Origin of the sequence: Streptomyces sp. NPDC007875 (genome assembly GCF_042868035.1) — a bacterium.
GTDB lineage: Bacteria > Actinomycetota > Actinomycetes > Streptomycetales > Streptomycetaceae > Streptomyces > Streptomyces antimycoticus.
On sequence record NZ_JBIADZ010000009.1, the window covers coordinates 57,311 to 282,091 of the forward strand.

At 70.7% G+C, this 224,781-nt stretch carries 205 protein-coding genes, 8 pseudogenes and 2 riboswitches (2 of these 215 only partly in view); of the genes and pseudogenes, 108 read left to right on the plus strand and 105 right to left on the minus strand.

The genetic code is table 11. The annotated features are described in order from the left end of the window. Positions 1-38, plus strand: the 3' end of a protein-coding gene (locus ACFYOY_RS20020; RefSeq protein ID WP_388588442.1) for a TetR/AcrR family transcriptional regulator. It extends 586 nt beyond the left edge of the window; the window shows 38 of its 624 coding nt (coding positions 587-624); its start codon lies beyond the left edge, outside the window; it ends in the stop codon at positions 36-38. A 213-nt stretch (positions 39-251) separates the two neighbouring features. Next, positions 252-896, plus strand: a complete 645-nt coding sequence (locus tag ACFYOY_RS20025) for a TetR family transcriptional regulator (protein ID WP_351887606.1) — start codon at positions 252-254, stop codon at positions 894-896. Positions 897-946: 50 nt separating this feature from the next. Here the strand turns inward: ACFYOY_RS20025 and ACFYOY_RS20030 are convergent, their stop codons facing one another. Together ACFYOY_RS20030 and ACFYOY_RS20035 are read right to left on the minus strand one after the other, a co-directional pair. Next, a complete protein-coding gene (locus ACFYOY_RS20030; protein ID WP_351887609.1) occupies positions 947-1,588 on the minus strand; it encodes a CE1759 family FMN reductase in 642 nt (213 codons plus the stop codon). Beyond that, positions 1,585-2,706 carry an LLM class flavin-dependent oxidoreductase gene (locus tag ACFYOY_RS20035; RefSeq protein ID WP_388588879.1) on the minus strand — a complete coding sequence of 374 codons (1,122 nt, stop codon included), beginning with the start codon at positions 2,704-2,706 and terminating at the stop codon, positions 1,585-1,587. The genes ACFYOY_RS20030 and ACFYOY_RS20035 overlap by 4 nt, the downstream gene beginning before the upstream one ends. A 244-nt stretch (positions 2,707-2,950) precedes the next feature. On the opposite strand from ACFYOY_RS20035, the gene ACFYOY_RS20040 reads away from it, so the two are divergent. After that, positions 2,951-3,577, plus strand: coding sequence for an RraA family protein (locus ACFYOY_RS20040; protein WP_351887612.1), 627 nt, complete (start codon positions 2,951-2,953; stop codon positions 3,575-3,577). Positions 3,578-3,641: 64 nt separating this feature from the next. On the opposite strand, the gene ACFYOY_RS20045 is transcribed toward ACFYOY_RS20040, so the two are convergent. Beyond that, entirely contained in the window at positions 3,642-4,385 is a 744-nt protein-coding gene (locus tag ACFYOY_RS20045) for a flavodoxin family protein (protein WP_351887615.1), read from the minus strand. Positions 4,386-4,697: 312 nt separating this feature from the next. Between ACFYOY_RS20045 and ACFYOY_RS20050 the strand changes: the two genes are divergently transcribed. Continuing rightward, complete coding sequence (locus tag ACFYOY_RS20050) at positions 4,698-5,348, plus strand: disulfide bond formation protein DsbA (protein ID WP_388588447.1); 651 nt, start codon at positions 4,698-4,700, stop codon at positions 5,346-5,348. A 158-nt stretch (positions 5,349-5,506) separates the two neighbouring features. Beyond that, positions 5,507-6,055, plus strand: a complete 549-nt coding sequence (locus ACFYOY_RS20055; RefSeq protein WP_351887620.1) for a dihydrofolate reductase family protein — start codon at positions 5,507-5,509, stop codon at positions 6,053-6,055. Here ACFYOY_RS20055 and ACFYOY_RS20060 read toward each other — a convergent pair. The 4 genes from ACFYOY_RS20060 to ACFYOY_RS20075 all read right to left on the minus strand — a co-directional run bounded on the left by ACFYOY_RS20060 (position 6,030) and on the right by ACFYOY_RS20075 (position 11,266). Continuing rightward, positions 6,030-7,445, minus strand: coding sequence for a serine/threonine-protein kinase (locus ACFYOY_RS20060; RefSeq protein WP_388588449.1), 1,416 nt, complete (start codon positions 7,443-7,445; stop codon positions 6,030-6,032). The genes ACFYOY_RS20055 and ACFYOY_RS20060 overlap by 26 nt on opposite strands. Before the next feature lie 588 nt (positions 7,446-8,033). Beyond that, a complete protein-coding gene (locus tag ACFYOY_RS20065; protein WP_388588452.1) occupies positions 8,034-8,774 on the minus strand; it encodes an alpha/beta hydrolase in 741 nt (246 codons plus the stop codon). A 312-nt stretch (positions 8,775-9,086) separates the two neighbouring features. Continuing rightward, entirely contained in the window at positions 9,087-10,370 is a 1,284-nt protein-coding gene (locus ACFYOY_RS20070; RefSeq protein ID WP_388588455.1) for an MFS transporter, read from the minus strand. 107 nt (positions 10,371-10,477) lie between these two features. Next, positions 10,478-11,266 (minus strand): DeoR/GlpR family DNA-binding transcription regulator, encoded by a 789-nt coding sequence (locus ACFYOY_RS20075; RefSeq protein WP_351887635.1) that lies wholly within the window; start codon positions 11,264-11,266, stop codon positions 10,478-10,480. Positions 11,267-11,421: 155 nt separating this feature from the next. Here ACFYOY_RS20075 and ACFYOY_RS20080 point away from each other — a divergent pair, with 155 nt between their 5' ends. Genes ACFYOY_RS20080 through ACFYOY_RS20100 form a run of 5 tightly spaced genes read left to right on the plus strand, consistent with a single transcriptional unit; the run spans position 11,422 to position 16,827 of the window. Continuing rightward, positions 11,422-12,090 carry an HAD family hydrolase gene (locus ACFYOY_RS20080; RefSeq protein ID WP_388588458.1) on the plus strand — a complete coding sequence of 223 codons (669 nt, stop codon included), beginning with the start codon at positions 11,422-11,424 and terminating at the stop codon, positions 12,088-12,090. 6 nt (positions 12,091-12,096) lie between these two features. Further along, positions 12,097-13,167, plus strand: coding sequence for a 2-hydroxyacid dehydrogenase (locus tag ACFYOY_RS20085; protein WP_388588461.1), 1,071 nt, complete (start codon positions 12,097-12,099; stop codon positions 13,165-13,167). Next, a complete protein-coding gene (locus tag ACFYOY_RS20090) occupies positions 13,164-14,624 on the plus strand; it encodes an FGGY-family carbohydrate kinase (RefSeq protein ID WP_351887644.1) in 1,461 nt (486 codons plus the stop codon). The genes ACFYOY_RS20085 and ACFYOY_RS20090 overlap by 4 nt, the downstream gene beginning before the upstream one ends. Further along, positions 14,621-16,366, plus strand: coding sequence for a dihydroxyacetone kinase family protein (locus ACFYOY_RS20095; protein ID WP_351887647.1), 1,746 nt, complete (start codon positions 14,621-14,623; stop codon positions 16,364-16,366). Before ACFYOY_RS20090 ends, ACFYOY_RS20095 begins: the two co-directional genes overlap by 4 nt. Further along, a complete protein-coding gene (locus tag ACFYOY_RS20100) occupies positions 16,363-16,827 on the plus strand; it encodes a ribose-5-phosphate isomerase (protein WP_014059101.1) in 465 nt (154 codons plus the stop codon). Before ACFYOY_RS20095 ends, ACFYOY_RS20100 begins: the two co-directional genes overlap by 4 nt. Before the next feature lie 116 nt (positions 16,828-16,943). Here ACFYOY_RS20100 and ACFYOY_RS20105 read toward each other — a convergent pair whose 3' ends face one another. The 3 genes from ACFYOY_RS20105 to ACFYOY_RS20115 all read right to left on the minus strand — a co-directional run bounded on the left by ACFYOY_RS20105 (position 16,944) and on the right by ACFYOY_RS20115 (position 19,563). Further along, the gene (locus ACFYOY_RS20105) at positions 16,944-17,915 is read right to left on the minus strand and encodes a glycoside hydrolase family 16 protein (RefSeq protein WP_388588465.1); all 972 of its coding nucleotides are present in this window, start codon (positions 17,913-17,915) and stop codon (positions 16,944-16,946) included. A gap of 373 nt (positions 17,916-18,288) precedes the next feature. Next, positions 18,289-18,807 (minus strand): cupin domain-containing protein, encoded by a 519-nt coding sequence (locus ACFYOY_RS20110; RefSeq protein WP_388588467.1) that lies wholly within the window; start codon positions 18,805-18,807, stop codon positions 18,289-18,291. A 216-nt stretch (positions 18,808-19,023) separates the two neighbouring features. Beyond that, the gene (locus tag ACFYOY_RS20115) at positions 19,024-19,563 is read right to left on the minus strand and encodes a nitronate monooxygenase (protein WP_388588470.1); all 540 of its coding nucleotides are present in this window, start codon (positions 19,561-19,563) and stop codon (positions 19,024-19,026) included. 239 nt (positions 19,564-19,802) lie between these two features. On the opposite strand from ACFYOY_RS20115, the gene ACFYOY_RS20120 reads away from it, so the two are divergent. Together ACFYOY_RS20120 and ACFYOY_RS20125 are read left to right on the plus strand one after the other, a co-directional pair. Next, the gene (locus tag ACFYOY_RS20120) at positions 19,803-20,429 is read left to right on the plus strand and encodes an NAD(P)-binding domain-containing protein (RefSeq protein WP_351887660.1); all 627 of its coding nucleotides are present in this window, start codon (positions 19,803-19,805) and stop codon (positions 20,427-20,429) included. A 430-nt stretch (positions 20,430-20,859) separates the two neighbouring features. Then, entirely contained in the window at positions 20,860-20,994 is a 135-nt protein-coding gene (locus tag ACFYOY_RS20125) for a hypothetical protein (protein WP_388588474.1), read from the plus strand. Positions 20,995-21,018: 24 nt separating this feature from the next. Here the strand turns inward: ACFYOY_RS20125 and ACFYOY_RS20130 are convergent, their stop codons facing one another. The 4 genes from ACFYOY_RS20130 to ACFYOY_RS20145 form a co-directional block, all read right to left on the minus strand. Further along, a complete protein-coding gene (locus tag ACFYOY_RS20130) occupies positions 21,019-21,672 on the minus strand; it encodes a class I SAM-dependent methyltransferase (protein WP_351887666.1) in 654 nt (217 codons plus the stop codon). A 113-nt stretch (positions 21,673-21,785) separates the two neighbouring features. Then, positions 21,786-22,955: an aminotransferase gene (locus ACFYOY_RS20135; RefSeq protein WP_351887669.1), complete on the minus strand. Its 1,170-nt coding sequence runs from the start codon at positions 22,953-22,955 to the stop codon at positions 21,786-21,788. A gap of 155 nt (positions 22,956-23,110) precedes the next feature. Then, positions 23,111-23,455: a peptidase inhibitor family I36 protein gene (locus tag ACFYOY_RS20140; RefSeq protein ID WP_351887672.1), complete on the minus strand. Its 345-nt coding sequence runs from the start codon at positions 23,453-23,455 to the stop codon at positions 23,111-23,113. A 111-nt stretch (positions 23,456-23,566) separates the two neighbouring features. Further along, a complete protein-coding gene (locus ACFYOY_RS20145; RefSeq protein ID WP_351887675.1) occupies positions 23,567-24,106 on the minus strand; it encodes a YbhB/YbcL family Raf kinase inhibitor-like protein in 540 nt (179 codons plus the stop codon). Between the two features lie 163 nt (positions 24,107-24,269). On the opposite strand from ACFYOY_RS20145, the gene ACFYOY_RS20150 reads away from it, so the two are divergent. Then, complete coding sequence (locus ACFYOY_RS20150; protein ID WP_351887678.1) at positions 24,270-24,974, plus strand: GntR family transcriptional regulator; 705 nt, start codon at positions 24,270-24,272, stop codon at positions 24,972-24,974. Continuing rightward, positions 24,974-25,852: a hypothetical protein gene (locus ACFYOY_RS20155; RefSeq protein ID WP_351887681.1), complete on the plus strand. Its 879-nt coding sequence runs from the start codon at positions 24,974-24,976 to the stop codon at positions 25,850-25,852. Before ACFYOY_RS20150 ends, ACFYOY_RS20155 begins: the two co-directional genes overlap by 1 nt. An 18-nt stretch (positions 25,853-25,870) precedes the next feature. On the opposite strand, the gene ACFYOY_RS20160 is transcribed toward ACFYOY_RS20155, so the two are convergent. Continuing rightward, complete coding sequence (locus ACFYOY_RS20160; RefSeq protein ID WP_351887684.1) at positions 25,871-28,600, minus strand: FHA domain-containing protein; 2,730 nt, start codon at positions 28,598-28,600, stop codon at positions 25,871-25,873. Between the two features lie 294 nt (positions 28,601-28,894). Further along, entirely contained in the window at positions 28,895-30,103 is a 1,209-nt protein-coding gene (locus tag ACFYOY_RS20165) for a serine hydrolase domain-containing protein (protein ID WP_351887687.1), read from the minus strand. Between the two features lie 313 nt (positions 30,104-30,416). Here ACFYOY_RS20165 and ACFYOY_RS20170 point away from each other — a divergent pair, with 313 nt between their 5' ends. From ACFYOY_RS20170 to ACFYOY_RS20200, 7 genes are all read left to right on the plus strand, one after another. Then, positions 30,417-31,694, plus strand: coding sequence for a ricin-type beta-trefoil lectin domain protein (locus ACFYOY_RS20170; RefSeq protein ID WP_351887690.1), 1,278 nt, complete (start codon positions 30,417-30,419; stop codon positions 31,692-31,694). Continuing rightward, positions 31,691-33,079 carry a ricin-type beta-trefoil lectin domain protein gene (locus ACFYOY_RS20175; protein ID WP_351887693.1) on the plus strand — a complete coding sequence of 463 codons (1,389 nt, stop codon included), beginning with the start codon at positions 31,691-31,693 and terminating at the stop codon, positions 33,077-33,079. The genes ACFYOY_RS20170 and ACFYOY_RS20175 overlap by 4 nt, the downstream gene beginning before the upstream one ends. 165 nt (positions 33,080-33,244) lie before the next feature. Next, positions 33,245-34,336, plus strand: a complete 1,092-nt coding sequence (locus ACFYOY_RS20180; RefSeq protein ID WP_351887696.1) for a substrate-binding domain-containing protein — start codon at positions 33,245-33,247, stop codon at positions 34,334-34,336. Positions 34,337-34,415: 79 nt separating this feature from the next. Beyond that, complete coding sequence (locus ACFYOY_RS20185) at positions 34,416-35,504, plus strand: mandelate racemase/muconate lactonizing enzyme family protein (RefSeq protein WP_388588483.1); 1,089 nt, start codon at positions 34,416-34,418, stop codon at positions 35,502-35,504. Next, the gene (locus ACFYOY_RS20190) at positions 35,501-36,580 is read left to right on the plus strand and encodes an ABC transporter permease (RefSeq protein WP_388588486.1); all 1,080 of its coding nucleotides are present in this window, start codon (positions 35,501-35,503) and stop codon (positions 36,578-36,580) included. Before ACFYOY_RS20185 ends, ACFYOY_RS20190 begins: the two co-directional genes overlap by 4 nt. Then, positions 36,577-37,653 carry an ABC transporter permease gene (locus tag ACFYOY_RS20195; RefSeq protein WP_388588489.1) on the plus strand — a complete coding sequence of 359 codons (1,077 nt, stop codon included), beginning with the start codon at positions 36,577-36,579 and terminating at the stop codon, positions 37,651-37,653. The genes ACFYOY_RS20190 and ACFYOY_RS20195 overlap by 4 nt, the downstream gene beginning before the upstream one ends. Further along, on the plus strand, positions 37,650-39,194 hold the full coding sequence (locus tag ACFYOY_RS20200) for a sugar ABC transporter ATP-binding protein (RefSeq protein ID WP_351887708.1): 1,545 nt from the start codon (positions 37,650-37,652) through the stop codon (positions 39,192-39,194). Before ACFYOY_RS20195 ends, ACFYOY_RS20200 begins: the two co-directional genes overlap by 4 nt. Before the next feature lie 51 nt (positions 39,195-39,245). Here ACFYOY_RS20200 and ACFYOY_RS20205 read toward each other — a convergent pair whose 3' ends face one another. After that, positions 39,246-39,962 (minus strand): GntR family transcriptional regulator, encoded by a 717-nt coding sequence (locus ACFYOY_RS20205; protein ID WP_351887711.1) that lies wholly within the window; start codon positions 39,960-39,962, stop codon positions 39,246-39,248. Positions 39,963-40,162: 200 nt separating this feature from the next. On the opposite strand from ACFYOY_RS20205, the gene ACFYOY_RS20210 reads away from it, so the two are divergent. The 4 genes from ACFYOY_RS20210 (at position 40,163) to ACFYOY_RS20225 (ending at position 44,368) form a co-directional block, all read left to right on the plus strand. Continuing rightward, complete coding sequence (locus ACFYOY_RS20210; protein WP_351887714.1) at positions 40,163-40,822, plus strand: TMEM175 family protein; 660 nt, start codon at positions 40,163-40,165, stop codon at positions 40,820-40,822. A gap of 174 nt (positions 40,823-40,996) precedes the next feature. Further along, positions 40,997-42,397, plus strand: a complete 1,401-nt coding sequence (locus tag ACFYOY_RS20215) for a WD40 repeat domain-containing protein (RefSeq protein WP_351887717.1) — start codon at positions 40,997-40,999, stop codon at positions 42,395-42,397. Positions 42,398-42,526: 129 nt separating this feature from the next. Next, entirely contained in the window at positions 42,527-43,429 is a 903-nt protein-coding gene (locus tag ACFYOY_RS20220; RefSeq protein WP_351887719.1) for an AraC family transcriptional regulator, read from the plus strand. A gap of 180 nt (positions 43,430-43,609) precedes the next feature. Continuing rightward, entirely contained in the window at positions 43,610-44,368 is a 759-nt protein-coding gene (locus ACFYOY_RS20225; RefSeq protein WP_388588495.1) for an SDR family NAD(P)-dependent oxidoreductase, read from the plus strand. A 211-nt stretch (positions 44,369-44,579) separates the two neighbouring features. Here ACFYOY_RS20225 and ACFYOY_RS20230 read toward each other — a convergent pair whose 3' ends face one another. After that, a complete protein-coding gene (locus ACFYOY_RS20230; RefSeq protein ID WP_351887725.1) occupies positions 44,580-46,457 on the minus strand; it encodes a propionyl-CoA synthetase in 1,878 nt (625 codons plus the stop codon). Between the two features lie 172 nt (positions 46,458-46,629). Further along, positions 46,630-47,565 carry an SDR family oxidoreductase gene (locus ACFYOY_RS20235; protein ID WP_388588498.1) on the minus strand — a complete coding sequence of 312 codons (936 nt, stop codon included), beginning with the start codon at positions 47,563-47,565 and terminating at the stop codon, positions 46,630-46,632. Positions 47,566-47,650: 85 nt separating this feature from the next. Here ACFYOY_RS20235 and ACFYOY_RS20240 point away from each other — a divergent pair, with 85 nt between their 5' ends. Further along, positions 47,651-48,217, plus strand: coding sequence for a helix-turn-helix domain-containing protein (locus ACFYOY_RS20240; protein WP_351887731.1), 567 nt, complete (start codon positions 47,651-47,653; stop codon positions 48,215-48,217). A 66-nt stretch (positions 48,218-48,283) separates the two neighbouring features. On the opposite strand, the gene ACFYOY_RS20245 is transcribed toward ACFYOY_RS20240, so the two are convergent. From ACFYOY_RS20245 to ACFYOY_RS20265, 5 genes and pseudogenes are all read right to left on the minus strand, one after another. After that, positions 48,284-49,507: a glycoside hydrolase family 88 protein gene (locus tag ACFYOY_RS20245; RefSeq protein ID WP_388588502.1), complete on the minus strand. Its 1,224-nt coding sequence runs from the start codon at positions 49,505-49,507 to the stop codon at positions 48,284-48,286. A gap of 161 nt (positions 49,508-49,668) precedes the next feature. Next, positions 49,669-51,435: a coagulation factor 5/8 type domain-containing protein gene (locus tag ACFYOY_RS20250; RefSeq protein ID WP_351887737.1), complete on the minus strand. Its 1,767-nt coding sequence runs from the start codon at positions 51,433-51,435 to the stop codon at positions 49,669-49,671. A gap of 15 nt (positions 51,436-51,450) precedes the next feature. Further along, positions 51,451-52,326, minus strand: a pseudogene (locus ACFYOY_RS20255) (chitinase); the annotation flags it as partial. A gap of 381 nt (positions 52,327-52,707) precedes the next feature. After that, entirely contained in the window at positions 52,708-52,872 is a 165-nt protein-coding gene (locus ACFYOY_RS20260) for a hypothetical protein (protein ID WP_388588505.1), read from the minus strand. A 106-nt stretch (positions 52,873-52,978) separates the two neighbouring features. Next, complete coding sequence (locus tag ACFYOY_RS20265; RefSeq protein ID WP_351887739.1) at positions 52,979-53,647, minus strand: GntR family transcriptional regulator; 669 nt, start codon at positions 53,645-53,647, stop codon at positions 52,979-52,981. A gap of 106 nt (positions 53,648-53,753) precedes the next feature. Here ACFYOY_RS20265 and glyA point away from each other — a divergent pair, with 106 nt between their 5' ends. Genes glyA through ACFYOY_RS20290 form a run of 5 tightly spaced genes read left to right on the plus strand, consistent with a single transcriptional unit; the run spans position 53,754 to position 60,209 of the window. Beyond that, on the plus strand, positions 53,754-55,085 hold the full coding sequence (gene glyA / locus ACFYOY_RS20270) for a serine hydroxymethyltransferase (RefSeq protein ID WP_351887742.1): 1,332 nt from the start codon (positions 53,754-53,756) through the stop codon (positions 55,083-55,085). Continuing rightward, on the plus strand, positions 55,082-56,302 hold the full coding sequence (locus ACFYOY_RS20275; protein WP_351887745.1) for a sarcosine oxidase subunit beta family protein: 1,221 nt from the start codon (positions 55,082-55,084) through the stop codon (positions 56,300-56,302). Before glyA ends, ACFYOY_RS20275 begins: the two co-directional genes overlap by 4 nt. Positions 56,303-56,312: 10 nt before the next feature. After that, positions 56,313-56,639 (plus strand): sarcosine oxidase subunit delta, encoded by a 327-nt coding sequence (locus ACFYOY_RS20280; RefSeq protein WP_388588510.1) that lies wholly within the window; start codon positions 56,313-56,315, stop codon positions 56,637-56,639. After that, complete coding sequence (locus tag ACFYOY_RS20285) at positions 56,636-59,554, plus strand: sarcosine oxidase subunit alpha family protein (RefSeq protein ID WP_351887749.1); 2,919 nt, start codon at positions 56,636-56,638, stop codon at positions 59,552-59,554. Before ACFYOY_RS20280 ends, ACFYOY_RS20285 begins: the two co-directional genes overlap by 4 nt. After that, positions 59,547-60,209 (plus strand): sarcosine oxidase subunit gamma, encoded by a 663-nt coding sequence (locus tag ACFYOY_RS20290; RefSeq protein ID WP_388588513.1) that lies wholly within the window; start codon positions 59,547-59,549, stop codon positions 60,207-60,209. Before ACFYOY_RS20285 ends, ACFYOY_RS20290 begins: the two co-directional genes overlap by 8 nt. 46 nt (positions 60,210-60,255) lie before the next feature. Here ACFYOY_RS20290 and ACFYOY_RS20295 read toward each other — a convergent pair whose 3' ends face one another. Next, entirely contained in the window at positions 60,256-61,161 is a 906-nt protein-coding gene (locus ACFYOY_RS20295; RefSeq protein ID WP_351887752.1) for an MBL fold metallo-hydrolase, read from the minus strand. Positions 61,162-61,182: 21 nt separating this feature from the next. After that, complete coding sequence (locus ACFYOY_RS20300; protein WP_388588516.1) at positions 61,183-62,454, minus strand: MFS transporter; 1,272 nt, start codon at positions 62,452-62,454, stop codon at positions 61,183-61,185. 162 nt (positions 62,455-62,616) lie between these two features. On the opposite strand from ACFYOY_RS20300, the gene ACFYOY_RS20305 reads away from it, so the two are divergent. The 3 genes from ACFYOY_RS20305 (at position 62,617) to ACFYOY_RS20315 (ending at position 64,847) form a co-directional block, all read left to right on the plus strand. Next, a complete protein-coding gene (locus tag ACFYOY_RS20305) occupies positions 62,617-62,826 on the plus strand; it encodes a hypothetical protein (RefSeq protein ID WP_351887758.1) in 210 nt (69 codons plus the stop codon). After that, complete coding sequence (locus ACFYOY_RS20310) at positions 62,813-64,204, plus strand: amidase (protein ID WP_388588519.1); 1,392 nt, start codon at positions 62,813-62,815, stop codon at positions 64,202-64,204. The genes ACFYOY_RS20305 and ACFYOY_RS20310 overlap by 14 nt, the downstream gene beginning before the upstream one ends. 70 nt (positions 64,205-64,274) lie before the next feature. Continuing rightward, positions 64,275-64,847, plus strand: a complete 573-nt coding sequence (locus tag ACFYOY_RS20315; RefSeq protein WP_351887763.1) for a TetR/AcrR family transcriptional regulator — start codon at positions 64,275-64,277, stop codon at positions 64,845-64,847. Positions 64,848-64,929: 82 nt separating this feature from the next. On the opposite strand, the gene ACFYOY_RS20320 is transcribed toward ACFYOY_RS20315, so the two are convergent. Further along, complete coding sequence (locus ACFYOY_RS20320) at positions 64,930-65,805, minus strand: SDR family NAD(P)-dependent oxidoreductase (protein ID WP_351887766.1); 876 nt, start codon at positions 65,803-65,805, stop codon at positions 64,930-64,932. A gap of 69 nt (positions 65,806-65,874) precedes the next feature. On the opposite strand from ACFYOY_RS20320, the gene ACFYOY_RS20325 reads away from it, so the two are divergent. Continuing rightward, positions 65,875-66,558, plus strand: a complete 684-nt coding sequence (locus ACFYOY_RS20325) for a TetR/AcrR family transcriptional regulator (protein WP_388588524.1) — start codon at positions 65,875-65,877, stop codon at positions 66,556-66,558. A gap of 110 nt (positions 66,559-66,668) precedes the next feature. On the opposite strand, the gene ACFYOY_RS20330 is transcribed toward ACFYOY_RS20325, so the two are convergent. From ACFYOY_RS20330 to ACFYOY_RS20340, 3 genes are all read right to left on the minus strand, one after another. Continuing rightward, the gene (locus ACFYOY_RS20330) at positions 66,669-66,899 is read right to left on the minus strand and encodes a DUF5133 domain-containing protein (RefSeq protein ID WP_351887772.1); all 231 of its coding nucleotides are present in this window, start codon (positions 66,897-66,899) and stop codon (positions 66,669-66,671) included. Between the two features lie 94 nt (positions 66,900-66,993). Next, positions 66,994-67,815 carry a SigB/SigF/SigG family RNA polymerase sigma factor gene (locus ACFYOY_RS20335; protein ID WP_388588527.1) on the minus strand — a complete coding sequence of 274 codons (822 nt, stop codon included), beginning with the start codon at positions 67,813-67,815 and terminating at the stop codon, positions 66,994-66,996. 215 nt (positions 67,816-68,030) lie between these two features. After that, positions 68,031-68,714 (minus strand): hypothetical protein, encoded by a 684-nt coding sequence (locus tag ACFYOY_RS20340; protein WP_351887778.1) that lies wholly within the window; start codon positions 68,712-68,714, stop codon positions 68,031-68,033. A gap of 141 nt (positions 68,715-68,855) precedes the next feature. On the opposite strand from ACFYOY_RS20340, the gene ACFYOY_RS20345 reads away from it, so the two are divergent. Beyond that, a complete protein-coding gene (locus tag ACFYOY_RS20345; protein ID WP_388588530.1) occupies positions 68,856-69,806 on the plus strand; it encodes a phosphotransferase family protein in 951 nt (316 codons plus the stop codon). Between the two features lie 66 nt (positions 69,807-69,872). On the opposite strand, the pseudogene ACFYOY_RS20350 reads toward ACFYOY_RS20345, so the two are convergent. The 4 genes and pseudogenes from ACFYOY_RS20350 to ACFYOY_RS20365 form a co-directional block, all read right to left on the minus strand. Further along, a pseudogene (locus ACFYOY_RS20350) lies at positions 69,873-70,949 on the minus strand (chitinase); the annotation flags it as partial. A 340-nt stretch (positions 70,950-71,289) separates the two neighbouring features. Continuing rightward, entirely contained in the window at positions 71,290-72,681 is a 1,392-nt protein-coding gene (locus tag ACFYOY_RS20355) for a WD40 repeat domain-containing protein (protein ID WP_388588533.1), read from the minus strand. Between the two features lie 68 nt (positions 72,682-72,749). Beyond that, positions 72,750-74,240 carry a hypothetical protein gene (locus tag ACFYOY_RS20360; protein WP_388588536.1) on the minus strand — a complete coding sequence of 497 codons (1,491 nt, stop codon included), beginning with the start codon at positions 74,238-74,240 and terminating at the stop codon, positions 72,750-72,752. A gap of 81 nt (positions 74,241-74,321) precedes the next feature. Next, complete coding sequence (locus ACFYOY_RS20365) at positions 74,322-74,978, minus strand: hypothetical protein (RefSeq protein WP_388588539.1); 657 nt, start codon at positions 74,976-74,978, stop codon at positions 74,322-74,324. Positions 74,979-75,131: 153 nt separating this feature from the next. Between ACFYOY_RS20365 and ACFYOY_RS20370 the strand changes: the two genes are divergently transcribed. Next, positions 75,132-76,055, plus strand: a complete 924-nt coding sequence (locus ACFYOY_RS20370) for an alpha/beta hydrolase (RefSeq protein ID WP_388588542.1) — start codon at positions 75,132-75,134, stop codon at positions 76,053-76,055. Between the two features lie 114 nt (positions 76,056-76,169). Beyond that, entirely contained in the window at positions 76,170-76,568 is a 399-nt protein-coding gene (locus tag ACFYOY_RS20375) for a RidA family protein (protein WP_388588545.1), read from the plus strand. Positions 76,569-76,587: 19 nt separating this feature from the next. Here the strand turns inward: ACFYOY_RS20375 and ACFYOY_RS20380 are convergent, their stop codons facing one another. Then, on the minus strand, positions 76,588-77,469 hold the full coding sequence (locus ACFYOY_RS20380) for an NAD(P)H-binding protein (RefSeq protein ID WP_351887796.1): 882 nt from the start codon (positions 77,467-77,469) through the stop codon (positions 76,588-76,590). Between the two features lie 275 nt (positions 77,470-77,744). Here ACFYOY_RS20380 and ACFYOY_RS20385 point away from each other — a divergent pair, with 275 nt between their 5' ends. Beyond that, positions 77,745-78,278 (plus strand): hypothetical protein, encoded by a 534-nt coding sequence (locus tag ACFYOY_RS20385; protein WP_388588549.1) that lies wholly within the window; start codon positions 77,745-77,747, stop codon positions 78,276-78,278. 61 nt (positions 78,279-78,339) lie between these two features. Here ACFYOY_RS20385 and ACFYOY_RS20390 read toward each other — a convergent pair whose 3' ends face one another. Beyond that, a complete protein-coding gene (locus ACFYOY_RS20390; protein ID WP_388588552.1) occupies positions 78,340-78,984 on the minus strand; it encodes a TMEM175 family protein in 645 nt (214 codons plus the stop codon). Between the two features lie 309 nt (positions 78,985-79,293). Here ACFYOY_RS20390 and ACFYOY_RS20395 point away from each other — a divergent pair, with 309 nt between their 5' ends. Beyond that, positions 79,294-79,935, plus strand: a complete 642-nt coding sequence (locus tag ACFYOY_RS20395; protein ID WP_351887805.1) for a hypothetical protein — start codon at positions 79,294-79,296, stop codon at positions 79,933-79,935. A 199-nt stretch (positions 79,936-80,134) separates the two neighbouring features. On the opposite strand, the gene ACFYOY_RS20400 is transcribed toward ACFYOY_RS20395, so the two are convergent. The 9 genes and pseudogenes from ACFYOY_RS20400 to ACFYOY_RS20440 all read right to left on the minus strand — a co-directional run bounded on the left by ACFYOY_RS20400 (position 80,135) and on the right by ACFYOY_RS20440 (position 86,758). Further along, positions 80,135-80,677 (minus strand): PadR family transcriptional regulator, encoded by a 543-nt coding sequence (locus ACFYOY_RS20400; RefSeq protein WP_351887808.1) that lies wholly within the window; start codon positions 80,675-80,677, stop codon positions 80,135-80,137. Between the two features lie 119 nt (positions 80,678-80,796). Further along, positions 80,797-81,048 (minus strand): hypothetical protein, encoded by a 252-nt coding sequence (locus tag ACFYOY_RS20405; protein WP_388588892.1) that lies wholly within the window; start codon positions 81,046-81,048, stop codon positions 80,797-80,799. A 31-nt stretch (positions 81,049-81,079) separates the two neighbouring features. Next, positions 81,080-81,373: pseudogene (locus ACFYOY_RS20410) on the minus strand (SDR family NAD(P)-dependent oxidoreductase); the annotation flags it as partial. Between the two features lie 105 nt (positions 81,374-81,478). Next, on the minus strand, positions 81,479-81,739 hold the full coding sequence (locus tag ACFYOY_RS20415) for a MerR family transcriptional regulator (protein ID WP_351887811.1): 261 nt from the start codon (positions 81,737-81,739) through the stop codon (positions 81,479-81,481). An 88-nt stretch (positions 81,740-81,827) separates the two neighbouring features. Next, positions 81,828-82,316, minus strand: a complete 489-nt coding sequence (locus ACFYOY_RS20420) for a zinc ribbon domain-containing protein (RefSeq protein WP_351887814.1) — start codon at positions 82,314-82,316, stop codon at positions 81,828-81,830. An 11-nt stretch (positions 82,317-82,327) separates the two neighbouring features. Next, complete coding sequence (locus ACFYOY_RS20425; protein ID WP_351887817.1) at positions 82,328-83,617, minus strand: hydroxyacid-oxoacid transhydrogenase; 1,290 nt, start codon at positions 83,615-83,617, stop codon at positions 82,328-82,330. A 78-nt stretch (positions 83,618-83,695) separates the two neighbouring features. After that, positions 83,696-84,505 (minus strand): N-acyl homoserine lactonase family protein, encoded by an 810-nt coding sequence (locus tag ACFYOY_RS20430; protein WP_351887820.1) that lies wholly within the window; start codon positions 84,503-84,505, stop codon positions 83,696-83,698. 82 nt (positions 84,506-84,587) lie between these two features. Further along, positions 84,588-85,934, minus strand: a complete 1,347-nt coding sequence (locus tag ACFYOY_RS20435) for an MFS transporter (protein ID WP_351887823.1) — start codon at positions 85,932-85,934, stop codon at positions 84,588-84,590. 50 nt (positions 85,935-85,984) lie between these two features. Next, positions 85,985-86,758 carry an SDR family oxidoreductase gene (locus ACFYOY_RS20440; RefSeq protein WP_351887826.1) on the minus strand — a complete coding sequence of 258 codons (774 nt, stop codon included), beginning with the start codon at positions 86,756-86,758 and terminating at the stop codon, positions 85,985-85,987. Between the two features lie 184 nt (positions 86,759-86,942). On the opposite strand from ACFYOY_RS20440, the gene ACFYOY_RS20445 reads away from it, so the two are divergent. Beyond that, complete coding sequence (locus tag ACFYOY_RS20445) at positions 86,943-88,235, plus strand: alpha-hydroxy acid oxidase (protein ID WP_388588560.1); 1,293 nt, start codon at positions 86,943-86,945, stop codon at positions 88,233-88,235. A gap of 133 nt (positions 88,236-88,368) precedes the next feature. Here ACFYOY_RS20445 and ACFYOY_RS20450 read toward each other — a convergent pair whose 3' ends face one another. Continuing rightward, complete coding sequence (locus ACFYOY_RS20450; protein ID WP_351887831.1) at positions 88,369-89,805, minus strand: aldehyde dehydrogenase (NADP(+)); 1,437 nt, start codon at positions 89,803-89,805, stop codon at positions 88,369-88,371. A 195-nt stretch (positions 89,806-90,000) separates the two neighbouring features. Here ACFYOY_RS20450 and ACFYOY_RS20455 point away from each other — a divergent pair, with 195 nt between their 5' ends. Together ACFYOY_RS20455 and ACFYOY_RS20460 are read left to right on the plus strand one after the other, a co-directional pair. After that, the gene (locus ACFYOY_RS20455; RefSeq protein WP_351887834.1) at positions 90,001-91,110 is read left to right on the plus strand and encodes an alcohol dehydrogenase catalytic domain-containing protein; all 1,110 of its coding nucleotides are present in this window, start codon (positions 90,001-90,003) and stop codon (positions 91,108-91,110) included. Between the two features lie 46 nt (positions 91,111-91,156). After that, the gene (locus ACFYOY_RS20460; RefSeq protein WP_388588564.1) at positions 91,157-91,948 is read left to right on the plus strand and encodes a 2-keto-4-pentenoate hydratase; all 792 of its coding nucleotides are present in this window, start codon (positions 91,157-91,159) and stop codon (positions 91,946-91,948) included. Between the two features lie 503 nt (positions 91,949-92,451). Here the strand turns inward: ACFYOY_RS20460 and ACFYOY_RS20465 are convergent. Next, positions 92,452-93,222, minus strand: a complete 771-nt coding sequence (locus tag ACFYOY_RS20465; RefSeq protein WP_388588567.1) for an NADPH-dependent F420 reductase — start codon at positions 93,220-93,222, stop codon at positions 92,452-92,454. Between the two features lie 187 nt (positions 93,223-93,409). Here ACFYOY_RS20465 and ACFYOY_RS20470 point away from each other — a divergent pair, with 187 nt between their 5' ends. Both ACFYOY_RS20470 and ACFYOY_RS20475 read left to right on the plus strand, forming a co-directional pair. After that, positions 93,410-94,063 (plus strand): TetR/AcrR family transcriptional regulator, encoded by a 654-nt coding sequence (locus ACFYOY_RS20470; protein ID WP_351887843.1) that lies wholly within the window; start codon positions 93,410-93,412, stop codon positions 94,061-94,063. A gap of 76 nt (positions 94,064-94,139) precedes the next feature. Next, positions 94,140-94,913: an IclR family transcriptional regulator gene (locus ACFYOY_RS20475; protein WP_351887846.1), complete on the plus strand. Its 774-nt coding sequence runs from the start codon at positions 94,140-94,142 to the stop codon at positions 94,911-94,913. 59 nt (positions 94,914-94,972) lie between these two features. On the opposite strand, the pseudogene ACFYOY_RS20480 reads toward ACFYOY_RS20475, so the two are convergent. After that, positions 94,973-95,949: pseudogene (locus ACFYOY_RS20480) on the minus strand (aldo/keto reductase). A gap of 118 nt (positions 95,950-96,067) precedes the next feature. After that, positions 96,068-97,012, minus strand: a complete 945-nt coding sequence (locus ACFYOY_RS20485) for a zinc-binding dehydrogenase (protein WP_388588571.1) — start codon at positions 97,010-97,012, stop codon at positions 96,068-96,070. Between ACFYOY_RS20485 and ACFYOY_RS20490 the strand changes: the two are divergent. The 4 genes and pseudogenes from ACFYOY_RS20490 to ACFYOY_RS20505 form a co-directional block, all read left to right on the plus strand. After that, positions 96,968-97,636 (plus strand): annotated as a pseudogene (locus ACFYOY_RS20490) (transcriptional regulator); the annotation flags it as partial. The gene ACFYOY_RS20485 and the pseudogene ACFYOY_RS20490 sit on opposite strands and share 45 nt — an antisense overlap. 388 nt (positions 97,637-98,024) lie before the next feature. After that, complete coding sequence (locus ACFYOY_RS20495) at positions 98,025-98,819, plus strand: FHA domain-containing protein (RefSeq protein WP_388588574.1); 795 nt, start codon at positions 98,025-98,027, stop codon at positions 98,817-98,819. Positions 98,820-99,007: 188 nt separating this feature from the next. Continuing rightward, complete coding sequence (locus ACFYOY_RS20500; RefSeq protein ID WP_388588577.1) at positions 99,008-99,781, plus strand: polysaccharide lyase family 7 protein; 774 nt, start codon at positions 99,008-99,010, stop codon at positions 99,779-99,781. Positions 99,782-100,120: 339 nt separating this feature from the next. Further along, positions 100,121-102,004: a serine/threonine-protein kinase gene (locus ACFYOY_RS20505; RefSeq protein WP_388588580.1), complete on the plus strand. Its 1,884-nt coding sequence runs from the start codon at positions 100,121-100,123 to the stop codon at positions 102,002-102,004. A 155-nt stretch (positions 102,005-102,159) separates the two neighbouring features. Here the strand turns inward: ACFYOY_RS20505 and ACFYOY_RS20510 are convergent, their stop codons facing one another. The 3 genes from ACFYOY_RS20510 to ACFYOY_RS20520 form a co-directional block, all read right to left on the minus strand. Next, the gene (locus tag ACFYOY_RS20510) at positions 102,160-102,771 is read right to left on the minus strand and encodes a DUF305 domain-containing protein (RefSeq protein ID WP_351887864.1); all 612 of its coding nucleotides are present in this window, start codon (positions 102,769-102,771) and stop codon (positions 102,160-102,162) included. A gap of 107 nt (positions 102,772-102,878) precedes the next feature. Beyond that, positions 102,879-103,829 carry a DUF1996 domain-containing protein gene (locus ACFYOY_RS20515; RefSeq protein ID WP_351887867.1) on the minus strand — a complete coding sequence of 317 codons (951 nt, stop codon included), beginning with the start codon at positions 103,827-103,829 and terminating at the stop codon, positions 102,879-102,881. 308 nt (positions 103,830-104,137) lie between these two features. Then, positions 104,138-104,635, minus strand: coding sequence for a DUF2165 domain-containing protein (locus ACFYOY_RS20520; RefSeq protein ID WP_351888039.1), 498 nt, complete (start codon positions 104,633-104,635; stop codon positions 104,138-104,140). A 257-nt stretch (positions 104,636-104,892) separates the two neighbouring features. Between ACFYOY_RS20520 and ACFYOY_RS20525 the strand changes: the two genes are divergently transcribed. The 7 genes and pseudogenes from ACFYOY_RS20525 (at position 104,893) to ACFYOY_RS20555 (ending at position 111,475) form a co-directional block, all read left to right on the plus strand. Further along, complete coding sequence (locus ACFYOY_RS20525; RefSeq protein ID WP_351887870.1) at positions 104,893-105,369, plus strand: carboxymuconolactone decarboxylase family protein; 477 nt, start codon at positions 104,893-104,895, stop codon at positions 105,367-105,369. A gap of 100 nt (positions 105,370-105,469) precedes the next feature. Next, complete coding sequence (locus ACFYOY_RS20530; RefSeq protein ID WP_351887872.1) at positions 105,470-106,393, plus strand: RNA polymerase sigma-70 factor; 924 nt, start codon at positions 105,470-105,472, stop codon at positions 106,391-106,393. A gap of 59 nt (positions 106,394-106,452) precedes the next feature. Next, positions 106,453-106,667, plus strand: a riboswitch (cobalamin riboswitch). Positions 106,668-106,721: 54 nt separating this feature from the next. Then, the gene (locus tag ACFYOY_RS20535; protein WP_351887875.1) at positions 106,722-107,768 is read left to right on the plus strand and encodes an ABC transporter substrate-binding protein; all 1,047 of its coding nucleotides are present in this window, start codon (positions 106,722-106,724) and stop codon (positions 107,766-107,768) included. Next, complete coding sequence (locus ACFYOY_RS20540; RefSeq protein ID WP_351887878.1) at positions 107,765-108,778, plus strand: iron chelate uptake ABC transporter family permease subunit; 1,014 nt, start codon at positions 107,765-107,767, stop codon at positions 108,776-108,778. The genes ACFYOY_RS20535 and ACFYOY_RS20540 overlap by 4 nt, the downstream gene beginning before the upstream one ends. After that, positions 108,775-109,584: an ABC transporter ATP-binding protein gene (locus ACFYOY_RS20545; RefSeq protein WP_388588587.1), complete on the plus strand. Its 810-nt coding sequence runs from the start codon at positions 108,775-108,777 to the stop codon at positions 109,582-109,584. Before ACFYOY_RS20540 ends, ACFYOY_RS20545 begins: the two co-directional genes overlap by 4 nt. A gap of 148 nt (positions 109,585-109,732) precedes the next feature. Continuing rightward, complete coding sequence (locus ACFYOY_RS20550) at positions 109,733-110,203, plus strand: LysR family transcriptional regulator (protein WP_351887884.1); 471 nt, start codon at positions 109,733-109,735, stop codon at positions 110,201-110,203. 131 nt (positions 110,204-110,334) lie between these two features. Then, positions 110,335-111,475: pseudogene (locus ACFYOY_RS20555) on the plus strand (CaiB/BaiF CoA transferase family protein). A gap of 181 nt (positions 111,476-111,656) precedes the next feature. Here the strand turns inward: ACFYOY_RS20555 and ACFYOY_RS20560 are convergent. From ACFYOY_RS20560 to ACFYOY_RS20570, 3 genes and pseudogenes are all read right to left on the minus strand, one after another. Then, the gene (locus ACFYOY_RS20560) at positions 111,657-112,691 is read right to left on the minus strand and encodes an IS630 family transposase (protein ID WP_388588591.1); all 1,035 of its coding nucleotides are present in this window, start codon (positions 112,689-112,691) and stop codon (positions 111,657-111,659) included. Next, positions 112,678-112,758 (minus strand): annotated as a pseudogene (locus tag ACFYOY_RS20565) (hypothetical protein); the annotation flags it as partial. The pseudogene ACFYOY_RS20565 and the gene ACFYOY_RS20560, both read right to left, overlap by 14 nt. Before the next feature lie 311 nt (positions 112,759-113,069). Continuing rightward, the gene (locus ACFYOY_RS20570) at positions 113,070-114,062 is read right to left on the minus strand and encodes an aldo/keto reductase (protein WP_351887890.1); all 993 of its coding nucleotides are present in this window, start codon (positions 114,060-114,062) and stop codon (positions 113,070-113,072) included. A 122-nt stretch (positions 114,063-114,184) separates the two neighbouring features. Here ACFYOY_RS20570 and ACFYOY_RS20575 point away from each other — a divergent pair, with 122 nt between their 5' ends. Beyond that, complete coding sequence (locus ACFYOY_RS20575; protein ID WP_208523177.1) at positions 114,185-114,814, plus strand: TetR family transcriptional regulator; 630 nt, start codon at positions 114,185-114,187, stop codon at positions 114,812-114,814. Between the two features lie 314 nt (positions 114,815-115,128). Further along, positions 115,129-116,304, plus strand: a complete 1,176-nt coding sequence (locus ACFYOY_RS20580; RefSeq protein ID WP_388588596.1) for an epoxide hydrolase family protein — start codon at positions 115,129-115,131, stop codon at positions 116,302-116,304. A 37-nt stretch (positions 116,305-116,341) separates the two neighbouring features. Here the strand turns inward: ACFYOY_RS20580 and ACFYOY_RS20585 are convergent, their stop codons facing one another. Genes ACFYOY_RS20585 through ACFYOY_RS20600 form a run of 4 tightly spaced genes read right to left on the minus strand, consistent with a single transcriptional unit; the run spans position 116,342 to position 121,842 of the window. Then, positions 116,342-118,723, minus strand: coding sequence for a bifunctional salicylyl-CoA 5-hydroxylase/oxidoreductase (locus ACFYOY_RS20585; RefSeq protein ID WP_388588599.1), 2,382 nt, complete (start codon positions 118,721-118,723; stop codon positions 116,342-116,344). 11 nt (positions 118,724-118,734) lie between these two features. Next, positions 118,735-120,417: an AMP-binding protein gene (locus ACFYOY_RS20590; protein ID WP_388588602.1), complete on the minus strand. Its 1,683-nt coding sequence runs from the start codon at positions 120,415-120,417 to the stop codon at positions 118,735-118,737. Between the two features lie 40 nt (positions 120,418-120,457). Continuing rightward, positions 120,458-121,360: an acyl-CoA thioesterase domain-containing protein gene (locus ACFYOY_RS20595; protein WP_351887903.1), complete on the minus strand. Its 903-nt coding sequence runs from the start codon at positions 121,358-121,360 to the stop codon at positions 120,458-120,460. Continuing rightward, positions 121,360-121,842, minus strand: a complete 483-nt coding sequence (locus ACFYOY_RS20600) for a cupin domain-containing protein (RefSeq protein ID WP_059149298.1) — start codon at positions 121,840-121,842, stop codon at positions 121,360-121,362. The genes ACFYOY_RS20595 and ACFYOY_RS20600 overlap by 1 nt, the downstream gene beginning before the upstream one ends. Positions 121,843-121,976: 134 nt before the next feature. On the opposite strand from ACFYOY_RS20600, the gene ACFYOY_RS20605 reads away from it, so the two are divergent. Together ACFYOY_RS20605 and ACFYOY_RS20610 are read left to right on the plus strand one after the other, a co-directional pair. Next, positions 121,977-122,402: a RidA family protein gene (locus ACFYOY_RS20605; RefSeq protein WP_351887907.1), complete on the plus strand. Its 426-nt coding sequence runs from the start codon at positions 121,977-121,979 to the stop codon at positions 122,400-122,402. A gap of 138 nt (positions 122,403-122,540) precedes the next feature. Further along, positions 122,541-123,395 carry a PaaX family transcriptional regulator C-terminal domain-containing protein gene (locus tag ACFYOY_RS20610; RefSeq protein ID WP_351887910.1) on the plus strand — a complete coding sequence of 285 codons (855 nt, stop codon included), beginning with the start codon at positions 122,541-122,543 and terminating at the stop codon, positions 123,393-123,395. 45 nt (positions 123,396-123,440) lie between these two features. Here ACFYOY_RS20610 and ACFYOY_RS20615 read toward each other — a convergent pair whose 3' ends face one another. The 5 genes from ACFYOY_RS20615 to hisD all read right to left on the minus strand — a co-directional run bounded on the left by ACFYOY_RS20615 (position 123,441) and on the right by hisD (position 131,024). Then, positions 123,441-123,947: an inclusion body family protein gene (locus tag ACFYOY_RS20615; RefSeq protein ID WP_351887913.1), complete on the minus strand. Its 507-nt coding sequence runs from the start codon at positions 123,945-123,947 to the stop codon at positions 123,441-123,443. Positions 123,948-123,951: 4 nt separating this feature from the next. Beyond that, positions 123,952-125,796 carry a thiamine pyrophosphate-binding protein gene (locus tag ACFYOY_RS20620; protein WP_388588608.1) on the minus strand — a complete coding sequence of 615 codons (1,845 nt, stop codon included), beginning with the start codon at positions 125,794-125,796 and terminating at the stop codon, positions 123,952-123,954. Next, positions 125,793-127,826, minus strand: coding sequence for an FAD-dependent oxidoreductase (locus tag ACFYOY_RS20625; RefSeq protein ID WP_351887919.1), 2,034 nt, complete (start codon positions 127,824-127,826; stop codon positions 125,793-125,795). Before ACFYOY_RS20625 ends, ACFYOY_RS20620 begins: the two co-directional genes overlap by 4 nt. A gap of 475 nt (positions 127,827-128,301) precedes the next feature. Then, the gene (locus tag ACFYOY_RS20630) at positions 128,302-129,660 is read right to left on the minus strand and encodes an MFS transporter (RefSeq protein WP_351887922.1); all 1,359 of its coding nucleotides are present in this window, start codon (positions 129,658-129,660) and stop codon (positions 128,302-128,304) included. A 44-nt stretch (positions 129,661-129,704) separates the two neighbouring features. Continuing rightward, a complete protein-coding gene (hisD, locus tag ACFYOY_RS20635; RefSeq protein WP_388588612.1) occupies positions 129,705-131,024 on the minus strand; it encodes a histidinol dehydrogenase in 1,320 nt (439 codons plus the stop codon). A 215-nt stretch (positions 131,025-131,239) separates the two neighbouring features. Here hisD and ACFYOY_RS20640 point away from each other — a divergent pair, with 215 nt between their 5' ends. Further along, positions 131,240-132,241: a LacI family DNA-binding transcriptional regulator gene (locus ACFYOY_RS20640; RefSeq protein ID WP_351887927.1), complete on the plus strand. Its 1,002-nt coding sequence runs from the start codon at positions 131,240-131,242 to the stop codon at positions 132,239-132,241. A gap of 169 nt (positions 132,242-132,410) precedes the next feature. Here the strand turns inward: ACFYOY_RS20640 and ACFYOY_RS20645 are convergent, their stop codons facing one another. Then, complete coding sequence (locus ACFYOY_RS20645; RefSeq protein ID WP_351887930.1) at positions 132,411-132,830, minus strand: SRPBCC family protein; 420 nt, start codon at positions 132,828-132,830, stop codon at positions 132,411-132,413. 38 nt (positions 132,831-132,868) lie between these two features. Next, entirely contained in the window at positions 132,869-133,879 is a 1,011-nt protein-coding gene (locus ACFYOY_RS20650) for an aldo/keto reductase (protein ID WP_388588616.1), read from the minus strand. Between the two features lie 140 nt (positions 133,880-134,019). Here ACFYOY_RS20650 and ACFYOY_RS20655 point away from each other — a divergent pair, with 140 nt between their 5' ends. Next, positions 134,020-134,958: a LysR substrate-binding domain-containing protein gene (locus ACFYOY_RS20655; RefSeq protein ID WP_351887936.1), complete on the plus strand. Its 939-nt coding sequence runs from the start codon at positions 134,020-134,022 to the stop codon at positions 134,956-134,958. Between the two features lie 2 nt (positions 134,959-134,960). Here ACFYOY_RS20655 and ACFYOY_RS20660 read toward each other — a convergent pair whose 3' ends face one another. Continuing rightward, a complete protein-coding gene (locus tag ACFYOY_RS20660; protein WP_351887939.1) occupies positions 134,961-135,464 on the minus strand; it encodes a MarR family transcriptional regulator in 504 nt (167 codons plus the stop codon). A gap of 163 nt (positions 135,465-135,627) precedes the next feature. Here ACFYOY_RS20660 and ACFYOY_RS20665 point away from each other — a divergent pair, with 163 nt between their 5' ends. The 7 genes from ACFYOY_RS20665 to ACFYOY_RS20695 all read left to right on the plus strand — a co-directional run bounded on the left by ACFYOY_RS20665 (position 135,628) and on the right by ACFYOY_RS20695 (position 143,124). Next, complete coding sequence (locus ACFYOY_RS20665) at positions 135,628-136,833, plus strand: MFS transporter (protein WP_351887942.1); 1,206 nt, start codon at positions 135,628-135,630, stop codon at positions 136,831-136,833. A 49-nt stretch (positions 136,834-136,882) separates the two neighbouring features. Then, the gene (locus tag ACFYOY_RS20670; protein ID WP_351887945.1) at positions 136,883-137,308 is read left to right on the plus strand and encodes a heme-binding protein; all 426 of its coding nucleotides are present in this window, start codon (positions 136,883-136,885) and stop codon (positions 137,306-137,308) included. A 53-nt stretch (positions 137,309-137,361) separates the two neighbouring features. After that, entirely contained in the window at positions 137,362-138,186 is an 825-nt protein-coding gene (locus tag ACFYOY_RS20675) for an aldo/keto reductase (protein WP_351887948.1), read from the plus strand. A 134-nt stretch (positions 138,187-138,320) separates the two neighbouring features. Next, positions 138,321-139,337 (plus strand): LLM class oxidoreductase, encoded by a 1,017-nt coding sequence (locus tag ACFYOY_RS20680; RefSeq protein WP_351887951.1) that lies wholly within the window; start codon positions 138,321-138,323, stop codon positions 139,335-139,337. Positions 139,338-139,495: 158 nt separating this feature from the next. Further along, positions 139,496-141,046 (plus strand): sugar ABC transporter ATP-binding protein, encoded by a 1,551-nt coding sequence (locus ACFYOY_RS20685; protein ID WP_388588882.1) that lies wholly within the window; start codon positions 139,496-139,498, stop codon positions 141,044-141,046. Continuing rightward, a complete protein-coding gene (locus ACFYOY_RS20690; protein ID WP_388588623.1) occupies positions 141,043-142,077 on the plus strand; it encodes an ABC transporter permease in 1,035 nt (344 codons plus the stop codon). Before ACFYOY_RS20685 ends, ACFYOY_RS20690 begins: the two co-directional genes overlap by 4 nt. Before the next feature lie 36 nt (positions 142,078-142,113). Then, positions 142,114-143,124 carry a sugar ABC transporter substrate-binding protein gene (locus ACFYOY_RS20695; RefSeq protein ID WP_388588626.1) on the plus strand — a complete coding sequence of 337 codons (1,011 nt, stop codon included), beginning with the start codon at positions 142,114-142,116 and terminating at the stop codon, positions 143,122-143,124. 88 nt (positions 143,125-143,212) lie between these two features. On the opposite strand, the gene ACFYOY_RS20700 is transcribed toward ACFYOY_RS20695, so the two are convergent. The 6 genes from ACFYOY_RS20700 to ACFYOY_RS20725 all read right to left on the minus strand — a co-directional run bounded on the left by ACFYOY_RS20700 (position 143,213) and on the right by ACFYOY_RS20725 (position 149,895). Next, positions 143,213-143,998, minus strand: coding sequence for an SDR family NAD(P)-dependent oxidoreductase (locus ACFYOY_RS20700; RefSeq protein WP_351887960.1), 786 nt, complete (start codon positions 143,996-143,998; stop codon positions 143,213-143,215). Continuing rightward, positions 143,995-145,056, minus strand: a complete 1,062-nt coding sequence (locus ACFYOY_RS20705) for a hypothetical protein (protein ID WP_351887963.1) — start codon at positions 145,054-145,056, stop codon at positions 143,995-143,997. Before ACFYOY_RS20705 ends, ACFYOY_RS20700 begins: the two co-directional genes overlap by 4 nt. Before the next feature lie 2 nt (positions 145,057-145,058). Beyond that, positions 145,059-146,114, minus strand: coding sequence for an alcohol dehydrogenase catalytic domain-containing protein (locus ACFYOY_RS20710; protein ID WP_351887966.1), 1,056 nt, complete (start codon positions 146,112-146,114; stop codon positions 145,059-145,061). Then, positions 146,111-147,082: an SMP-30/gluconolactonase/LRE family protein gene (locus ACFYOY_RS20715; RefSeq protein WP_388588630.1), complete on the minus strand. Its 972-nt coding sequence runs from the start codon at positions 147,080-147,082 to the stop codon at positions 146,111-146,113. Before ACFYOY_RS20715 ends, ACFYOY_RS20710 begins: the two co-directional genes overlap by 4 nt. Positions 147,083-147,210: 128 nt before the next feature. Beyond that, entirely contained in the window at positions 147,211-148,701 is a 1,491-nt protein-coding gene (gene xylB, locus ACFYOY_RS20720; protein WP_388588632.1) for a xylulokinase, read from the minus strand. Positions 148,702-149,106: 405 nt separating this feature from the next. Further along, the gene (locus ACFYOY_RS20725) at positions 149,107-149,895 is read right to left on the minus strand and encodes a GntR family transcriptional regulator (protein ID WP_351887975.1); all 789 of its coding nucleotides are present in this window, start codon (positions 149,893-149,895) and stop codon (positions 149,107-149,109) included. A gap of 102 nt (positions 149,896-149,997) precedes the next feature. Between ACFYOY_RS20725 and ACFYOY_RS20730 the strand changes: the two genes are divergently transcribed. The 3 genes from ACFYOY_RS20730 to ACFYOY_RS20740 all read left to right on the plus strand — a co-directional run bounded on the left by ACFYOY_RS20730 (position 149,998) and on the right by ACFYOY_RS20740 (position 152,859). Continuing rightward, entirely contained in the window at positions 149,998-150,714 is a 717-nt protein-coding gene (locus ACFYOY_RS20730) for an SDR family NAD(P)-dependent oxidoreductase (RefSeq protein ID WP_388588635.1), read from the plus strand. A gap of 53 nt (positions 150,715-150,767) precedes the next feature. Continuing rightward, on the plus strand, positions 150,768-151,772 hold the full coding sequence (locus tag ACFYOY_RS20735) for a zinc-binding dehydrogenase (RefSeq protein WP_388588638.1): 1,005 nt from the start codon (positions 150,768-150,770) through the stop codon (positions 151,770-151,772). 67 nt (positions 151,773-151,839) lie between these two features. Next, a complete protein-coding gene (locus ACFYOY_RS20740) occupies positions 151,840-152,859 on the plus strand; it encodes a zinc-dependent alcohol dehydrogenase family protein (protein ID WP_351887984.1) in 1,020 nt (339 codons plus the stop codon). Positions 152,860-152,957: 98 nt separating this feature from the next. Here the strand turns inward: ACFYOY_RS20740 and ACFYOY_RS20745 are convergent, their stop codons facing one another. The 4 genes from ACFYOY_RS20745 to ACFYOY_RS20760 form a co-directional block, all read right to left on the minus strand. Next, positions 152,958-153,797 carry an SDR family oxidoreductase gene (locus ACFYOY_RS20745; protein ID WP_388588641.1) on the minus strand — a complete coding sequence of 280 codons (840 nt, stop codon included), beginning with the start codon at positions 153,795-153,797 and terminating at the stop codon, positions 152,958-152,960. A gap of 23 nt (positions 153,798-153,820) precedes the next feature. Then, positions 153,821-154,585, minus strand: a complete 765-nt coding sequence (locus ACFYOY_RS20750; RefSeq protein ID WP_351887990.1) for an SDR family oxidoreductase — start codon at positions 154,583-154,585, stop codon at positions 153,821-153,823. Beyond that, positions 154,578-155,897 (minus strand): MFS transporter, encoded by a 1,320-nt coding sequence (locus ACFYOY_RS20755; RefSeq protein WP_388588644.1) that lies wholly within the window; start codon positions 155,895-155,897, stop codon positions 154,578-154,580. The genes ACFYOY_RS20750 and ACFYOY_RS20755 overlap by 8 nt, the downstream gene beginning before the upstream one ends. 128 nt (positions 155,898-156,025) lie before the next feature. Continuing rightward, positions 156,026-157,129 (minus strand): alcohol dehydrogenase catalytic domain-containing protein, encoded by a 1,104-nt coding sequence (locus ACFYOY_RS20760; RefSeq protein WP_351887996.1) that lies wholly within the window; start codon positions 157,127-157,129, stop codon positions 156,026-156,028. Positions 157,130-157,318: 189 nt separating this feature from the next. Between ACFYOY_RS20760 and ACFYOY_RS20765 the strand changes: the two genes are divergently transcribed. Continuing rightward, complete coding sequence (locus ACFYOY_RS20765) at positions 157,319-158,179, plus strand: transketolase (RefSeq protein WP_388588647.1); 861 nt, start codon at positions 157,319-157,321, stop codon at positions 158,177-158,179. Then, positions 158,176-159,171, plus strand: coding sequence for a transketolase C-terminal domain-containing protein (locus ACFYOY_RS20770; protein ID WP_351893524.1), 996 nt, complete (start codon positions 158,176-158,178; stop codon positions 159,169-159,171). Before ACFYOY_RS20765 ends, ACFYOY_RS20770 begins: the two co-directional genes overlap by 4 nt. 75 nt (positions 159,172-159,246) lie before the next feature. Here ACFYOY_RS20770 and ACFYOY_RS20775 read toward each other — a convergent pair whose 3' ends face one another. Then, a complete protein-coding gene (locus tag ACFYOY_RS20775; protein ID WP_351893528.1) occupies positions 159,247-160,041 on the minus strand; it encodes an IclR family transcriptional regulator in 795 nt (264 codons plus the stop codon). 40 nt (positions 160,042-160,081) lie between these two features. After that, positions 160,082-160,606, minus strand: coding sequence for an ATP-binding protein (locus ACFYOY_RS20780; RefSeq protein WP_351893531.1), 525 nt, complete (start codon positions 160,604-160,606; stop codon positions 160,082-160,084). Positions 160,607-161,026: 420 nt separating this feature from the next. Here ACFYOY_RS20780 and ACFYOY_RS20785 point away from each other — a divergent pair, with 420 nt between their 5' ends. The 13 genes from ACFYOY_RS20785 (at position 161,027) to ACFYOY_RS20845 (ending at position 173,627) form a co-directional block, all read left to right on the plus strand. Then, positions 161,027-162,082, plus strand: a complete 1,056-nt coding sequence (locus ACFYOY_RS20785; protein WP_351893534.1) for a substrate-binding domain-containing protein — start codon at positions 161,027-161,029, stop codon at positions 162,080-162,082. Positions 162,083-162,136: 54 nt separating this feature from the next. Continuing rightward, positions 162,137-163,174: an ABC transporter permease gene (locus tag ACFYOY_RS20790; protein ID WP_351893537.1), complete on the plus strand. Its 1,038-nt coding sequence runs from the start codon at positions 162,137-162,139 to the stop codon at positions 163,172-163,174. Next, complete coding sequence (locus ACFYOY_RS20795; protein WP_351893541.1) at positions 163,171-163,986, plus strand: ATP-binding cassette domain-containing protein; 816 nt, start codon at positions 163,171-163,173, stop codon at positions 163,984-163,986. The genes ACFYOY_RS20790 and ACFYOY_RS20795 overlap by 4 nt, the downstream gene beginning before the upstream one ends. A gap of 40 nt (positions 163,987-164,026) precedes the next feature. Further along, positions 164,027-164,926, plus strand: a complete 900-nt coding sequence (locus ACFYOY_RS20800) for an MBL fold metallo-hydrolase (protein WP_388588654.1) — start codon at positions 164,027-164,029, stop codon at positions 164,924-164,926. Then, a complete protein-coding gene (gene eda, locus ACFYOY_RS20805; RefSeq protein ID WP_351893548.1) occupies positions 164,923-165,567 on the plus strand; it encodes a bifunctional 4-hydroxy-2-oxoglutarate aldolase/2-dehydro-3-deoxy-phosphogluconate aldolase in 645 nt (214 codons plus the stop codon). Before ACFYOY_RS20800 ends, eda begins: the two co-directional genes overlap by 4 nt. Positions 165,568-165,637: 70 nt before the next feature. Next, positions 165,638-166,474, plus strand: a complete 837-nt coding sequence (locus ACFYOY_RS20810; protein WP_351893551.1) for an SDR family oxidoreductase — start codon at positions 165,638-165,640, stop codon at positions 166,472-166,474. A 12-nt stretch (positions 166,475-166,486) separates the two neighbouring features. Next, on the plus strand, positions 166,487-167,575 hold the full coding sequence (locus ACFYOY_RS20815; protein ID WP_351893554.1) for a galactitol-1-phosphate 5-dehydrogenase: 1,089 nt from the start codon (positions 166,487-166,489) through the stop codon (positions 167,573-167,575). Then, positions 167,572-168,666, plus strand: a complete 1,095-nt coding sequence (locus ACFYOY_RS20820; protein WP_388588659.1) for a zinc-dependent dehydrogenase — start codon at positions 167,572-167,574, stop codon at positions 168,664-168,666. Before ACFYOY_RS20815 ends, ACFYOY_RS20820 begins: the two co-directional genes overlap by 4 nt. Before the next feature lie 4 nt (positions 168,667-168,670). Continuing rightward, positions 168,671-170,170 (plus strand): glycerol kinase GlpK, encoded by a 1,500-nt coding sequence (glpK, locus tag ACFYOY_RS20825; protein ID WP_351893562.1) that lies wholly within the window; start codon positions 168,671-168,673, stop codon positions 170,168-170,170. A gap of 56 nt (positions 170,171-170,226) precedes the next feature. Continuing rightward, positions 170,227-171,189, plus strand: a complete 963-nt coding sequence (locus ACFYOY_RS20830; RefSeq protein ID WP_351893565.1) for a shikimate dehydrogenase — start codon at positions 170,227-170,229, stop codon at positions 171,187-171,189. Beyond that, a complete protein-coding gene (locus tag ACFYOY_RS20835) occupies positions 171,186-171,767 on the plus strand; it encodes a glucose-6-phosphate isomerase (RefSeq protein ID WP_388588663.1) in 582 nt (193 codons plus the stop codon). Before ACFYOY_RS20830 ends, ACFYOY_RS20835 begins: the two co-directional genes overlap by 4 nt. Further along, a complete protein-coding gene (locus tag ACFYOY_RS20840; RefSeq protein WP_351893572.1) occupies positions 171,755-172,693 on the plus strand; it encodes a phosphoglycerate dehydrogenase in 939 nt (312 codons plus the stop codon). The genes ACFYOY_RS20835 and ACFYOY_RS20840 overlap by 13 nt, the downstream gene beginning before the upstream one ends. A 16-nt stretch (positions 172,694-172,709) precedes the next feature. Next, the gene (locus tag ACFYOY_RS20845; RefSeq protein ID WP_161562219.1) at positions 172,710-173,627 is read left to right on the plus strand and encodes a MurR/RpiR family transcriptional regulator; all 918 of its coding nucleotides are present in this window, start codon (positions 172,710-172,712) and stop codon (positions 173,625-173,627) included. Between the two features lie 13 nt (positions 173,628-173,640). On the opposite strand, the gene ACFYOY_RS20850 is transcribed toward ACFYOY_RS20845, so the two are convergent. Next, on the minus strand, positions 173,641-173,994 hold the full coding sequence (locus ACFYOY_RS20850; RefSeq protein ID WP_388588667.1) for a hypothetical protein: 354 nt from the start codon (positions 173,992-173,994) through the stop codon (positions 173,641-173,643). Between the two features lie 609 nt (positions 173,995-174,603). Here ACFYOY_RS20850 and ACFYOY_RS20855 point away from each other — a divergent pair. Next, positions 174,604-175,390, plus strand: a pseudogene (locus ACFYOY_RS20855) (IS5 family transposase). 15 nt (positions 175,391-175,405) lie between these two features. On the opposite strand, the gene ACFYOY_RS20860 reads toward ACFYOY_RS20855, so the two are convergent. After that, positions 175,406-176,038: a hypothetical protein gene (locus ACFYOY_RS20860; RefSeq protein WP_351893582.1), complete on the minus strand. Its 633-nt coding sequence runs from the start codon at positions 176,036-176,038 to the stop codon at positions 175,406-175,408. A 318-nt stretch (positions 176,039-176,356) separates the two neighbouring features. Next, positions 176,357-177,166: a LysR family transcriptional regulator gene (locus tag ACFYOY_RS20865; protein WP_351893585.1), complete on the minus strand. Its 810-nt coding sequence runs from the start codon at positions 177,164-177,166 to the stop codon at positions 176,357-176,359. A gap of 68 nt (positions 177,167-177,234) precedes the next feature. Between ACFYOY_RS20865 and ACFYOY_RS20870 the strand changes: the two genes are divergently transcribed. Both ACFYOY_RS20870 and ACFYOY_RS20875 read left to right on the plus strand, forming a co-directional pair. Further along, entirely contained in the window at positions 177,235-178,131 is an 897-nt protein-coding gene (locus ACFYOY_RS20870) for an NAD(P)H-binding protein (RefSeq protein ID WP_388588670.1), read from the plus strand. Then, a complete protein-coding gene (locus ACFYOY_RS20875) occupies positions 178,128-178,817 on the plus strand; it encodes an SDR family NAD(P)-dependent oxidoreductase (RefSeq protein ID WP_351893592.1) in 690 nt (229 codons plus the stop codon). The genes ACFYOY_RS20870 and ACFYOY_RS20875 overlap by 4 nt, the downstream gene beginning before the upstream one ends. A gap of 16 nt (positions 178,818-178,833) precedes the next feature. Here ACFYOY_RS20875 and ACFYOY_RS20880 read toward each other — a convergent pair whose 3' ends face one another. Further along, positions 178,834-179,973 carry an acyl-CoA dehydrogenase family protein gene (locus ACFYOY_RS20880; RefSeq protein ID WP_388588675.1) on the minus strand — a complete coding sequence of 380 codons (1,140 nt, stop codon included), beginning with the start codon at positions 179,971-179,973 and terminating at the stop codon, positions 178,834-178,836. A gap of 202 nt (positions 179,974-180,175) precedes the next feature. On the opposite strand from ACFYOY_RS20880, the gene ACFYOY_RS20885 reads away from it, so the two are divergent. Beyond that, positions 180,176-180,616 carry an Lrp/AsnC family transcriptional regulator gene (locus tag ACFYOY_RS20885; RefSeq protein ID WP_059149317.1) on the plus strand — a complete coding sequence of 147 codons (441 nt, stop codon included), beginning with the start codon at positions 180,176-180,178 and terminating at the stop codon, positions 180,614-180,616. A gap of 12 nt (positions 180,617-180,628) precedes the next feature. Here the strand turns inward: ACFYOY_RS20885 and ACFYOY_RS20890 are convergent, their stop codons facing one another. Beyond that, a complete protein-coding gene (locus ACFYOY_RS20890) occupies positions 180,629-181,111 on the minus strand; it encodes a MarR family transcriptional regulator (protein WP_351893597.1) in 483 nt (160 codons plus the stop codon). A gap of 133 nt (positions 181,112-181,244) precedes the next feature. Here ACFYOY_RS20890 and ACFYOY_RS20895 point away from each other — a divergent pair, with 133 nt between their 5' ends. The 4 genes from ACFYOY_RS20895 to ACFYOY_RS20910 are packed head-to-tail and all read left to right on the plus strand — an operon-like array spanning position 181,245 to position 183,906. Continuing rightward, on the plus strand, positions 181,245-182,309 hold the full coding sequence (locus tag ACFYOY_RS20895; RefSeq protein ID WP_388588680.1) for an alkene reductase: 1,065 nt from the start codon (positions 181,245-181,247) through the stop codon (positions 182,307-182,309). 53 nt (positions 182,310-182,362) lie between these two features. Continuing rightward, the gene (locus ACFYOY_RS20900; protein WP_388588682.1) at positions 182,363-182,833 is read left to right on the plus strand and encodes a hypothetical protein; all 471 of its coding nucleotides are present in this window, start codon (positions 182,363-182,365) and stop codon (positions 182,831-182,833) included. Continuing rightward, complete coding sequence (locus ACFYOY_RS20905; RefSeq protein WP_351893606.1) at positions 182,830-183,018, plus strand: hypothetical protein; 189 nt, start codon at positions 182,830-182,832, stop codon at positions 183,016-183,018. Before ACFYOY_RS20900 ends, ACFYOY_RS20905 begins: the two co-directional genes overlap by 4 nt. A gap of 39 nt (positions 183,019-183,057) precedes the next feature. Continuing rightward, complete coding sequence (locus ACFYOY_RS20910; RefSeq protein ID WP_388588685.1) at positions 183,058-183,906, plus strand: alpha/beta fold hydrolase; 849 nt, start codon at positions 183,058-183,060, stop codon at positions 183,904-183,906. Positions 183,907-183,951: 45 nt separating this feature from the next. Here the strand turns inward: ACFYOY_RS20910 and ACFYOY_RS20915 are convergent, their stop codons facing one another. Then, positions 183,952-184,875, minus strand: a complete 924-nt coding sequence (locus tag ACFYOY_RS20915; RefSeq protein ID WP_388588688.1) for an SDR family NAD(P)-dependent oxidoreductase — start codon at positions 184,873-184,875, stop codon at positions 183,952-183,954. 151 nt (positions 184,876-185,026) lie between these two features. Here ACFYOY_RS20915 and ACFYOY_RS20920 point away from each other — a divergent pair, with 151 nt between their 5' ends. Continuing rightward, positions 185,027-185,893, plus strand: coding sequence for a helix-turn-helix transcriptional regulator (locus ACFYOY_RS20920; RefSeq protein WP_351893615.1), 867 nt, complete (start codon positions 185,027-185,029; stop codon positions 185,891-185,893). A gap of 42 nt (positions 185,894-185,935) precedes the next feature. Here the strand turns inward: ACFYOY_RS20920 and ACFYOY_RS20925 are convergent, their stop codons facing one another. Further along, positions 185,936-186,919: an NAD(P)-dependent alcohol dehydrogenase gene (locus ACFYOY_RS20925; protein ID WP_388588692.1), complete on the minus strand. Its 984-nt coding sequence runs from the start codon at positions 186,917-186,919 to the stop codon at positions 185,936-185,938. Positions 186,920-187,023: 104 nt separating this feature from the next. Here ACFYOY_RS20925 and ACFYOY_RS20930 point away from each other — a divergent pair, with 104 nt between their 5' ends. Further along, complete coding sequence (locus tag ACFYOY_RS20930; RefSeq protein WP_351893624.1) at positions 187,024-187,977, plus strand: AraC family transcriptional regulator; 954 nt, start codon at positions 187,024-187,026, stop codon at positions 187,975-187,977. 71 nt (positions 187,978-188,048) lie between these two features. On the opposite strand, the gene metE is transcribed toward ACFYOY_RS20930, so the two are convergent. The 5 genes from metE to ACFYOY_RS20955 all read right to left on the minus strand — a co-directional run bounded on the left by metE (position 188,049) and on the right by ACFYOY_RS20955 (position 195,992). Continuing rightward, positions 188,049-190,367, minus strand: a complete 2,319-nt coding sequence (metE, locus tag ACFYOY_RS20935; RefSeq protein WP_388588695.1) for a 5-methyltetrahydropteroyltriglutamate--homocysteine S-methyltransferase — start codon at positions 190,365-190,367, stop codon at positions 188,049-188,051. A 163-nt stretch (positions 190,368-190,530) separates the two neighbouring features. Continuing rightward, a riboswitch (cobalamin riboswitch) is annotated at positions 190,531-190,752 on the minus strand. 138 nt (positions 190,753-190,890) lie between these two features. Next, positions 190,891-191,100 carry a hypothetical protein gene (locus ACFYOY_RS20940; RefSeq protein ID WP_351893632.1) on the minus strand — a complete coding sequence of 70 codons (210 nt, stop codon included), beginning with the start codon at positions 191,098-191,100 and terminating at the stop codon, positions 190,891-190,893. Between the two features lie 147 nt (positions 191,101-191,247). After that, positions 191,248-192,162, minus strand: coding sequence for an AraC family transcriptional regulator (locus ACFYOY_RS20945; protein WP_351893636.1), 915 nt, complete (start codon positions 192,160-192,162; stop codon positions 191,248-191,250). Positions 192,163-192,339: 177 nt separating this feature from the next. Continuing rightward, positions 192,340-195,606: an endo-alpha-N-acetylgalactosaminidase family protein gene (locus ACFYOY_RS20950; RefSeq protein WP_388588699.1), complete on the minus strand. Its 3,267-nt coding sequence runs from the start codon at positions 195,604-195,606 to the stop codon at positions 192,340-192,342. Positions 195,607-195,659: 53 nt separating this feature from the next. Then, complete coding sequence (locus tag ACFYOY_RS20955; protein ID WP_351893643.1) at positions 195,660-195,992, minus strand: hypothetical protein; 333 nt, start codon at positions 195,990-195,992, stop codon at positions 195,660-195,662. On the opposite strand from ACFYOY_RS20955, the gene ACFYOY_RS20960 reads away from it, so the two are divergent. The 4 genes from ACFYOY_RS20960 to ACFYOY_RS20975 all read left to right on the plus strand — a co-directional run bounded on the left by ACFYOY_RS20960 (position 195,891) and on the right by ACFYOY_RS20975 (position 203,755). Then, on the plus strand, positions 195,891-197,873 hold the full coding sequence (locus ACFYOY_RS20960; protein ID WP_388588702.1) for a glycoside hydrolase: 1,983 nt from the start codon (positions 195,891-195,893) through the stop codon (positions 197,871-197,873). The genes ACFYOY_RS20955 and ACFYOY_RS20960 overlap by 102 nt on opposite strands. Before the next feature lie 118 nt (positions 197,874-197,991). Next, positions 197,992-201,102, plus strand: a complete 3,111-nt coding sequence (gene ileS, locus ACFYOY_RS20965) for an isoleucine--tRNA ligase (RefSeq protein ID WP_388588705.1) — start codon at positions 197,992-197,994, stop codon at positions 201,100-201,102. 17 nt (positions 201,103-201,119) lie between these two features. Then, the gene (locus ACFYOY_RS20970; protein WP_388588708.1) at positions 201,120-202,718 is read left to right on the plus strand and encodes an amino acid adenylation domain-containing protein; all 1,599 of its coding nucleotides are present in this window, start codon (positions 201,120-201,122) and stop codon (positions 202,716-202,718) included. Then, the gene (locus ACFYOY_RS20975) at positions 202,715-203,755 is read left to right on the plus strand and encodes a GNAT family N-acetyltransferase (protein ID WP_388588710.1); all 1,041 of its coding nucleotides are present in this window, start codon (positions 202,715-202,717) and stop codon (positions 203,753-203,755) included. Before ACFYOY_RS20970 ends, ACFYOY_RS20975 begins: the two co-directional genes overlap by 4 nt. Before the next feature lie 108 nt (positions 203,756-203,863). On the opposite strand, the gene ACFYOY_RS20980 is transcribed toward ACFYOY_RS20975, so the two are convergent. From ACFYOY_RS20980 to ACFYOY_RS21045, 14 genes are read right to left on the minus strand one after another with little or no spacing between them, the layout of a single operon-like run. Next, positions 203,864-204,880 (minus strand): class I SAM-dependent methyltransferase, encoded by a 1,017-nt coding sequence (locus ACFYOY_RS20980; RefSeq protein WP_351893661.1) that lies wholly within the window; start codon positions 204,878-204,880, stop codon positions 203,864-203,866. A gap of 40 nt (positions 204,881-204,920) precedes the next feature. Beyond that, positions 204,921-205,703: a class I SAM-dependent DNA methyltransferase gene (locus ACFYOY_RS20985; protein WP_388588713.1), complete on the minus strand. Its 783-nt coding sequence runs from the start codon at positions 205,701-205,703 to the stop codon at positions 204,921-204,923. Between the two features lie 55 nt (positions 205,704-205,758). Continuing rightward, positions 205,759-206,745 (minus strand): LLM class flavin-dependent oxidoreductase, encoded by a 987-nt coding sequence (locus ACFYOY_RS20990; RefSeq protein ID WP_351893668.1) that lies wholly within the window; start codon positions 206,743-206,745, stop codon positions 205,759-205,761. After that, the gene (locus ACFYOY_RS20995; RefSeq protein ID WP_351893671.1) at positions 206,724-206,981 is read right to left on the minus strand and encodes a phosphopantetheine-binding protein; all 258 of its coding nucleotides are present in this window, start codon (positions 206,979-206,981) and stop codon (positions 206,724-206,726) included. Before ACFYOY_RS20995 ends, ACFYOY_RS20990 begins: the two co-directional genes overlap by 22 nt. A gap of 46 nt (positions 206,982-207,027) precedes the next feature. Continuing rightward, complete coding sequence (locus tag ACFYOY_RS21000; protein WP_351893674.1) at positions 207,028-208,032, minus strand: aldose epimerase family protein; 1,005 nt, start codon at positions 208,030-208,032, stop codon at positions 207,028-207,030. Further along, the gene (locus ACFYOY_RS21005) at positions 208,032-208,598 is read right to left on the minus strand and encodes a hypothetical protein (protein WP_388588718.1); all 567 of its coding nucleotides are present in this window, start codon (positions 208,596-208,598) and stop codon (positions 208,032-208,034) included. The genes ACFYOY_RS21000 and ACFYOY_RS21005 overlap by 1 nt, the downstream gene beginning before the upstream one ends. 3 nt (positions 208,599-208,601) lie before the next feature. Beyond that, positions 208,602-210,203: an aldehyde dehydrogenase family protein gene (locus ACFYOY_RS21010; protein ID WP_388588721.1), complete on the minus strand. Its 1,602-nt coding sequence runs from the start codon at positions 210,201-210,203 to the stop codon at positions 208,602-208,604. Next, positions 210,200-211,909 carry a class I adenylate-forming enzyme family protein gene (locus ACFYOY_RS21015; RefSeq protein ID WP_351893685.1) on the minus strand — a complete coding sequence of 570 codons (1,710 nt, stop codon included), beginning with the start codon at positions 211,907-211,909 and terminating at the stop codon, positions 210,200-210,202. Before ACFYOY_RS21015 ends, ACFYOY_RS21010 begins: the two co-directional genes overlap by 4 nt. Before the next feature lie 3 nt (positions 211,910-211,912). Further along, the gene (locus ACFYOY_RS21020) at positions 211,913-212,620 is read right to left on the minus strand and encodes a cupin domain-containing protein (protein ID WP_351893688.1); all 708 of its coding nucleotides are present in this window, start codon (positions 212,618-212,620) and stop codon (positions 211,913-211,915) included. Beyond that, positions 212,617-213,789 carry an SIS domain-containing protein gene (locus tag ACFYOY_RS21025; protein WP_388588725.1) on the minus strand — a complete coding sequence of 391 codons (1,173 nt, stop codon included), beginning with the start codon at positions 213,787-213,789 and terminating at the stop codon, positions 212,617-212,619. The genes ACFYOY_RS21020 and ACFYOY_RS21025 overlap by 4 nt, the downstream gene beginning before the upstream one ends. Continuing rightward, entirely contained in the window at positions 213,786-214,592 is an 807-nt protein-coding gene (locus tag ACFYOY_RS21030; protein ID WP_351893695.1) for a BtpA/SgcQ family protein, read from the minus strand. The genes ACFYOY_RS21025 and ACFYOY_RS21030 overlap by 4 nt, the downstream gene beginning before the upstream one ends. 3 nt (positions 214,593-214,595) lie before the next feature. Beyond that, positions 214,596-216,167, minus strand: a complete 1,572-nt coding sequence (locus ACFYOY_RS21035) for an aminotransferase class I/II-fold pyridoxal phosphate-dependent enzyme (protein WP_351893699.1) — start codon at positions 216,165-216,167, stop codon at positions 214,596-214,598. Between the two features lie 53 nt (positions 216,168-216,220). Continuing rightward, a complete protein-coding gene (locus tag ACFYOY_RS21040) occupies positions 216,221-217,138 on the minus strand; it encodes a TauD/TfdA family dioxygenase (RefSeq protein ID WP_388588729.1) in 918 nt (305 codons plus the stop codon). 19 nt (positions 217,139-217,157) lie between these two features. Then, complete coding sequence (locus ACFYOY_RS21045) at positions 217,158-218,387, minus strand: MFS transporter (protein WP_388588732.1); 1,230 nt, start codon at positions 218,385-218,387, stop codon at positions 217,158-217,160. A gap of 374 nt (positions 218,388-218,761) precedes the next feature. Between ACFYOY_RS21045 and ACFYOY_RS21050 the strand changes: the two genes are divergently transcribed. From ACFYOY_RS21050 to ACFYOY_RS21080, 7 genes are all read left to right on the plus strand, one after another. Further along, positions 218,762-219,151, plus strand: a complete 390-nt coding sequence (locus ACFYOY_RS21050; protein ID WP_388588734.1) for an NUDIX domain-containing protein — start codon at positions 218,762-218,764, stop codon at positions 219,149-219,151. Between the two features lie 256 nt (positions 219,152-219,407). After that, complete coding sequence (locus ACFYOY_RS21055) at positions 219,408-220,382, plus strand: LuxR C-terminal-related transcriptional regulator (protein WP_388588737.1); 975 nt, start codon at positions 219,408-219,410, stop codon at positions 220,380-220,382. A 411-nt stretch (positions 220,383-220,793) separates the two neighbouring features. Next, entirely contained in the window at positions 220,794-221,285 is a 492-nt protein-coding gene (locus ACFYOY_RS21060) for a hypothetical protein (protein WP_351893714.1), read from the plus strand. A gap of 221 nt (positions 221,286-221,506) precedes the next feature. Further along, positions 221,507-221,740, plus strand: a complete 234-nt coding sequence (locus ACFYOY_RS21065) for a hypothetical protein (RefSeq protein WP_351893717.1) — start codon at positions 221,507-221,509, stop codon at positions 221,738-221,740. Between the two features lie 43 nt (positions 221,741-221,783). Further along, the gene (locus tag ACFYOY_RS21070; protein WP_351893719.1) at positions 221,784-222,125 is read left to right on the plus strand and encodes a helix-turn-helix transcriptional regulator; all 342 of its coding nucleotides are present in this window, start codon (positions 221,784-221,786) and stop codon (positions 222,123-222,125) included. 6 nt (positions 222,126-222,131) lie between these two features. Beyond that, on the plus strand, positions 222,132-223,709 hold the full coding sequence (locus ACFYOY_RS21075; RefSeq protein ID WP_388588742.1) for a BTAD domain-containing putative transcriptional regulator: 1,578 nt from the start codon (positions 222,132-222,134) through the stop codon (positions 223,707-223,709). Between the two features lie 201 nt (positions 223,710-223,910). Further along, positions 223,911-224,781 carry the 5' portion of an aldehyde dehydrogenase family protein gene (locus ACFYOY_RS21080; RefSeq protein WP_388588745.1) on the plus strand. The gene runs 467 nt beyond the window's last position, so only the first 871 of its 1,338 coding nucleotides appear in the window; its start codon is at positions 223,911-223,913; the stop codon falls past the right edge of the window.

Genomic DNA, 224,781 nt, shown 5'->3' on the forward strand with positions numbered 1-224,781 from the left:
CCGCCACCCATGTCCGACGGCTACGCCACCCCGCGTGAAGCGCATGCTGCCGGGCGCGTACTCGGCCACCGGAAGCTGCGACCTGGCGGGACACCGGAAACGCCACACGACCGGCACCGTCGAAGCAGGCCCGGTGCGGTGGCGGCGGTCCGTGTGCCGGAAGCGATCCCGGATCGCGCGGAATGCCGCGTGTCAGAATGGACGTGCCGCTCCTGTCCGCCGTATCCGCCGTACCGCCCCCGAGGTTGTCCGTGACCAAGCCCGCTGCCCGCGTCCCGCAGCGACGCAACGCGCGCTCCAACCGGGCGCGCATCCTGGCCACGGCCCGCAAGGAACTCGGCCGGAACCCGGACATCACACTGGAGGAACTGGCGCGCGCCTCCGGTGTCGTACGGCGCACCCTCTTCGGTCACTTCCCCGGGCGGGTCGCGCTGCTCGAGGCGCTGGCCGAGGAAGCCTCCGAGGCTCTCCGGGACGCGGCGGTGGCCGGAGTGAAGTCCAAGGGGCCCGCCGAGCGGGCGCTCGCGCACTTCGCGTTGTCGATGTGGCCCGTAGGCGACCGCTACCGGATGCTCCTGGCGCTGGCCCGGCACGACCTGGGCGCGGAACGCGTCGCCGAGATCATCAAGCCCGCGCGCGACGAGGTCACGTCCATCCTGGAGCGCGGACAGCGGGACGGCGTCTTCCACACCCATCTGCCCCCCGCGGTGCTCAGCGCGGGCCTGGAAGCGCTGACGGTCGCTCTGCTGGAGCAGGTCAACACGGGGGCACTGGAGGACGACGGCACCCGAAGCGCCATTGCCATGCTCATCGCGGCCGGTGTGCCCGAGAAGCAGGCATGTGCCGTGGTCGGGGACGTCGCCGCCACGGTCACCGTGGAGTCCACCGCCGACTGAGCCGTCGCACGGCGACGTGGACGACGGGCCCGGTGCTGGGGGCAGCGAGGTTATGCCGGATCCGCCGGCCGGCCGGGGCCCACACCGGTGGTGTCGCCGAGCAGCCGCTGCATGGAGGCGAGATCTTCGTCCGCCGGTTCGCGACGTACCCGTGGACCGCAGGCGCGCAGCAGACGGGAGAAGTCGGCCGCGGCGTCGGTGATGCGTTCCGCCAGGGCGGCCCCGGACTGGGAGCCGAAATCGCTGGTGGCGGCGTAGACGGCACGGGGGGAGACGATCGCGTGCAGATAGGTGAGCATCGGGCGCAGCGCGTGTTCGAGAACGAGCGAATGCCGCTCGGTTCCGCCGGTCGCGCCGATGAGGACGGGCAGGTCCGAGAGCGTCTGTTCCGGCAGTACGTCGAAGAAGGACTTGAACAGCCCGCTGAAAGAGGCGTTGAAGGCGGGTGTCACGGCGATGATGCCATCGGCGTCGGCGACCGTTCGGAAGGCGGATTCCAGTTCGTCCTTGGTGAATCCCGTCAGCATCGCGTCCATGATGAGGTGGCCCAGGGGGCGGAGTTCCACGAAGGACGCCTCGACGTGTTCGCCGTGTTGTTCGAGTTCCTTGGTCACAGCCGTCACCAGCCGGTCCGCGAGGAGTCGCGTCGAGGACGGCTCGCGCAGACCGCCGGTGATGATCGCCAATTTCATCGCGCTTCCGGACCCTCTTCATCGTCGGGCTGCGGCTTTTCCTTGCCCCTGCGGGCAAGGAGCAGGGACTCATGCGTCGGGGCCGGCGGGACGTCGGCCGGCCTGCCGACGGCGAATTCCTTGCGGAGCACCGGCACCACTTCCTCACCGAGCAGATCGAGCTGTTCGAGCACCGTTTTGAGGGGGAGACCGGCGTGGTCGATGAGGAAGAGCTGGCGCTGGTAGTCGCCGGTGTAGTCGCGGAAACCCAGCGTTCGCTCGATGACCTGGGCCGGCGAGCCGACGGTCAACGGCGTGAGCGTCGTGAAGTCCTCCAGCGAGGGGCCGTGTCCGTAGACCGGGGCGTTGTCGAAGTACGGCCGGAACTCGTCGACCGCCTCCTGGCTGTTGCGACGCAGGAAAACCTGCCCGCCCAGGCCGACGATGGCCTGTTCCGGGGTGCCGTGACCGTAGTGCGCGAAGCGCCGGCGGTACATCTGAACCATCGACTGCGTATGGGAGGTGGGCCAGAAGATGTGGTTGGCGAAGAATCCGTCGCCGAAATAGGCCGCCAGCTCCGCCACTTCGGGGGTGCGGATGGAGCCGTGCCAGACGAAGGGCGGGACGTTGTCCAGTGGCCGCGGCACCAGAGTGAAGCCCTGCAGGGAGGAACGCAGCTTGCCCTCCCAGTCCACCACCTCCTCGCGCCAGAGACGGCGCAGCAGGCCGTAGTGTTCGACGGTCAGGGGGACGGCCTGGCGGATGTCCTGCCCGAACCACGGGTAGACGGGCCCGGTGTTTCCTCGTCCCAGCATGACGTCCGTACGGCCGCCGGACAGGTGCTGGAGCACGCTGAAGTCCTCGGCAATCTTGACCGGGTCATTGGTCGTGATCAGCGTGGTCGAGGTCGACAGGATGATGCGCTCGGTCTGCCCGGCGATATAGCCGAGCAGCGTCGTCGGCGAGGAGGGTACGAAGGGCGGGTTGTGGTGCTCGCCGGTGGCGAAGACGTCGAGTCCGACCTCCTCGGCCTTGCGCGCGATGGCGACGGTGGCCCGGATACGCTCCGCCTCGGTGGGGGTTGTCCCTGTCGTGGGATCGGCCGTGACGTCACCGACCGTGAAGATGCCGAATTGCATCCCCAGCGCTTCGGACGAGTCCATACGGAACTCCCTCCGGATCTGCTGTCCGGGTTGTTCATAATTCTCCCAGTGTTGCGGCCGCCATGCAAAAAACACGTGCCTGCTGAGGAGGGGCTGACCTCGGCGCTCCGCGCCTCGTCATCAAGCTGCCGTGGTACGGCCGCGTGGCTAGCATTGGCCACATGGTGTGTCCGGTATAGGGGCGATCGTCCGGTGCTGCGATGAGAGGGAGGAAGTGACGATGGCCAGCGATCTGAAACCCGTGCCCGACCGCGTGTCCTGCGCATCGCTGGTCGACGCCATGGGTCGGGTCCACGATCACCGGTCGCATATCGTCGGCCTCGTCAGCCCCGCGCCACGCAAGCTGTTCGGCCCGGCGGCCACGATTGCCTATCTGCCCTACCGCGACGACGTCCCGCACGCCGAATTCGGCGATCTCTTCGGCCAGGCGGTGGGCGACCGTCCGGCGGGCACCGTGCTGGTGCTGTCCAGCGGAGGCTATCCCGACGTATCCCACGGCGGTGGAACGAAGCTCTCCAGGCTCGAACACACTCATGCCGCTGGAGTCCTGGCGGACGGGCGGCTGCGCGACTTCGACCAACTGGGCGCCTACGGCTTCGCGACCTGGTGCCGGGGAGAGGCGAATCGCTGGGGCGGCGACATCGCCATGCCCTATGCCGTCAACGTCGCCGTGGAAGTGGGCGGCGTATGCGTGGTCCCCGGGGACTACGTTTACGCCGACGCCAGCGGTGCGGTCGTGGTCCCGGGCGGAAGCCTGCGGCGGGTGATCGACGAAGCGCTGAAGGTCGAGGCCGAGGATGCCCGCATCGCGGAGGGGATCCTCGGCGAGTACCGGGCGCCCTCGTGAGGCACCGATTCTCGTCGAGCGGCCGGGCCGGCCTGCGGCCCTCTCGGAGAGATCCTCGGCAACCTCAGCGGTAGTCGGGGTTGGGGTAGTCGAAGCGGCAGCCCGCTTCCCACTCGGACCGCTGGTTGCCGTGGGCGGGGATGCCGTCGGCACGCTTGAGCATGGCCCCCAGATGCATCAGGTTCCAGGTCATGAAGGCGGTGTTGCGGTTGGTGAAGTCGTTCTCCGGGCCGCCCGAGTTCGGGTCCAGGTACGACGGCCCCGGTCCCGCCGCGCCGATCCAGCCCGCGTCGGCCTGGGGCGGGATGGTGTAGCCGAGGTGCTGGAGGCTGTAGAGGACGTTCATCGCGCAGTGCTTCACACCGTCCTCGTTGCCGGTGATCAGGCAGCCGCCGATGCGTCCGTAATAGGCGTACTGACCCTTGTCGTTGAGCAGACTCGAGCAGGCGTAGAGACGTTCGATCACCCGCTTGGTCACCGAGCTGTTGTCGCCGAGCCAGATCGGCCCCGCCAGCACCAGGATGTCCGCCGCCATCACCCGCTCGTACAGCCTCGGCCAGGCGTCGGTGGCGAAGCCGTGCTCGGTCATGTCCGGGTAGATGCCCGTCGCGATGTCGTGGTCGACGGCCCGGAACTCGTCTGTGGCGACGCCGTGCGCATCCATGATCGCGCGACTTCTGTCGACCAGCCCCTGGGTGTTGCTCTGCTGCGGAGAGGGTTTGAGCGTGCAGTTGATGTACAGGGCGGTCAGGTCGTCGAAGCGGTACGCGTCATCGGTCGGGGTGGCGGTGGATGGCGACGCTGCCATGGGGGCTCCTCATGCGGGACTGCTGGTCCGGCGGGCCGGGCCACGCTCAGCAGCATCTCGCGAAGATCGCCGTTTGTCTCCTTACGACTCATTTAATGCGTGTTTATGCACTTCGGCAGATCAAGCGGCGGATCGACGCGAAGGAATCGCCAGGGCGCTGTCCGTCACCTTTCTCGCGGGCAACTCCCGTACCGTCCTTGCAGGTTGACAGGCATGGGCAGGGCGACCGCACCGGCCGGTGCGGTCGACGCGCCGGAGGTACCCCGCACTCCGGAACGGCTCCGTGCTCACGCGAGCGGTGAGGAGCACGCCATGACGACGACAGCGACCGTGGATTTCTGGTTCGACCCCGCCTGCCCCTACACCTGGCTGACGTCGCGGTGGGTGGTGGAGGCGGCCACGGTCCGGCCCCTGGACGTGCGCTGGCGCGTCATGAGCTTGGCCGTGCTCAACGAGGGCCGTGACGACGATCCCGAAGGGGACCCCGAGGGCTACCTGTGGGTGCCCGTACGCATCTGCGCCGCCGTCCTGCGGCAGTACGGTCAGGAAGGGCTGGGTGCGTTCTACGCCGCCCTCTGGGCCGATCGCGGTGACGGCGGCGCCAAGCGGTGGATGAACGATCCCGGGGTGGCGCTGGCCGACGCCGGACTGCCTCCGGAGCTTGCCGAGGCCGGGTCCTGCGGCGACTACGACGGCGCGGTGCGCGCTTCCCACGCCGAGGCCATCGCTCTCCTCGGCCCTCATGTCGGCACTCCGGTCGTCGCCGCCCCGGACCCGGGCGGTGACCCCGACGCGCGGATCGCCTTCTTCGGGCCGGTGCTGTCCCAGGTCCCCCGGGGTGAGGAGGCCGGCCTGCTCTGGGACGCCACCTTGCTGGTCGCGGGTGCCCCCGGCTTCCATGAACTCAAGGGCGCACCGGCCGATCCGTCCCCCGACGTGAGCGGCTGGGCCGGTCGGCCGTGAGCCGGCGGGGCGTACTCCTCAGCCCTTCCTCATCGCACGCAAGGCCGCCGGCACCACGGTGCGAACGGCGTCGCCGAACCGATGAGTTCTCTCACTCCGGCCGGTCTGCACTCTCGACACGTTGACCACGCGCCATGGACCGGCAAGGAGCAGTGACCGTGCGGAAGATCATCGAGCAGGCGGTAATCACCCTGGACGGCCAGATCAGCACGCCCCAGAACTGGCTCCCCACGCGGTGGGCCGGCGAGTTCGAGCAGCTCTCCAGGGACCTGCTCTTCTCCGTCGACGCGCTCCTCTACGGGCGGGTCAGTTACGAGAACCACGCCGAGGTGTGGCCGACCATGGCGGAGGCGTTCGGCGACTACGCGGTCCGGATGAACACCATCCCCAAACACGTGGCCTCGCGCACCCTCACCGAGGTGAAGTGGAACGCCACGCTGCTCGGGGACGACGTCGTCGACGCCGTACGCAAGCTGAAGGAACAGCCGGGCGGCGACATCCTCAAGGTCGGCACCGGCGGCTCGTTCAGCCGGACACTGCTCGGGCACGGGCTGGTCGACGAGTATCTGTTCTGGCTGTTCCCGGTGATCGCCGGCAGCGGCGAACGGCTCTACGACGGGATCGACACCACGGACTTCGACCTGATCGACGTCAAGCGGCTCACCAACGGCGTCCTCGGCCTCACCTACGTTCCGACCGCCCGCTGACACCACCGTGCCCTGCCGCGCGACGGCACCAGTGTCCTGTGGACGGAAGCGAGGCCATGACCACGGCGGCGATCGCCAAAGCGGCCGTCAGCGGGCCGACGACGTAGGCGATCAGTTCGACGTCCGGTGGCCCACCCACCACCTCGTATTGCACGCTGGCGCTCAGATTGTGCAGAGCCGCCACGCCACCGGTTGTCGCGATCATCCGGCGACCGGCCATCTTGTGCTGGAACAGCAGCAGCGCGCCCGTGGCGAGCATAACCAGCTCGACGATGCCTATCGCCATATTCACCACGATCAACCCGGTTGGCGCAGAGTGATCTTGGACGTAGTCGATGGTCTTGGAGACCATGAACATGAGCCCTGGAAGGCACAGCATCGCCAGCGTAATCGCGGCAGTCGCGGTCTTGCGCGCCGTGGATGTGGGATCTCCCGGCGGGATCGACGTCGTGCCTGACGTCGTGCCGGACGTGGTCCCGGACATCGTGCCGGGCAGCGTCGGAGGCAGGGTGGTCCCGCCTCCTGGTGGCGTGCGCCCTGGTGCGTGGTCGAGTTGCCGCAGGGCCTGGGCGAGGTCGCCCGCGTTCCCGTACCGCTGGTCGGGATCCTTGTGCAGCAGGGTCAGCACCAGGTCGTCCCAGGCGGGTGGGATGTCCGGGGACACCGAGCTGGGCGTGGGCGGTTCCTGGGTGAGGTGGGCCGAGAGGTAGCCCACGGTGTCGGGAGCCGGAAACGGCAGCCGGCCCGTGATCAGCTCGAAGAGCAGGCATCCGAGCGCGTACAGGTCGCTGCGCGGCTCAGGGAAACCGCGGGCCTGCTCAGGGGCCATGTACGGGGGCGTGCCCACGATGAAGCCGGTCCGGGTGAGACGGTCCGCGGTCGCGTACGGGTCGGCACCGCGCGCGACACCGAAATCGAGGACCTTCACGATGCCGGAAGGCGTGATGAGGATGTTGGACGGCTTGATGTCCCGGTGCAGGACTCCGGCGTCGTGGGCCTCTGCCAGCGCGTCACATATCTGCGCGCCCCACCGAGCCGCGTCCCGCGGGCTGATGACACCTCGGCGCAGCATCGCGTCCAGACCCTCGCCCCGGACCAGCTCCATCACCAGGAACGGGGCCTTGTCACCCTCGGCGCCGGTCTCGCCCAGGTCGTGGATGGTCACGATGTTGGGGTGCTGGAGCCGGGCGGTGATCCGGGCCTCACGCAGGAACCTGGCGCGGGCCTCGTCGCCGTGGCTACCGCCACCGGCCAGCAGCGAGATCACCTTGACGGCGACGCGTCGCCCGAGCGACTCGTCCTGCGCCTCCCACACCTGCCCCATACCGCCCTCGCCGAGCTGCCGCACCAACCGGTAACGGCCCCCCAGTAGCTCATCCCGCACAGCCACGCCTCCCCGTTTCGACCACTTCAGCCCTCCCACCGGCGAACCGGCGCATCGGGATCATCGCGCAACCACGCGGATGCCGCCTAGTGGGTCCGCGAGAGTCTGGGCGATCATCGCGCGGGCCCCGTACGCGAACGACCCGCCGTAGCCGCCGCAGCCCTCGCCCTCGGCCGGGTTTCGCGGCGCTGGGCAAAGCACTTCAGCTCGCCGGACAAGGCGCCGACGCTTCAGCGACGCCGTCGCCGACAGCACACCGACACGGATGCGCATGTCGGAGCGGTGTACTGACGCGCTCACCCGCGAGCACCTGATCGAGAGCTGCCGGCGAGCTGCTCGACGCGGGCGGCGGGTGCGGTGGGTGCGGGTCCCGACGCGGATGTCGGCGGTCGGGGTGTCCGGCGCGAGGGCGAGCGGGAACGGGGTGCCGCGCCGCCCCGACCGGCCGGTACCGACGATGGCCGGTACCGCCACGATCGGGGCGGTGGTGCGTCTGCCGGCCACCGCCCATTGAAGAGGGCCGGGGTCGGTCCTCGATGAGCGGCATGCCGGCCGACATCAGCTACCGTCTGCTGCCGGTCTGACGGCCCGGCCTCACTTCAGATGTCGGGTGAAGAACTGGGCCGCGGCGTCTCCCGCGAACTGCGGGACGCCGGTGTGCCCGCCCATGTTGGCGTGCAGGGACTTCTCCTTGGAGCCGAAGGCGTCGAACAGGTCCAGGGCCGCCTGCCGGTCGTTCCTTTCGTCGTCCCACTGCAGCAGGACGTGCAGTGGAATAGTGACCTGCCGGGCCTCCTCGAACATGGCGCGAGGCACGAAACTCCCGGCAAAGAAACCGGCGGCCACGATGCGCGGCTCGACTACCGCCAGTCGGATGCCGATGGAGATCACTCCCCCCGAGTACCCGACCGGGCCGCCGATCTCGGGCAGCGAAAGGAGGGCGTCCAGGGCGGCCTGCCATTCCGGGACCGCCTTTTCGACCAGCGGGAGGATGAGGGCGTCGACGATCTCGTCGCTGACCGTCTCGCCGGCGTCCAGCACCCGGCGCAGGTCGGCGCGGGCCTGCTCGGCGGCGGGCCAACGGGGCCGGTCGCCGCTTCCGGGGAGCTCGATGGTGGCCGTGGCGAAGCCCTCCGCCGCGGAGTGCCGGGCCCGGGCCACCAGTCGGGGGTACATCGTGCGCAGCCCGAGGGGAGGGTGGCCGAGCAGGATCAGCGGCACCGGTGTGGATGCGGACGCGGATGCGGGTGTCCACAGGGTGCCGGGGATCTCGCCGAGGGTGAATTCGCGCTCGAAGACGCCGTCGTCGAGGCGCTGTTCGGAAGTGAATTGCATGGTCGTGCCTTTCGGGAGTGCGCTTGAACGGCGCTCCCGGACGACCTATCGCCCGACCGTGACCCCGGAGGGGAGCACCCATGTCGATACTGTGTTCACGGGTACCACCTCCTCGTTCTCTCGCACGGCCTCCGGAAAAGTAGCAGTGCCCGCTGTGGTCCGCCAACGGGTTTTTGCCGAACCCGCCCGGCCCCGGGCGGTGCCACTGGGCGATGCCGCTGGACGGTGCCCCGTCGCCGGGGGCATCCGCGGTCGGTCCGGCTACCCTCGTGGTGCGGTGGGCCGGCGCGGGTGCACCCGGCGTAGCAGAGCTCAGGCGGATGTGGTGGTCGAGGCCGCGTCGGTACGGGACGGCCGGCCGGTCGCCGTGTCCAGGACGGGCGGCTCGCCGTCGCGTTCCTCGGGGAGCTTCAGCAGGAGCGTCAGCACGAAGGCGACCAGGTAGAGGGCGAGGAAGATCAGGGTGACTCCGCCGGTGCCGACGAGGGGGAAGAAGAGGCTGGCGAGTGCCGGGCCGACGAAGGCCGCGCCGCCCGCGCCCAGGTTGAGCAGGGCCATCGAACCGCCCTTGTTCTCCGGTGCCATCGACGGGATGAGCGCCGAGATGGGGACGAATCCGGCGAGGGTCGCGCCGTAGAACATGCCCGCGAGCACCGCGACCCAGTAGTAGTCCGGGCCGAGCCAGGTCGGTACGAAGTACAGCGTCGTGACGCTGATCGCGCAGCCCAGCGCGCCGAAGCCCGCGATGGTCGTGCGCCAGCCGATGCGGTCGGAGAGGACGCCGAAGATGAGGTTGAAGAAGATATTGGTGCCGTAGATGATCGCCAGCAGTTGGAGCCACTTGTCCTCGCCGAAGCCGATGTCGTCGGAGAAGATCCGCGGCAGGTACACCAGCATGCCGAACTCCGGGGCCGTGTTGATGACCCGGACCAGGCAGCCCACCAGCACGCGCGGATGGGTCCAGATGATGGAGACGGAGTTGAGCAGGCTCTGGCCGGTGGTGACCTCCGGCGGTGCCATCCGGTCACCGCCGGGCCTCCTGCGGGCGCCGACGAGGGCGATGGCGCCGCCGAGGAGGATGAGGGCGAGTGCGGACCAGAGCGTGCCCAGGCGGCCGAACGAGGGGATCGTCAGGCTCGACCACAGCGAGCCGAGGGTGGGCAGGCCGCCGGTGAAGGCGAAGTAGAACCATCCCACCGCGGTGCCCAGCCGGGCCTTCGGTGCCGTGTTGGTGATCCACACGAGGAAGCCGAACGCGAAGAGCGGGTAGCCGAAGCCCCGGATGCCGTAGAAGAGCAACATCAGCGGGTAGTTCTCGGTGCCCAGCGCGAAGAGCAGGTACGCGGCGTCGAAGACGGCCCAGATCACCAGGCCCGTCCACATCACCCGGCGTGGCCCCCACACCTGGCAGAGCGCACCGGAGAACCACGACGCCAGCATGACGGCGATGCCGTACACCGTGATGACGTACCCGGCCCGTACGTCCGTCGCCGCGCCGTGGTCGGCCATGTACGGGGCGATGAACCCGGCTTCGACACCATCGCCGATCATGAACAGGAGTACGCCCAGATAGCCCAGGATCAAGGGTTTCGGCATCGCTCGACCTCCACTCTGCGGTGATGTAAGGAGTACGACCGCAGATACTCAAGCGCGCCGAGAGAAATATCAAGAGTCTTGGTAAAGATAACGGGACCGAGTGGTAACTACTCCGGTTCGATGACGCGCACATCCGTCAGCTCCCGCATCTCCCGCACCAGCTCCTCGTCCACCGGACCGGTCAGCAGAACATGGTCGAAGGAGTCCACGCCCTCCAGCTGGTGCAGTGCGCGACGGCCCACCTTGCTGTGGTCCATGAGCAGCACGCTCGTCGCGCCCGCCTGCCGGGTCGCCCGCTTGATGCTGACGATCTCCTGCTCCTGGTGGAACGTCATGCCGGCGGTCATCGCGGAGGTGGAGAGCACGCTCAGATCGACGGAGATGCCACCGATCATGTCCATCGCCGGCAGGCCGATCCACGAGTCATGGGTGCGCGAGTACTCGCCGCCCACGCAGATCAGCCGGATGCCCTCGGCACCCCTCAGCTCCTCGGTGATCAGGCGGTAGTTGGTCACCACGGTCAGCGGCCCCACCTCGGGCAACAGCCGCGCCAGGGCCAGCGCCGAGGTCGAGTCGTCCAGCATCACCGACATCCCCGGGGCCACGAACGGCAGGGCGGCGCGGGCCAGGGCCCGCTTCTCGTCGGTGTGCGCGTGCAGCCGGAAGTCCGAACTGGACTCGAAGACCATCGAGGGCTGCGCGGAGACGCCGCCGTGATACTTGCGCAGGATGCCGCGGTCCGCCAGCTCGGCGATGTCCCGGTGGACCGTCATCAGGCTGACGCCGGTCAGCTCGACCAGTTCGGCGACGGTGGCGTCCCCCCGGGCCAGAACGTGGTCGACGATCAGTTGGTGCCGCTGCTGCCGCGCACCGCGCGACGACGGGGGAGTAGTCATGCCCCCATCCTGCCGTGTTCGTTTCTCACATAGAACCAGTGACAACTCACGCAGCCAATGTTAATTTCGCTGTGCCGGACACCGCCGGGTGCAACGGACACCGCCGGGCGCTCCGGCACAGCCAGAGATCATCAGCCAGGAGATCAGGGGTACGCATGGCCGACGCAGTGGTCTTCGACATGGACGGCGTACTGGTGGAGAGCGAGCACCTGTGGGAAGAGCTGTGGGCCGCGTACGCCGCCGCACGCGGCCGTCAGTGGGGCCCGGAACAAACGCGCGACGTCCAGGGGATGAGCGCCCCCGAGTGGGCCGCCTACCTCACCCGGTTCTGCGGGGCGGGTGACTCCGCGGCCTGCACCGAGGAGGTCGTGGTCGACGGCATGGTCCAGGCACTGGCAGACGGCCGCATCGGCCTGCTGCCCGGGGCGCGAGAGATGATCACCGCCACCGCCGAGCTCGCACCCGTCGCGCTCGCCTCCTCCGCGCCGCGCCGTGTGATCGACGCCGTCCTCGCCCACCATGGTGTCGACCACCACTTCAAGGCGACCGTCTCCAGCGCCGAGGTGGAGCGCGGAAAGCCGAGCCCGGACGTCTATGTGGCCGCCGCCCGCGCTCTTGGCGTGGCCCCGGAGCGCTGTCTGGCGGTGGAGGACTCCAGCAACGGACTGCGCGCCGCCGCGGCCGCCGGGATGACCGTCGTGGCCATCCCCAATCCGCAGTACCCACCCGCCGAGGACGCCCTCGCGGCCGCCGCCTACCGTTCTGCGGACCACCATGACGTACGTGACTTCCTGCTCAGCAGGCTCGACACCCGAGGGGAGTGACCCGACATGACCGCGGTCCTGGTATCGGGCGACGACTTCATCGCCCCCGAGCTCTTCTCCGCCGCTCTGAGCGAGACCCTGCCCTCCGCCGGGCTGAGCTTCCGCACGCTGCGCACCCGCTGGCCGAACGAACCCTTCGGGCCGGTGGGCGCCGACGGGCAGGGGAACGGCGGTGTAAAGGAGGCCAGCGGCACCGAGGAGCAGGTGCTGGAGGCGCTCGGTGACGCGAGTGTCGCCCTGACCCAGATGGCTCCCTTCACCTCCCGTGTCATCCGCGAGTCACCCCATCTGAAGTTCATCGGCGTGGCCCGTGGCGGCCCGGTCAACGTGGACCTGGCCGCCGCCACCGCCGCCGGGATACCCGTCACCTTCACGCCGGGCCGCAACGCCGCCGCTGCCGCCGAATTCACCATCGGCCTGATCCTCGCCGCCATGCGCCACCTCACCTTCGCCGACGCGGCCCTCAAGGAGGGCACGTGGCGCGGTGACTACTACGCGTACGAGAACGCGGGCCTGGAACTCGACGGCGCCACCGTCGGTCTCGTCGGGTACGGAGCCATCGGCTCGATCGTGGCCCGTGTGCTGCGCGCCTTCGGCGCACACGTCCTCGTCTCCGATCCGTACACGGACCCGGCCCGGGCACAGGCCGAGGGTGTCGAGCTCACCGCCCTGGACGACCTGCTCCGGCGCAGCTCCGTCGTGAGCCTGCACGCCCGTGTCACCCCCGAGACCCGGCATCTGCTGAACGCCGGCAACCTCGCGCTCCTGCCCGAGGGCGCCGTCCTCGTCAACTCGGCCCGCGGCGAGCTGCTCGACTACGCCCCGCTGCCCGGCCTGCTGGAGTCCGGCCGGCTCGGCGCACTCGCCCTGGACGTCTACGACATCGAGCCGCCCCCGGCCGACTGGCCGCTGCACAAGGCCCCCCATGTCATCACCACGCCACATCTGGCGGGATCCACCCGGCAGACCGCCGACCGGGCCGCCCTGATCACCGCCGCCGAGGCCGCCCGCTTCCTCCGCGGTGAACCGCTGCGGCACGTGGCCAATCCGGAGGTGCTGACCGGGAGCCGGCCATGATCGTCGGAGTCGACATCGGCACCTCGGTCACCAAGGCCCAGCTGATCTCCCGCGATGGCCGGACCACCCCCGCCCATGAGGCCCGCAGCACCGTCTACACCCTGCCCGGACACCGCGTCGAGCAGGACCTGGACGATGTCGTGGGCACCGTGGAGACCGTCGTACGGGCGGCCCTCGCCGACGCCGCGCAGCTGGGCGACGAACCGGCCGAGGCCCTGGCCCTCACCGGGCAGGGCGACGGCCTGTGGCTGCGCGACGCCACGGGCGCCCCCGTCGGCCGCGCGCTGTCCTGGATGGACGGCCGGGCCGCGGACCGGCTCGACCGGTGGACCGCCGACGGCACCCTGCACGCCCTGCACCGGCGCACCGGCGTCGGTCTCTTCCCCGGCTCCGCGGCACCCCTGCTGGCGCATCTGGCCGAGCACGAGCCGGAGCGGCTGGCGGCGGCCCACGTCGCCGGATACTGCGTGGACGCCGTCGTGCAACGGCTGACCGGTGCCGTGACCGTCGATGTCTCCGACGCCTCGCAGCCGTTCCTCGACGTCGCCGCTCGCACCTACGACGAGACCGCGCTCGAGCTGTGCGGACTGTCCGCACACCGCCGGCTGCTGCCGGACCCGGCGCCGCCCGGCACCCTGCACCGGCTGCTGCCCGACGCCGCACGGCGGCTGGGCCTGCCCGCCGGGCTGCCGGTCTCCGCCGGCCCGTTCGACATCCCGGCCTGCGCCTTCGGCTCGGGAGTGGCCGAACCGGGCGAGGGCAACCTCATCATCGGCACCACCCTTGCCGCCCAGGTCCTCGACACCGAGCCGCGCCCGGCCATCGCCGAGGACCCGGCCGGGATGCTGCTGGCGACCCCGTACGAGGACCGGTATCTGCGGGTCATGCCCGCCATGATCGGCACCGCGGGGCTGGACTGGCTGCTGAAGCTGCTCGACGTCAAGATCGAGGCGTTGGACGCCCTGCTCGTCCAGTCCCCACCCGGCGCCTCGGGCGTCACCGCGCTGCCGTTCCTGTCCGCCAGCGGCGAGCGCGCACCCTTCGTCGACCCGCGGGCCCGTGGCCGCTTCGACGGCCTGTCCCCGCTGGCCGGCCGCGCCGACCTGGTACGGGCACTGTGCGAGGCCGTCGCCTACTCGGCCCGGCACTGCATGGAAACCCTCGGCGTCACCCGCACCGTCACCGCCTGCGGCGGTGGCGCGCGCTCCGGGGAGTGGGCGCGCATCTTCGCCGGTGTCCTCGGGGGCGACCTGGAGGTCTGCGACGACGCCGTGGGCATCCGCGGTGCGGCCCACGTCGCCTGGCGCTCCCTGGGCACGCCGGTCGACCCCGGCGCCTGGCGCGCCCGCCTCCGTACCGTGACCGCCGAGCGCGGGCTGATCGACCACTACGCCGAGGGCTACGCCGCCTACCGTCACGCCCTCGACCTCGCACGCGAAGGCTGGAGCACCCGATGACCAGGCTCTTCAACGACCCCGCCCGGTTCACCGACGACATGATCACCGGGTTTGCCGCCGCCCATCCGGAACACGTACGGGCCGTGCCCGGCGGTGTGGTGCGCGCCCGCCCCACCCGTACGGGGAAGGTGGCCGTCCTCACCGGTGGCGGCTCCGGCCACTATCCCGCCTTCTGCGGGGTCGTCGGCCCCGGATTCGCCGACGGTTCGGTCATCGGCGATGTGTTCACCTCGCCATCGGCCGCCCGCGCCCGCTCGGTCGCCGAGGCGGCGGAGGCGGGCGGCGGTGTCCTCTTCCTCTTCGGCAACTACGCCGGGGACGTGATGAACTTCGGCCTCGCGGCACGGCAGTTGGCGGACGACGGCATTCCCGCCCGCTGCTTCGCCGTCACCGATGACATCGCCTCCGCCCCCGCCGACCAGACGGCGCGGCGGCGGGGCATCGCGGGCGGCTTCGTCGTCTTCAAGACCGCGTCGGCGGCCGCCGAGGAAGGTGCCCCGCTGGACGAGGTCGTCCGCGTGGCCGAGTACACCAACGCCCGTACCCGCACGCTCGGAGTGGCCTTCGACGGCTGCACCCTGCCGGGCTCCGACGCGCCCCTGTTCACCGTTCCGGAGGGCCGCTTGGGCCTCGGTCTCGGCATCCACGGCGAACCGGGGGTCAGCGAGGACACCCTGGGCACCGCCGAGGATTTGGCCCGCGCCCTGGTGGCGGGGCTGCTGGCGGACCGGCCCGCGGACACGGGCGGCGAGGGGCGGGTCGCGGTCGTCCTCAACGGCCTCGGCGCCACGAAGTACGAGGAGCTGTACGTGCTGTGGGGCGCCGTGGCCCGGCTGCTGGACGAGGCGGGGCTCACGCCCGTACGGCCCGAGGTCGGCGAACTCGTCACCAGTCTCGACATGGCCGGTTGTTCCCTGACCCTGAGCTGGCTGGACGACGAGCTGGAACGCCTGTGGCTCGCACCGGCCGACACCCCGGCCTTCTGCCGGACGACACCGCTGGAACCCCCGGTGGACGGCGCCGCCGTACGGACCGCCGCCGCCCCGCGCCGAACGGAGCGGTCCGCCGCCACGGCCTCCGGCGCGGCCATCGAGGTCGCGGAGCTGGCCGTCCACGCACTGCGCGCCGCCCGCGATGTGCTGCACCGGGACGCGGAGGTCCTGGGCAGGCTGGACGCGGTGGCGGGCGACGGCGATCACGGCCGTGGCATGTGCAAGGGCGTCGACGCGGCACTGGCGGCCGCCGAAAAGGCACACGCCGACCGGCTCGCCCCGGCGGCGGTGCTGGCCGCCGCCGGTGATGCCTGGGCGGCGGAGGCCGGAGGCACCTCGGGTGCGCTGTGGGGCGTGGCGCTGCGCGCCATCGGCACCGCACTGCCGGCCGACCGGGCGCCGGGGCGCGAGGAGCTGGCGTCCGCCGCCGCTGACGCGCTCACCGCCGTGACCTCGCTCGGCGGGGCCGAGGTGGGCGACAAGACTCTGGTCGACGCTCTCGCGCCGTTCGCCACCGCCTTCGCGACGCGGCTGCGGACCGGAGACCCGGTGGCCGCGGCCTACGCGGCCGCCGTGGCCGAAGCCCGTACGGCCGCCGAGGACACCGCAGGGCTGCGCCCCCGCCTGGGCCGAGCCCGCCCCCTCGCCGACCGCAGCGTGGGCACCCCTGATCCCGGAGCCACCTCACTCGCCACGGTACTGACCGCGGTGGCCACCCTCTCCACGACGACAGGAAGCGATCCCGTATGACCACCGCGAACGCGTTCCGGATCGTCGTCGGCTGTGACGACGCCGGATACGACTACAAGGAAGTCCTCAAGCGGGATCTGCTGGCCGACCCCCGGGTCGCCGAGGTCATCGACGTCGGCGTGGGCAGCGACGAGCACACCGCCTACCCGCATGTCGCGGTGGAAGCGGCCCGCCGCGTCGCCGAGGGCACCGCCGACCGCGCCCTCCTGGTGTGCGGCACCGGCCTCGGCGTGGCCATCAGCGCCAACAAGGTCCCCGGCATCCGCGCGGTCACCGCCCACGACAGCTATTCCGTGCGCCGCTCGGTCCTCAGCAACAACGCCCAGGTGCTCTGCTTCGGCCAGCGCGTCATCGGCCTGGAACTCGCCCGTTCGCTCACCGACGACTGGCTGGCGCAGAGCTTCGACGAGACCTCCCCGTCGGCGGAGAAGGTCGCCGCGATCCGGAGCTACGAGGGCTGATCGAGGAGGCAGGGCAGAGTGACGACGTCGGTCTCCACGCTCACCACCGGATCGTGGAGACCGACGTACGGGATGCGAAGCCGTGTCGTCGCTACCGGCTCACATCGACGGAGAAGCTACTGGCTCACCTTGACGGAGAACCAGTCCACGCTCATCCCCACACCCGAGGTGGTGTCCGCCGCCGGCGAGGTGCAGCCGCAGACCTTGTTGGGGTAGGAGCCGCCGACCGCGACATTGAAGATGGCGAAGAACCCGTGGTCGACCGCCTTCTTCCAGGTCTCGGCGGACACCTGGTTCTGCTTCACCGTGAAGGTTTCCTTGCCGTCGCGGTAGAAGCGCAGTTGCTCGGCGGAGGTGTCGGTGCGATCCACGATCACGGAGTACGTGTGGTACTCCGTCTGGCAGCCGTCGCACGGCAGCAGGTCGCTGGTGATCCCGTCCGGGTCGTGGCACTCACCGGCCCACTCCCCGCAGTGGAAGGTGTTCGAGTGCTTGCTCAGCCCGTTGACGTCTTCCATGATGTCCAGCTCGCCGATGCTCGGCCAGTTGGTGGCTCCGGTCGGACGGGCGTCGGCGCCCATGGCCCAGAAGGCGGGCCAAATTCCGAGCGCCTTCTCGGGGTTGGGCTGCTTGAGCGAGGCACTGATCTCCAACTGTCCACCGGCCGGGGCCTCGAAGTCGGTGCGCTGGGTCTCCACACGGCCGGACGTCCACTTCCCGGAACCGTCACGGATCGGCTTGATCACCATGTGACCCTCGCCGTCGTGGTAGACGTTCTCGGTCGAGTCCGTGACCGACTCGACCTCACCGGTGCCCCAGTTCGGGGCGCCGCCCGGGTAGCCGGTGCCGATGTCGTACAGCCAGTCGTCTCTGTTCAGGCCGGTGCCCGCCGCGCCGTCGAAGTCGTCCTGGAAGACGGTGGTCCACTCGGCCGCGGTGGCGGGTTCGCCCGCGGCGGCGGTGTGGGACGACACGGTGAGAGTCAGCAGTCCGGTCAGCGGAAGCGACAGGGCGGCCACGAAGGCCAGTGCGCGTCGTCGGCGGCGGGGCTTGGCCTCCGCCGCCGTACGTGAGGTGATCCTGAACATGTGGGGGGCTGCTTTCGTCCGAAGGAACGTCGGTGACGGGGTGTGCGAGCCCCCATAGCCAGCTCCTGGCGTGGGGTGTGGTGGAGGCTGGGCTACGGGGACTCGGGCACGGGGACAGCGTGAGCGCCATCGGGTCGAGAGAGCGCTCACACAGAACGACTGTCTTGGACTCAGCCCTTGTCGGTCAAGAGCCGCGCCGAGTTCACCAGTTGAACGTAAGCCTGTCGCATGGCCACGACCGCACGGAAGTAGCGCTCGCTCCACTTCAGAGTTGGAGGCAGAGGCGGGGTGCCGGCACTCGCGCGTGCCAACTCTTGACGGCACCCCAGGGTGGGCCGAAGCAAGATGAGGAGGCCCGCGACGGTGTCCCGGACTACTCCGTCCCGGGGGCGAAGTCCTCCACGAAGTAGCTGTCGTGCCGGATGCGGAACCGCTTGAGTTCCTCGCCGCCGCGCTGTGTCATCTCCGCGACCCGCTCGAAGTACTCCTCGCGCGGGGCGCCCGGGGCGAAGAGCAGGAGCATGGACATGGGCTCGTCCGCCACGTTCTTGAACGCGTGCAGGCCACCGACCGGTACGTACAGGAAGTCGCCCTCGCGGCCCGTGATCCACTTCTCGCCGTTGTAGAGCTCCAGCTTGCCCGAGAGGATGTAGAACGACTCCGACATGGCCTTGTGGAAATGGGTCCTGGGCCCGCCGGACCGTGGACCCATCTCCACCTTGTACAGGCCGAATTCGCCGCCGGTCGACTCGCTGGTGGCGAGGTAGTGGGTCGAGCCGCCGGGCGAGGAGAGGTCCGGCGGGGTGCCGGCCGGGCGGAAGGTCGCGTTCACTTCGCCCGTGTCGCCGTGGTAGCGAGGTTGCGGGTATTCGAGGTCTTCCGGGTAGGACATGAGGTGCTCCTTTCGGCAGGTCTCCACTGGCATGATGGCTCCGCCCCGAGAAGGCGGCATCGGGCTTCCGAATGACCTTGGTGGTCGTTGCAACGGGGCCGGAGACCTAAGCCCGTCCCGTCAGTCGGAATCCTGGCCGGAGAGCGGCCCCGCGCAGGCGTGCCACCGCGGTGGTGGCGAGTTCGCGGATCACGTCCGCGGCGGGCTCGATCCTGATCACGGCGCCGACCGACTCGCCCGCGAAGAGCGGCATCGCCTCCACCTGCCCGGTCGTGGCCCGGGCCGGGCGAACGGACTGGATGCCGGGACGGGCACGGTGGCACCGGCCAGCACGATCTCGCCCGCCATGCCGCACCCCGCCTCGGCCGTCTCCTGTGCCTCCGCCACCGAGCCGACCTGCCACGCGGCGAGCGCCCCGCCCGCCTTGCCCCGAGCGACCAGCCGAGGGGAGGGGGCCGCCCAGAAGAACTCGACGGCGGACATCCGCTCCGCGGCGATGTCGACGCACGCCTGGTCCTGGAGGACGGGCAGGATGAAATCGACCCCCACCGGACGGGTGGTCCGCCGCCGCACCAGCCCGGTGAGGGCCTCCGGTGTCGCCATCGGGAAGGCGACCATGCCGAGGCCACCGGCCTCCGAGACCGCGGCCGCGAGGTCCACGCCACTCACCCAGCCCATACCGGCCTGCTGGACGGGCACCGTGCAGCCGACGAGTTCCGTGAAGCGGGTGCGCGGGGCCGGTGATGTGGATGCCATGGTGCGATGGAACAGGCCCGCCGCCGGACGAGGCGGCTCCGACGCGGCCGCTGCGGTGTGCGTCACGCGCAAGGCGTAGCACGGGCTCGCGGCCCGCCCTCCCAGCGGGACTCGGCGCGTGCTGGGCCCGCCGGGTCCCGCACCCGTCCGCGGTATACACCGGGAGTGGCTGCATGACCCGCGCGGCGGGGGTTACCCGGTTGGTGGCCCACCCGTGGACGAGGAAGGGGAAGCACGCCGTGCGCATCGGAATCATCGGAGCGGGCCGCATCGGCTCGACACTGGCCCGCCACTTCGCCTCAATCGGCTACGACGTGGCGCTCGCCAACTCCCGCGGCCCGGACACCCTGGCCGACCTGGTGGCCGACATCGGCGGCCCGATCCGCGCGGTGACCGCCGAGGAGGCGGCGCGGTTCGGCGAGGCGGTGGTCGTGTCCATCCCCTACGGCCGCTACCAGGAGCTGCCGACCGAGCCGCTGCGCGGCAAGGTCGTGATCGACACCTGCAACTACTACCCCGAGCGGGACGGACACGATCCGGAGCTCGACGGCGATGCCACCACCTCCAGCGAGAAGATCCAGGCCCACACCGGCGCCAACCTGGTCAAGGCGTTCAACGCGATCTACTGGGAGAACCTGCGCGACCACGCCCGCCCCCAGGGCGCCACCGACCGGGTGGCCATCCCGCTGTCCGGCAACGACGAGGAGGCCAAGGCCGCGGTGGCCGGGCTGATCCGCGACATCGGCTTCGACGCCGTGGACGCCGGGCACCTGGGCGAGGGCGGCCGCAAGCACCAGCCGGGCAGTCGCGTCTACGCCACCGAGATGTCGTCCGCCGAGACCAGCGCCCTGCTGCACGTGGCCTGAGACCGGGGGTCACTTGACGGCCACGCACGCCGACTGGTGTTGGCCGCGGCCGCCGCACTCGCTCTGGTGGCGGTGTCGACCGCGCCGGCCGCGGCCTACGCCCCGGCCGGCGTCGTCCATACCGAGCGGGTGCAGGCCGGGCCCTATACGATCACCGTCGGGTTCTCCAAGTGGCCACTGCGGGCCATGCAGTCACTCGACTTCACCTTCGCACCCGCCGACGGCGTCGCGGGAAAGTCGGGCACGCTCACTCTCGACGGGCCCGGCCTCGACGCCGACGATCGGGAGACCCCGCTGGGCAGGCAACCCCCGCAAACGGGATGTCTGGGGCCTGGATGTCCAGGCCCTGCCGGAACCCGGCACCTTCAGCTTCACCTTCGCCATCGACGGGCCCGCCGGCCACGGCCGCGGCACCCTGCGGAACGTCGGCGTGCTCGGCCAGCCGGGCCCGCCCCTGGCCATCAGCTGGACCGTCCGTGCCATCCCGCCCGTCGGAATGCTCGCCTACCTCGCCGTCGGCTGGCGACGCAACAAGCCCTCCGAGAAGGCGGCCACACTCATCTGATCCTCGCCGGACCCGGGCCGGTTCTCAGGCAGAGGCGGCCGGCGGTTCCGCGACACCGATGAACTTCCCGGCCACCACCCGGATATGGGCCGACCAGCCCAGCGCTGTGAGGTCGGCGGTGAGTGACGGGGGATCGTGGAACACCTTCACGACGCGGTACCGACTGCCGTCATCGAGTCGGCGCACGGCCACCGGAGTCGGCCGGCCGGAGAGGACTTCCTCCTCGGCGGCCGCGGCGGGACCGTCATCGATGAAGACCGCTCTGCCGCCCGGTGCGAGCGCGGAGGCGACGGTGTTCCAGAAACCGGGCAACCGCGCCGGTGGGACATGGGAGAGCCAGAAGGCGAAGAACACCGTGTCGTAGCACCGCGACGGCTGCCACGCGAACAGGTCGGCCTGGGCGAACCGGACGGTGGCGGACGCGGTACGCGCACGGGCCAAGGCCAGCACCTCGGCCGCCGCGTCCACGGCCGTCACCGAACGCGCCCGCGCGGCGAGCAACGAGGTCCACTGCCCCGTCCCACACGCCAACTCCAGCACATCCCCGGCAATCGGGAGGTCATCGACGACAGCCAACAACTCCCGCAGGTCCTCGCGCTCCGCATAGGGCCGGTCGTATTCCGCTGCGCCCGCCCTGTAGTAGGCCATCTGCTCGGTCAGAAGAGCGTCGTCATCCACTGCGGGTTCCTCCTGGTTCGGCCGGAGCCGAGCACCCTGCTCGGTCGCCACCGGCACCTTCGACCTTGACCTTCGGGCAAGGTCAAGCGTCGGGTCGGCCGCGGCCCGCAGGGTCAGCCCAGGAGATCCTTGGCCATCAGCTCGAGCCGCCCGGCGAACTCGGTGAGCCCGGCCCGGTCCACGTTGCCGAAGCTGACCCGGAAGACCTGGCGGTCGTCGGGCAGGAAGGCGGTGCCCGGAATGACGAGCGTGTCGTAGCGGGTGATGAGCTCGCGCACGACGTCGTCGGTGCCGCGGTCGGCGAAGGGGTGGCGGACCCAGCCGAAAAACCCCCCGCAGCTCAGCAGCTCGAAACCGCCCGGCCGCTCGGCCAGCACGGTCTCCAGCCAGCGCCGCTTCTCCGTGGCCTCGTTCGCACGCGCACGCCGCCACTCCTGGGCCGAGGTCAGCCCGGCCCAGGCGGCCTCCTGCCCGACGCGCGGAGGGCAGATCGCCACGCAGTCGAGCAGCTTCATCACCTCGCGGTTCAGCTCGGGCGAGGCGACGACCGCGCCCACCCGGTAGCCGGGAATCGCGAGGTCCTTGGAGAAACTGTGCAGGCTCACCAGGGTCCGCGCCCAGTCCGGGTCGGCGAACAAGTCGTGTGCCGGTCGCACGGTGTCGCGGAACGAGCGGTAGGTCTCGTCCACGATCAGCGCGATATCGTGCCGCTTCGCCAGTGCGTAGAAGTCCGCGAGCACATCCGGCGGAATGGTGACGCCGCTCGGGTTGCCCGGGGTGACCAGCACGATCGCCCTGGTGCGCGGCGTGATGAGCGCTTCGGCCGCCTCCGGGTCGGGCACGAGATCGGGCCCGGGCTCCAGGTAGCGCGGCACCACGCCGTTCATGCGCAGCCACATGTCGTAGTTGAAGTAGTACGGCAGGACTTCGATGACCTCGTCGCCCGGCTCGGTGAGCGCCTGCGCCACCAGGCAGAACGCCTGGTTGCATCCTGCGGTGACGACCATCTGGTCGGCCCCCACCGGGCTCTGGTAGCCGCGGCTGAGGTCGGCGGCGAAGGCGTCCCGCAGCCGGGGCAGTCCGGGGCTCGGCACGTAGGCGGCGCCGTTAGGCTCGTGCGCGACCTTGGTGACGTGTTCGATCATCTCGGGCGCGGGCGGGTAGCTCGGCGCGGCCTGGGCCAGATCGAGCAGCGCCCGCTCGCCGCTGCGGCCCGCCAGCAGGGCATACGTCGCGCCCATCGGCGAATCGATCTCCTGCACGGTGCGCGGGCTGAGTCGCACGTCGGCGCTCCTTCACGGGTGGCTGGCCGCTGTCGGTTCACCGCGATGCTACCGACCTCCCCCGCGCGCCGGCCGAGCCACGGCAGCGGGGACGCGCGCGAGGGAGTCGGAGGAAAGCACTCACCACCTGCAGAAACAGGCTTCCGGGGGCGGGGTCAGCAGTTGTCGCCCACCGCGTCGATCTTCGAGCCGAACCGGCCACTGTAGTTGCTGGCGTAGTCGCCTTTGCGGACCGAGTGGCACTCCTTGCCCGAGGCCCAGTCGATGAAGGCACCGGTCCTGTTGGCCCGGAAGGAACCCACGTGGTCCGTGAACCGGCTGGGCAGGTCCACGTAGCCGCCCCGCCAGGTGTAGAGCTCGCCCGTCCCGTCCTGGAACCGCCACAGGCAGATCGCGTTGCTCGCGCAGGCGGGCAGCGCCTGGGCCTGTACGGAGGGGCCCAGCGTGGTCACCACAACGGTCCCGGCAACGAGCGCGAAGCGTGTGAAACGTGCCTTCATCCCGTCCTCCTTGACGCGGAAGCCAACGGCACGATTGTTCAACTCGGGACGGATGGCGAATAGATGGCTCCTGTGTTCGACGGTGGCCTGCCGGGCGGGCCCCGCTGTGCGTCAGGCGGGGGTTTCGGCGGTGGCGGTCAGGACCGCGCGGCCGAGGATGTGTCCGGCCATGGTGAAGCCGAGGACGGCCGGGGTGGCGTCGGCCGGGACGCCGATGGACTCGACGTCGAGGGCGTGCACCACGACGAAGTAGCGGTGCGGGCCGTGTCCGGCCGGCGGGGCGGCGCCGATGAAGCGCGCGGCACGGGCGTCGCCCGGCAGTTGGAAGGCGCCCTCGGGCAGCCCTGAGCCGGTGTCGTCGCCGGCGTCCTCGGGCAGCTCGGTGACGGTGGCGGGGATGTCGGCGACCGCCCAGTGCCAGAACCCGGACCCGGTGGGGGCGTCGGGGTCGTAGACGGTGACGGCGTAGCTCTTGGTGCCTTCCGGGGCGCCGCTCCAGGACAGCTGCGGGGAGACGTCCTTCCCGCCGGGGACGCCGGAGATGCCGGAGAACTGCTCGATCGACCAGGCGCCGCCGTCGGTGACGGTGGTGCTGGCGACGGTGAAGGAGGCCGCCTCGGGGAGGCGGGCGAAGGGGTCGTTGGCGCTCATCGCGTCGTTCCTTTCAGGCCGTGCTGTGGGGTGGCGGTGATGTGCGGCCGATGGAGGGCCGCGGCGCCGCGTAGGGCACCGCTGTCGCCTCCCACCGTTGGGGTCGCTTGATCGATCATAACAGCAATAATCGATTATCTTTTGGATCATCTATGATGGCGACATGACCCAGACGACCCACACGTCGACCTCCTCGGGGAAGCAGATGCTCTCCGAGCAGGTCTACGCACACCTTCGGGACGCGATCATGCGCGGGGACTACGCCCCCGGTGACGCCCTCAAACCGCAGGACCTCGCCAAGGAACAGGGCGTGAGCCTGGCCGTTGTCCGCGAGGCGCTCGTACGGCTGGTCGGCGAGGGCCTCGCGGACCGGCTGCACAACCGCGGCTTCGCCGTCCCGGCCTACTCCGACCGCCGCTGGCAGGAGACCGCGGAGGCCCGTCGGACCATCGAACCGGTCGTGCTGCGCATGTCCATCGAGCGGGGCGACGTCGACTGGGAGTCCCGCGTACGCGCCGCGCACCACCGGCTGACCCGGACCCAGGCGTACGTACCGGGGGAGGGCGCGCACTACAGCGCCGCATGGGCCGAGGCCCACCGGGTCTTCCACCGCGCCCTGCTGGAGGGCTGCGGCAACCCCGTCCTGCTGGAGACCTTCGACCGGATGTGGACCGCGAGCGAGCTGGCCCGCCGCTGGTCGGCGCACCGCAACCCGGACCGGGACGGCGCCCGCGAGCACCGCCGGCTGGAGGAGACGGCGCTGGCCCGCGACGCCGACACCGCGGCCGAGGTCCTGGTCCAGCACCTCACCCTGACCGCGGCCGTACTGACCGGCCGCACCCACGACGACCCCGCGAAGGAAGCCTGATGCGCCTCGCCGACCTGACGACATGCGAGCCGAGTGCGGGCCGCCGCTGCCACAGCGTCGTCAATCCCCTGCACTCATGCGTGTACTTCGCGCCCGAGCGACAGGACGAACTCGCGGCGCTCGGGCTGGAGCGCGGGGCCATGGCCTACTTCGCGGACCGCGCGGCCCCGCTCGGGGCGGTCGGCGCGGGCACCGTCTCGGCGACGTTCTACAACTTCAACCCCGCGCATGTGGAGCGGTTCATCCCCGCCGCGTGGGCCATCGCCACGCCGGAGGCGGTGCTCGCGGCACGGCTGCGCGGCGCGGACAAGGTGCTGCGGCGGCTGCTCGGGGAGGCGGCCCTGACATCGGAGGAGATGGCCGAGGCGGCCGAGCTGGCGCTGCGCGCCACCGAGGCGTGCCACCGGGAGGCGCGGCCGCTGTACGCCGCGAACGCGGGTCTCCCGGTGCCCGCGGAACCGCATCTGGCCCTGTGGCACGCCGCCACGCTGCTGCGCGAGCACCGGGGTGACGGACACCTCTTCGCCCTGGCGGTCGCCGGCCTGTCCGGGATCGAGGCGCTGGTCCTGCACAACGCCACCGGCACCGCGGCGACGTCGGCGACGTTCATGCGGACCCGCGGGTGGTCCGCCGAGCAGTGGGCCGCCGCGCGGGACCGGTTGCGCGAGCGCGGACTGCTGGACGAGGCGGGGGATCTCACGGAGTCGGGCACGGCCCTGCGCTGTGAGGCCGAGGCGCTCACCGACCGCCTCGACGCCGCCCCGTACGACCACCTCGGCCCGGCCGCCACCGCGCGCCTCACCGAGCTGGCCGGTGGCTTCACCGCAACCCTCAGGGCGGCGGGCGCCTTCCCCGCGGTCCACTTCGGCAAGGGCTAGTCGCCACCTAGCCGGCACCTAGTCGCGCATGACGTCGGGTTCGTGCCGGCGCAGCAGGCGGGTCACGACGAAGCCGCAGACCAGCCCGATCGCCACGAGCACCCCGAGGTCGATGCCCCACTGGGTGACGGTGTGCGCCCACAGCGGGTCGACTTCGTCCGGCTTGTCGAGATTCCAGGGCGGCATGGTGTGCGCTAGGTCGAGTGTGGTCCCGGCGCCGGCGACCGCCCAGCGGGCGGGCATCAGCCAGCCGACCTGTTCGATGCCCGGAGAGCTGAACAGCTTGAAGAGGACGCCGGTGAAGACCACCTGGACGATGGCGAACATCACCAGCAGCGGCATGGTCTTCTCGGCCGTCCTCACCAGCGCGGAGATGACCAGGCCGAACATCATGGAGGTGAAGCCCAGCGCACTGATCACCACGCAGACTTCGACGGCCGTGGGCATGAGCAGCCCCTGGGCGGGCAGTTGGCGGACCGAGAAGCCGATCGCGCAGAGGACGGCACCCTGCATCGCGGTGATCAGACCGAGGACGATCACCTTCGACATCAGATACGCGGACCGGGACAGACCCGTGGCTCTCTCCCGTTCGTAGATCACCCGTTCCTTGATCAATTCGCGTACGGAGTTGGCCGCGCCGGAGAAACTCATGCCGATGACGAGCACCAGCAGAATGGTTCCGGACTCCTGGTTGTATCGGAAACCACTGTCGGGCGGTGGCGGGACGAGTCCGTACTTCGCCGGAACCAGACAGCTCACCCCGCCCAGTACGGCCGGGAGGAGCAGCATCAGCGCCATGAAGCCCTTGTCGGAGGCGATGACCGACAGATAGCGGCGGATCAGGGTCCACAACTGGGCGAACCAGTGCCGCCGTCTGGGCTGCAGGGCTCGTGCGGGCGGCTGTGCCGGAAGGGTGCCGGGCTGCTGCGGCGGTACGGCCGAGCCGACCTCCGCGACACGCCGGGCGTACTGCGGGGAAGCCCGCCAGCGCCCGCCCCAGTCGTCGTCGCGATGGTTCTCGAAGGCGGAGAAGACATCGGCCCAGCTCTCGTGGCCGAAAAACTCCAGGGCCTCGCCCGGGACGCCGAAGTAGGCCACGGAGCCGCCGGGTGCCATGACCAACACCCGGTCGCACAGGGCCAGTTCGGCGACCGAGTGGGTGACCACCAGTACGGTGCGGCCGTCGTCGGCGAGCCCCCGCAGCAGCTTCATGACATCGCGGTCCAGGCCCGGATCCAGACCGGACGTGGGCTCGTCGAGGAAGAGCAGGGAGGGCTTGGTCAGCAGCTCCAGGGCGACGGACACCCGCTTGCGCTGACCGCCGGAGAGCGAGGCCACCTTCTTGTCCCGGTGGACGTCGAGCTTCAGCTCCTGGAGCACCTCGTCGATACGGGCCTTGCGCTCGGCGGCCTTGGTGTCACCGGGGAAGCGCAGCCTGGCGGCGTACTTCAGCGCGGTGTCGACGGTCAGCTCCTTGTGCAGGATGTCGTCCTGCGGAACGAGGCCGATGCGGTGGCGCAACTCGGCGAACTGGGTATAGAGATCGCGGTGGTCGTAGAGGACATGGCCGTGGTCGGCGGGCCGGTAGCCGGTGAGCGCGCGCAGGAGGGTGGACTTCCCGGAGCCCGACGGCCCGACCACCGCCACCAGCGACTTCTCCGGGACGCCGAAGGAGACATCGTCCAGGATCGTCTTGCCGCGCCCGACGGTCACCGTCAGGTTCCGGGCGGCGAAGAAGACTTCACCGGTGTCGGCGAACTCCTCCAGCCGGTCCCCGGCGAGGCGGAAGGTGGAGTGGCCGACACCGACGATGTCGTGCGGGCCGATGAGCCGGCGGGCCACGGACTGCCCGTTGACATAGGTGCCGTTGTGGCTGCCGAGGTCGACGATCTCGAAGCGGCCACCGGGCAGGGGCCGGAACTCCGCGTGGTGGCGGGAGACGTGCGGGCCCTCCACCACGAGTTCGTTGTCCTGCGCCCGGCCGATGCGCATCGGCTGCCCCTGGACGAGCCGGTGGACTCCCGACGGGCTCCGGTCGATGAAGTGGGTCGCGGCGGCTCCATGGGGCCCGTCCGGCTCTCCGGCGGCGGGCCGGTGCGGGTCCCGGGCGACGCTCGGGCCTGCCGTACGGGTCGGGGCCGCCGCTTGCCCCGCCGAGGCTGCCGCGCCCGCAGGGGTTCCCGGAACCTCCGCCGCCCGGGGAGGGGGCGCCACCGGGGGTGAGTCGGCGGCTGCCCCCGTGCCCCAACCGGTATCACCTCGCGCCCCGCGAGGGGCCTGGGGACCGGGCTGGGGATGGGCATGAGGACGGGGCTGGGGATGGGCCTCAGGACGGGGCTCGGGATGAGCCTGGGGACGGGCCTCGGGAGGGGCCTCGCCCTGGTGTGCCGCCGCGCGGCCCTGCGCGGCGGCGGGCGCCTGGTCGCCACTCACCGCCGCCGTCGGCGGCGCCGGGGCGGCCTCGGTGAAGTCCAGCCGCATGCCGCTGGAGAAGTTCCCCAGCCGGACGATCGAACCGTGGCCGATCTCGATCCGCTGGACGCGGTGTCCGTCCGCGAACGTGCCATTCGCGCTGCCGAGGTCCTCGATGACCCACGTCCCGCCGACGCAGCGGATCGTGATGTGCCGCCGGGAGACTCGGCGGTCGATGGTCGGGATGTCGGCCTGCTGATCGCGCCCCACGGTGTAGCTCCGGGACGCGTCCAGGGTCCAGGTGCGTCCATTGGCATGCAGTACAAGTTCCGGCACGTCTGCCCCAAGTCGGTCGTGTGCACCGAGGCCGTCTGCGTGAGGATAGACGACGGCTCGGACGGGTCCTGCGGTTCCGCCGTGTGCCCGGACGGCCCGGGAACCGGCGGGCGTCATACGGTCTGCGGCGCGAGGCGGCCGAAGTGTTCGTCGGGTGTCACGGCGGTGTGTCCTCATGGGGTCGGTCAGTCGGCGTGCGGCCCGGACCGGGCACGCCGACGCGTACGGCCGTAGCCGACTTGGAAGAGGGCGCGGGGCGTGCGGAGGTTGCGTGTCATGGCACGGGCTCCAAACTTACCTTCCCGGCAGCGGTGGTTCGCCTGTGTCCCCGCGATGGCCCCCGGCGCACAGTGCGTGGTCGATGAGGGCGCTGGCCGCGTTCTCCTGGTCCAGGATGTGCTCCGGGGTGTCGCCGCGTGCCTCGGACATGGAGACCGCGGCGCTGCGCCTGCCGTCGTCGGTGACGCCGTTGAGGGTGATGTAGCCGCCGTCCCCGCCCTCGTGGCTCCAGTACGTTCCTCCGCAGCTCAGGGGGCGTTCGACCAGGCCGAGCCCGTATCGGCCGCCGGGCCACAGCTGTTGGACCTCCGCGCTCACGGGGACGGTCCGCTTCATCTCGGCCAGCTGCCGCGTCGGTAGCAGGCGGCCCGCGAGCAGCGCGCGGAGGAAGTCGTTCTCGTCCCGTGTGGTCGTGACCCATGAAAGGTTCTCGTGGTCCACCGGGATCTGGTCGGTGACGTCCACCCGGGAACCGGGGCCGAAGAGCTGGTAGGCCGTGGCGTGCGGTCGGGGGAGGGTGGGCGAGGTGCCCAGCCACCGGGTCCGGTCGAGGCCGAGCGGGCGCAGGACGCGCTCTTCGATCTCCTGGTGGGCGGGGTGGCCGGTGGCCTTCTTGATGACCATGTCGAGCAGGACGTAGCCGGTGTTGGAGTACGCCCAGCCCTCGCCGGGCGGGAAGTCGGGCGCATGGGCCATGGCGCGGGCCACCAGCCGCTCGGGGCCGTAGACGTCGTGGCGCTGCTGGTAGTACTCCTCCGGCGTGGTGTATCCGGGCAGGTCGTCGTGGATGCCGCTGGTGTGCTGGAGCAGTTGGCGGACGGTGATCCGGCTGCCGTCGTTGCCGTTGCCCCGCACCACTCCCGGCAGCCAGTGGTCGACCGTGTCGTCCAGGGAGAGTTTGCCCTCGGCCTCCAGTTGGAGGGCCACGGTGGCGACCAGTGTCTTGGATGTGCTGGCCATGCGGAAGTAGCCGTCGGAAGAGACCGGGCGGCCGGTGTTGAGGTCGGCGGTGCCGCTGGTGGCGACCGACTGCCGACCGTCCGGTGCGACCAGGCGGGCCTGCACACCGCTGACACCGAGGGCGTGGATCGCCTCGGTGTCCTGGCGCAATCGCTCCACAGGGGAGGGACCGGCGGGCCGGGCGACAGCGGTGGCCACCTCGGTGGCGAGCAGCGTAGCGACACCGAGTGCCAGGGCGAGGTGCTTTCGCAGAGTGGGAGGCATGGCTGAACGCTAGATTCGCCCCCTACGGGGCGCGATCCGGCGCACCCCAGGATCGGCATGGGGGATATCCCCCGTGGGCCGTCACCAGTTGTGCGGCCGTCCTCCACGGCGGTTTCTGTCCATAAATATGGTCCATACCAAGCCCTTGACAGGATTTTCCTTCACTTCTTAAATCACGTAGTGAACTAAGTACCTCCCGGATCGCTCATCGCACCCCGGTCGGCGCCGTAACCACTTGGTTCCACACGTTGGTTTCACATGCGCCCCATGTCTCTCTGTACCTGTCATGCACATGTTTCTGGAAGGGAGAGTCATGGACTCCCCGCGCTTACCCCGGCGACTGCTGCTGTCCGTCGTCTCGTTCCTCGCCCTCGCCTCCCTGTCCACTGGACTGGCGCAGGGCGCGCCCGCCTCCGCGGCGCATTCCGCCGCGCCACCGGCCGTGGCCGCCGGGGCCGCCGCCGTCACGTTCTCCGACGAGTTCGACGGGCCCGCGGGCTCCGCCGTCGACGGTGGCAAGTGGCAGATCGAGACGGGCGACAACGTCAACAACCATGAGCGGCAGTACTACACAGCGGGCAACCGCAACGCCGCCCTCGACGGACAGGGCCATCTGGCCATCACCGCCCGCCGCGAGAACCCGAGCAACTACCAGTGCTGGTACGGAAGGTGTGAGTACACCTCCGCCCGGCTGAACACGGCCGGCAAGTTCACCACCACCTACGGCCGGGTGGAAGCCCGGATGAAGATTCCGCGCGGGCAGGGCATGTGGCCGGCGTTCTGGATGCTGGGGAACGACATCGGACAGGTCGGCTGGCCCAACTCGGGTGAGATCGACATCATGGAGAACGTGGGCTTCGAGCCGTCTACGGTCCACGGCACCCTCCACGGCCCCGGATACTCGGGGTCCGGCGGCATCGGCGCCGGGTACTCCCTGCCCGGTGGCCAGGCGTTTGCCGACGCCTTCCACACCTTCGCCGTCGACTGGAGCCCCAACGCGATCACCTGGTCCGTCGACGGCACCGTGTATCAGCGGCGCACCCCCGCCGACCTCGGTGGCCGGCAGTGGGCGTTCAACAAGCCCTTCTTCCTGATCCTCAACCTCGCGGTCGGCGGCTACTGGCCCGGAGACCCCAACGGCAGCACGGCCTTCCCCCAGCAGCTCCTCGTCGACTACGTCCGGGTCAGCACCGACAGCGGACAGCCGGGCGGCGGTGCCATCACCGGTGTCGGCGGCAAGTGTGTGGACGTGGCGGGCGCCAACAGCGCGAACGGCACGCCCATCCAGCTCTACGACTGCAACGGGTCCGCCGCGCAGCAGTGGACCGTTGGTGGCGATGGCACGATCCGTGCGCTGGGGAAGTGCCTGGACGTGGCGTCGGGTGGCACGGCCGACGGCAGCCTGGTCCAGCTCTATGACTGCAATGGCAGCGCGGCTCAGCAATGGGCCGTTCCCGCGGCCCGCGACATCGTCAACCCACAGGCCAACAAGTGCCTGGATGCCACCGGTGGCAGTTCGGCCAACGGCACCCGGCTGCAGATATGGACCTGCACCGGCGCCGCCAACCAGAAGTGGACGGTGACCAGATGAACATGAGACTCCTGCGCAGACCCGCGGTGCGCGGCATCCTGGGCGCGGCTGCCGCCGCCGCCCTCCTCACCGGCCTGACCAGCATTCCCGCGAGTGGTGCCGCGGCGGCCACCGGACAGATCACCGGTGTCGGCGGCAAGTGTGTGGACGTGGCGGGCGCCAACAGCGCGAACGGCACGCCCATCCAGCTCTACGACTGCAATGGATCCGCCGCGCAGCAGTGGACCGTTGGTGGCGATGGCACGATCCGTGCGCTGGGGAAGTGCCTGGACGTGGCGTCGGGTGGCACGGCCGACGGCAGCCTGGTCCAGCTCTATGACTGCAATGGCAGCGCGGCTCAGCAATGGGCCGTTCCCGCGGCCCGCGACATCGTCAACCCACAGGCCAACAAGTGCCTGGATGCCACCGGTGGCAGTTCGGCCAACGGCACCCGGCTGCAGATATGGACCTGCACCGGCGCCGCCAACCAGAAGTGGACGGCGCCGGACGGTGGCAGCACTCCGCCGACCGGGCCGGGAGCCATGGCCGTGGCCCCGTACCTCTACAACGGCTGGGGCAGCCCGCCGAGCCCCACCACCGTGATGAACGCGACCGGCGTCAAGTGGTTCACGCTCGCCTTCGTCCTCAGCAACGGCTACTGCAACCCGCAGTGGGACGGTGGCCGTCCGCTCACCGGAGGCGTCGACCAGCAGACCATCAACACCGTGCGGTCCGCAGGCGGCGATGTCATCCCGTCCTTCGGCGGCTGGAGCGGCAACAAGCTGGAGAGCTCCTGCGGCAGCTCGGGCGAGCTGGCCGCCGCGTATCAGAAGGTCATCAACGCCTACGGTCTCAAGGCGATCGACATCGACATCGAGGCCGCCGCCTACGACAGCCCGACCGTCCAGCAGCGCACGGTCGACGCGCTGAAGACGGTCAAGGCCAACAACCCCGGTATCAAGGTGTACGTCACCTTCGGCACCGGCCAGAACGGCCCCGACAACAGCCTGATCAGCAAGGCCGCCGCCTCCGGTCTGACCGTGGACAGCTGGACCATCATGCCGTTCAACTTCGGGGGAGCCGGCCAGAACATGGGCCAGCTCACCCTCCGGGCCGCCGAGGGGCTCAAGAACACGGTCAAGAGCGCCTACGGGTACACGGACGACCAGGCGTACCGGCACACCGGCATCTCCTCGATGAACGGCATCACCGACAACGGCGAGACCGTGACCGTGGGCGACTTCCGCACCATCTTGGGCTACGCCCAGCAGAGGCACCTGGCGCGGCTGACCTTCTGGTCGGTCAACCGTGACCGGCCCTGCACCGGTGGCGGAGCGGACACCTGCTCGGGCGTCTCCCAGCAGCCGTGGGACTTCACCCGCGTCTTCGCCCAGTACGCCGGCTGATCTGGTTCAGGACACACATTTCCTATAGGAACCCGTTGGAACGAGCATCCGGCACCTGATCCACAGGGGTGCCGGATCTCGTGTTTGTCAGGGGTCTTGACGGGGCGGCCCGACTGACACACCATCGCGGCATCAATTTCCTATTTGATTCGTGGAGGTGCGGAGGTGCGTCTCCGGACTGGATCTGTACTGCCGGGAGTGGTCGCCGTCGCGGTGCTGGCCGCGGCTTCGGCAGCCTGCACGCTCAAGAACTCGGGTGAGCCGACGGGCGGGCAGGGCCCCGCCTCCACGCGGGCGGGTGGTGGCTCGGCCGTGCTCGCGGACGGGTCGGCCACCAAAGTCGCGCTCGTGCCCGGCGGGGCCCACCCCTACTTCCAGCCCTGGAAGTCCGCCGGCGCCGACGCGAAGAAGACGTACCGGCTCGGGGGCGTGACGTTCGACGAGACGGCGGAGTGGGACCAGCAGAAGCAGAACAATCTGCTGTCCACGCTCGCCGCGCGCGGCTACAACGCGTTCGGCGTCTTCGGGGTCTCGCCCACCGACATCAACACCACGTTCGCCGACCTGAAGTCGCAGGGCCTCGCCGTGGCCTCGCTCGGCTCCTGCCCGGCGGGCAGGAACGAGGCCGACTTCTGCCTCTCCACGGATGTCGAACTCGCCGCGTACAAGGCGGCCAAGGCCGCCATCGACGCGATGGGCGGCAAGGGCACGATCGTCCATCTGACGGGCAACAACGTGGACGCCAACACCCAGCTGCGGATCAAGGGCGTCGCCAGGGCCGTCAAGGAGTCGGGCGGCAAGGCGAAACTGCTGCAGACCGTCACCGACATCGACAAGGACCTGCAGACCGCGCAGAAGGCGGTGTCCGACCTGCTGACGGCCAAGGGCAAGCAGATCCAGGGCATCGTCTCCACCGCCTACAACCCGGCAGTCGCCGCCGCCGACGCGGTCAGGAGCTCCGGTTCACGGGCGAAGGTCGTCGCCATCGACGACGACGCCAAGATCCTCAGCTCGATCAAGCAGGGCACGGTCACCGCCACCGTCGTGCAGAACCCGGTGGGACAGGCGAAGGTCGGGGCGTGGGCGCTCGCGCTGCTGCAGACGAAGCAGTGCACCATGCGTACGCCCGGCCAGTCCGTCGACTCCGGCTCGTTCGTCGTCACCAAGAAGAACGTCACGACCTACGACCACGCCCGGAAGGCGAAGACCGATCAGCTGAAGAAGCAGTTCGCCGACGACGTCCTTGCGTGCGGCTGATCCCCGCCGTCCCCGCACCACATAAGCCGTCCCCGCACTACAGAAGCCATCCCGCTCTACAGAAAACGGGCATCACGAGATGAGCATCATCACGACCGCCACGGCCAAGCTGGCCGACATCGCCGTGGAGACGGACCGCACCGACGCGGTGCAGTCCTTCGTCAAGCAGGAGACGGTCCTGGTCGACATCACCACGGTGGACGGCAGCACGGGGACCGGCTACGCCTACACCATCGGCACCGGCGGAACCTCCGTACTGGCCCTGCTGCGGGACCATCTGCTGCCCGCCCTCATCGGGCAGGACGCGCGCAACGTCGAGGCGCTGTGGCAGCGGCTGTTCGCCCTGACCCGCGCCACCACCACCGGAGCCATCACCTCGCTCGCGCTCGCCGCCGTCGACACCGCGCTGTGGGACGTGCGCTGCAAGCGCGCGGGCGAGCCGCTGTGGCGACTGGCCGGCGGCCACCGCCAGGACGTTCCGGTCTACGACACCGAGGGCGGCTGGCTCCATCTGACCGCCGACGACCTGGTGAAGGGCGCGCTCCAGGCCCAGAAGGCCGGGTGGGACGGTGTCAAGATCAAGGTGGGCAAGCCGCATGCCGCCGAGGACGCGGAGCGCCTGCGCGCCGTACGAGAGGCCGTCGGCCCCTCGCTGCACATCATGACCGACGCCAACCAGTCGCAGACGATGTCCTCGGCCCTCCAACTGGCGGCCGCGCTGGAGCCCTACGAACCGTACTGGATCGAGGAGCCCCTGCCGGCGGACGACATCAGCGGCCATGCCCGGCTGGCGCGTGCGACACGGATTCCCGTCGCCGTCGGCGAGTCCCTGTACTCGCCCGCGCAGTTCCGCACCTACCTCGAGACGGGCGCCGCTTCCATCGTGCAGGTCGACGCCGCCCGCATCGGCGGGATCACCCCCTGGCTCAAGGTCGCCCACACGGCGGAGAGCCACAACGTCATGGTGTGCCCGCACTTCCTGATGGAGCTGCATGTCAGCCTCGTGGCCGCGGTGCCCAACGGCAGGTTTGTCGAGTACATCCCGCAGCTGCGGGCCGTCACCCGCAGCGAGCTGACGATCCGCGACGGGCGGGCCGTGGCGCCCGACGTTCCGGGGATCGGCATCGACTGGGACATGGACGCCATCGACGACCGGAGGGTGGCATGACAACGCCCGTCCTCCCGCCGGGCACCGACACCGGCTCCACCGGGGCCACGCCGCCACGTCCGGTGCACCGGCTGCCGTTCTGGGTCAACCAGCGGCTCGGCCTGCTGGCGCTCGTCGTCGGCCTCAGTGCCCTGTTCGGCGTGTTGCAGCCGGCGTTCCTCGATGAACGGCTCGTGCTGTTCCCACTGGTGCGGGACGTCTCGGCGCTGACGGTGGTGGCGCTCGCCCAGATGGTCGTCCTCTCGGTGGGGCATATGAACCTGGCCGTCGGGCGGATGGCCGCCTTCGGAGCCCTGTTCGCGGGATTCGGATACGACCGGCTGGACCTGCCACTGCCACTGGGCCTGGTGCTGTGCCTGCTGGCCGGGGCCGCCATCGGCGCGCTGACCGGCTGGATCATCACCCGTACCGGGGTGAGTTCGTTCGTGGTGACCCTGGCGATGGACTTCGCGCTGCTGGGGCTCGTCTCCCTGCTCTACTCGGCCCTGACCGAGAACGCCGCCTTCACCAGCAAGCCGTCCGGGCTCGCGGAACTGCGCTCGTACTCGCTGGCCGACATCTGTGTCGGGCCCGTGTGCGGATCCCCGGTCATCCCGCAGCTGGCGCAGTTCACCGTCCTGGCGCTGGTCGGCCTCGGCTTCCTGTACGCCCGCACCCGCATCGGCCGGGAGCTGCTGCTCACCGGGGCGAACCCCGCGGCGGCTGAGCTGTCCGGCATCCCCACCGGCCGCCGCCTCATCCTGGCGCACACGCTCTCGGGGCTGCTCGCCGCGCTCGCCGGATTCATGGCCGCCGTCGGCACCGGAACGTTCCGCGCCTCCATCGGGGACGACTTCATGCTGCCGTCCTTCCTCGGCTCGGTGCTCGGCGGCACCCTGCTCACCGGCGGCGTCGTCTCCGTACTGGGCGCTCTGCTGGGCACGTCCCTGGTCGGCGTCATCCGCAAGGGGCTCGATCTGCTCGGTGTCGGCCTCGAAAGCCTGAACATCTACCTCGGCTGCGTACTCCTGCTGGCCCTCTCGGCCGACCGTGTGCGCACCGTGGTGGCCCATCGCAAGGTGGTGCGCTCCACATGAACACGATCCGCGACCGGGGAGAGCGGGGCGCCGCGGTCCTGCGCCGCTTCTCCCGCTCCACGACGATGACCCTGCTGTGCGTGGTGCTCGCCGGCTACCTCGCCCTGGGTGTGGCCTCCTCCGGCTCGTTCCTCGAGGGCCCTTCGGTGCGGACCTTCCTGCGGTACCTGGCCACCCCTGTCCTCATCGGACTGGCCCAGATGGTCGCGCTGTGCGTCGGACAGCTCAACCTCGCGGTCGGCGCGCTCGGCGGCTTCACCGCCTGCCTGATGGGCGTCCTCATGGCGGACCAGGGCGTGCCCACCGGGGTCGCGGTGGCGGCCGGTGTGCTGGCGGCGACAGCCATCGGCCTGGTGACCGGCCTGTGCATCGTGGTGACGAAGATCAACGGTTTCATCGTCACCCTTGGGACGATGACCATCCTCCAGGGGGCGCAGTACTGGCTGGTGGGCACGCGCACCGTCGACGGATACTCCGCGGGCCTGAAGGACCTCGGCAGGGCGGCCCCGCTGAACGTCCCGCTGGTGTTCGTCACCGCTCTGGCCGCCGCGGCGCTGCTCGCCGCCTTCCTGTACCGCAGCACCGCCGGCCGGCGGCTCCTGGCGGCTGGCGGCAACCCGCTGGCGGCCAGGCTCTCGGGCATCTCCACCGACCGGCAGATCGTGCTCGCCCACACCCTGTCCGGACTCTTGATCGGCGTGGCCGCCCTGACCGCGACGGCGTCGCTGCCCGGAGTCAACCGCAGTGTCGGCGGCGACTGGCTGCTGCCCAGCTTCGCGGCTCCCATCATCGGCGGTGTGGCGCTCACCGGAGGGTCGGTCGCCGTGCTCGGCACGGTGCTGGCGGCCTTCGTGATGCGGCTCATCGACGCCGCACGCGCGCAGTTCTCGCTCGACCCGAGCTGGGTGAACTTCCTCATCGGCGTGGTCGTGCTCGGCACGGTGGTCGGTGGCCGTATCCACCAGACCCACCTGGAAAAGCGGGGCGGTTCGCGCGGCCGCGTACCGCCCGCACCACCGCCGAGTGATGCGCGACCGCCTGCCGTCCTGCCGCACACGGGAGGTTCCGGATGAGCAACGTCCTTCTCGAATGCCACGCCATCGTCAAGGTCTTTCCCGGCGTACGGGCCCTGGACGGCGTCGGACTGCGCCTGACCGAGGGGTCCATCCACGCTCTGCTCGGCGAGAACGGCGCCGGCAAGTCCACCCTCATCAAGGTCCTCACCGGGGTGCACACGCCCAACGGCGGCCGCCTGACCTGGTGCGGCGGCGAGGTCCACCTGCGCTCACCGCAGGAGGCCACCCGCACCGGCATCGGCGTGGTGCACCAGGAGCGCAATCTGATTCCCGGCTTCTCGGTGGCCGAGAACATCACCTTGCAGAGCCCTCCCTCGCACCGCGGTCTGATCGACCGCGCGGCCATGACCGTCCCCGCGCTGAGGTGTCTCGGTGAGCTGGGTCTTGACCTCGACCCGGACCAGCCGGTCCGTGAACTGTCCGTGGCACAGCAGCAGTTGGTGGAGATCGCGAAGGCCCTGTACACCGAGAGCCGGGTGCTGCTCCTGGACGAGCCGACCGCTTCCCTCTCCCCGCAGGAGGCGGAGCGCCTGTTCGAGGTCGTCCGGCGGCTGAAGGCCCGGGGCACGTGTGTCGTCTTCGTCAGTCACAAACTGGAGGAGGTGTTCGCCATCTGCGACACCGTCACCGTTCTGCGCGACGGCAGGTCCGTGCTCGAGTCCTCGCCGCTCGCCGACCACACCCACGACGACGTGGTCGGTCTCATGGTGGGCCGCGCCCACTCGGCCACCGAGATGCGCCCGCGGGCGGTGGACACGTCCGCGGCGCCGGTGCTCTCGTTCGACGACGTCTCCACCGCCGCCGGGCACCGGGACATCAGCCTGGACGTCCGGCCCGGCGAGATCGTCGGTCTGTACGGACTGGTCGGCGCGGGGCGCAGCGAACTGGTCAAGGCCATGCTCGGCCTCGACCGCGTCACCGGCGGCGAGATCCGGGTGCACGGCAAGCCGGTGCGCATCGCCTCTCCCCGGCAGGCCCTGCACCGCTTCGGCATCGGTTATCTGACCGAGAACCGTAAGGAGGAAGGGGTCTTCCTGGAGCAGCCCATCGCCCGGAACATCACGGTGACGGTGTGGAAGAGACTGGCGAAGGCGCTCGGCTTCGTCTCCGCGCGCGAGGAGCAGGCGGTGGCGCACGACCTCGTCGAACGTCTCGGCATCCGCATCTCCGGGCTGGGGCAGAACGCCGGTGAGCTGTCCGGTGGCAATCAGCAGAAGGTGAGCCTGGCGAAGTGGCTGGCGGCGGACACACGGCTGCTCATCGTCGACGAGCCGACCGTCGGTGTCGATGTGCGCACCAAGCACGCCTTCCACGAACTCATCTGGGAGCTGGCCCGCGATGGCCTGCCCATCCTGCTGATCAGCAGCGACCTCGCGGAGATGATCACGCTCGCGGACCGGGTGGCAGTGATGGCCGACCACCGGATCCGCGGTGAGGTGGACAACGACCGCGACTACGAGCGGATGAGCGGCCGGATCATCCGCATCATCCACGACCGCGCGACCTCGGCCGTGCGCCCGCGTGCGGTGGAGCTATGACCGGGCCGGGGCGCCCCCGCCCCGGCCGGGCTGATGCCGGACGCCGCGCGGTCAGGACTCCTCGTCCTGGCTGAGCTGGCGCCGGAGGCTGCGGGCGAGGTGCTCCGCCATCGCCTCGGCCGCGCGGTCGGGGTTGCGGCGCAATATCGCGTGCAGCACCCGCTGGTGCTCGGCGAGGGTGGGGTCCTCGGCGTCGAGGACGCTGCTGAGCCTGAAGATGTGCAGATGGGAATGGAGCCGCTCCACCGCGTCCGCGAGCAGCGGCCGCCCGGACGCCTGCGCGATCGCGTCATGGAAGCGCTGGTCGAGGGCGGCGAAATCGCGGTAGGCCGCATAGCGCCCGGCAGTCCCCGAATGGGACTGCATCTCCTCCGCGATCCGCTCGATGCCGTCGAGCTGAGCCTCACTGGCGTTGTCCGCGGCGAGCGCGGCCGCCCTCGGCTCCAGCAACTGCCGCATCTCGAAGAGCTCCTCGAGCCCCTGGCGGGTCAGCAGCTCGGTGGTGCGGTACCCCGAGAGCGGCCTCTTCACCACCAGGCCGTCGGACTCCAGCCTGGCCAGCGCCTCCCGGATGGGGGTAGGTGAGACGCTCAGGGCGCGGGCCAGGGCCTCGATGCTGACGCGCGCGCCGGGGGTGATCTCATGGTCCATGACCATGGCCTTGATGTTCTCGTAGACGCTGTCCGACAGGGCCTGACGGGCGGGGGACAGGTCGCGGCCGTGCCCTTCGCGCGGTGCCCCGAGCGCGGAGGTGTCGTGCGGCGGCATCCGGCCTCCTGGTGCTCTTCGGGGCTTGTCGGGACGGCAACAGTTTACCCAGGTGAGGGCCGCGGTTCAGGGGTGAGCCGAGTCCGCCCCACCGCGGGATGAGCTGCGGCGAAGTGGAACCCGATATAGTCGTTATGCGCTATATGCGCCTGTCTGGGGGAAGTCGGGAAAAGGAGCCTCGCACGCAGCCCCGTTTCCGCGTGCCCGCCCAGCGGTTCGCTCTGTCGTACACGGCTCGCGCCGAAGCGTTCAGCGACGCCGTCTTCGCGATCGCACTGACCCTCCTGGTGCTCGGCCTGATCACCCCCGCACATCCGCCCGGCGGACTGGGACACGCACTTGCCCGCCAGTGGCCCGCCTACCTGGGATACGCCGCGTCCTTCAGCTACATCGCGGTGATCTGGCTCAACCATCACCGGGCATTCCTGCGGATCCGCAGCATGGACCGGGGCCTGCACGCGGCGAACCTCTTGTTGCTCTTCACCACGGCGGCGCTGGCCTTTCCCACCGACGTGGTCGCCACCGAACTGCAGGCCGACGCCTGGGGCACGGACGCGAAGGTGGCCGTGGCGCTCTACGCGGCCCTCGCCGCCGCGATGTGTCTGAGCTGGGCGGCCCTCTACCACCACCTGCGCCGGCGCCCCGAGCTCCTGGAAAGCACCATCGAGCCCACCTACGTACGCCACGGCTCCCTTCGCTCGTGGATCGGAGCGCTGGCCTACGCCCTCGCCGGAGTCCTGGGAGTCCTCGTCACGCCGCTGGCCGCCCTGGCCGCGTTCATCCTGCTCCCCGTCTTCTACTTCACCACCAGCGAAGGGCTGCCGGGGAGCCAGGACACGTCCGGTGAGGCCGCCGCTTGACCTCGGCATGGCAGCGGGGTGGCTGCCGCCGTACATGAGCGTCGCCGCCGCCGCAGGTGAGCGTCGTTGTCAGGCCCCTCTGCAAGGATCTGACGCGTTCCGCACACCACGCGATGGGGCCGGGAGGCCGCGCGTCCGGTGGCGTCCGTATCACCAGTTCCAGAGGAGACGACGATGTCGACCGACATGTACGGCGTACGGGTTCTTGCCGTGGATCCCGATGAACTCCGCGTCAGGTTCCTGGTGTTCGTCGTCTACTACGACGTCGCGTCGCGCACGCACATCCCGCTGCCGAACGAGGAGCCCAACACCTTCCTGCACTTCCTCTGGGAGGCCGCTTCCGGCTATCTGGGCGACGGTGACGAGCGCACGGGCCCGCTCGGGCGCGTCGTGAGCACCGACCAGCTCCTCGACTACGAATGGGCCGACACCAACGCCCGCCGGTTCATCTCCCGAGTCGAGCGTGTGGAGCTCCGCAACTACCCGCTCACCTACCCCCAGTGGGATGAGCTGCACGACTTCTACTACGAGCGCGATGGCTCCTGGAAGGACGAGGACCTGCTGGTCCAGGCCGAGTACGAGATCCGGGTCACCGACCGCAAGTGGCTGGAGCCGCTGAGCGTGGGCGATGGCTGGGGCTCGGCCGCCTTTCCGCTCAACGGCGACAGCTGGACGGCCGAGGACTCCCCGAACATACCCGACCTGGCCCGACCGGCCGTCACCCTGCGGCCGTATCAGACCACGACCGGCAGCGTCACCTACGACCACATCACCGGGATGGACTTCTCCGACGACGGCACGTACCTGGCCCTGTGCAGCGATCAGGGCCGGGTGTGGGTCTACGACACCGCCGACTGGAGCGAGGTGGTGCACACCCGCGCCGGTGACTGGATCGTGCCGCTGATGATGTGGGTGCCGGGCGGGCACATTCTCGTGGTCAAGGGCTACAGCAGCGGCGGCGAGCCCGAGGAGGAGAAGCAGTGGGCCTATGACGTCGACCGGCGGGCGGAGGCCGAGGCACCGTTCCAGCGCGGGCATCTGCGCTCCCGCGACGGCGCGTACCGCATCAGCCCGAACGGTGCGGGCGAGGGCGGCTTCGATGTGCACGGCGACGAGCCTGAGCCCGCCCGCCGGATCTCCCACGCCGGCGAATGGGACCCGATCCAGTGCACGGCCTTCTCCGGCGACGCCTCGCGCCTCTTCCTCGGCGCGCAGCAGAACCTCTACGTCGTCGACCCGGCCACGGGCGAGGTGATCGACAAGGTCGACGATGCCTCGGAGCGGCTGTTCACCCTCGCCTCGAACGGGGACGGCAGCTATCTGGCGGTCGGCAGCTTCAGCCGCAAGCTGGGCTATCTGGACTTCCGCGAGGAGCGCCCGCACGAACTGTGCGTATGGCGGATGGCCGACAAGAAGATCATCCTCGGCCGCCAACTGCGCACCTACGTCGACGCCCTCAGCTGGTCCCCGGACAGCCGCTGGCTCGCCGTCGCCCTGGAACCCCTCTCCGAGAAGGGCTTCCACGAGGGCAAGACCGAGCTGGCCATCTTCCCGATGGGCCCGGTCGACGACTGAGGCCGGTGTGCCCGGGGCGAGGCACGGCGCCTCGGCCCCGGGCGGCTGTCGCGCGGCCACCTCGACGCCTCGCCCCGGGCGGGTCTCTCGTCGCCACGGACGCCGGAGGTGCTGTGCTGCAATCGTCGTATGCACCTTGACGAACTCCGCGACCTGCTGGTCCGGCATGCGCGGCCGGACTGGAGCACCGATATCGAGGGCGTCCGCGTATCGAAGTTCGAGAGCCCCTACCCGCCCACCCCGACGACGTCCGGCACGGTGCTGGCCGTGATCGCCCAGGGGACCAAGCGGCTGGCGCTGGGCGAGCGGGTGTACGAGTACCGGGCCGGCCAGTACCTCGTCGCGTCGGTGGACCTGCCGATCACCGGAAACTTCACCGAGGCCAGCCCGGAGGAGCCCGCCCTCGGCTTCGGGCTGACCCTGGAGCCCTCCGCCGTCGCCGATCTGCTGCTGGCCGGGCCCGATGACGCCCGGCGCATCCCGGGTGGACCGCGCTCGGCCATCGCCGTCAGCGACGCCCCGGCGGAGCTGCTCGACGCGGTGATCCGGCTGCTGCGCCTGCTGGACCGGCCCAGCGACCAGGCGGTGCTCGCCCCGCTGATCAAGCGCGAGATCCTGTGGCGGCTGATCACCGGTGACCAGGGGGAGATCGTGCGCCAGCTCGGACTCGCCGACAGCAGTCTCAGCCACGTAGCGCGAGCCGTGCGCTGGATCCGGGAGCACTACGCCGAGCCGTTCCGGGTCGAGGATCTGGCCCGGCTCGCCGGGATGAGCGTCTCCGCCTTCCACCGCAACTTCCGTACGGTGACGGCGATGAGCCCCATCCAGTTCCAGAAGCGCATCCGCCTGCAGGAAGCGCGGCTGATGCTGACGACACGATCCGCCGACGTCACCGGTGTCGGCCTCCTCGTCGGCTATGAGAGCCCGTCGCAGTTCAGCCGCGAGTACCGTCGGCAGTTCGGCACACCGCCCAGCCAGGACGCCGGCCACCTGAGCCTTTCCGGAGGCGCCCAAGCGGCCGCTCTGCCGTAGGGCGCAGGGCCCGCCCCCGCGCCCGGGGAGTGGCGGCCGAGGCCCCCGCACCAGCGCGGCAGGATTGGGCAAGGACGCGGGAGGATCTTTCTTTCGCCGGTGTGACGCCGACCGATTACCTGGGAGTGTCACATTCCGGGTGGAGGTCGCATGCTCCACCGCGTGCGCAGGAGGCACATCATGAAGGTAGCCGTGGTCACGGGCGCCAGCTCCGGTATCGGCCGCAGCGCGGCGATCCAGATCGCCGAACGGGGCGCCGGGATCATCCTCACCTACAGCTCCAACCAGCAGGGCGCCCAGGACGCCGTCACCGAGATCGAGAAGCGGGGCGGCACCGCCGTGGCTCTGCCTCTGGACATCGGCGACACGACCGGCTTTCCCGCCTTCCGCGACGCCGTGGCCGACGCGCTGCGCACCACCTGGCAGCGCGACACCTTCGACCACCTCGTCAACAACGCGGGTTTCGCGGGGCATTCGATGATCGAGGACACCACCGAGGAGTCCTTCGACACGCTCACCCGTGGCCTGCTCAAGGGGCCGTTCTTCCTCACCCAGGCGCTGCTGCCGCTGATGGCCGACGGCGGAGCGATCGTCAACACCACCAGCAACTCCACACGGCCGGCCGTGACGGCGCCCGGGTACTCCGTCTACGCGTCCTTGAAGGGCGCCCTGACCGTACTGACGCGCTACATGGCCAAGGAGTTCAGCACCCGGGGCATCCGCGTCAACTCCGTCGCTCCCGGCGCCACCCGCACCCGCTTCGCCGACGATGCCTTCGAGCGGCACCCGGAGATCATCCCGGACCTGGCGCGCACCTTCGCGCTCGGGCGGATCGGTGAGCCCGACGACATCGGCATGGTGATCGCCACCCTGGTCGCCGAGGAAGGCCGCTGGATCACCGCCCAGGACATCGAAGTCTCCGGCGGACAGAACCTCTGAGGCCGTCCGGTCGCCCCTGCGCGATGCCGGTACTGCTGAGCCGCGGCAGCACCCCACCTGGTTCTCGATGGTCCTGGAACGGTGTCACAGGCACAGCGCAAGATCTTCGCTCGGTCAGTGATCGACCGCGCGCCGCGGCAGGTCTCGCCGGAACGAGTGCGCGCCCCGGCGGCGGTCCACCACCGGCCCAGGTGCTGCCGACGGGGAACGCTCACTCAGGGCGCAGCACGGGCCGCAGCGCGTCCAGCACCGACGGGTCCTCGATCGTCGACGGCACCGGTTCATCGCGCCCGTCGGCGATTCCGCGCATCGTCTTGCGCAGGATCTTTCCCGACCGGGTCTTGGGCAGCGCCTCCACGACCGAGACGGCCCGGAACGCGGCGACCGGGCCGATCTCCCGGCGTACCGCCGCGACCAGCTCCTCGCGCAGGTCTTCGTCGCGGATGTCGGCGCCCGCCTTGAGCACCACGAAGCCCCGGGGCAGCTGGCCCTTGAGCTCGTCGTGCACCCCGATCACCGCACACTCGGCGACGGCCGGATGCGCCGCGAGCACCGCTTCCATCGCGCCGGTGGACAATCGGTGCCCCGCGACGTTGATCACGTCGTCGGTACGCCCCATGACGAACAGGTAGCCGTCCGCGTCGCGGTACCCGGAGTCACCGGTCAGGTAGTAGCCGTCGTACCGGGACAGATACGCCTCGATGAACCGCTGGTCGTCACCCCACAGCGTGGGAAGCGCGCCGGGCGGCAGCGGAAGCCGGATCGCGATCACGCCCTCCTGGCCCGCGGGCAGTTCGGCACCGCCCTGGTCCAGGACGCGCACATCCCAGCCGGGAACCGGCACCGTGGCCGACCCGGGCTTGACCGGCATCGGCTCCAGCCCGTGGAGGTTGGCCGCGATCGGCCAGCCGGTCTCGGTCTGCCACCAATGGTCGATGACCGGTGTGCCGAGGTGCCGGTGCGCCCAGTGGTAGGTCTCGGGGTCGAGCCGCTCCCCGGCCATGAAGAGGGTGCGGAACGACGACAGGTCGTACTTCTTCGGCTCGGCGGCCTCCGAGTCGAGCCTTTTGATCGCCCGCAATGCCGTGGGAGCGGTGAACAGCGCCTTCACACCGTGGTCGCTGATCACCCGCCAGAACGCCCCGGCATCCGGGGTGCCCACCGGCTTGCCCTCGTACAGCACGGTGGTCGCACCGATCAGCAGCGGCGCGTAGACGATATAGGAGTGACCGACCACCCAGCCGACGTCGGACGCGGTCCACCACACGTCGCCCGGCCCGATGTCGTAGATCGCACCCATCGACCACGCCAGCGCGACCGCATGGCCGCCGTTGTCGCGGACGACGCCCTTCGGCCTGCCGGTGGTACCGGAGGTGTACAGCACATACAGCGGGTCGGCCGCCGCCACCGGGACCGGACCGACCGGCTCGGCGCGGGCGACGAGATCCGCCCAGTCCACGTAACGCTCGCCGAGCCGCGCTCGCGCCCGGTCGCGCTGCAGGATGACGACCTTGTCCGGCTGATGGGTGGTCAGGCCGAGCGCCGCCTCGATGATGGGCTGGTACTCCACGTCCCGTGTGGGCTCGATCCCGCAGGACGCCGCGACGATCACGGCCGGTTCGGCGTCCTCGATACGGGCGGCCAGCTCCTTGGGAGCGAAGCCGCCGAAGACCACCGAGTGCACCGCGCCGATCCTGGCGCAGGCCAGCATGGCGATGACCGCCTCGGGCACCATCGGCATGTAGACGATGACCCGGTCGCCCTTGGCGACACCCAGCGAGCGCAGCGCCCCGGCGAAGAGCGCGACCTCATCACGCAGCTCGGCGTAGCTGAAGCGCCGGACCGCACCGGTCACCGGGGAGTCGTAGATCAGCGCGGTCCGGTCGCCGTGGCCGTTCTCGACATGCCGGTCCAACGCGTTGTACGAGGTGTTGAGTTCACCGTCGGGGAACCACCGCAGCAGCGGCGCACGGGAGTCGTCCAGGGCCTGGGTCGGTGGCCGGGTCCAGTCGATCGCCGCCGCCGCGTCCAGCCAGAACCCTTCGACATCCTCGAGGCTGCGGTGGTAAGTCTCGTCGTACGCGCCCATCAGCGCCCCTTGCGTCACTCGGCCTTGGAAAACTGTGAGCAGTGTGGCCCATCGACCGGACGGCGGCCAGTCCCGTCGGTGTGGTGTGCCCTTCACGCGGCACCATCCGATGTCACGGCACCATCCGATGCCGGGCTCCGGAACTCCTCGCAGGGGGCGTCCGAGCCGTTCGTCAGGCGGTGGCGGTGGCGGTGGCGGCGGGGGCGGGGAAGTAGTGGCCCTGGTCGAGGTCTTCGAGGAGGCCGGGGCGGGTCGGCTGCCAGTCCAGCAGTTCGCGGGTCAGGGTGTTCGTCGCCGGGGAGTCCAAGCCCAGGAAGCCGCCCAGCCAGGTGAAGTGCTCGGCCGCGGCCTCGGGGGCCACGGAGGTGACCGGGATGTCGAGGTGGCGGCCGATCACCTCGGCGATGTCGCGGATGGTGACGCTTTCCTCCGCGGTGCCGTGCAGGACCGATCCCGCCGGGGCCTTCTCGACCGCCAGGCGGAACAGCCGTGCGGCGTCGAGCCGGTGGACGGCCGGCCAGCGGTTGGCGCCGTCGCCGAGGTAGCCGGAGACGCCCTTGGCCCGGGCAGTGGCGACCAGAACCGCCATGAAGCCCTGGTCTCCTTCACCGTGGCAGGTCGGGGCGAGCCGCACCACGGAGGAGCGCACGCCGCGTGCGGCGAGGGCGAGCACCGCCTGTGCGGTGGCCGATCGGATCGAGGTCGGCGAACCGTCGATCGTGGGGGTGGTCCGCTCGGTCGCCACCCGTCCGGGCGCGAGGCCGACCAGGCCGCCGGCGAGGACGAAGGGGCGGCCGGTGCCGGCCAGCGCGTCGCCGAAGGTGTCGACGGCGCGGCGATCGGCCTCGGCGGCGCCCTGGAAGTCGCCGGTGAAGGCGATGTCGTGCTTGAAGGCGAGGTGGATCACCCCGTCCGAGGCGATGGCCGCGTCCCGCAGGACGTCGAGGTCGTCGACGGTGCCGCGGACGACCTCCGCCCCGGCCGCGGTGAGCGCGGCGGCGGAGGCGTCGGAGCGGGCGAGCCCGAGGACCTGGTGTCCCGCGTCGAGAAGGTCGGGAACGAGGGCGGAGCCGAGCCAGCCGGACGCGCCGGTCACAAAAATGCGCATGGGAAGAACCCCAGACCGTTGATGTCAGTTGCTGTCATCGACACTACACCTGATGTCATTGACTGTCATCGCGTAAGATCCGGGTATGAGTAGGTGGCAGCCGGACGCCCGGGGACGCATGGCGAAAGCGGCGCTCGAGCTGTACAGCGAGCGCGGGTACGAGCAGACCACCGTGGCGGAGATCGCCAAACGGGCGGGGCTCACGGAGCGGACCTTCTTCCGGCACTACGCGGACAAGCGCGAGGTGTTGTTCGCCGGCTCCGGCGAGCTGGAGGAACGCTTCGTGCGGGCGGTCGCCGAAGCCCCGGAGTCCGCGGCGCCGATCGACGCGCTGGGGGTGGGCCTGGACGCGGTCTCCGAGCTGTTCGAAGACCGCCGCGAGTTCGCGCGCAGGCGCCAGGCCGTGATCACGGCGAACGCGGAACTCCTGGAGCGCGAGCTGATCAAACTCGCCTCGCTGTCGGCCGCGCTCGCCGAGATCCTGCGCCGACGCGGCGTCGCGGAGCCGGCCGCGAGCCTGGCCGCGGAGGCGGGCCTCGCCGTTTTCAAGGTCGGCTTCGAGCGCTGGGTCCTGGTGTCCGAGGAACGCGGGATGGCACAGGTGATGCGCGAATCCCTGGACGAGCTCAGGGCCGTGACCGCGGGCGCCTGAGCGGCGCACCGGCGGCCCCGGCGGCTGGGAGAGCGAACGATGAGGTGGTCGGCGACCGGGGCCGGGTCAGACCGTGGACAGGTCGATGGCCCGGTCGATGTCGTCGGGCCGCAGCACCCGCAGGATGCCTTCGAGCAGGTAGTAGTCGGCGTACGGAAGCGAGATCTCGATGCCGTCCTCGCTCGGCCGATTGCGGGTGCAGCGCGCCACGACCGCATCGGCGCGGGTCGATTTCCTGGTCAGACAGGTCTCCGACAGCGCGGTGAGCAGCTTCAGCGCCTCCTCGCGGTAGCGCGGTTCGCCGGTCGCCCGGGACAGGTCGAGCAGGCCGCAGGCCATGACCGCCCCCGCGGAGGCGTCCTTGATGTCGTGGGGCGCTTGCGGCGCGAGATAGTCCCACACCGGCACGTGGTCCGGGCTCAGCGCGCCCAGGGCGAAGTCGGCGAGTTTCCGTGCGGTGGCGAGGAATTCCCGCTCGCCGGTCCGGCGGTAGATCGTGGTGAATCCGTAGATCCCCCACGCCTGCCCGCGTGACCAGCAGGAGGCCGGGCTGTAGCCCTGTACGGTGCCCGGGCCGAGGGGTGCTCCGGAGGCCGGGTCGAAGTCGTAGACATGCGGGGTCGACCCGTTGCGGCGGAGGAAGTTCCGCTGGGTGGTTCTCGCGTGCTCCACGGCGATGTCGAGGTACTTGCCGTCCCCGGTCTGGCTGCTCGCGAACGCCAGCAGATCGAGGTTCATCATCGTGTCCATGATGACCCGGCCCGCGTTCGCCGGATCGTTCAGCGCTCCCCAGGCCCGGATGAAACGGCCCTGCGGGTTGTACCGCCGGATCAGCGAGGAGGCCGCCCGTATCGCGCCCGTCCGCCACGTGTCGTCGCCGGTGAGCCGCCACGCGGTGACCCACGAGGGGTAGAAGAGGAATCCGAGGTCGTGGGTGCCGGTGTCGTTCTGGCGCGGGGCCAGCTTTTCCGCGGAGGCGAGCGCCAGGGTGCGGAACCGCTCCTCGCCGCTGTGGAGCCAGGCCATCCACAGGGTGCCGGGCCAGAACCCGCCGACCCAGTCGCCGTTTTGGGAGTACGTCCACTTCTCGAACTTCGTACCGACCGGAAAGCCACTCACCCCCGGTGCCACCGCGCGCAGCTTCGCCACCGCGTAGTCCGCCGTCGCATCGAGCGTGGCGGCGGCATGGCCGGGAACCTTCTGCGCGGCCTGCGCCGGGGGAGCGATCGAGGTGGCCGCCACCGCCGTACCGGCCGCGGTGGTCAGCAGGGCTCGCCGGGAAACGCTCATCAGTGCCCGTCCTTCACGAAGGGGAATCCGACAACGACATGCGGTCCGTACGTGTGCTCAGCCGACTGTGGGGCGCGGGCGAGGTACCCGCGCCCCACAGGCGAACTGGTGGAACTGGTGGAACTGGTGGAACTGGTGAGTGCGTCAGGGAAGCCGGGGGATCAGGGGTACTCGGTCACGTTCGCGACGTTGCTGCCCGCGTCCGAGGGGCCTCCCGTGCCATTGATGACGTGGTTGATCGTGCCGGTGCCGCCGAGCGAGACGGTGACCATGTCATGGAACTTCACATCCGGGGTCTGGGGAACCTCGAAGGCGTGCTCGGCGGTGACGGACTTGTTGGTGTTGAAGAAGCAGTAGCTGCCCAGGCCCCATGCCTCATGGCGCTTGACCGAGTCGGCCACCTTGTAGGCGGCGTATCCCTTGGTGGAGCCGTTCATCCAGGCGTCCTGGTTCGGCGGGTCGTAGGGCATCTCGTTCTGGTAGAAGTACGTGCGGCCGCCCTCGCCGTTCCAGGTGGTCTGGTGCTTCTGGTAGTGCTCCACGAACAGGCCGTACATGGTCACGTCGTCGCCGTTGACGACGAGCCCCTGGTCGGCCGTGTTGGAGTCCCAGCCGACGCCGTCACCGTGGTCGGCGCGCCAGATCCATGTGTGGTCGCCGATCACGTTCGAGCTGTTGACCACCAGGCTGGTGGACGCCTTGCCCACGCCCGCGCCGCCGACCCGGAAGAACACATCGTGCAGCGAGGTGGGGTTGTCGGCGTGGCTCGCGGAGGAGCCCTTGGGGCCGACCTCCATCAGCGTCTCGGAGTTCTCGGTGCCCGCGTCGATGAGCAGGCCCGCGAGCTTGACGCCGTCGACATCGGCCACCGTCATCGCCGAGACCCCGTTGTCGGGAATCAGCGTGGCCAGCCCCAGGCCCAGCACGACGGTGTCGGGACGGGTCACCTTCAGCGGCGCGTCCAGGTGGTAGACCCCCGGGGTGACGAGCAGGTGCTTGCCCGCGTCGAGCGCCGCGTTCATCTCCTCTGCCGTATCCCCCGGCTTGACGATGAAGAAGTCGTCCAGCGGGATCGATGTGCCCTTCGGCGCACCGGAGGACCAGGACGTGCCCGTCGAGTCCGTGCGCACGTCCGGCGCGAACACCTTGTAGGCGCCGTCGTCGTCGACGTACAGGAACGGCTTCTCACGGGACACGGGTGTCTTGTCGACCCGGGTGTAGGGCGGGTTGGGGAAGTTCCCGGCCGGGGCGTTCTGCGCGCCGACGAACACCATGTTCCAGTTGGAGCCGGTCCAGCTGCCCCATTCGGTGTTGCGGGAGAGCCACTGCTGCTGCGATCCGGACTTCACCTGCCCGTCGACCTTGGTGTCGGCCAGCAGACCGCCGCTGGACCAGCCGCCGTCGTCCAGCTGCAGATCGCCCTTCAGATGCATGCGGCGGTACGGGGCGGCCTGCGATACGGCCCAACGGTCCGCGCCGCCGTCCGGGTTGACGGCGAGGTTCTCGGCGTCGCGCCAGAAGTTCTGCGTGGCGTTGCCATCGAACCAGTCGGCCTCGGCGTGCACCTGGCCGTTGATGGTGGTGTCGTCGGGCGACAGGCCCAGGCCCGCCACCTGGGTGTAGAAGCCGACGTTGGCCTTGACGTCGTAGGAGCCGGGCTTGAACAGCAGGGCGTGCCGGGCCTGGCCGAACTGGTTTTTCTCCTGCTCGCCGAAGACCGAGTCGAGCTTGCCCTGGATGTCCTGGGCGGACATGGACGGGTCGAAGATCTGCACATTGGGACCCAGGTCCGGTTCGGCGTCCGCGCCGTGCGCCGCCGGTACGGTCAGCGCCGCCGCGGCGGCGCCGGCCAGCGCGGCGAACGCGGCGGTCCAGCCGGCGATGCGGCGGCGTCCGCGACGCCCGCGCTTGGTGGTGTCGTTCGTCATGGTGGTGTGTCTCCCTCAGCCCTGGTACCGGGCGAATATTCCGGTGAACTGCCAGGGCTCTTGGGCGACTCCGGAGCAGGTGTCGTCGTTCGGGTAGGCGCCGGGGCAGGGGCGGTCCCGGTTGACGGACCAGAAGGAGAGCCGCGACAGGTGGTGCTGGGAGGCGTAGTCCAGGATCGTCTCGAAGTCGTCGGTGGAGACGGTCTCGTTGACGTCGGTGATGCCGTTCATCGAGGACAGGCCGCTGTGCCGGTAGGCGTCGTCGTCGCTGTAGCCGTAGGCGCCCTTGACGGCGTTCTTCAGACCGTCGGTGGCCTGCTTGGTCAGCTCGCCCATGTTCTGGCCCTCGCCGCCGAAGTCGAACGGCATGATGGTCCAGCTGTCGGCCTCGAAATCGGAATCGGCGGCCCGGCGGATCATGCTGTCGTCGGGGCCGTTCTGATCGCTGGGGAAGGTGACGTAGGTGAGCAGCCCCGGGTTGTCGGCCTTGACCTGCTTCAGGGCGTCGATCGTCTTCTGCTGGACGGCCGGGTCGTTGTAGGCATCGCCTTCGATGTCGATGTCGATGGCCTTGAGACCGTAGGCGTCGATGACCTTCTGGTAGGCCCCGGCGAGGGCCTTCGCGTCGCCACAGGACTGCTCCAGCTTCGCGCCGCTCGCGCCGCCGAAGGACGGCACGACATCGCCGCCCTTGGCCCGTATGGCCTTCACGGTCTGCTCGTCGGCCCCGCCGGTCAGCGGGCGGCTGCCGTCCCACTGGGGGGAGCAGTTGCCCGCGTCGAGCACGAAGGCGAGGGTGAACCAGCTGACGCCGGTGGCGTCCATCACCTCGCCCGGGTCCGGCGGGTTGCCCCATCCGTTGTACAGGTAGGGGGCCACGGCGGCGGGTGCGGCGGATGCCCCGGTGGGGGCTTGACCGGGGCTTGCGGCCCAGGCGGCCGCGGTCGTGCTCGCGGCGGTGGCCACGGCGGCCACGGCCAGGGCGATCCGCCGCCGGCGGCGGCGGTGCGCGCGGTCCTGGGCGGTGAATTCTTCGCGGTGGTTCATGTGGGGGGATGCCTTCCTCAGACGCGGACGGGCCCCGGCAGTGGCATGTCCGTCGGACAGGCGCCGCCGCAGCCCGCGACATGCGGTTTTCGGCCGGAAGGTCACGGCCGGACTCTCGGCCCATATATTTCGGGAGTTGAACGCGTCCCGTCAATAGGTCCGCACCAATGAAGTGACGTGCCTTCAAGGAGCGAACTCGCGCGACGGGTTGCGTCGGCGAACACCTCAGCTGTCGGCCGAACGCGGCGTGTCCAGGATCCGGCTGTGGGTGTCCTCGAGCGGCTTCAGCATGGCCATGCGGAAGATCTCGGCCTGGTGCTCTCCGATGAAGGAGGTGTCCCCGAACACCTCCAGCACGACGAGGCCGTGGATATGTCCCCACGCACTCAACAGGAGAGCGGCCGCGGGTGGCGGCGGGGCATCCGGGCCCCGCCGCGCACTGACCGGGGAGAACCGACCGGGGAGAACTCCCGCCCCCGGTCGGGAAGAGGGCGTCTCAGATGGCCGCGCGGATGGCCCGTTCGAAGCCCTCGACGTGGTTGCCGGCGAGCTGTGCCGCCTTGTCGGGGTCACCGGCGACGATCGCGTCGATCAGCGGTCCGTGCTCTTCGACGTGGCCGGCCACGTCGGACAGACGGTCGATGAACAGGCACCAGATGCGCGTGGCCAGATTGTCGTGGCGGACGAGGGTGTCCTCCAAGTACGGGTTGTGCGTGGCGGCGTAGATGGCGCGGTGGACCTGAAGGTCCAGGTGCATGAGGTCGGCGGCGGCGTGCCGGTGCGGATCCACGCTCTCCAGATCCCGCCGTAGGGCCGTCAGCGTCGCACGGTCGGTGGCGGTGGCGCGCCGCGCGGCGCGGGCGGCGGCCAGAGGCTCCAGCTCCTGGCGCACCTCCGAGATGTAGGCCAGGTCGGTGATGTTGACCTCGGTGGCGAAGGTGCCGCGCCGGGGGTAGGTGGTGATGAGGCGCTCGTACTGGAGCCGCTTGAGCGCCTCGCGCACCGGCGTCCGCCCGACGCCGAGGGACTGTGCCAACTGGTCCTCGTTGATCGGCGCGCCCGGGCGGATCTCGAGCATCACCAGACGGTCCCGGATGGCGCGGTAGGCGCGCTCGGCGAGGGACAGCTCCTCGCCGTCCCCGGGCTCGGTCGCCACGTTCCGCATGAGGCCCCCTTGACCTGTCCGGCAAGCTCCCATACCTTACCGCAGAGGCTGATATATCAGTTGCCGATCAGTGGTCCAGCAGTTCGCCTCCCAGGATGGTGCGCACATGGCAGCGAACCCGCCCACCCAGGTCACCTCCCCTCACTCCCTTCCGCTCAGCGAGCTCGATCCGGAGATCGCCGCCGCGGTCGACGCCGAGCTGCACCGTCAGCGGTCGACCCTCGAAATGATCGCCTCGGAGAATTTCGCCCCGGCCGCCGTCATGGAGGCCCAGGGCTCGGTCCTGACCAACAAGTACGCCGAGGGCTACCCCGGCCGCCGCTACTACGGCGGCTGTGAACACGTCGACGTCATCGAGCGGTTGGCCATCGCCCGGGTGAAGGAGCTGTTCGGCGCCGAGGCGGCGAACGTGCAGCCGCATTCGGGCGCCCAGGCCAACGCGGCCGCGATGTTCGCGCTGCTGCAGCCCGGCGACACGATCCTCGGCCTCGACCTCGCGCACGGCGGGCATCTGACCCACGGCATGCGCATCAACTACTCCGGCAAGCTGTACAAGGTCGTGCCGTACCACGTGCGCGAGTCCGATCTGCGCATCGACATGGACGAGGTCGAGCGGCTCGCGCTCGCCCACCGGCCCAAGATGATCGTCGCCGGCTGGTCGGCCTACCCCCGTCGGCTGGACTTCGCCGCGTTCCGGCGGATCGCCGACGAGGTGGGCGCGTATCTGATGGTGGACATGGCGCACTTCGCCGGGCTGGTGGCCGCGGGCCTCCACCCGAGCCCGGTGCCGTACGCCGATGTCGTGACGACCACCACGCACAAGACGCTCGGCGGCCCGCGCGGCGGCGTGATCCTCAGCCGTGCCGATCTGGCCAAGAAGATCAACTCCGCGGTCTTCCCCGGGCAGCAGGGCGGCCCGCTGGAGCATGTCATCGCGGCCAAGGCGGTGGCCTTCAAGGTGGCGGCGGGCGAGGAGTTCGCGGAGCGCCAGCGGCGCACCCTGGACGGCGCCCGCGTCCTCGCCGGACGGCTGCTGGCCGACGATGTGGCCGAGGCCGGGATCACGGTGCTGACCGGCGGCACCGAGGTCCATCTGGTCCTGGTCGATCTGCGCGCCTCCGCGCTCGACGGGCAGCAGGCCGAGGACCGGCTGCACCGCGTCGGCATCACCGTCAACCGCAACGCGGTGCCGTTCGACCCCCGCCCGCCGATGGTCTCCTCCGGACTGCGGATCGGCACCCCCGCCCTGGCCACCCGGGGCTTCGGCACGGCGGAGTTCAGGGAGGTCGCCGACATCGTCGCGCAGACCCTGATGGACGAGCGGCTCGGCGACGAGCGCACCGGCCTGCTGCGTGACCGGGTGGAGAAGCTCGCCACCGCGTTTCCCCTCTATCCCCGGCTGCCCCACCCGCCCCGCCCGAACGGAGACGCGGCATGACCGCCACGCCGCTGCCGGAACACCCGGACTTCCTCTGGCGCACCCCCGAGCCGCGCTCCTCGTACGACGTCGTCATCGTCGGCGCGGGAGGCCACGGCCTGGCCACCGCCTACTACCTCGCCCAGAACCACGGCATCACCAATGTCGCCGTCCTGGAGAAGGGCTGGCTGGCCGGTGGCAACATGGCGCGCAACACCACGATCATCCGCTCGAACTACCTGTGGGACGAGAGCGCGGCGATCTACGAGCACGCGCTGGGACTGTGGGAGCGGCTCCCGGAGGAGCTGGACTACGACTTCCTGTTCAGCCAGCGCGGCGTCCTCAACCTCGCGCACACCCTCCAGGACGTCCGAGAGGGCGTGCGCCGGGTCAACGCCAACCGCCTCAACGGGGTCGACGCCCAGTGGCTGGAGCCGGACGAGGTCGCCAAGGTCTGCCCCATCCTCAACGTCTCGCCCCGCACTCGGTATCCGGTTCTCGGCGCCACCTTCCAGCCGCGGGCCGGTATCGCCAAGCACGACCACGTCGCCTGGGCGCTGGCCCGCCGGGCCGATGAGATGGGCGTGGATCTGATCCAGGGGTGCGAGGTCACCGGCTTCCTCAAGGACGGCGACCGGGTCGTGGGCGTCGAGACCAGCCGCGGCCGTATCCTCGCCGGCCGGGTCGGCCTCGCGGCCGCCGGGCACAGCAGCGTGCTGGCCGAGCGGGCCGGCGTCCGGCTGCCGGTGCAGTCCCATCCGCTCCAGGCGCTCGTCTCCGAACTGCACGAACCGGTGCACCCCACCGTGGTGATGTCCAACCACGTGCACGTCTACGTCTCCCAGGCACACAAGGGCGAGCTGGTGATGGGCGCGGGCGTCGACGCCTACAACGGCTACGGGCAGCGCGGCTCCTTCCATGTGATCGAGCGGCAGATGGCCGCCGCCGTCGAGCTGTTCCCCGTCTTCGCCCGCGCGCATGTGCTGCGGACCTGGGGCGGCATCGTCGATGTCACACCGGACGCCTCCCCGATCATCGGCACCACCCCCGTCGAGAACCTCTACGTCAACTGCGGCTGGGGCACCGGCGGATTCAAGGCCACCCCGGCCGCCGGCTGGACCTTCGCCCACACCATCGCCACCGGCGAGCCGCATCCGCTGAACGCCCCCTTCGCCCTCGAACGCTTCACGACGGGCGCGTTGATCGACGAACACGGCGCCGCTGCCGTGGCTCACTGAGGAGGACATCGTGCTGCTGATCAGTTGCCCATGGTGCGGTCCTCGCGACGAGACCGAGTACCACTACGGGGGACAGGCCCACGTCCCCTACCCCGGAAACCCCGCGGAACTCACCGACGAGGAGTGGGCCGCGTACGTCTTCTACCGCGACAACCCCAAGGGGCCGTTCGCCGAGCGGTGGATGCACGGCGTCGGCTGCCGCCGCTGGTTCAACGTCCTGCGCGACACGGTGAGTTACGACGTGCTGGCCGCCTACCGGCTCGACGAGCCCCGCCCCGAGCTACCCGGCCGGGCGGATGTCCACCAGCCCGCCGAACCGGCCGGAGGCAACCGATGACCGACCAGCGATTCCGGCTCCCGCAGGGGGGCCGCGTCGACCGCGGCACCGTGCTGCGCTTCACCGTCGACGGCCGGGAGATGACCGGGCACCCCGGGGACACCGTCGCTTCGGCGATGCTGGCGAACGGGCGCGTCGAGGCCGCCCCGTCGATCTACCGCGGTCGTCCCCGCGGCATCGTCGCCGCGGGTCCTGAGGAGCCCAATGCCCTGTTGCAGATCGACGGCCCGTGCTCCGAGGGCATGCTTCCCGCCACGACGGCAGAGCTGTACGAGGGCCTGTCCGCCACGACGCTGTCCGGGATGGGGCGGCTCGACCCGAGCCCCGACCCCGCCGGCTACGACAAGAAGTACGTCCACACCGATGTCCTGGTCGTCGGCGCCGGGCCGGCCGGGCTCGCGGCCGCCGCCGCTGCGGCAGGCTCCGGCGCCCGGGTGATCCTCCTCGACGAGCGGCCCGAGCCCGGTGGTTCGCTGCTCTCGGGGCGCACCGAGCGGGTCGGCGGACAGACCGCCCTCGAGTGGGTCGCCGGAGTACGCGCGGCCCTCGACGCCGCCCCCGAGGCCGTCGTCCTGCGGCGCACCACGGTGTTCGGCAGTTACGACGACAACTACGTACTGGCCCTGGAGCGGCGCACCGACCACCTCGGCGCCGACGCTCCCGAGCCGTCCGCAGGCGTCTCGCGGCAGCGGCTGTGGCACATCCGGGCCCGCCAGGTGGTCCTGGCGACCGGCGCTCACGAGCGTCCGCTGGTCTTCGCGGGCAATGACCGGCCCGGGGTGATGCTCGCCGGGGCGGTGCGCTCGTACCTCAACCGGTATGCGGTGGCGCCGGGTTCGCGGGCCGTGGTGGGCACAACGAATGACAGCGCCTATGACACGGTGGCCGATCTCCATGCCGCCGGGATCGACATCGCCGCCGTCGTGGACGCGCGGCCCGAGCTGTCCCGCCGGGCCGCCGAGGTCGCCGTGGCGAGCGGGGTGCGGGTGCTGACGGGCAGTGCGGTGGTCGACACCGCGGGCGGGAACCGGCTCACCGGTGTCACCGTCCGGGCTCTCGACGCCGAGGGTCAACTCATCGGTGAGGGCGAGTCGTTCGACTGCGACCTGTTGGCCGTCTCGGGCGGCTGGAGCCCGGTGGTGCACCTGCACAGCCAGCGCCAGGGCACGCTGCGCTGGGACGAGGACCTGGTCGCCTTCGTCCCCGACGGCACCGTACGGGACCAGCACATCGTCGGCGCGGCCCGGGGGACGTACGACCTCGACGGCTGTCTCGCCGAAGGGGCGCGGGCCGGTGCGCGGGCCGCGACGCACAGCGGGTTCCCGGTGGCCTCGCCCGAACCGCCGTCCCGCGACGCGCGGCCCCGGGCCGCGGCGGGCCCGGTGCGCGCACTGTGGCTGGTGCCCGCACCCGGCACCGGTCCCGACAGCGAACCCGCCACCTGGGACACCCACTTCGTCGACCTGCAGCGCGATGTCACCGTCGCCGACGTCTGGCGCTCCACCGGCGCCGGTATGCGCAGCGTCGAGCACATCAAGCGCTACACCTCGCTCGGTACGGCGAACGACCAGGGCAAGACCTCCAACGTCAACGCGATCGGCGTGATCGCCGAGGCCCTCGGCGCGGGCGCGTCACCCGGGCAGATCGGCACCACGGGCTACCGGGCGCCCTACACGCCGGTGGCCTTCGCCGCCCTGGCCGGGCGTGAGCGCGGCGAGCTGTTCGATCCGGAGCGCACGACCTCCATCCACCCATGGCACCTCGCCCACGGGGCGGTGTTCGAGGACGTCGGGCAGTGGAAGCGCCCCCGGTACTACCCCCGGCCCGGTGAGGACATGGACACGGCCGTGGCCCGCGAGTGCCGCGCGGCCCGTGAGGGAGTGGCGTTCATGGACGCCTCCACCCTCGGCAAGATCGAGATCTGGGGCGCGGACGCGGGTGAGTTCCTCAACCGCATCTACACCAACGCCTTCAAGAAGCTGAAGCCCGGAATGGCCCGCTACGGCGTGATGTGCAAGCCCGACGGGATGATCTTCGACGACGGTGTGACGCTGCGCCTCGGCGAGAACCGCTACTTCACGACCACCACGACCGGTGGCGCCGCCGCCGTCCTGGACTGGCTGGAGGAGTGGCTGCAGACCGAATGGCCCGAGCTCGACGTCCACTGCACCTCGGTGACCGAGCAGTGGGCGACGATCGCGGTCGTCGGCCCCCAGTCGCGCGAGGTCGTGGCCCATCTCGCCCCCGAGATCGACCTGTCGAACGAGACCTTCCCGTTCATGGCCTTCCGCGAGACCACCCTGGCCTCCGGCATCCCCGCCCGCATCTGCCGCATCTCCTTCTCCGGCGAACTCGCCTACGAGATCAACGTATCCGCGTGGTACGGCCCGGCGGTCTGGGAGGAGGTGTACGCGATCGGCCGGCCGTACGACATCACCCCGTACGGCACCGAGACCATGCACGTCCTACGGGCCGAGAAGGGCTACATCATCGTCGGCCAGGACACCGACGGCACGGTCACCCCACAGGACGCGGGCATGTCCTGGGTGGTCTCCAAGCGCAAGGACTTCATCGGCAACCGCTCGTACTCCCGCGCCGACACCTCCCGCACCGACCGCAAGCAGCTGGTCGGCCTGCTGCCGAGCGATCGGCGGACCCGGCTGCCCGAGGGCACCCAGCTCATCGCGCCGGACGTGCCCCGCACCGCCGGGACCGGGCCGGTGCCGATGCTCGGCCACGTCACCTCCAGCTACCACAGCCCGGCCCTCGGCCGCCCCTTCGCCCTCGCCCTCGTCGCCGACGGGCGGGCACGGATCGGCGAGACCCTCCTCGCCCCGGTGGGCGAGGACCTGGTGCCCGTCCTGGTGGCCGACACCGTCCTCTACGACCCCGAAGGGACCAGGCGAGATGGCTGAGCCGACGAACGCCGCAGGCGCAGGGGCAGTTGCAGGGGCAGGCGCGGGCCCGGTGGCGCTGCGTACCAGCCCCCTGGCACATCTGGCGGAGCGGATGCACACCGCCACCGTCACCGGCCCGCGCGGGGTCACGCTGACCGAGTGGCCGTTCAGCACCATGGTGAACCTGCGCGTCGCCCCCGCCTCCGGAGCGGCCGTCCGCATCGAGAAGTCCCTGGGTGCGCCACTTCCGCGGCAGTGCGGCCACACCACCGCATCGGGTTCCCACACGGTTCTCTGGCTCGGACCCGATGAGTGGCTCGTGCTGTCCCGGGCCGACGGGACCGACGGGACCGCCGTGGCCGCCGAGTTGCGGGCGGCACTCGGAGCGGATCCGGGCTCGGTCGTGGACGTTTCGGCGAACCGCACCACGCTGGAGCTGAGCGGCCCGGCCGCTCGGCAGGTGCTGGAGAAGGGCTGCCCGCTGGACCTCCACCCCCGGGCCTTCGGCCCCGGCCACGCGGTGTCGACCACGGTGGGGCCCGTCGCGGTGCTGCTCTGGCAGGTCGACGGCGCCCCGACCTACCGGCTCTTCCCTCGGTCCTCGTTCGCCGACTATCTGGCGCGCTGGCTCATCGACGCGATGAGCGAGTACCGCGGCCCGGAGCTGCCCTGACGGGGTGCCCTGATGGGGTGGGCCGCGCTCGGTGTACGTCCCGTCGTCACCGCGCGTTCGGGTGTACGGGAGAGAGCCGGTAGGTGTTCTCGTGGGTGATCACACGGCCGGCGGTGGGCGGCGGGAAGTGGGTGCCGAGCAGGAGCGTGTCCGTACCGGCGAGGGAGCCGAGGAGTCCGCGGCGGGTGGCCTCGGACTGCTCGGGGGCGATGTCGACGCATGAGCCGATGGTGGGGTGGGCGAGCTGGACGGGGTGGTGGATGCAGTCGCCGGTGATCAGCGCCGTCTGGTCGCGGCTGGTGAGCTGGAGGGCGATATGGCCGGGAGTGTGGCCGGGCGTGGGGATCAGCCGCAGCCCGGGGGCGACCTCGGTGCCCTCGGCCAGTACGTCGACCAGGTCGAGCAGCCCCGCATCCTCGATCGGGGTCACGGAGTCACGGAACATCTGCGCGCGCGGTTCGTCCATGTCGTAGCCCGCCCAGAACTCCCGTTCGGTGCGGGAGGTGAGGTAGCGCGCATGGGGGAAGGTGGGCACCCATGAGCCGTCCACCTCGTGGGTGTTCCAGCCGACGTGGTCGGTGTGCAGATGGGTGAGGATCACCAAGTCGATGGATTCCGGGGGGAATCCGGCGGCGGCCAGACGCTCCAGGTAGTCGGTGTGCAGGTCGTGCCAGGCGGGATTGGCCCGCGTCTTGCCGTTGCCGATGCCGGTGTCGACCAGCACCTTCAGGCCGCTCACCTCGAAGGCGAAGCTGTGGCTGTCGATGCGCAGAATGCCCTCCTGGTCGGCGAAGTCCGGGCGCAGCCAGTCCTGTCGCGTGACCACGTCCGTGGTGGCGTCCGGCAGCAGCCACGGCCCGGTCTGCGGCGGCAGGAGCACCTCGTCGATGCGGTGGACGGTGATGTCGCCCACGGTCCAGAAGGGGATGTCGGTGCTGTGTGCTGTGTGCATGGTCCGTCGTTTCCTTGCTCTTCAGCGGGGGAGGGCGTTGGTGGTCCGGGGCGCGGCGCGCCGCCGTGACGTGGTCAGTGCCACCACCGCCGCGGTGGCGAGGACAGCGGCGCCGATGGCGTAGGCGTAGGAGGCGGTGCGGAGCCCGTAGTGCTGGGCGGCGGCGCCCGCGGCGATGGCGGGCAGGCTCATCGCCAGATAGCTCAGGACGTAGTAGGCGGCCACTGTGGTGGCCCGGTCCCGCTCGTCGAGCGAACCGAGCATCATCCGCAGCGCCCCCTGGGAGACGGCGCCGAAGGCGATGCCGGCCAGGGCCGCGCCGCCGAACAGCGCGAGCGGTCCGGCGCCGTGCAGAGCGCCCAGGCTCAGGGCGGCGGAGGGGATGACGGCCAGGCAGCCGCCGGTGGCGGCGGTGGTCGGCGCCGTGCGCCGCAGTGTCCATACGGTGAGCGCGGCGGCGGCGCTGACGGTGAAGAACACCATTCCGCCCGCCGTGCGGGGAGTGCCGGGGGCCACGAGGCGTACGAGCGCGGGCCCCAGCGAGGAGTAGAGACCGCCGAGCGCCCAGACGGCGACGACGCCCGTGCCCACGGTCAGCAGCGCGCGGCGGGCCGAGGGCGGGACGCCGAGCCGCGGGAGCAGTGACCGCAGCGCGCCGGGGCGTCGGCGCCCGGTCTCCGCGGTGAAGGTGACCGCGGCCGCCTGCGCCACGAACAGCGCGGCCAGCAGCAGGTAGACGGTGGCGGTGGGCGCGGGGGAGAGGGGGATGAGGAGGGTCGAGACGAGCACGCCGCCGGCCATGCCGGCCACCGGGGTGATGCTGTTGGTAAGGGCCGATCGGCCGGGGCGCAGCGGGTCATCGAGGTCGAGGAGCGCCGCGCCCGAGGCACTGGTGGCCGCGCCGGTGGCCGCTCCTTGCAGGACCCGGGCGGCGATCAGCGGTCCGGCGCCGTCCGCCGCGGCCAGCAGCATCATGGACACGGCCTCCAGGACCAGCGCGCCCATCAGGACGGGGCGCCGCCCCAGGTGATCGGAAAGGGCTCCGACGGTGAGCAGGGCCAGCAGCAGGGTCAGGGAGTAGGCGCTGAAGATCACCGTGATGGTGAGCGCGGACAGGCCCCACTGGTCCTGGTAGAGCGGGTACAGCGGGGTGGGGGCGCTGGACGCGGCCAGGAGGGTCGTGAGGACCGACGCGTAGAGGACGAGGGACGCGGTGCGGCCGGCCGTGGCCTCGCGGAGGGGGACGGCTGCGTAGGGGCACTGCGCGGGGGCGCCGGAGGTGGCGCTGGACATGGGACTCCTTCCCGCTAAAAGCGATGCATTTGCTTTAAGGGACTGTAGGTCCTACAGTCGACTAACGCAAACCGTTAGCTTTTGTTTCGGGGTCGCCGGGGATCGCCGGAGGGTCACTCCTCCCGGGGCCGCTCCGCCTCTCCGGCCCATGAAGGAGACGTCATGTCCGCTGCTGAACTCACCCCTCCGGAAGCGGCCCGCTGGGCCGACCGGGCCGGGCTCCCACTGCCGCCCGAGCGCCACGCCGCGGCGGCGGCCACCGCCAATCACATCCACTCGGTCGTCGCCGTCCTGCGCGAACTCGACTTCGGCGACACCCCGCCCGCCCCCGCCTACCGTGCGCGAGAGGAGCAGCACGATGCGGCCGTATGAACTGTCCCTCACCGCGGCCGCCGCCGCGATCCGGGCCGGGCAGCTGTCCCCGGTCGAGCTGGTGGACTCCGTCCTGGAGCGCGTCGAGCGGCTGGAACCCCACCTGAACGCCTACGCCACGGTGACCGCCGAGCAGGCGCGCCACGCGGCGCGCAAGGCCGCGGACGACGCCGCGGCCGGCCGCTCGCGCGGCCCGCTGCACGGCATTCCCATGGGGTTGAAGGACCTGATCGACGTCGCCGGCGTGGCCACCACCGCCAGCTCCCGGGTCCGCGCCGACCATCGCGCGCAGGCGGACAGCACGGTCGCCGCCCGCCTCGGCGCGGCCGGCGCGGTCCTGGTCGGCAAGACCCACACCCATGAGTTCGCCTACGGGCTCACCACCCCGCAGACCCGCAACGCCTGGGACACCGGCCGGGTCGCCGGCGGCTCCAGCGGCGGATCCGCCGTGGCCGTCGCCTCGGGCGCCGCGACCTTCGCCCTGGGCACCGACACCGGCGGATCCATCCGCGTCCCCGCCGCGCTCAACGGGGTCGTCGGCCTCAAGCCGACCTACGGCCTCGTCCCCCGCCACGGCGTCACCTCCCTGTCCTGGTCGCTGGACCATGTCGGCCCCCTGACCCGCACCGTCGAGGACCAGGCCCTGGTCCTGGCGGCCCTGGCCGGACACGACCCCCGCGACCCCGCCTCCCTGGCCGCCCCCGCGCAGGACTACCGGCCCGGGGCGGGCGAGGACCTGACCGGACTGCGCGTCGGCGTGCCGCGCAACTACTACTTCGAGCACGTCGATGCGGAGGTGGAAGCCGCGGTCCGGCAGGCCGTCGACCGGCTTCAGGCCCTCGGCGCACGCCTGGTCGAGGTCGAGATCCCCATGACCCGCTACATCCAGGCCACTCAGTGGGGCCTGATGGTGCCGGAGGCGACCGCCTACCACGAGCGCACCCTGCGCGCGGTGCCCGAGCTGTACCAGGTGGACGTGCGCACCCTGCTCGAAGCCGGGGAACTGATGCCCGCCGGAGACTATCTGCGCGCCCAGCGCTCCCGGACGCTGATGCGCCAGGAGTGGGCACGCGTGCTGGCGGACGTCGACATCATCGCCGCCCCGACGGTCCCGGCCACCGCGGCCAAGGCCGACCAGGAGACGATCACCTGGGCGGACGGCACCGTCGAAGCCGTCTCCGACGCCTACGTACGCCTCTCGGCCCCCGCCAACCTCACCGGAGTGCCGTCACTGTCCGTCCCGGTCGGCCACGATATGGCGGGCCTGCCGATCGGCATGCAACTGCTGGGGCGGCCCCTTGGGGAGAACGTGCTCCTGCGGGTCGGCCACGCCTATGAGCAGTCCCAGCCGACCCGCGTGCTCGCACCGGCGGCCTGACGGCGGCCTGGGGCAGCGGCCTGGGGCGCACCACTGTCTAGAAGCAAGAAATTTGCTTTAAGGTGGAGGGATGAGCAGGCAGATGGTGCGCCCCGGCGGGCGCAGCGCCCGGGTCCAGGCATCGGTGCACACCGCCGTACGCGAACTCGAAGCGGAGGTGGGCCGCGACGCCCTGACGGTGCCGCTGGTCGCCCAGCGCGCCGGGGTCACCCCCTCCACGATCTACCGCCGCTGGGGCGACCTCACGGAACTGCTCTCGGACGTGGCGGTCGAGCGGCTGCGGCCCGACACCGCGCCCAAGGACCACGGCGCCCTGGCGTCCGACCTGGCGGCCTGGGCCGAGCAGTTCCTCGACGAGATGGCCTCCCCCGCCGGCCGTGCCTACATCCGCGACGCCCTGCTCGGCGACCCCGACGGCACCAACGCCGGCCAGTGTTCGGCCTACGCCGCCGACCAGGTCGGCCTCATCCTGGCCCGCGCGACCGAACGCGGGGACGACATCCCCGAGGTCGAGACGGTCATCGACCGTGTCGTCGCCCCCCTGATGTACCGCATCCTCTTCCGCCCCGCCGGACTCGACGCCGCCTACGCCCGCGGACTCGTGGCGGGGCTCCTCGGCCCGATGGGCCAGGACGACCGTTGACCGGGTGGCCCGACCGCGTAGGCGGGCGCCCCTCGTGCTGGTCGCAGCCCGCGTGGTGTGACCAGCGCTCACCCAACGGGCCCTACTCGGCCCTGCCTTCGGGCGGGAGCTGTGCGGGGTAGGGCTCGCCGAAGTCGGCCGAGCGGCTGACCTTTTCCCAGGCGGTCGCCTGGGCGAGTTGGCGCTGGGAGTAGTCCCGCGCCATGGTCGTCGCGTTCACGCCCAGCGGGAGATGGCTCGGGACCTGGTCGCGGTGGACGGTGCGCACGATGATCTCGGCGGCGCGCCGAGGGTCCCCGGCCGCTCCTGTCGTGCTCTGCCGCACCAGCCGGTTCATCGCCCCGACGGTCTCGTCGTAGGCGTCGGGGATGGGGTGGACCGTCATGGAGGAACCGGCCCAGTCGGTGGCGAAGCCGCTCGGTTCGACCACCATGACGCGCACGCCGAACGGTGCGGTCTCCACGGCGAGGACGCGGCTGAGGCCGTCGACCGCGAACTTGGCCGCCTGGTAGGAGGCGATGCCCGGCGACCCGCCGACCCGCCCGCCGATCGAGGAGATCTGCACGACGGTGCCGGCTCCCTGGCGGCGCAGGGTGGGGAGTACGGCCTTGGTGACGTTGTAGACGCCCCAGAAGTTCGTCTCGAACTGGGCGCGGAAGTCGTCGTCGTCCGATGTCTCGATGGGCGACACATTCGCGTATCCCGCGTTGTTCACGAGCACGTCGATGCGCCCGAAGCGGGCGAGCGCCGCCTCGACGGCCTCCTGTGCCGCCTCTGGACGCGTGACGTCCAGCGCGACGGGATGGACGCGGTCGCCGTACTCGCTGAATGCCTCCGCGAGGGCCTTGGGGTCGCGGGCGGTGGCCACGACGTGATCGCCGGCCTCGAGGGCGGCGGTGACCAGGGCGCGGCCGAGACCGCGCGATGAACCGGTGATGAACCAGACCTGTTGCTTCATGTCGTTAGTACAACACCGTTCTCTTAATAATGCAACGCCGTTGCCTTACGGGTTCCTATGATGTGGGGCATGACGACGCCTGCCTTCCAACGTGCCCGCAGTACCCAGGCCAAGCAGGCGCGGGAAGAGGCGATCCTGGACGCGGCCCGTACGCTCGGCCACCAGCGCGGGGTCCGGGACGTCACCCTCACCGACATCGCCGCGGCCGTGGGGATGCACAAGTCGGCCCTGCTTCGCTACTTCGAGACGAGGGAGCAGATCTTCCTGCGGCTCACCGCGGAAGGCTGGCGGGAGTGGTCCGCCGACCTGCGCGGCGATCTCGAACGGAGGGCGCACGCGACGCCCACGGAGGTTGCCGAGGTCGTCGCCGCCACGCTGGCGGCTCGGCCGATGTTCTGCGACCTGCTGGCACAGGCGCCTTTGAACCTTGAGCGCAATGTCTCGATCGACTCGGTGCGCGCCTTCAAGCTGGTGACGCTCAAGGAGATCGAGCTGATCGACGGCGAGCTGCGACGACTGCTCGGACTGACCGAGTTGCAGACCGTCGACCTGGTCGCCGCGGCGACCAGCATGGCCGGGGCCCTGTGGCAGATGGCCACCCCCGGCCCGCGCCTGCGGGAGCTCTACGAGACCGACCCCCGGCTCGGCCACGCGGTCGTCGAGGTGGAACCCCGCCTGCGCCGCGTCCTCGCCGCCTTCCTCACCGGACTCGACGCGGGACCCTTCGCGACGGCCTCGGGGGACACCCCGTAGCCGCCCGGCCCGAACCGCGCACGCGGGGCGGTACGGGCCGGTCAGTGCGGTGCGCCCGCGACGGAATGCCGCGTGCCCCGGCCGGCGGCCGGGGCACGCGGGGGTGTCTCTCAGGCGGAGGGGAGAAGGGAGTCGTCCTCGATGTGGGCGCCGGGGAGCTGGTGCCGGGCGGCGATCAGAGCCGCGTCCACGTCGCGGGTGCCGGTGACGACGCACAGTGTGTAGCCGACGTCATCGAGCCGCTGCCGAGCCTCCGGCCCGCCGTTCTCGGCGTGCAGGGCGCGCAGGGTCTCGTACTGCCGGATGAGCCCGGTCAGAACCGCGGGGTGGGCCATGAGCATGGCAGGCTCCTTCTTCTTCATCATCATGCGGCGTGATACGTGCGGTGACTGCGGTGTCGCTTCACGTACCGGGAGTCTCTTCACCCACAGGGCGTCAGACGGGCACGGGTACGTTCTCGGGCTGCGGCTCGGCCTCGACCTGCTTGCGGATCTTGTGGCAGCTGCGGGAGATGAGGCGTGAGACATGCATCTGGGAGATGCCCAGCTCCTCGGCGATACCGGCTTGGGTCATATCGCGGAAGAACCGCAGATAGAGGATGCGCTGCTCCCGCTCCGGCAGCCGGTGCAGCCAGGGCTTGACCGATTCCCGGGCGATGACCGTCTCGTAGCGGGCCTCGGGCCGGCCGAGGGTGTTGGCCAGGGAGTAGCCGTCGTCCGCGCCGGCGAGCTCGGCGTCCAGGGACAGGGAGCGGAAGCTGTCGATGGCTTCCATGCCGGTGAGCACGTCCTCTTCGCTCATGCCGGCGGCTTCGGCGACCTGCGCCACGGTGGGGGAGCGGTCGACGCCTTCCGTGGTGGCCAGCTCCTGGATGGTGGCACGGACCTTGTTGCGCAGCTCCTGCACCCGCCGGGGCACGTGCAAGTCCCAAGCGCAGTCGCGGAAGTGGCGCTTGAGCTCCCCGACGATCGTGGGGATCGCGTACGGCTGGAACGCGCCTCCGCGCTGCGGGTCGTAGCGGTCGACGGCCTTGACCAGGCCCAGGGCGGCGACCTGCTCCAGGTCCTCCAGGTTCTCTCCGCGGTTGCGGTAGCGGCGGGCGAGGCGGTGGGCCATCGGCAGCCACGCTTCGACCAGCTTCTCGGCCAGTGCCTCCCGCTCGGGTCCTTCAGACATGGCGGCAAGTCGCTCGAAGTCGGCCGCGGTGTCAGGAGTGTCGTCGTGACGGCGGCGGGCGCCTGCACGCGTCGCGCTCATCGAGGTTCTCTCCTCCCTGCTTGTCGCTGTACAGCAGAGCGGGAGGCCGGCACGGCACGGTCTGGGGCTCGCAGCGCGTGGCGCGCGGCTCCCGCCAGGTGTGCCTGCTTTCCGAAGCACCTCGGTCAGTCACTCTTCTAGCCAAGGTCGCCGACCTCAAACCCTTTTGGCCGAACCGTGCTCAGGCCAAGCTCAGGCCCGTGCTCAGACCAAGCTCAAGCCCGGGCTCTGAAGGGCGTGCGGCCCGGGCCCAGTGCCACCGTTGTGGTGATCCGGGTGACGCTGGGCCTCCGGGGCACCGAACCGAACCCGAAGCGCACCGGGGGCTCGACGGGCGCCATCACGCCGAGGTCGTCACCCTCGAAGACCGCCGACACCGCGACGATCGGCCTCAGATCCCGCGCGCCATACCACTCACGGCGACCGCCCCCGGCGCTGCCGCGAGTCCGCACACCGGCCAGCAGCAGGCGGGCGGGGACGTCCAGCAGCGCGCTCCATGCCGGACGGCGGGCGAGCGCGCCGGGCACGGCACGCAGCAGAAGCCCCAGGGGTCCTCGCCGCCCCATGGTGAAGCGCATGTCCAGTGCCCCGGCCCCGACGGTCCAGGTGCCCGCCTCGACGCTCACGCGGACCGGCACGATGCGCACCGCGTCGAAGGTGTAGGTGAGGGCGATGAAGTCCGCCGTCTCCGGCGTGGGAGCGAGCAGCAGCCGTTCACCGCCGGGGCGATCGAGCATCACGTCGCTGAACGGCCCGAACGGCGACCGCTCCCAGTGCCCCAGCACGATGCGCGTCCCGGAGGAGGTGCCTGTGCCCGCGATCCATCCGTCGAAGCGCAGCCGCGCTGGGCCGGTGGCCTTGCCGCGTTCTCGGCTCACACAGGGTGGGTCCCCGCCCATCGCCCGCGGAAACGTGCATACGGCACGGGGTGCCCGGCCCCTACCCGATCAGCCGGGTACGGCGTTGCCCGGAGGGAGAGCCGGCACGGCTCTTTCGCTCGCTCCGCGCCACCTGCTCGGCGGACATGCGACGATCGGGCCGTGACGGATACTGTGACACCACACCACATCGCCCGCCGCACCTCCGCCGCGGTCGACGCGGCTGTCGGAGCAGCGCGTGATCTCGGACTCACCGTGACCGATGCCAAGGTGCTCCATGACCTGTTCTCCGTGGTTGTCCACCTTGCGCCCGCCCCGGTCGTGGCGCGGGTTCCCACCGTCCTGCCGCGCTATGTGGACCTCGAATCCCAGGCACGCCGCCAGCAGGCGGAACTGGAGGTGACACGGTGGCTCGCAGACCGGGGAACCCCCGTGATCCCGCCCAGTCCTCTCGTGCCACTGGAGCCCGTTCAGCGCGACGGATTCTCGATGACCTTCTGGCAGTTCGTCGAGGAGGACCGGGACAACGAGCCCGACTATGTGGCGAACTCCGAAATCACCGCTGACCTGCACGCCGCGATGCGCGCATACCCGGGCCCACTGTCCTTTCTGTCCGCGGCTGAACCACAGTTCATCGCGGACAGCCTTAATCTGCTCGAAACGCGCCCCGACCTGATCGGCCCGACCGATCTGGAGCGCGCACGCCGCGAGTGGCAGGTCCTGGAACCTCTTGTGCGCTCACGCGCGGCGTTCGAAACGGCGTTCCCGGGGATCGACCTCCAGCCCATCCACGGCGACTCCCCGCCCGCCAACATCTTCTCCGGGGCGGACGGGGACCTCTACGCCGACTTCGAGCTGGTCACGCTGGGCCCCGTCGAGTGGGACCTGGCCGCTCTCGGGCCGACTCTCGAATCCGCCTACAACCGCGGCGCGCAGCGCAATGGCATGAGGCCGTTGAACGAGGACGTCCTGGGCTTCGTGAACGCCGTGGGGATGCTGCGGGCCCTCGCCTCCCTCTCGCTCGTACCGCAACTGCCGCAGCTGATGGAGTACTTGAAGCCGGCCGTCGACCAATGGCGGAGGATGCCATTCGCCGGCGGCGTGGCCGGCTGACATCGGCACGGGGGACGCCGTACCGGGACCGCCCGGTGCGGCCGGCGACGAGTGTCCGATGCGGCGTCAGCCGCCGTAGTAGGCGTCGAAGTTCTTCGCGAACTCCCCGCCGTTGAAGCTGTCCCAGTTGATCGACCAGGCCATCAGTCCGCGCAGGGCGGGCCAGCTGCCGTGGGGCTGATAGCCGCCGCAGTCGGTCTTCTTCGTCAGGCAGTTCAGGGTCTTGGTCACTTCACTGGGCTGGGTGTGACCGTTGCCCGCGTTGGGGCTCGCGGGCAGGCCGATCGCCACTTGGGACGGGTCCAGCGCCGGGAAGACGTTGTTGGTGTCGCCCGCGACGGGGAAGCCGGTGAGCAGCATGTCCGTCATCGCGATGTGGAAGTCGGCGCTGCCCATGGTGTGGGACTGGTTGTCGAGCCCCATGATCGGTCCGGAGTTGTAGTCCTGCACGTGCAGCAGGGTGAGGTCGTCCCGCAGGGCGTGAATGACCGGGAGATACGCCCCGGCGCGCGGGTCCTGGCCGCCGAAGGGGCCCGAGCCGTAGAACTGGTAGCCCAACTGCACGAAGAAGGTTTCCGGGGCCATGGTGAGGGTGAAGTCGGATCCGTACTTCGCCTTGAGCGACTTCACGGCCGAGATGAGATTGACGATCGCGGGGGTCTTCGGGTTCTTGAAGTCGGTGTCGCCGTCGTCCAGCGACAGCGAGTGGCCCTCGAAGTCGATGTCCAGGCCGTCCAGTCCGTACCGGTCGATGATCTCCCCGACCGACTGGACGAACTTGTCGCGGGCGGCGGTGGTGGTGAGCTGCACCTGGCCGTTCTGCCCGCCGATGGATATCAGCACCTTCTTGCCCGCGGCCTGCTTGGCCTTGATGGCGGCCTTGAACTCCTCCTCCGACTCGACGTTCGGGCACTCGGTCTGCGGGCAGAGGCTGAAGCGGATGTCGCCGGAGGTGGTGGAGGTGGGTTCGCCGAAGGCCAGGTCGATGATGTCCCAGCTGTCGGGGACATCGGCCATTCGGGTGTATCCGGAGCCGTTGGCGAAGCTCGAGTGCAGATAGCCCACGAGCGCGTGCTCGGGGAGTGCCGCCTTCGCGGTGGCGGAGGTGGTGCCCGCGTCGGCGGTCGTCGCGGAGACCGTGGCGAGCAGTCCGGCCGTGGCGACAGAGACGCACATGCCGGTCAGAACCCTCTTGCTCAAGGGGAAACGGAGGCTCATGGGAACCGCTCCTTGGTGTGGGGGAAGGCGGAGCCGAACCGAGGTGGGACGGGGTGATCGGACGGCGTGGGGGGAGGCTGCGCGCCCACGAGAAAACAGGACTAGACCAGTGGGTGTCAATGGTACGGTCCAATTTCGAGGTCCCGCACTAGGTGGCCGTGGGCGGCACCCGCCCGCGAGGCACGAGTTGGCGGGGGTCGGCGAGGGAACGCCCGGCGGCCGCATGTCGCCGACCGTCGATGGCGGCGGCCTGCGGCACACCGGGCTACTCCAGACGCCACAGGTGGATCGTCTTGTCCTGGAAGCCGAGGGTGGCCAGGGTGCGGCCGTCGGGGCTGAAGGCGAGTTGGGCGATGGACGTGTCTCCGGGGACGGTGAGGGTGGTTCGGCGCATGTGGGTGGATGCGTCCCACAGGTGCAGGCCCCTGTAGTCGGCGGTGAGGACGCTCTTGCCGTCCGTGGAGTAGGCCAGACTGGTGACGGAGCCGACGTGGCTGTCGAGGGGCCTGCCGCGCTCCTTGCCGGTGAGCGGGTCGAAGAAGCGGACGTCGGTGGAACTGCCGGCGACGGCCAGGGCCTTGCTGTCCGGGCTGAAGGCCATGTGGTCGGAGCCGCCGAAGAAGTCGTTCGGCGGTTGAGGGCGTTGCGTGCGGGTGGCCACATCCCATAGCCGCACGCCGTCCATGCCGGACTCGTCCACGCTGGCGAGGGTCTTCCCGTCCGGGCTGAACACCAGCTTGTCGGCGCCTTTCGACTCCAGGGGCGTGGCCTTCTGCCGATGGGTGGCCACGTCGTAGAAGCGGATCTCCTGATCGATGAAGCCGCTGGTGGCGAAGATCGTGCCGTCCGGGCTGAAGGCGATCGTCTCAAACGACAGGAAAGGATCGTCGTGTTTCGCGATCTCCTTTCCGCGCGGGCGCAGGGTGGTCGCGTCCCAGAACTGGGCCCTGCTCTCGTGGCCGGTCGCCACGATCCGGCCGTCCGGGCTGAAGGCCACGCCCTTGAAGACGACGAGCGAGGAGAGCAGGGCTTTCGCCCGCTGCTTGTGGGTGGTCACGTCCCACAGCCGCAGCACACCGTCGTGGGCTTCGCTGGAGGCGAGGGTCTTCCCGTCCGGGCTGAAGCGCAGCGTGCCGATGTCGCCCCGGTGTCCCTTGAGGGTCGCCAGCGGGCGCAATTGGGGACCGGCGGGGATGGCGACGGGCGGGGGTGTCCGCGCGGGTGTGGGGGACGGGTTGCCGGAGGCGTGCGGGCCGGGCGTGGCGCGGGCGGTGTCCTTCGCGTCGTCCGTGTCGCCGTCGAGGAGCGCGATGCCGGTGCGTACGGCCACGGCGGCCATCACGACGGCCGCGCCCGCGCCGATGAGCAGACGGCGCCGGGCGGGCGGCGGGGTGCCGGCCCCCTGGAGCGGCGCGTCGGGACCTGCGGGGAGGTGGGGTGGGGGCTCCGGGGGGCTCCGCGGTGGGTGCGAGGGCGGTCCGTTCAGCTCGTGGCGGAGGCGTTCGCGTTCGGCCAGCAAATGGTCGCGTTCGGCGCGGAGCCGGGCCAGTTCCTCGGCCTCGGCGTCCGCTTCCGTCGGCTTCCCGTCCGGCCCGGTTCGCCCCGTACCGGATGCGGCGCCGTGTCGGCCCTCCGGCGAGGGTTCTCGCTCGTCCATGCCCGCTCCCGCCATTCCCTGTTCCACTCCGTGTGATGCGCTTGCCGCGAGACCGGACGACCGGACGTCTACTCGACCTGCCAGAGCCGGATGCCATGGTCCTCGTAGCTGCCGGTCGCCAGCGTCAGACCATCCGCCGTGAAGGCCGTGGGCTGGGACAGGCGGGCGAGCTCCAGGGGCTTCGCGCGTTCCTTGTGCGTGGCCGCGTCCCAGAAGCGCAAGGTGAGCCCGCTGTAGAAGCCGAGCGTGACGATGGTCTTGCCGTCCCCGCTGTAAGCCAGCGCGCCGACACCGACGGTGCGGGCGCGCAGCGGCTCACCGCGCTGGGTGCCGGTGGCCGTGTCCCACAGCCGTACGAGGCCATCGGCGCCCACACTCGCGCTCACCGCCAGGGTCGTGCCGTCCGGACTGAACACCATGGCGCCGACACCACCTTGGTGTCCGGTCAGCGGCTTGCCCCGCTGTCTGTGGGACGCCACGTCCCACAACCGCACGACCCCGTCGCGGACATGGCTGCTCACGGCCAGGGTCCTGCCGTCCGGACTGAACAACAGGCCATCGACACCACCCTCGTGTCCGGTCAGCACCTTGCCGCGCTGTCTGCGCGACGCCACATCCCACAGCCACAGGTCCTCGCCGCCCGTGCCCCCCGTGGCCAGCGTCCTGCCGTCCGGGCTGAGGGCGACCACCTCGAACGGCCGTAGCGTGTGATCCGGCAGCTCCAGTGACCTGCCGCTTCGGCGTAGGGAGGGGAGCTGCCAGAACTGCGTCCTGTCCGCACCGCCGGTGACGAGCGTCTCGCCGCCCGGGCTGATCGCCGCGGACTGGAAGACGACGAGGGCCGAGGTCAGCGGCGCGCGGATCCGCTGGTGAGTGCGGACGTCCCACAGCTGCAGGTTCCCCACGTCGGCCTCGCTGGAGGCCAGGGTCTGCCCGTCCGGGCTGAACCACAACCCGCCGACGGTGCCGGTGTGGCCCCTGAGGGTGGCGAGGCGGCGGATCGTGGGGTGGGCGGGAATGCTCGTCACGGGCCGGGGGCGGGGACTGGAGCGGGCGCGGGGGGAAGAGGGCGAGTCGTCGTCAAGGGCGAGGAGTGCGGCGGTGGCGGCGGTGGTTGCGCCCGCGGCGACCACGGCGGCCCCGCCGGCGAAGAGCAGGCCCCGGCGGGAGATCCGCGCATCGTGCGGATGTGCGGGGGAGGGGGCCGAACCCGGAGGGGCGGACGGGGGGCACGGAGCGGCGGCGGGTGGCGGCTCCTGGAGTACGCGGGCGGCGGGTACGCCATCCGCTGGTTTCCCCGCGACCCCGGCCGCCGCCCCCTCAGGGGCGGGGCCGGGCACGGGAGTCGAGGCGGCGGCCCGTTGCTCCTCCACTTGGAGTCTGAGCTGGGCGACCTCCTCCCGGAGGCGGTCGCGCTCGGCCCGTAGCCGCTCGCCCTCATGCTGCCCGGAGCCGGAGCCGGAGCCGGAGCCGGAGCCGGAGCTGGAGCCGGAGCCTTCGCCCGAGCCGTCGCCGGAGGGGACGTTCTCGTCCGGAGGGTGGGCCGTCCGCTCGTCCATGTCGCCACTCTTCCCGTCAAGGCCGTCGGTCGTGCCGACGACCGGTACCGCCGCGGCCGCGGCATGCGGCACCGCTGATCATCAGCCGAGCTGCTCCTCGATCTTCGAGAGCTGCAGCGTGGGCCACTTCTTCACCATCGCGTCCTCGTCCTCCTCGCTCACCTGGTCGCTCCCGTCCCAGATGATGGCCTCCACGACCACCGTCTTGACCCGGATCGCCAGGACCGTGACGCCCGGGGCCTCGAAGGACCGGCCCGAGTCCCCCAGATCGGACGAGTGCTCCGCGGCGGCTGGGATCTTGTCGATCTTGCCGCGGTTGTCGGCCACCAGTCCGTCCCAGGCTGCCTTCGCCGCGTCCTGGTCGTCGTAGGCGAGGACATCGGACTTGACCCGGAAGAACACGTTCTCCGACCGCTCGAGCACGACCATGCCCGCCCCGTGCAGGTGCCGGCACGCCCAGCCGTCGCCTTCCTTGCGCCACTTCCGGCACTGCTTGTCCAGGTCGGTGCCGGCCAGGACGGATCTGCCGTCCTTGTTGCCGGTCGGCACCGACAGGGATCCGGTGAGCCCGTCGTGCGGGATGAACCCGGGCAGGTCCCGCTTGGTCGGCAGCGCCGCGTCAACGTCGGCGGCATCGAGAGTGGGGGCGGGCCACAACAAGTACGCGCCGAAACCGGCCAGCGCCAGCACCAAGGCCGCCACACCGACCAGCACGCCGCGGCGCGTCATTCGAATCATGCCCGCCACCGTATGGACCCCCGTCGGGACCGGTCCCGGGCGCGGTGCTGAGTTCACGCTCGCGCTTGACCTTCACGCTGATGTGAGGGCCGGAGACTCGCAGGGCGCGGCTGGAACGCAGTCGCTGTTCACGTGTTCTGAGGAGGATCAGTCGTGGTCACCATCGATGTCCCCGCCTTCTACCAGGAGTGGGCGATCCGCAGTGGCGGCGTCTTCGACGCGGCCGCAGGGAAGGGTCCCGACACCCTGGAGGACATCCGGCTCGCCTACCGGAGGTTCTTCCAGGACAGCTTTCCGGCGCCGGACGGGGTGACCTTCGGCCAGGTGAACGCGGGCGGGGTGGCCGCCGAGTATGCGACCGCCGCGGACCCCGTCCCCGGTCGGCACCTGGTCTATCTGCACGGTGGCGCGTACATCGTGGGGGATCCGCAGGGCTACCGCGGTCTGGTCGGCACTCTCGTCCGGCGCCTGCGGGCACGCGCTCTGGTGCCGGACTACCGACTGGCCCCGGAGGCGGTCTTCCCGGCCGCCGTCGATGACGCCGTGACGGCCTACCGCTGGCTGCTGGCGCAGGAAGTGACGCCGGAGAACGTGGTGTTCGCCGGTGACTCGGCCGGTGGCGCGATGGCGGTCAGCGCCCTTGTCGCGGCCCGTGACCAGGGCCTTCCGATGCCGGCCGCCTCGGTCGCCATCTCTCCCTGGGCCAATCTGGAACACACCGGGGCCACGATGTTCACCCTGGACGCCGTCGACCCGTCCGTCAGCCGCGAAGGGCTGCGCCGCGCCGCCGAGGTGGTCCTGGGCAGTGCCCCGCGGAACAGCCCGCTGGCCTCTCCGGTCTTCGCCGACACGCGTGGACTGCCACCCGTACTGATCCAGATCGGCGGTCATGAGGTCATGCTCAGCGACGCCATCAGGCTGGCCGCCAAACTGGCCGAGGACGCCGTGCCCACCCGGCTGGACGTCGCACCGGGGATGGGACACGTATGGCATCTCCTCGCCGGTCCCCTCCCGGCTGCGGACAAGGCCGTCGCCGATGCCGTTGCCTTCGCGGAGGAGCGCCTCCCCGCGGCGTGAGCGCCACCTCGCGGTAGGCGGTCGCATCGGTGGCGTGCTCGTCGGCTTCCTCATGGACGCCCTGACCAAGGGATCGGGGGCGGGCGTTGCCGGGCCCGTGATAGGGCTGCACCTATGAGTGAGTTGATCAGGATCCCCGCCCCGGACGGGGTCGCGCCCGCCGCCCAGTACTCCCACGTCGTCAAGGGCACCGGGCACTTCGTGGCCGTCTCCGGCCAGCTCGCGCTGGACGAGGCGAGCGGCATCGTCGGCGAGGGAGACCCGGCGGCCCAGGCCCGCCAGGTCTTCGAGAACCTGCGACGCTGCCTCGGCGCCGCCGGTGCCACGTTCGACGACGTGATCAAGTTGACCTACTTCGTCACGGACATGGCCCATATGCCCGCCATTCGCGAGGCCCGTGCCCTCCACATACCCGACGACCGGCTGCCGGCCGCCTCGGCGGTGCAGGTCGTCTCGCTGGTGCGGCCGGAGTTCCTCATGGAGATCGAGGCACTCGCGGTGGTGGCCGAGTGACCGGATGACTCCGGATGACTTACGACGCGTCGGCGAGCCGGTGCCGGAGGTGGTCGTAGGCCCAGGCGGCGAGGGTGGTCGGGGTGGTGGTCCGGAGGCTACGGCGCTGTTCGGGTACGAAGTCTTCGCGCAGGCCCGTCGACATTCCGATCACGGCCTCGACCAGGCTCTCGGTCATCCCTGCCTGGTGGAGCTGGGTGCGCATGGCGTCGTCCGTGATCTGTTCGACGCCGATCCGTCGACCGGTGGCGGCGGTAAGGATGTCGCCGACCTGTCCCCAGGTGAGGTCGGCGGGCCCATGAACTGCCTGTGCACAGTGCCCCGACCAGGCGGGGGAGAGGAGACGGGTGGCGGCGACCTCGGCGATGTCGCGCGGCGACACCCATGCCATGGGTTGGTCGAGCGGAAGGATCACCTGGAGGGTTCCGGTTCGTAGGGCCCCGAGTTGACGTTCGAGATTGGTGAAGAAGTATCCGCAGCGGAGGTGGGTGACGTCGGCGCCCGTGCCATCCAAAGCGGTCTCGGTCTGTGCCAGGCCGTCGATCTCACCGGCACCATGACGTTTCTCGGCGCCTACGCTGCTTTGGAAGACGACGCGGCCGATCCGGTTCTCGGTGACGGCGCGGACCACGCTCCTGGTGGCGCGGTCGTATTCGGCGAGCGGATCCCCGCTGCCGCTGGCCGGGTTCACCCAGAACAGCGCGTCGAGATCGGCGGTCGCCGCCACCACCGCATCGGCGTCGTATTGGTCGACCGGCACGGCATCCACCGCGTCTCGCACCTCCGGCGCCAGCCGGGCGGGGTCGCGCAGCAAGACGCGCGGCCGGACCCCGGCGCGGACCAGTGTGGCGACGACGTGGCGGCCGACGTTTCCGGTCGGGGTGGTGACAGCGATGCGCATCGTTTCTCCCTCTCAGCTCTCAGCGGTGGCTCGACTGCAGGTTAGGAGCCAATGCGGCCGGAATCTGTCCTCCTTCCCAGGAGGCTGGGCGGACGTCACCGACCTTGCTCGCTGACGCTGACGCACGACCGATAGTGGTCCCAAGGTCTGACTGCCGCCTTCGCGCATGCGCCCCGAGGTGGACGCCGTCGCGTTCTCCGGATGGATGTGGCCGTGGGACGGTGCGTGGCAATCTCCGGGGTGTCGGAGTAAGCACGCACAGGGGAGCCGCCGTCATGTCCATCAGTGCGTCGCCACCCGTCCCCTCGCCCCTCATGACCGCTGCGCCCGTCCCCTCGTGGGCCAGGCGCGTGGCGGCCGCGACCTTATGGGCATCCGCGCCGTCCGCGCTCTGGCGACTCGCGGTGGTGCTCGGCGTCCCGCTGGGGCTCGCCGAATCCGAGTACGACGCGATGCTCATCCCCGGCTGGGGGTATCTCGCCGTGCCGTTGCTGTCCGCGTTCCAGGAAGCCCTGGCCTTTCTGACGCTGGGGCTGGTGCGGCCATGGGGCGAGGTGTGGCCGCGCTGGATCCCGGGTCTGAGAGGCCGCCGTATCCCCGTATCCGCCGCGGTCCTGCCGGCGGCGCTGGGCGCGCTCGCCTGCACGATCTACGGTGTGCTGTTCACCTGGACCACGCTGCACGCCGATATGGAGATCACGCGGTGGGGAGAGTGGCTGATGAACGTCTGCTACGTGCCGTTGGTGGCGTGGGGGCCGCTGCTGGCCGTCGTCACCGTGCACTACTACCGGCGGCGCACACACGGCTGAGCCGTGTGTGCGAATGCCGCCGCCTCCGGGGCCGCCGCCTCCGGGGCCGCCGCCTCCGCGGTCACGGGGAGGGGCAGGGCGCCGCGACCGCTGTCTGCTCGTTCGTCTCGGGGCGGCGCCGGGCGAGGCAGAACCGGACGGGAACGGCCAGCAGCCACCAGTACTCCGCCGCGTCGGACCAGACCATCGCCACCGGGACCGAACTTCCGAAGACGATCGCCACACCCACCGCCTGCCGGAGCGACTGGGTGACCAGAGAGCGCGATGTGTCGCTCTTGCGCAGGTCGGGGCGGCTGAGAAGACGGATCGCCATGGCCGTGATCAGCAGAGCGGCCAGGGTGATCGTGCCGGCGTACAGCGAGGTCGCGATCGCGTTGCTGTGGTACTCCGTGATGACCTTCGTGGGAAACGGCAGCGCGGCGACGAGGGCCATCAGCGCCAGATCCAGGTAGAGCAGCGGACCGTCCAGCACCTTGGCCATGTGGAACAGCCGGTGATGGGAAATCCACAGCGCCCCGACCACGACAAAGCTGAGCAGGTACCCGGCGACGGACGGGAGCGCCTCCTCCAGGCCGTGCCCGAGGTCGGCCGTGGGGAGACCCTCGGGGACGGATATCTCCAGGGCGAGAAGCGTGATGGCAATGGCGAAGACCGCATCGGCGAACGCTCGTACCCGCTCGATGTCGATTCCGTGCAGAGGTCTCACTTGTCGAAAGCTCCTGATTCATTTCGGGTGCTCGGCCCATGGGGCGGGCCTTGGCGCGGTACGGGGGGCGGGCGTGCGGCACGGCCTGCTGAAAGGGCGGTCACTCGGGTGCTGTTCCGCCTGTCGCCCAAGGGACTCTGCATCCACCTGATTCGACATGTCAACTTCGACTTGTCCTGGGCTGCGTGCGTTCATTTTGCGGGGGTGTCATAGGTCTGCCTGCACCTAGACAGCCACCTTTGACATGTCGTACCTGACATGTAGAGTCGCCGACCGTGCGTGGTTCCCATCCCATAGACAGAGGGACGTATGAGCTTCTTCGAGGTCTTGGCCGCCGTAGTCGTCGTGGTGGCCCTCATCGCGCGCCAGTTGCGTGGAGAGGCACTCACCGGGCGGCGGCTGATGCTGCTGCCCGTGGTCCTCACCGCAATCGGCATAGCCGACCTGGGCCGGCATGGCCGCCATCCGACCACCACCGACGTGGTGTGTCTCGCGATCGGCGCATTGCTCGCCGCGGGCATCGGGGCGGCTCAGGGCGTGACGATCCGGCTGGAGCGGCGCGCCGGGGTGCTGTGGGCGCGGATGCCGGCGGTCGGCCTGTGGCTGTGGGGTCTGCTGGTGGTCACCCGGGTAGGGATGACGGCCGTCGCACACGTGGTGGACGCGAAGGTGGCGGCATCCTCGGCGACCATCCTGCTGATGCTGGGGGTCAACCGGCTCGGACAGGCGCTCGTCCTCGTGCCGCGCGTGATGTCCTCCGGCATGGAGTTCGCTCCGGAACGGGATGGCAGGACGTTCCCGGAACAGGTGTCGCAGCGGTTCACGCCCCCGCCACTGGACGACACGGCCCCCGGGCAGCCGTACGGCGGCGGGCAGCCGGGCGATCGGCTGGACCTCATTCGCGGCCGCAGGCAGCAGCGCCGGGCACGCCGGTTCAGCGACTGGAGGTGACGGGCCGCGACGGTCGCGGCCCGGCTGAAGTGTTCGGCGGCATCCGGTCCGCCTGGGGTGCCCGGCGACATGTCGAGGTCGTCATGTGTGGGGCAGCGCCGCGCAGCGATACGTGCGGCATGCCTGGTGGCTCGCAGGGGCGGGGTGCATGGCGGCCGCCCGGCCGCTTCTCCGCATCCTTACGGCGGAGGAGGCAACGCTAGGCCGAGTCGGATCCTTGGCGCTTGTTGACGTGTTCGATGGCCCATAGCGCCCAGTCGTGCAGCGCCTGGTACTGGCGCAGGCCGTACTCCGTGGCGAGCTGACCGAGGATGTCGCGGCCCTCTGGTGGTTCGACATCTCGTTTCTCGCGCAGCCTGCGGAGTTCGGAGATGCGCTCCTCGGTGTGTTCGACGACGCCGCGCAGCGCGGTGACGGTCTCGTGCGGTTCCAGTGCTTCGAGAAGGAACAGCCGCAGGACCTGCTCGTTGCGCACCACGCCCTGCCCCCATGGTGCGAGCAGCCAACTCCTCAGCTCCTCGCGGCCCTTGTCCGTCACCGCGTAGGTCCGGCTTCGGCGGGCGCCCTCATGCGTCACCTCGACGAGCCCTCGCTCCGCCAGCCGGATCAGCTCGGGGTACACGCTCGTGTGGCCGGCCTGCCAGGCGTACCGCCCGAGATCGCGCTCGAACTCCTTCGTCAGCTCGTAGCCGCTCGCGGGCTCGACGGCGAGGAGGCCCAGCAGCGCGTGCGACAGAGACATGCGCACACCTTACATGTCACCTTCGGTAGGTCAGGAGCGAGTGGGCGGTGTCGGCCACGCCCGGTCTCGACGGCGCCGCGGGTGGATGGGAGGTGCTCTCGGGGTCGCTGACGCGGCGGTCACCCGGCGTTGTCGGCGGCCGCGGGCGCGGGGGCGGCGTCCGCGGTTCTGGTGGAGACCGCCTCCCAGCGTTCCCACTCCGCGAGCCGCGCCGGGTAGACCTGGCGCATCAGATCGAGCGGTCCCGTTCCGAGGAAGAACCGCAACGGCGGCTCGTCGGCGTCGGCGAGTGCGAGGATCGCCTTCCGGGTGGCCGGCGGGGTCCTGGCGTACGGCCGCGGCGCGGCGCATCGTGGCGCGGAAGTCGTCACAGGCGGGCAGCCGTTCCGTGTGCACGGCGGAGGATCCGGCCCAGTCCGTGGCGTATCCGACCGGTTCCACGAGGGGCACCTTGATGCCGAAGCCGGCGAATTCGGCGGCGAGCGATTCGGTGAGGCCTTCCAGGGCGAACTTGGAGGCGTGGTAGAGGCCGAGGCCGGGCAGCGCGAACACCCCGCCGATGGATGACACCTGGAGGATGCGGCCGTGCCCCTGCGCGCGAAGCTGGGGGAGTACCGCCCGGGTGACCCACAGGGCGCCGAAGAGGTTGGTGTCCAACTGGGCGCGCGCATCCGCCTCGGTGACCTCCTCGACCATGCCGAAGAGGCCGTAACCGGCGTTGTTGACGACGACATCCAGGCTGCCGGTTCAGATAGTCGAGTGCCTCGTCCAGCTCCGCCCGCCGCCGCTCGCACCCGGCGATCAGCTCGGGCACGGCCTCCCGCCAGCCCGGCCCGTCGCCGACATCTCGGCGATGTGCTCCACGCCGATCAGCCCGGTCGTACGCCACAGCTTGATCAGCGCGACCCGGTAGAGCTGCTCGGTGTCGTACCACCGCTGCCCCGCCCGCCGGGTCGGCGCGACCAACTCCCGCCGCTCCCAGGAGTGGAGCGTCGAGAGCGGCAGGCCGAAGTGGTCGGCCACGTCACGGATCGGCGTCAGCCCGTCGTTCCCGCTGCCCATGAGACCTCCATCGAACCCGACACGCATCGAAGTCAGGTAACCCTGACCATATATCCGTGTCGGCTCTCCGGATCGGTCCGCCGAGGGCTCAGTCGTCCGTCGCGGGGCGGCTCTTGGCGCTCTCCTGAGCCTGCCCATGGCCGTGCCCATGGCCGTGCGTATGCGAGTGCCCGTGTCCGTGGCCGTGGGAGTGGCCGTGGCCATGCCCGGCCCCTTCCGAGGGAGCGGGCACCGCGTCGCCCGCGCGCAGCGGCGCTGCCTCGTATCTGCCTTCGTGGGCGACGATCGGCCGCCGGTCGCCGGCGAGTTCGGGGTACTTGTCCTCCAGCTTCTGCCGGGACTCGGCCGTGCGCCGCAGGTCGGTCACATAGTCACGGTCGCCGCGGTACGTCCCCTTCCAGGTCTGCGGCATCCGCTCCGGCGGCGGTGGCACGGTGGCCGTGCCACCCAGGGCGAAGCTGCTGGGTATCTTGCGGGTGGCGCCGCCGCAGTCCGGGCAGCCCGGCAGCGGGGCGGTGTACGACTGGATCACCTCGAAGCGGTGTCCGGTCTCGCAGGCGAGTTCATAAATGGCCATGGGTCCTCACATCACCAGAGCGTCAGAGAGCGGTCGAGGATGCCGGCCACGTCGTCCTCGGTGACCGTGCGCGGAGCGGTGGACAGCAGTCGCTGCTGCTTCATGGCACCTTCCACCAGCGCCGGGATGTCTCCCTCGCCGTAGCCGACACCGCCGATGCCGTTGGGCATGCCGATGTCGCGCATCAACTGCTCGATCGCGGTGGGCAGATACTCGGCGGGGTCGGCAGGGCGTTCCATCCCCGGGGCGAGGAGTTCCGCGGCCCGCAGATGCCGCTCGGGCTGGGCGGAGAAGGTGAACCGGAACGCCTCCGGCGCGGTGAGCGAGACCGCCATGCCGTGGGGCACCATCGGCTCGTGTGCGGGGTAGCCGGCGGGGTGGAAGTCCTTCACCCGCCCGGCGATCGGGTAGGCGTTGGCGTGCGGGATGTGGACGCCCGCGTTGCCGAATCCGAGTCCGGCGAAGGTTGCCGCCAGAGCCATGTCGGACCGCGCCTGGGCGTTGTCGCCGTCGCGGACCGCGGTGCGGAAGGACTGCGCGAGCAGGTGCAGCGCCCGTTCCGACCACGCGTCGGAGATGGGATTGGCGCCGCAGTACGGCACGCGCTGTTCGGGGCTCTTGCGTGGGTAGGTGTCGTACGGGCGGGCCGTGTAGCTCTCCAGCGCGTGGCAGAGGATGTCCATGCCGCTGGCGGCGGTCACCCCGGCGGGCTGGGTGAAGGTCAGGTCAGGGTCGATGACCGCGAGTGTGGGCCGCAGCCGGGCGTGGCTGATGCCGGTCTTGACCTTCAGCTCCAGGACGTCGAGCACGCAGATGGTGGTGCTCTCCGCGCCGGTTCCGGTGGTGGTGGGGACCGCGACCAGCGGCCCCAGGGGGTTCGCGGGCGCCAGCGCCCTGCCCACCGGCGCGTTGATGTAGTCCATCAGCTCGCCGGGGTTGGTGCTGAGCAGGTTGACGGCCTTGGCGGTGTCGATGCTGGAGCCGCCGCCCACCGCGACGAAGGCGTCCCACGGGCCCGACGCCAGCGCATGGTCCACCGCCTGCCGCAGGCTGACGTCGGTGGGCTCCACGTGTACGCCGTCGAAGACGTGGGCTTCGATGCCGAACGCGGACATCCGCTCGGCGATGCGGTGCGGCGCGCCGGTGGCGGCCACCCCGGCGTCGGTGATCACGAGGACCCGGCGGGCCCCGTGCTGGGCGAGGTCGAAGCCGATCTCGTCGGATGCTCCCGGCCCGAACTTCAGCGCCGGGGCGCCGTAGGTGAAAACGGACTCGGGTCCGGCCGGAGCGGTGGTGCTCATACGCGTTCCTCCTGGGGATCGGTTGGGTCCCAGCGACGCGGCGAAACGGTACCGGAGCGCCGGCCGGGACCCGGACGATCAGGCGTAGAAGCCGCTGGGGGCGAGCCGCATCGAGCGCAGCTGCTCGGCGTCGTGGCCGAAGACGACGGTGGCGTCCGACTGTTCGGCGATGCCGCGGATCTTCTCCACCGAGCCGTACCAGGCGGACAGATCGTTGACGATGGCGGCGGGGGTGGCCGGCGGGCCGTAGGAGTCACCCATATAGACGGCGTCCGAGGTGAAGAGCATCGTCCCGGTCTGCGGCAGGTCGACCTTCATCGCCATGGTGCCGGGCGTGTGCCCGGGAGCCTCGATGAGGGTCACACCGGGCAGGATCTCGGTGTCACCGCTGACGGTGTCGAAGTCACACGCCGCGTAGTCGGCCTTGAGATGGGCACCGTTGAAGGCGCCGTCGAAGCCGAAGGCGAACTCCTTCTCCTTCTCGTGGCACACCAGCTTCGCACCGGTGCCGGTGAACATGCCGATGTTCCCGGCGTGGTCGAAGTGGAGATGGGACAGGACCAGGTAGTCGATGTCCTGCGGTTGGACGCCGAGCTGGCCGAGCCGCGCGTCGAGATACTCCTCGTCGCTCACCTGGTCGTAGGGGAAGTACTCCTGCAGACCGGTCGGGGCCCAGCGGGTCTCCCAGTCGCGGGGACAGCTGGTGTCCCACAGCAGGGTTCCCCCAGGGGTCTCCACGAGGACGCAGTGGGTGGTGCAGGAGTACCACTCGGGCGGCCGCTGGTGCTCGCTGCGCGTCCGCATCGTACGGCCGGCCTTGAGCAGCAGCCATGTCAGATCGCAGCTCATCGCTCCGCAGCTCAGTACGTGGACTTTGTTGGCGGTCATGGAGCTTCACCTCCGGTCGGGAAACATGCGGGTCAGTATGTGGGCAGGTCAGTGGGTGGGCAGGGGGAGGGAATTCCCCGGCTCAGGCGTCGTGCTGGGGATGCAGATCGCGGCCCCGGGATTCCCGGACGATCAGCGCGCAGACCAGCCCGATCAGCGCCGCTCCCGCCCAGATGGAGGCGATGGGCCAGGAGGCGCCGTCGGCCGCGTTGACGAGTGCGCCCGCCACGAGCGGCACGAACCCGGCGACGACACCGCCGAGCTGATAGCCGATCGACGTACCGGTGTACCGGACGTTGGCGGGGAACAGCTCCGCGTACAGCGCCGCGGTGGGCGCGTACATCCCCGCGTGCGCCACGGCGAGCGCGAGCAGCATGGCCAGCCAGGCGAGCCCCGTCTGCCCGGTGGCCAGCAGCCAGAAGAACGGGAAGGCGAGAACGGCCGTGAACGCGGCGGCACTCAGGAACACCGGCCGTCGGCCGTGCTTGTCCGACAGCGCGCCGAAGCAGGGCACCGTCAGCGCCTCGGCCACCGCCGCGATGAGCATCCCGGTCAGCAGCACACTCCGCGACATCCCGAGGTGGGAAGAGCCGTAGGACAGCACGAAAACCGAGACGATGTAGAAGGGGACACCGGCCGAGACATACATGCCGACGGTGAGGGCGATCGCCTTCCCATGGTGGCGGAACGCCTCCATGGCGGGCACCTTGCGCGCCCGCCCCGACGCCTTGACCTGGGTGAATGTCTGTGTCTCGGTGATGCGCGAACGGAGGAACAGCCCGACCGCGATGAGCACGATGCTGAGCAGGAAGGGGATGCGCCAGCCCCAGGCGAGGAGGTCGTCATCGGGCAGTGTGGAGACCACCGCGAACACGGTCGACGACAGGACCAGCCCCAGTGGCACGCCCATTTGCGGCAGGCTCCCGTAGAAGCCGCGCCGGTCCCGTGGCGAGGACTCCACGACCATGGTCACCGCGCCGCCCCATTCGCCGCCGACGGCGAAGCCCTGGAGGAAGCGCAGCGTGACCAGCAGGATGGGCGCCCAGATGCCGATGGTCTGGTAGCCCGGCAGCAGACCGACGATCACGGTCGCCGCGCCCATCAGGAACAGCGTGAGCATGAGCGCGTTTTTGCGCCCCACGCGGTCCCCGAAGTGACCGAAGATCACTCCGCCGAGCGGACGGGCGATGAAGCCGACCGCGAATGTGCCGAACGCGGCCAGCGTGCCGGCCGCCGGTGAGAACTCGGGAAAGAACTCCGTGCCGAAGACCAGTGCCGCGGCGAGGCCGTAGATGTAGAAGTCGTACCACTCGATCGTGGTGCCGATCATGCCGGCCAGGGCCGTTCGGCGGATGGCGGCCCGGGGCGCCCCGGGGGACTGGCCGGCTCTGGCGTCGGTTGGTGTGTCGGTGACGGGAATATGACTCATGCGGCTGCGCTGCTCTCGTCTGGGGGAGTCGGGTGAACGTGGCGACCGCGTCAGAGAGTCGGCACCATGCCGCCGTCACACCGCAGGGCACTGCCTGTGACGTACGCGGCCTGGGCGCTGCACAGAAACGCGGCGACGGCGCCGAACTCATCGGGGTCGCCGTAGCGCCCGGCCGGGATCGTGGCCTTGGACGCGGCCTCGACCTCGTCGAGTGACTGGCCGGTGCGCTGGGCGGTGGCCTCGTCGATCTGCCGGGCGCGCGGGGTGGCGATGCGCCCGGGAAGCAGGGAGTTGACCGTCACGCCGTGCGTGGCGACTTCGGCGGCGAGGGTCTTCAGGTATCCGGCGAGCGCGGCCCGCCCGAGGTTGGACAGCGAAAGGTTCGGCAGGGGCGCCTGCACGCTCGTCGAGCTGATGCTCAGGATGCGGCCCCATCCCTTCTCGACCATGGCCGGCAGCGTGCCCTGCACCAGGATCTGCTGGGGGGTGACCAGCGTGGCGATGGCCTGCTCGACCCCGGCGGTGTCGGTGGCGCGGGCCGGTCCGGGGGCGGGCCCCGGCCCGTTCAGTACGAGGATGTCGAGGTCGCCGACGGCCTCGCGGGCCGCCGTGAGGAGCTGCTCCGCGCCGCCGTCCGCGACCAGGTCACAGCCCACGCCGACCGCGCCCGGCAGCTCGCTCGCCACCTCCTTGGCTCGCTCGCCCGAGCGGCCCGTGACCACGACGTTGACGCCTTCCTCCGCCAGGGCCCGGGCGGTCGCCCGGCCGAGACCGGAGGTGGACGCGCAGATGAGAGCGGTTTTGCCTGCCAGACCGAGTTGCATGGCACCCTTCCTATGTCTGAAATATAAGACGCTGTCTTATATGCAAACCAGATGGTGCCCACGTGTGCGTCGCACGTCAAGGCTTGACGCCCGCCGAAACGACAAGCGACACTCCGATTTCTCAGACAGCGTCTGATATCTCGTCGTTCGTCGAACGGCCTTCGACACCCGCACATCGAGAGGCATGACAGTGACCGGCACCCAGCCCCAAGCGGCATCCGCAGCCCCCAAGCGGCCTCGTGTGGCGCGGCAGCGACCCCGGTGGACCGAGCTACGGGAGGTTCTGCAACTGCGCCGGCCGACCCTCAACCCGGTCGAGCGGCGGCTCGGGGCCGCGCTGACCATCGGCGATCTCCGCGCGGTGGCGGTGCGCACGACTCCCCGTGCGGTGTTCGACTACGTCGACGGCGCGGCCGACGCGGAGCTGACCGCGCGGCGCAACAGGGCGGCGTTCGCGGCGGTCGAACTCGTGCCGGAGTACCTGTCGCCGGTCGACCATCCGGACTTGTCCACGCGGCTGTTCGGCCGGGAGATCGCGATGCCGCTGATCTTCGCGCCGACCGGTTACACCCGGATGATGCACCACGAGGGTGAGGCGGCGGTCGCGCGCGTGGCCGCCCGCCACGGCCTGCCCTACACCCTGTCCACCGTGGGCACCTCGACCGTCGAGGACGTCGCCTCGGCGGCTCCCGGCGGCGAACACTGGTTCCAGCTCTACTTGACCCGGAACGAGCGCCTCAACACGGAGCTTCTCGACCGCGCGCTCGCGGCCGGGTTCACCACCGTGGTCCTCACCGTCGACACGCCGGTGGCGGGGCGGCACCCCAAGGACATGCGCAACGGCCTCACGATCCCGCCCTCGCTCACCCTGCGGACGCTGTTTGGCATGGCCCGCTACCCGTCCTGGGCGCTGAACAAGCTGACCACGGCCCCGATCACCTTCGCGTCGCTGAGCGGCCTGAATGGCATGAGCGGCGTGACCGGCGACACGATCGACGCCGTGCGGGTCGCCGACGTCGTCTTCGAACCGACACTGAGCTACGAGCACCTGGCATGGCTGCGCGCCCACTGGCCGCACCGGTTGCTGGTCAAGGGGATCCTCAGCCCGCACGACGCGCGCCGGGTCGTCGAGGCGGGTGCGGACGGTGTGATCGTGTCCAACCACGGCGGGCGGCAGCTCGACCGCACGCCGGCCACCCTCACGGTGCTGCCCGGGATACGCGAGGAGCTCGGCCCTGACGCCACCGTGATCCTGGACAGCGGCGTCACACACGGCCAGGACATCCTCGCCGCGCGGGCACTCGGGGCGGACGCGGTCATGATCGGCCGTGCCTATCTGTACGGCCTGATGGCCGGTGGCGAGCGGGGCGTGGAGCGTGCCGTCACGATCCTGCGCGAGGAGTACGCACGCAGCCTGCAACTGCTCGGCCTGAACGCGAGCGAAGCCATCGCGCGGCATCACCTCCGCATGCCTTGAGCGACCTCACCCGCACATGCCGTGAGCGGTCGCATCCGTTGAACGGTCCGGGTACGGGAAAGGGCCCGCCGGGGGAAGCGGGCCCTTTCCCGCGCGCGCACGGCCCCTTACCCGCGTGCGCCGCGGCCCGGCCTCAGGAGGCCCGCTGGGGGATCCCCAGTGGGTTCGCGTCGCGCAGGGCGGGCGGCAGCAGGTGCTGTGGCACGCCCTGATAGGCGACCGGCCGCAGGAACCGGGAGATGGCCTCGGTCCCCACCGAGGTGGTGCCCGGCGCGGTGGTGGCCGGGTAGGGGCCGCCGTGCTGCTGGGCATAGGTGACCGACACGCCCGTGGGCCACTGGTTCCAGAGCACACGTCCGGCCTTGGCGGCGAGGAGCCTGATCAACTCCGCCGCGATGGCATCGTCGTCCTCGCCCTGGATGGACGCGGTCAGCTGCCCGTCGATGACCTTCGCCACGTCGAGCAGTTCGCTCTCGTCCGCGTACTCGACGACCAGCGCGGCCGGTCCGAACACCTCCCGGATGAGGGCCTCGGGGTCACCGAGCAGTTCGGCCGAGGTCGTGCACAGCACCGTCGGCGACGGATCCGTGGCGGCGGGGTCGCCACTCACCACGGCGCGCACCCCGGCCGTATCGCGCAACTCCCGCACCGCACTCGCATAGGAGGTCCGGATGCGATCGTTGAGCAACGTCAACGGGTTTCCCGGAACCGCGCCGGGAAGCCGGTCCACCAGCTCGGCCGAGGCCGGGACCAGCAGGATGCCGGGCTTGGTGCAGAACTGTCCGGCGCCGAGCGTGAACGAGCCGACGAACTCGGAGACGATCTCGGGCCCGCGCCGCTCGGCGGCGGCCTCCGTCACGAACACCGGGTTGACGCTGCCGAGTTCACCGAAGAACGGTATGGGCTCCGGACGGCCCGTGGCGAGGTCGAAAAGCGCTCGGCCCGCCTCGATCGATCCGGTGAACGCGCCCGCCTTCACCCGGGGGTCCACGATGGCGGCCCGGCCGGCCTCCGTACCGAAGATCACGTCGAAGAGTCCCTCGGGTGCGCCCGCGGACCGCAGCGCGTGGTGCACCACCTCCGCCGTGGCGGCCGAGAGCCTGGGGTGGCCGGAGTGGGCCTTGACCACGACCGGGCAGCCCGCCGCGAGCGCCGAGGCGGTGTCCCCGCCCGCCACGCTGAACGCGAACGGGAAGTTGCTCGCGGCGAAGACGACTACGGGGCCGAGTGGTTCGAGCACCCGGCGCAGATCGGGCCGTGGGCCCATCGGCCACGCGGGGTCGGCGCGGTCGATCGTGGCCCCGAGATACTCCCCCCGCGTCACCACTTCGGCGAAGAGCCGGAGCTGGAACACCGTGCGGACCATCTCGTTCTGCAGCCGGGTCTGCCCGAGGGACGTCTCCTCGTCCGCGATCGCCACGAGCTTCGGCGCGGCCTCTTCGAGTGCGGAGGCGATGGCCTCGAGAAACGGGGCGCGGTCGGCCGGCTGGAGGCGGCTCCACTGCTCGAACGCGCCTGCGGCGGCGTCGAGTTTATGCGCCAGGACCTGCGCGTTCGTCGCATCGGTCATCAAGCACGCTCCCTTATTCGGTCTTAAATATGAGACACGGTCTCAATCTCAAGACACGGTTGCATGCGTCGGCGCCCTCGTCAACGTGCTTGACGGCGACTGAGCCCGGCTCACATACTCAACCCGCAAGACAACCTGTAAGACGACGTCTGAAATTTCGTACACGGTGATCCGTACACAGTGAGGCGTGGCTCAATGAAGGCAGCAGTACTGCACCGGCCCGGTGCGCCGTTGACCGTCGAGGACGTCGACCTCGGCGACCCCGGACCGGGCGAGGTCACCCTCCGCGTGCTCGCCGCCGGCGTATGCCACAGCGACCTGCACTACATGAACGGCGATCTCAACGTCCGCCTGCCCGCGGTGCTCGGGCATGAAGGGACCGGCATCGTCGAGCGGGTGGGGGAGGGAGTGACCCGGGTCCGCCCCGGCGACACCGTCATCACCTTGTGGCGTCCGCGGTGTGGCGACTGCGAGTTCTGCACGACCGGCCGCCCCGCCCTGTGCGCGCTCGGCCGGGTGCAGGCGGCCTCCAACGGCCTGCTCGACGGGACGCAGCGGCTGAATCTGAACGGCGAGAAGGTCCACCACCTCATGGGGGTCTCCTGCTTCGCCGAGCAGTGCGTCGTCTCGGAACGGTCGGTCCTCACGATCGACCCGGCCATCCCGCCGGAGATCGCGGCGATCGCCGGATGTGCCGTGGTGACCGGGGCCGGAGCGGCGCTGAACGTCATGAAGGACGCCACCGGAGAAGGCGTCGTGGTCATCGGCGCCGGCGGCGTCGGACTCAGCGCGGTCATGGGGCTGCGCCTCGTCGGCGCCGATCCGATCGTCGCGGTCGACACGGTGGACGCCAAGCTGGAGAAGGCACTCGAGCTGGGCGCCACCCATGCGGTCAACGCCCGTACGCACCGCCTCACCGAGGAACTCACCAGGATCTCGCCGAAGCCGATGGCATGGTCGCTGGACGCGGTCGGCACGCCCCAGACGCTCGCCCAGGCGGTCGAGGTCGTGGGCACCGGCGGGACCGCCGTCGCCGTCGGCCTCGGCAAGGTCGGCGCCACCGCGGCTGTGCCCATCAACCCCCTGGTGCAGCAGGAGAAGCGGCTGATCGGCAGTCTCTACGGCTCGGCCAACACACCGGTCGACATCCCCAAGCTCGTCGAACTGTTCAAGACCGGCCGCCTGCCCCTCGACAAGCTGCTCGGGGAACAATACGAACTGTCGGCGATCAACGAGGCTTACGCCGCGCTGTCGCAGGGTGCCACCGGCCGTGCTGTGATCATCCCTGGTCACCAGCGCTCGTAGGGCTCGTAGGACTCGTGGCTTCCGTAGGGCTCGTAAGGAGAGATCGATGAAGAAGGACCTGATCGCGGACCTGGGCCGACGGCTGTGGCAAGCCGGCAACGCAGCCACCGCGGACGACTCCACCGCGGTCGACGCCACCGCGGCCGATCAGCTCGATGACCTCGAAATGGCCTATGCCGTCGAGGGCGCGACCCGCGATCTGGCGGTCGCCGCCGGTGGTCGGGTGATCGGCTACAAGATCGGCCTCACGGCACAGCCCGTGCGGGACACCTTCGGCGCCGACGAGCCCGCCGCCGGCCACCTGCTCGCCGACCGGCTGCTGGCGGACGGCGAACCCCTCGCCACGGCCGGGCTGTTCACCCCCCTGGCAGAGGTGGAGATCGCCTTCACCCTGGGCGAGGCGCTGCCCGGCCCGCAGGTGACCGCGCAGGACGTCCGCAACGCCACCGCCGCCGTCGCGCCGGCCTTCGAGATCGTCGACAGCAGGTGGCGCGGCGGCGCGCGGACGCTCCCCATGCTCGTCGCCGACAACACCAACGCCGCTCGCGCGCTGCTGGGGTCCCCGGTTGCCCCACCGGCCTCAGCGGACCTGGCGAAGATCACCGCCACGCTGTCGATCGGCTCCCGGACGGTGCCGGGGAGCGCGGCCGCCGTCATGGGCGACCCCGCCGAGGCGGTCGCGTGGCTGGCCCGCCACCTGCTGCGTGGCGGACGGCGACTGGAAGCCGGTGACATCGTCCTGAGCGGCACCCTGTGCGCCCCGACGGCGATCAGTGCCGGTGACCGCCTGGTCGCCGACCTCGGCGAGCTGGGCCGGATCGCCCTCGACGTCAACTGACCAGCGGCGCCAGGGGAGATGGCCGGTGCGTCCGGCCGTCATCCGGTCGGCTCCAGGAGTGTCCGGCGGGATCGCGACGCCTGCGGCGGGGTGCTCCCCTCCCCACCTCTTCCCGCGATGGGGCTCTGCCCCGGGCCCCGGGGCCCGAGGCGAGGGCCCTTGGCAACGGGCGCGGGTGGGCGGGCTGCTCGTCTCCCCGCGCCTTCTCGCAGCATCGATGTGCGGCTCCGCCGCGTGGCGGGGTTCTGCCCCGGACCCCGGGTCCAGCGGCGAGGCACCTGGTATCGGGTAGAGGCGGGCGGGCTCCTCGTCCCGTCCGGCGGCATCGATGTGCGGCTCCGCCGCGTGGCAGGGCTCCGCCCCAGCCCCCGGGGTCCAGGGGCGGAGCCCCTGGTATCGGGAAGGGGCGGGGAGGGGAAAGATCCGCCGGACACCCCGTAGCGCCTCGGAGCCGACCGGCCTGTGCGTTTGCGCGCCGTCAGCGCCGTCAGCGGGGGCCGGGGTCAGCGCGTCGCGCGGTCGGCGGGGAGGATGCGTGATGTCTCGGCCAGCAGAGCGCGCAGTCGGTGCGCGGACAGCGGGGTGCCAGGGTCCTCGGGGGGCAGGGTCTGCATCGGGCGGCCGGCCCTGATCTCCTCGCTCATCGTGGCCACGAAGTCCTTGAGCGCGTCCTTGTCGGCGTAGTAGGGCGCCACGTAAGCAGTGGTCTCCGGCTCGAAGCGCCAGCTCTCGGCCAGGGGGCCCGCGTCGACGGTGTCGAAGCCCAACTGGTCGATGAGGGCGGCGGCGCTCGCCTTCGCCTCCGGGTCGTCGCCGGCGATCGGGAGGGCGGAGCGGTCGGCGGCGCCCGCGGGGCGGGCGAGCGCCGGGATGTGCTGGTCGTTGATGTTGTTGAACGCCTTGACGAGCTTCGCGCCGGTCAGGTGCTTCTGGACGAGTTCGCTGGTGGTGGTCTCGCCCGAGTCCAGCGCTTCGAAGTTCCCGTCGCGGAACGGGTAGTAGTTGATCGTGTCGAGCACGACCTTGCCCGCCAGCGCGGCGGCCGGAAGCCGCCGGTAGGCGGCCAGCGGGATGCTCACCACCACCCAGTCGCCCGCTCGGGCCGCCTCCTCGGGCGTCGCGGCCCGGGCGCGCTCCCCGAGCTCCGTGATCGTCTCGGTCAGGGTCTGGGGCCCGCGGGAATTGGACAGGACGACGTCGATACCCGCCGCGATCGCGAGCCGGGCGATCCTCGTGCCGATCCGACCGCTGCCGATGAAGCCGAGTGTTGCCATGGAAGGAGGTCTCCTCATCTGGCGGACCGGTGGTCCGCCGGCGGTTCTGTCTGGGAGCCGGGCTCGGGCGGGAGCAGGCGTGTGGAGGCGGGGGCCTCTCGCGCCAGCAAACCGGAGCGGCCGCTCCTCTTGAACCTAACACAACCGGAGCGAGTGCTCCGGAAGGGCCGCTTGTACTCTGAATGCCGTGACCAGCGCCGACCAGTCCACGCCCACGCAGCCCCCGGCCAAGCGCGCCCGCCGGGCGGACGCCGAGCGCAACCGCGCCGCGATCATCGAGGCGGCCGGGATGGTCTTCGCCGAGCGGGGCGGCACGGTCGACGTCCGCGAGATCGCCCGGCGCAGCGGCGTCGGCATGGGCACGCTCTACCGCCACTTCCCGACCAAGGACGACCTGCTCGCCACCGTCCTGGAGCGGGAGTTCACCTGCTGGCTCACCACCGCCCACCAGGCGGCGGAGGCGACCGAAGACCCCTGGGAGGCCCTGACCGGCTTCTTCGAGCAGACCCTCACCCATCAGGCCCGCAACCGCGCCCTGGTCGAGAGCTACGCCGCCACCGGCGCCCCCTCGCGTGCGTGTGCCCAGTACCGCGACGCCTTCATCGACGAGCTGCGCACCCGCTGCCTGAACGCCGGCCTTCTGCGCGCCGGTGTCACCACCGCCGACCTGGTCCTGCTCAGCGCATCCCTGAGCCAGATCGTGCAGGCGACCGGCGACAGCCACCCCGGCCAGTGGCGCCGCCTGCTCCGTATCTCTCTCGACGGCCTCCGCGCCCGCAACACCGAGGCGCTGCCCGAGCCCGAGCCGGGACGCCATGCGGACGTACCCGCGAACGACTGACCGGTCGACTGTCTCCCAGACCTAGACGTCTGATATTTTGGACGCTGTCTGTTGGTAGGTGTGCTGGGAGGACATCGTGGCGCGACTCACCGCTCCGGCTCTGCGCCGGGGCCTGGACATCCTGGAGCTGCTCGTCGACCAGGACGAGGGGCTACGGGTTCCGGAGATCACCCAGCACCTCGGCCTGCCCCGTGCCACCACGCACGAACTCGTCAACACACTGGCCGACCGAGGCTATGTGACCGTCTCCAAGGAGACCGGACGCGTCGCCATAGGGCTCAACGCCCTGCGGCTCGGCGCCGGCTACGAGCGCGGCCTCGACCTCGCCACCGTGGGCCGGGAGTGTGCCGGCGACGTGGCGCGGGCCTGCGGCGAAACGGTCCAGGTGGTCGTGCGGGACGGCAGATTCGCGGTGTTCATCGTGCGCATCGACAGCAAGTACTCGGTCCGGCTGGTGTCACAGGTGGGCAGCCGGCTGCTCGCGTCCTGCACCGCGGGCGGAAAGGCGCTGCTGAGCGCCCTGCCGGCCCGGGAACTCGATGAGCTGTTCCCGAACGACAAGGCGCTGCAGCAGATGACGTCGAACAGCATCTCCACGCGGAAGCGGCTGCTGGCCGAGGTCGAAGAGGCCCGCGAGCGGGGCTGGACCGAGGAGTACTGCGAGTCCAATGACCACGCGGCCTGTGTCGCCGCGCCGGTGTACGACCGGCTCGGCAACTGCGTGGCGGCCATGAGCATCTCGGTGCCCACCCCGCGGTGGGGCGACGCGCAGAAGGAGCACTACGTCGAGTTGGTCCTCGATGGGGCACGGGCGATGGCACAGCGCCTCGGAGCGAGCGTCCCGTCGTAAAACCACCGAGGTGGCGCGGTACCGACTCGTCACGCAGCGGTGGCCGGGCGGGGTGGGTTTCAGCGTTCCAGCATCCGCATCCGGCCTCGGTGTGGGTGTCTCCGACGGCCGGGGGCAGGCTGGAGAGCCTGGCCAGGACCTCCGCGTTCAGCCGGAGGCGGTCGGCGGCGGTGTTCTCCTCCACGCGGGCCACGCGCTTGGTGCCGGGGATGGGCGCGATGTCGTCGCCCTGGGCGAGCAGCCAGGCGAGGGCGACTTGGGCCGGTGTGGCGCCCGCCTCGGCGGCGATGGCCTGGACCTCGTCCGCGAGGCGCAGATTGCGCTGGAAGTTCTCGCCGGTGAAGCGCGGGTTGCCGCGCCGGAAGTCGCCTTCCTCGAAGTCTGCCTCGTCGCGGACGGTGCCGGTGAGGAAGCCGTGTCCCAGCGGCGAGAAGGGGACCAGGCCGATGCCCAGCTCACGCAGCACCGGCAGGACGCGCTCTTCCAGGCCGCGGGTCCACAGCGAGTACTCGGACTGCACCGCGGTGATGGGGTGGACGGCGTGGGCGCGGCGGATCGTCTCCGGCCCTGCCTCGGACAGGCCGATGTGCCGCACCTTGCCCTCGGCGACCAGCTCGGCCACCGCTCCGACGGTCTCCTCGATGGGGGTGTCGGGGTCGACGCGGTGCTGGTAGTACAGGTCGATGTGGTCGGTGCCCAGCCGTTTCAGCGAGCCTTCCACGGCGGTGCGGATGTTGGCCGGGCTGGAGTCGAGGTTCCACGGGCCCGCCCCGGAGTGGGCGATCATGCCGAACTTGGTGGCCAGCACCACCTGATCGCGTCGGCCCTTCAGAGCCTGGCCGAGGAGTTCCTCGTTGATGTAGGGGCCGTAGATCTCCGCGGTGTCGATGAGGGTGACGCCCAGCTCCAGTGCCCGGTGGACGGTGCGGATGGACTCCGCGTCGTCCGTTCCGGCGCCGGTGAGGCCATGGGACATGCCCATCGCACCCAGACCGATACGGGAAACCTCCAGGTCACCCAGGTTGATGTACTTCATCGGTGGTCACTCCTCCTGATGGGTGTGGTCGGATCGGCCGGTCACCGCGGCCGAGTGCTGTGACCCGCCGGGCGTGGCTGTCGCTCCCGGGAGGTGGGCGTCCGCGAGGAGCGCCGGGTCACGGGCGGATGAGGACCTTCAGGGCCTCGCGGCCGTTCGTCGCCCGGTAGCCGTCGGCGATGTCCTCCAAGCCCAGCGAGCGGTCGAAGACACGGCCGGGCCGGATCGAGCCATCCAGGATGTGCGGCATCAGCTCCTCGATATAGGCGCGGGCCGGGGCGACGCCACCGGTGAGGGTGATGTTGCGCATGAAGTCGCCGAACCCGAACGCGACATCGCTGTACTGCGGGGCGCCGACCCGGCTGATCGTGCCGCCGTCGCGGACCACGCCGAAGCTCTGCACCAGCGCGTCCCTCAGGCCCACGCATTCCAGGACCTTACGGGTGCCCTCGCCGCCGGTCAGGTCACGCACCCGGGAGATGCCCTCCTCGCCGCGCTCGGCCACCACATCGGTGGCTCCGAAGCCACGGCCCAGATCGGTGCGCGGGGTGTGCCGGCCCATCAGGATGATCTGCTCGGCGCCCTGCAGCTTGGCGGCGATCACGGCCGCCAGGCCCACGGCGCCGTCGCCGACGACGGTGACGCTGTCGCCGCGCTCGACACCGGCGGTACGGGCCGCGTGGTAGCCGGTGCACAGGATGTCGGACAGGGTCAGCAGATCCGGCAGCAGTTCGGAGTCCTCGCCCACCGGCAGCTTCACCAGGGTGCCATCGGCGTACGGGACGCGCGCGATCTGCCCCTGCCCGCCGTCGACACCGTTCACGCCCCACTGCCCGCCGTGCACACAGGAGGTCTGCAAACCGTCGCGGCAGTACCCGCAGGTGTTGTCGGCCCACATGAACGGGGCCACCACCAGGTCACCGGGGACAAGGCCGCGTACCTCGGAGCCGGTCTCCTCGACGACGCCCAGGAACTCATGGCCCATGTGGCGGGGGGTGTCGGTGTGCGGCAGCGACTTGCCCTCGGGCGCGCCCTGCAGCTCGACGATGCCGAGCACCAGCATCTGCGCGACCTGGCCGTCCGCGCCGCCCGCTACGCGCCCAAGCCCGCCCCGGCCCCCAGCCGCACCGTACGCCCCCACCTGAAGCTGCTGCTGGAAACGGTGCGCCCGAATCCCGCGTACATCCTCAGCCGCAGTATGGACATCCTCGCCCACAACCCCGGCGGCCTCGCCCTCTACGCCGGCATCACCGACTGGCCCGTCAAGCAGCGCAACCTCGCCCGCTACCTCTTCCTCCACCCTGCCGCCCACGAGGTCTTCCCCGACTGGGAGAACCAGATCCGCGGCTGCGTCGCCCGCCTGCGCGCCCTGGCCGGCACCGACCCCGACGCCCCCGACCTCACCACTCTCGTCGGCGAACTGCTCCTCAAGAGCCCCGACTTCGCGGGCCTGTGGGAGCGCTACGAGGTCACCGGCCGCAAGCACACCGCCAAGACCTTCCAGCACCCACACGTCGGCAAGATCACCCTCGTCTTTCAGGGCTTGGCGCTCGAAGGCACTCCCGGCCACCGCATGGGCGTCTACACGGCCGAACCCGGGACCCCGGACCACGACGCCATGCTCCTGCTCGACATGACGGCCACGCCCGCCGAGCCAGGGCCCTCCGCCTCCGAACAGAAGCGCTGACCGGCCGAGCCCGGCGGTTCCGGGCAGGGCCGCTGAGCCGGGGCCGGTTCCAGCCGGTTGTCCTCATCCGGTGAGCCGGTCATCGTGCCCTCCTGGTCCGCGGGTCCGCGGGTCCGCGGGTCCGCGGGTCCGCGGGTCCGCTCATCCGCCGGTCCGGTGGCCGGGAGTCGGCCATACCGGGGTCGTTCCGGCATCGTCCGTCCGAGGTTTCGGGACCCGTCCCGGACCGGGCAGCGCCACACAACTCATACCCTTGCCACAGCCGATGAGGAGCAGCGCCCGGGCATGTTCCTCGGGCTCGCTTTGGGGACGGGTCCCGGAGGAGGGCGTGGATCCTGGTGGGTGCCCATGCACGCGTCGAGAATCGCCCGAACCGAGGAGACCGCCGATGCCCCTCTCCGCCAGCCTCGCGCGCGGAGTCGCGCCCACCACCCCCGGCACTCTGCACGCCCGCACCGTGACCGGCGACCTCAGTGCCCCGCCCCGGCCGGGGCTGACGGTCTGCTTCGGGCGCGGCGAGAAGCCGGACGTGGACCTGGGTGTGGGCGTGGACGACCTCCGGGTGAGCCGGCGGCACGGCGAGCTGACCTACCGCCAGGGACAGTGGTGGCTGCGGAACACCGGGCGGCAGCTCGTCCGGCTGCCCCGCGGCACGATGATGCATCTCAGCACCGAGCCGATCCCGCTCGACACCGGCTACACCCCGCTGTTCGTCAAGGGATCCGGCTACCGTGAGCACCTGGTCGAGCTGTATGTGGCGGGCCACGACGACCAGGGGCCGGTGTCGCGGCGGCGCGCCGAGACCCTTCGGCCGGAGATCTGGGCGCTGGACGACGACGAACGGCTGCTGCTGGTCGTCCTCGGTCAGCGGTATCTGCTGTACGAGGAGGATCCGAGGCCCCTGACGTACGCCACGGCGGCCAAGCAGCTCAGCTACCTCCGCCCGGGCGCGGGCTGGAACGAGCGCAAGATCGAGTACCGGATCGAGGCCGTACGCCGCCGGCTGCGCAACACCGGCTTCAGATACACGCTGATGCACGACAAGTCGCAGGGCCGCCCCGCGGACAACGGTCTGCTGCACAACCTGCTCAAGGGATTGGTGGAGTCCACCACGCTCGTACCGCCTGACCTGGACCTGATCGAGGACGACGACCTCTGGCCCGATCCCGCGCCGGAGTCGTAGCACAGGAGCTGGACTCCCGCCGGGCCCGTCTCCGGGACCCGTCCCGGAAGCGGCGGCCAACCATGACCATCCACAGGACGGGCCCGCCCGGACTCAGCAGGGCACCGAAGTGGCATGACGACGTCTCCATGACCCATGGGGATGGCAGCCGCCTGTCCTACCGAAAGGAAGGAATCCCCATGAGGTGCATGCGCATCGTCGTTCTCGCGGGCATCACCGCGGCCGCCTCGACGGCCGCCCTATCGCTCCCGGCGCAGGCCGACATCCCCACCCGCCACGACCGCACGGCCGCCGAGTGCACGTACCCCGCCGACGTCCTCGACCTCAGCAACTGGAAGCTGACCCTGCCCATCGGAGACGACGAGGACCCGACCGACATCACCCAGCCCGATCTCGCCACCTTCTCCGCCAAGCCCTGGTTCCAGGCGGATGAGGACTGCGACGCGGTCCAGTTCCGGTCCCCCGTCGACGGCGTGACGACGGGTGGCTCCAGCTACCCGCGCGCCGAGCTGCGGGAGATGACGGACGACGGGGAGGACGAGGCGAGCTGGTCGACCACCGAGGGCACCCACACACTCGTGGTCAAGGAGGCGTTCACCGCGCTCCCCAACGACAAGCCGCATCTCGTCGGTGCCCAGATCCACGGCGGGGACGACGACGTCACCGTCTTCCGCCTCGAAGGCAGCAAGCTCTACATCACCGACGGCGACGACACCCACCACCATCTCGTCACCGACGACTACGAGCTGGGCACCGAGTTCGAGGCCAAGTTCGTGGCGCGGGACGGGAAGATCGACGCCTATTACAACGGGGAACGTGAGACCACGATCTCCTCCGACGACGACAGCAACTACTTCAAGGCAGGGGCCTACACGCAGGCCAACTGCGAGAACTCGGACCCGTGCGACGGCGACAACTACGGCGAGGTCCACATATCCAGCATCAAGGTCACCCACTCCTAGCCGCTTCTGGCCGGGGGCGCGGTGCCGGATCTTCCCGTGGCGGGAGGCCCGGCACCGCCGCGACTCCGGCGAGAGCGGTGGGCCGGCGGCATATGACAGCGGCGTCTGCCCTCGTCGCCTGCGCTTTCGGGCGCCGCAATCTCCACAAAGGTGAAGATTTTTGGAGTGGTGGGTGAATTCCCTTCTCAATCGGCCAGGTCCCGTGCGTCGCGGGCACGCGCCGAGCCCCGTGCTGTCCTCACGAGCACCGTAAGCGGTGCGTGTCTTTACGTGTACGCAGTAAGTTCGATCTGCGTGCCCGTAACGGCAGGGGTTCTGGTCTCGTGAGGGGAGTGTGTCGTGCGGCGGGGGGAGAAGGTGGGCAAGTACCGGCTCACGGAGGGGCCCGTCGAGGGAGGGAGGGGCGCGGTCTGGTTCGCCGTCGACACGGAGCTGGGCCGGTCCGTCGTCCTCAAGCGGGCCTTGCTCGAGGACAACGGCCAGGCCGACTTCGACGAGTTGCTGGCCGAAGCCCGCGCTCTGGCGAAGTTCAGCCATCCGAATGTGGTCACCCTCTACGACGCCGTCCGCGCGGGCAAGGGCAAGAAGGCCACCTTCTGGCTGGTGATAGAGCATGTGACCGGCGGCAGTCTGGACGTCCCGGTGAAGATGGCCCCGGAGCTCGCGGCGCATATCGGCGCGCAGATCGCGGGCGCGCTGGCGGCCCTGCACGACAAGGGCATCGTGCACTGCGACGTCAAGCCCGGCAATATCGTGATCACCCACGACAGAGTCGCCAAGCTGACCGACTTCGGCGCCGCGTACCGGGTGGACGGGAGTGAGACGATCACGCTCAACGGGCCGGTCAGCCTGACCCCGTTCTTCGCCGCCCCCGAGGCGTTCCGCGGAGCACCCGAGCGTGCGTCGGACGTGTTCTCCCTCGGTGCCACGATGTACTGGCTGGTGACGGGCACTCCGCCGCTGCGCGGCGCCGGGCGGGTGGTCCGGATGGAGGCCCTCAGCCCCCGCGTCGGGCCGCTCGGCGGGGTGCTCACCGCGATGCTCCAGCGCGACCCCGGGGCCCGGCCCACCGCCGCCGAGGCGCTCGGCGCCCTCACGGAGCTCGCGGGACCGCCGGACCAGTTCCCGACCCTCCCGCTGGCCCCGGCGACCACGCGCTATACGGCCACCATCGCGCACAGCGAGGACCCGGCGGGAGGGCAGTGGCGCCGGACGACGACCACCGCGGCGGCCCTCGTCCGGCGCCGCCCGTTACTCACGGCCGGCGCCGCCGCCGTCATGGCACTGGCCGTCTCCGTTCCGTTCATCGTGATGAGCTCGGGTGGCGAAACCGGCGACCTGGCCGACCCGTCGCCGACCAGGCCGACCAGCGCGGGCTTCATCGGCGACCCCCGCACGGCCGATCCCTGCGCCTTGCTCAACACCGGTGTGTTCCAGCGGTACGGGGAGGCCCAACTGGACCGCGATCTGGGCAATTTCAATCGATGCGACGTTGTCCTGAAGGAACGAAGCGAGGAGGTCGTGGACGTCAGGGTGGAACTCGACGCCGATTCGCTGCCGGAGGGCGTGAAGCGGAAGACCGCGGGCAGGGTGACCGTCGTGGAGCGCGCCGCCGAGCACGACGAGTGCGAGCGGGCCGTGGCGGTGACCGGCGCTCGCGACAACAGCCTCCGGGTGACCGCGGCCGCGAGACGGCCCGGTGACATCAAGGAGCCGCTGTGCGAAACCGCCGATCGCGCCACCGGACTCGCGGTCAAGGTGCTCAACCGCGGTGAGATTCCCCGGCGTTCCCCGGGATTTCCGTCAAATTCGCTGGCGCACCTGGACGCATGCACGTTGCTCGACGGCAAGGCGCTGGAGGAGGTGCCCGGTATCGACGCCCGGGAGCCGGACGTCGGATTCGGCCGCTGGGACTGCCAGTGGAAGAGCACGACCAGCGAGTACGAGGTGGACTTGCGTTTCGATCAGGGCGATCTGCCGCGCGACAAGAACGCCCGGTCGACCAAGCTCGGCGATGATCGCCAGGCCATTGTTCTGCCGGAGAACGAGGGCCGGGGGAGCTGCCGCGTGGAGGTGGTCCATCGTGACTACACCGGCCTGGACCGGGTGAAGGGGACCGAGAGGGTGGCCCTGGTCATCAAGGGGGCGGGCCCCAAGGACCGGCCCTGCGAACTGGCCACCGATCTCGCCGGGTCGGCCGCCGACGCGCTGCCGCCCGCCTGAACCGCGACCGTCGACGGCCGGAACGGTCGGCGTGGACAGCGGGGAACGGCCGCTGTTCGTCGGCGAACGACCGCTGTTCGTCGGCGCCGGGCGCGGGGGTCACCTCATCGCGTGAGATGGTGCGGCGACGGGTGTCAGCAGCAGGCGGACACCGCCTAGGGGAGACGGGCACGCCAGGTGAGCGACGTCTTCTCCACGCTCGTGGCCAGCTTCTTGGCGGCCGGATCGGCGCCCGCCGAGCGCTGCGAGTGGGCGATCTTCGCCGCCTGGTCGAGGTGTTCGCGCATCGCCGAGAGGAAGAGCGCGTCGAAGGCGGCGCCCTTGGTTCCCTTGATGGTGCGCAGTTTGTCCTCGGTCACCATGCCGGGCATGTCGTGCCCCTGGTGCGGGTTGGTGTCGGGGACGCCCGCGCGGGCGAGCAGTTCTCGTAGCTGGACGAGTTCGTCGCGGTAGGCGGTGGCCACCGGTTTCGCCCACTTCTCCACCCCGGCGTCGGAAGAGTGGCCCGGGACCAGGTCCAGCAGGAGTGTCGCCTGGCCGTCCATCGCGATCATCAGCTGGATCCAGCCGATATCGGTGGAGTTGAAGGTCCCTGATGTCGCCTGCCCGCTCGGGGACCGCGTGGCGGGGTGCCGCGCGGCCGACGTCGACCGCGCCTCGCGCGGCGGTTTCCCGCTGCCGTCGCCGCATCCAGCAGTGAGCAGTGTGGCGGCAACGAGCAACGCCGCTACGGACACCACGCGCCGTGTGACGGTTGCCGCTGTCATGCCCACTCCCCTCGTCTCGCATGGGCGGAGCCCCGGTGACGGGACTCCGCCCACAGGCAAGGCGGGGTCGCCCTGCCGAGCCGCGTGGCCTGCCCACTCCCTATCCGTCAGGGACGGCCGTCCGCACCGCACTTGACGATCACGTTGATGCAGTCACGCACCCGTCGGGCCATCTCGTCCTCGGGCCAGGCGTTGAAGAAGTCACCGTGCATGGTGAATCCGGCACCCGACGCCAGCTTGAAGCGCGCGGGGTCGCCGCTGACCGGGTAGCGGAGCACCTGGCGGAGCTTCGGCACGGCGACCGGGTGCGTGGCCGGGCACTGTCCGCCGACCGGGTAGGCCATGTGGCTCTTGTGGTCGGGGGAGTCCAGGTCCTTGCCGTTCCAGCACTGGGGGAAGTCGAGGTAGGACTCCAGCATCGAGTCGGCCGGGCAGTTCACGAAGTCCTTGGAGGGATTGACCTCTCCGTGGTGCAGACAGGACCAGCGTGCGATGGACGTGGGGTCGCCGACTCCGGTGGCCTTGGCGTTGCCCGCCACGATCCGCAGCCCCAGGGGGAGGGGCTTGATGGTGGCGATCACGTCGTCGCGCACGCCTTCACCGAGGTAGTAGAAGGTGGTGCCGGTGGGTTCGACCTCTTTTCCGTTGTCGTAGAGGGTCGGGGTCCAGTACGACGACAGGTCGACGGTCGGGCTGCAGCTGGTCCGGCCCCTCTGCAGGGCGGCCAGATCGGTGCGCGCGTTGGTCGAGTCGTTCCCGAAGAAGCTGTGCATATGGGACGCGCCGGGGAGCCCCGGGAACACGATCGGGTCGTCCGGCAGCCGGTGGGTGAACGGGCACTCGGCGACGAACTCCGCGACGCGCACCGGTGCCTTGGCGCTCCGCGGGCTCGACGCCGCGCCCGCCTTGTCGGTGGCGCGCAGATCGGCACGCGCACTGGCCGAGCCTATGGAGAGCAGGGACAGGACGAGGCCGAGGGCGGCGAGGACGACGCCCGGGCCTCGCCAACGGCCGAGGACACGCCGTAAGGGCGGGAAGCGCGGGGGTGTAGGGGACATGACTCTCCTTCCCGTGCACGCACGGAAGAGCGAAAAGAGCGGGAGAGAGCCCAGCGGTGTGGTCACACGGGGCTGCCGAGAGAGCGCTCTCTCGGAGCGATGCTGCGGACGCTAGAGGTGGCCCACGTCACTGTCAAGAGTCCGCGGCAAGGAGGGTCACGAGCCCTCTACAAGGAGGGCCCAGAGGCCCGCGACAAGGAGAGTCCAGAGGCCCGCGACAAGGAGAGTCCAGAGTCCGCGGCAAGAAGGGTCAAGAGCCCGCCGCAGCGGGGAGACTGTCGCCGTCTTCGGCGCCCGCTCGGACTCGGTCAGTCCTCGGAGCCCGGATCGGTTCGCTCCGCCGAGGGCAGCAGGTGAATGAGCAGCAGAACGATCCCGGAAATCATGAACACGCGCGTGGCGGCCTCCAGGCCATTCCACTTCTCCGACTGCCACATGGCGAACCACTCGCCGCCGATGCCGATGAACCCGGCGCCGAACAGCAGCATCAGCATCAACAGCCCCACGGTGCTGGCCTGACGGGCGCGCCGGACGCGGTCTCCGGGCGGACCCGCGAACCACATGGCCGTCGCGGCGAGGAGGACAAGAGCGGCGAGGGTCTCCCAGGCGATGATGGCCACGTAGGCGGTGTCCTGGAGCGCGGTGGAGTCGATGGCCCGCCACATCAGGTCCTCGTCCTTGAACGTGGTGTCCATCGCCAGGACATGCCGCACGAACTGCTGGTTGCTGTCGAAGTCGGTGATGTTGCCGAAGGCGACGAGCGTGATGTACAGCGCGATCGTCCCGGTGAGCACCCCCGAGGTCATCGCGTAGGCACGGGGTGAACGTATTCTGCCGGTTCGCTCTGTCACGATGACCTCTGTCTCCCGTTGGATCCCGCTGACCATGAAGCGTGCGAGAGCCGTAGCGTACAACTGACGGGATCAGAGCGGTGATGGACGCCGTACAGCTGCCGAGCTGAGCCGACGGCGGGGAGACGGGGGTCACATGCGTCCATGTCACAGGGGGTCGGGCTATCCCGTCTCAGGGGTGTAGCCACTGAACGACTTCAGAGGAGCACATCATGGACGCGCGACTGAACTACTCCGCAAGCCAGACCGCCGGCAAGGTCCTGAGGCCCGTCATGGCGGCGGGCAGGGCGGTCAAGGAATCGCCGCTGCCGGCGGCGACGCAGGAGCTGGTGGCGATTCGGGTGAGTCAGATCAACGGCTGCGCCGTCTGCATCGACATGCACACCAAGGAAGCCGCCGCGGCCGGTGAGACCCCGGTGCGGTTGAACCTGGTCGCGGTATGGCGGGAGGCCACCGTCTTCACCGATGCCGAACGGGCCGCGCTGGCACTGGCGGAGGAGGGGACCCGGGTCGCGGACGCGGCCGGTGGGGTCGGCGACGAGGTGTGGGCGAATGCCGCCAAGCACTATGACGAGGAGCAGCTCACCGCCCTGGTGATCCTGGTCTCCTTCATGAATATGGTGAACCGGCTGAACGTCATCACCCAGCAGCCGGCGGCCGGAGACTACGAGGCCGGGCAGTTCCACTGAACGGCAACGGCAACGGGTCCGGGGTCCGGTTGCGTGCTCCGGACCCCGGCCCGGGGGACGTTACGGTGGCCGACCGGTGGCCCAGGGGAGGGGAGTCGGTGTGAGCAAGGTCGAGGAGTTCGAGGAGCTGCGGCCGCTGCTGTTCTCGATCGCGTACCGGATCCTGGGCAGTGTGAGTGAGGCCGAGGACGCGGTGCAGGAGACATGGCTGCGCTTCGACGGCTCGGCGACCCGGCCCACATCGACCAAGGCGTATCTGTCGGCCACGGTGACGCGCATCTCGATCGATGTGCTGCGCTCCGCGCGCGTGCGACGGGAGGAGTACGTGGGCCCGTGGTTCCCCGAGCCGCTGCTCAGCGATCCGTATCAGGATCCGGCCCGGGCGGTGGAGCTGGCCGACTCGGTGTCGATGGCGGCGCTGTTGCTGCTGGAGCGGCTCAGCCCGCTGGAGCGGGCGGTGTTCGTGCTGCGGGAGGTGTTCGCCTTCGGGTTCGACGAGGTCGCCACGGCGGTGGGACGGTCGGAGGCGGCATGCCGGCAGCTGCTGGTGCGGGCGCGGCGGCATATGGAGGCCGGGCGGCCGCGGTTCGAGGCGGACCGTCAGGAACGGCAGGAGCTGGCGACGCGATTCTTCGACGCGCTGAAGGACGGCGACGTGGGCGCGCTGCGAAATCTGCTGGCCGCCGATGTGCAGCTGGTCGGGGACGGCGGCGGCAAGGCACCGCGGCTGGCCAAGGCCGTCATGGGCGCGGAGAACGTGGCCCGGCTGCTGGGCACGGTCTTCCCCTGGCTGCTGCGGATCGACGTGTCCTTCGAGCTCCATGAGGTCAACGGCCAGCCCGGCGCGGTCTTCCGCGAGCGGGACGGCAAGGTGCTCCAGGCTCTGGTCCTCGATGTGCTCGACGGGCAGATTCAGGCCATCCGCACGGTGATCAATCCCGACAAGCTCGGCCACCTCGGGCCGGTCGGCGACGCCTGGGCCGTCGACCGCGAGGTGAGGCAGGCCCGTCGGCGGTCGAACTGACCCCGGGATGTGGTCTGCCACCCCGTGACCGGTCCGACACCCTGATCTTTCGGCGATCTTGATAGTCTCGGGGAGCCAGTCGTGCCACATCCGAGGCCAGGGAATCCGGTGTGAATCCGGAGCTGACGCGCAGCGGTGAGGGGGACGGGCGGGGCATGTGACACCACTGGGAGGAGTCCGTGACGGCCGCGAGGCCGCCGCGAACGAGCACCGGGAAGGGGCCCCGTCCGGACGAGCCCGAGTCCGAAGACCTGCTGGCACCTCCGCGCCCCGTGCGGGGAGGACGTCCGTAGGCCAGGCTCCGCGTACGAGCCCCGACAACCGAGGCATGCCCGTGCTCTGCTCTGCCCGCCGTACCGCGGCCCTCCTGCTCGCCCCCGCCCTCCTGCTCACCGCGTGCGGTGGCTCCGGCCACGACGGCGCGGACGCCACAAAGCCCGCCGGTGCGGGCTATCCGCGCACCATCGACAACTGTGGCCACGAGGTCACGGTCAAGTCCGCCCCGAAGCGGGCCCTCTCGCTCAACCAGGGCACCACGGAGATCCTGCTCTCCCTCGGTCTCGCCGACCGCATGGCGGGCACCGCCACATGGACCGACCCGGTGATGAAGGGCCTGGAGAAGGCGAATGCGACGGTGCCGCGCCTGGCGGACAACGCGCCGTCCTTCGAGAAGGCCCTGGACGTCGAACCCGACTTCGTCACCGCCTCGTTCGTCTCCACTCTCGGCAAGGGCGGCGTGGCCACCCGCGACCAGTTCGAGAAACTGGGCGTGCCCACGTACGTCTCGCCGTCCGACTGCTCGGCGGGCCGGGACCCCGACAGCGGTGGCGATGGCTCCCGCAGCAAGCCACTCACCCTGGACACCGTCTACGGCGAGATACGCGACCTGGCCCACGCGTTCGGCGTCGACGAGCGCGGCGAAAAGCTCATCGCGCGGTTGAAGCAGCGCGTGCGTACGGCCACCGAGGGACTGGACGCCCCCGGCGTCTCCCTCATGTACTGGTTCGCCAACTCCCAGTCGCCCTACCTCGCCGGCTGCTGCGGCGCGCCGGGCGCCATCACCCGGGCCGTCGGAGCGAAGAACGCCTTCTCCGACACCCACGACGAGTGGCCGCAGATCAACTGGGAGACCGTGGCCGACCGCGACCCGGACGTCATCGTCCTCGGTGATCTCACGCGCAAGCAGCAGACCGCGGAGACCGCCAAGGCCAAGACGCGTTTCCTGGAGACCAACGCCGCCACCCGCAATCTCACCGCCGTCAAGAAGAAGCGGTACGTCCTGCTGAGCGGGCAGGCCATGAACCCGTCCATCCGCACGGTCGAAGGGGTCGAGCAGGTCGCCGCCGGGCTGCGCCACTTCGGACTCGCCAAGTGAGCACCCGCCTCCTGCTGCTGATCGCGGGAGGGCTGGCCGCGCTGTTCGCGTCGATCGCCGTCGCCGTGACCATCGGCCCCGCCGACATCTCCACGGCCGACGTCTGGGCAGCGGTCACGGCTCATCTCGGCCTGGGCGAGAGCACGTTGCCACCGCTGCGTGATGGCATCGTGTGGAACCTGCGCATGCCCCGCACGCTGCTCGCCGCGGTGTGCGGGGCGGGGCTGGCCCTCTGCGGGGCCGTGATGCAGTCCCTGCTGCGCAATCCGCTGGCCGACCCCTTCGTCCTCGGGGTGTCCTCCGGGGCCTCCACAGGTGCCGTCGCCGTGGTCGTCCTCGGTGTGGGCGGCGGGGCCGTGTCCCTGTCGGCGGGCGCGTTCATCGGCGCGCTGCTCTCCTTCGGCCTGGTCCTGGCGCTCAGCCACAGCCTCGGCGGCAGCACCGACCGCGTGGTGCTGTCCGGGGTGGCCGCCATGCAACTGTTCTCGGCGCTGACCTCGTTCACCGTCCTCACCTCCGCGGACGCCGACACCACCCGCGCCGTGCTGTTCTGGCTCCTCGGCTCGCTCACCGGTGCCGGCTGGAGCGATGTGCTGCTGTGCGCCGTCGTCCTGGCCGCCGTCCTCCTGGTCTGTCTCGGACACGCCCGCACCCTGGACGCGTTCGCCTTCGGGGAGGAAGCCGCGGCGGCGCTCGGCGTCCGCGTGGCCCGCACCCGCCTCGTCCTGCTGTGCGCGACCGCGCTGCTCACCGCGACCCTGGTCAGCTCCGCCGGGGCCATCGGCTTCGTCGGCCTGGTCCTCCCGCACGCCACCCGCGCCCTCACCGGGTCCGGCCACGCCCGCCTCCTGCCGGTCACCGCACTGGCCGGAGCCATCTTCCTGGTGTGGGTGGACACCGCCGCCCGCACCGTGATCGACCCGCAGGAGGTCCCGGTGGGCGTGGTGACGTCCCTCATCGGCGTACCGGCCTTCGTCGCCGTGCTCTACCGCGGCCGGAGGAAGACATGAACGACTCCCTTCCCCCCGACACCGCGGAGGCCGCACCCGGACTCCGCGCGGACCGCGTCAGCCGCCGCGCCGACGGCCGGCTCATCGTCGACGGCGTCACCCTCACCCTGCGCCCCGGCGAGACGGTGGGCCTGCTCGGCCCCAACGGCTCGGGGAAATCAACCCTGCTGCGGCTGCTCGCCGGCATCCTCGCCCCCTCCGCCGGAGTCGTCACCCTGGACGGCCGCGCACTGCCGCGGGTCGGCCGCCGTGCCACGGCCCGCCGTATCGCCACCGTCGAACAGCACGCCCACACCCAGACCGAACTGACCGTCCGCGAGGTCGTGGCCCTCGGCCGCATCCCGCACCGGCGCGCCTGGTCGTCGTCCACCGCCACGGACACCCGGGCCGTCGACGCGGCCCTGGAGCGCACCGCACTGACCGACCGGGCCGGCCAGTCGTGGCACACCCTCTCCGGTGGCGAGCGCCAGCGCGCCCAGATCGCCCGGGCCCTCGCCCAGGAACCGTACGAGCTGCTGCTCGACGAGCCGACCAACCACCTCGACATCCAGCACCAGCTCGACCTGCTCGACCTCGTCGTCGGCCTGCCGATCGCCACCGTGATCGCCCTCCACGACCTCAACCTCGCCGCGATGTACTGCGACCGCCTGCTCGTCCTCCGCGAGGGACACGTCGTGGCCGAAGGCACCCCCGGCCAGGTGCTGACCCCGTCCTTGATCAAGCAGGTCTACGACGTCCAGGCCGACGTCACCCACGATCCGGGCCACCCGGTCATCCGCTTTCTGCGCCGCACACCGAAGCCGTGAGGCGGCGGACGGTATCCTGCCGAGCGGTTGCATGAACGACGGCGGCTGGACGGTTCTGGCGCGCTTTACCACCGGAGCCGCGAGCGCGCGGAGGGCACCGTACCGCGAGGTAGATTGAGGGTGTGGACATGCTGCACCTGCGCTTTTCGTGACCGTCGCGGAAGAACTCAACTCCTCGCGGGCGGCGCGCAGGCTCCTTATGGCGACCTCCCCACTGAGTCTGCGGATCAAGGATCTCGAGCGTGAGCTGGGTCAGGTGCTGTTCGAGCGGACGACCCATCGGGTCGAGCTGACGCCCGCGGGGACGGCTCTGCTGCCGATGGCCCGCGAGGTGCTGGACAGCGTCAATTCGATTCCCTGGCGGCTGAGCGAGGCCGTCCGGCTGTGTCGCACCACGGAGCTGATCGGCATCCCCGCCGGAGTCCACCCGGATCTGCGCGAGCGCGTCCGGCTGCTCGAAGAGGACTGCGATGAGGTCGTCGAGCTGCGGCGCTGGCCCGGCACCTCGGCCGACCTGGTCACCGGGAATCCGGATCAAGACCGCAGACTTTTCCGGTGCGGCCGAGGTGATCTCCACCGGTATCGCCTTTTCGCCATAAAAGCTGGGAAAACGGTGTGACCGCTGTGGTCATGCCGCTTTTCGTCACGTGATCATTCCCTGTCCGTGTATCCGCCATTAGGTTCGGTGGTGGAAACGGAAGAACACGAGACAGGAGTGGCGATGGACACGACGGCCAAGAACGCGGCCCGTTGGACGGCGTAGGGGTGATCGATCTGTCCACCGTCCACCGTGGTGATGGGGCCGTACGCGGCCCAGATCCTCGGTGATCTCGGCGCGGATGTCATCAAGATCGAGTCCCCCGCCGACGGCGTACGGGTCGGCCCGTACCACACCACACCGGGCACGACGCCGCTCGCCCTCAACGTCAACCGCACCAAGCGCAGCGTCACGCTGGACCTCAGGCAGGACGACGGACACGGGCGGGCTCTGGAGCTCATCGACACCGCCGATGTGCTGATCACCAACATGCGCCCCGGCGCGCTGGCCCGCCTCGGCCTGGACCATGAGCAGATCGCCGCGCGCAACCCACGCTTGGTCTACGCCCATGGACAGGGCTTCCGCAGTGACTCCGACCGGGCGGGCAACGCCGCCTACGACGAGACCGTGCAGGCGGCGTCCGGGCTGGTGGACATGGCGAACCGGGCCATCGGCAGCCCCGTCTACCTGCCGACGATCCTCGCCGACAAGGTCTCCGCGCTCACCATCGTCTACTCGGTGCTCGCCGCGCTGGTGCACCGCGACGAGGCCGGGACCGGGCAGTACATCGAGATCCCGATGACCGACACCCTGCTCGCCTTCGACCTGGTCGAGCACCTGGCGGGCCACTCCTTCGAGCCGCCCATGGGGCCCACCGGGTTCCCGCTGTCGATGACCAGGGGACACCGCGCGGTGCCCGCCCGGGACGGCCTCGCCTGCGTGATGCCGTACACCCCGCGCAACTTCCGGGACTTCTTTGCCGCCGCGGGCCGCCCCGACCTCGCCGAGGACCCGCGGGTGAACGGCGACACCATCCACGACGCCGACATCGACCCGCTGATGGAGCTCATCGAGGAGTGCGCGCCGAGCCTGACCACCGCCGAGTGGGAGCGGGTCTGCGCCAAGCACAGCATCCCCATGGCGGCGGTCCTGGAGCTGGACCGGGCCGCCGAGGACCCGTACGTCTGCGACGGGCATCTGCTCGATGTGGTGGACCACCCCAGCGAGGGCGCGACCCGCTCGATCGGCATCCCGGTGCGCTTCGCCGCCACCCCCGCCTCCGTACGGCGGCTCGCCCCGCTGCCCGGTGAGCACACGGACGAGGTCCTGCGCGAACTCGCCGACCGCTCCTGAGCGCAGCGCGCCGGAACACCCCGTCGGACACCACAGCGGCTGCCGCCGCGGGGCCCGCGGCGTCTGGTGCAGGGGGCACCTCCCAGCGGTAGTTGGGGGCGCCGTGCCAGGCGTCGCGGGCCCGCGGAGATCCGCCGGACAGGGCCTAAGTGGTCGGCTCCGGAAGTCCTTCGGGGGTTGATCAAGCTGTCGGCGCGACGGAGGATTCTTCTGGGTGATCGGCGGTGTGCCGGTCGAGTCTGGCCAGCAGATCGTCCAGGTCGGAGTGGGTGAACTTCCACTGGAACGGCTGTGCCGTGGCGTTGTAGCGGTCTTCGAAAGCTCGGAGCCGGTTCCCGACTTGGGCAAGGTCGGTGAAGTCATTGGGCGCCACGACCTTGCGCTGCACGACGGAGAAGAAGATCTCCACCTGGTTCAGCCAGGAGGCGTGCACCGGGGTGTGGACCAGCACCGTGTTCGGGAACGCCGCGGTCAGCCGGTCTGCGGCCTTCTTGCCGCGGTGGGAGGAGCCATTGTCGACGACCCAGAACACGCGTTTTGCGCTCGTGTACGGTTCCTGGCTCATGACCTGAGCGACGAGAGCCATGAACGGGTCGATGCCGGTGCGTGCTTCGGTGCGGCCGAACACGCGGGCGTGGTGGACGTCGTAGGCGGCCAAGTAGGTCAGCGCTCCGCCGCGGCCGTAGGTGTGGTTCACTCGCATCGCCCTCGCCTGCCCTGCTGCGAGGGTGGGGTGACAGCGGCAGCGGGCCTGGATGGAGGTCTTCTCATCCGCGCTTATGACGTACTCGTCCGCACCGAGCGGCCTGCCGTTGAAGGTGCGGGCGTAGAGGTCCAGCACGCGCTCGGCCTTGGGGCGGAAGTCAGGGTCGGTGATGAAGATCCAGGATCGGTGCTGCCAGGGATTGAGGGTGTCCTGGGCGAGCCAGCGACGCACGGTGAAGGCCGACACGAACGTGGCGATGTCTCGCGCCATGGCCTCGCGGGCCAGCTCCGGGCACGACCAACGCGACAGTGTCGCGCCGGCGTCGGAGGGAAGCCGACAGGCCAGGGCCTTGACCTGGGCGACCTGCAAGGCGGTGAAGCGGGGCGGACGGCCGGAGCGCTTGCGGTCGGCTAGCCCAGTGAGTCCCAGCGCAGCGAATCGGTTCCCAGGTCCGCACGGTGTCCAGGTGTAATCCGGTCTCACGGGCGATGCGCGCGTTGGAGCGCCCACGCGCAGCGTGCAGGACCACCTGAGCCCGCATACGCAGCCGGTGCTCGGTCTTTTGACCGTAGGCCATCCTCTTCAGCCGCTCGCGCTCGGCGGGGGTCGGGGCTATCGCACGGGCCGGGGCAACAGACAAGACAGGCAGGCCAATCTGTAGAAGTGGTTTTTGGCCGCCCGCATTCTGGGAAGCCCTGCCCGTCGCACCCCCGGCACCCCGCCGGATCGTCCGTCAGCGGTTGACCTCGAGGTTGATCAGGAGGAGCAGGGCGCGCCGTGGCTGGTGCGCACGTGGGCACAGACCCCGGTCACAGCCCCGCCTGAGAGGACATGCCGCCGCTGCTCGCCGCCGCATGCCCGGGACCGCCGAACTTGGTGTACGGGCTGTCAGTCGGTGCGGTAGCCAGCCATGATCGAGGCCGGGTAGCGGCTGCCTGCGGAGCCCTGGGGGAGGACCTCCCGGATACGGGCCAGGTCGGCCTCGGTGAGTTCTACGTCGGTGGCGCCGACGTTCTCCTCCAGACGTGTGGCGCTGCGGGTGCCCGGGATCGGGATTACGTCCTCGCCCTGGGCGAGCAGCCAGGCCAGGGCAAGCTGGGCGGGGGTGATGCCCTTGGTGGCGGCGAGCTTTCGGAGCTGCTCGGCGGCGTTCAGGTTGTAGGCGTAGTTCTCGCCCTGCCAGCGTTCGTCCCAGCGGCGCATGTCGCCCTCGGGGTACTCGTCAGCGGGCTTGACCACGCCGGAGAGGAAGCCGCGGCCGAGCGGCGAGTACGGTACCAGGCCGATCCCCAACTCTCGCAGGACCGGCAGGATCTCGTCCTCTACTTCGCGTTCGAAGACCGAGTACTCGTACTGAAGGGCTGTGACCGGGGTGACGGCGTGGGCGCGGCGGATGTACCGCGGGCCGACGTTACTCAGGCCGAAGTACTGCACCTTGCCCTCGGCGATCAGGTCACCGACAGTGCCGGCGACCTCCTCGGCCGGTACGTCGGGGTCGGAGATGTGCTGGTAGAAGAGGTCGATGCGGTCGGTCTGGAGGTAGCGCAGGCTGTTCTCGGCGACCTTGTGGATGTTCTCCGGGCGGCTGTTGACGCCGCTCCCCGGCGTCTTGCTGGTCATGTCGAAGCCGAACTTGGTGGCCAGGATGACCTCGTCGCGGAAGTCCTTGACTGCGCTGCCGAGCAGCGTCTCGTTGCTGCCGGTGCCTTGGCCGTACAGCTCGGCGGTGTCGAAGAAGTCGACTCCGAGTTCGTGGGCGCGGCGGATGGTGGAGATGCCGTCCTCGTCGTTCGAGGGGCCGTAGGCCAGGGACATCCCCATCACGCCCAGTCCGAGCGCGGAGACGCGCAGTCCCTGCTGTCCCAGGGTGCGGTGCTGCATGAGATCGCTCCTCGTGTCATGTCGGCAGCCCATAGCTGGCCAAACCAAACGGTTCGGTTTGAACCTACGCCTGTCTGGAGCGCAACGCAAAACCGAACGGTTCGGTCGCCTATCCTGGGCTCATGCCTCGCTCCACCAACCCTGGCCAGACCTCGGACGCCGCCATCGCGGGCGAGTCCGCCGACTCCACGCGCCAGCGGATCGTCGCCGCAGCCAAGGAGGAGTTCGCCCGGCACGGGATCGCCGGCGCCCGCGTGAACCGCATCGCCAAGCAGGCCAGGACGAGCAAGGAACGTGTCTACGCCTACTTCCGCAGCAAGGAAGCCCTTTACGCGCACGTCGCCGAACGCGAGACGACCGCACTCGTCGAGGCCACTCAGCTGGACCCGGCCGACCTGCCCGGTTATGCCGGCATCCTCTTCGACCACTTCACGGCACGTCCGGACCACTACCGCCTGATCATGTGGGGCCGCCTGGAGCTGGCCGAGCCCGCAGACAACACCACCAGCCCCCTCCAGGCCACGATCGCCGGCAAGCTCGACCAGCTCCGCGACGCACAGCGCATCGGGCTGCTCGACCCGGCCTGGGACCCGGTCGACGTCCTCGCCCTGATCAACCAGATCGCCATGACCTGGGCAGGTCAGCCCGAAATCGCCGCCGCTGCCGCAGACCAGGCCGTGGACCCCTCCATCGCCGCCCGCCGCGCCGCACTGGTGGCCGCCGTCGAGCACATGTTCCCTCGCTCGGACTGAGAACAACGCCCAAACCGTTTGGCTTGACGCACACCTCCGGGTGTGTCCGTTGAAGATGACCTGGTGGACGAACGTGCGGTCCACTGGCGCGGGAGTGATGACGTCGAGCCCGCGGCCGGCCAGGTGGTCGGTGATGGCCGTGGCCATCCGGATTGGCGGTAGCAGCCCTCGTCAACGGCTGTGCCAGCCAGGAGTTCGGCGACACCCGACAGACGCGCCGTCCCGGGGTCAACCCCCGAAGGACTTCCGGAGCCGACCACTAAGTGCCCAGCGTCTCGGCGGAGGGGCATGGCGCGGCTTGTAGGGTGCGTGCCATGCCGGATGCCACGCCCCGCCCCGAGCCGTTCACCCCGCAGACCGCACCCGCGGAGCTCGAGGACCTCCGCGCGCGGCTGCGCGCGACCCGCTGGCCGGACGCGCCCGAGGACGCCGGGTGGTCGCTGGGGACCGACCTTGACTACCTCCGCGAGCTGGTCGCCTACTGGGCGGAGGAGTTCGACTGGCCGGCCCAGGAGGCGGCGCTCGGCCGGCTGCCGCGCTTCCGCGTCCGGCTCGGCGGCCTCGGGATCCACTTCGCACACGTCCGGGCCGCAGCCCCGGCCGGACCTGCCCTGCCGCTGGTCCTCAGCCACGGCTGGCCGGACTCGTTCTGGCGCTACACGAAGGTCATTCCGCTGCTCACCGACCCCGGCGCGCACGGCGCCGACCCCGCCGACGCGTTCGACGTGGTCGTCCCCGACATTCCGGGCTACGGCTACTCCGACCGGCCCACCGGGGCGCCGCTGAACTCCATCGCCGTCGCCGGGCTGTGGGCCGAGCTCATGGACGTCCTCGGCTATGAGCGGTTCGGCGCGGCGGGCGGGGACATCGGCAGCCATGTGAGCCGCTACCTCGGGCTCGACCACCCCGACCGGGTGGTGGCCGTGCACCGCATGGACGGCGGCCTGCCCGTCTTCACCGGTGACCCGGCGGACCTCGCGCCCGAGGAGCGCGCCTGGTTCGAGGAGGTCGCGGCCTGGGGCGCGGCCGAGGGCGCGTATGCCGCCATGCACCGCAGCAAGCCGCAGACCGCCGCCTTCGGGCTCACCGACTCACCGGTCGGGCTCGCCGCGTGGATCGTCGAGAAGCTCCGTTCGTGGAGCGACTGCGACGGTGACATCGAGCGGTGCTTCACCAAGGACGAGATCCTCACGAACGTCACGCTGTACTGGCTCACGGGCACGATCGGCTCGTCGATGCGCATGTACCACGCCAACGCCGCGATCCCGCCCGAACAGCACGCCCGCCGGGTCGAGGTGCCGTCCGGCTTCTCGCTCTTCCGCGGCGACATCGTCCGCCCGCCGCGGGAGTGGCTGGAGCGCATGACGAACCTCGTGCGCGTGACCGAGCCCGAGCGCGGCGGACACTTCGCGCCCTTCGAGGAGCCCGAGCTCTACGCGGAGGAGCTGCGCGCCTTCTTCCGCCCCTACCGGGCGGCGGCGACGGGCTGAGTCCGGATTCCGTCGCCGCGTCCGGCCACGCCACGCGTCAGGAGAGGGGCGCCGGTTCCGGGACCGGGGTCCAGCGCAGGTGGACGGCCTGGTCGGCGGGGTCGGACCGGAGCAGGGACAGCCGGGGCCGTACGGCGTCGGTGCGCGCGGCCGGGGGCTTGCGGCGGCCCGCGCCGAACGGCACCGGCCACTCGGCGCCCGGCCCCCGGTACTCCTGCTCGGCCGCCGCGTGCAGCGTCCAGTGCGGGTCGTACAGATGGGTGCGTCCCACGGCGCACAGATCGGCGCGGCCCGCCAGCAGCAGGGAGTTGACGTCGTCGTACGAGGCGATCGCGCCCACCGCGATGACGGCGGTCCCGGTGGCGGCGGCGACCTCGTGGCGGATGCGGTCGGCGAACGGGGTCTGGTAGGAGCGTCCGAAGGCGGGGCGCTCGTCCTTGGTGACCTGCCCGGAGGAGACGTCGATGGCGTCCGCCCCGTGGGCGATGAACGCCCGGGCGATCTCGACGGCGTCGTGCTCGGTGTTGCCGTCCGGCACCCAGTCGGTGGCGGAGATGCGCACGATCATCGGCCGATCCTCGGGCCATGCCTCCCGTACGGCGTCGAAGACCTCCAGGGGGAAGCGCAGCCGGTTCTCCAGCGGGCCGCCGTACGCGTCGGTGCGGTGGTTGGCGACCGGCGAGAGGAAGGAGGACAGCAAGTAGCCGTGGGCGCAGTGCAGTTCGAGCAGATCGAAGCCTGCCTCGGCGCCCCGGCGGGCGGCGGCGACGAAGTCCGCGGCGATCCGGTCCATATCGGCGCGGGTGACCTCGCGCGGAACCGCCGAGCCGGGGCCGTACGGCAGCGCGGACGGGCCGACGGTCTCCCAGTTGCCCTCCGGCAGCGGCTCGTCCATGCCCTCCCACATCAGCCGGGTCGACCCCTTGCGGCCCGAGTGGCCGAGCTGGAGGCCGATGCGGGCGGTGCTCCGCTCGTGGACATAGGACACGATCCGCCGCCAGGAATCGCGCTGCTCGCCGTTCCACAGGCCCGTGCAGCCGGGCGTGATGCGGCCCTCGGGCGAGACGCACACCATCTCGGTCATCACCAGTCCGGCGCCGCCCATGGCCTTGGAGCCGAGGTGGACGAGGTGGAAGTCGCCGGGCACGCCGTCGACCGCGGAGTACATGTCCATCGCCGAGACGACCACCCGGTTCTTGAGCTGCAGCCGCCCCAGCCGGTAGGGCTGGAACATCGCCGGTGCCACCGTGTCGAGGCCCTGCGCGGTGGCGAAGGCGGTGTCGACCTGGTCGGCGAAGTCGGGGTCGCGGGTGCGCAGGTTGTCGTAGGTGATGCGGCGGGAGCGGGTCAGCAGGTTGAAGCAGAACTGGGTCGGCTCCTGGTGGGCGTACATCCCGATGTTCTCGAACCACTCCAGCGAGCCCTGCGCCGCCCGCTGGGTGGACTCCACGACCGGGCGCCGCTCGGTCTCGTAGGCGGTCAACGCCCGCTCGGCGTCCGGGTGTTCGTGCAGACAGGCCGCGAGGGCGAGTGCGTCCTCCATCGCCAGCTTGGTGCCCGAGCCGATGGAGAAGTGAGCGGTGTGGGCGGCGTCCCCGATGAGCACGAGGTTGCCGTGGTGCCAGCGCTCGTTGCGTACGGTCGTGAAGTTCAGCCACTTGGAGTTGTTGGCGAACAGCCGGTGGCCGTCGAGCGCGTCGGCGAAGAGCTCGCGGACGCGCTCGACGGCCCGCTCGTCGGAGGCGCCCGGTGTGCCGTCGGCCAGGTCGGTGGCGTCGAAGCCGGCCCGCCGCCAGACGTCCTCGTGCATCTCGACGATGAAGGTGGAGCCGGTGTCGGAATAGGGGTAGCCGTGCACCTGCATGACCCCCCATTCCGTCTGCTCGACGAAGAACTGGAATGCCTCGAAGACCCGGTCCGTGCCGAGCCACATGTACTTGCTGTGCCGGCGGTCCAGCGAGGGGCGGAAGACATCCGCGTGGGCCGCCCGTACCGAGGAGTTGACTCCATCGGCCCCCACCACCAGGTCGTACGACGCGCGCAGCCACTCGGTGTCCGGCGCGACGGTCGAGAAGCGCAGGGTGACGCCGAGGCCGCGGCAGCGCTCCTGGAGCAGGCGGAGCAGTTCCTTGCGGCTCATGGCGGCGAAGCCCTGGCCGCCGACGGTGTGGCTCTCGCCCCGGTAGTGGATGTCGATGTCGGTCCAGCGGGCGAAGCGCCGGGCCATGGCCTCGGCGATGGTGGTGTCGGCGTTCTCGATGCCGCCGAGCGTCTCGTCGGAGAAGACGACGCCGAAGCCGAACGTGTCGTCGGGGGCGTTGCGCTCCCAGACGGTGATCTCGTGGGCGGGGTCGAGCTGCTTCATCAGGGCCGCGAAGTACAGCCCGCCGGGACCGCCGCCGATGATCGCGATATTCACGGGGGTTCCTCTTAACTCTCGGCGACGGCCTCGGTGGCCCGCTCGTCGTCATGGGCCCGGCGCACCTGGCGCAGCAGCTTGAAACGCTGCAGTTTGCCGCTCGTGTTGCGCGGCAGGGCGTCCTGGAACCGCACATCGCGCGGGTACTTGTAGGGCGCCAGGAGCTGCTTGACGTGGTCCTGGATCTCCTTCACCTTGGCCGCGTCGCCGGGCACGCCGTCCCGCAGCACCACGAAGGCGCACACGACCGAGCCGCGCTCCGGGTCGGGGCGAGCCACGACGGCGGATTCCACGACGTCGGGGTGGGTGTCGATGGCGGACTCGACCTCGGGGCCGCCGATGTTGTACCCGGAGGAGACGATCATGCTGTCGCTGCGGGCGTGGTAGTGGAAGTAGCCGTCCTCGTCCCGGTGGAAGATGTCACCGGTGATGTTCCAGCCCTCCAGGACGTAGTCCCGCTGTCTTTCGCCGCCGAGGTAACGGCAGCCGACCGGGCCGATGACACCGAGTCTGCCCGGCTCTCCGGGGCCGAGTTCCGTGCCGTCGGGGCCGAGGATCGTGGCGCGGAAGCCCGGGACCGCCTTTCCCGTGGCGCCGGGCCGGATGGCGTCCCCGGAGGCGGAGATGAAGATGTGCAGCAGCTCGGTGGCGCCGATGCCGTCGACCACCTTCAGGCCGATGCGTGTCCGCAGGTCCTCCCAGGTGGTGCGGGGTATGTGCTCGCCCGCCGAGACACCGATCCGCACCCCGGCCAGCTCCTGTTCCCTCCCCTCGCGCAGGATCGCACGGTAGGCGGTGGGCGCGGTCGCCAGGACGGTGACGCCGTGCCGCCGCACGATCTCCGCGAGCTGCAGAGGCGTGGCGGACTCCGTCAGCAGGGCGCAGGCACCGGCTCGCAGCGGGAAGACGACCAGCATGCCGAGGCCGAAGGTGAAGGCCAGGGGAGCGGTGCAGGCGACCAGATCGTCCGGCACCAGGCCCAGGGTATGGCGGCCGAAGGTGTTGTCAATGGACAGGATGTCGCGGTGGAAGTGCATGGTGATCTTGGGGACGCCGGTGGATCCCGAGGTGGGGCCGAGGAGCGCCACGTCGTCGGCGGCGGTGTCCACGTTGGTGAACTCGCCGGACTTGCCCATGGCCCTGGCCACCAGATCCTCCGGGCCGCTACCGCCGTACCCGACCACCGTCAGCCCGGTCAGCACGGTGTCCCGGACCGTGCGGACCTCGTCGGTGAACCGGTGGTCCACCAGGGCGATCGAGGGCCGGGTGCGTTCGGCGACGGGGGTGAGCTCCCGGGCGCGCAGGGCGGCCATCGTGGTCACCACGACACCACCGGCCTTGAGGACCCCGAGCCATGCCGCCACGGACCAGGGGTTGTTGGGCGAGCGCAGCAGGACGCGCTGCCCCGGCACCAGGCCCAGGTCCTCGGTGAGCACCTGGGCAACCTGATTGGCGCGGGTGCGCAGTTCGCCGTAGGTGCACAGCCCGCCGTCCGGGGTGCGCAGGGCGGGACGGCCGGGGCCGAACAGCGCGGTGGGGGTGTCGATGAGCTCGGTCGCCGCGTTGAGCCGGTCCGGGTAGCGCAGTTCCGGCGTCGTGAACTCGATCGTCGGCCACAGGTGCGCGGGCGGCAGCCGGTCGCGCGTGAAGGTGTCGATGTGCGCGGAGGGTGAGAGGGGGAGCGGAAGAGTCACGGAAGAGTCCTTCCGTCAGCCCGCCGGGAAGCGCAGCGGGTCAGGTGGGACGGATCAGGCCCTCCTGGACGACGGTTGCCAGGTGGCGGTGATCGCGTGTGAAGAAGCGGCCCGTGCCCAGGCCGCGGCCCGCGTCGGCGGCGGCGGCTTCCTGGACGTAGAGCAGCCAGTCGCCCAGCGGCCCCGGACGGTGGAACCACATCGCGTGGTCGAGGCTGGCGGTGACCAGCCCGGGCCTGGCCCAGGGCAGGTCGAGCACGCGCAGGACGGGTTCGAGGATGGTGTAGTCGCAGACGTACGCCAGGGCGGCCAGGTCCCGTTGGGCGTCGGTCAGCCCGTCGACCGGGCGGAGCGGGTCGAAGGGCCTCAGCCAGACCGCCTGATGCGGAAGGCGTTCTCCCTCGACGGTGAGGTAGACCGGGCCGGGGACATGCCGCATGTCGAAGCTGCGACCGCCGGACCAGTACGCCTTGGACTCCTTGGTCATGGACCCGCCGTCGCGCTCCGCGAGGTACTCCGCCGAGCTGGGCAGGGTCTCCGGGGCGGGCACGTCGTCGGCGAACGCGGCGTGGAAGGCCGCACCGGCCTCGCCCGCCGCGAAGCCGGCCAGGCACACATACAGCGGCTTGCCGTTCTGATAGCCGCGCACCTGCCGGGTGCTGTAGCCGCGCCCGTCGCGCACCACCTCCACCTCGTAGCGCACCTCGGCCCCGATGTCGGCGGGCCGCAGGAAGTAACTGTGCATCGAGTGCAGTGACTTGCCGTCGGTCACCGACCGCATGGCCGCCGCCGCGGCCTGGGCGACCAGATCGCCGCCGTACGCCTTGGGCCACGGGCACGGCTGGGTCGTGGCGGTGAAGGCGAGGTCGAAGTGCTCGGGCTGGGCGGGCTTCAGGGTGACGGCGGCGGTGAAGACGGCCGAGGTGGGGGGCGTCCCGGACATCAGCGGTCCAGCCAGTCGCGCAGCTCGGCGTCGGCGACGTCGGGCAGGTTGACCACGATGTTCTCCGGCGTCCGGGTGGTCATCCAGGTCAGCGGCTTGGTGCGGGAGAGGTTGCACTCCACATGGGGCATGAAGGGCGGTACGAAGACCCAGTCGCCCTCCTCCATGTCGACATAGTCCTCGAACCGCTCGCCGAAGTAGATGCGGGCCCGGCCGGAGAGGACATATCCGCCGGTCTCGGCCTCGCCGTGGTGGTGGGTCACCGAGCGGTAGCCGGGTTCGTTGCTGACCTTGCCGAACCACAGGCGGGTGGCCGGGGTGTGCTGGATGCTCACGCCCGAGACGCGGACGGCACCTCCCGAGTCGGCGGTGTTGCCGCTCTCCAGGCCGCCGCGCGTCACCACCGGGGCGACGATACCGCTGGGCAGCCGGTACATCGAATTGTCGCCTTCGAGGCGGTACTTGCTCAGGTCGGGCTCCATGGGGTCGGCTCCGTTCAGTCGGGGACCAGGATCCGATGTCTCGTGTTTCTCACGGTCGTCATTTAAAGTCAATACACCTGGATGGACCTGCCCGACCGTGGGACAGGACGGAACGCAACCGAGCCGGAGGCCCCATGACCCCCGTCCCCGTGAACCCGACCACCCTGCCGACACCCAGCGGCTACTCACACGGAACACTCGTCGGAAACACGCTCCACCTGGGGGGACAGACCGCCCTCGACGCCGATATGAAGATCGTTCCGGGCGGCATCGTCGAACAGTTCCGGCAGGCGTTCAGCAACCTGCTCACGACGCTGCGCGAGGTCGGCGGACAGCCCGAAGACCTGGTGAGCGTGACCATCTACCTCACCGACATCCCCGACTACCAGGCACACGGCAAGGAGATCGGCAAGGTCTGGCGCGAGCTCGCCGGGCCCGTCTACCCGGCCATGGCGGGCATCGGCTGCACGGCGCTGTGGCAGCCCGAGGCCATGATCGAGATTCTCGGTGTGGCCGTGATCCCGGAGGAGCGACTCGTGGCGCCGCACACCGGGAGGTGAGGCGGACCCGTCGCACCGGGGAGTGAGGCGGACCCCTCTCGTACCGCATCGAGGTCGGTCGCGTGGTGCGGCGGCGCACCGGGCCTCGTCCGGGAGCAGGTGATCACTCCGCCGCGCCAGGCGTTAGGGTGCCGGTACATGACCGCGCAGACGACAACGGCCACCACCGCAGCGGGCGAGCGGGAATCCCGCCACGCCCCGCTCATCCTCACGGTCTTCGGCCTCTATGCCCGGGGCGAGCACAACTGGCTCTCGGTCGCCTCGGTGATCAGCCTCATGGCGGATCTCGGCGTGGAGAGCCGGGCCGTGCGGTCCTCGGTCTCCCGGATGAAACGCCGCGATGTGCTGCGCGGCGAGCGCCACGAGGGTCTCGCCGGCTACTCGCTCGCCGACTCCACCCTGCAGACCCTCGCCGAGGGAGACGTGCGCATCTTCCGGCAGGCCAGAGCGTCCGGCGAGGACGGCTGGGTCCTCGTCGTGTTCTCCGTGCCCGAGTCCGAGCGCGAGAAGCGGCACGCACTGCGGACGGCCCTGACCCGGCTGGGCTTCGGCACCGCCGCGTCGGGCGTCTGGATCGCCCCCGGACACCTGGCGGCCGAAACCCGGCGCACCCTGGAACGCCGGGAACTGGCCGCGTACGTCGACATCTTCACCGGTGACCACTTCGCCTTCGGGGATCTGCGGGAAAAGGTCCGCTCCTGGTGGGACCTCGACGAACTCACCGCCCTGTACGCGGACTTCCTGGACCGGTACCGCCCCGTCCTGGACGCGGTGACACGGCACGAGCCGCCACCGCTGGAGGCGTTCCGTATCTATGCGCCGATGCTCACCCAGTGGCGCCGCATGCCCTACCGCGATCCGGGACTTCCCCTGGAACTCCTTCCGGAGGAGTGGAACGGCGTGGCCGCGGGCGAACTGTTCCACCGGCTCCACACCCAGCTGAGCGCCCCCGCGGCGGCACACGCCGCGGGGGTCCTCCGCGCCCAGCGCTGACGCGGCACGCACCTACACGCCGCTAGCCGACCGCGGCGAAGTCCGTCAGGAGCGTTTGTCGATGGTGATGAACGGGTCCCACTGGAAGTACCCCACCAACTTCTGCTCGCTGTCCAGGAGCTGGAAGAAGAAGCGGTACGTGACCTGGCCGGTCTTCTTGACGTCCGCCTCCCAGTAGTGGTCCTGATAGTCCTGGGTCTCGAAATCCGGCTGGTCGGTGGCCCCGTCCTTCGGAATCGGGTACGTGCCGTCGCCGATCACGATCCGCGGCTTGCTGATGAGCTGGTCGTTGCTCAGGTACCGGTACAGCAACGCGCAGTATTCGCTGTTGAGCGACAGCGTCGTCTCGCGCCACCTGATGATGTCCCTGGGGTTGGCCCGGAAGTTCAGCTCGGCCCCGGATGTACCGACGATCCGGTCCTGACGTGTCGTCATGTAGATCAGGGCGTGGTCGACCTGCGTCGGCGCGTCGGGGTTCCTCGATGCGTCGGGGTAGCGCTTGGCGATGGAGAACGCGTCGAACGCGATCATTACGTTGATGAATTCCGACATGTTCCTACTCCTCTTCCAGCTTGTATGCCATCGCCCGCGGGTAGTCGTGCCGCTGCAGGCGGACGCGGACCAGCAGCGGTCCGGCGTTGACCGGGTCGGTGGGGTCGGTGAGGCGGGCCAGCAGCTCGTCCAGGTCGGTGGTCTGCGCGATGCTGACCCCGTTCGCCGGGGTCTTCTTGCCGGAGAAGACCTCCGCGAGGCGGTCGTAGTGCCACGGGTGGAGGACGTTGTAGAAGTCTGCGCCATTGGTGGCGTCCGCGTCGCGCGAATCCCGGTCCGCGAAGTAGGACGGGTGCACCAGCATCTGCTCGATGCCGTAGAAGTGTCCGTTGTCCATGACGAACACCACCGACCGCAGCCCGAGCCTGGTGTGGGTGGAGATCTCCTGGCAGGTCTCCTGGAAGGCGCCGTCGCCGACGAACACCATCGGGCGGGCGTGGCCGCGCTCCGGGGCGAGCGCGGCGCCGGTGGCCGCGCCGACGGACCAGCCGATGGACAGCCAGCTGATCTGCGACAGGAACCCGCCCGCGGGCAGGGTCAGGTTCATCGAGCCGATGAGGGAGAACGCGGCGTCGGAGACGACCGTCCAGTCCTCCCGGGTCTCCCGGCCCAGGAAGTGGTTGATCCGGTCGAACACGCCGTCGTAGGTGAGCCGTTCGCCGGACCGGGACGACGCCCCGCCGGCACGCAGCGTGGCGCGGTGGTCCTGGAGGCTGGCGGGCCGGTCGTCGGGCGCGCCCTGGTGGGCGTGGGCCTCGGCGTAGTAGTCGGCGGTCAGGCCCCCCGAGCCGTAGCGCGCCACCAGCGCGTCCTGGAGGGCGGGGATCAGCCGGGTGAGCTGGACGTCGGGGAAGTACCGGGTGCCGACGCTGACGCCGCCCTGGGCAGCCACCACCCAGTCCGTGCCGACACACTGCTCCCCGTCGAGGTTCTTCGATGTGGACCAGGCGCCGAGGCCGATCCGGCAGGTGGCCCAGTCCTTGAAGATCCAGTGCACATCCGGGTGGCTGGCCTTGCCGTTGTAGACGCCGTGGAACTGCGGCCCCCGCTCGTCGACGACGGCCTTGGCGCCGACGGTGGTGCAGAACGGCACCCCGGTGACCTGCGTCAGGTCGATGAGTTGCCCGTCGAGGCGGAACCGCTCGACCTCCTCGCCCGCCCATACGATCGGGCGGGGCCTGCCGTCCGGGCCGGGGTGCTCCTCGATCAGAGCGAGGATCGCGTCGACGGCGCCCGCCAGCATGGTCTGGTTGCGCGCGCTGAACGGCCGCTCGCGGCGCAGCAGCGGCTCCTCGGCCACCGCACAGGGCTCGTCCCACAGGTCCTCCATGACCTCCAGATAGACGGGCCTGCGCTCGGACAGGCAGGCGGTGAGCGCGGCGTCGATCTGGCCCGGGGCGAGGCCCGGGTTGGAGATGACCTGCGCCTCCACGGTGACCTGCCGGTAGACGTCCAGGTTGCTCTCCCGGCGGGGGCTCATATGGGAGGTGAGCAGGCCGACGGCGCGGTAGTTCTGCCACTGCTCGTAGGGCGGGCAGGCGTTGATGGCGACGAGCGGGACGTGTTCCACATAGGCGCCGCCACAGGCATTGAGCAGATTGAACGCGCCGACGCTGTAGGTGACCGCGGCCGCGCCGATGCCATGGAGACGGGCGTAGGAGTCGGCGGCCTGGCCCGCGCCGCCCTCGGTGGGGGTGCCGACCCACTCGATGTCACCCTCGACCCGCAGGACGGTGAGGAACGGGCCGAGGTGGTTGCCGGGCACACCGAACAGATGGGTGATGCCCAACTCGGCCAGCCGGCGGGCCAGATAGCGGGCGACCGTGCACTCGGGGGTGATCTCGGTCATGAGCGGCCCCCCTGGCCCGGGCCCGGGGTGGTGACGGGCGGGGCCTGGTGGACGGCGATGGCGGCGCGGACGGCGCTCTCCAGGGCGCCCTCGATCCAGGCGTGCTTGAGGGAGGTGTGCTCTCCGGCGAAGTGCACGGGGCCTTCGGGGCGGGAGGCGTCCAGGTGGAAGCTGGTCATCTGGTGCGCGGTGTACGTGGCGGCCTCGCCGAAGGCGTACGGATCGCGGGCCCAGCTCTTGGTGGCGCCCCGGCCGGTGAAGAACACCTCGATGCGGCGGCCGTGCAGGGCCTGGAGGTTCCGCAGGGCGTAGACATAGCGCTCCGCCTCCCGCATCGAGTCCCAGCGCGCCGCGTCGTCGGACCAGGAGTACGAGGCGAGGACCACGCCACCGGTGCTGCCCTCGACCCCGTGCGAGGGGTAGTACATGAACCGGTTGGGGTTGTCGGTGGCCGAACCCCCGCCGAAGCAGTGGGTGGCGGGGCGGACGGCGGGACCGCGCAGCGGCATGGTGCTGTTGAACTGCCGCACCTCGTCGGTGACACCGCTGTCCTTGACCGCGGCGCCGAGCAGATCGGCGATGCCCGCCTCGGCGAGCGCGGGAGCGGGGCCACTCTCGTCGCCTTGCTGGTAGTAGTCGTAGAGGCCCGGTGAGATGCTCTCCAGCTCGTTGCGCCAGTCGTCCTCGGCGAACTCCCACCACCGGTGGCTGAACTCCAGCAGCACCTTGGTGGCCTGGTCGTAGTGGGTCTCGATGATGGCGCGGCGCTTCTTGTACGACATCGAGGGGACGATCTCCACGAAACGCAGGGTGGAGAACGGGATGGTGACGATCGCCAGATCCGCGGTCCACAGCTGTGTCGGGCCCGCCGGATTGTCCTCGGCGACGGTCTGTACGGCCACGCCCCACCCGCCCGGTCCGACGGCGCCGGTGCCCTCGGGGACAAAGTCGCGGCTGGGGTCGTCGTACTCGAGGCGGATCATGCGGTGGCCGAACCGCACCTCGTCGCGCAGGCCCCGGTGGAGGGCGTCGGGCAGCCGCCAACTGCCGCCGGGTATCTCCCAGTAGCGCACGGTGGGGCTGATGTCGGTGTGGCTCAGGAAGCTGTGGAAGAAGGAAAGGTGCAGCCGCGAGGACATGTTCTCCAGCGTGCCGACGGCCTCGATCGCCTCGTCGCTGAGCCCGGCGTAGTCGCGCAGGAAGCCGCCCATCGAATAGCCGTCGAAGTCGTGGATCACCCGGGCCCAGCCCTCGACCCACTGGTCGAACGGCTTGTTCACGCGCTGCCCGTCCACGACGTCGGAGTAGTAGTCCCGCACGCTCTCCAGGGCGTCGTCGACCATCTGCACGGCGGGGGCGCGGACCTCGTCGTCGGTGAGGTGGAAGCCCTCGTTGATCCGTTCCGGGGTGGTGGCGTAGTCGGCGCGCCGCACCTGGACGCGGTTGGTGCGGATCCAGGTGTTGCCGCGCTTGTCGGGCTCGCGGAAGTCGGGGCTGTCGTCGCCGTAGCTCCAGGTGCGGCCGGTGAAGGAGGTGTATGTCACCGGGAGGGCGGGGACATCGGGGCCGCTGCCGGTGGTGGGGTCGATGTCCACGTTGTAGAACTGGCGGCGGCCGAGCCCGAGTTTGTCGACGAGGGCGAGGACGAGCGGGTGGAAGTCGGGCAACCGCATGGCGCCGGCCTCGGCGTACTGGGCGGGGTCGTCGAAGGGCTGGTGGTGCTTGGTGGTGCGGAAGGTCTTGATGCGCCCGCCGACGCGGCCGGTGTTGGCCTCGAGGATGGTGACGTCGTGGCCCGCGTCCTTGAGCAGGCGGCCGGCCACGAGGCCGGTGATGCCGGCGCCGATGATGAGGATCTTCTTGCGGGGGTGGCGGGTGGGGCCGAGGCGGCCGGTGTCGATCAGGGTATGGAGATATTCGAGTTTGAGGTCGGTGTTGTCCGGCCCGATGAGGAGGAGTTCGCGGGCCAGCTTGAGACACGTCTGCCAGCGGGCACGGGTGGCGGAGTTGTCGCGCGGAGCGTCGGTCATAGCTTGCGATCGTAGATATGAAGAAACGATTTATCGATTCTTCGACTTGGCAATGCGTTGGTAAAGTCCAAAAACTGGAGACCTTGTGGCTGGCGGAATTTCGGCTTGCCGGATTTCTCTCCGGGGAAATCTTGATATCCGGATGGTGTGCAAGCTCTACCAGGGGCGGAAGAGGTGGGGGGAATGCGAGAACGCCCGTGCCGCGGTGAACTGAGTGGCCCTCACGCCGACATGCGCAACGGGCCCGTATCGGCCACGCCGAAGCGGTGGAAGGATGTCGAACTCCTGCCCGATAAAGGGAAAGGGGGAGTCGCATCAACACCTGTGGCCGCTCGTGTGCCCTTCAGAAACCGATTTCGGCGGGGAGGGTGGGATGTCCGTAGAGTTTCAGGCCGCCGAGGACATGCCGTAGGAGAAACGAGGTGGGCGGGTTTCCGGCCCGCCGGAAACCCGCCCACCTCGTCCGCATGGAATTTCAGTTCGACGTCGTGACCGCCTCCGGACTCGGTGCGTCGTCCTGAGCGGCCTCGCCCGGCTCCGCGTCCAGGCTTCGGCGGAAGGTCTCGGGAGCGGCCACCATCGTCGCCGCGGCGATGAGGGCACCCGCGGCGACCAGGAGCATCAGGCTCCAGGACGCCCCATCGCTCCACAGGATCACCGACGTGGCCAGCATCGGGGTGAAGCCGCCGAGCACCACACTGCCCGCCTGGTAGCCGATCGAGACTCCGCTGTAGCGGACCCGGGCGGGGAACAACTCCGCGTAGAACGCGGCCAGCGGGCCGAACACCGCGCCATGCCCGAAGGTCATGATCACGACCAGGGCCAGACAGATCAGCACCGGCGACCGGGTGTCGACCAGCAGGAAGAACGGTCCCGCGAAAGCCGCCATGAACAGCGCGCCCCCGATGAACACCGGCCGGCGGCCCACCCGGTCGGAGAGCGCGCCCCACAGCGGGATCACCGCGATGTCCACCGCGGCGGCGACCATCACCCCCGTCAGCCCCACCTGCCGTGACAGATCGAGTTGTTCGGAGAGGTAGGTGAGGATGAAGACGGTGAAGATGTAGTAGTTGCCGCCCTCCGCGAACCGGGCACCGACGGCGATCAGCACCTCCTTGGGGTGCCTGCGCACCACGTCGACCAGCGGCCGCCGGGACCGCCCGCCGCTCTCGGCCGCCTGGGCGATCGACTCGGGCTCGGAGATCCGGGACCGGATGTAGAGGCCGACGGTGGCCAGCAGCGCGCTGGCGAGGAAGGGCAGCCGCCACCCCCACGCCAGGAACTGCTCATCGGGCAGCAGCGACACGGCACTGAAGACACCGGTGCCCAGCAGTAGCCCGGCCGAGACGCCGGTCTGCGGCCACGCCCCGTACAGACCGCGCCGGCCGCTCGGCGCGTGCTCGACCGCCATGAGCACCGCGCCACCCCACTCGCCGCCGACCGCGAACCCCTGCACCAGGCGCAGGAACACCAGCAGGGCGGGGGCCCACAGGCCGATCTGGGCGTGCGTCGGCAACAGGCCGATCAGGGTCGTGGCCGACCCCATCAGGGTCAGTGTCACCACGAGGGTGGCCTTGCGGCTGACCTTGTCCCCGTAGTGCCCGGCCACGAACCCGCCCAGCGGGCGGGCCAGGAACCCGGCCGCGAAGGTCGCGAAGGCGGCCATGATTCCGGCGGTCGAGCTGACCTGCGGGAAGAACAGTCGGTTGACGACCAGGGCGGCGGCGGTCCCGTAGATCGTGAAGTCGTACCACTCGATCACGCTGCCGATGGTGCTGGACGTCAGTGCCCGCCTGGCCGGGGCCCCTGACGCCGTCGATGCTCCGGAGGGCATGGCTGCCTCCTCTTCTTCTTCTGCGCGGATGCCGATGGGATGGGTCAGGCGCCGTAGGAGTGGTCGGGGGCCCAGCTCAGGGGCTGCCCCGCGTACTTGGCCGCCCGGACATCGCCGGAGCGGGCGTGGCCTTCGAAGAGCTCGGTGCGTGCCGCCCGGCCGCAGACCTCCCCGAGCAGCGCGCTTGACGCCGGGTCGGTGACCTGCTGGTAGGTGACCGTCTTGAGGTACTTCCCGACCCACAGTCCGCCGGTGTAGCGGGCCGCGCCGCGCGTGGGCAGCACATGGTTGGTGCCGATCACCTTGTCCCCGTAGGAGACGCAGGTCCCCTCGCCGAGGAACAGGGCGCCGAAGTTCCGCATGGCGTCCAGGGCCTTGCGGGGCTCGGCCGTGAGGATCTGGACGTGCTCGCTGGCGTAGGAGTCGGCCAGTGCGTACGCCTCGTCGAGGTCGCCGACGACATGGACCTCACCGTGGTCCCGCCAGGCGGGCCCGGCCAGATCGCGGGTCGGCATGTCGGGCAGGATCTCCTCGATGTGCGCGATGACCTCGCGGCCGATCCGCTCCGACGTGGTGATCAGCACGGCCGGGGAGTCGGGCCCGTGCTCGGCCTGGCTGAGCAGGTCCACGGCCGCGATGAACGGGTCGGCGTGCTCGTCGGCAACCACCAGGGTCTCGGTCGGCCCGGCGAACAGGTCGATGCCCACCTCGCCGAACAACTGCCGCTTGGCCTCGGCCACATAGGCGTTGCCCGGCCCGGCGAGCAGGTCGACCTTGCCGATGCTCTCGGTGCCCAGGGCCATGGCGGCGATGGCCTGCACCCCGCCCAGCAGATGGATCTCATCGGCCCCGGCCAGGTACATGGCCGCGATCGTGGCATCGGGCACCTCGCCCCGGATGGGCGGTGTGCACGCCACGACCCTGGGCACCCCCGCGGTCTTGGCGGTGACGATGGTCATGTGCGCCGAGGCCAGCAGCGGGTAGCGGCCGCCGGGCACATAGGCACCGGCCGCGGCGACCGGGATGTGCTTCTGCCCCAGCGAAACGCCCGGCAGGGTCTCCATCTCGAACTCGCTCAGCGAGGCAAGCTGCCGCTCCGCGAAGGCGCGCACCTGGCGCTGGACGAAGCGGATGTCCTCCAGTACCTGCTCGGGAACGCGGGCGACGATCTCCTCGATCTCCTCCGCTGTCAGCCGGAAGGACTCCGGCTCCCAGCGGTCGAACCGGGCGGAGTACTCACGGACGGCGACGTCGCCGCGGGAGCGGATGTCGGAAATGATCCCGGTGACGGCGTCGATGACCTCCGGGCTGCTGCTGCCGGGCGTGCTCTTCGTGGCGGCGGCGGCTTTCAGGGTCAGGACCATGACGGAGCCAATCTCTCGGCGCCTCGTCGGCGCGTGGTTACGTATTCATGGACGTTACGCCTGCATCATGAATACGTAAACATGGCCACCGAAGATCTTTTGCTCACCACCCCGGCGGGGTGACGGTGGGTGCGCCGCTAGGATGACTACGTAAACACCCAAAAGCACCGTCGGGGCCGGGTCCGGCCCCGCGGATCCGGCCCTACGGAGGAGCTGTGGTCACCAGTCAGGATGTGGCCCGGCTGGCCGGAGTGTCACAGGCGACCGTCTCCCGGGTGCTCCAGGGCAGCGCCAGGGTCTCCCCGGAGACCAGGGAGCGCGTGCTGACCGCCATGAAGCAGGCCGGCTATCACCCCAACGCGGCCGCCAGGGCCATGCGCACCCGGCGCGCCGGCACGATCGGCGTGGTCGTCGCGGACATCACCAACCCCTTCTATCCGCAGTTGCTGGAAGCGGTCAGCGATGAACTCGGCCGCGCGGGGCAGCGGATGACCCTGTGGAACGCCACAGGACCGAGCGAGGCCAGTGCCCTGGAGGCCATCCGCGAAGGCGCGGTGGACGGGCTCCTGTTCACGACGGTGACCGAGATGTCCAAGCCGCTCGAAGAGGCGCTGCAGCGCAATGAGCCCGTGGTGCTGCTCCACCGGGGGCTGGACCACGTCGGCTGCGATCAGGTCACCGCCGACAATGTGGCCGGAGGGCGGCTCGCCGCCCGGTACCTGGTGCGGGCCGGACATGAGCGCATCGGGTTTCTGCGCGGACCGCAGTCGGCCAGCACCGCGCTCCACCGAGAGCGCGGCTTCCGCGAGATGCTCGGCGAACTGGGGCACCCGCTGGCGCCGGAACTGGTGCGGCCGGGGGACTTCTCCCACGACACGGCGCGCGCCGCGATGCGCGAACTGCTCGAGAGCCCGCATCCCCCCTCCGCCGTCTTCTGCGCCAACGACCTCACCGCCCTCGGCGCTGTCGACGGCGCGATTTCCCTGGGCGTGCGGGTCCCCGAGGACGTCTGGGTGGTCGGGTACGACGACATCGCGATGGCCGCGTGGGAGGCGTACGGTCTGACCACCGTGCGGCAGTCGATCACCGACATGGCGCGGATGGCCGTGCGCATGCTGATCGAGCGGATCGAGGACCGCACGCTGCCCGCCCGGCGCCGGGAGTTCCCGGCCGAGCTGGTGGTCCGGCGGTCCACCGCCCATACGCCCGCGTCCTGAAGCCGGTTGTTGCCCTCGCTTGGACGCGGTATGCGGACCCCGCTCTCGGACCCCGCTCGTGTACGCCGCCGCCCGGGCGCGTGGTGCTCCCGGGCGGGCGGTCTGTGAGGCGTTCAACTCGGCGGGCCGTCAGGCGTTTCCGCGTTCCACATGGCGGCCCGTCAGACGGTCAGCCCTCCAGGGTGTTCTGCAGGGCGGCGAGACCGTCGGAGTAGATGCCGTGGAAGAGCGCGACCGCTTCGTCCTCGCTGACGTCGGTGGGGGTGAACGTCCCGGACCACTCGACGTGCGAGGCGCCGGACCGGCCGGGGACCTCGCTCACGGTCAGGGTGGACAGGTAGTCGGTCACCGGGAACGGTGCGTCGAGGATGGCGTAGCTGTACGAGCGCGCCGCGTCGTCGAAGGCCACGAGCCGCTCGACGATCACACCGCCCTCCTCGTTGCGCAGATGGCGGACGCGGCCGCCCTCGGCGGGGACGCTCTCGGAGATGTACGGCAGCCAGTCGGGCAGCGAGTCGAAGCCGCCGATGAGCTGCCACACCTGCTCGGGCGGTACGGGCAGGTCGAGGGACGCGGTGGTGGAGGCCATGGAAATGCTCCTGTCGGGGTGGGAGACGGGAGGGTGGATCAGTTGGTGGGCAGGGGGGCCAGCGGGGAGACCAGTCCGGCGTCGCGCAGCTCGGTCCAGAACGCCGTGGGAATGGTCTCGTCGAGGGCCGCGACGTCCTCGGCGATGCGGCTGGGCCGGGTCGCACCCGGGATCACGGCGGCGGTCGCCGGATGGGCGAGGGCGAACTGCAGGGCAGCCGCCTTGACGCTGATGCCGTGCCGCTCGGCGAGTTCCTTGATGCGCGTGACCTTCTCGACGATGTGCGCGGGCGCGTCCTGGTACTCGAAGTGGGTGCCGCCCGCGAGGATGCCGGAGCTGTACGGGCCGCCGACGACGAGGTCGACGCCCTGGTCGACCGCTGTGGGGAGCAGGCGCTGCAGGGCGCGGTCGTGGTCCAGCAGTGTGTAGCGCCCGGCGAGCAGGAAGGCGTCCGGCTTCGGCTCGTCCAGGTCGAGGGTGAGCTCCACGGGCTCGACGCGGTTGACGCCGAGTCCCCAAGCCTTGATCACCCCCTCGTCGCGCAGCCGCTGCAGGACGCGGAAGGCGCCGGTGCGGGCGGTCTCGTAGACGGCGAGCCAATCGTCGCCGTGGAAGTCCTGCGCGACGTCGTGGACCCAGACGATGTCGAGCCGGTCGGTGCGCAGGCGCCGCAGACTGTCCTCGATCGACCGCAGGGTGGCGTCGGCCGTCCACTCGTGCACCATCTTGTTGGGACGGCCGTGTTCGAACAGGCCGCCCTTCTCGCCGAGGTCACGGGTAGCGGGGTCCTCCACCTCGTCGAGGATGACGCGACCCACCTTCGTGCTGAGCACGTACTGGTCGCGGGGACGCCCGGCGAGCGCGTCGCCGAGGCGTATCTCCGCCAGGCCGGCGCCGTAGAAGGGAGCGGTGTCGTAGTAACGGATGCCGTGGTCCCAGGCGGCGTCGACGGTCGCGGCGGCCTCCTCGGTGGAGACGTCGCGGAACATGTTGCCCAGCGGTGCCGTGCCCAAGCCGAGGCGACCGGGGAGCAGAGACTTGATGGTCATGAAAGGTCCTTGCGAAGAGGGGGAGCCGGCGGACTGATGGCTTCCAGCCGGTCCGCCGTTCTTGCGTCTTCGACAGTAGGATTGCCACTTCAGACTGTCCAAGACTCTCTTGGATAGAGTTGAGTCCTCGGAGGTCTTACATGCTCGACCTGCGCCAACTGCGCTATTTCATCGCGGTGGCCGAGACCGAACACGTCGGCCGCGCTGCCGAGCAACTCCACATCTCGCAGTCTCCTCTCAGTCGGCAGATCGCCCAACTGGAGAAGAACCTCGGCCTCACCCTGTTCGAGCGCAGCCAGCAGCGCATCCGGCTCACCCGCGACGGCGCGATCTTCCTCAGCGAGGCCAGGGCCCTGCTGCGCCACGCCGACCGGCTGGAGAACCTGGGCCGCCGGCTGGGCAGAGGCGAAGAGGGCGGTCTGTGCATCGGCTATGTCGCCGACGCCATGCACACGGGGGTACTGCCGGGGGCACTGCGCCGGCTGCAGGAGGAGAGCCCCGGCATCCATGTCGCGCTGTACAGCATGCCCGCGGCCGAGCAATTCGAGGGACTGCGCCAACGCAGCCTCGACATCGCCCTGGTGCGGGAGCCGCCGGACCGCGACGACCCCGTGCTGCGGGCCGCGCCACTGCTGGAGGACCCCTTGCTGCTCGTCCTCCCGGCGGGCCACCCGCTGGCCGCGCGCGAGACGATCGCGGCGCGGGACCTGGACGGCCAGCCGTGGATCGCGGTCGAGGAGCCGGGCGACCCGGTATGGCGGGACACGTTCGTCGCCGCGTGTGTCGCCTCGGGCTTCACGCCCGACATCCGGCTCGACGCCGCGGACCCGCTGACGGCACTCGGCCTGGTGGCCTCCGGCCTCGGGCTGGCGCTGGTGCAGAAGAGCATGGTGCGCGGGGCGACGGACGCCGTGGCCGTGCGCACACTGCCCTGGCACGAGGCGTCCGTTCACCTGTGGGCAGTCTGGCACCACATCGATCTGCGGCCGGTCGTCGCCTCGTTCCGCGAGACGGTGCTGTCGGATGAGCGGGAGATGGGTGCGGGGCCACTGGCCGGTGGGCTCGCCTCCGGGGCGTGAGGTCAGCCGGGGAGCCCGCACCCCGGAATCCGGAGTGACGAGGCGTCAAGGGGCGACGCCTCCAAGGGCGCCACGGCCGCGACCAGGGTGGTGAGCCTCGGGTCCCGGCCGGCCAGGTCGAGCGCTTCGCGCAGGGCGTCTTCGTATGTGGGCCGGGCCTGGCGGAGCAGTGTCAGACCGGCCTCGGTGACGTTGGTGTAGATCCCGCGCCGGTCGGTGGGACACAGGTAGCGGGAGAGGAGTTCGCGGTCCTCGAGCCGGGTGACCAGGCGGGTGGTGGCGCTCTGGCTGAGGGCGACGGCCTCGGCGACCTGCTTCATCTGCAGATGACCGTTCTCCCCGTCGTGCTGTCGGCTCAGGACGTCCAGAACCGCGTACTCGCGGGCGCTGAGCCCATGGCCGGTGTGCAGGGCCCCCTCGAGATGCGTCTCGATCCTGCTGTGCAGCAGCGACAGGGCGCACCAGCTCTGGGCGAGGGGAGTGGCGGCGAGGTCCGGCGTGGCCATGGGTGCCTCCTGGGTGGGGCGGGGTGAGGCGGGGCCGGGGCCCCGCGGTGGTGACGGTGACGTGATACACAGCCTGAGCAATATAGCGCGCTTGCAATTAGTGCGTATGCAAGTATCGTGGACGCTCGTAAAGGGCGGTAGCAATCACTTGGAGTGAACTTTCATGCCCATCGCACTGCTGGCCCTCGCCATCGGGGCCTTCGGGATCGGAACCACCGAGTTCGTGATCATGGGGCTGCTGCCCGAGGTCGCCGGGGACTTCGATGTGTCCATCCCCACCGCCGGGTTCCTGGTGACCGGTTACGCGCTCGGCGTCATGGTCGGCGCACCACTGATGACCGCTCTCGGTACGAAGATCTCCCGCAAGCACATGCTGATGCTGCTGATGGGGCTGTTCGTGGTGGGCAATCTGCTCTCCGCGCTCGCCCCCGCCTTCGGCGTGATGGCCGTGGGACGGATCGTCGCCTCCTTCGCGCACGGCGCGTTCTTCGGCATCGGATCGGTCGTCGCGGCCGACCTGGTCGCGCCCGAGAAGAAGGCCGGTGCCATCTCGATGATGTTCACCGGTCTGACCGTCGCCAACGTTGTCGGTGTGCCGCTGGGCACCTCGATCGGCCAGTCGCTGGGGTGGCGGACCACCTTCTTCCTCGTCGCGGCGCTCGGCGTGGTGGGCCTGGCGGGCATCGCCCGGCTCGTTCCCGACATCCCCAAGCCGGAGGGTGTGCACCTGGTCCATGAACTGGCAGCCTTCCGCAACGCGCAGGTGCTGCTGGCCATGGCGATGACCGTGCTCGGCTTCGGCGGTGTCTTCGCCGCGATCACTTACATCGCGCCGATGATGACCGAGGTCGCCGGCTTCGCGGACTCCTCGGTCACCTGGCTGCTGGTCCTCTTCGGGCTCGGCATGGTCGGCGGCAACCTCCTCGGGGGCCGGTTCGCCGACCGGGCGCTGATGCCGATGCTGTACGTGTCGCTGGGCGCGCTCGCGCTGGTCCTGGCCACGTTCACCTTCACCGCCCACAACAAGATCGCGGCGGCCATCTCCATCGCTCTCGTCGGCGCCCTTGGCTTCGCGACCGTGCCCCCGCTGCAGAAGCGGGTGCTGGACCACGCGGCGGGTGCTCCCACCCTGGCCTCCGCCGTCAACATCGGCGCCTTCAACCTGGGCAACGCGCTCTCGGCCTGGCTCGGCGGCCTGGTGATCTCGGCCGGACTCGGCTACACGGCCCCCAACTGGGTCGGTGCCATCCTCGCCGGATCCGCCCTGGCCCTCGCCGTCCTCTCCGCGGCCCTGGAGCGCCGCGACGCCCGCCACATCCCCGACGGCGCCACCACCGAGCCGGCCAGTGTTTCGACCGCCCGGCACTGATCTACCCGTCACCGAACAGCACCACCACCATCAAGGAGACCCTCCCGCCATGAGCACCATCGAGACCGCCGTCGCCCCGCTGACCACTCAGGATGCCGAGGCCCTCCTCCAGGCCGCCCGCGCCGCCGCCGAGGCGGCCGGGGTGACGGCCGCGATCAGCGTCCTCGACGCCGGTGGCCACCTCCTGGCCTTCCGGCGCGACGACCGGGCCGTACTGATCGCGGGGGAGACCAGCACCCGCAAGGCGTTCACCGCGCTGCAGCTCAACGCCCCCACCGCGGACCTGGTGGACGCGGTCCAGCCCGGAGGCGTCTTCCACACCCTGCCCACCGCCCTCGACCGCCCGCTGCTGTTCCTCGCCGGTGGCGTCCCGGTCCACCGCGACGGCCGGCTGATCGGCGCGATCGGCGTGGGCGGCGGCGCTCCCGAGCAGGACCACGGGATCGCCACCACCGCCCTCGCGACGCTCGGCTGACCCCCGAACCACCCACACGTACCCGCAGGCAGAAGCGAACCGAGAAGGACACCATGACCTCCGTACCCAACCTCACCCTCCACACCGGCCTCGAGATCCCGCAGCTGGGCTTCGGCGTCTTCCAGGTGGAGGACGAGCAGACCACCGGCGCGGTGCTCTCCGCCATCGAGGCCGGCTACCGCAGCATCGACACCGCGGCCATCTACGGCAACGAGGCCGGGGTCGGCCGTGCCCTGGCCACCTCCGGTGTCCCCCGCGAGGAGCTGTTCCTCACCACCAAGCTGTGGAACGCCGACCAGGGATACGACTCCACCCTCGCGGCCTTCGACGCCAGCGTGGCCAAGCTGGGCACCGACTATGTGGACCTCTACCTGATCCACTGGCCCACCCCCGCCCGCGACCTCTACCTGGACACCTGGCGCGCCCTGGAGAAGCTGCTGGCCGACGGCCGCACCCGCGCCATCGGTGTGTCCAACTTCCAGCCCGCCCACCTGCAGCGGCTGCTCGACCACAGTGGTGTGGTCCCGGTCATCAACCAGGTCGAGCTGCACCCCTACCTCCAGCAGGGACAGCTGCGGGACTTCCACGCCCAGCACAAGATCGCCACCGAGGCGTGGAGCCCGCTGGCCCAGGGCGCCCTTCTCCAGGACCCCGCCCTCGCCGCGATAGCGCAGCGACACGGCAAGACGCCCGCGCAGGTGGTCCTGCGCTGGCATCTGCAGCTGGGGAACGTCGTGATCCCCAAGTCCGTGACCCCCGCCCGCATCCGGGAGAACATCGACGTCTTCGATTTCACCCTCACCCCTGAGGACATCGAGGCGATCGACGCTCTCGACCGTGGCCAGCGCACCGGGCCGGACCCCGACACCCTCAACTGACCCGACGCCACTCCTCTCGACCGCGCCGCTGTGGCCGTGCTCATCAGCCGGCCGTGGCGGCGCGGCCCGTTCCCGCCCCTGATTCCCTTCCCCCTCGCCCCTGTTTCCCCTCTCCTGGAAGCCGTCTTCGCGTCATGTCCACTGCCCTGAGCCGCCTGACACACCCCCACGGCGGCCGCCTCACCCTCGGCCTGGAACTCCCCCTGGACAACGACTGGGGACAGTCCCGGCTGGCCACCGACCGGAAGGCGGGCCGCCCCTTCGGCGTGCCGTCCCTCGAAGCACACGCCCGCCTCGCCCGCCTCGCCGACCAGTCCGGATTCGCCGCCCTGTGGGTCCGGGACGTCCCGCTGTACGACCCGGTGCACTTCGGCGACGCCGGGTCGGTGTTCGAAACCTTTACGCATCTGGGCCACCTCGCGGCGATCACCGAACGCGCCGTCCTCGGCACCGCGGCCGTCGTTCTGCCACTGCGCCGGCCACTCCTGGTCGCCAAGGCGGCCGCGACCGTCGACGTCCTGTCCGGCGGGCGGTTCATCCTCGGCCTGGCCAGCGGTGACCGTCCCGTCGAATACCCGCTCTTCGACGTCGAGTTCACCACCCGCGCCGAGACCTTCCGCAACGGCGTCGAGGTGCTGCGCGCCGCCTGGTCCACCCCGCCGCCCGGCCAGGGGCTGGAACTGCCACGGCTCGGTCTCACCGCCGACCGGCAACTCGATGTACTGCCCAAACCCACCGCCGGGACCATCCCGATCGCGGTCGCGGGCAATGCCCAGCAGAGCCCGGAGTGGATCGCCGAACACGTCGACGCGAGCCTCAACTACCCCCGCGACCTCGGAGCGCTCCGCCTGAAGACGGAGAAGTGGCGGCGGCTGACGGCCGACCACCCCAAGCCCTATCTGACCCCCATGATGCTCGACCTCCTGCCCGACCCCGCGGCCCCCGCCACCGCCATCCGGCTCGGACTCCGCACCGGCCGGGACGGCCTCGTGGAACACCTGGAGAAGATGTCGGCCCTCGGCGTCGCGCACGTCTCCTTCAACCTGCGACCGGGCGACCGCCCCATCGACGACGTACTGGCCGAACTCACCGACCACGTACTGCCGCATTTCCCCTCACCGGTCGTCGCCGAGGGGCCCGCGGCGGGGTAGGCCGCCACATTCGTTTGTCCCACGTGGTAGACACGACGTTCATCTCGTGAGAAAAAAGGTTCCAGCCTGGCGCCCCTACGGAGCCACGGGCAGCAGTGGTCGACCTTCTGAACGAGCAGTGACGTGCCTAGCGCAAGGGAGCATGCGAATTGAGCAGGATGGGCGCGGTCGCGTCCTCGGCAGCCGCATCATCACCACCGAGGACGACCACTTTCACTCTCGACGGGGTCGGCAAGGTCTACCCGGGCGTCGTCGCCGTCTCCGACGTCACCCTCAGTGGCTATGCGGGCGAGGTGCTCGCCATCTGCGGTGCGAACGGCGCCGGCAAGTCGACGCTCACCAAGCTGCTGGCCGGTCAGGAGCGCCCCACCAGCGGGCGCGTGATCGTGGACGGATACGACGGTGAGATCACCACACCCTCCGCGGCCCTGGACGCCGGAGTGCTCCTCATGCATCAGGAGCCGGTCATCGTCGACACGTTCACCGTCCAGGAGAACGTCTGGCTGACCGGCCTCAGCTCGGCCGGCCGCCGGAAGCCGTGGCAACGCGTCGGGGGTCGCGACCGCGCGGATGGCACTCGCGCGGCCCTCGGCGTGGTCGGGATGCGCGACGTGGACCTCGGCATGCCGGCCGGACGGCTGGGCCCCGGTCCCCGTCAGATGGTGGCGCTCAGCCGGTCCCAGGTGAACGAGCACCGTGTGCTGCTGCTGGACGAGACCACCGCCTCCACCACGGAGGAGCACTTCAAGGACGTCGAGGCACTCGTACGCAAGGAGCGCGAAACCGGTGCCACGGTTGTCTTCGTCTCGCACCGCATGCCGGAGGTGTTCGCGCTCGCCGACCGCATCGCGGTCATGCGCAACGGCTCCCTCGTCGACGTCGTCGACAGGGCGGACACCACCCCCGACGAGATCATGACGCTCATGATCGGCGAGGCCGTGATGGCGCTCGAGCCACCGGAGCCGGTGTCCGCGTCCGCCGCCCCCGCCCTGCTGGAGGTGCGGGACGTGTCCTCGGGATCCGCGTCCGGCATCTCCTTCTCGGTGCAGGAAGGCGAGATCGTCGGTATCTACGGTCTGGTCGGCAGCGGGCGCAGCTCCCTCGCCCGGTCGATTTCGGGTCATCAGCACCGCGACACCGGCACGGTGCGGGTGCGTGGCCGCGAGGTGAACCCGCGCTCACCGCGGGCAGCCCTGCGCCAGGGGATCGCCTACCTCAGCGAGGACCGCAGGCGTGAGGGCTTCGTCAAGGACTTCGACAACGCGGCCAACCTCACGCTGAGCACGCTCGGCGCGTTCTCGACCGGCGGAGTGATGAACACCCGCCGTGAGCGCCGCCGGGTGGCGCAGCTGGTCTCCGACTTCCGCATCAAGGGCGGCGCCGAGCAGCTGACCAGCTCGCTCTCCGGTGGCAACCAGCAGAAGGTCTGCATCGCCAAGGCGCTCGAGAGCGAGCCCGATGTCCTCGTGCTGGACGAACCGACCAAGGGCATCGATGTCGGTGCCCGGCTGAACATCTACCAGATCGTGCGGAGCCTTTCGGAGCGGCGCAAGGCGGTCGTCGTCGTCACCAGCGAGGCCGAAGAGGCCCTGGCCCTGTGCAACCGGGTGCTCGTGCTGCGCGACGGCGTCATCGCCGGCGAGTTCGTCTCGAAGACCAGCACCACCGACGACTTGACCCGTACCGCCCTCGGAGGAGAAGTCCAGTGAGCCACGACACCGCGCCCAGGACGGTCGCCGCACCACCCACGGCCCAGGAAGAAACGCCCACTGGCGGCCTGACGCTCCGCCGCGCCGGGCAATGGGCGAAGGAGCAGTACCCGCTCTACATCCTCGTCGCCCTGCTGGTCTTCGCCGGCTTCACCTCCGACGCCTTCTTCTCCTCGTACAACATGTCCAACCTGCTGCTGCAGGTCTCGGTGATCGGCATCGTCACCCTCGCGCAGTTCCTCATCGTGCTCACCGGTGGCATCGACATCTCCGTCGGTGCGGTCGCCGGGCTCGCCGGTGTGCTCTCCGCCGGTCTCTTCGGCGGCGGGAACACCTTGCTCGCGGTGGCGGTGGCGATCGTGCTGGGCGGCGCCATCGGTGTCTTCAACGGCTACCTCATCGCCTACCGCGGGCTCGAAGCCTTCATCGTGACCCTCGGCATGCTCGCGCTGGGCCGCGGGCTCGTCTACGCCTACACCGAGGGCCAGCCGATCGCACCCCACGCCGCCGACTTCCGCTCCATCGCCACGACGGCGATCGCCGGTGTCCCCGTGCTCGGCATCGTCTGGATCGTTCTCGCGATGGCCATGGCCTTCCTCACCCGCCGCACCGTGTTCGGGCGCCGTGTGTACGCGCTCGGCAGCAGCAGGGAGGCCGCCCACGCTGCCGGTGTGCCGGTGAAGGCCACCATGATCTCGGTGTATGTGATCGCCGGTGTACTGGTGGGCTTCGCGGGCTTCCTGCTCGCCGCCCGTATCGGCGCGGCCACTCCGACCGGTGGGGACAACTACGAGATCGATTCGATCGCGGCGGTGGTCATCGGCGGTGCCAGCCTCGTGGGCGGCCGCGGGCGGGTGCTCGGAGCGTTCCTGGGCACGCTCATCTTCGGCGTGATCTCCAACCTGCTGGTGCTGCTCAATGTCTCCACATTCCTGCAGGACGCCTTCCGCGGGGCCCTGATCATCTTCGCGATGGTCCTCACCACCGTCCAGTTCACCCGGCGCCGTCGGCAGCAGACCGCACGTTCCTGATCCCAGCGCACGACCCGACACGACACGGAGACCTGCATGACAACCATGCGACGGGGCTCGCTCGCCGCACTGTCGGCGGCGGTGATCGGCCTGGCCGGCTGTTCGACCATCGGGGGCAAGGCGTCCTCCAGCGGACCCAAGGAGGCCAAGGACCCCACCGACGTCACCATCGGATTCTCCCAACGGCAACTGGACGCGCCCTACTTCGCGGCCATGGTCGACGCGGCCAGGAAGAAGGCCAGACAGCGGGGTTTCCACCTGGAGGTGCAGAACGCCGACGGTGACGCCGTCACCCAGCTGAACCAGGCCCAGACCCTGGTGGCTCAGGGCATTGATGTGCTCGTGGTCGACGCCATGAGCCCGAAGACGCAGAAGGTACAGCTCAAGGACGTGGCGGGGGAGGTGCCCCTCGTCTTCGTCGACACGGGCATCGAGGGGGTCGGCGTCACCTCCGTCTCCTCCGACAACTACGCGATCGGCAAGCTCTCCGGCCGGCTCGCGGCCAAGCGGTTCCACCACGGCTCGACGATCAGCCTGGCCATCCTCAACGGTGGCCCGGACGACGAGATCGTCGGCCCCGACCGCCAGCGGGGATTCCTCGATGGCCTGCGCGCCGGTGGCGTCAACTACCGGATTGTGGCCAGGACTTCCGCGAACTACTCACAGGACGCCGCGGTACCGGCCACCGAGTCGATCCTCGCGGCGCACCGGAACGTCGACATGATCGTCGGCCTCAACGACTCGATGACGCTCGGGGCCCTCAGCACACTGCGGGACAAGGGCAATAAGAAGACGCTGGTGGCCGCGGCGGCGGACGGCCAGAAGCAGGCGCTCCAGGAGATCAAGGCGGGTGGGTGCGAGGGACGGTACATCTCCACCGGTCTGAACTCGCCGAAGCTGGCCGCCGACCTCGCCTTCGACATCGCGCTGCGGATCGGTACCGGTGACGTGGCGCCGAAGGACATCAACAAGCAGCGGTACACCAAGGCCGCGGGCATCAACTGCGAGAACGTGGACGACTTCCTCGACCCGCACTCCGTGTTCTGATCCCGGGCGGGCCACCGCCTGGGCCGCGCCCATACGGCAGGGGCCGGAATCGTGAGATTCCGGCCCCTGCCGTATGCGATGCGATCGGTCAATCGCGTTGGTAGGCCGTGTCCGGCATGTCGCCGTTGATGGTGTAGCCACCGTCGACCGAGAGCGTCGCTCCGGTGGAGTACGACGCGTCCTCGGAGGCCAGGTAGGCGATCGCCGCGGCCACCTGTTCCGCGCGGGCGACCGCGCCGAGCGGGATGCGGCGGTTCAGCGAGGCCACGACGTCGTCCGTGTAGAGGGGCGTGGTCAGCGCGGACCAGGTCGCTCCGGGGCGCACCGCGTTGACCGTGATGCCGTACTCGGCCCACTCGCCCGCGAGGGTGAAGGTGAGCGCATCGATCCCGCCCTTGGAGGCGGCGTAGGCGGCCGCCTCGCGCAGCGAGATCACCGAGTGGATCGACGAGACGTTGACGATACGGCCCGGCTGCTTCGCCGCCACCATATGCCGCGCGACCGCGGTGGCCATGAGGAATGTGCCCCGCAGGTTGACGCCGAGCACCGTGTCGAAGTCGTCCACGCTCATCTCGAGGGCGGGGGAGATGCGCAGGATGCCCGCGCTGTTGACGAGCGAGAACGGGACGCCGAGCGTGGCCACCACGTCGTCCACGGCGGTCCGCACCTGGTCACCGTCGGAGACGTCCACCGCGAAGGGCATGGCGGAGCCACCGGCGTCGGCGATCGCGCGCGCGGACTCCTCGGCGCGCTCGGCCGAGATGTCGAAGACGGCGACGGAGCCGCCCTCGCTCGCGATGCGCTCGGCCGCGGCCCGGCCGATGCCCGCCCCCGCTCCGGTGACGATCGCGACACGATCGGTGAATCGGCTCATGCCACGCCCTCTCCCTCGTCCGGCACGGTGATCAGCACCGGCACGCCCCGTTCGTCGACATCGACCGGCACCTCGTCCTCGGCGATCTCGTGTACGCCGAGCGTGAACTGGGCGCTCAGCGTCGATCCGCCGGCGATCACGGGCACGCCGGGGCGCTCCAGCCTCTCGCCGAGCGGCATGAACGGCGAGGTGGTGTGCGGTTCGACGGCCACGATGTGTTCGGTGCCCCACCAGGGGTAATCGCCGGGTGCGTGGCACTCCTGCCACACCCATATCTCGGGGAACAGCTCGGACTGCCAACTCATCGTCGCCACCAGGCCGCAGCCGGGTGAGCGCAGCCCGAACCACCCGCCGGTGACGGTGGCGTAACCGAGGTCGGCCGTCGGGCCTTCGCCCGGAGCGAGTTCGAGGGCCCCCACGCCCGGCGCCACGGCGGGCACCCGTCGTGTCTCGCCCGGTGCCATCCACTGCCGGGCGCCGAAGTCCTCAGGGTGCGCGGTGAGCTCCCCGAAGGGGCCGTACACGGTGGCCGCGCTGGCCACGGTCGCGGTGTTGAAGGCGGGATGCAGACCCCAGTTCGAGGGGAGGTCCCGCGTCGAAAGGTTCTCCACCTCACTTCGGAAACGCAGCACGGAGCCGTCGAGCGAGAAGGTCTTCGTCATACGGAACGGGTAGCGGGCGAGCCGGGTGACGCACCGTAGCGCGGTCCCGTCCTCCGTCTGCACGGTCCCGGCCGCCCAGGAGCGTCGAGCCGCCTCACCGTGGAACGGCAGCGGAGCGCCGTGCACGGTGGTCGGTGGTCCCGCGTTCGGGAACAACTCCTGTAGGCCGCCTGCATAGTTGTCGAAGAACGACACGTCGCTCGCGTCCGCCGCGTCGGAGGCCGGCACCCGGTCCACCCAGCGCGGGTTGCGCCACAGGATCTCCTCGCCGGTGGCCTTCCAGACCAGAGAGAGGATGTCGGTGCCCCGGGCCGGGTTCACCAGCACCGTGACCGCGTCGTTCTCCAGTGTCCACGCACCGCCGTCGACGGGCCGGACCGCTGTTTCGCTCGCCATGCTCACTCCCATCCGATGACCGACTTGCCGACGCTGCCCGCGGCGAAGTCCGCGAAGGCATCGGGACCCTCCTCGATCGAGGAGACGCTGGTGATGATCGGAGCGAGGTCGACACCGAGCCGGCCGGCCTCCGCCACGGCCTCCATCATCAGCGGCACGCTGAAGACGAACATGCCGCGCAGGGTCACCTGACGCATGATCAGGTCCGGTACCGGGTCGATGGCGAAGTCGGGGCCGAGCCCCACGAAAACCACCGTGCCCCAGGTCTTCACGACCTCGACGGCGGTACGGCGGCCGTGGACGTTCCCGGAGGTGTCGATCACGGCGTTCGCGCCCCCGGGTACCACGGCCTCGATGTCGAAGCCCGCGGCATCATGGATCTCGGAGTAGCCGAGGCTTTCGGCGAAGGCGCGGCGCTCGGGGCTCGGGTCGGTGCCGACGGCGCGCAGCCCGAATGCCTTGGCCCAGGCGAGCACGGCGAGCCCGACCGGGCCGACGCCGATGACGACCACGGTCTCGCCCGGCCGCACCTCCGAGCGGAGCAGCGCCTGGTAGGCGGTCGTGGCACCGCAGGCGAGGAACGCGCCGACGGGGAAGCTCACCTCGTCGGGCAGCACCACGCAGTCCTTGGCCGTGACGACCAGCTCGTCCTGGCAGCCACCGGGCCGGTTGAGCGAGTACACCCGTGCGCCGCGCTCGCAGTGCACATCCCAGCCGCGCCGACAGCTTTCACACTGGCCGCAGCCGGAGTAGTGCTGTACCGCGACACGGTCGCCCACCTCGGGGTGGCTCACGCCGGGGCCGACCGCCTTGACCACTCCGGCGATCTCATGGCCGGGCGTCATCTCGGGCGAGCGCGGCTGAGTCGCCTGCCGCATCTCCTCGTGCGTCATATGGAAGTAGTGCAGGTCGCTTCCGCACAGCCCTGCGGCCTTCACATCGAGGATCAGCTCGCCCGGTCCTGGCTCGGGGAGTGGGGCGTCGACGACGGTGACCTTCTCCTTCGCGGCGAACCGCAGCGCACGAACCGTGGCGGTCGGCGCGGTGGTGGTTGTCATGGTGTCTCCTTTCCTGGGGCGCGGGAGGCGCGGGGTGCGGGTCGGTGCAGTGCCGAGATGTCCGCGGCGTACAGCACCGAGTCGGTGGTGACGGCGGGGTCGACGGTGCCGAGTGGCGGCGAGCAGCAGAGGTAGAGAACGGACTGGTCGGCGCCGCCGATGGCGACCGCGTAGGCGCTGAGACCGCCGGTTTCGACGAAGGCGAGGGGGGTGCCGTCCGGCGCGAGCAGCTGTGCGCCGTGCCCGATCGAGGAGGCGACCCAGACCCGGTCGTGTGCGTCGATGGCCAGACCGTCGGGCAGTACGGGCAGCTCGCGGGTGGCGCGTTCGATGTCGAGGTGGCCGGGCGGGTTGCCGTACTGCTTCCACACCCGCGGCTCCCCGAGCGTGGGTTGTCCGTCGGCGCTCCAGGTCACCGGCCACGAGGAGATGCGTCCGGCGAAGGTCTCCGCCACGAGCAGCCGCCGGCGGTCGGCGGTGAGCACCATGCCGTTGGGGAAGTTGAGGCCGTGGCCCTGCAGATCGGCTCCGCCGTCCGGGGAGATCCGCACCAGGGCCGTCTCGCGCAGGGACCCGGGCTCGGCGTCCGTATTGCCGAAGTTGCCGACGAGGGCCCAGCCGGACTCGGTGACGATCATGTCGTTGGCGACGCCCTCGATGAGGTCGCCGAAGCGCGACACGGTGGTGAGGGCCCGGCCGTCCCACCGCAGCAGGGCGCGCTCCAGCATCGAAACGACGAGCAGCGAGCCGTCGGGCGCGAATCCGAGCCCGGACGGCCGCCCCGGCACCTCGCACACCGTGCGCACCTCATGACAGCTGGTCGGCGAGCGGCCCGTACGGAAGGCGAGTACGCGCTCGCTGTAGAAGTCGGAGGCGAACAGCTCGCCGTCGCGCCATCGGGGTCCCTCGAGGAAGGTGAACCCGCCGGCGACGGGAGTGGCGTGGACGGTCGTCACCGATGGGCGCATAGGGCTCCTGTTCGTCGTGGCACCGCGACGGGCGATCACGAAGGCGGTCACGGCACATTCTCATGGTGCGGACTAGCTGTCTAGTGGGTGAGAATTTATTGGACGGTGTGGCCCGGTGTGCGGTGCGGTTACGCACGCTCCCGCGCGAACCAGGGCTCCAGGCCGCGATAGGCGTCCAGGAACTCCCGGTGGCGCGCGGTGTAGTCGCGATGCCGGTCTGCGGACGGGGTGAACTCCGCCTCCACTGTTGAGAGTTCGCGGGCCACCTCGAACCCGTCGACCAGGCCGCTGCCCACGGCGGCGGTGACGGCGGCACCGAGGCTGTTGGCCTCCTCGACGATGCTGCGGCGGCGCACGCGGGCTCCCCAGACGTCGGCGAGGATGTGCAGCCAGGTGTCGCTCGCCGCGCCCCCGCCGATGGCGTCGACGCGGTCGACCGGATGCCCGGCCTCGCGGAAGGCGGTGATGCAGGTCGCCAGGTTGAAGGCGACTCCCTCCAGGACGGCCTTCGTCAGATGTGCGGGGCCGTGGTGCCGGGAGAGTCCGACGAAGGCGCCGCGGGCGTCGGCGTTCCAGTACGGCGAGCGCTCGCCGAGCAGATGGGGCAGGAAGTAGAGCCCCGTGGTGTCGGCGTCCTCGATCCGCGCGAGGGTGCGGGCGATGCGCTCCGGGCCGTCGTCAGGGCGCAGCACATGTGCGATCCACTCGAGTGAGGCGCCGCCCGCCTGCATGGTGGCCGTCGGCACGTAGTGTCCGGGCAGGACGTGGTTGAACGTCATGGTGCGCATGGCGGGGTCGTACAGCGGCCGCCGGGCCGACATCGAGATCCACGAGGAGGAGCCGAGGTAGGTGTAGGCGCTGTCGCCGGATGTCAGCACCCCGGCGCCGAGCGCGGCGAGGGGGCCGTCTCCGCCGCCGATGACGACGGGGACTCCGGCGGGCACCCCGGTCTCCTCCGCGACGTGCGCACGGACCCGGCCGACGACCGAGGTGGACGCCACGATGTCGGGCAGCAGGCCCGGGTCGATGGTCGCCGCGTCGAGCACGGCTCGCGACCAGACGCCCGCCCGCTGGTCGAAGGCGTTGGTGCTGGAGGCGTCGGAGGGATCGGTGGCGAGCGTGCCGGTCAGACGCTGGACAATGTAGTCCTTGGTCAGGCATACGTGGGCCACTCGACGGAAGGTCCGCGGTTCGTTGTCGCGTACCCACATGACCTTGGCCAGTGAGTAGGTGGGGTGGATCCGGTGCCCCAGCAGTCGGTAGGCGCGCTCCTCGCCGAGTCCGGCGGCCAGCGTCCTCGCCTGCTCGGCGCTGCGGTGGTCGGCCCAGATCATCGCGGGCCGCACGGGCCGGTGCGCGCGGTCGAGCAGCACGGCCCCCATCATCTGGCCGCTGAACCCGATGACGCTGATCCGCTCCCGGGGTGTCCCGCTGCGGGCGAGCAGTTCACGGCCGGCCCGGCAGACGGCCTGCCACCAGGAGTCGGGGTCCTGTTCCGCGATGCCACCGGCGCGGAAGTCGGTGTCGTAGCGCACGGTCACCGCCGCCACCAGCCGGCCGTCGTCGGTGTGCAGGGACGCCTTGTTCCCGGTGGTGCCGAGGTCATGGGCGATGATCACGGATGTCTCTCCAGCTTCCTGGTGTCCGGGCGTGGCCTTCGGTGACCCCGGTGGTCACGCCGTGGAGCCCGCGGCGGATCTCGTCGCACAAGGGGAGTGCGTGGACGGCCCTGGCCGTCGAGGTGGCGCCCTGCCGATGGAGCGCTGCGCAGGTCACTGTCATCCTGTCCGTACAGGATGTCAAGAGCGATTGATCCTCACTCCGCACTCCGCACTCCGGGCCCCAGGCCGCGAAGGGGTGTGAGGGGAGTCGAGGGGGCGTGCGGAGCTTCGAGGGGGCTTCAGGGATCGCGGCAAAGGCGGCGGACCCGATGTCGCGTCAGGTCCGCCGCCGAGAGGGGAGTTCGGTGCACGGCAGAGGGCGGGAGGCCGGGCGGGGGCGAAGCCGGCCGCGCCGCGGGCCGGTCACCCGCCGCTGTCGCTCACCAGCATCGACGGTGGCGCGCCGGCCCGGCGCCGCCTGCGGACATGCACCTGGAAACGGCTGCGGTCCGCACGGTGGTAGGCCGTGAAGTACTCCACCGGCCTGCCCTCCTGGTCCCAAGCGGTGCTGCGCAGGAGCAGCACCGGATCGTGGGCGTCCACGCCGAGCGCCTCGGCCACCGACGGGGCGGCGGGCACCGCCTCCACCAGACGCCTGCCATGGTCCAGGCTGACGCCGTACTTGTCCTCCAGAAGGGCGTAGAGCGACTGGCGCGTCAGGTCTTCGTCGAGCAGTCCGGGCGCCACCTGGTGCGGCAGCCAGGTGCTGGTCAGCGCCCACGGCTCGTCGTTGACGTAGCGCAGTCGCTCCAGATGGAGCAGCGGCGAGCCCTCCTCTACCTCGAGCTCGCGGGCGGCGTCCGCCGTCGCGGGGGCGAACTCCAGCCGGCGCACCGTGCTGACCAGCACGGAACCGCGGGCGGCCACATCCTCGTACAGGCCCGTCATCGACTGGAAGAGCGACTCGTCGACCTTGCGGGCGGCCACGAACGTGCCCTGCCCCTTGCGCCGCACGATGCGGCCCTCGCCCTCCAGTTCGTCGAGGGCCTGACGTACGACGGTCCGGGAGACGCCGTACTGCTCGCACAGGCTCACCTCACCGGGCAGGCGCTCACCCACCTTCCAGACGCTGCCGAGCTGCGGCAGCAGCAACTCCTTGAGCTGCGCGTAGAAGGGCAGTGCGGCGCTGCGGTCAATCCGTCCGGGTTCCACGACGCAAGCGTAGCGCTAGGCAGGAAGACAACAGCCCGTCCTCTTGACATCCTGTACGTACAGGCCGTCTTATCGCTGCCGGAGTCCACGCAAGGAGACATCATGTCCTGGTATCAGGGTGCCCGGATAGCGGTCACCGGAGCCGCCGGAGGCATCGGACGGGCCACCTGCGCGCACCTGGCCGGTCTGGGCGTCGAGGTGTACGCCCTCGATCTCACCGAATCCCCCGTCGGGCGATCCATTCGCTGCGATGTCACCGACGAGGACAGTGTGGCGGCCGCGATCGGTACGGTTCTCACCGAGGGCGGCCGGATCGACGGTCTCGTCGCGGCCGCCGGGGTGGTCGAGGACGACGTACCCGCGGAGCGGATGAGCGCCGCCGAGTTCGACCGGGTGCTCGGCGTCAATCTGAGGGGGACGTTCCTCAGCTGCACCGCGGCCGCCCGACGGATGCTCGACGGGGCAGGGGGCCGGATCGTCACGGTCTCCTCGATGTCCGGCACCCATATCGTCAACCACCCGCAGAAGCAGTCCGCGTACAACGCCTCCAAGGCCGCGGTGAGTGCGCTGGCCCGTTCGCTGGCCGTCGAATGGGGCCCGCGCGGCGTGCGGGTCAACAGCGTCGCGCCCGGCTATGTCGCCACCGCGCTCAACGACCTCAAGCAGCACCTGCACGCGCGGTGGAAGGAGGGCACCGTCGCCGGACGGTTCGCGGAACCCGAGGAGATCGCCGCGGCCATCGCCTGGCTGCTCGGTGACGAGGCCGCCTACTGCGTGGGCACGGAACTGCTGATGGACGGGGGCTTCGCACTCCGATGAGCACATCGAGGACACCGGGCGGCGCAGGGGAACGGGGAACCATGGACCGGCGGGTGACCGTGACCGCGGACGGTGAGGTCATCGTGGAGGAGGTGGCCCGTGCGCGGCCCGCGGCCGGCGAGGCGCGGGTACGCACCCTGCTGACCGGCATCTGCGGCTCGGACGTACACGCCCGCCGCGGCGAACACCCCTTCATCTCCCGGCCGTACCACCCGGGACACGAGGCCGTCGGCGTGGTCGCCGACATCGGCCCCGGCGTCACATCCGTGGCCGAGGGGGACCGGGTGCTGCTCGAGCCCAATCTGGTGTGCGGGACCTGCCGCCACTGCCGCTCCGGCCGCTACAACATCTGCGGGGGACTGCGCGTGGTCGGCTGTCAGACGGCCGGGGCGATGGCGGACAGCTTCACCGTCCCCGCCGACCGGCTGCACCGGGTGCCCGATCGGCTCACCGATGTCCAGGCCGTGCTCGTCGAACCGCTGGCCACTCCCGTCCACGCGGTGCGCCAGGCCGGGGACCTCGTCGGCGGGGGCGTACTGGTCCTCGGCGCGGGGCCGATCGGGCTGCTCACCGCCCTGGCCGCGCGGGCGGCGGGCGCGCGGACCGTGATCGTCACCGACCCGGTGGCGGCGAAGCGGGACCGGGCGGTGCGGCTGGGGGCGGACGCGGCGCTCGCGTCCGGCACCCCCGGTCTGCCGGACCTGGTCAGGGAGCGGCTCGGCGGCGGCGCGGACGTGGTGTTCGACTGCGTATCCGTGTCCGCCTCGATCACCCAGGCCGTCCACTCCGTCGAGAAGGGCGGCACCGTCATGGTCGTCGGCGTGCCCCAGGGCCCGTCGAGTGTCCCGCTGGACCTCGTCCAGGACCGCGAGATCACCGTGCGGGGCGCCCTCATGTACGTCGGGGAGGACGTTTGCGCCGCGATGTCGCTTCTCGAGACCGGTGTCGTACCGGCTGATGAGTTCGTCACCGCCACCTTCCCCCTGGAGCGAGCGGCCGAGGCGTTCCGGGCCGCCGGTGGCCCGGACCAGATGAAGGTGCTGGTGACGGTCGGCTGACCGGCCCGCCGACGCACCGGAACGGCCACAACCGACGCACCGAAACCGCCAGAACCGAGGAGACGGCGTGAAAGCCATCGTCTACGACCGACCGTATGCGTTCCGCTACACCGACCTGCCGGATCCCGAGCCGGGCCCGGCCGAGGTACGTCTGCGCGTCCTGTCCGCGGGGGTCTGCGGCACGGATGCCCATCTCCACCGCGGTGAGTTCTCCCCCCGTTATCCGCTCACCCCCGGACACGAGGTGGTGGGCGAGGTGGAGTCGATGGGGGAGGGGGTGACGACTCTCGCCGTCGGACAGCGCGTCGCCCTCAACAACCGTGTCTCATGCGGTACGTGCGCCAACTGCCGCCGCGCCAGACCGGCCTTCTGCACCCGGCTGCGCGACCACGGTGTCACACGGCCGGGCGGCTTCGCCGAAATGATCGTGGTGCCCGCGTCCCACTGCCACCCCGCCGATGACATCCCCCTGGACGTCGTGGCCTTCGCCGAGCCCGTCGCGTGTGCCGTGCACGGCATGGACGTGCTCGCCCCGCAACCCGGCAGCGATGTCCTCGTCTTCGGCGCCGGCACCACCGGGCTGCTGCTCGCGCAGTTGCTGGCCGGCAGCGGCGCGGGGCGGGTGACCGTCGCGGCGCCGACCGAGGCCAAGCTGAAACTGGCACGGGACTTCGGCGCCGACGAGACGGTGGTCATGGACCGCCACGACGCCTCGGCCTCCCGCGTCGCGCTGCGCACACTGGCACCCGACGGCTTCGACACCGTTGTGGACGCCACCGGCGCCCTCGCCGTGATCGAGCAGTGCCTGCCGCTCACCCGTGATGGCGGGACCGTCTTCCTCTACGGCATGGCAGGGGAGCGAGAACGCATCGAACTCTCCCCGCACGAGATCTTCAGCCGGGAGCTGACCGTCCGCGGATCCTTCACCCAGGCGTTCAGCTTCGATCGCGCGCTGCGGGTCCTGCGCACGGGCCGGGTGCGCACCGACGGCATGATCACCCATCGGTTCGGGCTGGACGCCTACGGCGCCGCCCTCGACGCCGTCCGGGACGACCGCGGCTGCATCAAGGCGGTCATCCACCCCTGACCCCGGACGTGCGCGTCTCGCCCCTACGGCACACGGGACGCGGCCGACCTCGGCGGGCGAGGTCGGCCGCGTCCCGTAGGGGCGCCCTGACAGATGGGTCAGGACGTGCCGGAGGATGTGCCGGGCAGCACCGACGAGTGGCGTTCCCCCGGCGCCGCTCGTGGCGGCGTCGGAGTGGCCGTCTGGGTGTTGCCCATGGACTGCAATGCGGTGGCCACGATGGTCATTTCGGCGACACAGGCCCGCTGGGGGAGGGTGATGGCCGCCAGGCACGCCTCGGCGATGTCCGGTGGCTGGACGAACAGGTCGCGAAGTTCCCGGGGCGGGGGTTCGGGCCGGTCGTCGAGGATCGGGGTGTTCACGATGCCCGGCAGGATGGTGCACACCCGTATGCCGTTGCCGTACTCGTCCCGGCCGGCTCCCCGGGCGAGGCCCAGGAGCCCGGCCTTGGCGGCCTGATAGGCCGGGCCGGTGTGATCGGGCCACGCCCCGGCCACGCTCGACAGGATGACCACGTCGCCGTGGGCCTCGCGGAGTCGGGGGAGCAGGGCGTGCAGCAGGTAGAACGTCCCGCTCAGATTGGTGGCGAGCATGGAGTCCCAGGCCGGGGGAGTCAGCTGGGCCAGGCGCCGCTCGGGGATGTTGGTTCCGGCGGCACACACCAGGGTGTCCACCGGACCGGACATCCGCTGCGCCCAGTCCCGTACCGCCTCGGGGTCACCGACGTCCACACTGTGGTGGTGCAGACGGTCCGCCTCGGGCGCGGCGTCCCGAGCCTGTTTCTCGATCAGATGGCCACGCCGGGCCAGTCCGTGAACGGTCGCGCCCGCCTCGAGGAAGCGCCGTACGATCGCGAGCCCGATTCCGCTGCTCGCTCCGCTGACCACGGCGGTGCGCCCGCTCATGTCTCCGGGCCGGCCGGAAGGGTGGCTGTTCATGGGGTGTCCTCGGCCGCGGGCGGTCAGAAGGTGCCGTCGATCGTGATGCCCCCGTCGACGCGGAGGGTGGCACCGTGTACGAAAGAGGCGTCGGGGGAGAGGAGGAAGGCGATGCAGGTGGCGATCTCGACGGGCTCGGCCAGCCGTCGCATCGGGGTGCGCCGCACCAGCGTCTCCCGGTCGAGCGCTCCCGACTCCAGGCCACTGCGCACCATCTCGGTGGCCACGTATCCGGGCGCCACGGTGTTGACCCGGATGCCGGCCGGGCCCCACTCGGCCGCCAGGGTCCGGGTGAGGCCCAGCACTCCGCTCTTGGCGGTGGCGTAGCCGAGCCGGCCGGGGAGCCCGAAGGTCGACCCGACGGAACCGATGTTGACCACACTGGCCCGGCGGCTGCGGACCAGCAGGGGGTAGGCTCCGCGCGCGCAGTGCATCGCGCCGGTGAGATGGACCGCGAGCTGATGGGTCCACTGCAGGCTGTCGAAGTCCTGGGCCGCCTGCCGGAAGATCACCCCCGCGCCGTTGACCAGCGCGTCGAGCCCGCCGGCCCGCGTCGTGATGTCCTCGAACATCGCGGTGACACTGGCTTCATCGGTGACGTCGACGGCGACGGCCAGGTGCCCCCCTGCCACGGGGGACGCCGCGTCGAGGGCCGCGACCTGGTCCTGGGCGGCGTCGCTCTTGAGGTCGGCGACGACGATACGCCAGCCGCGCTCGGCGAGGATCCGGGCCGTGGCGGCCCCGATCCCCTGTGCGGCGCCGGTGATGAGAACGGTGGGGTCAGCCATGGGACTTCTCCGTGGTGGATTCGGTGGGCCGGGCATCGTGGACGCCCGGTGTGGAGGATCGCTTGAGGGACTGGCGGTAGGGGTCGGGGCTGATCAGCGCCGTGCACACGGTGATCAGCGCCATCGCCGTCATATAGAGGGCGATGAGGTGGTAGCCGTCGCCCGCCTCCAGCAGGGCGGTGGCGATCAGCGGGGACAGGCCGCCGGCGAGGACACTGGCCGCCTGTGAGCCGATCGAGGCGCCGCTGTAGCGGACCTCGGGCTCGAACAGCTCGGCGAAGTAGGCGGATTGCGGTGCGTACACCGCGTGGTTGCCGATGTTGACGCACAGGATCGTGACGAGATAGATGATCGGCAGCGACTCGCTGTCGAGCGCCCAGAAGAAGGGCCAGGACAGGGCGGCGAGCAGGACGGAACCGAAGAGCACGACGGGCCGGCGTCCGACCCGGTCCGACAGCCGTCCCCACAGGGGCAGGCTGATCAGCCCCAGGGCGGCCGTGATGACCACCCCGATGAGCAGGTCGTCGCGTTCCAGGGTGAGCACCGTCGTGCCGTAGGTGAGCACGAAGGTGGTGTGGATGTAGAAGGTGCTGTTCTCGGCGAACCTGATGCCCGCGGCGCGCAGGACGTTCCCGGGCTGGGTACGGAGCACGGCGATCACCGGCCGTCGCTCGATCCGGCCCTCCTTCTCCATCGCGCGGAACACCGGGGACTCGCTCACCCGGAGCCGGATGACGAGCCCGAGCACGATGAGCACCGCGGAGCCGAGGAAGGGAACGCGCCAGCCCCAGGCCTGGAAGTCGTGGTCGCTCATGTTGCCCGACAGGGCGAAGAAGGCCAGGTTGGCGATGAGCATTCCGGCGGGAACCCCCATCTGCGGCCAGCTGCCGTAGAAACCACGGCGGTTGGGCGGTGCGTGCTCGACCGCCATCAGGGCCGCCGCACCCCATTCGCCGCCCACCCCGAATCCCTGGACGACCCGCAGGGCCACCAGGAGCAGGGGCGCGGCGACACCCCAGGTGGAGTAGCCGGGAAGCAGCCCGATACAGAAGGTGCTGCTGCCCATGAGCAGCAGCGAGAGCACCAGCATGGACTTGCGGCCGATCTTGTCCCCGAAGTGTGCGAAGACGACGCCGCCGATGGGCCGGGCGGCGAACCCCACGGCGTAGGTGCTGAACGCGAGGAGCGTTCCCACCAGGGGTGAGGTGTCGGCGGGGAAGAAGAGCGTGTTGAAGACCAGGGCCGCGGCGATGCCGTAGGTGAAGAAGTCGTACCACTCGATGGCCGTTCCGATCATGGTCGCCCAGGCCACGGTGCGGATGTTGGGTGTGCCGGCGGGGGGACGGGAGGGTCGTGTGACGGCGGGGGGAGGATTCATGGCCGGATCCTTCGGGGCGGGGAGAGGAGGGGAGGAGCGGGTGTCCCGCGGCCCGGTGTGGCTCAGTCCGGGAGCAGGGTTTCCTTCAGGACCGGGCTCGGCCGCCGGGCGAGCTCGTCGAGGAGCTCCCCGGCCCGGTCGAGCGGCCGGGAGCGCTTGAGACCGTCGATGGCCGGGACGAGCCCTTCGGCCAGCAGGCCCATCGCGTGGGTGAAGTCCTCGCGCTGGTACATCTGGACGCCGATGAGCTCGCGTTCGCCGCGCTGGAGCGCCACTCCGCCGACGGTCAGTTCGGCGGGGCTGATGCCCACCAGGACGGTTCGGCCGCCACGGCAGGTCGCCGTCAGCGCCTGCGTGGTGGTGGCCTGCGCACCGACGCAGTCGAACACCACGTCCGCCCCCTCGGAACGGATGTGGTCCCCGGCCGCGAGAAGTGGCTGGGCGGCCGTCGTCCGCACGTGGTGGGGCACTCCGAGCCGGTGGGCGAGGTCCAGCCGCAGCGGGTCCCGGTCGGTCACCACCACATGGCCGACGCCCTGGGCGGCGAGCACGAGCGAGCAGAAGACGCCGATGGGCCCCGCACCGATCACCAGGACCTGATCACCGGCGCCGACGCGGGCCCGGCTGACCGCGTGCACGGCCACCGTCAGCGGTTCGATCAGGACCCGCAGTTCCTCGGGCACCCGGGGGTCGATCCGCAGGAGATGGCGTGGCGGGACGGTCAGGAACCGGGCCATGGCGCCGTCGATCTGGCCGCCGACGAACCGCATCCGCGCACATAGCTGCTCACGCCCTCGCGCGCAGTTGTGGCAGGTGCCGCAGCCGGCCGGGGGAACGATGACCACGGGGGTTCCGGGGACGAGCGGTGCGGCGCCGGTGGCATCGGAGGCGACGGCGTGTCCTTCGACGGTTCCCCACGCCTCGTGTCCGAGGACCAACGGGGGTTTGAGCACGGCGTGCTCGCCCGACCACATCTTCAGGTCGCTGCCGCACACGCCGACTTCGCGGACCCGGACCCGGACCTCGCCCGGTGGCGGGGGACCGGTGAGGTCCCGCTCGACGAGGGCGACCCGCCGGGGCGCGGTGACACGGATCTGACGCTGGTGGATGGCCGGGGCCCGCGACGCCTTCTCGGTCACGGGCGCGGAGTGGTCGGGAAGGGTCATCGCATCTCCTTGGCTCGGGCGAAAGCCCACCTCGGTGGTGGTGTGACGGCGACCACCGAGACATTCTCATGGCATGGACGTCATGTCCAGTGAGTGGTAACTTCCGATGTCGATGGTGGTGCGGACCGGACCCGGCCGTGCCACCGATCGGGCTCACCGACTGGGCTCACCGACTGGGAGAGACACCGAATGACTGCACAGACGCCGGCCGAGCCGGCGGACAGCGAACTGATCAAGCACATAGAGGAGCGGGCCCTGTTCGCCCGCCTGGAAACCGTGCGGCTGATCTCGATCGCCAAGACCGGCCACTACGCGTCCGGATTCTCCTGCGCGGAGATCCTGGCCACCCTCTACTACGGGGTGATGCGGCTGCGGCGCGGTGAACCGGACTGGCCCGACCGCGACCGGTTCCTCTTCGGCAAGGGCCACGCGGCGGCCACGCTGTACCCGCTGCTGGCCGACTGGGACTTCTTCGACGCGGCCGAACTCGACGAGTACACCCGTCTGGGGAACGCCTTCGGCGACCACCCGGACATGACCCGTATCCCCGGGATCGACTTCAGCTCCGGGTCGCTCGGCCACGCCCTGTCGGCCGGGACCGGCATGGCGCTGGGCGGCCGCCTCCAGGGGCGCCCGTACACCACGTTCGTCCTGCTCGGCGATGGAGAGCTGCACGAGGGACAGGTCTGGGAAGCGGCCCTGGGTGCCGCGCATCACCGGCTGGGGCGGCTGGTCGCCATCGTCGACCGCAACGACCACTCACTCGACGGCCGCATCGACGGCGTGACCGGGATCGAGCCACTGCTGGACAAGTGGCGGGCGTTCGGATGGCAGGCGCATGAGGTCGACGGACACGACGTGCCGGCCCTGCTGACCCTGCTGCGCTCGCTCGCCGAGGACACCGGCCGTGACCGTCCGGCCGTGGTCGTCGCCAACACCGTCAAGGGAAAGGGGATTTCCTACATGGAGTCCGAGTTCGGATGGCATCTCGGCTGGCTGGCCGAGCAGGACGAGGCCAACGCCCTGGCCGAACTGCGGGGGACACGGTGAGCGTCGCGCCCGGTCTGCAGCCGGAATCCTGGCATCTGCTGAGCCTGCTGGAACAGGCTCCGGGCCTTCAGGCCCTGGGTGACACCCTCGCCGACCTGGCCGACGAGGGCCATCCCGTCGTCGTCGGCACCGCCGACCTGAAGTACTCCAACGGACTGGTGCGCTTCCAGGACCGCCACCCGGACAAGTACGTCCAGTTCGGGATCTCCGAGCAGCACATGGTGTCCGCGGCGGCGGGTCTGGCCACCACCGGTCTGCGGCCCTACGTGGCCACCTTCGCGTCCTTCATGGCGCTGCTGGCCTGCGAACAGATCCGCACCGACGTCGCCTACACCCGCCAGCCCGTCCGGCTGATCGGCCACCACGCGGGCATCACCCTGGGCTTCTACGGGACCTCCCACCACGCGACCGAGGATCTGGCCATCACCCGGAGCATCGCCGGGCTCACCGTGGTGGCACCGGCGGATACCGCGGCCCTGGCCGCGGCGCTGCGCGCCTCGGTGGATCTCCCGGGCCCGGTCTACTTCCGGATCGGCCGTGGCCGGGACCCGGACGTCTACCCGGCCGGCACCACCCTGGAGATCGGAAAGGCGATCGAGCACGGTACCGGAAGCGACCTCACGCTCATCGCCACCGGCTCCATGGTCCACCCCGCCCTGGAGGCCGCGGCGGCGCTCACCGCGGACGGGTACAGCGTCGGCGTGCTGGATATGCACACGGTCAAACCGCTGGACGAGGCGGCGGTGCTCAAGGCCGCGCGGGGTTCCCGGCTGCTGATGACGGTGGAGGAACACAATGTGCTCGGCGGCCTCGGTGGCGCCGTGGCCGAGCTGATCAGCGAACACGGCGTACCGGTCCGGCTGCACCGCCACGGGATCCGGGACCAGTACAGCCTCATCGGCCCGCCCACGCATCTGTACCGGCACTACCGGCTGGACGCCGCCGGAGTCGAGGCAGAAGCCCGCGATCTGCTGCTCACCGGGGCCCGTTGACCCCGGAACGGCCGATCGCTCCGTGATCCGCCCGCCCCGGCGGAAAGGCCGGGGCGGGCACACGGCTTTGCCGGGTCAGCCGAAGTCGGCGACGGCTCCGGCCACGGCCTTCCAGCCCAGCGCCCGCGAAACCTCCTGGCCGGCCTCGACCAACCGCTCGCGCAGACCGGCGGCCGTGTCCGCGCCGAGGATCGCCTCCCGGACTCCGCTGATGGACAGCGCGGCACGTACCTGCCCCCGGTAGTCCAGGATCGGCACGCCGAGCGCGGCCACGCCGATGGTGACGTCCTGGTCGCTGACCGAGATTCCGGTGTCGAGGGTCTCCTCCAGTACCGGCACCAGCGCGTCCGCCGTGACCGGGGTGGACGGGGTGAACTGCTCCAAGGGCCCCTGCTCGAGGTAGTCCGGCCAGGTCGATCGGTCCTGGAAGGCCAGCAGGACACGCGAGGCCGCCCCGGCGTGCAGCGGCAGCGCACCGCCGAGCTTCAGGGCGAGGGACTGGACCCGCCGGCCGTCCAGCCGCTCGATGCACACCGCCTCACGGCCGCGCCGGACGCACAGATACACCGTCTCGCCGGTCTCGTCGTGGAGCCGCTCCATCACCGGCTGCGCGAAGCGCCGCTCGTCGAACCGCTCCACCACGGCGGTGCCGAGGCTGAGCAGATGGAAGCCCAGTCGGAAGGTGCCGCGTCGGCTGCCGCCCTCCACCATGTCGAGGTGCTGGAGGCTCGACAGGAGCCGGTAGACCGAGCTACGGGGCTCGCCCAGCTCCTCGGCGAGTTGGGCGGCCGTCGCCTCTCCTCGCGCCGCGAGCAGATCGAGGACCTCAACGGACTTACGGACGAGAGCCAGACCACCATCATGCGCCACGTGGGCAAAGATATCACTCAGCGGACAAGCGGTCTACTGGTCAGTAATCAACGGGAGAGGTGATGCGGGGTGCCGGGATTTGGCTGTCGCGCACGCGGCGCCGGAACCAGATGACCTTTCCGGTCGTGGTGACGCGGGCGCCGAAGGCATCGGCGAGCGCGGCGACGAGGAAGAGCCCGCGGCCGTTCTCGGCGTCGGGGGCGCTGTGGCGCAGTTGGGGCGCCTCCTGGCAGCCGTCCCCGACCTTGCAGATCACGCAGCACCCGCGGCGCAGCCGCAGCCGCAGCCACACGGGGCCGGCGGCGTGCTCGATCGCATTGGTCACCAGCTCGTCCACCATGAGGACGATGTCGTCGGCGGTGGTGTCGGGCACCCCCCAGCCGCGCAGCGCGCCGGCGGCGGCGCGGCGGGCGCGGCCCACGGCGGCCGGATCGGTGGCCAGTCGCAGGGCCAGCTCCTGCGGGGTGGTGTGGATATCGGGTGAGCCCGTCCGTCGATGTGGCTGTGGGTCGTTGGGGAGCGAGGGGGGCATGGTGGCGACCGCCCCGGCTGGGTTCACTGTCATTTCCGTACTCCTTTCCGGACTCCTTGTGGTCCGGAAGGGTTCGTGGCCCATCCCGTCATGGAGGGCTTCACCTCTCAGGGTCGCAGTGATTTCTGCCACAGTCAAGATCATTCGAAGAAATTTCTACTTCCTTGCCACTCCCCTGAAACCAAGGGGTGCGGGTCGTGTCGATCGTGTGTCGTAGAAATTTCTTCGACATGCATTGACAGTCCTCGAAACCTCTGCGACGTTGTGAATCGAGCCGCTGAGCACATCGAACCGGCCCTCCCCAGCCCGATCAGGGCGAACCTCAGCCCGATCAGGGCGCAGCCGACAGGTGAACGCGTCGGCACCGGCAGTCCCCCGCTGGAGCGCGAACCGACACCCGGCGGGCGGCGAACTCCCCCAGCCACCCCCCGCACATCGAGAAAAGGCAATCTCATGGCACATCGGGTCAAGCTGCGCCACAGAGCGCTCGCGGCCTCGTCCGCGGGAATCGGTCTCACCCTGCTGCTCACCTCATGCGGGAACGGCATCAGCGGCCAGGGCGACGACAAGCCGATCGTCGGGCTCGTCACCAAGACCGACGACAATCCGTTCTATGTGAAGATGCGCGAAGGCGCTCAGAAGAAGGCCCGCGAACTCGGCGTGGATCTGAGGACCTTCGCCGGTAAGGGCCAGGCCGACAACGACTCCCAGGTCAAGGCCATCGAGAACCTGGTGGCGGCGGGCGCGAAGGGCATTCTGATCACCCCGGCCGACTCCGGCGCGATCATCCCCGCCATCGATCGGGCCCGGAAGGCCGGCGTCATGGTCATCGCCCTGGACTCGCCGACGGAGCCGGCGTCCGCCGTGGACGCCACCTTCGCCACCGACAACCGGCTCGCCGGCCGGATGATCGGCAAGTGGGCCAAGGGGCAGATGGCGGGCAAACGGCCGCGGATCGCCCTGCTGGACCTCAGCTCGGAGCAGGTCAAGGTGGACATCCTGCGTAACCAGGGCTTCCTGGAGGGTTTCGGAATCGATGTCCGCGATCCGAAGCGGATCGGCGACGAGCGCGACTCCCGGATCGTCGGTCGTGAGGTGACCGGCGCGAACGAGGAGGGCGGGCGCGATGCCATGGAGAAGCTGCTGCAGAAGAACGGGTCCATCAACCTCGTCTACACCATCAACGAACCTGCCGCCGCCGGTGCTTACCAGGCGATCAAGGCGGCCGGCAAGCAGAAGGACATCACCATCGTGTCCATCGACGGCGGCTGTCCCGGCGTCAAGAACGTGGCCTCCGGGGCCATCGGTGCGACGTCGATGCAGTTCCCCGTGAAGATGGCCGCCGAGGGCGTCGCCGCCGCGGCCGCGCACGCCAAGGACGGCGACAAGCCCTCCGCCTCCTCCGGGCAGGGCTTCACCAACACCGGAGTCTCCCTCATCACGGACACCCCCGTATCCGGTCTGGAATCGAAGAAGTCGGACTGGGGCCTGCGCCACTGCTGGGGCTAGCCCCGGCAGCCATCCGACACACCCACCCTTCCGCACCGATTCCAGGAGTTGACCGTGGCCCACGACACCGTCCCCCAACACGCCGCAGACCCACCCACCACACGGCCGGAGCAGCGCGGACCGCTCGCCCGCGGACAGGCGGCCCTGCACACCAAGCCGCTGCTCGGCCCGCTCGTCGTCCTCCTCCTCGCTTCGCTGTTCTTCAGCGTGTGGGTGGGGTCCCGGTTCAGCGATCCGCTCAACATCTCGCTGATCGTCCAGCAGGTGCAGATCATCGGCATGGTCGGCATCGCACAGACGCTGATCGTGCTGACCGCGGGCATCGATCTGTCGGTCGGTGCCATCACCGTGCTCGCCTCCGTGGTGATGGGCAAGGCGGCGGTGGACCACGGTCTGCCCGTGCCACTGGCCCTGTTGCTCGGCGTCGTCATCGGCGGTGTCTGCGGCGGACTCAACGGCATGCTGGTCACCCGGTTCCGCATTCCGCCGTTCATCGCCACGCTCGGCACCCTCAGCGTCTTCTCGGCCCTCACCCTCTTCTACTCGCGGAGCGAGACGATCCGGGCTCAGGACGTGCCGTCCCTGCTGAGCTGGCCGGGCCGCTCCATCGACGTCCTGGGCACCGATGTGACCTACAGCTCGCTGTTGATGATCGGCTGTTTCGCCGCCGTGGCCTATCTGCTGCGGGGCACCGCGTGGGGCGCTCATCTGCACGCGGTGGGAGACAACCGGGAAGGGGCCCGCCTCAGCGGGATCCGCACCGGCCGAGTGCTGCTCAGCGTGTATGTCGTGGCCGGGCTGATCTGCGGTCTCGCCGCGTGGTTCCTCATCGGACGGATCGGTTCGGTCAGCCCGCAGGCCGGCGAGAACCTCAACCTCCAGTCCATCACCGCCGTCGTCATCGGCGGCACCAGCCTCTTCGGCGGCCGTGGCCATGTCCTCGGCACCCTCCTCGGGTCGCTCATCGTGGGCGTGTTCAGCAGTGGGCTCGCCCTGTCCGGAGTGGATGCCCTGTGGCAGGTCTTCACCGTCGGTGTTCTGGTGATCGTGGCCGTCGCCGCCGACCAGTGGATCCGGAAGGTGGCGGCATGAAGCCCGGGAACACCAGCACCGATGTGCTCGCCCTGGAGGCGCGCGGCCTGGTCAAGCGCTACGGACACGTCACCGCCCTCGGCGGGGCCGATGTCGAGCTGCGCGCCGGCGAGGTCCTGGCCGTCATCGGCGACAACGGCGCCGGCAAGTCGACGCTCATCAAGTGCCTCTCGGGGGCGGAGGTCCCCGACGCCGGGGAGATCCGTCTCTTCGGGGAGCCGGTGCGATTCCGCAACCCGCTGGACGCGCGGGACCATGGACTGGAGACCGTCTACCAGAATCTTGCCGTAGCTCCCTCCCGGGACATCCCCGCCAACCTCTTCCTGGGCCGTGAGCGCCGCAGGTCGGGCCCGCTCGGCAGCGTCTTCCGCCTGCTGGACAAGAAGGGGATGCGGGCGGAGACCCGGGAACTGCTCACCTCCCTCGGGCTGCTGACCATCCAGAATTTCTCCCAGCCGGTCGAAACGCTCTCCGGCGGGCAGCGCCAGGGCGTCGCGGTCGCACGCGCCGCCTGCTTCGGCAGCCGGGTGATCATCATGGACGAGCCGACGGCGGCGCTCGGAGTGCGGGAGTCGCAGCGGGTGCTCGACCTCATCCGCGAAATCCGCGACCGGGGCGTGCCGGTCATCCTGATCAGCCACGACATGCCCCATGTCTTCGACGTCGCCGACCGCATCCACGTTCAGCGGCTGGGCCGGCGTGCCGCGCTGGTGCGCACCTCCGACATCTCGATGCCCGACGCCGTCGCGCTGATGACCGGAGCACTGGACCCGGCGGAGCTCGACGGCAGATCCCCCACGGGCAACCCATGACCGCGCACAGCGACCACACCCTTACGTATCGGGAGCACGCATGAACGTCATCCGGCCCGCCGTGCGCCGTGTCTCCGGCGGACTGCTCACCGGCACCTTCGCCGCCCCTGAGGAGGCCGGCCCCGACGAGGTGACACTGTGGTGGCTCGGCCAGGCCGGATTCGCCCTGCGCCACCGCGGCCGGCTGATCCTGATCGACCCGTACCTCTCGGACACCCTCGCCGAGAAGTACCGCGGCACGCTCTTCCCGCACCGCCGGATGCACCCCACCCCGGTGGCCCCGGAGGCCATCCGCGGGGTCGACGCGGTGCTGTGCACCCACGGACACACCGACCACATGGACCCCGGCACCATCCGCGCCCTGCTCCCGCACAACGATCCGCGCTTCGTCGTCCCGCGCGCCGAGCGGGAACGGGCCCTGGAGCGTGGCGTTCCCGCGAGCCGGCTGACCGGCACCACCGCGGGGGAGCGCGTGAAACTGGCGGACGGCATCACCGTCGAACCGGTCCCCGCAGCCCATGAACGGCTCGAACGGGACGAGAACGGAGACCACCGCTTCCTCGGATATGTGCTCACGGTCGGCGGTGTCCGCGTCTACCACTCCGGCGACTGCGTCCCCTACGACGGACAGGCCGAACTGCTCCGCACACTCCGCGCCGACGTGGCGCTGCTGCCCGTCAACGGGCGCGACCGCCACCGCACCGAGAACGGCGTTCCCGGCAACTTCACCGTGCGGGAAGCGGCCGAGCTGTGCGAAGCCGCCGGGATCCCGCAGCTGCTCTGCCACCACTTCGGCCTGTTCGACTTCAACACCGTCGACCCCGAGGACGCCCGCGACGAACTGCTGCGCCGCGCCGCGCCACTGTCCTGGACCGTGCCGCGGGTGGGCGACGCCTACGTCCTCACCCCGGGCGACACCACCGCGAAAGAGGACCGATGAACCCCAGCGAACTCCTCAGGGAACTGCGCCGCGTCCGGGTCGTCCCGGTCGTCACCCTGCCCCACGTACGCCACGCCGACCCGCTCGGCGAGACACTGCTGGGGGCGGGACTGCCGGTCGCCGAGATCACCTTCCGCAGCCCGGCCGCCCGGGACGGGATCGCCACGCTGCGGGCCCGCCACCCCGAGCTGCTGGTCGGCGCCGGTACGGTCCTGGACCGCACGACCGTGGACCACGCCATCGACGCGGGAGCCCAGTTCGTGGTCGCGCCCGGCTTCAGCCCGGACGTCGTGGACCACTGCCTCGAGCGGGAGATCCCCGTCGTCCCCGGCATCAACAACCCCACCGGCATCGAGGCGGCCCTCGCCAGGGGACTGCCCCTGGTGAAGTACTTCCCGGCCGAGGCGTCGGGCGGACTGCGGCTGCTGGACGCCATGTCGGCTCCGTACGACGGGCTGGCGTTCATGCCCACGGGCGGCCTGACACCGGACAACCTCCCCGACTACCTGAGCCGGCCGCAGGTGGCCGCCTGCGGCGGCACCTGGATCGCCAGTACGGCGCTGCTGGCCGAGGGCGCGTACGAGGCCATCGGGCGCAACGCCCGCCGCGCGGTCGAGATCGCCGCCGCGGCCACCCCTTAGAGCCACTCTCCGCCGCGCCCCCTCGAAGCGCGGAATGGAACACCCACCCACCACACCCCAAAGGGACAGCATGACCACCACCTATGAACCCGCTCCCGGCACGGCGCTGGAGGGCAAGGTCGCCATCATCACCGGTGGCGCCTCCGGCATCGGCGAGGCCGTCGGCCGGATCTTCGCGGCCAACCGGGCCAAGGTCCTCCTGGTCGACACCGACGGCAAGCGACTGCAGCAGGTCGTCACCTCCATCCAGTCCCAGGGCGGCAGCTGCGTGGGCGTCGAAGCCGACGTCACCGAGGAGGAGCAGGTCCAGAGCTTCTTCCGGACCGCCGTGGACGAGTGGGGGCGGGTCGATCTGCTCGTCAACAGCGCGGGCCGCGACTCCCTTTCACCCCCGGTGACCGAGGTGACGCTGGAGGAGTGGAACAAGACCATCGGCCCCAATCTGACCGCGGTCTTCCTGTGCTGCCGCGAGGCGTTCCGCATCATGGAGCAGCAGCCCAGCGGCGGACGCATCATCAACATGGGATCCTCCTCGGCCCGGCTGGCCTCCGGCCCCGGCCACAGCCCCTACCGCGCCTCCAAGCACGGGATGATGGGATTCAGCAAGAATATTCTCCTTGAGGGCAAGGAGAAGAACATCGGTGTGACGGTGATCAACCCGTCCCACGTCAAGACCCCGATGACCGAGATCATCGACAAGGGCCTGTACGACGGCGACATCCCCGCCTACCTCGACGGCTGGCTGGACGACAAGGAACTCGCCGAGGGCATCCACGCCAGCTGCATCGACGTCGACAACGTCGCCGAGGTCTCCCTCTATGTGGCCACGCGCACGCCCGACGTCACCATCCCCCAGATCGCGCTCTACCCGACGCACAAGGCACACCGTTACGGCATGGAAGTCTGAGGCGGACGAGCGATGAAGGCAGCAGTACTGCAATCCGAGGGCGTCCTCACCCTCACCGACGTCCCCGCCCCCGCTCCCGTGGGCGACCGCTCGGTCCTCGTCCGCGTCGGCGGCGTGGGCGTGTGCGGCTCCGACGTGCTGAGATACGGCCGCGGGAAGGCATATCACTATCCGCTCGTCCTGGGCCACGAGTTCTCCGCCGTGGTCGAGGAGGCGCCGGAGGGAAGCCGCTTCCGCCCCGGGGACCGCGCCGCGGTCTTTCCCCTTCTGCCCGACCCGGCCGACCCGATGACCCAGATCGGCGAGTACGCCGTCGGTTCCGGCTACGACTACTACGGGTCGCGGCGCGACGGCGCGATGGCGGAGTTCCTCCACGTGCCCGAGGCCAATCTGGTGCCGGTGGCGCGGGATGTGCCGCTGGTCCACGCCGCCATGGTGGAGCCCGCCGCGGTGGCGCTCCACGCCATGCTGAAGTTCCAGCTGCCCGCCCATGCCACCGCGCTGGTGATCGGGGCCGGACCCATCGGAGCGCTGGCCGCCCAGTGGCTCCGCATCCTGGGCGCCAGCGAGGTGTACGTAGCCGATGTCGACGAGCGCAAGCGCGCCGTCATGGCCGGTCTCGGCTTCCCGGTCATCGACGCGTCCGCGGGTGACACGGTGGACGCGGTCCGCGAGCTGACCGGCGGCCGGGGCGTGGACTGCGCGGTGGAGGCGAGTGGTCTGCCCGCCACCCTCATCCAGGCCATCACCGCGGCGGCCCCGCTCGGCCAGGTCATGCTCCTGGGCGACATTTCCGGTGACCTGACCCTGCCCCGCGCCCTGGTCTCCTCCGTCCTCCGCCGCGAGCTGCGCGTCTACGGCACCTGGAATTCCAGGATCACCCCGGCCGGACGCAGCGAATGGGACATGGTGGTCCACCATCTGGGCCGCGATCTGAAGGTGGCGCCACTCATCAGCCACACCCCGAGCCTGGAGGAGGCACCGGCGATGTTCGCCGACATGCTGGAGCGCCGCACCTGGTACAACAAGGTCGTCTTCGCGGTCGCCGACCAGGCCCAGGCCGAGCTCATCCGGCCCGGTGTCGTGGGAGGTGTCTCATGAAGGCCGCCGTTCTGCGCCGACCCGGGGAGCTGGCGGTCGAGGAGCTGGCCGAGCCCACCGTCGGCGACGACGAACTGCTGGTGCGGGTCCGGGCCGCCTCCATCTGCGGCACCGACCTGCGCATCCTCAAGCACGGCCACTTCAAGATCCCGGACGGGCAGCGCCGGGTGCTGGGCCACGAGGTCGCCGGGGACGTGGTGGCGGCCGGACCGCGGGTGACCGCGTTCCACCCCGGCATGCGGGTCAGCGTCACCCCGAACGTGGGCTGTGGGCGCTGTGACATGTGCCGCCACGGATACAACAACATGTGCCCGGACTACGAGGCGTTCGGCATCAGCATCGACGGCGGCTTCCAGGAGCTGCTGCGGGTGCCCGGCTTCGCCGTCCAACGCGGCAACGTCTTCGAGATCCCCGAGGGCCTCTCGTACGCCGAGGCGGCCCTGGTGGAACCGTTCTCCTGCTGCTACAGCGGGCAGCGCGGGCTCCGGGTGGGCCCCGAGGACGTCGTGGTCATCACCGGAGCGGGCCCCATCGGCGCGTTCCACGTGCTGCTCGGCAAGCTCGCCGGGGCCCGCAAGGTGATCATCTCCAACCGCAGCCGCCCCCGGCTGGACCTCGCCGCCCGGCTCGGCGCCGATGTGTGCGTCGGGGTCCGCGAACAGGACCTGGCCGAGGTCGTCCGCGAACACACCGACGGCCGGGGCGCGGACGTGGTCATCACGGCGGTGTCCGACCCGCAGGTGCAGGCGCAGGCGGCGGAACTGCTCGCCCCGCACGGCCGGCTCAACTACTTCGCGGGCCTCGGCGCCGCGCGGACCATCCCGGTCGACACCAACGCCGTGCATTACAAGGGCCTCACCCTGACCGGGACGACCGGCTCGACCAACGGCGACTACGGCCGTTGTCTGCGGCTGGTCGGCGAGCGCCGCGTCGATCTGTCACCGTTGATCAGTGAGGTGTTCCCGCTGGAGAAGATCCACGACGCCTTCGCCTACGCGTCCTCCGGCGCCGGAATGAAGGCCATGGTCGCGTTCGATGGCGACCCCCATGCCACCACGACGCGCCCCGTGGCCCCGGCCGAAGGCAGGTGACTCCATGACCCACCGCTATGTCATGGCCCTCGACGCCGGTACCACCGGCATCCGGGCCATCCTCTTCGACAAGGCGGGCGACATCGCCGCGGTCGCCAGCCAGGAGTTCCCCCAGATCTATCCGCAGCCCGGCTGGGTCGAGCACAACCCGCTCGACATCTGGAACACCCAGGTCACCGTCGCCAAGCAGGTGCTGGCCCAGGCCGAGTGCGGCGCCGAGGACATCGCCGCCATCGGCGTCACCAACCAGCGCGAGACGGTGGTGATCTGGGACCGTGCCACCGGAGAGCCCATCCACCACGCGATCGTCTGGCAGGACCGCCGCACCGCCGCGCTGTGCGAGGAGCTCAAGGCCCGCGGCCTGGAGGAGCACGTCAAGCGCACCACCGGGCTGATCATCGACGCCTACTTCTCCGGCACCAAGGTGAAGTGGATCCTCGACAACGTCCCCGGCGCACGGCAGCGCGCCGACCGCGGCGAGCTCGCCTTCGGCACCGTCGACAGCTGGCTGATCTGGAACCTCACCGGCGGTGCCGCACACGTCACCGACTACACCAACGCCTCGCGCACCATGCTGTTCGACATCACCCGACTCGACTGGGACCAGCGGCTGCTCGACGAGCTCGACATCCCCCGCGCGATCCTGCCCGAGGTGCGCCCCACCAGCGAGGTCTACGGCCACACCGAGGAGTCGGTGCTGCTCGGCGCCCGGATCCCGGTCGCCTCGGCCGTCGGCGACCAGCAGGGCGCGCTGTTCGGCCAGGCGTGCTTCGAGGTGGGCACGGTGAAGGCCACGTACGGCACCGGGGCCTCACTGGTCCTCAACACCGGCGACAGCCCGGTCTTCAGCGACAGCGGCATGCTGACCACCATCGCCTGGGGCGTCGACGGCGGCGTGGAGTACGCCCTGGAAGGTCTGATCTTCGTGGCCGCCGCCTCCATCCAGTGGCTGCGCGACGAGCTGCAGATCGTCTACGACGCCGAGGACACCGAGTACGCCGCCCGGGATGTCCCCGACACCAACGGCGTCTATGTCGTACCGGCCTTCGTGGGGCTCGCCGCCCCGTACTGGGACCAGTACGCCCGTGGTGCCATCCTCGGCCTGACCCGCGGCGCCAGCCGCAAGCACGTCATCCGCGCCACGCTGGAGTCCATCGCCTACCAGATCCGCGACGTCATCACCTGCATGGAGGCCGACTCGGGCATCTCCACCCGGGAGATCAAGGTCGATGGCGGAGCCACCGCCAACAACTTCCTCATGCAGTTCCAGGCCGACATCCTCGACGTCCCCGTGCTGCGCCCCACCGTCATCGAGTCCTCGGCCCGCGGCGCGGCCTTTCTCGCCGGCCTGGCCACCGGGTTCTGGACGGACCGGGCCGAGCTGACCGACACCTTCCGCCTCGAGCGCCGCTTCGACTGCGCGATGGACCGTGCCCGGGCCGACCGGCTCTACGCGGGCTGGCAGAAGGCGGTGGGCTGCGCCCGGGACTGGGAGGAGCACTGACCCGGCCGCCCATCCGGCCCGTACCACCGCACGGCTCCTCAGAAGGAGAAACCCCTATGCCGCGGACGTATCACGCCGCCGCCCGCCCGACGATGTACTTCATCGGCGTCACCACCACCAAGTCGTCCATCATGAAGGTCTTTCCGGCCTGGGCGCGTGAGCTGAACCTCGACGCCGTCATCGAGGGCATCGACCTTCCGCTGGACGACACCCCCGGCCACTACCGGGAGGTCGTCGACTTCATCAAGCACGACCCGCACTCGCTGGGCGCGCTGGTCACCACCCACAAGCTCAACCTCTACAAGGCCGCCCACGACCTGTTCGACGGCGTCGGCCACGAAACCGAGCTGCTGGACGAGGTCAGCAGCATCTCCAAGCGCGCGGGCCGGCTGTGGGGCCACGCCATGGACCCCCTCACCAGCGGCCTTGCCCTGGAGGCCATCGTGCCCGACGGCTACTGGTCCGGCACCGGGGGCGAACTGCTGCTGCTCGGGGCCGGCGGCTCGTCCCTCGCCCTCACCCTGTACCTGCACAATCGGGCGGCGGCCGGTGGCGACGTCCCCTCCCGCATCGTGGTCACGGGCCGCCGCGGGGCCCGGCTGCGCGAGATGCGCACCGTCCACGAACGCCTCGGCTTCACCATCCCGATCACCTACCAGCAGGCCCCCGAGCCGCGTGACAACGACGCCCAGCTGCGGACTCTCGCTCCCGGCTCCGTCGTGGTCAACGCGACCGGACTCGGCAAGGACCGGCCCGGATCCCCGCTGACCGATGCCGCCCGCTTCCCCCAGGATGGCATCGCCTGGGACTTCAATTACCGCGGCGACCTGGTCTTCCTGGACCAGGCGCGGGCCCAGCGGGACGCCCGCGAGCTGAACGTGGTCGACGGCTGGCTGTACTTCATCCACGGCTGGACCCGCGTCATGGCCGAGGTCTTCCACATCGACATCCCCACCCACGGCCCCGCCTTCGAGCGGCTGTCCCGCATCGCCCGCGACGTCACCAAGGAGAACGCATGAGCGCCACCGCCCCCCGCCCCGCCGTCGTCACCGACTTCAGCCTCGTCACCGGGCTCTCCCAGACCAAGAAGCCGCTCCAGCGCCGCATCTCCGCCATGGCCGGGATGTACGCCGACCAGGAGGCCGCGCGGCGCCTGGCCGAAGAGGACGTCCTGGTCTACGAGTTCTTCGACATGGGCGTCCCCCAGAGCTCGGGCGAGGTGGCCTACGGCACCAGCATCACCTACCCGGGCAAGGTCGGCGACGAGTACTTCATGACCAAGGGCCACTTCCATTCCGTGCTCGACACCGCCGAGATCTACTACTGCCTGCGCGGCCGGGGCCTGATGATGATGGAGAACCCCGAGGGCGATGTGCAGTGGGAGGAATTCACCCCCGGCAAGGGCGTCTACGTCCCCGGCCGGTACGCCCACCGCTCCATCAACACCTCGCCCGACGAGCCGCTGATCACCTTCTTCGCTTTCCCCGGCCACGCCGGACACGACTACGGCACCATCGAGTCCAAGGGCTTCCGCAAGATCGTGGTGGAGCGCGACGGCGCCCCGGCGGTCGTGGACAACCCGAAGTGGGCACAGTGACAACCCGGATCGCCGTGACGCCCCGCTCGCTGTCCCAGGGCGGCCACCCCGCGCTGGCCGCCCTGGAGGCGGCGGGCTACGACGTGGTCTTCCCCACCCCCGGGCGCCAGCCCACCCGGGAGGAACAGCTGCGGTTCCTGCCCGCGTGCGTCGGCTATCTCGCCGGGGTCGAGCCCATCACCCGCGAGGTGCTGGCCGCGGCCCCCGACCTCAAGGTCATCAGCCGCAACGGGGTCGGAGTCGACTCCGTCGACCTGACCGCGGCCGCCGAGCAGGGGGTGGCCGTCGAGACCGCCGCCGGAGCCAACGCCCAGGGCGTCGCCGAACTCGCCATCGCCCTCCTGCTCGCCGGGCTGCGCCGCATCCCACCGCAGGACGCGGCGCTCAAGGCGGGGAGGTGGCAGCGGATCGAGGGCCGGGAGGCGGTGGGACGCACCCTCGGGGTCGTGGGGTGCGGGCAGATCGGCCGCCGGGTCGTCCGGCTCGGCCTCGGGCTCGGCATGTCCGTACGCGCCTTCGACGCGTTCCCCGATCCGGAGTTCACCCCCGCCGGGGACTTCTCGTACACCACGATGGAGGACCTGCTCGCCCGCTCGGACGCGGTGACCCTGCACTGTCCGCCCGCGGAGCGGCCACTGATCGACAAGGGCGCCCTCGCGGCCATGCGGTCCGGTACCTATCTCGTCAACACCGCCCGCTCGAGCCTGGTCGACGACGGCGCGGTCCTCGAGGCCCTCGCCGGGGGCAGGCTCACCGGGTACGCCACCGATGTGTACGACCAGGAGCCGCCCGCGCCCCAGGAGCTGCTCCAGCACCCGCAGGTGATCACCACACCCCATATCGGGGGGTACACCAGGGAGAGTGTGGAGCGCGCCACCCGCGCGGCCGTGGAGAATCTGCTACGGGTACTTACCGTCCCTTCCTGAGACCACGGAGCGAGTCATGGCTGTCCCGGCGGATGAGGCCGGCAATGTGCTGCACCTCATCACCAGCAAGCTGCCCTACCTACCGGGCGCGCTGCGCCAGATCGGCGAGTATCTGCTGGCCCACCCCCAGCAGGCGCAGTCGATGACCATTTCGCAGCTGGCCTCGGCCTGTGGAGTGGCCGAGTCGACGGTCTCCCGGTTCGTCCGCGAGCTGCGCATGGACAGCTATCACTCGCTCCGCCTCAGCCTCGCCGAGGCCACCTTCGCCACCCGGTCGGCCGGCGCGGGCCGGGACGAGGAGTTCGTCTACGAGGGCATCCTCCGCGGTGACGAGCCCCCGGCCATCGTGGGAAAGATCGAGCGCAGCAGCCGCCAGACGCTGGCACAGACCGCCAAGCAGGTCAGCGGCGACGCCATCAGCCGCGCCGTGGACCTGCTGCACGACGCGGACGCGGTGGTGTTCTGCTGCATGGGCTCCTCCAGCATCGCCGCGGAGGAGGGGGTCATGCGGTTCACCCGGGCGGGCAAGAAGTGCCTGCTCTACCGCGACCAGAGCGTGCAGGTCATGCTGGCCACCATCCTGACGCCGCGGGATGTGCTGATCGGCATCAGCGACTCCGGCAAGTCCACCGCGATCGTGGACGCCATGCGGCTCGCCCGGCAGACCGGGGCCACTTCGATCGGCATCACCTCGGCCCAGGACAGTCCGCTGGCGGAGCTCAGCGATGTACCGCTGTTCACCTCGAACGTCACGGGGGAGGGGCTGTACGGGGAGTCCGTCACCTCGAAGTGGGGCCAGCTGCTGCTGATCGACATCCTCTACGCCACCTACGCGGCACGCCACTTCGACGACACCCTCCAGCACCTCAAGGAGACCTACGAGGCGGGCATCCGCCACTCCCGTTCCCCCGGCAGCCCGCCTGTGGAGAGCTGAACCCCGGGACCGGTCACCTGGACACGATCCGCAGGATCGCCGTGCCCTCCTCCCCGGCCGCCATCAGGATCACCACGGCGCCGGGCTGAGCGGCCGGCCGCATGGTGCCCACCCTTCCGCACGAGTTGCTGCTGCCGTGGTCGCGCAGCACGGTGATGCACCCCTGACCCGGACCGCTCGCCCCGCCCTGGGACCGGCCATTGCCCGACTTCACCGTGTACTCGACCTTGTTCGGCCCGACCTCGGTCACCGACAGCGTCGCCGGACCGGCCGGGCTCTTGAACCGGACCGTCACCGGACCGGACACCGCGATCTCGCAGTTGCCGTCCGCGCAGGCGGCGACATCACGCCCGTCCGCCGCCGACACGGAGGGTTTCGCCGAGGGGCTGCGACCCCCGGAGGGGCTTGTTGAAGGCGACGTGGAACGGGACGCCGACGGCTGGTCACCGCGCGAGGGCGCCCCGTCGGTCTTGTCCGATCCACCACAGCCGGCCACGGCCACAGCGGTCAGCACCGCCAGTCCCAGACCCGCTCCCGCCTGACACGCTCGCATCCTTCGCGCCCTGCCTACCGATGTCCTCGCGGCCATGATGTCCCCCGTGCTCCAGTCGGTGCGTGCCAACGTACCTTCTGTTCGCGCGATCACCGTGCAAGCTCTTCCCCTTCGCCCCGTCATCTTCGTCGTGCTCGTCCAGGTGGATGGACGAGCGGGCCGCCGGTGCCCCACCCCCGTGGGAAGGACTCCCGTGGTCACCGTCTCCACGCCCAGCGGTGCCCTGCCCGGTGCGTCCACCCGCGGAATCGCCGCCTTCAAGGGCATCCCCTACGCCGCGCCGCCCTTCGGCCCGACCACTTCATGCCGCCGCGGCCACCGGCGCCACCTAGGGCGTATCGATCATCGGATCGTTGGTCTGATGTGTCGTTGACTGATGCGCAGTGGGCACGGATCGAGCCGTCGCTCCCGGACCGGACGCCGATGCGGGGCGGTCGCTGGAGGGATCACCGGGAGGTGATCGACGCGATCGCCGTCAAGTTCCGGACGGGAACGCAGTGGGTGCACCTGCCGGAGAAGTACGGAAACTGGCGCGGCGTCTACAACCGGCTGCGGATGTGAGCCGTCGACGGCACCTGGGAGCGGGTGTTCACCGCTCTGATGGCTCAGGCCGACACCGATGAGGACCTCGACTGGGCGGTTTCGGGTGGACTCCACGATCGTGCGAGCCCACCAGCATGCGGCCGGGGCCCGCAAAAAGGGGCCCCGGCCGGCGAACCCGACGACCATGCCATCGGACGGTCCCCGCGGCGGACTGACCACCAAGATCCACCTGGCTGCCGATGCCGGCTGTCGGCCTCTGGCTTTCGTCCTCACCGCCGGACAGGCAGGCGATGCGCCCGCCTTCACCGAGGTCATGGCCCGCCTGCGGGTTCCCCGCCGACAGGGCCGGCCGCGCACCAGACCGGACGTGGTCCTGGCGGACACGGCGTATTCGTCCCGCGCGATCCGCGAGCACCTGCGCCGACGCGGCATCCGGGCCGTGATCCCCGTTCCGGCGGACCAACGCGGCCACCGACTGCGACGCGGCAGCCGAGGCGGCAGACCACCGGCCTTCGACGGCGAGGGCTACGAGCAGCGCAATACCGTCGAGCGGTGCATAAACCGCCTCAAGCGGTGGCGAGGCATCGCCACCCGCTACGAGAAGACAGCCACCATCTACCTGGCCGGACTCCACATCGCCGGCATCTTCCTCTGGTCCGCCCGATGATCCAAACGAAACCGCCTAGTCGAGGGTCCACTTGCCGGTGCGCTCGGGGTCCGGCCCGACCTTTTCCATCAGGTACGTCACGGACGTGATCTTCGCGTCCTTCGGCACCTCGAAGACGATCCAGCCGGTGGCCCGCCCGCCCGGCTTGATGATCATGTTGGGGCCCAGAGAGTCGCCGACGGTGGGGGTTCCGGGCTTGCCCTGATATCCCTGCCCGTTCGCGTCGAAGACGTTCGCCTCCGCATACCCGGAGTCTTGGTAGGTGCCGGTGCCGGTCTCGACGATGGTGAACTTGGCGGCCACGAGGCGGTTCCCGGCGGCAGGCTCGAGTACGCCGATCGCCGACTTGGCGTGGTTCTCGAACTTCTCCAACGTGAAGTCGGCCCCGATCGTACCCGTGCCGTTCAGGCTGCCTTCCATCCCCACCAGCTTCAGGGTGTCGCCGAGCTTGCCGACCGGCGCCTGCGTGCTGCCGGCGGTGGCGCCGGGCGACTGCTCGCCGGCCGGCTGGGAGGTGCTGCTGGAGCCGGCGCCCTTCGTGGGCCCCGTGGGCCCGGCCTTGTCGCTGCCCCCGTCCGAACCCCCGCATGCCACAAGAGTGGCGGTGAGCGTGACGACTGCGGCGGCAGCCGTGATGGAACGGCGCATGGAATCCCCCGTACATTCCCGATGGACCAGGTGAGTAGGACGGCTGATCCAGGTCAGTGTGTCGATGCCTGGAATTCTTGTACAGATCGGTGGTGCGGGGAACGGCCGTTCTGTAACCGAACTGCACTAGGGTCCGTCTTCGAACGGATCTTGCCCAGAGTAGGAAAGACGCGAGTGTGACCGCTGCTTCGTAGAAGGTGACGGTCTTCTCGTATCTCGTGGCGATGCCGCGGAAGGCCTTGAGCCGGTTGAAGCAGCGCTCCTTGTGGGACGGGCACCGCTAGGCCCTGTCCACCGCGGCGCGTGGCCGCCGACCGCTCAGGTGGCCCGCAGCGTCGCGGTGGCGATCTCCAGGAAGTCGCGCAGCACCTTCTCCCGCCGGTCCGCGAGGACGGCCAGGCAGGTCTCGATCTGCGGGGCGTCGGTGACGGGGAGGTGGACGAGGTCGGGGCGGGCGTAGGACCGCGCGACGCTCAGCGGGACGAGCGCGATGCCCTGCCCGGAGGCGATGAGTTCGAACTTCTCTTCGAGTGATGACGTCCGTCGCGTCGGCGCGTCGAGCATCCGCTCGCCGTCCAGGTCCGCGGAGGTGAGCTCCTGACGGAACGCCAGCGGGTGCGCCGCGGGCAGGCAGGCGACCCTGGTCTCGTGGCCGATGGGGATGATGCGCAAGTCCGAGTGGTCGAACGGGCGCCGCAGATAGGCGACGTGGGCCCGGCCGTCCCGGAGCGGCGCGTCCTGCTCCCACCAGCGCACCGGGACGACATCGGTCTCGACCTCCGGGTGGCGCGATGAGAACGCCCGGATCGCCTCCGACACATACAGCCCGGAGCAGAAGGCGACCACGAGCCGTTGGACGCCCCGATCCACGTCATGCACGCTCCGCACCGCCGAGGCGACGGTCGCGAGGATCCGCTGCGCCTCCTCGTAGAGCCGCTTCCCGGCATCGGTCAGCTCCACGCTGCGGGTGCTCCGTACCAGCAGCGTGCACTCCATCTCCTGCTCGAAGGCCCTGATCTGGCGGCTGAGGACCGGCTGGGCGATGTAGAGCTGTTCCGCCGCCCGGCCGAAGTGCCGGTGCTCGGCCACCGCGACGAAGTAGCGGAGCTTGCGCAGATCGAGATCCATGCCCTGAAGGTATCAATTGCCGGGAAGGGTATTGGACGTCCGCAGGTGGCCGCCCCGAGACTCACAGCATGATCGTCATCACTGCTCCCACCGGCCAGATCGGCGGCCGGCTCCTGGAGATCCTGCTCAACGAGACCCCCGATCGCGGCGAAGAGCTGCGGGTCATCGTGCGCGACCCCGCGAGACTCCCCGACGCGGTCCGCACCCGCGTCGACGTCGTCACCGGCTCGCACGGCGACCCCGGGGTCGTCGACCGGGCCTTCGCCGGCGCGGACGCCGTCTTCTGGCTGGTCCCGCCGGACCCGCGGGCGCCGAGCATGGACACCGCGTACTCCGGATTCACCCATGCCGCCGCGAAGGCGTTCACGGCCCATGGAGTCGGACACGTCGTCGGCGTCTCGGCGCTCGGCCGCGGCACCCCCGTCGCCGGCCGCGCCGGCCATGTGACGGCGTCGCTGGCCATGGACGACCTCATCGCGAGCACCGGCGTGGCCTACCGGGCGCTCGCCTGCCCGTCCTTCATGGACAACCTGCTGCGGCAGCTGGCCTCGATCCGCGACGACGGTGTGTACACCGACACTGCCGCCCCCGACCGCACAGCACCGACGGCCGCCACCCGGGACATCGCCGCGGTCGCCGCCGGCCTGCTGCTCGACCGCTCCTGGACGGGGACGGGCGAGGTCCCGGTGCTGGGCCCCGAGGACCTTTCGGCGATCGACATGGCGCGCATCATGTCCGACGTGCTCGGCCGCCCGGTCCGCTACGAGCGCCAGTCGCTGGAGGACTTCCGCGCCGCAGTCGCCGGACACGGCCTCGGGGAGGCGCTCGTGGAGGGCTACGTCAACATGGCGTACGCCAAGGACAATGGCCTCGACGACGGCGTGCCGCGCACCCCTTCGATCACAAGCCCCACGACCTTCCGCGAGTGGTGCGAGAAGGTCCTCAAGCCGGAGGTTCAGGCATGAGTTCCAAGACCGCTCTCATCGTCGGGGCGTCCCGCACCCTCGGACTCGCCCTCGCCACCGAGTACGCGCACCGCGGCTGGAACGTCATCGGGACCGTCCGGGGCGATCGGCGCACCGGCCTCCACGACCTGGCCGAGGCGTCCGGAGGCCGGGTCACCGTCGAGTCGCTGGACATGACGGCGCCGGAGCAGATCGCCGCGTTGCGCGAGCGCCTGGCCGAGCGCACGCTCGACCTGCTGTTCGTCAACGCCGGCATCACCCGGGGCAACATTCCGATCGCCGACGTGCCGACCGAGATGTTCGTCGAGGTCATGGTCACCAACGCGCTCAGCCCGATGCGTGTGGTCGAGTCCTTCCGCTCGCTGGTCGCGCCGACCGGGACCATCGGCGTCATGTCCTCGCGCCAGGGCAGCGTCGGCTTCAACACCAGGGGCGGTCAGGACGTCTACCGCGCCAGCAAGTCCGCCCTGAACCAGCTGATGCGCAGCTACGCCGCCCGCTACGCCGACGCCGCGCATACGCTGCTGCTCATGTGCCCCGGCCATGTCCGCACCGAACTCGGCGGCCCGGACGCACCGCTGACCATCGACCAGTCCATCCCGGGCGTGGTGGACACGATCGACCGCCACAGCGGCGAACCGGGCCTGCGATACCTCAACTACCAGGGCCAGACCGTGCCCTGGTAGCGGCCGTCGGGGCGGGTCAGTGGGCGAGCTGGCGGCTGATGATCAGCCGCTGGATCTGGTTGGTGCCCTCGAAGATCTGCATGATCTTCGCTTCGCGCATATAACGTTCCACGGGGAAGTCGCGGGTGTATCCATAGCCGCCGAAGACCTGGACCGCGTCCGTGGTGACCTTCATGGCGGCATCGGTCGCCGTCAGCTTGGCGACGCTCGCCTGGCGGGTGTACGGGCGTCCGTGGTCACGGCGGCGGGCGGCGTCCACGTAGGTGGCGCGCGCGGAGTCGACGGCGGCGGCCATGTCGGCCAGCAGGAAGCCGAGCCCTTGGTGGTCGATGATTCGGCGGCCGAAGGTGGTGCGTTCGTGGGCGTAGGCGGTCGCGGCGTCCAGGGCGGCCTGGGCCAGCCCGGTGGCGCAGGCGGCGACGCCCAGCCGGCCGGAGTCCAGGGCGCTGAAGGCGATCTGGAGTCCCTGGCCCTCGGCGCCGATGAGCCGGTCGGTGGCCAGCAGAGCGTCGTCCCAGAAGGCCGAGGTGGTGGGGATGGCGTGCAGGCCCATCTTGTCCTCGGGTCGGCCGAAGGTGAGGCCGTCGGTGTGTCCGGGCGCGAAGAAGCAGGAGATGCCGTCGCCGCCCGGACCGGTGCGGGCGAACAGGGCGTAGAAGTCCGCCTTGCCGCCATGGGTGATCCACGCCTTGGCGCCGGTGATCCGATAGCCGTCGGGGGCCTTGTCGGCGCGGCAGGTCAGGGCCGCCGCGTCGGACCCGGCCTGTGGCTCGGACAGGCTGTAGCCACCGATGAGACGGCCGCTGAGGATGTCATCCGCCCAGCGTCGGCGCTGGTCGGAGGTGCCGAACGTCAGAAGGGGGGAGGCGGCGAGGGTGTGGACGCTGGTGGCGATGGCGACGGCGGCCCAGCGTGCGGCCAGCTCTTCGAGGACCTGCAGATAGACCTCGTAGGGCTGGCCGCCTCCGCCGAACTCCTCCGGGTAGGGCAGACCCAGCAGCCCGGTCTCGCCCAGGAGGCGGAACAGCCCCTCGGGATAGCTCTCGGTGCGCTCGTGCTCCTCGACGCGGGGGGCCAGCTCCTTGTCGGCGATCTCGCGGACGAGGTCGAGCAGATCCTCCGCCTCACGAGTGGGAAGCAGACGGTCGACAGGCATGAAGGGCGCTCCTGGGGTACGAACGGGGCGAGGTCCTCGACGTTCATGGGGTCCGGGCCTAGGACAGCAACACCCGCCGGAGGAGCACAAGTAAGTTGCGGTTGATCGCCAAGAAGACGCAAACTGAAGCGGCGATTGGCCGGGTAGACGAAAAGAATTTGCGCGGATGCGCGGTGCGCGAGGGGTGCGGAACGGAGGGGCGATGCCCGAGTTCGACGACGTGGACCGCCAGTTGCTGCGCATGCTGCGCGAGGACGGCCGGCGCACCTTTTCCGAGATGGCACCTGAGGTCGGGCTGTCGGTGGCCGCGGTCAAACGCCGCGTGGACCGGCTCAAGGACAGCGGGGTGATCAAGGGCTTCACCGTGCAGATCGACCACACCAAGCTCGGCTGGGGCATCGAAGCGTTCGTGGAGCTGTCCTACACCGGTACGACACCGGTCGGGGAGATCGTCCGTACCGCCTACGCGGTCCCCGAGGTGCAGGCCGTCTTCACCATCGCCGGCGACCCCGACGCCCTGGTGAACGTCCGGGTGCGGGATATCGAGCATCTGCAGCAGGTCATCGACGCCCTGCGCCGTGTCGGACAGGTCACCGGAACCAAGACGCTGATGGTGCTGGGCTCCTGGACGCGCAATGACTGACCGCTGATCGCGCTAGGCGTCGGGGGAGCCCTCCTCGCCGGGGGCGAGGTTCTTCTCGACCTTGGCGAGGATCCTGGCGAAGGCTTCGCGCTCCGCGTCATCCAGCCCGTCCAGGATGTGCTCCTCCAGCCGCGACCAGGCTTGTGAGACCTCGGGCCGCAGGGCGTAGCTCTCCTCCGAGGCCCGGACGAGCATGACGCGCCGGTCATGCGGATCGCGTGCGCGGATGACATACCCGCCCTGCTCCAGTCGCCGCAGCATCAGGGTCACGGTCGACGGGTCCAGGTCGAGCGCCTTCGCCAGCTCCGACTGACGGACCGATCCGGCATCCCACAGGGTCATCATCAGGAATTCCTGGCCGGAACAGAGGCCGGTCGGGCGCAGCAGCCTGCTGCCGGCGAGGCGGTGCAGGCGGGAAACGCGCGCCAGGGTCTGGCTGACGGCGCCGCCGTATCCGCCCTCCGTCGCGTTGGTGTGCGGGAGCTCTGTGGTCATGGGGGCAAGGCTATCGTGGCCGACCAATCATTGGTCACCCAATGAATGGGTTATGGTGAGTCCCCGGCGAGGTTGTTGGTCGACCAATGATCTCGCTGTCGGCTGTCATGTCCCATCAACCTCAGGAGCCGTTGTGACCAACCCCTTCGATCCGATCGACCTTGCCGGGCTGCGCCTCCGCAACCGCCTGGTCATGCCCGCCATGGGGCGTGCCCGTGCCTTCGGGCCCGGCGGTACGGCCACCGACTCGATGGCGACGTACTACGCGCAGCGGGCCACCGCCGGCCTGATCATCACCGAGGGGTCGCAGCCGTCAGTGGCCGGCCAGGGCTTCCCCCATACCCCGGGGCTGCACAGTGCCGAGCAGATCGCCGCCTGGCGCCGCGTCACCGATGCGGTTCACGCCGAGGGCGGCACGGTCTTCGCCCAGCTCGCGCACGTCGGCAGGATCGGCGACCCCGATCTGCTGCCCGGGGGGCTGGTCCACGTCGCCCCGTCGGCCATCGCCGCACCCGGCCAGTTGTTCACCGTCCACGGAATGAAGGACTTCAGCACCCCACGCGCGCTGACCTCCCAGGAGGTGCGGGAGACGATCGCGGATTTCGCCCAGGCCGCGCGCAACGCCGTGGAGGCGGGGTTCGACGGGGTCGAAGTGCACGCCGCGTACGGCTACTTGATCCACCAGTTCCTGGCGCCCAGCTCCAATCTGCGCACCGATGAGTGGGGCGGCTCGGTCGAAGGCCGGGTCCGGTTCGCGGCGGAGGTGGTCGCGGCCGTGTCGGCGGCCATCGGGGCACAGCGCACGGGGATACGCATCTCGCCCGGCATTCGCTACAACGGAATCGAGGAGCCCGAGCTCGAGCCCACGTACGCCCATCTCGTCCGCCGGCTGAACGAGACCGGCCCCGCCTATCTGCACGTCGTCGAAAGCTCCCGCGATCTGAGCACCCTCCTCCGCAAGGAGTTCTCCGGAACCTTCATCCTCAACCCCGCGACGGACGGGTTCACCAGCGCGGCGGACCTGACGCTCATCGAGGACGGCACGGCCGACATGCTGTCCTTCGGCGCGCTCTTCCTGGCCAACCCCGACCTGCCGGCCCGGCTGCGAGCGGGCGGACCGTACAACACGCCCGATACGGCGACCTACTACGGCGGCACCGACGAGGGATACATCGACTACCCCTACCTGGACGCCTGAGGGGCTGAACGCCGCGATGCCTGTCCGCGCCGGCCATCGGTATGCTCGATGTGGTGTGCGACGCTCCCGACTTCGACCTCGAGCCGTATACCGGATTCGACGCGAACCCGTATGTCGAGCGCACGTTCAGCAGCTGGGACAGCCTGGGCTGGCGGTCGCTGCTGCAGCGGTTCCAGCACACCGCGCGCGTGGAGCGGGTGGCACTGCCCGCCACCGAGGATCTGCACCTGGTGCTGACGGTCGCGGGCGACGCGTCGATGGAGACCCGCACCGGTGGGCGCTGGCAGCGGCGGCATTGGATGCCCGGGCAGGTCGATATGGCCCTTCCGGGCGTGGCGTCGGTGCGCCGCTACCGGTCCGTGGTCCCCTTGCGGACCCTTCAGGTGCACATTCCCCACGTCACCGTCGCCCGTACGGTCGAGCAGCTGGGCGGGGCGGGCATCGACTATGAGCGGATGGCCGCCGCGGTGGCCTCGGGGGATCCGCGCCACGCAGCGCCGAAGAGGAGAACGCCCGGCCCGTGACCGTGCCGACCGCCTGCTCGCTCTTCCCGGCCGAGCCATGGCCCACGGCCAAGCGCTGGGCCGAGCGGCGCTATACGGATCTGCGCTCCTGGCGCGCATTGGACCGAGGCGGTCATTTTCCGGGGTTGGAGCACCCCGACGTGCTGGTGGAGGAGGTGCGGGCCGCCTTCCGCGGTCTACGGTGACGGACCGCACTGCGATCCCGAGGCGTCAAGGGAGCGACGATGTCCGCTCGAGCCACCCCGTTGCTGTTCCTCCACGGCAATTGGCATGGGGCCTGGTGCTGGACCGAGGTGATCGCCGCTCTGGCGGGGTCCGGTCGCTCGGCGGTCGCTGTGGACATGGCAGGGCACGGGCTGCGCGCGCGCCGGCCCGCCTGCCTCACGAGCCGCCCCTTCGATACCGAGGCACTGGCCACCGAGGTCTCGCCGGTGGCGGACGTGGATCTCGACCAGGCGGGTGACCTCTTGGTTTCGCAGATCAGGCAGGTCGGCCGGGGCGGCCCGGTCACGGTGATCGCCCACAGCATGGGCGGCACCGTGCTGACGCGGGCCGCGGAGCAGGCACCCGAGTCGGTGGCCCACGCGGTGTATCTGAGCGGGCTCATGCCGGCCTCGGACGTTCCGGCCCTCGCCTACCTCCGGATGCCGGAGAACGCGGGCGCCCTCGTCCAGTCCTGCGTCCGGGCCGATCCCGCCGCGATCGGGGCGCTGCGGCTGGACCTCGCCTCGGGCGACGCGGCGTATCGCCGGCAGTTGCTGGAGGCGTTCTACGGCGATGTCGACCGGGCCGTCGCCGAGGCCGCCTTCGGGCTGCTGACGCCCGACGCTCCGATCGGCATCGTGCTCGGCACCACCACCCTCACCCGCGACGGCTGGGGCTCGGTCCCCCGTACCTACATCACCTGCGCACGGGACATGGCGGTGCGCCCGGCCCTCCAGAAGAAGCTCATCACCGATGCCACGGTGGCCTTCCCGCACAACCCGACCGCGGTCGCGGCGCTCGACTCCTCCCACTCGCCGTTCTTGTCCGTGCCCGGGCAGGTGGCGGATCTCATCGCGGAGTTGGGCTGATCCGGCCGGGACCCGGTCTCTGCGGAATGCCCGGACGTCCAGTGGTCAGGCCGCGTGCGCCATGGTGAACCGTTCGACGGCGTCCCAGAGTTCGCGCTCGCGCGGCGGATCGTAGGACTCCTGCGACGACCGTGCCACCCGGGCGCGGTCCACATAGGAACCGGTCGGTGCGGCGGTCGTGCCCAGGACGACCTCGGCGAGGTGGCGGCCCGCGGTGCCGCGGCCGATGGCGAACGGCGTGAGGGTCATCACCGGCAGGACGCGCCGCATGGCGAACCGGGAGACGGGACCCGCGTTGCGGGCGAGGCCGGTGCCGGGGACGAAGCCCGGGTTGTAGGAGATGGCATCGATCCCGGCCGGAAGCCGGCGCGCGTACTCGTGCACGAGGTAGATCGCGGCCAGCTTGCTGGTCGAGTACGCGGTGCGGCCACCGGCCGTGCTGCCCGGCCTGGGGAAGCCGCCCGGACGGGCGAGGACATCGGGGGACTGCCACACAGGGCCGGGCACCATGCCCAGGTTGTGCTTGACGTCGCCGAAATGGGTGTCGCTGACGGTGATCACGATCCGGGCGGGAGCGGCGAAGTGGTCCTGGAGCAGGCGGACGAAGAGGTGGTTGGCGAGTACGTTGATGGCGAACGTGGCCTCGAACCCCTCGGGGGACTCGGTCAGCGCGTTGGTGTACTGCATGCCCGCGTTGCCCACGAACCCGCGCAGCGGTGGCAGATCACCGCGCTCCAGCCGGTCACGGATCTCGACGGCGGCGGAGCGGACACTCCGCAGCGAGGCGAGGTCCGCCGGGACGTGCGAGACCGTGTGCCCGCCCCCGGCGAGTTCCTCGGCGAGCCGGGCGCCGGAGGAGGCGCGGGCCACGACGACGAGGTGCGCATGGGGCGAGTGGCGCAGGATGTGCTCCGCGGCGACACGGCCGATCCCACGGCTCGCGCCCGTCATCACCAGGGTGTGCTTCATAAAAGGGCCCTTCACTGGTCGGCCGATGGCGCCCGGCTCGGGCGCGGCGGTTCCACGTTCGCCGCCTCCGCCCCCGCCGGCCAGTGCCGTCCGCGTCACTAGGACTGGCAGTACCCAGGCTCATCCGGCGCCGCGCGGCGAGAATGAACCCATGGCTTCCTCCGGCTCCGACTTCGCCGCGCTCCTGCGCGCCTGGCGCGACCGCCTCTCCCCGGCCGACGCCGGCTTCGCCCCGACGGCGGCACGTCGCGCCCCGGGACTGCGCCGCGAGGAGCTCGCACAGCTGGCCGGGCTCTCCGTCGACTACATCCTGCGCCTGGAGCAGGGGCGCGCGAAGAACCCCTCGGACCAGGTCGTCGGTGCCCTCGCCCGGGCCCTCCAGCTCTCCCGCGCCGAGCGCGACCAGCTCTACCGGAGCGCCGGACTCCTGCCGCCGCGGGACGGGACGATCAACGCTCATGTGCCCCCCGGCATCCAGCGGCTCGCCGCGCGCCTGGGCGACGTCCCGATCGGGGTGTTCACCGCCGACTGGACCCTGGTGTGGTGGAACGCCATGTGGAGCGCCCTGCACGGCGACCCCGCCGTCCTCCCGGCCGCCGAACGCAACCTGGCCCGCGCCCTGTTCGGCAGCGGTGCCGCCCGCGCCGCGACGCTTCACATCCGGCCCGCGCGCGGGCAGGACACCTTCGAAGCCTCGATCGTCGCCGACCTCAAGGACGCCGCTTCCCGCTACCCCGCCGACGGCCGGCTCCAGCGCCTGGTGCGGGAACTGCGGGCGGAGTCCGATGTGTTCGCGCACTACTGGGCCACCCGGACGACCGCCGCGCAGCACACGAGCGACCGGAAGACGATCCGGCATCCGGAGGCCGGCGACATCCACCTGGACTGCGATGTCCTCGTCGTCCCCGGCGCGGACCTGCGCATGGTCACCTACACGGCGGCGACCGGAAGCGGCGACGCGGGCAAGCTCGACCTCCTTCGCGTCACCGGCGCCCGCACCGCCGCTCCGCGCCCATGACCCGCGCCTCCGTGGCCGTAGGTGGTCCGTGGCCGTACGTGGTCAGTGGCTGATGACGACCTTGCCGAAGCGTGGCCCCTTCTCGAAGTGGGCGAAGGCCTCCGGCGCCTGGTCGAAGGGGACGACACGGTCGATGACGGGCCGCAGCCGGTGCCGGCCGATGACCTTGTTCATCCGCTCGAAGTCGCTCCGGCTGCCGACGCTGATCGACCTGAGCGTGGCGGCGCGACGGAAGAATCGCGTCACATCCATCCCACCGCCCGACGCGAGATTGCCGACGAGGGCGATCTGCCCGCCGTAGGCGACGGCCTCGATGGACTGAGCGAGCGTTCCGGCGCCGCCGATCTCGACGACACGGTCGGCACCGCCGCCGGTGAGTGCCTGCACCTGTACGCCCCACTCCGGTGTGCTGACGTAGTTGACGACATCGGATGCGCCGAGCGTGCCGAGCCGTCGGGCCTTCTCATCGCTGGAGGTCGTGGCGAGCACACGTGCGCCGGCCAGACGGGCGAACTGCAGCGCGAAGACCGATACCCCGCCCGAGCCCTGGACCAGGAGCGCGTCACCCGGGCCGACTCCGCTCACCGCCGACCATGCGGTGAGCGCGGCACACGGAAGCGTGGCCGCTTCCTCGAACGAGAGATGGTCCGGCACGGCGGCCAGGCTCTGCTCGTCGAGGGCGATGTATTCGGTGAGCCATCCATCGCGCTGCGTCCCGTGGAACTCCCCCCACTGCGGGAACGGACCGTACAGCCAGGTCGGATGGAAGGTGCTCACGACGCGATCCCCCACCCGGAACCGCGAGACCCCGTCCCCGACGGCCTCCACGACGCCCGCGCCGTCGGAGAGCGGGATACGCCCCGGCGGGACCTCGATGGGATACCTGCCGGAGACGATGAGCAGGTCGCGCGCGTTGATGGAGCTGGCTTTCACGCGGACGAGCACTTCGCCCGCCGACGGAGTCGGCACCGGACGCGTGGCCGGGGCGACCAGGCTGCCGCCCGTATCGATCTGGAATGTTCGCATTTCCCCTCCTTTGTTCTTGGATCACCTCCACGATAGGGCGGACCGGCTGGACGATATGTATCCTGGCGTCCACGGTTTAGCGCAGATCGTCCAGGAGGGTGGAGATGGATCCCATCGACGACCTTCTCGCCACCATGAAGATCGAGGACGCGCGGTATGTGCGGGTGGACGCCCGTGCGCCGTGGGGCATCTCGTTCCCTCCCCGGGACCTCGCCCGGCTGGTCCTGATCTCCAGTGGTTCGTGCCGGCTCGTCGCGGACACGCTCGCCGGGCCGCAACGGCTGGAGGCCAACGACTGCTTCCTGGTCCGCGCGGGCGTGAGATTCACCCTTCAGGACACCACGGGCAGCGAGGTCGTCGACTGCGACGGACTGGTCTCCCAAGCTCCCGGCAACGCGGCGCGGGTCGGGGGCGACGGTGAGCTGACGCAGATCGTGTCCAGCCGGTTCGCCTTCGACGCCGTGGCGGCCGAACCGCTCTTCGCGCTGCTGCCGCCGTTGTTCCGGCTGAGCCTGGACCACACCTCCAGCCGCCTCCTGCGCACCACGTTCGACCTCATCGCGAGTGAGAGCGCGGCAGGCGGGCTCGGTGGTGGCTTCATCATGAGCCGGCTGTCCGATGTGCTCTTCGTCCAGGCGCTACGGAGCTGTTGCGCCGATGTCGGAGGCGGCACCGTCGGCTGGATCGCCGCACTGCGAGACCCCCGGCTGGCCGTCGCCATGCGGGAGTTGCACGCGGACCTGGCCCATCCGTGGACGGTCGACGAACTCGCCCGCAAGGCGGGGATGTCACGCTCGGCGTTTGCCGCCTCGTTCAAGGAGAAAACGGGGGACACCCCGCTGGGCTACCTCACCTCATGGCGCATGTATCGGGTGAAGGTGCTGCTCCGGGAGACGCCGCTGAGCGTCCAGGAGATCGCGGTCAGGGTCGGCTACGACACCGGGAGTGCGCTGAGCCGTGCCTTTTCGGCCCGGGAGGGCGTCACGCCCGGGGCCTGGCGGAAGTCGATGGACCAGGCGCACCGTCGGCGTCCCCTGTCCGGCGCGACGGCCGCCTGACCACGTCCGGCGTCAGCGTTTGGCACCGGGGCCGGAGCGCGTGGCGCCCCGGCCCCGGCCGGTCGTCCGGGTCAGGATGCGGGCAGCTCACCGCGGACCGTACGGGCCGCGGTGACCAGGTTCCGCAGTGAGGAGCGGGTCTCGGGCCAGCCGCGGGTCTTCAGGCCGCAGTCGGGGTTGACCCACAGCCGCTCGGCGGGAATGGCCTTGAGGCCGGTGCGGAGCAGTTCGGCCGTCTCGTGCGCGCTGGGCACGCGTGGGGAGTGGATGTCGTACACGCCGGGCCCGGCCTCGCGCGGATAGCCATGGGCGGCGAGCTCGCGGGCCACCTGCATATGGGAGCGGGCGGCCTCCAGGCTGATGACATCGGCGTCGAGGTCGTCGATCGCCTGGACGATGTCCCCGAACTCGGCGTAGCACATATGGGTGTGGATCTGGGTGCCGGGCCGTACGCCGCCGGTGGTGAGGCGGAAGGCTTCGGTCGCCCAGGACAGATAGGCGGGCCGGTCCTCGGTGCGCAGCGGAAGGGTCTCGCGCAGGGCGGGTTCGTCCACCTGGATGACCGAGGTCCCGGCCGCCTCCAGGTCGTCGACCTCGTCGCGCAGGGCGAGGGCGACCTGGCGGGCGGTGTCGCCAAGGGGCTGGTCGTCGCGGACGAAGGACCAGGCGAGCATGGTGACCGGGCCGGTGAGCATGCCCTTGACCGGGCGTTCGGTGAGGGACTGGGCGTAGGCCGTCCAGCGCACCGTCATCGGCTCGGGGCGCGCGATGTCACCGGCCAGGATCGGCGGGCGGACGTAGCGGGTGCCGTAGGACTGCACCCAGCCGTGCTGCGTGGCGAGATAACCGGTGAGCTGCTCGGCGAAGTACTGGACCATGTCGTTGCGCTCGGCCTCGCCGTGCACGAGCACATCCAGGCCGGTCGCCTCCTGAAACGAGATCACCTCCTGGATCTCGTCCTTGATGCGCTCCTCGTACCCGGCCGTGTCGATCCGGCCGCCGCGCAGATCGGCGCGGGCGGCGCGCAGTTCGCCGGTCTGCGGGAAGGAGCCGATGGTGGTGGTCGGCAGCAGCGGCAGGCGGAGGTGGGCGCGCTGGGCCGCGGCGCGTTCGGCGTACGGCTGGGAGCGGCGGACGTCGGCCTCGGTGACCGCGCCGGTGCGGGCGCGGACGGCCGGGTCGCGGGTGATGGGGGAGTTGGCGCGGGAGGCGAGGGCGGCCCGGTTCGCGGCCAGTTCGGCGGTGATCGTGTCGGTGCCGCGGGCCAGGCCCTTGGCGAGGGTGACGATCTCCGTGGTCTTCTGCCGGGCGAAGGCCAGCCAGCGCAGGATCTGCGGTGCGATGTCCCGCTCGGCCGCCGCGTCGAGGGGGACGTGCAGCAGCGAGCAGGAGGCGGACACGTCGACCCGGTCGGCAAGACCCAGCAGGGTGCCGAGCCTGGCCAGGGACTTCTCCAGATCGTTGACCCAGATGTTGCGGCCGTTGACGACACCGGCGACCAGCCGCTTGCGGGGCAGCCCGCCGACGGCGGCCAGCGCGTCCAGATTCGCGGCGGCGGCGTCCGTGAAGTCCAGCGCCAGCCCCTCGACCGGTGCCTTGGCCAGCACGGGCAGGGCCTCGCCGAGGCGGTCGAAGTACGAGGCGACCAGCAGCTTCGGTCGGTCGGCGAGGGCGCCGAGATCGCGGTAGGCGCGGCCGGCTGCGTTCAGCTCGGCCGGCGTGCGGTCCTGGACCAGGGCGGGCTCATCGAGCTGCACCCACTCGGCACCGGCCGCCCGCAGATCGGCCAGGACCTCGGCGTACACCGGAAGCAGGCGGTCCAGGAGGGTGAGCGGCTCGAAGTCCGCGGGCGCGCCGGGGGCGGGCTTGGCGAGGAGGAGGTAGGTGACGGGCCCGACCAGGACCGGCCGCGCCGCCAGGCCGAGGCCGAGGGCTTCCGTCAGCTCCGCGACCTGCTTGGCGGAGTCGGCCATGAACACCGTGTCCGGACCCAGCTCCGGAACCAGGTAGTGGTAGTTGGTGTCGAACCACTTGGTCATCTCCAGCGGCGCGACGTCCTGTGTGCCCCGCGCCATCGCGAAGTAGCCGTCGAGCGGGTCGGTGGCGACGGCGTCCCGGTGGCGGTCGGGGATCGCGCCGACCATGACGGTGGTGTCCAGCACGTGGTCGTAGTACGAGAAGTCACCCGTGGGAACTTCGTCGATGCCCGCCCCGGCCAGTTGCCGCCAAGTGGTGCTGCGCAGTTCGGCGGCGGTGGCCCGGAGCGCGTCGGCGGTGACGCGGCCCTTCCAGTAGCCCTCGATCGCCTTCTTCAGTTCCCGGTTCGGGCCCTGGCGGGGGTAGCCGTACACGGTGGCCCGTGCTGCCGCGGCCGCGGACTTCGGTGTCACGGAGATCTCCTTCGCGAGATGAATCCCTGAGATCCCGGCGACGGGAGGAGAACGCGAAGGGTGACAGACCGGACGCCGCGACCTCGCGCGGCAAGCGCGCGGTCGTCCGACCGGTATGTACGCCGACCCGCCCTCGAGGTCACCGGGTGTCCGCGCACGAGTCGTCCGTACGCGGGCAGATGGCAGGTCTTCGGACTCACGGGCGCGTCCTCTTGGGGAGGACACCTAGTGGCCGTCGCTTCCCAGATCCCTCTACCGGACCCAGTGCGTATGACGGCGGTCGTTCCCGCTCACCGCTGCGGGGCAGTCCCGGATTCCCACCGGGTTCCCTCTTACGACGCGTCCCGCCTGGCGGACGGGGCGAACCAGCTGCACCCGCCAGCCTACGGGGCCGTCCGGCGGTGTGCAGGGATCGGTCCGGTATTCGGGAGGGTGAAGTGGAACACGCGATGCCCGAGGGTACGGCCGGTGCCGCCCGGGCCGTGCACCGGCCGCACCCTCGTCCATCAGCGAGATCAGGGGGTCAGCACGCGCCGGAGTCCGATCCGCCCGCCAGATTGACCGGGACGGTGACGAAGGAGAACTGGTTGCTGGCGCAGACGCCGGGGAAGGTCGTGCTGCTGGAGTTGTTGACGGTGACATCGGGCGCGTCGTCCGCGAGGGCGCCGCCCGCGCCGACGGCGAGGGACGCGGCGGTGAGGGCGAGCGTGGACAGGGCGGTCCGGATACGCATGGGAACTCCTTGCTGAGGATCTGCCGCCGGATATGACCGGCTTCGCATGCATGGTGCCCCTTTGGTGGGGCAACCGCGGCCCACCGTCCCCCCAATGGCGGAAGCCGCCCCCCGCGGCCGTCCGGCCGGCCCAGGGCGCGCGTCCGGTCATCCTCCGCCGCGCCGTCCGTCGTCCGCCGGTGCGGAGGGCGGGATCGTCGGTGGACGGCTCGGGTCGGGGACGCGGTCGGTGAAGCCTCCGGGGACCGAGCGGCACTGCTGCTCGCGGAAGCGGACCGGTGCCGTGCCCACTCGGCGGGCGAACAGCCTGCTGAAGTAGGCGGGATCGTCGTAGCCGACGCGGCGGGCGATGGCGGCCACCGGCAGTTCGGTGCCGACGAGGAGTTCCTTGGCGCGGCCCAGCCGGATCCCGAGGAGGTAGTCCTTGGGGCTGCACCCCGCGCCGCGCCGTACCGCGGTGCGCAGTTCGGCCGGTGTCATGCCGTGCCGGGCGGCGTGTTCGATCACCGAGAGCGGCTGGAAGGCGTCCCGGGCCAGGGCCTGGAGCACCGGATGTCCGTCGGCACCGGTGTCGGCGCGGACGCGGCGGAGGGCGACGAGGAGTTCATGGACGGCGGCGGCGGTCTCGACCTCCAGGAACGGATTGCCCTGGCGCGCGGCGCGGGCGATCCGGCCGATGGCCGTACGGGCGGTGGCGGTGTCGGTGAGCGCGACCACGGGGCCGTCAGCGTCGAGATAGCCCAGGTCGGCGTAGGCGGCGGTGGCCGGTCCTGTGAAGTCGACGAACGCCTCGTCCCATCCGGTGTCCGGGTCCGGGGCGTAGTGGTGGGTGACCCCGGGGGTGAGCCAGAGCAGCGCGGGCGCGGTGACGGTGCGGCGGCGGCCGTCCGGGCCGCGGAACCATCCGCGGCCCGCGCTGATGACCACCGCCACATGGTGGTCCAGGACGCGCGGGCCGACCACGGGCAGGGCGCCGTGCTGGAGGCCGACACCCAGACAGACCAGGCCGAGCCGGTGATGGGCCGGGCTGGGTGTGAAGTACCGCATCCAGGTGTGATACATCCGCGGTCCCCTCCGGCCGGCTGCGTCCCATCACTCGCCGATCTTCGTCCACGGACCGCCCGGCCGCCAAGGGGAGGGGGAGCCCGGCGGGGGAGAGGGGCTTACCAGAGGTGGGGGTGGCGGAGGGAGCGGGGCCGTGCGGAGGTGCGTCCGCGCTGCCCCGCTCCCTCCGCCGTGTCAGTCCAGCTGCTCCACGGTGAAGGAGTCGAGCGTGAACTCCGCGGTACCGCTGTCACCGGTCTTCCGCAGCCCCACCCACATCTCGCCGTCCGCGGGCGCGGTGACGGTGTAGCTGTGGGTGGCCCGCCCGGTGGCGGCGGACAGGGGAGTGCGCGCCAGCTCGCGCGGTCCGGGTTCGTCCACGGCCGTGATCCATGCGTACTGACCGGCCGCCTCGTTGGCGTACGTCAGGCGCACCCGGTAGCGCCGCCCCGGGCGGAAGCGGGCGGTGTGGGGCACGGTGCGGTAGACGAGGCCCGCGTTCTCGCCGCGTGACTTGAGGGACTGGCCGCCTTCGAGCACATCGTCGATCACCTTGCCGTTCCATCCGGCCTGGGTGAACGGGGCGTGCCGCTGGGCGATATGGGTGCGGGGGTCGGTCACCCCGCCCGCGTCGCCCTTGACGAACGGGCCCCAGCCCTGTGGCACCCGCTCGAAGTCCTCGTACACCAGGGTGCCGGGCTTGGTGGTGCGCTGGGCCCGCACCACCCGCAGCCGGTCGAAGCGGACCCTGGCACTGCCGCCGGCCACCGCCAGGGCGAGGGTGACCGGTCCGCCGCCGTCCGGGACGGTGAACGAGGTGAACATCCGCTGGAAACGGGTGCCGTGTTTGCGGTCGGCGGCCATGTGGTTGACCGCGGTCGAGGTCTCGGTCCAGTTCTCCGCCGTGACGCCGTCGGCGGTGTGCACCCGCAGCGCGGCCCGCCGCCGCTCACCGGCCTTCGCCCCCACTTCCACCTGGACGGAGGCCACATAGCCGCCGGGGGCCAGCCGGTCGAGTCGCTGGCCGACGGTGGCAGCCGCGCCCTCGCCGACGACCAGTTCGTAGTCGCCCAGCGCGCTGCGTTCGACGGTGGCCGGGCCGGTGGTCTGCCAGCCGCGCAGCGATCCGGAGTGGAAACCGGGGTCGTACAGCGGGGTGCCCTCGCCCCAGCCGGGGGCCGCCTGGGCACGGGCTCGGGAGCGCAGCACCACATACGGGACGTCGGGGTCGGCGGTGATGCTGACCTGGCCGTCGTGCGCCGGCAGGGTGGCCGGCTCGGCGCGCCCCTGGTCGGTGAGGCGGTACAGCACCACGGACCGCTGCCCCGCCCAGCCGCGCGGCAGCCGCCAACGGGTGGTGCCACCCACCGGGTTGTAGTGGTGGAGCTTGGCCGGGTCGGTGGCCTCGCGCGGCTCCCAGGGCAGCAGATAGCCGCCGCCGTCGTAGACCAGCCGCCCGTCGGTGGTGATGCGGCGGACGCCCCCGGTGTCGGTGACCGAGGTGCGGCCGGGCCCCTCGAAGGTGATCTCGTGGTCGTCCCAGGTGCGGATGGGATACGCCTGGAGGTACTTGGCGGGCAGGCTGTGGGTCCAGATGAGCCGGTAGAAGGCGGTCCAGTCGGTCTTGCCGGTCCAGCCCTCGAAGTTGCCCATCCGGGGGATGCCCAGCAGGGTCGGCCACTTGTCGGCGAAGACGTCCTTCTGGTGGTTGCGGATGAAGCGGATGAGCCGGGAGTTGATACCGCGCGAGGTGTCCGGGCCGTAGTCGGTCTCGGTGGCCCAGTGCGACCACAGCGACGAGCGCTCCAGCCCGTGGCCCCATTCGGTGGTCAGGCGCCAGCCCTGGTCGCGCAGGGCCCGCTGGAGCCGGTCGGAGTTCCAGCCGGACTCGCGGAAGACGTCGATGTAGAGCGCGGTGAGGGCCGGGTCGGTGTCGTTCCGCAGGTCCTGGAAGCGCCGGATGATATCGCCGGAGACCAGGTCGCGGCGGGGGTCGATGCGGTAGGACTGGTCCAGCCAGTCCCACTGCTCGTCGTTTCTGTCGACCAGCGTCTCGGAGAAGGCGTTGGCCACCGGATAGGACTCGGTGGCGTTGACGTGCACCGCAAAGTCGCTGTTCCAGCGGCGCCCGGAGCGCAGCAGGGTGTTGAGGTCGGCCAGGCCGCCGGCGCGGGCGTTGTAGTTGCCCGCGTAGTCGGGGTGGGCGGAGTCATGGCCTTCCGACTGGTAGCCCTTGAGCAGGGTGTACTGCCGCAGTCCGTCGGTGGCCAGCGCGATCCGCTTGACGCTGTCGAGGGTGTCGAGGAAGGGGTTGGTGGCCTGGCTGGCGAAGTTGAACGGGATGTGCGGGACGACCCGCAGATGCTGCTCGTCGGCGCCGAGCGGGTTGACCATGATGTCGCGGAAGGCGATGGCGGCGTCCTGCCAGTCGACCACGCCGTCGCCGTTGCGGTCCCGGGTGAGGACCACGGTGGCCCAGGGCAGCGGTTCGGTGGCGCCGACGGCCGCGGTGGCGGCCCGGTGGGTCCACTCACCGCAGGTGAGCCGGGTGGTGATCTGGCCGTCCTCCCGTACCGTCTGCCGCCACAGCCGTCCGTTGTCCCAGGTGGTGCCCGCGGTGGAGGAGGGCTTGTCCCAGACCGTGTTGGTCTCGACGGCGGCCGCGAGCCGGTCGGTGCTGACGACGGCGTAGGCGCAGCCGATGGGTGCGCCGTCGGTGGGGGTGTCGGCCGCGGGCCGGACGGCGGTGTCACCGCTCTTGGCCTGGTCGAGGTCGATCCGGGCGGCCAGCAGGGTGGCGCCCGGCTGGTCGGCGCGGACGCTGAGGAACGCGAGCTGGGGGATGCGCAGGGTGCCCACGCGCAACGCGTCGGTGTCGGCGATCCGGGTGACCCGCCAGTCGACCTGCCATCCGCTGACCCGGATCCGGATGTCGATCTCGGCGTCCGCGCTGGAGGCGGACGCGTTGGCGGTGTCCGCGCCGGAGGTGTCCGCCCCCGGGGTGACCGTGGTCGCGCCGAGGGCGAGGGTGTAGCTGATGTGGTCCGGGCCGCTGGTGACGGCGGTGGTGCGCGGGGTGCGTTCGACGCCGTCGATGAGCACCGAACGGACCGGCTCCCGCTGGCCGTGCAGCACCGCGCCGGTCTCGCGGTCGATGTACGCGACGATGCGCGGGAACTCCGGGTCCACCCGGACCTCCAGCCGCTTCGACCGCAGCGTGCGCTCGGTGGCGCGGGCGTGTGCGGCGGCACGACCGGGTGCGGTGTCACGGGCGTGCGCGGTGCCACCGCCCGTGCCGATGGCCGTTCCGATTCCGGCCAGTGTGGTGGTGACCACGACCGCTCTGCGGCCGGGCCATCCCTCCTTCGGCCGCCCCTCCTCTGCGTAGGTCAACGCGCCGGCTCCTCCCTCGCTGGTGGGAATGGTGCTCCACCTTGGGACGGCGGCGGGGCGGCCGCCCATGGACAAGTGCGCGGGGGTGTTGGACTAACGGGCCGTGGCGCGGGCGCCGGTCGTCACCACAGGCGGTCGATCGCGCCGGGGTACAGCCCGATCCGGGCGGTGAGGAAGTCGGCGCGATGGCGCCGGGCCGTGGCGAAGAAGAAGCGCGCCATGGTGACCTTGTCGAAGGAGGGCTGGTCGCTGGGGAAGGGGGCGTCCGGGGTGCCTCCGACGAGCACCGCGCCGGGCAGCGGCTGCCATCCGGCGCCCGTACAGAAGTCCCGTAGCGGCCGCTGGCGGGCGCGGTGTCCTGCCTCGCCCTCGCCTCGACCACCCTCGCTTCCACCACCCACTCCGGCACCACCGGCTCCGGGGACGCACCCCGGCCGGTCCTGGTCGGTGGCCACCGTGTGGAGGTCCCGGTGTCGGGCGGCACCGCCACCGTCGACACCACCTCACTGCGGGTCACGGCCCGTACGGGGCAGGGAACCGTGGTGCTGTCCGCGCCCGCCGCCACCGCTCCCGGGAAACCCGGCTCGGTGACCACCTCCCCGGGCACCGCCCGCTGGAGCTATCCGGACACCGGCCTGGACGTCACAGCCCGCGCCGGTGGCACCGGCCGTCTGGTGCTGTCGGTGACGGCTACCGGAAAGGCTGCTGGTGAGTCCGCCCGCACCCTCTCGTGGCCGGTCACCGGCACCGACCGGCGCGCCACCGCCGTACAGCTGTCGCGCGGCGAGGGGCTGTCGCTGCCGGTGGCCGACCGCTTCTGGAACTCCTCCCGGGCCGATCTGGTCGGCACCGACATGGCCATGGAGTCGGATCTGTCGATGCCGCTGTGGGGCTACACGCTCGGCGACCGCCAGGGCGTGAGCTATCTCGTGCCCAGTGACATCGGCACATCGCTGCGCGTCACCTCCGACGCGGGCAAGCTGCGCACCGCCGCCACCCACCGGTTCTCGCGCGCCGACGGCACCACGCGGTACACCGTGGCCTTCTCCCTCACCGACGGCTCCCCGGTGGCCGCCGCCCACGACTACCGCGCCTGGCTCGGCGAGCACGGGCAGTTGAAGAGCCTGCGGGAGAAGATCCGGGAGACACCGGCCACCAGGAAGCTGCTCGGCGCGTTCCACGCCTATCTGTGGGGCGACGCCCGCAAGGCCGACTTCATGGGCAGGCTGCGCGGCCTCGGCGTGGACCGCATGTGGCTCGGCTACGACGCCGACGACCGGCCGATGGACGCCACGGCCACCGCGGCCGCGAAGAAGGTGGGCTATCTCGTCGGCCCGTACGACTCGTTCGCCAACGGCCAGGACCCGGCCACCTCCGACGCGCCGACGTCCACCTGGCCCGGCACGGTGTATCCGGACTTCTGCGTCCGGGACGCCGACGGCAAGCCCGTCCCCGGCTTCCACGACCGCGGCTGCTACCTCTCCTCCGAGGCGTTCGAGAAGGCCGAGCCGCGCCACCACTACCTCGCAGACCGCACCCGCGAGATGACCAAGGCGGGTGCCGACAGCTACTTCCTCGATGTGGACGCTGCCGGTGAGCTGTTCCGCGATCACAGCGCCGCTCACCCCCTGACCAAGGCGGAGGACCGCGCCAACCGGCTGGCCCGGATGACGCGGCTGTCCGACCGCGGGCTGGTCCTGGGCTCGGAGTCCGCCGGGGCCTGGGCCAACCGGGACCTCGCCTTCGACCACGGCTCGGGCACCCCGGTGGCGGGCGGTCTGTGGACGGCGCAGCGCGACAAGGAGACCTGGGGCGGCTACGCCCCCGCCGACGCGCCGGGCGTCTTCTTCAAGCCCGCGGAGCTGCCCGCCGACGTGGCGAAGGCGATGTACGACCCGGTGTACCGGGTGCCGCTGTACGAGGCCGCGCTCCACGACTCCGTGGTGAACACCGAGCGCTGGGAGCTGTCGTACGACAAGCTGCCACGGCAGAAGACCGACCGCGCACTGCTCGGCATGCTGTACAACACCCCGCTCAACTTCGTGCTCACCGGTGACTCGCTGGAGAAGAGCGGCCGCGAACTCGCCACCCTCCAGAAGTACTTCGCGCCCCTGCACAAGGCGGCCGGTACCGAGCCGCTGGCCGATTTCCGGGCGCTGACCGCCGATCGCACCGTGCAGCGCACCGTCTTCGGTGACGGCACCCTCACCGTCACCGCCAACTTCGGCAGCACACCCCACAAGGGCCTGCCCGGTGGCTGTGTGGACGCCACGCTCCGCGACGACACCGCGCCGCGGCGGCTGTGCCCGGCCACGGTGAACGGAACCGCCGGGTAATCGCGCGGCGCCGTCGGTGTGGAAGCCAATGTTTCCACGATTACCGGACGTTGCCCATCCCATCGTTAGAGTCGGCCCTCACTGCACTGCGGGCCGACCCTGCGAGGTTTACTGAGCGATGGCATATCCAAAGGCCGGGGCCGAAGGCGTACCCGCGAGACCGCACTTTCCGGATGTCGAACTCGACGTACTGGACTACTGGGAGAAGCACGACATCTTCCATGAGTCCGTGGCAGCGCGGAAATCCGACGACGCCGATGAATTCGTGTTCTACGACGGGCCGCCGTTCGCCAATGGCCTGCCGCACTACGGGCATCTGCTGGCGGGCTATGCGAAGGACGTGGTGCCGCGCTATCAGACCATGCGCGGGCGCCGGGTCGAGCGGCGGTTCGGCTGGACCTCGCACGGGTTGCCCGCGGAGCTGGACGCCGAGAAACAACTCGGCATCACCGCCAAGTCCGATATCGAGCGCATGGGCGTCGAGCGGTTCAACGAGGTGTGCCGGACGACGGTGATGCGTTATACCGGCGAATGGCGCGACTACGTCAATCGGCAGGCCCGCTGGGTCGACTTCGACGAATCCGTCAAAACCCATGACCTCGACTACATGGAGAGCGTCATGTGGGCGTTCAAAACCATGTGGGACAAGGGGCTGATCTATCAGGGACATTCGGTTTCCTGGTATTGCGCGCACTGCGAGACCCCGCTGGCCAACGCCGAGAGCAGCGGCCGTATCGACGGCAGCGACACCCATCGCGAGGTGCCCGGCAGCACCGTGGTCGTGGGCGTACGGCTCGCCAGCGGCGAGCTGCTGCTGGTGGAGTCCGACCAGCCCTGGGCGCTGCCGGGCGCCACGGCGGTGGCGGTGCACCCCGACGCGCAGTACGCCGTGGTGGAAACCGCCGGGCGGCGCTTGGTGGTGGCGGCCGACCGGCTCGACGCCCATGCCGATCTGGTGGGCGACGGACCGGTGGTCGCCCGGCACAGTGGCGCCGAGCTGGCGGGACGCACATACACACCGCTGTTCGACTTCTCGGCCCCCGCCGACGACCGGCATGTCGTGGTGGCGGAACGCTTCGTGGACACCGACGAGGGCACCGGTGCGGTGGCCGTGACCCCGTGTTTCGACGAGCGGGACCACACCCTCGCCACCGACGCGGGCATCGGCCGGACCTATCCGGTCGACTCCGGCGGCCGGTACACCGACGAGGTGCCGCCGTGCGCGGGAGCCCCGGTGCTGGAGTCCGCCGAGACCGTGATCGGTCTGCTGGCGGCGAGCGGCGCGCTGCTGGCCGACCGGCAGCATACGCGGTCCCGGCCGCACTGCTGGCGCTGCGGCAACCAGCTGCTGCAGCAGGCCATCCCCACCTGGTTCGTCGCCGTCACCCGGCTCCGTACCCGCATGCTCGAACTCAACGAGCGGATCCAGTGGACACCCGAGCATGTGCGCGACGGCCAGTTCGGCAACTGGGTGCGCGGCGCCAAGGACTGGAACATCTCCCGCAACCGCTACTGGGGCGCCCCCATCCCGGTGTGGGTGTCGGACGACCCGGCCCATCCCCGGGTCGATGTGTACGGCTCCCTGGACGAGATCGAGCGCGACTTCGGCGTACGGCCGGGCGATCTGCACCGTCCGTACATCGACGAGCTGACGCGCCCCAACCCCGACGATCCGTCGGGCCGGGCGGTGATGCGACGGGTGCCCGAGGTGCTGGACTGCTGGTTCGAGACCGGCTCCATGCCGTTCGCGCAGGTGCACTACCCCTTTGAGAACGCCGAGTGGTTCGAGCGCCACTCCCCGGGTGACTTCGTGGTCGAGTACTACGCCCAGACCCGTGGCTGGTTCTACAACATGCACGTCATGTCCACCGCGCTGTTCGACCGGCCCGCTTTCGCCAACTGCACCGTCCTCGGTGTGGTGCTCGGCCACGACGGCCAGGCCATGTCCAAGGCGCGCAACAACTACCTCGATGTCAACGACATCTTCGCTCGTGACGGCTCCGACGCCATGCGCTGGTTCCTCATGAGCTCCCCTCTGCTGCGCGCCCGCGATCTGGAGGTCACCGAGGCCGGCAGCAAGGAAGCCCTGCGCCAGGTGCTGCTGCCGCTGTGGAACGCCTGGCACTTCCTGGCCCTGTACGCGGGCGACACCGAGGGCCACGTCCGCACCGAGGCGGACCATCCGCTGGACCGCTACCTCCTCGCCAAGACCCGTGACCTGGTCGAGCTGACGACCGGCGCGATGGACGGCTACGACCTGTCCCGCGCGTGCTCCGCCCTGCGCGACCATCTGGATGTGCTGACCAACTGGTACATCCGCTGCTCCCGCGACCGTTTCGCCGCCGGAGACCGCGCGGCGGTGGACACCCTGCACACCGGGCTCGAAGTGCTGTGCCGGCTGATGGCCCCGCTGCTGCCGCTGATCACCGAGCGGATCTGGCGCGGGCTGACCGGCGGCCGGTCGGTGCATCTGACCTCATGGCCCGCTCCCGGGGAACTGCCGTCCGCCCCGGAGCTGGTGCGGGTGATGGACCGGGTGCGGGAGGTCGCCTCGACCGCGCTCGGCCAGCGCAAGAGCCACCAGCTGCGGCTGCGGCTGCCCCTGGCGCGGCTGGTGATCGCCGACCCCGACGCCCCCGCGCTGGAGCCCTACACCGCGCTGCTGCGCGACCAGCTCAACGTCAAGGACGTCCAGCTCACCACCGATGTCTCCGCACACGGCCGGATGCGGCTGACCGTCGACCCCCGCAAGTGCGGGCCCCGCCTCGGCGGGGCGGTGCAGGAGGTCATCCGCGCCGCGGCCACCGACGACTGGACGACGAACGAGGACGGCAACGTCGTGGCGGCGGGGCGGGAACTGCTCGCCGGTGAGTACGAGCTGCGGCTCGTCGCCGACGGACCGGGCGCCGTCGCGGCGCTGCCCGGCGGAGCCGGACTGGTCGTCCTCGACGTCGAGGTGACCGAGGCGCTGGCGGCCGAGGGCGCGGCGCGTGACCTGGTGCGCGTGGTGCAGCAGGCGCGCCGCGCGGCCGGTCTGGAAGTGTCCGACCACATCGCGCTGAGCGTCGATCTGCCCGAGACGGTGGCGGCACGGATCCGTGCCTACGACGCGCTGCTGACGGCCGAGACCCTGGCCGGGCGCTTGACGTTCGGCCCCGTCGCGGACGCCGCTCACGAGGGCCTGATCGGCGAGGGCACCGCGGTCCGGGTGCACATCGACAAGCTCTGACACAGGAAGAGAATCGGATGACCCGTCTTGACGCGCTTGTGAGCGCACAGGCCACGCGAACTCCGGAAGCGGACGCGGTCGTGTTCGGCCCGACCCGGCTGACCTATCGGGAGCTGGAGGAACGCTCCCACCAGTTGGCCCACGCGCTGCGGGCCGGAGGGCTGCGCCCAGACGACCGCGTGTGCGTGCTGGCGCCCAAGGGCGCGGACGCGGTGGTGTTCCTGCTCGGTGTGCTCAAGGCCGGTGGCGTCTGTGTGCCCCTGGACACGGCGTCGCCGGTGGACCGGCTGGTGTCCATCGTGAACCAGACCGCGCCATGCCTGCTCCTCGCCGACCGGCAGCGAGCCCCCCTGGCCACCGAGGTGGCGGCCGCCGCCGCGCGCGGCGCGGTGGCGGGCCTGTGCCTGCCCGACGGGGACGCCACGGCCGCGGGCGACCTCCCCGCCATCACCGCGGCCGATGTCGCCTCGGCGCCGACGACCGCACCCGAACCGGTCAGCGGCGAATCCGGCGTGGCGTATGTGCTGTTCACCTCCGGCTCATCGGGCGAGCCCAAGGGCGTACCGCTCACCCACGCCGGCATCGTCCACTTCGTGACCTGGGCCAACGAACACTTCGGGCTCGGCCGGGACGACCGGATCTCCTGCCATCTCCAACTGCACTTCGACGGTTCGCTGTGGGATGTGTACGGGCCGCTGATCTGCGGGGCCGAGCTGCATCTGGTCCCGCCGGAGGCGAGCCTGCTGCCGACCACGCTGGCCGCCTTCATCCGCGAGGCACGGCTGACCCAGTGGCTTTCGGTGCCGTCCGTGCTCAGCGCGATGGCACGCCACGATGTGGTGGAGAAGGACGACTTCCCGCAGCTGCGCCGGGTGTTGTGGGGCGGTGAGGTCTTCCCGCCCACGGATGTGGAGTACTGGATGCGCCGGCTGCCCCACGTCACCTTCACCGGTTTCTACGGCACCACCGAAACCACCATCGCCAGCTCCTTCTACACCCTGACCGAACTGCCCGACGAGGCGCTTCCGGTCGGCCGGGCCATCCCCGGCGAGTGGCTGGAGGCCGTCGACGACCAGGTGCGCCCGGTCGCCCCCGGCGAGGTGGGCGAGATGGTGATCGGCGGCGCGGGGGCCAGCCCGGGGTACTGGCGTGACCCCGAACGGACCGCGGCCTCGTTCATCGAGCTGCCCCCCGGCTCCGGACGGCGCGCATACCGCACCGGAGACCTCGGCAGCAAGGACGCGGACGGGCTGCTGCGCTTCCACGGCCGCGCCGACCGCCAGGTCAAGGTCAACGGCTACCGCGTGGAGCTGGACGAGGTGATGACCGAGCTGCACTCGCTGCCGGAGATCGCCGCCGGGGCGGTGGTGTCGGTGCCGGGCCCCGCCGGGTCCCCGCTGATCTGTGCCGCCTACACCCTCGCCGCCGGTGTCTCGCTGACGACCGCGCAGGTGAAGGCACGGCTCGCGCACAAGGTGCCCGGGTACATGCTGCCGTCGCGCTGGCTCGCACTGGAGTCGCTGCCCGTCAACGCCAACGGCAAGACCGACCTGCGCGCACTGCAGCAGCGCTTCACCGCCGACGAGGCCGTCCCCGGCGGCGGTGGCGGCGCGTGAGCGAGTTCTCCTTCACCGCCTGCACGGCCCGGGACAGAGCGGAGATCGCGGACTTCCAGGACTCGCTGTGGCGTGGCGGCCGCGACGCCAACCTGGCCTATATGGACTGGAAGTACGCCACCAACCCCCACCTCGACGACCGGTATGTCACCCTCGCCCGCGAGGGAGGAGAGCTGGTCGGCATGGTGGGGGTCTTCGGCGCCTGCTGGGAGGTGGCGGGGGAGCGGTTCATGCTGCCCTGCCTGACCGACACCGTGGTCGCCCCCCGGTACCAGGGCAGCCCGCTGTTCCGGATGCTCACCGACGAGGTGGTGGCACGGCTGCGCGCCGACGGTGTGCCCTGGCTGCTGGACTTCGGAGACCAGGGGGCCGGCCCCGCCATGCTGATGAACGGATGGCGCCCGATCGGCCCCTGGGCGCAAGCGGTGGTGAAGCGCGAGAAGCCACTGGTGGCGGAATGGCCGTGGCATGAGCTGCCCGCCACGCGAGGAGCCAGGTCCGGCCTGACCATACGTCCGCCGGCCGCCGTGGACGCGGAGGCGATGGCGGGGCTGGTGGCCCGGCTGCCGGGCGGAGAAGGCCCGCGCCCGGTGCGGGACGCCGCCTACTTCCGCTGGCGCGCCGCCAACCCACTGGCCCGGTACTTCCATCTGGTGGCCGGTGACGGACCCATCGAGGGCTATCTCATCGGGCACCGCTCGGGCGTCGACACCGACGACGGTGAGACCCCTACGACCATCGTGGACTGCGAGGCCACCTCCGACGAGGTGTTCGCGGACCTGGTGGAGGCCGCCCTGGCGTGGCTGCCCGGCGCCGAGGTGCTGATGTGGGTCCGCGATCTGCCGGCGGTGCGGGTGGCGGCGCTGCGCGCGCTCGGCGCCGAACTCGATGAGCCCACCGGCCTGTTCACCCGCGACATGTACCTCCCCAGCCTGATGATCCGCGCGACCGGCGCCGAGATGCCGCCCGCGCTGAGCGACATCGACCGGCCGGACGGCTGGAATCTGAGCGGAGTCTCCGGCCGCGCCTGGCGATGACCCGGGCGAACGCGGCCTGACGCAGCCGATTCCCCTCGCCACGTGCGGACAACAGCGCCGCTCGCCCCCTCTCCGGGAGGCGAGCGGCGCTGTTGTCCGCCGCGGTCCTCAGCTGGGACGCAGCTCGAAGAGCAGACCGCCGGGCGGCCGGTTGAACTCCTGGACCGCCTCGCACTCCCAGCCGGAGGCGTCGAACGCCGCCATCCAGTCCGACCGCGTCGGCAGCGTCACCCCCATCAGCGCGTGCGCGAACTCGAAGCCCAGGGTGAAGATGGGCGTATGCGGCCCCGGCGCCACCTCGCTGCGCACCACATCGCACAGCAGGAACCGCTCGACATCGGGGAAGACCTCGCGGATCCTGCGCAGCACCGTCACACACTTGTCGTACGGCCAGAAGTCATGCCCCATGAAGACGCAGGTGACCACGTCGATACCGGCGAACTCCGGCAGCCGGGGCAGCGCGTGCACATCGCCGTGGTGGACCGATATCCGGTCCGCCATCCCCGCCTCGGCGAAGGAGGCCCCGGACAGTTCCACGGCCGCGGGCGCGATGTCCACTCCGACGCCACGGACACCGGGGTGGTTGCCCGCGATACGGATGAGCCGCTGGCCGGAGCCGCAGCCCAGGTCGCACACCGCACGCGGCGGCTGGTCGGCGAGGATCTTGTCGAAGCGCAACTCGACCTCGACATCGCCGATCATCCGGGAGCTCACCGCGACGGCCCGCATGTCCCGGTGGTAGAACTCGCCGTGGCGGTTGCGCTCCAGCGCCACCTGCGGTGCCCGGCTGGTCAGCTCGCCGTTGCCACCGGCCAGCCAGTAGAAGTAGCCGCGGTCGAGATAGGCCGCCTCGAAGCCCGGTCCCGGTCGGGCGGACCGGTCGTCCAGCTCGACGATTCCGGCCCATTCCAGGGGCAGGAGTATGCCGCGGACCACGGCGGGGTCGATCCGGTCCGCGCCCTCCTGACGGTCGTCGAACCGGATTTCGCCGCGGTCCTTGAGGTCGTCGAGCAGCCCGAGTTCCACGGCGGCCGACAGGGCGGAGACCGCCACGGACGAGCAGAACAGGGAATCGGTGGTCGGAGTGGCTGCCGGGGTGGGGGTGAAGTGCGGTGTCGTCGTCATCGCTGCTCCTTGTGTGGTGAGGGGGTGTGTTCGCGGCCGGTCACTTTTCTTCGAGGGGCTTACGGGCGCGGTAGATGGTGCGGCAGGGGACAGGGGTCAGGGAGCACGAACCCGAATCGCATTTGACGTAGCGCTGCTCGAAGTCGTGCTCGGCCGGGACGAGACCGGCCGCCTCCAGCGCTTCGGCCACCTCGGCGTCGTCGTACTCCCAGCTGCGCAGCGTCTGGTCCACTCGCTCGGCGGCCATCCCCCTGCCGAAGACGCCGGAGACGCGCAGCATCCCCGTCCTCGCGCCGTCGTCCCAGACACCGCGCTTGACGATCACCGCTTCGGCGTCGTCGGTCAGGGTGACGTTGTTCCAGTGGCGGAAGTGCGATCCGGCGTAGAGGTCGAAGATGAACTCCCCGCCGGGCAGCAGTGCCTCGCGTACCGAGGTGAAGCACTGGGTCAGCTCCGCCACCGACCCCAGGTGGTTGAGCGCCCCGTCCAGGCTCACGCAGGCGGCGGCCGGACGCGGGGTGCGGAAGGTCCTGGCGTCGGCCTCGATCAGCGTCAGCGTGCCACTTTCCACCGCGGGAGCGAGTTTCTTGCGCGCGATGTCGAGCATCGCGGCCGACCCGTCCACGCCGGTGGCCTGCCAGCCCGCCGCACAGAAGACGGACGCCGTCACGCCCGTGCCGCAACACAGGTCGATCACCGAACGCTCAGGCAGTCCCTGCCGGCCGAGGTGGTCGGCGAGCCGGGGCGAGAAGGTGTGGACCCATCCCGTGTACCGGCTGTCGAAGAAGGTGGCGAAGCCGTCCGTGTAGTAGTAGTTCTCCATAGTGAGCCTCCGTGGGCCGCGGTGTGAAGGAAGGTGGTCGGTGGCGGCCGGCTGCTCAGTCGGCCGGGTGGGCACGCAGCGCCGGGGCGACATGCCGGGCGAAGAGATCGAGGGTCTGCCAGTCGACCGGCGGGCGGGCGCCGAGCAGGAAGTCGCGTACGCCCAGGTCCAGATAGGGCCGCAGCCGCTCCACGCACTGCTCGGGCGTGCCGAAGACCAGATACTCCGGCCACACCGGTGAGTCGGGGCCCACCCGCTCCAGCAGCCGCTCCTTGCGCTCCAGCGCCTGCCGCTCGTCCTCGGCGAGGATCGCCCGGAAGGTCACCGACTGGCGGATGGTCCCGGGGTCGCGGCCCACGACGGCGGCGTGTTCGGCGAGTCTTTGGAGCTTGTGGCGGTAGGTGTCCGGGGTTCCGGCGAGGGTGTTCCAGATGTCGGCGTGTTCCGCGACGATCCGCAGCATCCGCCGCTCGCCCTCGCCACCGATCACCAGCGGCAGCCGCTGCTGGAGGGGGCGCGGCTGCAGATGGGCGTCCTCGAGGCGGAAGTGTTGTCCGGCGAACGTCGCGGGGCCGCCGGTCCACAGCGCCCGCATCACCCGGCACGCCTCGTCCAGCATGTCCAGCCGGGTCCCGGCACTCGGAAAGGGAATGCCGTACTGGCCGTAGGCCAGATCCGCACCGGCCGCGCCCATCCCGAACTCCAGCCGCCCGTCCGAGACATGGTCGATGGTGGCCGCGGCGGCCGCGGCCAGCGCCGGGTGCCGCCAGGTCACCGCCGAGACGAGCACGGCGCAGCGGATCCGGCTGGTGCGTGCCGCGAGCGCCGAGAGCAGCGACATGCCCTCGAAGCACGGGCCCGCGGGGCCTCCCATCGGCGGACGGAAGTGGTCGAAGAGGGACACCCAGTCGTAGCCGAGCTCCTCCGCCGTCCGCCACAGCTTCAGCGCCTCGGCGAAGGTCGTGTACTGCTGGCCCGAGTGGACACCGACCCGGACGGCGTCTCCATGGATCCGCATGGTCAGCCGGCCTGCGGTCCGCACAGCGCGCGGACGGTGTCGGTGAGGGTGCGGATGGTGCGGAACACCTCGGGGGTGACCGCGTCGTCGGGGAACCGGAAGGTGAAGGTCTCCTCCAGGTCCACGACCAGGCCCGCCACCCCCAGCGAGCTCACGCCGAGGGACGACAGCTCGGCGTCCGGGTCCAGGGCGGTGGCCGGTGGCGGCGCCTCCGCGCGGCGCCGCACGGCCTCCGCCACGGAAACCATGAGTGGGTCCATGAACGCGTATACCTCCTGTGGATCGGGCCCGGTGGGCGGGTGCGGCTCAGTGGGCCGAGAAGTGATGAACGGTGCGATGGCGGTAGGTCTCGCCGGGGTCGAGCCGCACCGGGGGATAGTCGTCGCGGTTGGGCGCGTCCGGCAGCGGGCCGGTCTCCAGGCAGATGCCGGACCGCCGCCGCCCGGCGAAGCCGTCGGCCGAGTACACCCCCACCGCGGGCTGGTCGGTGACCACGCGCATGGTGCGCCCCGAGGCGGGGTCGTGCAGCCGCGCCGCCCAGTCCGGGTCGTCCAGGACAAAGCAGTTGTCCAGCCGCAGGTCGCCCACCGGCTTGAGTCCGCGGTGGTCCAGCGGGCCTCCGGTGATGTCCGCGGGCGGCCCGGGGAGGGGGATGAGCTGGTCGTCGAAGACCACCGCCCGGGTGGAGTTGAGCGCGAGCAGATGGCCGTCGATCCGTCCGGCGCCGGCCAGGTTCCAGTAGGCGTGGTTGGTGAATCCCACGATGGTGCTCGCGGTGGTCGTGGCCGTGTACGCGAAGGTCAACGTCCCTTCGGGGGAGACCTGGTAGAGCACTTCGGCGGACAGTGCCCCCGGGTAGCCCTGGTCGCCGTCCGGGCTGTCGAGGCGCAGCCGCAGCGACGGCACGTCGCCCGAGCGCTCCGCCTCGGCCTCCCACACATACCGGTCGAAGCCGAGGTCTCCGCCGTGGATGTGGTGGTCGCCGTCATTGCGGTCGAGGTGGTAGTCCACGCCGTCGAGCCGGAACCGGCCGCCCGCCACGCACCGGCAGTAACGGCCCACGGTGGAGCCGACATACGGATTGGCGGCGCGGTTCTCATAGCCGTCCAGGTCCGGAAGGCGCACCACCACATTGCCGGTGCGGCCCTCCCGGTCGGGGACCAGGACCTCCACGAGCTGCGCCCCGTAGGTCCACACCACCACGGCCAGGCCCGCGCCGGTGTCGAGGGTGTAGGCGTCCACGTCGGTCGGCCCCTGCCCGCGGTGGCCCACGGTGGTGCCGACCCTCTGCCGTCGTATCGTCGCCGCCATCAGCCCTCCCGGCCGGGGGCGGGGGCCGCCGCGCGGAGGGTCTTCTGCAGATGGGCGCGGCGGCTGCCGCCCGCATCGCCGAGTGTGGGCCCGTACTGCCGGAACCCCAGGACGTCCAGCAGCGACCGGGTGTCCGTCAGATCCGGATTGGCCTCCGAGCGCAGTACGTCCGCACCGGCCCGCGTCGCCTCCTCGATGGCGTGGCGTACACACCGCAGCCCCACCAGCGACCCGTCGTCGAGCCACTCGGGCGCCACGGCCAGCCGGGAGAGGTGCATCGGCCGCTCGGCGCGGGGGAACACCCCATCGTCCACGGTGAATGGCGGATCCCAGGTCAGGGTGAACATCCCGGCGGGGTGTGCGCCGTGGCGCAGCAGACGCACCGCGCCGGCCCGCACCCGGCGTTCGGTGGTCTCCGGGCGGCGCCGGGGCGCCGGGGTGCCGGAGGCGGCCGCCTGGCGGGCGTCGCACGCACACAGCAGCGCGTGCACCTCCCGCGGGTCCTGGCTCACCTCCCATCGCCACGTGGTCGCCGTCCGCTCGGCCGGGAACCGGGTCTCCGCCATCGCTCAGCCCCTGCCCACGCGTACGGTCACGGTCTTGGGGCGCTGGTACTCGGTGAGCGCCAGCACGCTCATGTCCGTGCCGTGCCCCGAGCCGCCACGTCCGCCGTGGGGCAGTTCCGCGGTCTGTTCCAGGCAGCAGTTGACCCACACCTCGCCGGCGTTCAGCTCCCCGGCCAGCTCCAGGACGGTGTCCGTACGGGTGCCCCAGACGCTCGCGGCGAGGGCCTGCGGCACCGAGTTGGCCAGGGCCAGGGCCTCGGCGTGGTCGTCCGCCGCCTGCACGGTGAGCACCGGCGCGAACACCTCCTCCAGCACCGCCGGATCGTCCGGGGGCAGGTCGGCGAGGATGCGGCCGGGCCGCCAGTGGCCGCCCTCCTCGCCCGGGGGCGGCGCGAGCGGGGCGATGTGCTCGATGCCCGCCGCGCTCTGCCCGATGATCCGGTCGTAACGGGCCGCCTGGTCCGCGTTGTTGAGCGGGCCGAAGTGGACACCGGCGCGTCGGTCGGCCATCGCCTTGGCCAGCCCCTCGACGGTCTCCAGGTAGTTCTCCCGGAGGGTGATGACGCGGGCGGGGGCGGCGCAGCTCTGCCCGGCGTTGTAGGTGGCGGCCCGCACCAGCGCCGCAAAGGTGTCCGGCGGCGCGTCCGGCAGCACCAGCGCCGGGCAGTTGCCGCCGAGCTCCAGGCTGACGCGGCGCAGTCCGGCACGGGCGACGATGTCGCGGCCGCCCGCCTCGCTGCCGGTGAACGCCACCGCGTCGATGTCGCTTTCCACCAGCAGACGGCCGGTGTCGCGGTCGCCCGTCACCGTCAGCAGGACACCGGGACCCAGCGTCGCCGCCGCGTCCCGCGCCAGGAGCAGCGCGGTGTCCGGGGTGGTCAGCGCGGGCTTGAGGACCACGGTGTTGCCGGTGGCCAGCGCGGGCCCGATGCGCCACGCGGCCATCATCAACGGGTAGTTCCAGGGCACGATCACCCCGATGACACCCAGCGGCTCCCACCGCACCCAGCTCTCCCGGCCGGGCAGGTATCGCCCACTCGCCGGAGAGACGTCCGCGCGCACCGCGCCCGCGTAGAAGCGCAGCAGATCGGCGCAGTTCTCGACCTCGCCCGCCGCCTCGGCGGCGGGCTTGCCGGTGCCCGCCCGCTCGGCCGCGACGTACTCGGCGGACCGCTCCTCGATCAGGTCGGCGAGGCGGAGCAGCCGGCGCGCCCTGACGCGGGGCGCGAGCGCGGCCCAGGAGGGCGCGGCGGCGCGGGACTCGGCCACCGCGGCCGCCACCTCCGGCTCACCGCCCCGCGTGATCCGCCGCCGCTCGTGTCCGGTGCGGGGGTCGGTCAGCACCGTCTCGGCGACGGCGGGGCCCAGCTTGCCCGCCACGAACGCGGCGATGCGCTCTACGGTGCGGAAGCGGTCCTGGGACAGGTCGGCGGCCGTCACACCGATGCCGAATTCCTTCTCCATCGCCATGAACAGATTCATGAAGCCGATGGAGTCGAGCAGACCGGACTCGATCAGATCGGCCCCGGGTGGTGGCGGCTCGATCTGGAGGACCGTACACAGCAGGTCCGTGACGCGGGATGTCATCCCGGAGGGGGTGTTCATGGGGTACTCCTGGGGCTGGGCGGGGGGAATGCGGGGGCCGGGCGCGGGTGGCCTTCCGTGGCGCCGTCCCGCGGCGTGGCGGCCAGCCGTTCGGCCAGTTCCCGGCGCAGGACCTTGCCGGTCCGGGTCCTCGGGATGGCGTCGAACGGCACCACACGGCGTGGCAGCACCGCGGGCCGGAACGCCGCGGCCAGCGCGGGCAGCACATCGGGAGGGCCGTCGGCACCGGGGTCCGGCACGACCGCCGCCACGATCTCCTCACCCAGGAAGCGGTGCGGAAGCGCGGCACACGCGGCGTCCCGGACCCGGGGCACGGCGCGCAGCACCCGGTCCATCTCGTCCAGGGAGACGGTCTCGCCGCCGACCTTGGCGATGTTCTTGCGGCGCCCGGTGACGACGACGAAGGGCTCGGCGCGGTCCGGGTCGGCGACCTCCATCCCCAGGTCCTGGGTGTGGAACCAGCCGCCCGCGAACGCCTCGCCGGTCGCGGCCGGGTTGGCCTCGTAGCGGGACATCACATTGTGGCCGCGCACACAGATCTCTCCCACCTGCCCGGGAGCCACCCGCTCGCCCTCCGGGGTCAGCACCGCCACCTCGTTGCCGAACAGAGCCGTGCCGATCGACGGGATGTCGGTGTCGAGCATCAGCCGCCGGTAGGTGTCCTCGGACAGATCGGCCGGCAGCGTGGTGGAGAAGTTGACCGTCTCGGTCAGCCCGTAGCCCTGGAGCACCCGGGCACCGAACCGGTCCCACACCGCCCGCGCCGTGCGTGTGGTCAGCGGTGCGGCTGCGGAGACGAAGTACCCGAAGTCGTCCGGGAGTTGGGGCGACCGCCAGGTCTCCAGCAGCGCCTCCAGCACACTGGGCACCACGCTGGCGATCCGCGGCCGGAACCGCTGGAGCAGCCGGGGGTAGCGCAACGGATCGAAGCCGTCGGCGAGCAGCACATGGGCGCCGGCCGCCAGGACGCCGAGGACGGTGAAGTGCAGACCGTTGACATGGTGGACGGGAAGGCAGCCGAGCAGCCGGTCACCGGGGCGCAGCCCATGGTGGCGGCCGAGCGCCTCCGCGTTCACGGCGGCGTTGTAGTGGGACTGGGCGACCAGTTTGGAGGCCGCCGTGGACCCCGAGGTGGCGAAGAACAGGGCGTCCTGGTCCGGGTCGATCTCCGGGCCGTCGAGGTCGTCCTGCGGCTCCTCCAGGGTCCGCGGATCGGGGAGGGCGACCGCCTCCGGCAGCGCCTCGGCGGGCACCGACGGCGGCCGCAGAACCACCTGCGCCCGCACCGCCTCGGTCTGCTGCCGTCGCCGGTCGGCGGGATCCTGCGGACCGAGCAGCAGCAGCGGGCAGCCCGCCCGCAGCACCGCGAGGACGGCCACGATCGAGGCCGGGTCGTTGACCGGGGCGAGGGCCACGGTCCGCCCGGCCGCCACCTGGAGCCCGGTGCGCAGCCATCGGGCCAGGCGCCGGCTCAGCAGATCGGCCTCGCCGTAGCTGAGCGTGGTGAGCTCACCGTCGTCCGCCACGGTCGTCAGGAAGGGGGCCCCGCCCCGGGTCCGGGCGTGGTGCGCGAGCCAGGACACCAGGGTGGGGTGCGGCGTCAGCCGGTCCTCGAAGGGGATGCCGCGGTAGGTATGGGCCATCGCGGCGTCGGTGGACGGGGACGTGGCCACCGACACCTCATCGGCGCTGGTTGGAGAGGCCATCGCTCACCCGAACCGGTGGGGGGAGTGGGTGCAGCCCTTCGCCGCGAGCTCTTCGCCGCTGGTCGCCCGGATGTCGCAGATCCGGCAGGTGATCTCCCCGAATTCGCCCAACAGCGCCGCATAGGCGGTGAGCTCCTGCCGGTCCAGGCTGTCGAGGCGGCGGTGCGGTGCGCCCACGGACAGGATCATGTGGTCGCTGACCGCGCCCACGGCATGGGTGATGGCTCCCTGGACCATGTACACCTGACCGGGGCGGGTCTGCACGATCTCCCCGGCCACCGCGATCGTCCCGGTGCCCGCGAGCACGAACAGCAGATGGTCGCCGGGGTGGGTGTGGGGTGCGAAACCGCTGCCCGCCGGGATGTGGAGGATGTCGGCTCCCACATGGCCGCTGGACACCAGGGAGTGTCCGGTGGCGTCCGCGGTCTTCGTCACCTTCGTCGGGCCGGGCTCGACGGTGATGCCGAGCTGCTGTGTCGTGCCGTCCAGACCGAGGTCCTCGGCCCAGTCACAGATCAGCAGGGGGCCGGGCGGTGTCCCGGGCGCCTCGGGGCGCTCTTGGGCGGGCAGTTCGTCGGCCTTGGCGCGGCCGAACACCGAGAGCAGTTCGAGCGATTTCGCCCTGCGCTCCGCGGGGTCGAGGTCGTGCAACTCCTCCGTCAGGAGGGAGATGATCTGCTGGGTGGACAGGTCGTCCGTAGTCCGGGTCACGGTGTCTCTCCGCGGTCTTGGGGGGTGGTCGGGATCGGACGGGGCAGGTCGGCCAGGAACGGCACCCGTCCCAGGTGTTGGGCGAGATGGCAGGAAAGAGGGGCGGCGAACACGTGGTAGAGGAGGGGCGAGAACTCCTCCCGTACATCTCCGGTCACCGGCAGCGCGGCCCAGCCGTGCCGGGCGATCGCGGAGTCGTCCTCGGGGGCGACGGTGATGACACGCCGCCCGAGCGCCGCCGCCTTCGCGGCCACCTCCGCGGCGTGCCGGTACGAGCGCCCCGGCGCGGCCACCACGATCACGGGCGCCTCGGGCGGGCGGGCGAACCGCTCGACATGGCACCACTCCTCCAGGTCCTGCCCGGTGGCGAAGACGCCGGAGGTCTCGATCACCTTGGCGGCGGCGAAGAGCGCGGTGCCGTGGGAGGGCCCGCTGCCGAGCACACTCAGCACGGCCGCGTCGGCGATGCGTTCAGCGGTCTCACGGCACCGGGTCCGGGCCCTCTCGGCGGTCGCCTCGACCGGTCCGGCCAGTGCGGTGAGCTCGCCCCGCAGCGCGTCCGCCTCCTGCCCGCTGAGGCGCCCGCGCAGCTCGCCCAGCCGGAGGGCGATCAGCAGCAGGCCCACCAGGCCGGCCTGGTAGGTGCGCACGCCCGGCGACCGCTCGGTGTCCGGCAGGGTGACCAGGAGCGCGTCGTCGGCCGCCCGCGTCACCGGGCTGTCGGGCGTTCCGGTGACCGCGATGGCATGCGCCCCGCCGTCACGGGCCAGCTCGGCCGACCGCACGACGAGCGGTGTGCGGCCCGAGGCGGAGACCGTGAGGGTCAGTTCCGTACGGGGTGGGCGGCCGCCGGACCCGGGGTGGTCGTACTCCACGAAGCGCAGCGCGTTCACCGGGCGGCAGTCCACCCCGGCCAGCGAGGCGAAGGCCATCCGTACGGCGCACGCCGCGTGGTAGGAGTCGCCGTCGCCCACGATGCTGACGGTGTCCACCGCCGCCCACCGCGCGGGCAGCAGGGTGCGCACCTGTTCGTCGAAGGGACCGGTCCGCTCGCGGAGGTCCGCCGCGAGGGCGTCGACCTGACGCAGCATCACCCGCGGGTCCAAAGGTGGCGGTGGCGCCTGGATTCCGGCGCCGGCCGGTGTGTTCGGTTCGCTTCGGCCGCTCACCGCTCCAGCCTCCGCACGATGTCGACGTACTCCGCCACCCGGTCGCGGTCGATCTCGCCGCCCCAGCCGTCGCGCTCCAGGCAGGTGCCCACGAACGCCCCGTCCGCCGCGGCCATCAGCCGTGCCGCGTTCTCGTGCCGGGTGTGTCCGGCCAGGATCACGGGCAGGTCCGGCGCGGCCTCGCGGACGGACGCGATCATGTCCAGCGCGGTGTCCTCGTCCGGGTGGCACAGCGACACCGCGTCGGCCCCGACGGCCCGCGCCGCCCGCGCCACCTCGGCGGTGGTCTTCTGCCCGCCGAACCACCGGAAGTGCATCGAGTCGATCTCGGCGATGATCCTGACGTGTTCGGCGCCGATCCGGCGGCGGTACTCCATCACCCGCAGCGGATCGGCCCGCACCATGCCGTGCGCGGTGAGGGTCTGCCCCACCAGGGCGCCCGCGCGGATATAGCCGCCGCCCGCGACCTTCGCCACCGCCAGGGACGCCGTGAGGGCGTTGCGCATCAGCTGTACGCCGATGTGGAACCGCTCATCGGTCGCTTCGGCCACCGCGCGCGTGATCAGGCCCATCGCCACCGTGCGCGCCGGGTCGGACTCCTCGTCCACGGTGTAGACCCGGTCCACCGTCTGGATCAGGCAGCCGTCCGCCCCGCCCTCGTACAGCGCCCGCGCGGACCGGACCGCGGTGTCGAGCGTGCGGTCGAAGGAACCGTCCTCGTGAAAGGGGGTGCCGGGCAGCGGTGACAGATGCACCATGCCGAGGACCAGTTTGCGGCCGCCCGCAGTCAACCATCCGTCCATGGCTCAGCCTCCGTATCCCGGGGCGGCGTGCGAGCGCAGCCGGTCGAAGGCGGCGGAGAGCTCGTCCCAGGGCCGCGCCGTGGTGACCCTGACGACGCCTCCGGAGAGGCAGAAGGTGAGGATTCCGGGGAACACCGAGACGCCGGTCTCCCGCAGGATGTCGCGGAAACATCGGTAGGAGTCGTCCCAACCGGGCAGTTCCACGGCGGTGTTGATGGAAAAACGCGGCGGAAGCACCCGGCCGGGGATCTCCGACAGCCGTACGGTGGCCGCGTCCCGCAGGACGGTCAGATCCTCGGCCCGGCGCAGCCGCTCGGCGCGGTAGCCGCGGTAGGCGTTCCGCAGCCCTGCCAGGTCGATGTCGTAGCCGGATTCGAACTCCTTGGCCTCGGCCGGACCCGGTGTCTCGATCCCGGTGATGAGCCACCGCTCCAGGCGGGCGAGGACCTCGATGGTCGTGTAGAAGAACGAGGGCGGGCCGCCGAAGGAGGACGACGCGTACTCGTAGTACTCGTCGATGAACGCCGGGTCGGCGAGAAACCACCCGGCCTTCAGCCCCGGCGCCGACCACGTCTTGGACAGGCTGGACACCCGCACCACCTGGGGCGCCGCGCGGTCCGCGGAGCGCTTCTCGTAGTCCCCGAGCCACTCATGGCACTCGTCCAGCACGATGACCGTGGAGGGGGAGGCGGCGCGGATCAGCCGGGCGAGATCGGCCTCGGCCACGGCGGCGCCGGTCGGATTGCCCACCGTCTGCAGCATCACCATCGGGGTGTCCGGGGTGAGGGCGGCGATCAGTGGTTCGAGGGAGGTCTGGCCGTCCTGGGAGACCAGGGGCACCAGCTGGACGTCGTGCCGGCGGGCTATCGTCTCCACCAGGGGCGGGTAGTTGGGGATCGCGCACAGCGCCGGTGAGGGGGAGCGCGGGCCGCCGTGCAGCACGAAGTCCGCGAGCGTGCTGATGGCGAAGGTGCCGCCCATGGTGATGGCCACGTTCTCGGTGCCGTAGCGCGCCCCCTGGATGCGGGCGTTCTCGTACGCGGCGATCGCCTCGCGGGCCGGGACACGTCCACGCGAGTCGGAGTAGCCGTACCAGTCCCGGTCCAGAGCGTAGCGGATGCATTCCTTCAGGCTCTGCGGCAGCCCCCACCGCTCCTCGTCGATCGACCCGCTGGAGAGGATGTAGCGGGCGTTGTCCCGCAGCTCGCCGTAGAGGTCGTCACGGAAGAACCAGTTGAAGAGCTCCTTGACGAACCGGACGGTGGCGCGGGAGGAGAGCACCTCCTCGGGCTCGACGGCCCGGCGCGGCCTGCTGGCCCGCCAGGTCTCGGCGAGCGCCGGGCGCAGGGCGTTGCCGCCGAGCTCGTGCTCGACCCGTCCCAGCCACAGGTTCCGCAGCTCCAGGGCGTCGTGGGGGTCGCGGGCCCGGGCGTAGACCTCCAGGACACGATGGTCGACGGCGGGGGTGAAGACGTCGCGGATGCCACCGGGTTGCGGTGGACGCGCCGCGGTCTCGCGCGCGTCCGGCGGGGCGTGACACGGACGCGGAGACGGTACGGATTCGAAGAGTTTCATGCGTTTCCCCGAGTGGGCCGCCCCTGTGGGCGAGCGTGAACGGATGGCATGGGCTACACGACGCGCAGGCGCTTGAGATGCCGGAGCCGGGCCTCGGACGTGGCCGAACCGCTGGTTCTCCCGTGGAAGAAGTAGGTGTTGTCGATGACGACGAGAAGCCCGCGCCGCCACTGGAGCCCTTGCGCGTGCTCGGGCGCGTACATGGCCGCCAACAGCTCGCGGAGCGCGTCGCCCACGGCTGTGGCGTCCTCCTCCGGCCCCTCGTAGGACCACTGGAGCTCATCGGCGAGGAAGTCGCGGAGCGAGAACACCCAGCGGTCCCCGACCTGCCGGGCGATCGTGGGAACGCCGGGGCGGTCGCGGTACCGGGTCCGGGAGAGCACGGCCAGGGTCCGCGGTGCCAGCCGGCGCGCCACCTCCCGCATCGGCACCAGCACCGTCCTGGCGCCCTGCGACGCGTCCCCGGGGGCCAGACACATCAGCACGATGTAGCGCGGCTGCCGCTCGACGGGGGCGCCGCTGCTCTCGGTGTGCAGCGAGAGGTAGTTGCCGGCGAAGGGCTGCAGGGCCACGTCGTCGGTGCGGGCGTGCTCGCTGCGCAGGTTGAGGATCACCTCCTCCTCCACGTACGGCGCGACCGCCGGGTCCCGTTCGGGCATGGCGGTGCCCAGGAACGCGCCGAGCGCGGTGAACCGGTCGTTGGGCAGCGGTTCATCGAGCTGGATCGCGGCCAGGCCATGGCTCCACAGCTGCTCGGACACCTCCTCGTGGAGGGCGTCGGACGGCCCGGATGTCAGGTCCGGGCGGGGGCGGCCGGTGACGTCGGCCGGCGGGGTGCCGTTTCCCAGCAGCCGCTCGCGCAGGGGGACGTGCGGATCGGCCGCGTCGGCCAGAAAGACGCCGTGGACGGGCCCGTCCCCGGCGTTCGGCACCGGGGGCCGGACGGGAGGGAGGGACGTTCGAGGTTCCATCGCAGTGCTCCTTGGGGGGTCAGCCGCTGTGCGCCGGCTGTGGGGCGCGGGTGCGCTCGGCCCAGCCGACGACCGGCTTCATGGCCAGGCCCGCGAGGACGAACAGGCCGCCGAGCAGCAGCCAGCCGAGGGCACCGCCCTGGAGGACGGTGGCGGTGAGGAAGGTGGGGGCGATCATGACGGAGGCCGCGTATCCGGAGAAGAAGAACCCCTGGTACTGCCCCTGCTTGTCCGGTGGCGCGAGATCGAACCCGATGACCCAGGCGCCGGCCGACAACACCATCTCGCCGTACACATGCACGGCGCCGGCCAGCAGCAGGAAGACCACGGCCATGACCACGCCGTCCGCCGCCGACGCGGCGAACAGGGCGCAGGCGGCGCACAGGACGAAACCGGCCTGCCGGACGGCCCGTACCGCGAGCGGAATCTCCGCCACCCGCTTGGCGATCCGCACCTGGAACGCCACCACGTTCGCCGTGTTGAGCAGGAACAGGGCCGTCACCATCCAGCGAGGGGCGTCCGTGTGCCCGGCGATCCACAGCGGCACCACGATCTCCAGCAGCACCGCATGCAGGGACAGCACCGCACTCAAGGCCGTGACCAGGGCGAAGGGCCGGTCGCGCAGGACGGCGAGCCGGGGCTGCCCGGGGACGTCCGCAGCCGTGGCCACCGGCGCCACCTTCGGCAGGGCGGTCAGCACGGCCGCGGCCACGAGGAAGGACAGGGCGTCCAGCACCAGGACGGTACGGAACGCGGCCGGGGTGTCCAGTTGCAGTGCGATGCCCGCGAAGCCGGCGCCCACCGCCACGCCCACATTGGTGATCGCCCGCAGATGGGCCCGGGTCTCCACCAGGTCCTCACCCCGCAGCGTGCTCGCGATGGCCGTCTGGAGTGCCGCCCGGCCGCCCCGCTCCATCACCACGAACAGACAAGCCGCCAGGGTGAATTGGGCGAAGGAGCCGACGACGAGATAGCCGGCGGCCGCCAGTCCGTTGAGGGCGATCAGCAGCGCTGCCGTTTCGCGTCCTCCGCGGCGGTCGGCGATATGTCCCAGGGGAACTCCGGCGAACAGCCCCACCGCTCCGGCGATGGTCAGCCCCAGCCCCAATTGGGCCACGGAAATGCCGACCACAGTGGTGAAATAAAGCGCCGAACACGTCATGAAGGCGCCGTGCCCCATGGTGATGAAGAGAGTCGCCAAGGCCAGAACACGTCCCGGCCCCGAAGCGGGGAGAAGTCGATTCAGCACGCCGACAACTGTAGGGATCGGGCGGAATTCGCAGGGAACTGCGAACGCCCGGGGCGCGGTTGGGGAAATGACCGCTCAATGACCGGAGCTTTCCCGGGGCGTCGGCCCCTCTGGACGCGGTGGGGCCGGACGGAGCAGGCCCGGTCCCGGGCATCCCCGCCGGTATGGAGCCCCGCTTGTTGTATCTTGCCTGCTGCCGTACGCCGAGGAAGCGGAGGGGGAGGCTCATGGGCTACACGCGCGGACGCCGCGTCACACACTGTCCCTACTGCGGTACCGCTTGCGCCGAGGGCGCCGGATGGCCGCGGGACTGCTCCGGCTGCGGTGAGACCCAATGGCGCAACCCGCTGCCCGCCGCGGTGGTCCTACAGCCCGTGGCAACGTTGTCCGGCCGGCTCGGAGTGGTCGTGGTGCGCCGCGCGATCGAGCCCGCCATGGGGCAACTGGCGCTGCCCGGCGGCTATGTGGAGGTCGGTGAGACCTGGCAGCAGGGCGCCGTACGGGAACTGCGGGAGGAAACCGGCCTGGCGGCCGATCCTGGGCAGGCCCGCCTCTTCGACGTGCACTCTACCCGGGACACCCTCGAGGTCTTCGCCCTGCTGCCGGTGCGCGACGCCGGCACCCTGCCCGAGCCCGCGCCGATGCCCGAGACGGCCGGATGGCAGGTCCTCGACACACCGGCCACGCTGGCCTTCGACGGCCATACGACGGCCGTGGCCGCACTCCTGGGCACGGACCTGCCCAGCGGTACGGGGCCCCGGTGAACCCCTTCGCGGCGATGGCCGTCTGTCTCTCCAAAGCCCTTCTGACAGGACCAGTGGTAGAAGAGAAAAGAAACAAAATGCTGCTGAGACACCGGCCGTCCGATGTTGGATTCCCGTCCGATTGCTCGTCGATACGACTCGTCGACGGACGAGGGGAGAGCTTGTGAACCCGCCCCTCCAGCCCACCGCTTGCGGTTCCTCGTATGTGAGTGATGCCGAAGCCGAGCTGTATTCCTGCATCCTGAGGTTCCAGCAGGTGACCAGAGAATTCCTGGCCACCTTATCCGAGCTGGAAATGTCCGAGGAAGAGCTCGACGCGGCGGTCCGCCGGCTGAAGGAACTGGGCCTGCTGCGCTCCCACTCCACGGACCCGGCGCTTTTGGTGCCCGTCGACCCCGACTTGGCCGCCGCGGCGCTCACCGCCCCGATCCAGGAGTCCCTGCAGGAACGGCGGCGCCAACTGGACCAGATCGGACTGGAGTTCGGACGGCTGCGGGCCCACTTCCTCGAAGGCAGGCGTTGCGACACCGGGAGCATCGAGGTGATCGGGCATCTGGACGAGGTCCGCGCCGCCTTGAACCGTGCCTCCAACGAGTGTCAGGAGGAGGTGCTGAGCAGTCAGCCGGGCGGCGGGCGGGCACCGGAGGTCTTGGAGGAGGCGATCAGCCGTGACACGGCGCTGCTCGCCCGGGGGGTGCGCATGCGCACGCTCTACAACCACACGGCCCGGTTCAACGCGCCGAGTCAGGCATACGTGGCCGTCATGTCCGGCCTGGGCGCCGAATACCGGACCGTCCACGATCCGTTCGGCCGCCTGATCGTCTTCGACCGGGACCTGGCGTTCGTTCCCGACCGGGAGGGGAGCCTGGGGGCGGTGATCGTACGCGAGCCGTCCCTCGTCCGCTATCTGTGCTCGGTCTTCGAGAACGCGTGGGCCCATGCCCGGCCCTTCTCGGACGCCGCCGCCGACGGCCTCGAATCGGTGGCGAAAGAGCTGGACGGAACGATCCTCCGCCTGCTGGCGGCAGGCTACAAGGACGAAGCGATCGGCCGCCGGCTGGGGATGTCGCTGCGCACCACGCGCAAGCACGTCGCCGACATCATGGACACTCTCGGTGCGGTGAGCCGGTTCCAGGCCGGAGTCCTCGCCGCCCGCGCCGGTCTGCTGGATCACGACGCGAGCGAAGACGAGAGCGAACCGGACACCGGTGTGCGGGAGGCCGCCGGGTAGTCGGCGCCTGTCTGCCATCAGCGCGTCAACGGGGGTGCGAGGCCGCGACGGCGGATACCGTCGCGGCCTCAGGTGTTTCGGCGGAGCCCGCTTCGGCGGAGCCCGTTTCCGTGGGGCCGCTGCGGCGGATCGCGTTTCGGCGGGGGCCCGTTTCCGTGGGGCGCGTCTGTCACGTCGGCGCGGGACCGCCGAAAAGGGACTGGCACACCGCACCACCGGCGGGCGAGGATGGGCATCGCCTGCGCGGGGGTTCCGCAGACACAGACTTCGGGCGGCCCGGGCGGGCCGCTCCACGTCGTCAGCTGCCCATGCCTGCCGTGCGATCGGTGCTCGATCGCCTCGGAGAGCGCTTGTGTCGTCCGTTGCCGGTGGCGGTCACGAGGTGCGACCTTTCGAGAGCGAAGGGCAAGGGTGTCCGATACCGACTGGGAACTCTTCCTCCGTGACATGGCGCTGTGCCTCTCGACGTACCAGGACAGGGGCCCCGCGGTGGTATGGCCCGAGCGCGCTCACACCGTCCTCCCGGGCCTTTACGGGACGTACGGCCGGGAACCGGCGGACAGGGAGTGGCGGCCCGCGCCCCCCGGCACCGGCGCGCACAGGCTCGCCGCCGATCTGGGCCATGTCATGGGCTACCCCGTCGAGGCGTACGAACGGCTGCTTCCCGCCGGGACGACGCTCCCCCTCGGGCGCGTCGGCGCCGACGTCCTGCTCTTCCCGCTTCGCGGCGGAGCACGCTGCCGCGTCGAGAACGACGGCCGTACGGACCACCGGAGCGGGCGAGTCGAACTTCGGCTGCGCGCCGGGGAGATGTGCTACGTCCCCGCACGCCACTCCTGCACGCTCTCCGAGGCCGTTGCCCCGTGCGAGCTGCTGCTGCTGGTGCTCCACGCCACACCATGACCACCCGCCCATGGGGGCGGTCATGTGCCGCGGATGGCCCCGCAAGGCGAAACCGGACAACCGAAGAGTGCCGTTAGGCCCCTTATGATCCCCCCTCGTTTTGTTGCCCGGCACCTTGGTGAGTGGCGGAACGCGTGGTGCGCGGGCCGGGCCCCCGCCATGATCGATCCATCCAGCCCAGGGCCGAATTCCGTACCGGATCTCTTCAACCGGAGGCCACAATGCGCACGTTGTTCCTCACCGCCGTCATGACCGCGATCGCCGCACCGGCCCTCTCGCTCTTCCTGGGCGCGGCCGCGCAGTCGGCGCACGACCGTGTCGGAACCGGCACGGGGGGCCTTCACTCGCTCGCCGTCGCCGGGGCGCCCCTGGCAGTGGGGGTCGGCTCCGACTCGCCCGAGGACGACGACACCGGCTGGGGCTTTCACGGCAGGGCTCTGCCGACGGACCGATGATGGGGCGGTGCCGTATCTCATGTCCGGCTTACGGGGCCATGGGGTGAGACGGCCCGACGAACGCGCGGTGGGCTCGTCCGAACCCGCAGCCGCCTCCGGCGCTGCCGAACTCGCCGGACGGCCCGACCGCCAACCGCTGGAACTGCTCAGCGACCGCGAACGCGAGGTTCTGGACCGAGTCCTGGAGGGGCACACCTACCCCTCCGTGGCGCGTGCCCTGGGCCTCAGTCCGCACACCGTCGACACGTATATGCGACGCATCCGGGCCAAGACGGGGGCCACCCATCGCATGCAGCTGCTGCGGCTGGCGATGGCCGACGCCCTGGAGACGGGTTCGGGGGACACGGGGGACACACGGGGACACGCACATCCAGACAGAAGGTGAGGTTCCGTGGACTTCCACTTGCTCGGCCCCCTTGAGGTGCTCGATGACGGGGCACCGGTGCCGCTCGGCGGAGTCATCAAGCGAGGGGCGCTCGCCCATCTGCTCATCCACGCCAACAGCGTGGTGGCCACGAGCCGGCTGCTGGCCGCCCTGTGGCCGGGCGACACCCCGCTCACCGCCCGGAAGATGCTGCAGAACGCGGTCCGGGACCTGCGCCGGACGCTGTCCTGCGAACCCGGCTCCGAAGGCCGGGCGGTGCTGGTGACCGACGCCCCGGGGTACCGGCTGCGGGTGGATCCCGACGCCGTCGATCTGCTCCGCTTCCGGCGGGCGGTGGAGCGCGGACACGCCGAGGTGGCCGTCGGCTCCTACGAGTCGGCCGCGCGGGTGCTGCGGGAGGCCCTGGGGCTGTGGCGCGGACCCGCGCTCGCGGACCTCGTCGAGGACGGCCTCGTCTGGCCGGAGCTGACCGCGTGGGAGAACAGCCGGCTCAACGCGCTGGAAGACCTCTTCGAGGCCGAGCTGGCGTGCGGCCGTCACCACGCGGTCCTCGGAGAGCTGCAAGCGGTGGCCGCCGCCGAGCCGACGCGCGAGCGCCTGAGCTGTCAGCTCATGCTGGCCCTCTACCGCTGCGGACGGCAGACCGAAGCGCTTGCCGCCTACCGCCACCGCCGCGTCGAGCTGGTCGAGCGGTACGGCCTCGAGCCCACCCGCGAGATGCAGAAGCTGGAGCGGGCGATCCTCGCCCACGCCCCGGAGCTCGACCCTCCGTCCCCGCCCGCGCTGGTCGATGTGACGCCCCTCCCCAGGACCGACCTCTCCGGGACCGACCTCTCCGGGACCGACCTCTCCGGGACCGATACGGCGCGGGAGACCCCGGCCCAGAGCAGGGCGGGGCTCACCGCGGTGGGCGGGCGTGCCACCCGGCCACGGCGGCTGAACGAGTCCACGGTGGAACACAAGCGGATCAGCCTCGTATGGGTGCGCCACGCCCTGGAGGGCCACGGCCACGATCCGTCGAGCGTCCAGGAGGCGCTGCGGGAGGCCGAGCGGGTCGTCCGCGAGGAGGCCGCACGGTTCGGCGGGACCATGGCCCATGCGGCCGGGCCGGTCCTCTCGGCACTGTTCGGCCACCCCGAGACGAGTGAGGACGACGCGGCCCGGGCGGTACGGGCGGCGTTCGCGATGCGCGACCGCTTCGCCGTCCGTGGCGCCGGACCCGCGCCCATGGGCCTCGGACCGGCGTGTCTCCATGTCGCCGTGGTCACCGGAGACGCCTATCTGCTGTTCCGGCCGGGGGAGCCGGACACTGCCCCGCGGGTGATGGGGGAGGCGGCGGACCGGTGTTTCCGGATGCTGGCGCTCGCCCCGCAGGGGCAGGTGCGGGTGTGCGAGGTCACCCGCCGCGCGAGCGAACCGGACATCGCCTACCGCGTCGGTCCGGAACCCCCCGATGGTTGGGAGGCCGTCCAGGTCCGCGGGCAACGGCACGGCGCGGAGGGCCGCCGTACGGCCGGACCCCGGGACTGGACGGCCCGGCCGGCTCAGGAACCCGAGGAGATCCCGGCCCACGCCGTGCTGTGACACCCGGAGTGCGGTGACGGTGGTGGCGGGGGTCTCGCTCGGTCGGGGCGGACCCTGTACATGGTCTATCGGCAATAGAAAATTACACGCCTGTGGTCGCGTGTGCTATAACGTAAGCGTCTAAATCTGAAAGATACTTACGTCGATGTCCGGCACACCCTGCCCGCGGGCCGGGCCCCTTTCCACAGAACGGGATGCCCCATGACCACCACCTACCCCGCCTTGACCGAGACCGACGCCGCCGCCCTCGTGGCGCGGCTGCGGGAGACCCACCGCAGCGGGCGCACCAAGTCTCTCGCCTGGCGCCGCGAGCAACTCACCCGGCTGCGCGCGCTGCTGACCGAGAACCGCGCGGCCATCGCCGACGCCCTCTGGGCCGATCTGCGCAAGAATCCCGACGAGGTCGACCGCGCGGAGATCGACATCACGGTCCTCGAGATCGACGACTACCTCGAGCACCTGGAGGAGTGGCTCGCCCCGCAGCCCGCGGAGGTCACCGTCTCCCATCTGCCGGAGGGGACCTTGGCCCGCACCGAGCTCGACCCCCTCGGTGTCGCCCTGGTCCTCTCGGCCTGGAACTATCCGATCTATCTGCTGCTGACCCCCGTCGCGGCCGCGCTGGCGGCCGGCAATGCGGTGGTCATCAAGCCCTCCGAGCTCGCCGAGCAGACCTCCGCCCTGCTGGCCCGGCTCCTTCCGGCCTACCTCGACACCGAGGCCACCGCCGTGGTCGAGGGTGGCGTCGCACAGACGACGTCGCTGCTGGCCCAGCGCTTCGACCACGTCTTCTACACCGGCAACGGCACCGTCGGCCGGATCGTGATGCGCGCGGCCGCCGAGCATCTGACCCCCGTCACCCTCGAACTCGGCGGCAAGTCGCCGGTCTTCGTCGACCGCGACGCCGACCTCACCGCGGTCGCCGCCCGCATCGCGTCCACCAAGTTCTCCAACGCAGGACAGACCTGCGTCGCCCCCGACTACGTTCTCACCGACCCGGACACCGCCGAGGCGCTGGCGGCCGCCCTCACCCAGGCGATCGAGCAGCTGTACGGCACCGACCCGCAAGCCGCCG

Bases quoted from the DNA above. Each gene is read 5' to 3' on its own strand.
- ACFYOY_RS20925 (WP_388588692.1), bottom strand. From the start codon at position 186,919: ATGCGAACATTCCAGATCGATACGGGCGGCAGCCTGGTCGCCCCGGCC.
- ACFYOY_RS21010 (WP_388588721.1), bottom strand. From the start codon at position 210,203: ATGAACACCCCCTCCGGGATGACATCCCGCGTCACGGACCTGCTGTGT.
- ACFYOY_RS20305 (WP_351887758.1), top strand. From the start codon at position 62,617: ATGTCCGCTGCTGAACTCACCCCTCCGGAAGCGGCCCGCTGGGCCGAC.
- ACFYOY_RS20320 (WP_351887766.1), bottom strand. From the start codon at position 65,805: ATGAAGCAACAGGTCTGGTTCATCACCGGTTCATCGCGCGGTCTCGGC.
- ACFYOY_RS20985 (WP_388588713.1), bottom strand. From the start codon at position 205,703: ATGGAGAACTACTACTACACGGACGGCTTCGCCACCTTCTTCGACAGC.
- ACFYOY_RS20945 (WP_351893636.1), bottom strand. From the start codon at position 192,162: ATGTATCACACCTGGATGCGGTACTTCACACCCAGCCCGGCCCATCAC.
- ACFYOY_RS20085 (WP_388588461.1), top strand. From the start codon at position 12,097: ATGACCGCGGTCCTGGTATCGGGCGACGACTTCATCGCCCCCGAGCTC.
- ACFYOY_RS20325 (WP_388588524.1), top strand. From the start codon at position 65,875: ATGACGACGCCTGCCTTCCAACGTGCCCGCAGTACCCAGGCCAAGCAG.
- ACFYOY_RS20310 (WP_388588519.1), top strand. From the start codon at position 62,813: ATGCGGCCGTATGAACTGTCCCTCACCGCGGCCGCCGCCGCGATCCGG.
- ACFYOY_RS20400 (WP_351887808.1), bottom strand. From the start codon at position 80,677: ATGTCTCTGTCGCACGCGCTGCTGGGCCTCCTCGCCGTCGAGCCCGCG.
- ACFYOY_RS20035 (WP_388588879.1), bottom strand. From the start codon at position 2,706: ATGCAATTCGGCATCTTCACGGTCGGTGACGTCACGGCCGATCCCACG.
- ACFYOY_RS20200 (WP_351887708.1), top strand. From the start codon at position 37,650: ATGAGCAACGTCCTTCTCGAATGCCACGCCATCGTCAAGGTCTTTCCC.
- ACFYOY_RS20485 (WP_388588571.1), bottom strand. From the start codon at position 97,012: ATGCTGGTGCTCGGCATCGTCGAGCTGCAGGGCGCGCCCGAGGGCAAG.
- ACFYOY_RS20090 (WP_351887644.1), top strand. From the start codon at position 13,164: ATGATCGTCGGAGTCGACATCGGCACCTCGGTCACCAAGGCCCAGCTG.
- ACFYOY_RS20845 (WP_161562219.1), top strand. From the start codon at position 172,710: ATGGCTGTCCCGGCGGATGAGGCCGGCAATGTGCTGCACCTCATCACC.
- ACFYOY_RS20830 (WP_351893565.1), top strand. From the start codon at position 170,227: ATGCCGCGGACGTATCACGCCGCCGCCCGCCCGACGATGTACTTCATC.
- ACFYOY_RS21040 (WP_388588729.1), bottom strand. From the start codon at position 217,138: ATGGAACCTCGAACGTCCCTCCCTCCCGTCCGGCCCCCGGTGCCGAAC.
- ACFYOY_RS20570 (WP_351887890.1), bottom strand. From the start codon at position 114,062: ATGCAGCACCGCACCCTGGGACAGCAGGGACTGCGCGTCTCCGCGCTC.
- ACFYOY_RS20110 (WP_388588467.1), bottom strand. From the start codon at position 18,807: ATGTCCTACCCGGAAGACCTCGAATACCCGCAACCTCGCTACCACGGC.
- ACFYOY_RS20780 (WP_351893531.1), bottom strand. From the start codon at position 160,606: ATGACAGTGAACCCAGCCGGGGCGGTCGCCACCATGCCCCCCTCGCTC.
- ACFYOY_RS20335 (WP_388588527.1), bottom strand. From the start codon at position 67,815: ATGAGCGCGACGCGTGCAGGCGCCCGCCGCCGTCACGACGACACTCCT.
- ACFYOY_RS21015 (WP_351893685.1), bottom strand. From the start codon at position 211,909: ATGGCCTCTCCAACCAGCGCCGATGAGGTGTCGGTGGCCACGTCCCCG.
- ACFYOY_RS21000 (WP_351893674.1), bottom strand. From the start codon at position 208,032: ATGGCGGCGACGATACGACGGCAGAGGGTCGGCACCACCGTGGGCCAC.
- ACFYOY_RS20230 (WP_351887725.1), bottom strand. From the start codon at position 46,457: ATGGGCGCGTACGACGAGACTTACCACCGCAGCCTCGAGGATGTCGAA.
- ACFYOY_RS20870 (WP_388588670.1), top strand. From the start codon at position 177,235: ATGATCGTCATCACTGCTCCCACCGGCCAGATCGGCGGCCGGCTCCTG.
- ACFYOY_RS20520 (WP_351888039.1), bottom strand. From the start codon at position 104,635: ATGACCTCGGGGGTGCTCACCGGGACGATCGCGCTGTACATCACGCTC.
- ACFYOY_RS20610 (WP_351887910.1), top strand. From the start codon at position 122,541: ATGACCGCGCAGACGACAACGGCCACCACCGCAGCGGGCGAGCGGGAA.
- ACFYOY_RS20115 (WP_388588470.1), bottom strand. From the start codon at position 19,563: ATGGCATCCACATCACCGGCCCCGCGCACCCGCTTCACGGAACTCGTC.
- ACFYOY_RS20245 (WP_388588502.1), bottom strand. From the start codon at position 49,507: ATGAGCGTTTCCCGGCGAGCCCTGCTGACCACCGCGGCCGGTACGGCG.
- ACFYOY_RS20495 (WP_388588574.1), top strand. From the start codon at position 98,025: ATGCCCCTCTCCGCCAGCCTCGCGCGCGGAGTCGCGCCCACCACCCCC.
- ACFYOY_RS20705 (WP_351887963.1), bottom strand. From the start codon at position 145,056: ATGGCGAGCGAAACAGCGGTCCGGCCCGTCGACGGCGGTGCGTGGACA.
- ACFYOY_RS20460 (WP_388588564.1), top strand. From the start codon at position 91,157: ATGAAGAAGGACCTGATCGCGGACCTGGGCCGACGGCTGTGGCAAGCC.
- ACFYOY_RS20100 (WP_014059101.1), top strand. From the start codon at position 16,363: ATGACCACCGCGAACGCGTTCCGGATCGTCGTCGGCTGTGACGACGCC.
- ACFYOY_RS20450 (WP_351887831.1), bottom strand. From the start codon at position 89,805: ATGACCGATGCGACGAACGCGCAGGTCCTGGCGCATAAACTCGACGCC.
- ACFYOY_RS20435 (WP_351887823.1), bottom strand. From the start codon at position 85,934: ATGAGTCATATTCCCGTCACCGACACACCAACCGACGCCAGAGCCGGC.
- ACFYOY_RS20795 (WP_351893541.1), top strand. From the start codon at position 163,171: ATGAAGCCCGGGAACACCAGCACCGATGTGCTCGCCCTGGAGGCGCGC.
- ACFYOY_RS20205 (WP_351887711.1), bottom strand. From the start codon at position 39,962: ATGCCGCCGCACGACACCTCCGCGCTCGGGGCACCGCGCGAAGGGCAC.
- ACFYOY_RS20875 (WP_351893592.1), top strand. From the start codon at position 178,128: ATGAGTTCCAAGACCGCTCTCATCGTCGGGGCGTCCCGCACCCTCGGA.
- ACFYOY_RS20190 (WP_388588486.1), top strand. From the start codon at position 35,501: ATGACAACGCCCGTCCTCCCGCCGGGCACCGACACCGGCTCCACCGGG.
- ACFYOY_RS20040 (WP_351887612.1), top strand. From the start codon at position 2,951: ATGGCCAGCGATCTGAAACCCGTGCCCGACCGCGTGTCCTGCGCATCG.
- ACFYOY_RS20595 (WP_351887903.1), bottom strand. From the start codon at position 121,360: ATGTCCGGGACGCCCCCCACCTCGGCCGTCTTCACCGCCGCCGTCACC.
- ACFYOY_RS20930 (WP_351893624.1), top strand. From the start codon at position 187,024: ATGGATCCCATCGACGACCTTCTCGCCACCATGAAGATCGAGGACGCG.
- ACFYOY_RS20620 (WP_388588608.1), bottom strand. From the start codon at position 125,796: ATGACCGAGATCACCCCCGAGTGCACGGTCGCCCGCTATCTGGCCCGC.
- ACFYOY_RS20430 (WP_351887820.1), bottom strand. From the start codon at position 84,505: ATGACCGCCAACAAAGTCCACGTACTGAGCTGCGGAGCGATGAGCTGC.
- ACFYOY_RS20655 (WP_351887936.1), top strand. From the start codon at position 134,020: ATGCTCGACCTGCGCCAACTGCGCTATTTCATCGCGGTGGCCGAGACC.
- ACFYOY_RS20385 (WP_388588549.1), top strand. From the start codon at position 77,745: ATGTCCATCAGTGCGTCGCCACCCGTCCCCTCGCCCCTCATGACCGCT.
- ACFYOY_RS20915 (WP_388588688.1), bottom strand. From the start codon at position 184,875: ATGAAGCACACCCTGGTGATGACGGGCGCGAGCCGTGGGATCGGCCGT.
- ACFYOY_RS20150 (WP_351887678.1), top strand. From the start codon at position 24,270: ATGACCCAGACGACCCACACGTCGACCTCCTCGGGGAAGCAGATGCTC.
- ACFYOY_RS20685 (WP_388588882.1), top strand. From the start codon at position 139,496: ATGGGCGCGGTCGCGTCCTCGGCAGCCGCATCATCACCACCGAGGACG.
- ACFYOY_RS21035 (WP_351893699.1), bottom strand. From the start codon at position 216,167: ATGAAACTCTTCGAATCCGTACCGTCTCCGCGTCCGTGTCACGCCCCG.
- ACFYOY_RS20380 (WP_351887796.1), bottom strand. From the start codon at position 77,469: ATGCGCATCGCTGTCACCACCCCGACCGGAAACGTCGGCCGCCACGTC.
- ACFYOY_RS20625 (WP_351887919.1), bottom strand. From the start codon at position 127,826: ATGACCGACGCTCCGCGCGACAACTCCGCCACCCGTGCCCGCTGGCAG.
- ACFYOY_RS20425 (WP_351887817.1), bottom strand. From the start codon at position 83,617: ATGAGCACCACCGCTCCGGCCGGACCCGAGTCCGTTTTCACCTACGGC.
- ACFYOY_RS20575 (WP_208523177.1), top strand. From the start codon at position 114,185: ATGCCTCGCTCCACCAACCCTGGCCAGACCTCGGACGCCGCCATCGCG.
- ACFYOY_RS20360 (WP_388588536.1), bottom strand. From the start codon at position 74,240: ATGGACGAGCGGACGGCCCACCCTCCGGACGAGAACGTCCCCTCCGGC.
- ACFYOY_RS20185 (WP_388588483.1), top strand. From the start codon at position 34,416: ATGAGCATCATCACGACCGCCACGGCCAAGCTGGCCGACATCGCCGTG.
- ACFYOY_RS20355 (WP_388588533.1), bottom strand. From the start codon at position 72,681: ATGGACGAGCGAGAACCCTCGCCGGAGGGCCGACACGGCGCCGCATCC.
- ileS (WP_388588705.1), top strand. From the start codon at position 197,992: ATGGCATATCCAAAGGCCGGGGCCGAAGGCGTACCCGCGAGACCGCAC.
- ACFYOY_RS20145 (WP_351887675.1), bottom strand. From the start codon at position 24,106: ATGAGCGCCAACGACCCCTTCGCCCGCCTCCCCGAGGCGGCCTCCTTC.
- ACFYOY_RS20050 (WP_388588447.1), top strand. From the start codon at position 4,698: ATGACGACGACAGCGACCGTGGATTTCTGGTTCGACCCCGCCTGCCCC.
- ACFYOY_RS20295 (WP_351887752.1), bottom strand. From the start codon at position 61,161: ATGCACACAGCACACAGCACCGACATCCCCTTCTGGACCGTGGGCGAC.
- ACFYOY_RS20525 (WP_351887870.1), top strand. From the start codon at position 104,893: ATGGACGCGCGACTGAACTACTCCGCAAGCCAGACCGCCGGCAAGGTC.
- ACFYOY_RS20670 (WP_351887945.1), top strand. From the start codon at position 136,883: ATGAGCACCATCGAGACCGCCGTCGCCCCGCTGACCACTCAGGATGCC.
- ACFYOY_RS20285 (WP_351887749.1), top strand. From the start codon at position 56,636: ATGACCGACCAGCGATTCCGGCTCCCGCAGGGGGGCCGCGTCGACCGC.
- ACFYOY_RS20195 (WP_388588489.1), top strand. From the start codon at position 36,577: ATGAACACGATCCGCGACCGGGGAGAGCGGGGCGCCGCGGTCCTGCGC.
- ACFYOY_RS20600 (WP_059149298.1), bottom strand. From the start codon at position 121,842: ATGGAGCCCGACCTGAGCAAGTACCGCCTCGAAGGCGACAATTCGATG.
- ACFYOY_RS20275 (WP_351887745.1), top strand. From the start codon at position 55,082: ATGACCGCCACGCCGCTGCCGGAACACCCGGACTTCCTCTGGCGCACC.
- ACFYOY_RS20750 (WP_351887990.1), bottom strand. From the start codon at position 154,585: ATGGCTGACCCCACCGTTCTCATCACCGGCGCCGCACAGGGGATCGGG.
- hisD (WP_388588612.1), bottom strand. From the start codon at position 131,024: ATGGTCCTGACCCTGAAAGCCGCCGCCGCCACGAAGAGCACGCCCGGC.
- ACFYOY_RS20880 (WP_388588675.1), bottom strand. From the start codon at position 179,973: ATGCCTGTCGACCGTCTGCTTCCCACTCGTGAGGCGGAGGATCTGCTC.
- ACFYOY_RS20860 (WP_351893582.1), bottom strand. From the start codon at position 176,038: ATGCGCCGTTCCATCACGGCTGCCGCCGCAGTCGTCACGCTCACCGCC.
- ACFYOY_RS20155 (WP_351887681.1), top strand. From the start codon at position 24,974: ATGCGCCTCGCCGACCTGACGACATGCGAGCCGAGTGCGGGCCGCCGC.
- ACFYOY_RS20710 (WP_351887966.1), bottom strand. From the start codon at position 146,114: ATGACAACCACCACCGCGCCGACCGCCACGGTTCGTGCGCTGCGGTTC.
- ACFYOY_RS20605 (WP_351887907.1), top strand. From the start codon at position 121,977: ATGACCCCCGTCCCCGTGAACCCGACCACCCTGCCGACACCCAGCGGC.
- ACFYOY_RS20045 (WP_351887615.1), bottom strand. From the start codon at position 4,385: ATGGCAGCGTCGCCATCCACCGCCACCCCGACCGATGACGCGTACCGC.
- ACFYOY_RS20095 (WP_351887647.1), top strand. From the start codon at position 14,621: ATGACCAGGCTCTTCAACGACCCCGCCCGGTTCACCGACGACATGATC.
- ACFYOY_RS20395 (WP_351887805.1), top strand. From the start codon at position 79,294: ATGAGCTTCTTCGAGGTCTTGGCCGCCGTAGTCGTCGTGGTGGCCCTC.
- ACFYOY_RS20225 (WP_388588495.1), top strand. From the start codon at position 43,610: ATGAAGGTAGCCGTGGTCACGGGCGCCAGCTCCGGTATCGGCCGCAGC.
- glyA (WP_351887742.1), top strand. From the start codon at position 53,754: ATGGCAGCGAACCCGCCCACCCAGGTCACCTCCCCTCACTCCCTTCCG.
- ACFYOY_RS20910 (WP_388588685.1), top strand. From the start codon at position 183,058: ATGTCCGCTCGAGCCACCCCGTTGCTGTTCCTCCACGGCAATTGGCAT.
- ACFYOY_RS20075 (WP_351887635.1), bottom strand. From the start codon at position 11,266: ATGACTACTCCCCCGTCGTCGCGCGGTGCGCGGCAGCAGCGGCACCAA.
- ACFYOY_RS20235 (WP_388588498.1), bottom strand. From the start codon at position 47,565: ATGCGCATTTTTGTGACCGGCGCGTCCGGCTGGCTCGGCTCCGCCCTC.
- ACFYOY_RS20105 (WP_388588465.1), bottom strand. From the start codon at position 17,915: ATGTTCAGGATCACCTCACGTACGGCGGCGGAGGCCAAGCCCCGCCGC.
- ACFYOY_RS20970 (WP_388588708.1), top strand. From the start codon at position 201,120: ATGACCCGTCTTGACGCGCTTGTGAGCGCACAGGCCACGCGAACTCCG.
- ACFYOY_RS20800 (WP_388588654.1), top strand. From the start codon at position 164,027: ATGAACGTCATCCGGCCCGCCGTGCGCCGTGTCTCCGGCGGACTGCTC.
- ACFYOY_RS20645 (WP_351887930.1), bottom strand. From the start codon at position 132,830: ATGGCCTCCACCACCGCGTCCCTCGACCTGCCCGTACCGCCCGAGCAG.
- ACFYOY_RS20465 (WP_388588567.1), bottom strand. From the start codon at position 93,222: ATGGCAACACTCGGCTTCATCGGCAGCGGTCGGATCGGCACGAGGATC.
- ACFYOY_RS20995 (WP_351893671.1), bottom strand. From the start codon at position 206,981: ATGGACCCACTCATGGTTTCCGTGGCGGAGGCCGTGCGGCGCCGCGCG.
- ACFYOY_RS20415 (WP_351887811.1), bottom strand. From the start codon at position 81,739: ATGGGCAGCGGGAACGACGGGCTGACGCCGATCCGTGACGTGGCCGAC.
- ACFYOY_RS20890 (WP_351893597.1), bottom strand. From the start codon at position 181,111: ATGACCACAGAGCTCCCGCACACCAACGCGACGGAGGGCGGATACGGC.
- ACFYOY_RS20675 (WP_351887948.1), top strand. From the start codon at position 137,362: ATGACCTCCGTACCCAACCTCACCCTCCACACCGGCCTCGAGATCCCG.
- ACFYOY_RS20580 (WP_388588596.1), top strand. From the start codon at position 115,129: ATGCCGGATGCCACGCCCCGCCCCGAGCCGTTCACCCCGCAGACCGCA.
- ACFYOY_RS20250 (WP_351887737.1), bottom strand. From the start codon at position 51,435: ATGACGAACGACACCACCAAGCGCGGGCGTCGCGGACGCCGCCGCATC.
- ACFYOY_RS20175 (WP_351887693.1), top strand. From the start codon at position 31,691: ATGAACATGAGACTCCTGCGCAGACCCGCGGTGCGCGGCATCCTGGGC.
- ACFYOY_RS20080 (WP_388588458.1), top strand. From the start codon at position 11,422: ATGGCCGACGCAGTGGTCTTCGACATGGACGGCGTACTGGTGGAGAGC.
- ACFYOY_RS21065 (WP_351893717.1), top strand. From the start codon at position 221,507: ATGCGCACGTTGTTCCTCACCGCCGTCATGACCGCGATCGCCGCACCG.
- ACFYOY_RS20730 (WP_388588635.1), top strand. From the start codon at position 149,998: ATGTCCTGGTATCAGGGTGCCCGGATAGCGGTCACCGGAGCCGCCGGA.
- ACFYOY_RS20950 (WP_388588699.1), bottom strand. From the start codon at position 195,606: ATGGGCGGCCGCCCCGCCGCCGTCCCAAGGTGGAGCACCATTCCCACC.
- ACFYOY_RS20440 (WP_351887826.1), bottom strand. From the start codon at position 86,758: ATGCAACTCGGTCTGGCAGGCAAAACCGCTCTCATCTGCGCGTCCACC.
- ACFYOY_RS20920 (WP_351893615.1), top strand. From the start codon at position 185,027: ATGGCTTCCTCCGGCTCCGACTTCGCCGCGCTCCTGCGCGCCTGGCGC.
- ACFYOY_RS20265 (WP_351887739.1), bottom strand. From the start codon at position 53,647: ATGCGGAACGTGGCGACCGAGCCCGGGGACGGCGAGGAGCTGTCCCTC.
- ACFYOY_RS20760 (WP_351887996.1), bottom strand. From the start codon at position 157,129: ATGACCCTTCCCGACCACTCCGCGCCCGTGACCGAGAAGGCGTCGCGG.
- ACFYOY_RS20680 (WP_351887951.1), top strand. From the start codon at position 138,321: ATGTCCACTGCCCTGAGCCGCCTGACACACCCCCACGGCGGCCGCCTC.
- glpK (WP_351893562.1), top strand. From the start codon at position 168,671: ATGACCCACCGCTATGTCATGGCCCTCGACGCCGGTACCACCGGCATC.
- ACFYOY_RS20420 (WP_351887814.1), bottom strand. From the start codon at position 82,316: ATGGCCATTTATGAACTCGCCTGCGAGACCGGACACCGCTTCGAGGTG.
- ACFYOY_RS20660 (WP_351887939.1), bottom strand. From the start codon at position 135,464: ATGGCCACGCCGGACCTCGCCGCCACTCCCCTCGCCCAGAGCTGGTGC.
- ACFYOY_RS20070 (WP_388588455.1), bottom strand. From the start codon at position 10,370: ATGCCGAAACCCTTGATCCTGGGCTATCTGGGCGTACTCCTGTTCATG.
- ACFYOY_RS20340 (WP_351887778.1), bottom strand. From the start codon at position 68,714: ATGGGCGGGGACCCACCCTGTGTGAGCCGAGAACGCGGCAAGGCCACC.
- eda (WP_351893548.1), top strand. From the start codon at position 164,923: ATGAACCCCAGCGAACTCCTCAGGGAACTGCGCCGCGTCCGGGTCGTC.
- ACFYOY_RS20510 (WP_351887864.1), bottom strand. From the start codon at position 102,771: ATGACAGCGGCAACCGTCACACGGCGCGTGGTGTCCGTAGCGGCGTTG.
- ACFYOY_RS20220 (WP_351887719.1), top strand. From the start codon at position 42,527: ATGCACCTTGACGAACTCCGCGACCTGCTGGTCCGGCATGCGCGGCCG.
- ACFYOY_RS20330 (WP_351887772.1), bottom strand. From the start codon at position 66,899: ATGCTCATGGCCCACCCCGCGGTTCTGACCGGGCTCATCCGGCAGTAC.
- ACFYOY_RS20815 (WP_351893554.1), top strand. From the start codon at position 166,487: ATGAAGGCAGCAGTACTGCAATCCGAGGGCGTCCTCACCCTCACCGAC.
- ACFYOY_RS20315 (WP_351887763.1), top strand. From the start codon at position 64,275: ATGAGCAGGCAGATGGTGCGCCCCGGCGGGCGCAGCGCCCGGGTCCAG.
- ACFYOY_RS20650 (WP_388588616.1), bottom strand. From the start codon at position 133,879: ATGACCATCAAGTCTCTGCTCCCCGGTCGCCTCGGCTTGGGCACGGCA.
- ACFYOY_RS20940 (WP_351893632.1), bottom strand. From the start codon at position 191,100: ATGCGTATCCGGACCGCCCTGTCCACGCTCGCCCTCACCGCCGCGTCC.
- ACFYOY_RS20065 (WP_388588452.1), bottom strand. From the start codon at position 8,774: ATGCAATTCACTTCCGAACAGCGCCTCGACGACGGCGTCTTCGAGCGC.
- ACFYOY_RS20170 (WP_351887690.1), top strand. From the start codon at position 30,417: ATGGACTCCCCGCGCTTACCCCGGCGACTGCTGCTGTCCGTCGTCTCG.
- ACFYOY_RS20500 (WP_388588577.1), top strand. From the start codon at position 99,008: ATGCGCATCGTCGTTCTCGCGGGCATCACCGCGGCCGCCTCGACGGCC.
- ACFYOY_RS21005 (WP_388588718.1), bottom strand. From the start codon at position 208,598: ATGGCGGAGACCCGGTTCCCGGCCGAGCGGACGGCGACCACGTGGCGA.
- ACFYOY_RS20695 (WP_388588626.1), top strand. From the start codon at position 142,114: ATGACAACCATGCGACGGGGCTCGCTCGCCGCACTGTCGGCGGCGGTG.
- ACFYOY_RS20515 (WP_351887867.1), bottom strand. From the start codon at position 103,829: ATGTCCCCTACACCCCCGCGCTTCCCGCCCTTACGGCGTGTCCTCGGC.
- ACFYOY_RS20765 (WP_388588647.1), top strand. From the start codon at position 157,319: ATGACTGCACAGACGCCGGCCGAGCCGGCGGACAGCGAACTGATCAAG.
- ACFYOY_RS20700 (WP_351887960.1), bottom strand. From the start codon at position 143,998: ATGAGCCGATTCACCGATCGTGTCGCGATCGTCACCGGAGCGGGGGCG.
- ACFYOY_RS21030 (WP_351893695.1), bottom strand. From the start codon at position 214,592: ATGGACGGATGGTTGACTGCGGGCGGCCGCAAACTGGTCCTCGGCATG.
- ACFYOY_RS20865 (WP_351893585.1), bottom strand. From the start codon at position 177,166: ATGGATCTCGATCTGCGCAAGCTCCGCTACTTCGTCGCGGTGGCCGAG.
- ACFYOY_RS20365 (WP_388588539.1), bottom strand. From the start codon at position 74,978: ATGATTCGAATGACGCGCCGCGGCGTGCTGGTCGGTGTGGCGGCCTTG.
- ACFYOY_RS20630 (WP_351887922.1), bottom strand. From the start codon at position 129,660: ATGCCCTCCGGAGCATCGACGGCGTCAGGGGCCCCGGCCAGGCGGGCA.
- ACFYOY_RS20715 (WP_388588630.1), bottom strand. From the start codon at position 147,082: ATGCGCCCATCGGTGACGACCGTCCACGCCACTCCCGTCGCCGGCGGG.
- ACFYOY_RS20300 (WP_388588516.1), bottom strand. From the start codon at position 62,454: ATGTCCAGCGCCACCTCCGGCGCCCCCGCGCAGTGCCCCTACGCAGCC.
- ACFYOY_RS20980 (WP_351893661.1), bottom strand. From the start codon at position 204,880: ATGACGACGACACCGCACTTCACCCCCACCCCGGCAGCCACTCCGACC.
- ACFYOY_RS20455 (WP_351887834.1), top strand. From the start codon at position 90,001: ATGAAGGCAGCAGTACTGCACCGGCCCGGTGCGCCGTTGACCGTCGAG.
- ACFYOY_RS20615 (WP_351887913.1), bottom strand. From the start codon at position 123,947: ATGTCGGAATTCATCAACGTAATGATCGCGTTCGACGCGTTCTCCATC.
- ACFYOY_RS20030 (WP_351887609.1), bottom strand. From the start codon at position 1,588: ATGAAATTGGCGATCATCACCGGCGGTCTGCGCGAGCCGTCCTCGACG.
- ACFYOY_RS20140 (WP_351887672.1), bottom strand. From the start codon at position 23,455: ATGAAGGCACGTTTCACACGCTTCGCGCTCGTTGCCGGGACCGTTGTG.
- ACFYOY_RS20820 (WP_388588659.1), top strand. From the start codon at position 167,572: ATGAAGGCCGCCGTTCTGCGCCGACCCGGGGAGCTGGCGGTCGAGGAG.
- ACFYOY_RS20885 (WP_059149317.1), top strand. From the start codon at position 180,176: ATGCCCGAGTTCGACGACGTGGACCGCCAGTTGCTGCGCATGCTGCGC.
- ACFYOY_RS20240 (WP_351887731.1), top strand. From the start codon at position 47,651: ATGAGTAGGTGGCAGCCGGACGCCCGGGGACGCATGGCGAAAGCGGCG.
- ACFYOY_RS20290 (WP_388588513.1), top strand. From the start codon at position 59,547: ATGGCTGAGCCGACGAACGCCGCAGGCGCAGGGGCAGTTGCAGGGGCA.
- ACFYOY_RS20745 (WP_388588641.1), bottom strand. From the start codon at position 153,797: ATGAACAGCCACCCTTCCGGCCGGCCCGGAGACATGAGCGGGCGCACC.
- ACFYOY_RS20215 (WP_351887717.1), top strand. From the start codon at position 40,997: ATGTCGACCGACATGTACGGCGTACGGGTTCTTGCCGTGGATCCCGAT.
- ACFYOY_RS20535 (WP_351887875.1), top strand. From the start codon at position 106,722: ATGCCCGTGCTCTGCTCTGCCCGCCGTACCGCGGCCCTCCTGCTCGCC.
- ACFYOY_RS20165 (WP_351887687.1), bottom strand. From the start codon at position 30,103: ATGCCTCCCACTCTGCGAAAGCACCTCGCCCTGGCACTCGGTGTCGCT.
- ACFYOY_RS20375 (WP_388588545.1), top strand. From the start codon at position 76,170: ATGAGTGAGTTGATCAGGATCCCCGCCCCGGACGGGGTCGCGCCCGCC.
- ACFYOY_RS20545 (WP_388588587.1), top strand. From the start codon at position 108,775: ATGAACGACTCCCTTCCCCCCGACACCGCGGAGGCCGCACCCGGACTC.
- ACFYOY_RS20445 (WP_388588560.1), top strand. From the start codon at position 86,943: ATGACAGTGACCGGCACCCAGCCCCAAGCGGCATCCGCAGCCCCCAAG.
- ACFYOY_RS20810 (WP_351893551.1), top strand. From the start codon at position 165,638: ATGACCACCACCTATGAACCCGCTCCCGGCACGGCGCTGGAGGGCAAG.
- ACFYOY_RS20665 (WP_351887942.1), top strand. From the start codon at position 135,628: ATGCCCATCGCACTGCTGGCCCTCGCCATCGGGGCCTTCGGGATCGGA.
- ACFYOY_RS20785 (WP_351893534.1), top strand. From the start codon at position 161,027: ATGGCACATCGGGTCAAGCTGCGCCACAGAGCGCTCGCGGCCTCGTCC.
- ACFYOY_RS20835 (WP_388588663.1), top strand. From the start codon at position 171,186: ATGAGCGCCACCGCCCCCCGCCCCGCCGTCGTCACCGACTTCAGCCTC.